Source organism: Alicyclobacillus sp. CIJ1 (genome assembly GCF_057538885.1).
This window is the reverse complement of sequence record NZ_BAAJPH010000143.1, coordinates 112,890-295,602: the sequence shown is the minus strand read 5'-3', so window position 1 is coordinate 295,602 and position 182,713 is coordinate 112,890. Positions and strand designations below refer to the sequence as shown.

The window sequence follows — 182,713 nt, the reverse complement described above, 5'->3', positions numbered from 1 at the left end:
GCCACGACGCGCCGGAGTTGCTTGCGAGCCGCCTCCTGGGACGATTGGGCAAAGATCGTCCGCAGGATGGATGCGACCATCGCCTGCTCTTTCTTCGGCACCTGACTCAGCACGTTGCGCAGTGCGTGCACTTTGCATCGTTTCCAGGTTGCACCTGTGAGCACCTCGGCAATCGCTTGGCGCAAACCCGCGTGTGCGTCGCTAACGACCAGCCGTACGCCCCGCAGTCCGCGGGCTTTCAGGCTTCGGAGAAAATCCGTCCAAAACGCGCCGTCCTCGCTCGTGCCGACGTCAAACCCAAGCACTTCTCGCTCACCGGTGTCCGTGACCCCAATTGCAATCACCAAGGCCATGCTCTGCACGCGACCGCCTTCCCGAACCTTCGGGAAGGTAGCGTCGAGCCACACGTACGGATACTCATGTTCCAGCGGCCGTTCTTTGAACTGTTGCACGGCTTCGTCCATCTGCTGACACAGACGGGAAACTTCACTTTTGCTGATGCCCTCCAGTCCCAGAGCTCGCACGAGGTCGTCGACCTTGCGCGTGCTCACGCCCTTCACGTAAGCCTCCTGGATGACAGCCGCCAACGCTTGCTCCGCTCGTCTCCTGGGCTCGAGTAGCGAGGGGAAGAAGCTGCCTTGGCGAAGCTTCGGGATCTTCAGTTCCACGGTTCCCAGGCGCGTATCCCACGTGCGCGAGCGCGAACCGTTTCGTTGCGTGATGCGGCTCTCTGTGCGTTCATAACGCTCAGCACCGATTTTCTCCGTCGCCTCCGCATCGATCATGAATTGGGCGATCAGTTGCATGAGCTCACGTAACACGTCGATGTGATCTTCATCTTGCATCTTGCGAATCCATTCCAAAACTCCGAAGCTATTGAGCAAAGCCATCGTTGCGTGCCTCCTACTTTTGGTGTTGGGTCACACTTCGAGTAGACACGCACGGTGGCTTTCTCGTCAATTCGGGCCGACCGATTTTACACCACCACTTGAGACTTTAACAATGTCTCAATCAAAGGTACCAATCTTCGGCCTACTCGTAGGTCACGCATGGCGCGGAGCCCCCACATTCCTCCCGCGCCTCACGCGCCACGCTGTGTATATTTGCGTGTCGGCGTTCTGCACTTCTATTTTGCGTTAAACAATTTGACCCCGAAGCTCGGCGAAAAACGCATTTGCAGCCTCTGCCAAGCGCTCCGCGCGTCTCACGAGCCAATCCTCATACTCATCGACACTGCGCTCCATCACGTCCTCGTCAATGAACTGAGATCTCAGCTTTTCCACTGAGATCCGATAGCGTGATATGTAGTCCATCGGCGACTTGGCGCTGATGCGTATATTGATCTTCGGCCCGATGACCGCAATATTCGCCAGTGCGTCGATTCTGTCCTCCGGAATTTTACCCTCCAAAAATTTTCTCGGAAATATGTGATGCCACTGCGGCCGAAAATCCGCCAGTGCTTCGATCCCGTCGAATCCAAGCCGATGGTCGCGATCGTCCCAATCTAGCGCATTCTGATGGTAAACCAGAAGGTAAAGGAGAAAGCGTCCGAACTGCGCTTCGCGGTAGTTCCGCAAGAAGTCCTCGGCAGTCACTGGCAGTTGATGATCGAACCTGCTTAACAGCTTGACGACCGCTTCCTCCATCGATTTCGACTGTGTAACGTCGCGCACGTCCTCGGATAAGTTAGCTGTGCTCGATCCGCTGTACCGCCCGAAGCGCGAAGCCTGAAGAAACCAGTATAGTGCCAGATTGAAGGGACCGTCTGGGAATTTGTCGAGTAACGCCACCATGGTGACGAGCGCAGCCTCGGTTGGCAGAGGCATACTGCTCAATATCCCATATTGCCGAAAGTGGGCGATGAGTTCGGGCCACGCCCGTTTCGTTCGCTCCCACGCGGGACGGATGTAAGCCGGATTCCAAAAATCATCGTCGATTTCTTTAAACCGGACTTTTTGAATTCCGACAGCTGTCACACATCGAAACAACAGATTTGGACTGATGGCAAATCCCGATTCCTTCAGAGTATTCAAGTAAGGCAAAAAATATTCGCGAACCCACCCCGGCATACGCGCAGATACCACGCCCAAGTAAATATCGGCTTCCGTCACCCGAGTTCCCTTACTGTTGAGACGCGAGAAAATGTCCACTACATCCTCCAGTTCATGGTCCACCGTAATGGTCACCACATCCGCATCTCGTATCTTACGCACTCGGTCCAGCCGCGCGTAAATCTCCATGGTATCCATGTGTTTGCATAGACCTTGCTGTTTCACCTCTGTCGCAAGCCGTCGGAGCTTCTCTTCGTCACTGTCCTTCTTGGGATCAAGATTGAGCAACTCTCGCACCGGAATATATCTTGGTACTTTGGTTCTTCTTACGACGGCGTCAGCAACCAGGAAATACGGCGGATCCTTGGCCTCGATGTCGAAACGGATATCGTATTTGTTTAGAATTCGGTTCCACTCCTCGCTATCCGCCCACCAGTATGGTTTGCGGCCGAACAAAATGCACAGCGCTGTTGTACGCTGCTGTCCATCTACGACCCATTGGGACGGAGATCTCGCATCCATCGCGCGTTGAGGTTCACCGCCGCCACGACTATCCCACAGAAGAAAGCTTCCAATGGGATAATTCAACCACAACGACTCAGCCAAATCTTTTACTTGTCCTGCCCTCCACACAAAACCGCGTTGAAACTCTGGAATACTCCAGTGGTGATTGACAGCGCGATGCACAATTTCATGCAGCTTAACAGCCTCGTACGACATGATCATGTACTCCTCTCCGAGCAGTCCGCTCGTCGCAACGAAACGGAATCGCCGAATAGCTATACAACTCAATCTTATTAGAAATATTTCCGACGCGATCTACAAGTCCGTCGATGCTTTTGCGTTACCGCGTCGTTCTTCATCGGCCGACATTAACGAAACGAGGCCCCGATCACCTCGGAGCCTCGTTCATTTTCCGCGCCGTTACGCGGATTTTCTGGAGCCACCTGTCGGATTCGAACCGACGACCTGCTCATTACGAGTGAGCTGCTCTACCCCTGAGCCAAGGTGGCACGTGGTAGCGGCGGAGGGATTCGAACCCCCGACAGCACGGGTATGAACCGTGTGCTCTGACCAACTGAGCTACGCCGCCACAATTGCATGGCGGAGAGAGTGGGATTCGAACCCACGAGGCGGCGTTGACCGCCTACACGATTTCCAATCGTGCTCCTTCGACCACTCGGACATCTCTCCGCATTTCATTCGATGGAGCCAAGCGACGATTGTTATCATAGCAGCATTCTGCCGACTCTGCAAGCACAAAATTTCTCATTTGGGATGTCGATCGCAGGCGAATTGGAACGTCGACTGCAGGCCCAAATCCGCGCCTGCTCGCGCCGCTCATCGCGCCCACTGGGCCTACTCTCGCGCGGCGCGCCCGCGCCGAAGCGCCCCCGCCAGCGCCACAAGCCCAGGACGTCCCCTGGGCCTCCATATCGTCGCCCCGCAAGCGAACTGCCCAGACGGAGCCGACGAGGCGCGGGCAGCAAGGCGCCTCTCGGCGCCCGCCCCCTTCCCCTCCCTCGCCACCTCGGTCACTCCACGGGCGCGAGGCTCAGGACCTGGCGAAGGTCCAGCACGTGGTTCAGAATGAAGTCAGCCCCAAGCCGCTCGAACTTCGGCCTCGCCGCCTGACCCTCGAGGCCCGTCAGGACGGCGGCAAACGACGCGCCGAGCCTGTCCGCCGCGAGCTTGTCGGCAATGGAGTCGCCCACCACGAGCACCTCGCCGCGGATGCCCTGGATGGGAAGCTCCACCGTAAGGAGTTTCTCGACGTCCGCTTCGCCCATGAGCGAGCGCAGGTACGAAAACGGGTGCGGCTTCGACAGCGGCCGGGCGTGCGGCGCCCGCTCCTCCGCCGCCACCACGTCCGAGGCGTTCGTGACGCGCGCCGGATCGAAATACGACAGCCAGCCGAAGTGCTCAAGCGGCACGCGCGTCTCAATCTCCGGCCGGCCGGTCGCAATCCCCAACGTCACGCCCGCCGCCTTGAGATCCGCGAGCAGCGCGGCGAACGCGGCCGGATCGACAATCGGGTACTCGCTCGTGAGAAAGCCCGCCTTGCCCGTGGTCTTGCCGGTGTACGCATCGCCGAGATACCACTCCTGGAACGTCGCCTGCCCGACCTGCCAGAGCGCGTGCGCGTCGGCCTCAGGCGCGTACCGGGCGAGCGCCGCCCGCGCCCGCTCCATCAAATCCGACCGCGACGAAGCCCCTTCGTACAGCGCGTCGTATCCCTTCCAGGCGATCACGTACCCGGGCAGCGCTTCCCGCAGCATCTCCCCGATGGCGCGAAGCGAGGCCTCCGAAAAGCCCTCCCGGAGAACGGACCGGGCGCGATCGACCACCTCCGCGGACGCCTCCCGCGCGCGCTCGAGCGCCGCGACCCACTCCGCCACGAACACGAAGTACACCATGTCCCAGTTGGCATTCACGCCGATGTTCTTCAGGCCCTCGAGCACCACGTCGTCGCGGAACACGTCGCGGCGGATGGCGCGGATGGCGTCCTCGGCAGGCGCCGGGGAGAAGGCCGGCGATACGGAGGACAGGCCGAGGAAGCGTGGGCTCGTCAAGAGTTCGTGCACGGTGAGCGCCGACGCGTCAAAATAACGCTCCTCGCTCAGCATGACGCCGTCCACATCGAACAAAATCGTCCTGAACATCCCGTCCTCCTCGCTTCAATGCCGGCGTGCAAAGTCGTCCATGAACTGCGCGAGCCGCTCCGCGGCCTCGATGGGCACCGCGTTGTACAGCGACACGCGGCAGCCCCCCACGCTCCGATGGCCTTTCAGGCCCACAAACCCCTTCTCCGCGGCCTCGTTCAAGAACGCGCGCTCCAACTCCTCGCTCGGGAGCCGGAACGTCACGTTCATCTGCGATCTCGCCCGCTTCTCGGCGTGGCCGAGGTACAGGTGCGGATGACCATCGATGGCCTCGTACACGAGCGCTGCCTTCTTCCGGTTGCGCTCCGCCACGGCCGCGAGTCCGCCCATCTCTTCCACCCACGCGAGCACCCGCTCCATCACGTAGATGGCAAACGTGGGCGGCGTGTTGTAGAGCGAGTTCGACTTCACGTGCGTGCTGTAGCGCAACATCGCGGGCAGATCCGAGTTGGCCTCCGCCAAAAACGCGTCCTTCGCGATCACGACGGTGACCCCCGACGGCCCAAGATTCTTCTGCGCGCCCGCGTAGATGAGCGCAAAATCCGACACCTCAATCGGCCGCGAGAGGATGTCGCTCGACATGTCCGCCACGAGCGGCGAGGCGGTCTTCGGCAGCGCGGGCCACTGCGTGCCGTAGATGGTGTTGTTCGACGTGATGTGTACGTAGCGAAACGAGCCGTCGTCCTCCGGGATGGACTCGGGGACGTCCCGATAGCCGCCCTTCGTGGCCCAGTCGTTCACGGCAATCTCGCCGAATCGCACCGCCTCGTCCCGCGCCTTCTCCGACCACGCGCCGGTCAGCACGTACAGGGCGCGATGGCCTGCGCGCAAAAAGTTCATCGGGATCATGGCGAACTGCAGGCTCGCGCCGCCCTGTAGAAAGAGCACGCGGTAATCGTCGGGAATACCGAGCAGCCGTCGAAGCCGCGCCTGCGCCTCGTTGTGAATGGCCTCGTACTCCTTGCTGCGGTGGCTCATCTCCATGACGCTCATGCCCGCGCCCCGGAAGTCGATGAGCTCCTCGCGCACCTGCTCCAACACCTCGAGCGGCAGCGCCGCCGGGCCCGGATTGAAGTTGTCCACCCGCCTCACGGTCTCCACTCCTTCAGCAGATCTCTCTCAAGGGCGCGGATGTGCGCCTGCGCCCGCCTGTCACAGTTCGATGGCCCTGACCAGCCGAATGCCGGGATGCTTCGCGATTTCGTCGATCACGTCCTGGGGGACGCGCTTGTCGACCGACAGGAGCATCACCGCTTCTCCGCCCGTCTCCCGCCGGCCCACCTGCATGCCCGCGATGTTGATGTCGCGATCGCCAAGCAGCGTGCCGATGCGGCCGATCATGCCGGGACGGTCCTCGTGCCGCGTGTAAATGAGAATGCCTTCGATGGGCGTGTCAATGGGATACCCGTCGAGCTCGACAATACGCGGCCCATACTCCCCGAGGACCGTGCCCGTGACGCGGTGGGTGCCGTTGTCCGTCGCGACCGAGATCTCCACCTCGTTCGTGTACACCCGGCCGCGCGACTCGCGCACCTCCTGCACGCGCAGTCCCGCGTCTTCCGCGTACCGCAGCGCGTTGACGTAGTTGACCTCGCCGTCGTACTGGAAGCTGAAGAAGCCTTTCAACACGGTGCGGGTGAGGTAACCGCCGTCCGGATCGGAAGCGTCGCCGGCGTAGCGCACGGTCATGCTCGAGGGCGCGCCCTGCGCGAGCTGCGCCGCAAAAAGTCCCAGTTGCTCCGCGAGGGCGAGGTACGGTGCGAGCCGCTCCTTCTGGCGCTGGCTCAAGCTCGGCAGGTTCACCGCGTGCTCGAAGGTGTCGTCGCGAAGCACCTGCACGATTTCCTCCGCCACCTGAATCGCCACGTTCTCCTGCGCCTCCACCGTCGACGCGCCGAGGTGCGGCGTCAACACGACGTTCGGGCAGCGGCGAAGCGGGTGATCCATCGGCAGCGGCTCCTCCTCAAACACGTCGATGGCCGCGCCCGCCACGCGCCCGGTTTCAAGCGCCTCCGCGAGCGCCATCTCGTCGATGATGCCGCCGCGCGCGCAGTTGATGATCCGCACGCCCTCCTTCATCTGGGCGATCCGGCCTGCATCAATCATGTGGTGCGTCTCTTTCGTGAGCGGCGTGTGCACGGTGATGAAGTCGGCCTCGCGAATGGCGGTGTCGAGATCCGTCCTCTTGACGCCGAGGCTCTGTGCGCGCTCCTCCGTGAGGAACGGATCATACCCGAGGACGGTCATGCCGAACGCCTTCGCGCGCTTCGCGACCTCGGTGCCAATGCGGCCCATGCCGAGCACGGCCAGCGTCTTGCCGCGAAGCTCGACGCCAATCCACTTCTTGCGGTTCCAGTTGCCCTGGAGGAGATCCCGATGGGCCGCGGGGATGTGCCGCGCAAGGCTGATCATCATCGCGAAGGTGTGCTCCGCCGCCGCAATGGTGTTGCCGTCTGGGGCGTTGATGACCAGGATGCCACGGCGCGTGGCCGCCTCGAGGTCGATGTTGTCGACGCCGACGCCCGCGCGGCCGATGACCTTGAGCTTTTTCGCACGCTCGATCACGTCCCCCGTCACGCGCGTCTGCGAACGCACCACGAGGGCGTCCGCGTCGGCAATGGCCTCCTTCAGCTCGTCCGGTGTGAGGTTCGTCCTGACGACGACCTCCGCGCCCTCGAGGCCGGAGAGGATGTCGATGCCCGCCTGGGAGATGTCGTCCGTCACCAAGATCTTGGTCGCCATGTTCTCTCTCACCACTCCATAAGTACAATGAACGGCCCCTAGTCACTCCGCGCGAGACGCGCGTACAAGTGCCCAGGCGGCCGGCTCTTCCACTGTCGCACTCCCCCGTGGTCACCCACGTCATCCGCCAGTCATGCGACAGCTTCTCTATCATCTTGGCTCACAGTTCTGACTATAAAAAACTATCGCGCATGGGTCAAGGGCGTCACGGCTTCCGCCTCGATAAACGCCCGGTGCAGCGCCTGCACCGCCACCTCGACCAAGTCGGCCGGAATCACGCACGACACCTTGATCTCCGAGGTGGTCACCATGTGAATCGGCACCTTGGCATCGCGAAGCGCCACAAACATCTGCGCCGCGACGCCCGGGTTCGAGATCATGCCCGCGCCCACGATGGACACCTTCGCGAGCGGCGACTCCTTCTCGATTCGCTTAAAGCCAATCTTGGGCTGCAACTCCGCCACAATCTGCTCCGCCTTGTCGAGATCGCTCTCGTGCACCGTGAACGACACGTCCACCGCCTGCTCGTCCACCACGCTCTGGACAATCACGTCCACGTTCACGCCGCGATCGGCCAGCGCCGAGAAGATGGCCGCAAGCGCGTGTTCCTCGACGGGCACGCCGACGACGGCGATGCGCGCCACCTGGCGTTCAAACGCGATGCCGGTGACCACCCGGCGGCCTTCCAACTGATTCTCCGCCACGACTTCCGTCCCATCCCTTTCCGTAAAACTGGACCTCACGACGAGCTTCACGCCGAAGTGCTTGGCGTTTTCCACGGCGCGCGGGTGCAGCACCTGGGCACCGAGGTTGGCCAGCTCGAGCATCTCGTCGTACGAGATGGCCGCGAGCTTTTGCGCGGTCTTCACGACGCGCGGGTCCGTCGTGTACACGCCTTCGACGTCGGTGTAGATCTCGCAGAGATCCGCGCCGAGCGCTGCCGCGATGGCCACGGCCGAGGTGTCCGATCCGCCGCGCCCGAGCGTCGTGACCTCGCCGTCCGCAATGCCCTGAAATCCCGTCACCACCGGCACGACGCCCTGCGCCAGAAGCGCCCTCAGCGCCGCCGTGTCGATTCTCGCCACGCGGGCGTTGCCGTGCACCGGCTCGGTGGCAATCCCGGCCTGCCAACCTGTGAGCGACTTCGCCGGCACGCCGAGCGAGATGAGCCGCATGGCCAAAAGCGCCGCTGACACCTGCTCCCCTGTCGCGAGGAGCTGATCCATCTCCCGAGCATCCGGCCTGTCCACGATAGCTCCGGCGAGATCGACCAACTCGTCGGTGGTGTGGCCCATAGCGGAGACCACCACCACCACGTCGTGCCCCTCGGCGCGGGTCCGGGCGATGCGGTCCGCCACGACCCGGATCCGCTCCGTCGATCCCACGGACGTGCCGCCATATTTCTGTACGACGAGCACCTTCTCCACTCCTTATCTCCATGATGGCGCCATTTCGTCTATCTTACCTGATCTCTGAGCCAGGGCGGAAGCCGGGGCGCGGCTGCGAGCGCCACGAGGGCCAAGACGCCCTCAGCCTTGCCCTTCGACGGCCTCCTTGGCGAGCGCGAGCTGCAGCCGCACCGCAGACGGCGCAGTGCCGCCGCGCGACTGGCGCGCCTCCACGACGCGCGCGATATCGAGCGCCTCGTACGCGTCCTCGTCAATCAAAGGCGATCTCGCCCGCATCTCTTCGAGGGACAATCCCGCCAGATTCGTCCCCTTCGCGAGCGCGTCCGACACGAGCCGGCCGACCACCTCGTGGGCCTCCCGGAACGGAAGCCCCTTGCGCACCAAGTAGTCGGCGAGATCGGTCGCGTTCGAGAAATCGCGCGCGAACGCGTGCTGAAGCCTTTCTCGGCGCACCTTCATCGTCTCGACCGTGCCCGCCATGAGTTCGAGCGCCGGCACTACCGTGTCGACCGCGTCGAAGGCGCCTTCCTTGTCTTCCTGCAGGTCCTTGTTGTACGCAAGCGGCAAGCCCTTCAGCACGGTCAGGAGGCCCATGAGGTGCCCGTACACACGGCCCGTCTTCCCGCGCACCAACTCCGGCACGTCCGGGTTTTTCTTCTGCGGCATGATGCTCGAACCCGTCGCGTAGGCATCCGAAAGTTCAATCCAGCCAAACTCCTCGCTCGACCAGAGCACCATCTCCTCCGCGAGGCGGGACAGGTGCGTCATGAGCGTGGCGCAGTTGAAGAGGAGGCCCAGCAGATAGTCCCGATCCGAGACCGCATCCATCGAGTTTTCGTAGAGCCGCGTAAAGCCCAGCTCTTCCGCAACCATCTCCCGGTCGATGGGAAACGTCGTGCCCGCGAGCGCCGCGGCGCCAAGGGGCATCATGTCGATCTCGTCCTTCAGCGCCAGCAGTCGCCGCTCATCGCGCACCAGCATCCACACGTACGCCAGGAGGTGATGGGCGAAGAGCACGGGCTGGGCCCGCTGCAGGTGCGTGAATCCAGGCACAATCACGTCCAAATGGCGTTCGGCTGAGCTCAAAAGCGCGCGCTCGAGGCGCTTGACCCCCGCCAAAAGCTCGTCCACCGCGTCGCGGGCCCACAGGTGCATGTCGAGCGCCACCTGATCGTTCCGGCTCCGCGCCGTGTGAAGCTTCTTCGCGACGTCGCCAATGCGCTCCGTGAGCAGCCGTTCGACATTCATGTGCACGTCCTCATCCTCGAGGCGAAACTCGAGCTTGCCCGCCTCGTAGTCCGCGAGCAGCGATTCGAGCCCGTCGATGATGGCGCGCGCCTCATGCGGCGCGAGGATGCCGGTCTGGCCGAGCATCCTCGCGTGCGCGATGGAACCGCGGATATCGTAGGGCAATAGGCGCTTGTCGAACGAGATGGACGCCGTGTACTCGAGCACAAGCTGGTTCGTGTCTTCGCTGAAGCGTCCGCCCCAAAGCTTCATGCCTTGGCCTCCACCTCGTCGCCGAGCACGGAGTAGGCGTCGTCGCCCAGGTTCGTCGGCTTTTCCTCGCCCGCATGCAGCGTGGCGTACACCGTCGTCGGCAGCCCGTACAGGCGGATGAACCCGACCGCCGCGCCGTGATCGAACTTGTCGCCCGTCTCGTACGTGGCGAGATCGTGCCGGTAGAGCGAATACGGCGACTTGCGGCCCGTCGCCTGCGCGTGGCCCTTGTACAGCTTCACGCGCACATCGCCCGTCACGTATTTTTGCGTCTCGTCGATGAACGCGTCGAAGGCCGCTTTGAGCGGCGAGTACCAGAGCCCGTTGTAGATGAGCTTCGCGTACTCGAGCTCGAGCCCCATCTTGTACTGCAGCACTTCCCGGGTCAGCGTGAGGTGCTCCAGCTCCTGGTGCGCCATGATGAGCACCTTGCCCGCGGGCGACTCGTACACCTCGCGCGACTTGATGCCGACGAGCCGGTTTTCGACGTGATCGATCCGGCCGACGCCGTGCCGCCCGGCGATCTCGTTCACCCGGTGAATCAGGTCGACGAGCGGAAGCGGCTCGCCGTTTAAGGCCACCGGCTTGCCCTGCTCGAATGAGATCACGATTTCCTCGGGCTCGTCAGGCGCCTTTTCCGGCGAGACGGTCCACAAAAACGCGCCCTCCGGCGCCTCCTGCCACGGATCTTCGAGCACGCCGCACTCAATCGCGCGGCCCCAGAGGTTCGCGTCGATGCTGTAGGGATTGTCGAGATCGACCGGGATGGGGACGCCGCGCTCCTTCGCATAGCGGATTTCCTCGTCCCGCGTGAATCCCCATTCGCGCACCGGCGCAATCACCTTCAGGTTCGGATTCAGCGCGTGGATGGACACCTCGAATCGGACCTGATCGTTCCCCTTGCCCGTGCAGCCGTGCGCAACCGCCACCGCGCCTTCGCGTTCGGCCACCTCCACGAGCAGCTTCGAAATCAGAGGGCGCGACAAGGCCGAGGCGAGCGGGTACTTGCCCTCGTATAGGGCGTTTGCCTTGAGCGCCGGCAGAATGAAGGACTCCGCAAACTGCGCCTTCGCATCAATTTTGTACGATTTGATTGCGCCCACCTGAATGGCCTTCGCCTGCGTGGCGTCCAGATCTTTGCCTTCGCCGACGTCCACGCACATCGCAATCACGTCATAGCCGTAGTGATCCCGAATCCATGGGATGGAGACCGAGGTATCCAGTCCGCCCGAGTAGGCGAGCACGAGCTTTTCTGCCATCACATATCCTCCCCAAACGCGCTGGCATCCGCCATGGTGGCGGCGAGCACCGCCTTCTGCGCGTGTAGCCGATTTTCCGCCTGATCAAAGATGATGGAGTGCGGCCCGTCGATCACGTCCGGCGACACTTCCTCGCCGCGGTGCGCGGGCAGACAGTGCATGAACACATAGTCCGGTTTCGCGAGGGCGCATAGCTTCTCGTTCACCTGATACCCCTCGAAGTGCTTCAGACGCTCTTCCGCTTCTTCCTCATCGCCCATCGACACCCAGGTGTCGGTGTATACCACGTCCGCGCCCTCGATGGCCCGCTCCGGATCCGTCGTGACGAGCACCTCCGTCCCCTGCTGGACGGCGTGCAACTTCGCCTCTTCGACGACCCACTGCATGGGCTGATAGCCTGGGGGCGTCGCCACGCGGATGTTCATGCCGAGCTTCGGCGCGAGCTGCAGCCAGGAATGAGCGAGGTTGTTGCCGTCTCCGATGAACGCCACCGTAATGCCTTCGAGCCGCCCCTTGTGCTCGAGGATGGTCAGCGCGTCCGCGAGCAGCTGGCACGGATGGAATTCATCAGTCAATCCATTAATCACAGGAATATCCGCGTACTTGGCGAACTCCTCGACGTCCTGCTGGCGGAACGTCCGGATCATCACGCCGTCCAGGTAACGCGACATCACCCGCGCCGTGTCGGAGATCGGCTCGCCGCGCCCGGTCTGCAGCATGTTCCCGGGCAGGAACAGGGCGTGGCCTCCGAGCTGCAACATGCCGACCTCAAACGAGATCCGGGTTCGCGTCGACGATTTATCGAAGATCATGCCGAGCGTTTTGCCGGCGAGAAGCGTGTGCGTGAACCGCGACTTTTGCGCTTCTTTCAGCAACTCGGCGAGATGCACGAGATTGCGCAAATCGTCACCGGACAGATCGCTGAAATGAAGCAGGTCCTTGCCCGCCATGACGCGATGGCAGGACCAGAGCGCATTCTGCAGCCGAACCGACAGGTAGTTGGAACCCAGCGGCACGACAGTCGACGATCCGCGTCCAAGGGCGTTCTTCATATCCCACACTGCCACAGCCGAAACTCCTCTCCGCTCTTTCGCGAGCGATGTATTTCTGTGCATCCGTGTACCGTCAAGGAAGCGTCAGTTGATCGTCCTTGCATCATTATACACGAATCTGTATATCTATCAACTCCGGCTGTGGCGCGTATCCGCATAGGCCTCCGGACAGTCGAACGGCCGCCCCAGGGGGACGGCCGCCCATGCATCCATCTTTATTCCGTCGCGATGTCCTGATCCGTGATCTCGTGCGCGGGCTCGACCATGAGGAAGTGGAGCGACGGGTTGTCGATGAGCTTCTGGAGCCGGCGCGCCTCCTCGTGTTGGCCGTAACGGCGCAGTTCGAGCTGGTATGCGCCCAAAAGCTCGACGATGTCGTTCCGGCCCTGCGCGTCGATCACGCGGAGCGCGACCTTCGCGCCCTTGGCAATGCGCCGCCGAAGCGCCTTTTCGTCCAGGCCCATCTCCGGATCGTGCCGCAGGTACACCCGCCCGCCCGTCATGCCGGAGCAGATCCACGGGCCGGGATCGCCCAACACCACCGCGCGGCCGCCCGTCATGTACTCGAAGGCGAACCCCTTGATGTTCGCGCGGTTGGCGATGTGCGAAAGGTCGCCGCGCACCGGGGCCTCTATTTCGCCACCGATGACGACGTCTGCGCCAGACAACCGGATGCAGGCTCGCGCGTCCGCGTTGCCCTGGATGATGAAGAGCCCCTTGGCCGCACCGTACGCCAAGCCCTTGCCGACCGATCCGCCGCGCCAGACGCCGTCCGCACACTGGCCCTTCAGCACGACAATCTTGCCGCCGAACGCGGCCTTGCCCACGCCATCCTGCGCGCCGCCCAAAGCCACGGACACCATGCCTTCGGTGTGGTAAGCCGCGAATCCGGCGCCCGCCACGCCCTCGTGAACGATGGGGCCCACCTCACCGCGCCGCTTCTGGCGGATGCTCTCCCCGGACAGCCTCGTGCCGAGCGCACGCGGCACGGCTCGGATGGACGTCACTCTGGATCCCACCGCCGTCACGACGCCGTCCGTACCCGTCGCCGCCCCAACGGCTGCCACGTCCTGGATGACGTCGCCGTACGCCTCTTCAAACGTGCGGTAGCGGATGTGACAACCCTGACCCAGGTATTCCTCGCGGACCCGAAGCAGCCACGACGTGTCGAGCCGAGCGTCCTCGCGCAGGTTCACCAGCAGATCGCTCCGGCCGACGAGGTCCTGCGTGCGCTTCGCGCCGAGCTTGCGCGTGAGCACCTCGACATGCTTGCCCACCTCGGAGAAGAAGCGCACCAGTTGCGAGACCGCGCGGTCGAAATCCTGGGGCTCAAACTGTTTCAGCCCCTTCGCCTGCGCCTCGGCGAGATCGTGCATCTGCGTCGCAATACCGACGTGGCACGTGTCCTTGTGGCAAGCGCGGCAAGCCGTGCAGCCAATGGCGACCATCGCCATGGTGCCGAAGCCCACCCGGTTGGCGCCGAGCAGGATGGCCTTCATGACGTCGTGCCCCGACTTCATGCCGCCATCCGCCCAGAGCTCCACGTACTCGCGGAGTCCCGCTTCGCAGAGCGCCTCATGGGCCAGCTTGACGCCAATTTCCATCGGCAGGCCGACGTGGCGAATGGCGTGCGCCCGTGCCGCGCCCGTGCCCCCGTCGAAGCCGGACAGCGTGATGATGTCCGCCCCGGCCTTCGCAATGCCAACGGCGATGGTCCCGATATTCGGCACCACAGGCACCTTGACCGCCACTTTGGCAAGCGGGTTGATCTCCTTGAGCTCGTAGATGACCTGCGCCAAGTCCTCAATGGAGTAGATGTCGTGGTTGTTGGACGGCGAAATCAGGTCGACGCCCTGCGTCGCATTGCGGGCCGCCGCCACCTGCGCGGTCACCTTGGAGCCAGGCAGATGTCCGCCTTCGCCTGGCTTCGCGCCCTGGCCAATCTTGATCTCGAGCACGTACGCGTTGTTGCAAAGGTCCGCGTTGACGCCGAATCGGCCCGACGCAATCTGTCTGCCTCGGTTGCGCGGATACTTCTCGAGCAGGTCCTTGATCTCGCCGCCCTCGCCGTTCAGGCAGACGATGTTCATGCGGTACGCCGCCTCCGCGTACGCGCGGTACGCCGTCTCGTTCTGGGACCCGAACGACATCGAGCTGATGACCATCGGATAGGCGTGGCCGTCGATGGTTGTGTCGATCTCGCCCTCGGCCGGTTCGATGTCCTCCCGGAACCCGAGCAGGTGGCGAATGGAAATCGGGTTATCCGTCTCAAACTGCTGCAGCTTGGCGACAAATTCCTCGTACGGCAATTCGCCGTCCGCCACGGAACCCGCTGTCTTCCAGATGCGCGGATACAATTGGAACAACCGGTTGGGACGGATGCTCTTCCGGTCCTGCGCTTCGTACCAGGTGCGCCGCAGCTCGGACATCTCCTCCATCCGCGCGAACGTCAATCCAGCCTTTTGCGAGCCGCAGAAGTTCGGGATGGCGAGGTGCTCGGCCACTTCGTCCGCCAAGCCGATGGCGCTGAACAGGCGCTCGTACCCGCGGACCTCATGGATGCCGAGGGTTGAGATGACCTTCTCGATACCTTTTGTCAGCGCCTTGTACAAGTTCTCAATGGCGTGCAGTCCGCCCTTGTTCGCCGCGTATTCCCACATGTGATACGGCACGACCGCGTCTGCACCGACCCCGAGGGACACCATGATGTCGTGCAGGTTGCGGATGCCGCCGCTGCGCAAGATCAGGCTCGTGCGCCGGCGCAAATGCTCGCCCTTCTCCTTGGCCGCCGGCCGCAAGAGCGCGCGGTGAACCGCCGACACCACCAGGAACGGGTCGATGTGCGGCCCGCGGCGAAATTGCAGGCGATCATCCAACACAATGACGTTGGCACCCGCCTGCACCGCTTCCAGCGCCTCGAGCGAGAAGCGCTCCAGCGCCTCCGGCACACTTTCGCCGTCGCGGCGGTGGATCAAGATCTCCGCCGTTCCATTCGGGCTCGTGCGCAGCATGGCCAGCGCGTCTTCGTAGCAGACCGTGCCAAACCGGTGCGCCAGGTTTTGAATCTCGTCGTACGCTACGCCGTACGACTCAGGCAGTCCCTCGAGCAGGATGGGTGCCTGAACCTCCACGCGCGGCGCCTCCTGATACAGCCCATCGAACGAGGGCCGACGCCCCAGGACGCAACGCGTGCTGAAGTGCTCGATCTCGCGCTCGCGGTCGATGGCCGGGTTCGTCACCACGGCGACGGTTTCATGCAGGAAATCGGAGAGCAGGGTCGCTTCTTCCGACAGCGCGCCAATGGGGCTGTCGAAACCGAGCGACTTGATGGGCTCTGCCCCGCTCTGGATCTCCTGATCCATGAGCTTGAGATCATCGTCGCGGAAGCCAAACGCCAGCATGCGAATATCGAGCGGCTTCGCGTCCCGCTTCGCATGCGCGACGTCCTGACTCACGCCGTACGGCACGGCAAAATGGAGATTGCGGTGCTCGCCGCGAAAGTTGAATCGCTGCTTCGCGAGTTCCAAGACCTCGAGCTGCAGCTCGTCGTACGTGTAGATCTTGACCCCCGTCTCGCTCCACCGCACGCCCACCTTCTCCCCTGGCGCGAGCGGCTTAGGCTCAGCCGTCCAGATGTCGAGCGGGACAATGCCCTGCTCCGAGGAGAAGTAATACGCCGTGTCCGATTCGAGCTGCCACATGGGCCGGAGGCCGAGCGCGTCAACGCTGAACACCGCGGCGTTGCCGTAGCGCATCATGACGCCCGCAGGTCCCTGCGCAAACGGCCCCCAGAGCGACCGGTAATACATGTACAAGTCCGACAATTCTTCTGGCATCGACTTGATCTCATGAATGATGGGCGGAAACAGCAGCTCCGCAGCTTCGAACAGCGACCAGCCGCGCGTCGCCACGAGTGCGCAAAGCGTCCTGTCGACCATCTGCGAATCGCTGAACTCCGGCCGCACCGGCACGCCAATCATCTTCGATTCCGTGTAAAACCGCGCAATCGTGTTGATCTCCCCGTTGTGTCCAAGGCAAGAGAAGGGCTGCACGCGCGGGAAGGACGTCGTCGTATTCGTGGAATACCGCGTGTGCGCAATCACGAATGCGGATCGGCAAAGCGGATTTTGCAGATCCTTGTAGAAGCGATACAGCGTCTCGTCGTTGCCCACGACCTTGTACACGACCTGATCATGGGAAAGGGAGGCGACGTGGACGCCCGGCAACTCGTCGATCTCGGCAAACGCCGCAAACACGCGCGCGTCGTCCCGATGAGGCAGGCACCCCGCCATCTGAAGGAAGTGCGGCTTGACCTTCTTGCCAAGCGGGCCGAGCACGGATTCATCCACGTGATCCTCGACAACCGCGACCGGCTCCATGCCATGGTGAGCCAAGACGCGCAGAATGGGCTCCTGAGACACTTCCTTCTCCAACAGGAAGTGACCCACCCAAAAGCCCGGTTCGTGGACGAGCCGCCCTGATTGCCCGAGGCTCTCGAGCCGCGAAGCCCACAGCGCTCTTGGAATGTCCAACAGGAGACCGCACCCGTCTCCTTCGTTATTGACGTATCCCGCCCGGTGGCGCATAGCGCGAAGGGCGTCCAATCCGTTTCGAACCGTGTCGTACGAGGGTTGTCCTGATTTCTCAATCTGCGAAAAAATTCCGCAGGCATCGTATTCGCGCTGCAGGTCGGTCGTCAACTTCTCCAGTTCCACCTGTGCCACTCCTTTTTTAGCACAATATTTTGACACTCTATCTCTCTGCGCGTCAAGTCTTCGTGTACAGCCAACGAGCAACGGGCGATCCGAAACGGCTATGAAACATTATACGACTTCTTGAATAATCATGCCATCCCGTGTTATAACATGAGTGCAACGGGAGAGGAGGAGCCGCGTTGGACATCCGGAAGGCGACCTCAGCGGACGTCGAAGATATGCAACGACTGATTCAACACTTTGCCGATATGGGACTGATGCTGCCGCGCACCATCAAATCGCTTTGTGAGCATCTGCAGTGCTTCACGGTCGCAGTGGAAGATGGGCGCGTCATCGGCGTTGGGGGATTGCACGTCCTGTGGACGGATCTCGCTGAAATCCGTTCGCTCGCTGTTGCGCCTGAAGCGCACGGGAAAGGCGTGGGCAGTCAGATTGTCAAAGCGCTGTTAAAAGAGGCGGAAGACCTCGGCATCGCGCAGGTGCTCTCTCTGACGTATCAGACCCGATTTTTTGAGAAGCTAAACTTTCACGTCGTGCGGAAGGAAACGCTGCCGCATAAAGTGTGGAAGGATTGCATCTACTGTAACAAGTTCTATCACTGCGATGAAGTCGCGATGGTTTACTATACGCGCCATTTCCAGCCGTTGAAACAGGCGCAGGAAGCCTGATCACCTGCAGCGCCAACGCAAGAATACTATAGCAAATTCAGCGCAATTGCGAAAGACCAAACCACGTGGGCCGCGCCCCTCGTCAGGCGCGGCCGACTTTTTTGACGATGGCCTCAAATTCTTCGATGTGCTGTTCGTCGATGATGAGCGGTGGAACGACGCGAATGCGCCGAGGCCCGCACGCGGTCACGAGCAGCCCGCGCTCCGCGGCGCGCTTGCGCCACGTCGAGGCGTCGTCCACGTCAAACCCCCACATAAGGCCCAGGCCCGTCACGCCGTCGAAGTTCGCTTCGAGCACGCGTCGAAGCGCCTCGCCCACCCGCTGGACGCGTTGGAGGAAGGCCGGATCGCGCACCACATCGACCACATAATTGGCCACCGCCATCGCGAACGGATTGCCGCCGAAGGTCGATCCGTGCATGCCAGGCGTAAACGCCTCCGCCACATGCTGTTTGGCCAGAATGGCTCCCGTGGGAATTCCATTGCCCAGTCCCTTCGCCATGGTGATGATGTCCGGCGACAGATCAAAGTGCTCGAATCCGAAGAAACGCCCCGTTCGCCCCACACCGGTCTGGACCTCGTCCACGATGAAGAGCGCGCCCACTTGCTTCGCGCGGGCCGCCAACCTGTGAAGCACGCCGTTGTCGACGGGCCGCACGCCCGCCTCGCCCTGCACGACCTCGACGATGCACGCCGCCGTGTGCTCATCCAGCATCTCCACGGCGCCCTCATAGGTCTCCGCCACTTCAAAGCCGGGCACAAGCGGCGTCATGCCCTCGCGGTACTTGGGGTTGGACGTCACCGACAAGGAGCCCATGGTTCGACCGTGAAAACTGTTGGGCAGCGCCACCACGCGGGTCTTCTCGGGATGCCCACTCACGTACTGATACCGCCGGGCGAGCTTGAGGGCTCCTTCGTTCGCCTCCGTGCCCGTGTTCACGAACATGGCCCGATACGGCCCCGTGCCGCGATCCGCCAAACGGGTCAACTTTTCCGCCAGTGCGACCTGACCCTCAATGAGAAACAGGTTGGAGACGTGCAAGAGCGTCCTCGCCTGCCGCTCTATCACCTCGGTCACGCCCGGATGCGCGTGGCCGAGGTTGCACACGGCGATCCCCGCCGTGAAATCGAGGTACCGCCTGCCCTCGTCGTCGTACACATACGCGCCCTCGCCTCGGACAAGGGCGATATCTCGCTTGCCGTAGTTCTGAAACAGGACCTGGTCCGCCAACTGCCCCAACGCCGTCTTCATGCCGTCACTCCTTCGGTCTGCACGGCAAGCCTCGTCCCACGGGCTCGCCTCTCGCTCGTTCCTAATGCGGCCATCCGCACGGCCTCCGGGTCCCGCCCGTCGACCACCCAGACTTCGCGCACGCCGTGCCGAACAGCGTGTAGCACGGCGTTCACCTTGGGAATCATGCCTGTGCTGAACGCGCCTGCCTGGAGGAGATCTTCCAGTTCATCCGGCGTCGTATCGAGCAGGAGATCGCCCGCTTCAAAGTCGCGGTAGATGCCCGGCACGTCGGTCAGAAACACCAGCCGTGTCGCGCCGAGTTCCCGCGCGATGTGACTTGCAGCATGGTCCGCATTGATATTGTAGGGCTGCCCCGCGGCGTCGCGGCCGAACGGCGCAATCACCGGCACGCGCCCCGATGACACCGCCGCCTGAATCGGATCGACGCGCACGCCGGCCACGTCCCCCGTGCGAAGCCGCCCCACGTCCTTCGCCACGACGATCTCGCCATCCGCCAACGCGGCCACGGGCACGCCGCGCCGGGCCAGCGTTTCCGCGATGTCGCGATTGCATTCGGCGAGCGCGGCCATCACGTGCGGCATGGCTTCGTCGGTTGTCTGGCGCAGTCCATTCACAAAAGGGAGCTCAATGCCCGCGTCCCGAAGCCGCTTAGAAATGCGCGGCCCGCCGCCATGCACCAACACCACTGGCCATCCTCTTCGCCTGGCCTCCTGCACGGCGCCTGCGAGCGCCGTGTCGGCGCCCCCTTGGAGGGACCCTCCGAGCTTGATGACGATCACGCCCATCTCACCTCACATCCACAGCGGGACGAGATTCAGACCCTCTCGCTCAGGCCAACCAAACATCAGGTTGGCGTTTTGGACGGCCTGCCCCGCTGCGCCCTTCCCGAGGTTGTCGATGGCCGTGAACACCTGAAGCAGCCGCGATCGCTCATCCCAGCGCACGGCCACGTGGCACTCGTTGGTCCCGTTCACGGCCTTGATGTGCGGCATCTCGCCGTCCGGCAGCAACCGCACAAACGGCTCGCCTTCGCAAAACGACACATACCGATCATACACCACGGGGGCTGCGTCCGGCGGAATGGGGACGTACGCGCACACCAAAATCCCTCGTGGGACCGGCAGAAGCTGCGTCGTGAGGAGCACGCGCACCGCGCCGCCGAGCGCCCGTTCGATTTCAGGCGTGTGCTGATGTTGGCCCACCCGATACGGATACACGTCGTTCGCGAGCTCGCCGAGGTGAAGGTGCTCCTTCGGCGCACGCCCTGCGCCGGTGACGCCGGACTTGGCGTCGAACACGATGGGCCCCTTCAGGTCCGCCAGGAGATTCCCCAGAGGCAAGACCGCGAGGGCGCAGGCCGTCGCGTAGCACCCGGGGTTCGCCACGAGCGACGCCACCCGAATCGACTCGCGATGGCGCTCAGGCAAGCCGTAGCACGCTTGTGCGATGGCCTCTCGCGGCAAAGGCGGCTTCCCGTACCACGCTTCGTACTCCTCCGGCGGAAGCCGGAGATCCCCGGACAGGTCAATGACCTTGACGCCGCCATCGCTTCCAGCCTGCACAATCTCCCACGCCACTCGTCCCGAGTCCCCGGAGGGCAATGCGACGAAGACGAGATCGCACAAGTCCGCGGCTTTTTGGACATCTAGGGGCTCGACAGGCGGCAGCGCGTCCGCCAGCGCATGCAGATGGGGCAGATGCGCATCAAGTGGACCCGTTCGAGCGCCCGATCCGGCCAAGTACACCAAGGTCATACGCGGGTGTCCCGCGACGAGGCGCACCAGTTCCATGCCGGCATATCCGGTGGGACCCACGATCCCGACCCGCACGTTCGACATGTATAAACATCCTCCATTCTGTATTGATATTCAGTATAGCGAATGGAGGATTCGAAGGGCAACTTCCGTTAATTTACAATCAAGCCCAGATTGCGGGCTCTGTGCGAATGCCCGTATCGCCGGGCCGATGTCCCATCATTTCATGCAGTAACTTCGCAAGGAGGGATGTTCGCATGGGTGCATTTGGCGGATACACCCGATGGGCTGTGGTGTTCCTGGTGATTTTCGTGCTGTTCTTTCTCCTTGTGCCGGCGGGCGTCGGCGTGTACCACACAGCGCCCGCTCCCGCGCCAGTCGCGACCGTGGCGTACACCGAGTATGACGAGGTCATCGAAACGGGGCCGATGTATGGCTACGCCCCTCACCCCCCCATGGCACAAGGCCCTGTCATGCACGAGGAATACCATGAGCCCTACGATGCCGACGAATCGAGCAGCCTTTGAAGCGAGTGCCAAGGCAAGCCCTGTGGAAGCGCCACCGCGCCGTCCAGCGATTGTCGCTGGACGGCTTGCATTCTCCCCATCGCCCTGCTATGATACATATCGTCGCTTGCGTCCGTAGCTCAGTGGATAGAGCGCTGGCCTCCGGAGCCATAGGTCGGGGGTTCGAATCCCTCCGGACGCGCCAAAGGAGAAGGGCTGTCTCGAAGGTGCAAAGGCGCCTTGGGACAGCCCTTTTCGCGCGAGTTGGGGCTAACCAAGCCAGGCGGCGCGGGCGACGAACTCATCGTCAACTCACACCCGCGCCATCCGCATGCGCGATTCGGGCGTCACTTTGCTGGAATGGGTTTGGTGCGCAGCCCGGTCAAAACGTCTAGGATGGCCCCTGCTTTGAAATGGCATTCGTCCCACTCTCGCTCCGGCACCGAGTCGTAGACGACGCCTGCACCCACCTGGACGTACTGCACATCCCCGATGGCCACCACGCTCCGAATGAAGATGGCCGTGTTGGCATTGGCCCACGCGTCGACCATCCCGATGAATCCTCCGTACGGCCCGCGCCGATACGGCTCGAGTTCGTCGATGATCTCCATGGCCCGAATCTTGGGCGCTCCAGACAAGGTACCGTTTGGAAAGGTGGTCAAGAGCGCGTGGAACACGCTCACGTCGTCGCGGAGTTCCGCGGTAACGCGGGACACCAGGTGATACAAATGGGAGTACCGCTCCACCACCATCAGCTCCGGCACCGCGACGGTCCCCGGCTTGGCGACGCGGCCGAGATCGTTCCGACACAGATCCACAAGCATGACGTGCTCCGCGTTCTCCTTGGCATCTCGCTTCAGCTCCGCCACGAGGCGAGCGTCCTCCTCTGGAGATGATCCGCGGCCGCGCGTCGTCCCGGCGATGGGCTTCATCTCCGCCCGCCCGCGGAGCGCGCGGAACTGCACCTCCGGGCTTGCCCCGTAGAGCACCATGCCGGGATACTCCGCCACAAACATGTAGGGAGACGGGTTGAGCCGCCGCAGGCGATCGTACGCGGCGAGCGGCGGCAAGCCGCCGCGCACTTGCATGCGGGTGGAAGGAACCACCTGAAAAATGTCGCCCGCCCGAATGTACTCGACGGCGATCTCGACATTCCGGCAGTACATGTCCTTCGGGACGTCGTAGGTGATGACGGGATCGTCCGCACCGATTTCCGCCATCTCGTCCAGAACGGGCGGTACCGCAAGCCCCTCGCGGCAGACCGTGGCGATGCGCCGCTCCGTCTCGTCCAGTTCCTGAGCGAGTTTTGCATCCGCGCGCAGCACCGGCGCGTCGTCCTGGCGAAACACCGTGACCGTGCTGCCCGACAACTGCGCGACGGCCGCGTGCCAGAGCAGGCGGATTTCGGGAAGATGGCGATCGTCCTCGGCCGTCATGGGCACGCGCTCCAGGTAGCGGATGGCATCGTACGCCACGTAGCCGAGAAAGCCGGCGCTGAACGGCTCTCCGTCCGGGCCGCACAAGAGCTCGCACAGCGCCGAGCGAATCCTGTCGAGGAGTGCCATGGGATCTTGGGTCTGCACGTGGATGACGTTCCCGCCGACCACGCTCTCCCACGGATACGGCGCGCGCGGAACCTCGACACCGGCCGACCGCGCGATGGAAAACAGGTGAGCCGCGAGATCCGGATGAGCGAACACGCTGACGACGTGATCGCGCACCTGCACCTCGACGAGCGGCGCCATGCCGATGAGGCTCATCTGATAATCGCTCGGAATGTCTTCTCGCCCAGCCTCGAGCAAAAAGACGCGCCCAGGGCCGAGGTCATCGCGGAGCGAGAGGTAAAGATAATACGGATCGACGCCCATCTCCGCGGAAAGATTGGATTGTCTCATCGTGAAATCCCCTCCGTCTCGCCATCACGCCACGTCCGCCAAAAAGTTGCGGATCATGGTCTTCCCGTGGTCGGTCAGGATGCTCTCCGGGTGAAACTGCACGCCCACCGCGCCCGTCGGCCGGTGGCGCATGGCCATGATGTAGCCGTCTACCTCGGCCGTGACGACGAACGCGTCGGGAAGCGACTCGCGTTCCACGACCAGGGAGTGATATCTCGTGGCCCGAAACGGAGAGGGGATGTCTCGAAACAAGGGGTCTGAGCCATTGTGGAGAATCATCGAGGTTTTTCCGTGAACGGGTTCTCGCGCGCGGACGACTTTGCCTCCGTATGCGTACCCGAGGGACTGATGGCCTAGGCACACGCCCAACAAAGGCACGCGCCCCGCGAAGTATCGAATGGCGTCCACCGACACACCCGCTTCGCGCGGGGAACACGGGCCGGGAGACACCAGGACCCCCGCGGGCCGCAGCGCCTTCAGTTCTTCCAAGGAAACATCGTTGCGGCGCACGACCACGTCGGCACCCAATTCCAAACAATATTGAACGAGGTTGTAAGTGAACGAGTCAAAGTTGTCGATCATCAACAGCATCGCTATCCTCCGCTCCCCTCATCTCAACGGGCCTCTCGGCCCCCTCTGCTCGGCTGTGCTCTGCTCAGCAACCGTGATATGTCTCTACAATACGCCGCCCCCCGGCGCGCGTCAAGGCCGCGCCGGGAGAGCAAATACCATGTCAAACTAAATGAACTTCAACCTTTCCGTGACCACTTGATGGAGGATCGACTCATCGATCTCGTGTCGCGCGAATGGTGCGAAGCACACAGTCCATTCGAATGGCTCAGTACGCAATTGATGCTCAGGAAGAGGACCAGGACCACAACTCGCGCTGCCAAGCCCATGGTGAGAAAAGTCAATTCGGAGGTATCTCCAAGGACGTTCTTCTAACTCATATGGATGCCGAGCGCGCTCGAGGTCCTCCACACTGAATCTGCTCACTTGAAAATTCAAAGGTTGTAGGCCTGTTATGAACAGACCCTCCATGTATTTATTTGTAATCGAGATCCAATACACATCTGTCCGATTACCGTTCTCTTGCGGATACACATACGGGGTATAAAGTTCATCAGCCAACCTCCTATATCTCGCAATGAGTTGTGACTCCTTAGAATCGCGGTAACTCTCACCGGGTCCTCGTCCAAACCAACTCACGTATTCGAAGTCGAGGTGCATGGTCGTTAACAGTCCTATACGAGGCAAGGTTGGAGGATAAGCTCCTTCGGGTTTACCGCAAATTCGTACCATGACCAACCCACCGCGTAAGAAAATGTACTCATACTGCAACGCCATACCCCAGGAGAGCCCGGCAGGCGCGACACGCGACTCAACTAGAGCGCGCACGACGCTGTCATGTTTTTTGATTTCTATGTTTGACACGGACTCTGAGAGCCGATCGACACCGTAATCGCGCCATAATTTAGCAACCGAAAACATTTCTCGATTCGGTGGATCGTCATTATCTGTAGGCGCTCTCCAAAACGACATTGAGAGCGGTGACATAATGATTTGTGAGCCACGATATCCTACCCCAGAGATCCTCCCCCGCAGCAAATCGAACTTAACGGAGAACGAATCGTCATAGATGCATAGACTATTACCCTTTTCTACGATTTCAAATCTTGTAACCGGCCGATATATGTCGATGCTTGCATTCTGGCAACTGCGTTCAACATACTCGCAAAAACTCGCAACTTCGTGGAGCGCTGGCGCATAGTCGGTTGGGTGGCGCAAAAGGAATCTTACAGTCAGAGTCAAGCACCGATCTCTGTGCCGATTAAGGATTTCGGCGCATGGTACCCTTATTTGTCCAATGCTCCTGGGTGGTAGTGGCTCTAGTTCAAGTATGCCACCGGCCAACACTGACTGTTCATCCTGAAGCGACCACTCCGCTACTAGGCAATCGAGACAGAGAAAATCATAGCGGTTCTGTACCTTGATGATCCCTGATGAACGATCGAGCTCAAGAACTCTTACCGGCTCAATTGCTTTCTTGTACTCGAAAAGCCCCGGCGAAGGAGTTCGGTCAGGAAATAACAGTCCGTCAATAACGAAATTTAAGTCGTTCGGAACATCTCCAAAATCACCGCCGTACGCGAAGTACGGTCTGCCATCAGATGTATAGGCCAGAATTCCGTGATCAATCCACTCCCATACAAACCCACCCTGCAACCTTCGCTGTTGATAAAATAGCTCAACGTACTCCTTAAGACCACCTGGCCCATTCCCCATCGCATGGGCAAATTCACATAATATATGTGGTTTAGGAAGCTCCAACTCCCCAAGCCTGCTCAATTCATCGACGGATGTGTACATTGTGCTGTAGACATCCATCACGGCGTGTTGTAAATCAGAACCAAGCTCTAGCAGCCTCCTTGTTTCACCTTCGTAGTGTACGGGTCTCGTCGGGTCTATGGCCTTTGCCCGTTCTGCCATGGCTCTATGGTTACGACCATACCCAGACTCATTACCAAGAGACCACATAATTACACACGCATGATTGCGGTCGCGGCAGATCATCCGTTCCAGGCGATCCACGTATGCCTGTTCCAACTGCGGGTCATCACTCAATCGATCCCAGTTACCTGTTAATGTAAAGCCGTGGCACTCGAGATCTGTTTCGTCTAGCACGTACAAACCGTAACGGTCGCACAGATCATAAAACACAGGATGGTGAGGGTAATGACTGGTACGAACGGCATTAATGTTGTTCTGTTTCATCATCTGCACATCACGAATCATCACATCCAGCGTCAAAGCTCGGCCGAGACGGGCGTCGTGCTCATGCCTGTTTACTCCTTTGAGCACAACGGGTGCTCCATTGATTTTGAGCTGTCCGTCGGAAATCTCAATGGTCCGAAAGCCTATTTGTAACGCAACATGTTCCGCGTACGAGGAGTCTGGATTCACTGACACCAACAACGTGTACAAATTTGGCGTTTCCGCCGTCCAAGATCGTACGTTGGGAACTTCAACCCCGTAGGTGACGACTCCATCGGATAACACCCTGTGCTCAAGGAGTACACAATCCCGCATGCTATCAATCAGTTTAAACTTTAAGGAAACAGGCTGAGATATAGTTCCCCCAAGTTCCACTGACACATTCAAATGCCCTGTCCGCCCGTCTCTCCCCAGGAGTGCTTGAACGCGAACGTCGGACAGGTAAATCGGAGGCCTCTTCAGAATATAAACATCCCTAAAAATCCCAGAAAGCCACCACATATCCTGATCTTCTAGATACGACTGAGCTGACCATTGGCACACTATCACGACAAGTACATTTTCCCCGGCATGAACAAATCGAGTAATGTCAAATTCAGAGGGCAACCGGCTCCCGTACCCGAAACCAAGATCATGACCATTAACGTAGACTTGATACAATCCATCGACCCCTTCAAACCTTAAGTGGACCCTACTTACATCGTGATTTTCTAGGAAAAATCTAGTACGGTAACAACCCGTCGGGTTTTCCGAAGGAACCCGCGGCGGGTCAACAGGGAAAGGATACATGACGTTTGTATAGTGTGGTCGTCCATAGCCCTCTATCTGCCAGTTCGAGGGCACGTGTATCTCATCCCAGGAGGAGTCGTCAAAACTAACCCTAGTCACATCTGTCGGCACGGCAAGAGGACTCTCAAACAGACGAAACCTCCATTTCCCCTCCAATGGTAATACTTGTGTCGAAGCGCGATTAACACCAAGCGAGAGCGCTTCCCGCTCCGTGGAGTGCGGAATGAAATATGCACGAGGCGGCAACCGATAGTCTGAAGGCGGGTAGAAACTCTCGACATATTGCTGTTCCACTTGAATCTCCTCCATGCGTGCAAAAGCTGGGCCTCATCCTTTTACAGAGCCACTGAACATACCCGATATAAAATATCTCTGCAAAGCAACAAAGACTATCATCAGGGGTACTAGACCGATAGCCGCTCCGGCAAAAATGGGCCCATAGTGTATAACGTTTCCCGGTTGGTCAAGTTGTTCGAGCATAAGCGGAATGGTCGACATGTTTCTGCTGTTAATCACTATCAAAGGCCAGATAAAATTACCCCACTGTTGTAGGAACGTGAGGATACCCAACGCCGCCATAGAGGGCAACATGTTTGGCATTACAATTCGAAAGAACGTATAAAACTCGCTCGCCCCATCTATCCTGGAAGCCTCAAGCAACTCGGAGGGGAACGATTGCATCTGCTGTCTCATGAAGAACACGCCAAATCCATTTACAAGGAAGGGAACTATCAAAGCTTCGTAGGTATTCTCCCAATGTAATTTAGTCACGATAATGAATAGAGGGATGAGCGTTGTTTGCATAGGTATCATGATAGTAATCAGTACTACAAAGAATAGAAAAGATTTTGCCCAAAACCTGTATTTGGCAAACGCAAAACCCACCATTGCGGAGAACAACACCACACTAATGGTTGTAACTCCTGAAACAATTATGCTGTTTGCCAAGTCTCTCCAGATAGGCATTGACGACTCTAGCGTACGTACATTTTGAACAAAGTGAGTACCGAACCAATTCGCAGGCGGGAAATGAAAAATCTGGCCATCAGACAAAGTTGAGGCAACATATATCCAATATATAGGATAAATGGACACAACGACGGCAATGACTAAAAACACGTAACTAAGAACCTTGACAGGGATGCTTTCACGCACTGTAGTCGCCTCCACGAGAAACGCGTATCTGAAAATACGAAAGCACGGCAATGATCGTGGTTAGGATGTATGTTCCTGCAGAAGCGAGACCAAAATTATAATTCTGAAATCCTATGTTATATAGATATAACATTGGTGTTTCTGTCGCGTTTCCGGGACCGCCACCCGTTAGAATGTACGGTTCAGTGAAAAGCTGCAACGTACCGACAGTTGACAATATCGTGCAGAAGAGAATTACCGGACGCAACAGGGGCAGAGTAATTTGAAAAAACGTGCGCACACGACCAGCTCCATCAACGACAGCTGACTCGTAGACTTCCTCAGGAATATTCTGTAATCCAGAAAGGATTATAATCGCGTTGTATCCGGTCCATCGCCATGTCACCACAAGGAAAATGGCTAACCGGGCAGCCCACGAATTCCCTATCCAATTTATATTAGGCATACCTAATAAATGAATTAAATAATTCATCATCCCAAAATTCGGATTGAAAATCAACTGAAATGCGATCGTGTACGTGACTGCGTCAACGAGGACAGGAAAGAAAATTAAAAGTCTAAATAGCCACTTCAGCTTCAGAAAGCGCGCATTCAAGACGACGGCTAACAGCGTAGCAATGAACAACATAACCGGAACTTGAATGAGCAGAATGAACGCATCATTCAGTAGAGAAGTCCAAAAAGCTGGATCTGTTATCACAAGTCGATAGTTTTGAATTCCAACCCATGTTGAGTGAACAGTGGACCAGTTTTCGAAAGAGAGCATTAATGTATCTAGAATTGGATACAACATAAATACAGCAAATATGACGAAAAAGGGGGCTATCAATACGTACGGCACCCACGCCGGAACACCAGGTTGACGCGGAAAGCGCAATCGTTGCGCCACGGGATGATTTTGTTTCGCGATAGACTCTCGTTGAACCATCGACAATCGCCTCACCTCAAGTTCGCTATCGGTTCAGAATGGGGAACCAGCGGAACAACGTTTGTCCCGCTGGTTAAAGGGTGATCAACCGTTCGATATGGGTTGTCCGGAGATACGGGCGGCATTTGTTTCGGCTGTCTGCAACGCCTGCTCAATATTTGCACCCTTAAATACCGAAATGTAAGCTTGCGATAGAGGTTGAGAATAATCCTCGAAATAGCCGCCATAATTGGTTGTCGGGATGTGCTTGGAGACTGAGGCAAAGAACTTATAAATGGGCATACCAAAATAGGGGAAGTTCTGATCAAAATCAGTCCCTTTAGCTGTGTAGTACGATTCCCACGAAGGGAACAGTCCGTATTTCAATTGAACATTCTCCCCTGGGACAGTATACAGACAGTAGTTGATAAAGTCCCACGCCGCCTGAGCATTTTTGCTGTCCTTCGTAATTGCCAATACGGATCCGCCCGTATCAGCCTCATTGTTCCCTCCAGGCGTAAACGCGGGAAGAGGAGCAATGCCCCACAGACCACTTTGCTTAGGCGCGCTATTCATCATTGTGCCTGCATACCACACTGCCGATAGAATCGTAGCGACCTGACCATTGGCAAAAGCCGCGATGCCGTCATTCCAGGTCGGTGCATCCGCGACAATCCCGGCCTTACCCCACTGCTGAATCACACTCATGGCCTTCTCAATCTGGGGATTCAGAAAGTCTATATTGCCATTGCGACTCACATAGCTTCCGCCAAGTTCATTGACTAAAATCATGAGAGTCGTCTGAATACCTTGGCTTGGTTCGGACGTGTTCTCAGCTAGCATCTTCACCTTGCCATGAAAATGAGCAACGAGTTTCTTGCCGGCAGCCAGGTAATCGGCCCAAGTCTTAATCGTGTTCGGATTAATTCCTGCTTCACGGAAGAGGTCCTTCCGGTAATACATGGCAGCCGGCCCGAGATCCCACGGCGCAGCGTAGATATGACCGTTTTGCATAGTCACGTCGAGTGCGACAGGAGCTATGTGATTTTTGATGGAGCTCATATATGGTGTCAGATCTACAAAATCACCAGGAAATTTATGGAGGAAAGTTTGAAAATCTCGTTGCTGGACCTGAATGATATCCGGTGCGTCTCCAGCGACAAGCTCCGGTATCACCTTCTGATACGCAGTATCAACGTATTCGACGTTCACCTTAATCCAAGGGTATTTCTTTTCGAATCCTGGAATTTCTGCCCGCAACGAGTCTGCTGCATCGTTCCAAGATGCGACTGTAATTGTGACGGGTTGATGGGTCGAAGCGCTCTCCTGCTGGGCCGACTGATCTCCGTTTTTCAACGCGCCACTAGTTCCACAACCAGATGCCATAACACCCGCCATCGCGACCGATGCAGCGATTGTCGCATATCTAATCTTCTTCTTCGCGCCCATACTATGTCCCCCCACATGTGTACTCGAGACCACACTGATATTGGAACGCCCTGCGAGTATAATTTACCTGCGTCGCTCCCTCCTTCTTGAAAACGGTTACTTACCGACAGTATAGGAAAGCCTGAAGCTTAAAGTCAATACCCAATACTTCGCCAAAAGTAGACCGTGGCGTTAGAAGATCGCCACGGTCTTCATTTTTTTAGAAGACATTTTAGGACTTAAGGCCCGTCGACTCCCGGACGACGAGCTCCGTCGGCAATTCGACACTTCGGGGGCCCGATGCCAAGCCCTCCACCTGATCCAAGAGCAACTGAACCAGTTTCGCGCCCACATCCGCCTTCGGAATGCGTGCCGTGGTCAGGGCTGGAGTCGACATGCGCGCGAGCTCCACGTCGTCGATGCCAATCACCGAGACATCCTGAGGGACCCGAACCCCACGTTCGGAAAGCGCTCGGATGGCGCCGAGCGCCAACAGGTCGTTGGAAGCGGCAATTGCGGTGAAGTGAATGCCTTGATCCAGCATCGACGCGGTTCGCTCGTACCCCGCCGACATGGTGTCGCGCAGGTACGGAACGAGTTGCACCAAGGGATCTCCGGCCACGAGACCATGTTCGCGCATCGCGTCCAAGTAACCCGCGTACCGTGGATTCTCTTCGCGATCGTCGTACTCGCCGAGGAAGGCGATGTCGCGGTGGCCGAGCTCAATCAGATATTCGACGTTCCGCCGCATGGCCCGGTACAGATCCACGTGCACGTGAGGCAGCCCGAAATCCGAGCTGCGGTCCTTATAAATACAAATGGGGATTTTGTGCGACAACTCCTTCAGGTCCACGACGTTCATGACTTCGTAAGGCGTCAGCACCATGAGACCGTCGTAAAAGCCCTCCAAAATGAGCTTCATGTACGCCTCGCGATCCCGCGTCACGTTGTACAGCGAGAACGTGTAGCCGCGCTCCAAGGCTGCCCGCTCGATGCCGAGGAGCACCTCGTGATAGAAAGGGTTGCTCAACGAGGAAATGATGCAGGTGAATTGCCCGCACCGCTTCATCTTCAGGCTGCGCGCCATGCGATTGGGCACGTAATTCAATTCCTTGATGGCTTGGAGCACACGCTCGCGAACGTCCGCCGCTACGTATCCGTTTTCATTCAGGACCCTCGAGACCGTGGTCGGCGAGACGCCTGCCCTTCGCGCCACATCCACCCTCGTGGCCATGTCATTCCCCCCGGAGTCTCGCAATCACGCCCCTCCCTCGATGATGCCTCGAGGCCACGTGGAGCGCAATCGCCCTTTAAGTTGTTATACATCAGTTTCATTTTAGTAGATCTGTGTGTCGATCAACAAGACATCTCTTGAGACAGACCGCCGATGGACGTCGGCGACGCGACATCGATCCGTGATGACCACCCGCAACCTCGCCACCCTCTAAGCCGATTTTGATAGACCATGTGGTATGCTGGGTGCGCTGTCATTGTGAACTTCGAACCTACAGGGAGGAAATCAAGGTTGGACGCACACGCGCGCACCGACCGATATGCGATTCGACCTCTCGCCCTTGCGATGGCCTTGATCGCGATCGGCGTTTGCGTCGTGAAGGAATGGCAAGGACTGGGCCGCCTCCACTTTCTAGGCTACGACTACGCCTTCTTTTACAACGCGTTTTTGCACGTAGTGGCCGGGCAGACGGACTGGCGCCATCTGTACGATCCGGCGGCGGAACGCGCGTTTTTGACGGCCCACGGCTATCCGATGGATCCGCATAATCATTACGTGTATCCGCCCCAGTTCGCGTGGATGTTCGCCTGGCTGGCCCTTCTCCCCTTCGGCGCATCGCTCGCTTTGTGGCGCGTGATGTCCATGGCGGCAGGGATATTCGGCGTCTACTGGACCATGAAGACGCTGTGGCCGCGAATCCGGCGGGGACACCTCTTCCTCGCCGTCGCGGCCACGCTCACACTGACGCCTTTTCAGTTGGACTTTGCCGTCGGCAACGTGAATACCATCCTGTTTGCGTTCCTGGCACTCGCGTTCTACGCCGTCTATCGCCTGGACAAGCCGACGTTGGGCGCCATCGCCTTGGCTGCAGCGGCGCTCATCAAGGTGACGCCACTTGCGATTTTGCTCGCCTTCGCCATCCAGGGGCGATGGAACGTCGTGGCGCGTACGCTGCTGGTCCTAGGATTGGGCGTCCTCTCATCGTTTCTCTTCCTAGGCTGGGAGAGTACGGCGGCGTACGCCACGCACTTTCTGCAGTTCGGGAGACAGAGCATGGCGAATGGCCCTGCTCCCTACAACCAATCGCTTCTTGGCGTACTCGAGCTTCTGTGGGACAAGGGGCGAGCCGGCCCATTGTCTCCTGACTTGGGTCTCGTGTTTGACGGGTACGCTGTCGCGCTGTTGTTCGTCATCGGTGCCGCGATGCGGCGAAAGCCGTGGACGTGCGACGCAAGTCGCCTGGGGCTGACCGCGCTTCTACCTGTGGCCGTTTCACCGCTGGTGGAACAGCCACACATGGTGCTCACGCTGCCAGCGCTTCTGGCTTCGCTCCACCTGATCCGGCGGCACCCGCGCACACGGGCGCGCCGGACGTATGCGGGGCTGCTCGCCGCCGCATACGTCCTGCAGACACTCCCCGTCACGTTTCTTGTCAACCATGTGACGCGATTCGCACCTTCGCTGTACTGGCTGCACATTCAGATGTTCATTTCGTTCGCCTGCGTCCTGGGTGCCCTTCTGGTGATGGCTTGCCGCAGCAGAGCGCAGCCTGTGACGCGCACGCCTGTCGTGGGCTGAGGACGCGCTGTCTCCGTCAAATTTGCGCCGGTGAACGTCACAGGCGGGAATCCTCTCGCTCTCCGCCCGCCCCTGGGCGAAGTCGCGCGGCGAGCTCGCGCAGGGCGAAGCGCTGAAACTTGCCCGTGCTCGTCATGGGGAAGCTGTCAATCATCTGAACTGCCTCTGGCCAGTGCGACTTGCTTACGCCGCGATCGCGCAAGAACGCCTGGACCTCCTCCAGGGTCAGCACGTCGCCCGGATGCTTCGGTACAATAAAGCATGCGGCGCGCTGGCCGAGGCGAGGGTCCGGCATCGCCACTACCGCCGCCTGCCCCACGCGCGGATGGGCGTACAGCACCTCCTCGATGGCCCGGGGATCGATTTTGTAGCCGCCTCGATTGATGAGGTCGTCGCGGCGCGCCACAAACGTGCAATACCCCGCTTCGTCCACCCGCACAATGTCCGCCGAGTGAAACCAGCCCTCATCATCAAACATGCGGCGCGTGTTTTCCGGCTGCCGATAATAGCCGGGGATCATGTTCGCGCCGCGCACCCAGAGTTCTCCTTCACAAGGCGGTTCGAGCCTCTGCCCGCGCTCATCCACCACCTGATCTGCGAGTCCATCCAGCCGTCTCCCGAAGGACACGCTGGTGACGTCGATCCCGTCCCCAGGGCGCGTGATGTGCGTGACGCCCCCCTCCGTGTATCCATAGCAGGCGAAGATGTCGGCGCCGAGTTTGGTGTTGAGCGACCTCAAGATCTCCGCGGGACACGTCGCCCCCGCATAGACGATGCCACGGAGAGACGGAACTGACGAGGCGGTGAGATCGTCCGCCCGCGCGAGATCGACGAGCATGGGCGTGGCACCGAGCAGATAGGTGGGCTGTTCCCTCCGCATGACGGACACGGCGCGCTGGACGTCCCAGTGGGACAAGAGCGCCACCGGCGCGCCGCGAGAGAGGGCCCCAAGACACCCGATGCCGAGCCCCATGAGGTGGGCGATGGGCGTCACAATGAGCCACTTCGCCGCTGGTTCAAACCGCGCCGTCTGATTCAGTTGCCGTATCCAGTACAGGTTGTTGGCATGCAGGTGGAGTTCTGCCTTGGGCCGGCCTGTGGTGCCAGAGGTGAACATGATGAAAAAGGGATCCACAGCGACCGGGCGCGTGTCGTGGAGCGAGTCACCTGCTCCCTCCGCAGCTGAACGCAACAAGTCGGCGTAGGAAACGGCGTCCCCATCCGGGGCTTGCGGCACGGCGACAAGCGCCAACGTGCACCCCGCGTCCGCCGCGGCGCGCCGCATGGGCGCAAGATAGTCCCGGTTGCGAAAGGTGGCCATCACGACAGCCACCTTCGGCTGTGTCAGCTGGAGCACATAGGCGAGATCGTGCTCCGTGTACGGCATGTGGCAGAGGACAGAAATCGCGCCCGCCTTGGCCGTCCCCATGAGGGCCACTAGGAACTCGTGCGTGTTCGGCAGTTGCAGCGCGACGCGATCGCCTGGACACACCCCCATCGCTTGAAGACCGAGAGCGAACTGGTCCGACGCCTTTTCGAGCTCGCCGTACGTCGTGACGGCTCCGTCCTCGTCGATCACGGCCGGTGCGTTAGGTTTTTGCGCTGCATGCAGCGATACAAGATCCAGGAACGTCTCCTCGGTCCAGCGGCCCGCGCGCAGGTGCTCCTCGATGTGTCGGCGCGTCAGCCACACGTCGTCCCGCGACACCAGCCGCTCGACGCTTGCCTCCCATCTCTCGTTCATCCATGCTCTCCTCCTCGCGCCGCAGGGCCCTATGCCATCGTCAGGCCGCCCGACACGCTCAGCGTCTGCCCGGTGATGAATCGGGCGTCATCGGACGCCAGAAACGCCACGGCGCTCGCGATTTCCTCCGGTTCCGCGAGCCGTCGAAATGGAATGGCCCGCTCCAGCGCGCTCGCCAGTTTGTCGTTCTGCCCGGCAATCTCCTGAAAGAGAGGCGTCCTGGCCGGCCCCGGGCACACCACATTCACGTTGATGCGGTGCTTCGCCATTTCCCGCGCAATCGTCTTCGAAAACGCGATCACGCCGCCCTTCGCCGCGGCGTACACCGCCTCCCCCGTGGATCCCACCCGCGCCGCGTCGGAGCCGATGTTCACCACCTTGCCGTACGAGCGGGCCACCATATGCGGCAACACTGCGTGGCACGTGTACAGGACGCTCTTCAAATTGACGGCAAGGATCTTCTCCCACGTCTCCTCCCGGCTGTCGAGGAACAGTTCGATGCGGTCCCAGCCGGCGTTGTTCACCAGGATATCGATCCGCCCGAACTGCTCCATCACCTCCCCGACCATCGCCTGGACCTCGTCTCGACGCGTGACGTCCGCGCGCACCGCCACCGCCTCGGCGCCCATCCCGCAGAGGCGCTCGCTCGTCTCGCGAGCCGCGTCCAGGTCGAGATCGACCACGGCCACGTGAGCCCCCTCCGCCGCGAAGCGCTCGCAGATGGCCCGCCCGATCCCCCGCGCGCCTCCCGTCACGATGGCGACCCTATCTTCCAGCTTCATCCCATCCCCTCCCCACGTCTACCTATCTCGCCGCCGAAACTTGCGAAAGTCCGGCTTCCGCTTTTCCTTGAACGCCTGAAGCCCTTCGAGCGCCTCGTCAGAGCGGTAGTACATCGCGAGCGACGCCATCGACAGGCGCGTGATGCCCTCGATATGCGCCGAGTCCGCGTTGAACGAATACTTGAGGAACTTGAGCGCCGTGGGACTCTTGTCGAGAATCTTCTGACACCATGCCTCGACCTCGTCCATCAGCCGCTCGTGGGGCACCACCTTGTTGACGAGGCCCATCGCGAGCGCCTCCTCTGCCGTGTACTGCTCGCACAAAAACCACAGTTCACGCGCCTTCTTCTCGCCCACCACGCGCGCGAGGTAAGCGGTTCCATAGCCGGCGTCAAAGCTCCCCACCTTCGGCCCGACCTGGCCGAACTTCGCGCGATCCGACGCGATGCTCAAATCGCACAAGACGTGCAGCACGTGCCCCCCGCCAATCGCGTACCCATTCACGGCTGCAATGACCGGCTTCGGGATGCTCCGGATCAGACCGTGCAGCGTCTCAATCTCGAGCCCAATGCCCTCTTCCAGATCGCCCCCCGTGCCTGTGTACCCTTCGCTGTCGCGGTCTTTCTGATCGCCGCCCGTGCAAAAGGCGCGATCTCCCGCCCCCGTCAGCACCACCACGCCGACGGTCGGATCGTCCCACGCGTCCCGAAACGCGTCGATCATCTCGCGCACGGTCAGCGACCGAAACGCGTTCAAGACCTCCGGCCGATTGATGGTGACCTTCGCGATCCCGTCCCGCTTCTCGTAGAGAATATCCGTGTACGACACGCTCCCGCCCCCCTGTTCAGCACGGTTTGTAGTTCTTGCCCAGCCACTCTCGCGCAATGACGATCTTCTGCGTCTGCGCCGTGCCATCGCCGATTTCGAGCCCAATCACGTCCCGCAGCCGCTGCTCGAGCGGCAGATCTTTCGTGTAGCCATAGTGGCCGTGAAGCAGGATGCACTCGTGGATGGCCTGCGCCGCCACCTGCGGGCCGAGCCACTTGCACATCGACGCTTCCTTCGTGTGCGGAAGGCCGCGATCGCGCAACCACAGCGCCCGGTAGCTGAACCAGCGGATCATCTCGATCTGGGTGTGATACTCCACGAGCGGAAACGCGACACCCTGAAACTGAGCGAGCGAGCGACCGAACGCGCGCCTCCGCCTCACGTGCGCCGCCGTCTCATCGAGCGACTGCATCGCCGCGCCAAGGCACTGCAGGCAGATGAGCACGCGGCTCAAGTCGAAGCCCCGCATGAGCTGGTAAAAGGCCCGATTTTCTTCGCCGATGCGATGGTCAACGGGCACCTCCACGTGCTCCAGGAACACCGACCCGCGGCCGATGGCCACGTTGCCCATATCGTCGTAGCGATGTACCGACACGCCCGGCGCCTCTCTCGGGACTAGAAAGGCGCTCACGCCTCTCGCGCCCGCGTCCGGTTGCGTCTTGGCGAACACGACAAACGCATCGGCGACGGAGGCCAGCGAGATGCCCGACTTCTCCCCCGTGAGGACGTATCCAGTGCCAACGCGCTCCGCGCGCGCAGCCATGTGGGCGACGTCCGATCCGGCGCCCGGCTCCGTGATGGCGATGGCGATGAGCCGCTCGCCTGCGGCCATGGGAGCGAGCCACTCGCGCTTCACGGCCTCCGAGGCGTGCGGCTCGAGGACCTCGGCCAAAAGCGCGTTCAGCATGACAGCGTACGCGGCGTTGAAGTCGCCGCGGGCGATCTCTTCGGCGGCGATCCCGGTGGTCAAACAGTCCGCCCCGCTACCGCCATACCTCGGCGACACCCGAAGCCCCGTGAGCCCGAGACGACCCATGGCCTGCCACAAATCCCGCGGAAAAGCACCCGTTCGGTCCCAATGAGCGTATTTCGGCGCCAGTTCGCGCCGCGCGAAGTCTCGTAGGACCTCGCGCCACTGTACTTGCTCTTCGGAGAACGCAAAGTCCACCTCTTCACCCCCCGGCAACGGCAGCTCACAAAAACGGCGTGTTGCTGTGAATCCAGTTGGGCATCTCCCATGAACGACGTCTTTTCTCTAGATAGGTATGAATGGCGAACAAGGGACATGAGGATGACCGCGCGGAGGACGAGAAATTTCACGGCAGGATTGCGTGAGGAACCACCGCGGAAACTTCGCGGATACGAATCGGCGGAGCCGCCGAAGAACATGGGGCGGGCGGCGAGCGGTTTACACGTAGTTCACAGCTTTCGCCTCTCCTTGGCCAGCGATTTGTGCCACCTCGAACACAGTGCTCCTATCGTGGATCCCACCACGATCCCCACAAGGAAACCTGCGCTTCCGAAGCCAGTGTGTTCCAACATAACGGCCAGCGCGGCGCCACAGAACGCAGCCATCAGTTGAGTCCAGCTTCGATAGCTCAGGAACAGAAGCGCAAGGAAGAGCGACGGGAGCGAAAACTGAAGTACAGTCGAGATGGAGCTTGGAATCACGCGACCGGCAAAGGCACCGATGACGGTCCCAAGGACCCACGAAAGATACGGCGAGAATACAAGGGCAAATTGATAGGAGGGACTGGGTCGCTGATGCAACGAACGACTGTAGCTCACGGCATACACTTCGTCCGTTAGCCCGAACGCCGACAACCATTTCAAAGTCTCCGGCCATGACGCGAACGCTGGCCCAAGCGTCGTTCCATATAAGAAATGACGCACATTCACCAAGAGCAGCGTGATCGCCGTCGAGAGAGGAGATGCGCCGGCCGCCAATAGGCTAATGAGCATAAACTGGGAGGCACCAGCGTAAATGCACACCGACATTAGCAGTGACAATGGCCATGCCACTCCGCTCGTGACCGCCACGACTCCGAACGTTATCGAAATGGGAACGTATGCGATGACGATGGGCGCAGAGTCCTTCAAACCTTGCACGACCAACGAACGATGGGCATGGCGGATGAACAAGGACAACTACCTCCACAAGACGGCAAAATGTGACACAACAGCAAAACAAACGACTCCCACCATTACCGTGATAAATAGGTTCTTGGCAAACCACGCTGCGATACCGGCCGGAATGGCAGCCAGAAATGTCGTGTTGTCCCACAACGGTATCCAGTGTTTGTTTGGAAGCAAAATTTCTGGTCCGAGCAAGGATCCCAAAACCGCTGGCGTGACAAACATGAACCACTCTCTGAGCCATGCGGGCCATGAAACTCTACTGCCTAGACTCAGTGAACTCGCACGCAGTAAGTACGTTCCCGCACCTACGACGAGCGTTACGAGCAGAGTCGCGAACGTATCACCACTGCTTCTCAAGACCCTGACCTCCCACCGGGGCCGCAATCCGAATCTTCGGCAGCTGAATTTTCAAGCCGACGGATTCTCGCGTTCTTCTCCATTATGTCAACTTTGTTAAACAGAATAAGTGCGTGCCAGCATCCAGGTCGGAGTCTCCCACGGTGGGATAAACGCGCTCGTGCTCGGACACCTCGAAGCCCGCCATGCGAGCCAACTGCATAAACCGCTCTGGAAACGTGACGTGGGCGGTGGCATCATCCAGCCGGGCGACTAAGGCCCGCAACTCCAACACTTGACGTCTGTAAAAGGCCACCACATCGTTGGATACGACAGGACTCATCTGCAACCCTTCGGTTGCGCTGAGCAAGTCTCGGCATCTACGAATGGCCGAATCGAGTTGACCCTCGTACGCTTCGGCTGCGATCAACGGGACGTTTTGTTGAAGTGCTTGAACCAAACGCCGCTCCTCCGGTCGCAGATGATCTTGCGACTCTTTCGAAATTGGAACCATGGCCGCCAGCATGTAGGACGTATGATGCAGGATGAGATTCCGTTCACGCTCTTTCGACGTCGAAAATCGGGAAATCAAGTCGTCGACAAAGAATAATTTACCTCTTTCATCCAGAATTTTTGAAGATTTTTTCAACAACAGGTACGCGTTTATATGATGAAGAGCGTCAACCGAGATCATGAAGGGAAACGTTCGATCGACTGTGATGTCTAAGAAGTCGACATTTTCGACCATCTCGCCCCCGTGACGAGCGCCGTTGGACTTTCGATATTTCGAATCAACTGCATTCGCTCGAACCGTACACATCTCAAGGTGAGGATTCAGGTCTGAAACCATTCGCAGCCCGACGCTAGAGTCCATGCCAGCACCAAGACACAAGACGGTGGATCTCTCATCGCAAGCGACATGCTTACGAATCATGCTTGCCAACGCTACCCATTTGCGCGCACTCCCTGGTCGAACCATCGAAAAACCATGGATGCTGAAATCCCGAGGCATCGTCGGATACCCTAGTTGCGTCAACAGATCAGACACCAGCGCTCTTATCGAAGGCGCAGGATCGTTTAGCAGCACACGCAAGGCGCCGATGTCTTCGGGTGCAAGCTCGTAGTCTCCGAGCGCAAGGAGATATTCTGCTTTCTCCGGCACGGACATGCTCCGAAAATCCTGCACAGAAAGCCATTGGCGGGTTCTCAGCGGCACAGTCCGCTGGAAAGGCGCTTTTGGAAAGGACAACACAGTTAAGCAACGCTCTCCGTCTTGAACGGCGAAGCTTTGAACCCATCGTCGGTAGCCGGAAGATTGAATCTCCTGTTCAATGATGTGCTCCAATTCCATTTTGACGCGGCTATTTTCTACAGAGAATTGCAGCCTCTTCATGTTCAATCCGTGTATCAAGTCCATCCAACAGCGCTCAAGATGATTCCTGACGACACACCGAATGTCTGCGTCTTCTCTTACCAGGAAATCCTCACAATCCGCAATGGAACACGGTGTCGAGACGTGCTCCTCTCGTTCTTCCATCGATCGCGATGGGTACTCGATCCACACAATGACTCGAGCTTCTGTATCGAGTGCGGAGTAGCTGTGTTGAAGATCACCATGAAATGTGAGATAGTCACCGGTCCCCAACAACACAGGTGCCTCTGTAGGTCCCGTCCGCACCCTACCCTGTACCACCAAAAGGTGCTCAAGAACACCTTCTGGATGCGGATCCGCAACCCGCTCTTCGCCCGGGACAAGCACCATCTCGTAGATTTCGATACATCCGTCCCTTGACAGTCGGTCCACCAAGCGAGTATAACCAGCCATGCCCGAAATTTTGACGCCTTCATCTGACCGAACGACATCCTTTCGCTCCGACGGCTCAGAGACCAATGCCCCGAACGGAACGTTGAGCGCCTTGGCCAACGCCCAAAGCGTCTCAACGGTCGGGTTTCCTTTGCCTCCCTCCAGACTTGAAATCGTGGCTTTGCCGACTCCTGATCTGCGCTCTAATTCCGAGATCGACAATCGTTGCTGTTCGCGCAAGCGCCTTAGATTCGCAGACACAATGCTTATGATATTCATGTTTTCAGTATAGATCGATATACCGAACATGATCAATATACCGAAATCATCTTCATTAAATAGAACGATCTAAGCTTTGTCGGAAGTGTGATTGTGGCTCGCGCTAAGGCACCTCAATCCATCGGCTATCGCAGTTGGAACGCTAGGGTCATATCGCACAAAAACCGTGCACAAAAAAACCGCCGAAGGGTTTGACTCTGCACGCCCTTCGACGGTTCCTACTCTTGATATGGTGGGCCCAGGTGGACTCGAACCACCGACCTCACGATTATCAGTCGTGCGCTCTAGCCGACTGAGCTATGAGCCCATAAAAATGGTGGGCGGTGGCAGGATCGAACTGCCGACCCCTCGCGTGTGAGGCGAGTGCTCTCCCGCTGAGCTAACCGCCCATCTCAATTACGGGTATCCACATGTGAAGATTGCCTCGCTTGACGGGGAGTGCGTTGGCTCCCCGAGTAGGATTCGAACCTACGACCCTCCGGTTAACAGCCGGATGCTCTACCGCTGAGCTATCGAGGAATGTGGTGGAGCTAAGCGGATTCGAACCGCTGGCCTCCAGAGTGCGATTCTGGCGCTCTCCCAACTGAGCTATAGCCCCACATGGTCTCCCCGTCAAGCGTTGGTCCCGGAGGCCGGACTCGAACCGGCACGGTTTCCCGCACGATTTTGAGTCGTGTGCGTCTGCCAATTCCGCCACTCCGGGAATCACATGGCGTGCCCGGAGAGATTCGAACTCCCGACCTTTTGATTCGTAGTCAAACGCTCTATCCAACTGAGCTACGGGCACGCGTCTCTGTCGCTCGTCTCCGCTCATCGCGTCACTGACGAAGTCGACGTTGAGTAATGTATCACGGTTCTCGAGAAAACGCAAGCCCCTGTGGGTGATTTTTTTGCAGACCCACAGGGGCCGTGCCGATGTGCATGCACCGAGCGGACAGAGCGGGCTCAGACTTCCGTCAACATGGGCTCGTCACTCAGCCAGTGGAAGTGGAACACGCCATCGCGATCGGTCCGGCGAAACGTGTGTGCACCGAAGTAATCGCGCTGCGCCTGCAGCAGGTTGGCGGGCAGCCGCTCCGAGCGATAGCTGTCGTAGTACGCGAGCGCGCTCGCAAACGCCGGAACAGGCACGCCGTAAGCGACGGCAGTCGCCACGACGCGGCGCCATGAATCCTGGTACGACGCAATGGACGCCCGGAAGTAGGGATCCAGAAGCAAGTTTGGAAGATCAGGATTCCGGTCGTAGGCCTCCTTGATGTTGTGCAAGAAGCGGGCCCGGATGATGCAGCCGCCGCGGAAGATCATGGCGATGGCGCCGAGATCGAGATTCCAACTGTACTCCTGCGACGCTTGGCGCAGTTGGGCGAAGCCTTGCGCATACGAACAGATCTTGCTCGCGTACAACGCGCGGCGGACATCCTCGATGAACGCGTCGCGATCGAGCGATTCCCGAGGCCGCTCGGGGCCGGGAAGCACCCTGCTCGCGGCCACGCGTTCCTCCTTCATGGCCGACAAAAAGCGGGCGAAGACGCTTTCGGTAATCATCGTGAGGGGCACGCCGAGATCGAGGGCGCTTTGGCTCGTCCACTTGCCAGTTCCTTTTTGTCCGGCCGTGTCGAGGATGATGTCGACCATGGGCCGCCCCGTCTCCGGATCGCGCTTCGAGAAGATGTCCGCGGTGATTTCGATCAGGTAACTGTCGAGTTCGCCTTTGTTCCACTCCGAAAAGACGTGGTGGAGCTCGTCGGCGGACAGCCCGAGGATCTCGCTCAGCAGGTGATACGCCTCGCAAATGAGCTGCATGTCGCCGTACTCAATGCCGTTGTGGACCATTTTCACATAGTGGCCTGCGCCGTCTGGGCCGATGTAGGTGCAGCAAGGATCCTCGCCCACCTTCGCGGCGATGGCCGTCAAAATGGGCTCGACGAGCGCGTACGCGTCCCGGCTGCCGCCCGGCATGATGGCAGGTCCCTTCAGCGCCCCTTCTTCGCCGCCGGAAATGCCTGTACCGATGAAGAGAATGCCCTTTTCCTCGAGCTCCCTGTGCCGCCGCCGCGTGTCCTCGAAGTACGAATTCCCCCCGTCGACAATCACGTCTCCGGGCTCGAGCAGCGGCACAAGTTGCGAAATCGCCTCGTCGACAGGGCGTCCGGCCTGGACCATCAGGATGACGCGCCGCGGGCGCTCAAGCGAGGCGACGAAGTCCTGAAGCGAATAGGTCGGTATGATCTTCTTGTCTTTCGCCTCTTCCGCAAGTTCCTGTGTTCTCGAGGCCGTGCGGTTGTACACAGCAACCGTGAAGCCTCGGCTCTCGATATTCAGGGCCAGGTTTTTCCCCATGACCGCAAGGCCCATCACGCCTACCTGTTCTTCTGCCACGCTCTCCACTCCTTGTCTGTCCGAGTTCCGCTCACGCGGCGGATCGCCCTCATCATAGAACAGGCAGAACTCTTCGACAAGTAGAGAAGGTTGCAAGATTAGTACCAGGAGCGGGATGGGTCTCGCATAGACAAAAGGAGCAGCCTCTCGGCCGCCCCTTTTGCAAAGGCTGTTGACACGCCACCGAACCACGCCAATGCGTCCGTTCTCGCGGCACATCAACCTCCTGTGCTCACATTTTGCCCCGCCGGCCGGAGAGGTATACACTGAACACCATCTGGTTCCATGCGCCTCACAGGGCGAAGGAGGGATTCCATGGCTGAAACGAACGAGTGGCTTCGGGCTCTGGGCGTGCGCCACCCGATTTTCGCCGCACCGATGGCCGGAGGCCCGTCGACACCCGAACTGGTCGCGGCCGTGAGCGACGCGGGAGGTCTCGGCTTCCTCGGCGTGGGGTACCTGTCCCCCGAAGAGACGCGGGCAGCCATTCGCCGCGTGCGGGCGTTGACGGACGCCCCGTTCGGTGTCAACGTGTTTATCCCGGAGGACCCCAAGGGAGACGCGAACCATCATGGCAATGAAGACATGGCTGCGCGAGTGGGTGGACGATCCGGCACTTGCGGACGAGATCGACAGTGTGGATCCGCGCTTTCCGGCGCTCGCCGCGTTCGAAGCTCAGATGGACGTCATCCTAGAAGAGTGCGTGCCCGTCCTAAGCTTCACCTTTGGCTGTCCTGACGCCGACACCGTAGGGCGGTGGAAAGCAGCGGGCGCGTGCGTCATCGGCACGGCCACCACGCCGGAGGAGGCCGCGGCGCTCGAGCAGGCAGGCTGTGATGCCGTGATCGCGCAAGGATACGAGGCCGGTGGCCACCGTGGCTCCTTCCTGCCGGTGGACGAAACCCGGCTCATCGGGACCATGGCGCTCGTGCCTCAAGTGGTCGATCGCGTCCGCATTCCGGTCATCGCGGCGGGCGGCGTCATGGACGGCCGGGGCATTGTCGCGTGCCTCGCGTTGGGTGCAATCGCGGTGCAAATGGGGACAAGTTTCCTGGTGACGGACGAGAGCGGCGCCCACCCGGCGTACAAACGAGCCGTCATGGAGTGGCGGGATCGCGGAACGGCTTTGACGCGGAGTTTCTCAGGCAGACCTGCGCGAGGCATTCGCAACGCCTTCATGGAAGCGGTGGAGCGAGCAGGGATACAGGTTCCGCCGTACCCGCTTCAGAACACCCTGACTCAGCCGATTCGCCGCCGCGCGGCTGTGATGGGAGATGCCGAACGAATGTCGCTGTGGGCGGGACAGGGCTACCCCATGGCCAAGCCCATGCCTGCAGCGAAAAGGGTGCAGGAACTCGTGCAGGAGATGGAGCGTGTGAAATCTCTCCTGCGCTAAGCTGATGGCCATGCAAAGCGATGAGCGCCGGCTGTTAAGTCTACGCCGGCGCTCCGCAGAAGGTCAATGCACCACGTGTTGCTCCGTCAAATCGCGCACGTGGACCTCGTAGCGATGGTCCGGGTTCTTGAGATGATACACCCTGGCCTTCTGGGTTTCCTCATCCACCGACTGAATGTACACCTGATGGCCCTCGTGTGTGACGTGGGCCATCACGGGCGACGAAGCGATTTCCTTCGCGCGCTGAAGATCCATGTCGGACACCTCCTCGTGATCGCCCTTGAGGTTTCCCCACGCCGCGAGAAACATGAGGGCTTTTTTCTGGCGGCCTTGGATTTATCACGACAGCATCGGTCCGCGTTCTACCGCTTCGTCATCCTGTCACACAGGTTTACGAAAACGGATACTCCCTCGGCTCCTTCTGCACAGAAATCCACTTCAGCGTCGTGAACTCCTCGATGCCCCATTCGCCGCAATAACGGCCAATGCCGGAAGCCTTTTCTCCCCCAAACGGTACGTTGGATTCCACGTTGACCGTCTGGTCATTGACATGGATCATCCCTGTGACGATGCGCTGGGCGACGCGAATGCCACGCTCGAGATCTCCCGTGAACACCGCGCCCGACAGTCCATAGTCCGAGTCGTTTGCCACGTTCACGGCCTCTTCCTCGCTGTCCACAGGCAGAATCGCCGCCACCGGACCAAAGATCTCGTTTTTCGCGATAGGCATGTCGTTCGTCACATCGGCCAGGATGTAGGGGTACATGAGCTGGCCTTCGAGCTTCCCCTCCAAAACGAGGCGCGCCCCCATCTTTACGCTCTCGTCGATAAGGCCCATGATCCGTTTCGCCTGGCGCTCGTTGATGAGAGGACAAATCACCGTCTCGGGGTCTGCCGGATCGCCGACCTTCACCTTTTCGGTAGCTGCCTTGAACTTCTCGACAAACTCGTCGTACACCTTGCGGTGGACAATCATGCGATTCGTCGCAATGCAGATCTGGCCTTGGTGCAGATATTTCCCGAACACAGCTGCGGCGACCGCCCGGTCCACGTCCGCATCGTCGAGCACGATGAACACGTTGTTCCCGCCGAGTTCGAGCGCCACCTTGCGCAGCGATCGCGCCGCGACCTCAGCGATATGTCGGCCTGCAGCCGTAGATCCCGTGAACGAAATCACCCGCGGAACCGGATGTTCGACCATCGCGTCGCCAATCTCGTCGAGATCGGCTACCACCACGCTCAACAGCCCGGGTGGAAGCCCCGCCTGTTCAAACAACTCAGCCACGAGAAGCCCGCCAGTGATGGGCGTCTGAGAATCCGCCTTGAGGACGATGGCGTTCCCCGTCGCAAGAGCCGGGGCCACCACGCGGATGCTGAGGTAAAACGGCCAATTCCACGGCGTGATAGCGCCCACGACTCCGACGGGGGTGCGATACACGCGATTTTCCTTGCCCGGAATAGCCGAGGGAAGGATGACAGCGGTCATTTTGTGCGCATACTCGGCGGCCAGTTTGATATCGCCGATGGAAGCATCCACCTCGATACTCGCCTTCAGATGAGAGCTTCCCGTCTCCTCGACCAGGTAGCGCACGATCTCGTCCTTCCTCTGCGTGAGAATGGCGGCCGCGCGCTCCATCACCTCGGCGCGCGTGAATGCACTCGCCTCAGCCCACGCTTGCTGTGCCGCCTGGGCCTTTCGATAAGCCAGATCGATATCTTGCACCGATGCCAGCGGAAGCTCCGCGAGGACCTCCTGGTTGTACGGATTGCGAACCGTCACCGTCCTGCTGCTCGTCCCAGGCCTCCACTCTCCTCCAAGGTACAGTTTGTTCCATTGGCCATACTTCACCGCGGTTGTGCTCGACACTTTGTCTCACCTCTCTTGGCGTTCTGCGCGAGTGGCACTCTGTCTCAACACGGCGATCCGGCGATGATAGCGCTTGCACGATCCCGCCTACGATTCGCCATGCAATTCCAATTTTACAGAATACGAGTCTGGGTATTTTTCATCGCGTGTCCAGCGATCTTTCGCTTTTTCGACGTCATCTTGTCGCATGGAATGCCTGCGGTAAGCCACGAATCTGTTCCAAGCTCGAAACTTTGCCGGATTTGCGCTAGGATTGGGGACAGCGTGGAAAGGAGCAAGCGCACATGATAGGCAGTGCGAGTTTGCGTCGGGATGGACGTGCGATGGCCATTCTCATCGCCGTCAACCTCGTGCTGAGGTTCGCGTGGATCTCTTTCATGCACCCCGCGCAGCAGGCGGATTTCGCTTGGTACTATGCGCGCGCGGTTGAACTGGCCCACAACCAAGGCTACAACTGGATGGGGCATCCGACGGCCTATTGGCCCATCGGCTGGCCGTTTTTTCTGTCCTTGATCTACCGTGTGACAGGGCCGTCCGTCAGGGTCGGTCTCGCGGTGAACGTTCTCCTGTCGACGGGCATCGTATGCCTGATTTATGCGTTGACCCGCATGCTGTTCCAGGACTGGAGATACGCCACATGCGCAGCGGTGGCGTACACCTGCCTGCCAAGCCAGATTCTATGGAACAGCGTCTTGGGTTCCGAAGAATTGTTCACGCTCCTCCTCATGCTGTTCTTTGTCCTTTATGTGGGAGGGGCGAGCGGTCCATCCGGATTTCGATGGCTGGCCGTGGCAGGTGCCATGATGGGGCTCGCTTGCGATGTCCGGCCCATCCCCTTGGCGTTTCCCGCCTTTTTGTTCGTGTACGAGTGGTGGATGGCCAACACCGCTGGCACATCACCCGCCATGCGGATGGCGTCGCGGGCGGCCCGCGCCCTCCTTCGCGTCCTCTGCGTGGCTGTGTTCATGTTTGTCGCGATCCTGCCCGTCACCCTTCGAAATCGTATCGCTATGGGCCACTTCGTCCTCGTATCGACGAACGGCGGCACAAATTTGTGGCAAGGTGTTCACGTCAACGGCGGCTACTGGTGGTCGTACAACCCGTACGTCAATCCCTTAGTACAAGTGACCAACGAAATCACGAAAAACGAACTTGGAGAACATCTCGCCGAGCAATACATCTTGCACCATCCCTGGAAGACCTTCTTGAACGGATGGATCAAGATCTTTGACTTGTACAAGAACGACGTCAATGCGAATTGGTACACCTTCCGCATGTCCGTCCGGTTTCATTCATGGCTTCACGCCATTGATGCATGCACGACCGTGGCGTATTGGGTGCTGATGTGCCTGAGCTTGCTCGGCATCGCCTATACGTGGAGGAGACATCGGGATGCTCGCCGGTGGTCTGCGCTTCTTCTGACTTTCATCGTCTACTACACGTGCTTCTTTTTCTTCTTCCCCGCGTGGGACCGGTTCCGCTACCCTCTCATGCCTTTGTTCTCTGTCTTTGCTGGTCCGGCCTGTCTCTGGTTATGGCATCGGTTCAAGCATGCGATCCGCCCGCACGGTTGACCATGGGTATCTCCAGACGCGGGCGGGATCGTCAGCGTTTGAGCAATGTGATATTCTAGCTGGTAAAGTGATACCGCTTACAAAGGAGGCGTTCCCATGCCTAGCCCACAGGCGCTTTCCGTTCGATCGATGTTGCAACAAATGCGCGCATCACAGAACCCCGCAGAACTCAGCCTAGAAGCACAGCGAGCTGGCCTGGATCAAATGGGCCGGACCATTCCTAAGCCCGAAAACGTGAGGGTGGAGCGAACGTCGTTCGGCGGCGTGCCCGGCGAATGGGTTGCGATAGCCGACGAGCCCACGACGCGGGTCATTCTGTACCTGCACGGCGGTGCGTACTACATGGGCAGCTGTGAATCCCACCGAAGCCTGGCGTGGCGGCTCGCTCAAGCGTCGGGAGCGCGCGTCGCCCTCATCGAGTACCGACTTGCCCCCGAACACAAGTTTCCAGCCGCAGTGGAGGACGCCGTGAAAGCGTACGAATCGCTGCTCGCACAAGACATCACACCAGACCGAATCGCCATCGCCGGAGACTCCGCTGGAGGCGGTCTGACGCTCGCCACGCTCGTCTCGCTGCGCGATGCCGGCAAACCGCTTCCCGCGTGCGCCGCAGTCCTCTCGCCTTGGACGGATTTAGCGGGCACAGGGCCATCGATGGAATCGCGAGCCGCATACGACCCTTGGCTTGAACCCGAAGGGATCCGCAAGGCGCCGCTCTTGTACTGCAGTCCGGAACAATTGACACATCCGCTCGTGTCGCCGCTTTACGCGGATCTGACTGGATTACCCCCCATCCTCATTCACGTGGGTCACGACGAATGCCTTCTCGACGACTCCGTGAGACTGCACGAAAAGCTGCGGCAGGCTGGCGTGGAGGCGCGACTGCATATCTGGGAGGATATGTGGCACGTATTTCACAGCTTCCCAATCCCGGAAGCGGACGAGGCGCTTAAAGAAATCGGAGATTTCGTGAAAGAGAAGATTCCGGAGTAAGGCGCTTGCCGGGCCCGTGCACTGACCAACCTTGGATGACCACGGGCCCGGCGCGCCAGCGACTCGACTTGAATCGAGTCCGAGTCTGCGCGGCGCATTCGCATGAAACAGGATCAGGCTTCCGCAGGTTTTTCCGTTGACGGAGCCGAACGCCCGTCTTCCGAAACACTGCTGTTGTCAAACATCTCAATTTGCGTGCAATTCGTTTGTTGAAGCGCGTAGTAAGCCTTGGCCACGAGGTCAGACGGTCCGCTGACCATCACCAGGTACTCGCCCTCTTTGATAGAGCGCTCGAATTGGACCGCTTTTTCGTGCTTCAGGCCCCAGCCGACGAGCAATCCAGCCAGCCCGCCAAACAAGGCTCCTTCCACCGCCGAGGTCAAGGCGTACGCGATGGGTCCAAAAAGGAGCAATGGCCCCGTCACCGGCGCGAAAAACACGGTGAAGCCCAGGAGCAAGCCGAGCATACCGCCCCACAAGGCGCCAAATTTGCTGCCTTCCTTGGCCACGCCGCGGATGGTCGTGAAGCCAAGCGGGCGATCTTCGATCGAGAAATTCTTCCCGACTAATGAAATATGCTCCGCCGGGATCTGCCTTTCTAGTAACATTTCGACCGCCTTTTCCGCGTCGACATAGGTCTTGTATGTCGCAGCGACATGATCGGTATGGCGATCGTGCAATCCTTGCGACGATAACGCTTGATTTTCGGTTGGTTCCATTGGCACACTCCTCTATCGCCTGCGCAGACTCGGACAGCCCCAGTGTATCAGGGCCCAAACGCAGGAGCAAATCCGGGGGACTTCCACGGTGTTCCATCGAGCCTCGCAGAGGGCAATGGGCAGAAGGAGGGCAGAAGAAAGAGGCATAACTGTGCGTGAACATAATTGCGAGTGAACCAAAAATGGCGAGGGCTCAAAACCCTCGCCATTTTTGCGTTTGTTGGCGGAGAGGGTGGGATTCGAACCCACGGTGCCCTTGCGGACACGGCGGTTTTCAAGACCGCTGACTTCAACCACTCGCCCACCTCTCCACATGACAACGAAGGAGAGGCCAAACCTCCCCTCCAAATGGAGCGGAAGACGGGATTCGAACCCGCGACCCTCGCCTTGGCAAGGCGATGCTCTACCCCTGAGCTACTTCCGCATATGTCCACGTCCGAACGCAGCTATACTTTACATCGACGTTGAGACGCGTGTCAACTCCTCCAGGCGCTCTACAACTCCACAAAACGTCACAAAGGTGAGCGCCGGTCCCGGAAATTTCGATACAAATGGCCGCGCCCCGAGCGCTATAATATCGTCAAGGCGAGTTCATCAACAAGGGGAGATCCGGGTTGCCAGCCATTCCGCAGTGGGTTGTATATGCTGCCGCCGTCGTGTTCCCCATTCTGGCCTTTGCACTGACACCGCCAAGCATATGGGTCAACCGACTCGTTTCGTCGCTGTCCATCCATCCAACGTTTGATGTCTCCCGTGTGACATCGGTCAACGTGTACGGAACGGAACTACGTGGACGTGATCGCGACCGGTTTCTTCACGCATTTAACCAGGCAGATTTCCTGTTTGAGCGGGGGATGATCCCCGAACTCAACTATAATCCGATTTTTATCCGCGTCAAAGAGGGTAAGCGGATGTATGAGTTCACCGCGTACCTCTACGGGGACGGCATGGTCCAAATGGTCCGGCACAAGCGGAAAAAGAACGTTCCCTACCGCGTGTCATCTCAGCAGTTGGAGATGGTGCTCCAATCCTGCGTCCGGGATCCCTGGTGGGTGAGCTGAGGCACGAGCCGAGCTTCAAGCGGATTTCAAGCATGGTGTGTTAGGTTACAACCGTACCGCGCTTATTCCAGTTTCGGTACGGAGGTGGCAACGATGCCAATGTTCCTGCATCGGAAGGCCCTTGTTGGTTCGGCCGCTGTTCTGTCGACCCTCGCCGCGGGCGGCGGTGTGGTCTTTGCAGCGGTTGACCGCGGTCACGAATCTGTGCGCGCAGCCAGCGAGCAATCGGGATCGCCGATGCGCGCGGATCGTCAAATCTTGCGCACGCTGAGGCAAGACCTTGTGAGCGAAGCGGCACAGGAACTCCATCTCACCCCAACCGCTCTTCGCCAGGACTTGCGAGAAGGCAAGACGATGGAACAGCTCGCCGCGCAAGCGGGCATCTCTACGTCCACGCTTATCTCGAATCTCGAAAGCAAGGCCCAGTCAGACATTCAAGCCGACGTTGCGAACGGAACCCTCACGAGCGCACAAGCTTCGAAAATCGAATCGAAGGTGGATCTCGCCATTCAAGCGTGGATGAACGGAAAGTGGCCGACTGGATGGGACAAGATGCGTCCGCGCGGAGCCGGCGTGTGGCGCCGAGAATTGATTGCGACTGCCGCGCAGGACTTGCACCTGTCGACCTCGTCGCTCATCGCCGATTTGCGTAAGGGGCAAACCCTCGCCGAGATAGCTGCGGCACAGGGCGTCTCCACGTCGACGCTCATCTCCGACCTCGAGAATGCGGCGCAAGCCGACATCCAAAAAGCCGTTTCCAATGGAAAGATCACCGCGAGCGAGGCGCAGGCGATATTGGGGCGGATCGACACGTGGATCACGGACTGGGTCAACGGCACGCTCCCCCATCCTTCAGGCGCCCATCTGCCAGGCGGGCAACCGACATCGTCGACAACCGGTTCCAATACGGCTTCCAACGCGTGAAGTGCAGTTCCTCCACGGCCCCGATGTCGAGTCGGGGCCTTTGCTTTGGCCCCCGGATGGTGTCCCGATGTCCCTTCGCGTCGGTCGCTTGATGATGTTCCGCGGAGTTCCGTGAAGTTCCCAAGCTCCAAGATCACCCTTTGACTTTCCACAAGGAACCGTATCGAAGAAACCAATTTACCTGTGGCTCTTCCTTTTAAGGCATTCATCCTCCGCCCGATCCATGATTCTCGTAATGAATGAGCTTGCGCTTCCTGTTACGCTTTCAGTGCACCACTCACACCAAGATTACGCCGAATCCTGCGAAACGCAGGTACGGGGGACAAGCGGGCTTGACGCCCAGGGGTGAATTGCGCCTCGTGCGCATAGGGGGACTCTTCCACCCGAACCCGTCAACTAACCTCGGAGGCTACAGGAGGAGAAGCATGCTGCCGAAACGAACGTCCCTTGGAGCGATTGCCGCGACGGCCGCCACTCTTGCAACGCTGACCATGGGCGGCTGCACAGCCCTCGCGCAAACTTCGTTGCCCCCTGGGGTTCATCTCGATCCGTCCATTCGACCTCTCGCTTCAGAAAACGCGTCTTACCAACAGAAAACGCAGGCGGTCCTGGAAGTGGCCGAAAGCAAGATCGGCACGCCCTACATCTGGGGGCACAACGAAGACCGCGGTCAGTACGGATTTGACTGCTCGAACTTTGTGGAGTACGTCTATCACCACGCTCTCGGGTATCGCTTTACGACCTCGTCACGCCTTCAATACCTCGAAGTAGGCTGGCGCGTCCCGTACAGCGACCTGAAGCCTGGCGACCTGCTCATCTTCGACGACGGCGGGCATGTCGGGATTTACGCGGGCAATGGAGAAATGATCCAGTGCGGCGGCGGGCTCGGACGCGTCGGCTTCCTCAGCGTGCGGCCGGGATCGTACTGGTATCGGCACCTGTCGGCTGTTCGACAAATGTACACTTGAACCCTAAAGTCGCCCGGCCGCTGGCACCATCCGCTTCGGCCGGGCCCATCCATTCTATAGCCCCCCTTGCGTTGCATAATTTGCCCTTCTATGCACATCTTACAACCATGAACCGATCCCGATGCATAGGTATGTGCCTCACACTCGTCTGTGCAGCCGCTTGTTGGTGCTCGAGCGCCGCGCCGGCGCGCGGAACGACGGTGGCGAAGCAGGCGCACGCGACCGCCCACGCGCAGTCGGTGTCGTGGCGATCCGAGCCGGAGGCCATCACGGTGTTCGGCCGCAGCTACGACATTCGCCGGTGTCGGAAGCTCACCGACACGTTTGTCGTCACGGCCTACAACCTGGATCGCTTCTCCACCGGAAAGGACCCTGGCGATCCCGGCTTCGGAGTGACGAGCACCGGGCGGCCCGCCGTGATCGGACGGACCGTTGCCGTCGATCCGGCGGTGATCCCTTACGGCAGCCTGCTCTATATCGAGGGCGTGGGCTGGCGAATCGCGGAAGACACGGGAGGTGCCATTCGAGGCCATCACATCGACGTGCTCATGCCGTCGCGGAAACATGCCTTGCAGTTTGGGGTGAAGCGCAACTGCCGGGTGACCGTGTACATCCCGGACGATCTCGACGACGTCTAGTGGTTGCGCAAAAACTCGCGAATCTGGTCCATGAAGGGAGCGAACAGATCCGCGTAGCGCGAGACGGCCTCGCGCACGTCCTTCGGCGTGATGCGGGCGTGATCGCGAAGCAGGCGAGATCGGAAGTCGATCACGCCGGTGAAGACATCGAACCACCGAGCGTCGAGGACCTCTTCCTCGACGAGGACTTTGACGATATCGGCGTAGCCGCCGGGATCGCGCATCACAAGCGCGTCGATGATGAGCGACGCGATGTCGGTGACGTACTCGACGCTGGTCCACAGCGCGCGCTCGGCGGCGAGCCGCCACGTGAGATCTTCTTCCCACGCGTCCTCTCGCTCGGCCAATTCCCCCAACCACGCGGCCCGAGCGCTGAGGGCTTCGAGCCACGCCTCAATTTGCCGCTTATGATCCTTCGTCAGAAACACCGTCTCACCTCACTTGAAAACGCGAGGCAACGTCGGAAAAAAGCCTCGCGAATACGTCATCCTGAACAATCGGGCTGCGATCGGTGCAAGGGAACCCTTGTAGACCCAAAATCCAAGGCACGAGGCGCACCGCCGTGGTCTCCGACGTCGCGGGCCGAGCCTTCACGTCGTGCACGTCGGCGAGATACACCCATTTGCTCGCCTCGGAGCCGTCGCGCAGGACAATGGTGTACTGGGCAATCCAGGCGAGGTTCTCGAGCAGAGCGCCCGCCTCTTCAAACGCTTCGCGCCGCGCTGCGGCGTCCGGCGTCTCACCCGGTTCCACCTTGCCCCCGGGAAGCTCCCAGCCCCGCGCGTGATGGCGAACCCACACGCAGCCGTCGAACAGCCTCGCAAACACGAGCACCGAGTGCGGCGCGGGATCGCGCAGGGCGGGATCGAAGGTCAGATGCTTGGCTGGCGCAAACCCCTCGCCCTCCACGTTACCACCACCTGCCAAACACAATGCCGATAGCGAGGCCAATCAGGCCGCCCACGACGATCTCGGCCGGTTCGTGCCCGAGGATCTCCTTGAGGCGTTCGCCTTCGGCCTGCCCTGCGACGGCCGACTCCGACCGCTGGGAGAATTCCATCGCGATGCGGTTCAAAAGGACGGCGTGCTCGCCGGCGTGACGCCGAATGCCGCCGGCATCGTACATGACAATGGCGGCGAAGACCACGGCGACGGCGAAAATGGGGGACGTCGGGCCGACGACAAACCATAGCGCGCTGGCAAGGGCCACCACGCCCGCCGAGTGGGAACTCGGCATGCCCCCCGCCCCAAAGACGCGGCTCCAATCCCAGGCTCGCGTTGTCACATAATGGATGGGGACCTTCAGAATTTGGGTCACCACGATGGCGCAAATAGCCGCCATCAGCGCGGTATTTCCCCACAAGCCCTGCAGAAAATGCAGAAGATCGGGCATTCCGGGGCCTCCTCGAGAAGCGAGGCGCCGAGTCACCGGCGCCTCGCGGACTGTCCATTCTTCACTTTACCACGCCTGAATTTCGGTGACCATATCCCTGTCCAGCGCCTTGACCATGGCCGTGACGAGCTGAATCGCCTGCAGATAGTCGTCCTCGTGCACGACGCCGTTGTGGCTGTGGATGTAGCGCGTCGCGAAGCCGATGTTGACGCTCGGCACGCCGATGCCGTGCAGGTGGAACGATCCGGCATCCGTACCACCGCCCGCCAGGCTGCTGAGCTGAACCGGGATGTTTTCCGCCGCGGCGATGTCCAGCACAAAATCGCGGAAGCGATTGTTTGGAATCATCGAGTGATCATAGATCATGAGCAGCGGGCCCTTGCCGGCGTCGCCGAGGTGCTGGCGCTCCCCGCTCTCAATCCCGGGCGTATCGCCGGCGACGCCGACATCAATGGAAATGGCGATGTCGGGGTCGACCAGATGAACGAGCGTTTTCGCGCCGCGCAGGCCAACCTCCTCCTGAGCTGTGGCGCCCGCAAACACAACGTTCGGGTGGGACTGCCCTTGCAGTTCCTTGAGTACGCAAAGCGCGGTGGCGCAGCCGAGTCGGTTATCGAGTGCCTTGGACACGTACATCTTGGGATTGCCAAGCTGTGTGAACGGGCTGTACGGGACGATGGCGTCGCCCGGCCGCACGCCCATTTCCTCGGCGTGCTCCTTGCTCGTGGCCCCGATGTCCACGAACACGTCCTTCAGTTCAACGACCTTTTTACGTTCGTCGGCCGACAAAATGTGAGGAGGCTTCGAGCCCGTGACGCCGAGCAGAGGTCCCTTGCGCGTCTGCACGAGGACGCGCTGCGCCAGCACGACTTGAGACCACCATCCGCCGATGGGCTGAAACTTCAGGAACCCCTCAGAGGTGATATGGGTGACCATGAAGCCGATTTCATCGAGGTGGCCCGCAACAAGCACCTTGGGCCCGTTTGGGTCACCGGTTTTGCGTCCCACCACGCCGCCTGTGCGATCGCGCAACAATTCCTCGGAAAGCGGCCTGAGGCGCTCCTCAAATTGTTTGCGCACGCCGGACTCGTAGCCGGAGATCCCGTGGGCGTCGCAGAGATCGCGCAACACTTCAACATGTGGATGCATCGATGACTCTCCCCCTCTGCGCCAAATCTGACACCGCCACTCATGATATCACAACCGGATTGGACAAGGCGCGCGCACCCTTGGCACTTTCGGCTCATACGATGGAGAGAACTCGAGGAGGAGAGATGCGGGATGGTGCGCGTGGAGCCCATGTGGATTGAAGGATATCCCTTCACTGCCGTGCAGGTGGATTTGCCGAAGACGACGCTCCTCGTCATCGCGAATTCCGTGGGGTACGCGATGTGTGGGGCTCTCGACGTCCAGCTATTGCGGACCAAACTGCGGGATCGAAACGTCGTGGCCATGCGCGCGACTGGCGTTCGCACGCTGGAGGAATTGCTCGCTGCGTCTGTCGAGAGCCAAACCCAGGCCGCCGAGGAACTCGGGATTCATGCCGGCATGCCGATGCGTGAAGCGCTTGCGGCGCTCGGGCGCGCCGGGCAGAACGGATGATCCGTTCTGCGCCGGGACAAGCCCCTGAACTCGCGCAACCCTGATTTCGTCCTTGAGTTGTGACGAAATCCAGGTACCATGGTAAGAGGCTTGTCTCAGACCGCCGACGGAACGGAGGATGACCGTGTCGCATTTGACCACTCTTGTCGTTCATCACGGCCTCTTGAGCATTTTCCTGCTCATGGCCCTTGAAAGTTGCTGTATCCCCATCCCCTCCGAGGTCGTGATGCCGCTCGCCGGATTCCTCGCCTTTCGACACCTGCTCGGCTTTTGGCCGGCGGTGCTTGTGGCCACACTGGCCAACGTCGTCGGAAGCCTCGTAGCGTACGCCATCGGCAACTACGCTGGCCGAGCCTTCGTCCTCCGCTATGGCCGTTACGTGGGCCTCACCCCCCGCCACCTGGAGCGCGCAGAACGCTGGTTCCTTCGCTTCGGTGAAGCGACGGTCTTTTTCGGCCGCATGGTGCCCGCCGTGCGCACGTTCGTGTCGCTGCCCGCGGGCTTTGCGCGGATGTCCCTCGCGCGATTTGTCCTCTTCAGCCTGCTCGGATCGTTCGTGTGGAACCTCGCGCTCGCGTACGGCGGTTACCAGCTGAACAAGCACTGGCAGCTCCTAGCCGATCACGTCAAGCCCTTCACGTACGTCGGCGCCGCCATCCTTGTGGCTGCGCTGATCTGGTTCTGGTTGCGCCGCCGATCCGATCAAAGCGCGGAATAAGCGATGGAGCGGACGCGCGCCGAGAGAGGATTGGACGGATCCAGCATCTCCTTCGGCAAAAACAGCCGCTCTTCCTGGCTTGGCACGAGCGTCCGGATGAGCTTGGAGGCCTGGCTGAGATCCTCGACGCGGCCGCTTTCATCCCGCAGGAGCAGTCCCTGACCAATGACGTCATATCCCGGGATCTTACACGCGCGCAGCGAGACATAATAGTCTGGGTGAAAGCCCATCGCCTTCGCCGTGGTGCGCAACAGGGCGAGATCGTCCACCGGCGTCGATCCCTGGCGCACCACGGGCGCGAACAGACGGCGGTGGAGGAAGCGCTCGGCGAGATCGCGCAGAATGGGATCCGGGTTTTCCGCAAACGTGTGAAAGGCGTACAACAAGACGGACTCGTCGAGCCGGATGTACCACGACACATCCTCCATGTCGCCCTGAAGCACGCGCCTGAGGGGCTCCGGCATGGCGATCCGTTCTCCCTGCGCAACGAGATCCTTCGCGCGCACAAGGATATTTTCGACGAGGACGTCGCTTCCCACCGTGACCGGGTGCAGGTAGACCTGAACGTACATAAAGTACCGCGCCAACAGGTACTGTTCCACCGTGTGGAGATTTTGACGTTTCACGTAGATGCGCCCGTCCCAATACGTCAGTGAGCGGATGAGCCTGGCGAGTTCGAACAAACCGTACGACACGCCCGTGGCTTCGGCGTCCCGGAGCATGTAGTCCATCCGATCCACGTCGAGCTGGCTCGAGATGAGCGACTCCACGGCCGGATACCGGCTCTCGCGACGAAGGACGCGGACGAGATCGAGCGCGAATTCGTTGTCCACACCGTCGAGCACGGACCGGAGCGCGGGATCTTCGAGAATGATGCGATGCGTCCACGCCTCGTGCTGGACGCCAAGAACCGACTCGAACGTGTGCGAAAAGGGGCCGTGTCCGATATCGTGTAGAAGCGCCGCGGCCAGAGCGAGCCGGATTTCGCGCGGGTCGGTCGGCCAGCCGCATTCTCGCTGCAGGTGGTACAGCACCCGGCGCATGGTCTCGTACGCACCCAAGGAATGGGCGAATCGGGAATGCTCCGCGCCGTGAAACGTCAGAAACGAGGTCCCGAGCTGGCGGATGCGCCGAAGGCGTTGAAACGCCGGTACGTTCACCAGCGCCCACAGGAGGGGATCGTCAAACAGGATCTCGTCGTGAACGGGATCTTTGAGAACTTTTTCGAACACGTGGCGCCCTCCAAACGTCGACCTACGCGGCAACGGGCCGACCGAAGACGTCCTCGGTCAGCCCGTCCAGCTCAATTGCACGATCCCGGATGCCCCGCACGCGTGGCGGTGCGGAAACTTGAACCGCAGCCGCACATTTGCGTGGCGTTCGGGTTGTTGATCTTGAAGCCTTGTCCCGTGAGATCATCCACGTAGTCGATCTCGGAGCCGTCGATGAGTTCCAGGCTCTCCGGATCCACCACAAGCTTGACGCCGTGCTGCACCGTCACCACATCGCCCGGCTTCTCGTTGTCAAGCGCGAGGCCGTATGTGAATCCTGTGCAGCCGCCCGGTTTGGTATAGATGCGCAGCGCATCCTCCCCCGACGCCTGCGACTCCAGGAGCGTGCGGACGCGCTCTGCAGCTTGCTCGGTCAGCGTGATCATCGTCATCGCCTCCCTTTCCAGCTTCTATTATACGCCTTCTCGTACCCCGTTTCAGCCCGCGATTTCCCGGACCTTCGCGAGCACCTCCTCCGCATGCCCGTCGACCTTGACTTTTGGAAACACGGCCGCGATGGCGCCGTCGCGATCGATCACATAGGTCGTGCGCTCAATGCCGAGTGTCTTGCGGCCGTACATGTTTTTTTCCTTGAGCACGTCGTACGCCTGGCAGATCTGACCGTCCGGATCCGAGAGAAGCGGAAAGTTCAGGCCGTGCTTGTCCCGAAACTTGGCGTGCGAGCGCACGTCGTCCCTCGACACCCCGTAGATGACCGCACCGACCTCCTCGAACCGCGACTTGAGATCGCGGAACGCGCAGGCCTCCTGCGTGCAGCCCGGCGTATCGTCCTTGGGATAGAAGTAGAGAACCACGACCTTTCCGCGCAGATCCGACAGCTTGACCGTCTCGCCCGAGTCGGACTCCGCCGAGAACTCAGGCGCCTTCACGCCGACTTCCAGAGCCATAGAAACTCCTCCTACGCGCGGCCGAACCTTCACTCGCGGACGACTTTGATCATGCGGATCTCGGGGTCGTCAGGGCCCTGCACGGGCAGTCCGGCCCGCAGATTGGCTTCGATATAGTCGATATTATCCTGCGTAATCACTTCGCCAGGCAAGAGGATGGGAATGCCAGGTGGGTACACCATCACCATCTCCGCCATAGTCCGCCCCACAGCTTGCTGCAGCGGCACGACCTCCGTCGGCGCGTAGAACGCGGAACGCGGCGTCATCCGCAGCTCGGGCATCGAGGGCAGCGTGACGGGCTGGTGCTCGCGCACTGCGCCGTGGCCGTAGCGATCCGCGATGGCCTCGAGTGCCTGGATGAGCGCCTCGATATCCTCCTCCGTGTCGCCCCACGAGATGATGCACAGAATGTTGTACAAGTCGCTCAACTCGACCTCGATGTTGTACTCCTCACGCAGGATGCGCTCCACGTCGTATCCGGTGAGGCCGAGATCGCGCACGGAGATGGTCAGCTTGGTCGGATCGAGCGCGTAGGTGGCGCTTGAGACGAGCTGGCGCTCGTCGAGGCACCGCAGCCCAGGAATGGCCTGAATCGCCCGCCGCGCCTTGTTGGCGAGGGAAATGGCGTAATCCAGCCGCTCGCGCCCGTGAATGGCCAATTCCTTGCGCGCCACGTCGAGCGAAGCGAGCAGAAGATACGACGTCGACGTGGTGGTCAGCATGCTCAGCACCACCTGCACGTGCCGAGGGTCGATCATCCCTTCGCGCACGTTCAGGACGCTCGATCCCGTCATCGAACCGCCGAGCTTATGCACACTGGTGGCCGCCATGTCGGCGCCCGCCTGCATGGCGGACAGCGGAAGATCCGGATGGAAACCGATGTGCACGCCGTGCGCCTCGTCCACAAGCACAGGGACGCCGACGCTGTGCGCCACCTCCACAATGCGCTCGAGATCGGCCGCAATGCCGAAATAGGTCGGATTGATCACCACAAGGGCGCGCGCGTCGGGATGCTCCTCGAGCGCGCGCGACACGGTCTCGACGGACAGCCCGTGCGAGATGCCGAACTCGCGGTCCACCTCCGGGTGAAGAAAGACCGGCTTGGCGTCCGCGAGAATGAGCGCCGTCAAGACGGACTTGTGGACATTGCGGGGCACCAGGATTTTGTCCCCGGGACCTACGGTCGCCATGACCATCGTCATGATGGCCGTGGACGTGCCTTGGACCGAAAAAAACGTGTAATCGGCCCCGAACGCCTCCGCTGCGAGTTCCTGCGCGTGCTTGATGGCCCCTGTCGGGTGGTGAAGATCGTCGAGCGGCGCAATGTTGATCAGATCCAGCGCGAGCGCGTTGTCTCCCACGAACGCGCGGAAGCGGCTATCCATGCCGCGGCCCTTCTTATGCCCTGGAATGTGAAACTGGCGCGGATTGCGCGCCACGTGTCGCAACAGTGCATCAAACAATGGGGTCTCATTTTGGTTCAACGGAGACATCCCTCCTTGCCGACATGGGACCGCGGCCCGGCCGCTTCACGCGGCGGAGAAAGCTTCTCGGAAGGCTGGGGATGCGTTGTCCCACAGATCCGGGCGAAGTCCGCGCAAGAAGGCGGCGAACTTTTCGATTTGCTCCGGGCTTAAGAGGCTCAAATCCGCTTTGCCCTTCACAGCCTTGTCCATGGCGTTCACGTGGTCCGCGAGTTTCTTGTACCCAAGCTGCGCATCGCTGTCAATCCACATTTCAAACGCCTGAACCCCATTGAATCCCATGCCATGCTCGAATCGCTTCAAACTGATCCACAGCCCGACAATCCGCCTCGGATGGGGCACCTCCTCGAGCGATCCGACAAACCGCACGCCCAACTCGACGCGGCTTTTCGCGTGGATGGCGTTGTTATCGATGAAGATCTCATCGCCATCCATCAAGACTGCCGAGATGCCCTTCAGCTGATCATCCGACGCGTGCGGTTGCTTCGACTGGCCGGTGAGACTCAGTTTCTGCATCCGACATCCCCCCATGGAATCCGTCGGCCCGGTTGGCCGCGAACGTCGCTCACAACTCTAAAGACTCATTGTACCCGCTCCACCTGGATGTGTCACATGTGCCACCGGCGCATGTTCGGCGGAGGGCGGGGAAAAGTAAGACAAACGACCACATCTCGCGAGGGGACAGGTCATGACAAGAGTACAACGGACTGTCGGCCTACTGTGCGCAAGCGGCGCATTCGCTGCTCTCACACCGATCCTCCCGGCGCCTCGCGTCGAGGCGGCCCAGACGATTTACAACACCAGTCTTCCGTCGGTGATCCGCGTCGCCATCCGGGAAAACAATCCGAGCGGCGAGCCGGATCCCCGCGGGCGGATCATGTACGTGGAAGCCGTTCCGTTCACGACCTACTGTGAAGATGTCTTGCCCAATGAGTGGTTCCCGAGTTGGCATCCCGAGGCCCTCAAAGCCGGTGCCATGGCTGTGAAGATGTTCGCTTGGTACCACCATCTGCACCCGGTCACCATCGACGGCTTCACGTTTGACGTCGACAACACGACGAACTTCCAGCACTTTCAGGAGATGTCGAGTCAGCCGACGACCAACGCAGCGTTTCAGGCCATTCAGAAACTCGCGTATACCAAACCGAACGGCGAGATCGTGGAACTCAACTATTCCGCTGGTTACGAAAACGATCCGAACTGGCAGTACCGCAACGCACAGAAGATGGCCCAGTGGGGCTCGGAATACTGGGCAAGGCGTGGCCAGAACTACCTGCAGATCCTGCAATTTTACTACCAGAACAGGGCCCTCATGCGCTTGCCGTGATGGCGCCGACTGACCGCCAACCATCGTTTGAGAAACGAGGGATACGCCATGAAACGATATCCGTCCAAGCGAAGCGTGATGGTCGCATCGCTTTTCGCCAGCGCCATTGCAATGGCCATCCCGACCCAACCGCAGATGGGCGTCCATCGGCACGCGCATGCGCGGGCGCTGCACGGCGCCATCGCGGCGATGGCGCCAGCCGACATTGAGGCTGTGGAACAGCGCACCGAGGCGGCCCCGCAAGCGAAACCTCCGGTGAGCGAGGCGCCCGCACCCCAACCTCGCGCGCGAGACACGGGGAACGGCAAGCCTGGGCCCGGCAAGGTCCCGGTGCAACCGAACCCAAGCGGGAGCAAGCCAAAAGCCTCGAATCCATCGAGCGGATCGAGCGCAGGTCAGGCGAAGCCGAACGCCTCGAGCGGGGCGTCACCCGCGACGCCCAAGCCCGTTCCGCCGCCTTCACCGGCGGCACAAGGCAATGACCAGCCCGCGGGCCCGGAATCGTGGGGCTATACGCGGAAAACCGCGAAACTTCGGATCCGAGTGATCGACGGGAGAACCAAGGAGCCCATCGACGGTGCGGAAGTCGTCCTCATCGAAACCGAGCAGCGGTTCAAGACGGACGCCCAGGGTTACACGCCGTGGTTCGACGCGCCGGTCATCCGCAATCCGAAGTACCGGCCCATGGTGGCCGAACTCCATGGGCAGTTGGGCGCCATTGCCTACAAAGATGGATACCGAGATTCCATCCACCTCGGCATTCGCGTGCACGAAGGGATTCGCCAGCAGACGACCATTTGGATGTACAAGATTGGGCCCGCGGATCGTCGGATTGAGCCCGTCCTATACCAGGAGCCATACCATCACCTGTGGCTCATCCAGCTCGCGGACAAGTTCCGGAGCCACACCCAGCCCGGCGAGGGGCCGGAGCGCCCTTAAAAGCGCCGAGCCCAGAACCGCGCCATGCGCTCGGCCGCCTCCACGAGGCGGTCTTCTGGCGCGAGCAGGCCCACGCGCACGTGCCCTTCCCCATGTTCGCCAAACCCTCTTCCCGGGGCGACCGCGACGTGCGCCTGCTCGAGCAGTTGCTCGGCAAATGCCACGGACGATATGCCCTCGGGCAGCGGAATCCAGCAGAAAAATGACCCCTGAGGCGCGGGCGCCTCGATGCCGGCGGATCGGAGGGCATTGAGAAACGCGTCGCGCCGGCGCTGGTAGGTTTGGCGCAGAGCCTCGATCTCGTCGGCCGGTCCACGCAGCGCGGCGATGGACGCGCGCTGGACGGCGGCAAAGATGGACACGTAGTAGTGATCTTGAATCAGGTTGATGTGTTCAATGACCTCCGGATGGCCCGCCGCGAACGCCACGCGCCAACCGGCCATGTTGAAGGTCTTGCTCAACGTGTAGATCTCGATCCCGACTTCCTTGGCGCCTTCCATCTGCAGGAAGGAAGGTGGGCGGTGGTGATCGTAGCCAATGGCGCCGTACGCGAAGTCATGCACAATGAGCACGCCGTGATGGCGCGCCTTTTCAATCGCCCGCTCGAAGAATGCGGCCGTGGTGCCGGCGCCGGTGGGATTGTTCGGATAATTGAGGTACCACACCTTCGCGCGCTCCCACACCGTTTCGGGCACGGCGTCGAGATCAGGAACGTAACCGTTCGAAGCGGTGATGGGAAGCGCGTAGGGTTCCGCACCGGCGAGCGCGATGCCGCTCAGGTAGTCGGGGTAACCCGGGTCCGGCACAAGGGCCACGTCGCCCGCTTCGAGGTAGAGTTCCGCAACCTCGACGAGGCCCGTCTTGCCGCCCACAAGAATGGCAATCTCCCGCTCCGGATCCAGCGCCACGCCGTAGGTGCGCTGGTAGAACTCCGCCGCTGCCTCCTTGAGCTCCGGCAGCCCGCGAAAGGGAGGGTATCGGTGCGTGGCGGGGTCTAGGACCGCGTCGCGAAGGGCCTCCACGATATGCGACGGGGTGGGCAAATCCGGGTTTCCTTGCCCGAGGTTGATGACGTCATATCCCGCCTGCTGAAACGCGGCCACACGCCTCGTCAATCCGGAGAAAAACTGTTCCGGCAATCGCACAATCCGATTCGCCAGACGAAATGTCACGCCAATCGCCCCTTGCTTGTCTCGAATTGGGCCTGCAGGCGTGCGCGCCTGCGCCTCAGCCCGACGCTCAACACGATGCCCACGGCGAAGTAGTTGACCAACAGCGACGTGCCCCCGTAGCTGATGAACGGCAGCGTGATGCCGGTGGACGGGCTCATGTACATGTCTGCGCCGATGTTCTCAAAGACCTGAAACGCGAACATCCCGACGATCCCGACGGCGATGTACATGCCAAACGGATCCGTGGTCGTCTGGGCGATACGGATGAGCCGATGGCACAGAATCAGAAACAAAAGCACGAGGATGGCCGAGCCGACAAAGCCGAACTCCTCGCCGATGGCGGAAAAGATATAGTCCGTCCACTGATTCGGCACCCAACCTCCCGACGTGAGCACCCCCTTGCCGTACCCTTCGCCAAACAATTCACCGCTGCCGATGGCCGTCTGCGCCATGTGAATATTGTAGCCGTACTTGTCCTGACTGAAATTCGGGTCGACCCAAGTGAGAATGCGATACGCCTGGTATCCCTTCAGGATGTGGTGTTTCATAAGCACATCCACGAAGGCGAGCGTCTGCTTCGTGAAGACGGTCGTCGCCAGGACGCCAAGCGCGATCACGCCGAGCACGAAGAACATCAGCACGGCGTACGGCCCGCGGCGGGCGAACACGCTATACATCGTCAAGAAGATGGCGATCATCACGAGAGCTTGTCCAAGCGCCGGCTCCTTAAAGGTGAGCGCAAACGGCACAAGAACAATGGGCAAAAAGATCCACTGCTTGCGAAGGCGATAGTCCGGTACCTCCGCTTCCTCCACGTCCGCCATGTACTTCGCCAACCACACGACGATGGCGACCTTGGCCAGCTCGGAAGGCTGGAAGGAGAAGGAGTGAAACGAAATCCACGAGTGCGCGCCCATGGTGGCCGGAAACCCAAACACGGCCACTAATAGCACACAGGAGATGCCCCAGAGCCACCAGTGCGCCTTCCGAAGCCACCGATAATCCATCAACGCGCCGGCAAACAGCGCGACAAATCCCAGCACTTCGTAAGCAATCTGCTTGCTCATCACGTGGGACGGGATGTTGGCGCTGTGGTTGCCCGCAGTTGCTGCGTGAATCGCAAGACAGGCGTACACGGCGAGCAGCGCGAGGACCACGACTACCGTGATGTCGAAGTATTTCCATTCGCGACGAACCGACTCCACGCGCCACCCTCCTCCCCGTACAAACAACCCCATGATGTCACGTTTATTGTTCCAGTTCCAGCAGGAGCTTTTGCAAGATCTGCGGCGAATTTGTGACAATGCCGTCCACGCCCTGCCGAATGAGATCTCGCATCACATGCGGATCGTCGACGGTCCACACGTCGACCTCCAAGTGACATCGGTGAGCAAACTCGACGAATCGAGGCGTCACCACCCGAACGCCATGTTGGCGAATCGGCACTTGAACGGCGTCGAAAGGCATCCTCGCCCGCCCGCCGAACGCCCACCCCGCGCGCGTCATCGCCAACAAGCGCGCCACCTCCAGGGGTGAAGCGCTCGTCCTGAGCCGAGGACAGCGCGCTCGGGCTTCCACAAGCGTCCGATGATGAAAGGAAGCCAGCGTCACGCGCTCAAGCGCATCCTCTTCCTCAAGCACCCGCAGAAATAGACCGACAAGAGCGCGCTTCGGTTTCAAGTCCACGTTGAAATGGACGCCCGGAAACGCGCGCAGCGCCTCGCGCAGCGTCGCAATGCGAATTCCGCATCCCCTGTACGGGTACGTTCTGCCGCCATCGCGCGTGAATCGATATCCAAAGTCGTAACGCAAGAGTTCCTGGTAGGTCATGTCCGCAATAGCGCCCGCTCCGTCCGAGACTGCATCAATGCGCTCATCGTGACAGATGACGAGTTCTCGGTCCTTCGTCCAGTGGACATCCGTCTCGATCACGTCTGCCCCTTGGCGCAGCGCGATTTGGAACGCCAGCAACGTGTTTTCAGGCGCCTCGCGACTCGCGCCCCTGTGTGCGAAGATCCGAACTCGCGGGCGCTGCGCCCCAACCATGTGCATCCGCCCTTCAAGGAATTTTTTCACGGCGCTCTCCATCGGTGCAACCGCCCAGCCAAAGCGGACGGATGCCCCGTAACGTAATCGAGAAAGGAGGCGTTCACCTATGCTTACGCTTCGCGAAGTCGGTGCATACTTGGGTCGCCACGTCCATTGCCACACGCATTTCGGATCGTTTCAAGGCGTGGTGGTCCACGTGACGCGGCATCATCTCATCCTGCGAAACGCGGTGCGCGCAGACGCGCCCATCCCGTCACTCGACCATCCGCGCGGCCTGTTCGGTCCCGGCCCTCACGGCATGCCTCCCGGCCCCTCGCAAAACCCGTACGGGCCGCCCGGAGGACCGCAAAGCCCGTGGCACCTCGCCATCCCGCTCGCCGCTATTCTGGGAATCACTGCCATCGGGATTCACTGGTGGTGAGGCACCGCTTGCCTTCTAGGAGGGAATGGCCGTAAGCTGTCGAATGAGGACATAACCTAGACAGCGCAAAGCGGGGTGTGGACGTGCGGACCGAGCGGCATCAACCGGATTACGTGCTTTTCATCGCGGTCCTCATGTTGACCGGCATTGGCGTGGTGACGGTGTACTCCGCGAGCATGGTGTATGACATTCACCAAGGCCTCTCCCCGGATCACTTCGCCATTCGGCAGCTCGCGGCGGCCATCCTAGGTCTTGCCGCCATGGGCTTGTGCACGTTCATCCCTTATCACTTCTGGTACCAACACGCGCCCAAGATGATGCTTGCCGCACTTGGCCTCCTTGTCATTGTGATGGTGCCAGGCATCGGTCACCGGAGTCTAGGCGCCACGCGATGGATTGGCACCACCAGTGTCCACATCCAGCCGTCCGAGATCGCGCTGATGGTTCTCGTGGTGTACCTGTCCTATTTGCTGACGAGAAAACTTCCCATTTTGCGTGATCTCCGGCGGACCTTCAGGCCGGCCATGGTTATGGTGGCTGTGACGATTGTGCTCGTGTTCATCGAACCCGACATGGGCACGGCCCTCTGCATCTTCCTGACCGCCATGGTGCTCCTGTTCGCGGCAGGCGTTCCAGGGAAACCCCTCGGGATCACTCTGGGTACGGCTGTGGTGGTGGGTTTCCTGGGCGCGCGCATGGCCGAATACCGCTCGAGCCGCCTCGTGGCGTTCTTTCACCCGTTTCAACATCCGAAATCGTCCGGCTATCAACTCATTCAGGGCCTCACGGCCATTGCCAATGGGGGACTGACAGGTCGCGGGTTTGCCTCGAGCATCTCCGCCACGGGTTACCTGCCGGAGGCCTACACCGATTTTATCTTCGCGGTGTTCACCGAAGAATGGGGATGGCTCGGCGATCTCGGGCTTTTGGCGATCTTCGCCGTCGTCATTTGGCGAGGCTTTCATATCGCACGATACGCGCGCGATAGGTTCGGATCGCTCCTCGCGATTGGGCTCACCGCGTCCATCATCGTGCAGGCGCTCATCAACCTTGGCGCCGTGACGTGGCTCCTGCCGGTCACAGGGATTCCCCTCCCGTTCATCAGCTACGGCGGCACGGACCTCGTCATGAATCTAGCTGCCATGGGGATTTTGCTCAGCGTTTCACGCGAGACCGAACTGGAGTTGCCGGAGGAGGACACCCTCGCCGACATCATCTCGGTCGACGAGATCCGAGCCACTCGTCAGGACGCCACGGACCGGTCTAGGCGGTCTTCCGGGCGTGCGCCGGTGGCGCGCCTGTCGAGCTTTCGGACGAGCCCGTTTCGCAAAGCCGACGCGACGAGCCGTGGGGCGTCCCTGAATCAGGCGGATCGCCCCATCTCGCTCACTTGGCGAGCGAGCCGCGAAGCGGCCGCCACGAAACGGCGCGACGAACGATCGCGAAAACCTGGCGAACCCTTTCGCCGCCACAAGCGCTAGGGGGTAAGAAATCATGGAAGGACAGCATGCGTCGTACCCACAGCCCGTCGAGATCGCGCGCGGAGTCTTTCTGATTGACCTCATGGAACTCGGCATGCGGTACCGCACGTGCGCTTATCTCGTGCGCGATCGCGAGCCGCTGCTCATTGAAACCGGTTCCGCCCGGTCGCACGATGCGCTGCTCGCGGGGCTACGCGCTCTGGGCCTCGCGCCGACGGATCTCGCCTACGTCGCCGTGACGCACGTTCACCTCGATCATGCGGGCGGCGCGGGCCAATTCATGAAGCTGGCGCCGCAGGCCAAGCTGCTCGTCCACCCGCGCGGCGCACGGCATATGATCGATCCGTCCCGCCTCTATCAGGGCGCCCGCGAGGTGTACGGGGAGCGGCTCGACCAACTCTTCGGGCCTCTCGAACCCGTCCCGGCCGAACAAGTTCAAGCGATGCCCCACGAGACCGAGCTCGTGATTGGAGAGCGGCGCCTGCTGTTCCTCGATGCGCCCGGACACGCGAGCCATCACTTCGCCATTGCGGATCCCGTCTCCAACGGCATTTTCACGGGAGACAGCGCGGGCCTCAGGTTCGTCAAGGGGTTCACAGGCTTTCCCTACGAGTTCGTGATGCCCTCCACCTCACCGGTGGACTTTGATCCGGAAGCCGTCCACCGGACGTGCGAGATGTTCGCGAAGCTGCCGATGGAGACGGTGTATCAGGCGCACTTCGGCCCCTCGCCCAAGGACGAGGCCCTTCGGGAAACCGTGTACTATGCCGACAGGTTCCGCGAGCTCATTGAGAGGACCTTTGACGATCGTCCGTCCCCCGAAGCGCTCGTCCAGGCGCAGGCCGACATCGTCCGAGAGAGGCTGGGCGAACTCGGATTCGACGCCTCGGCCTTCCGCCCACAAGCTATCCAGTTGGACCTCACCCTCAACGCCCTCGGCCTTCTGGCGTACGAATCGCGGAAGCGCCGGAAAATGGGAAGCGCCGGATAATGGGATAGGCGAGTTGTCCACTCTCGCGGGTTGACTCGAACAGACATAACTCCGTGAACTCGTGACTCATGGGCTTCGGCGCCACGAGTTCGGGTTCCGCGTAATGGCGAAGCTCCCGAGCGAGCGTGATGTGAGGGCGATACGGCCTGTCTTCCAGGCGCACGCTCGGCAGCGCCTCCTCAGTGGCCGCTCGCACGCGCCGGTAGAGTGCGGTGAGCTCGGCAAGATTAGATTCGATCTCGTCGAGCCCAAGCCAGAACACGCGGCTTTGGAGGAACCTGCCGAACGGACCCGTGGTGAGCCGGAACGGCGCCTGCTGGCCGGCGGCTCGCGCTCCCGCCAGGAAGGCGCGGTCGAGATCGGCCGAGTCGACGGCGCCAAGGAACAACACGGTCAAATGGTACATCTCCTTGCGCGACCAGTTGCGCGCGATGACCTGGCCCTGTTGCCGAATGGACGCGCATCGCTCTGCAATCTCGTCCTTCCAGGCGCCAGGTAACTCGAGCCCGAAGAAGAGGCGTCGCTTCATGGCGCCTGCTCCTCGGCCACGGCGTCGCGGTAGGCCGCCTCGTCGAAGCCCACAATGACCCGTTCAGAAGGCGTCACGAGCACAGGGCGGCGGATGAGTTTTCCGTCTCGATGCATCTCTTCGAGCCAAGTGTCCACCTCTTTCAGCCCCCGCCTCCGATAGACCTCGCCGCGGGTGTTGACGAGCGACCGGATGTCGCCGCCCACGGCTTCGAGCCACGTGCGCAGGGTGGCCACGTCGGGCGGATGTTCGACGATGTCGTGAAACGACACGTCGGCGCCCAGGCGCTCGAGGAACGCCTGCGCGTTTCGGCATGTCGAGCAACGCCGGTAACCGTACAAATGGTACAAGCTGTACATCCTCCTTCGTCGGGCGGCAAGCCCGGGCGATCGAAATATAGTATAATCCACGGGAGAAAACCGTTGGGCGCGACGTTGTCCACGGACCCCATCTGCGACATGGAAAGGATGCATGCCTTTATGCTCGGCATCTGGATCGGCAAGCTCGTCCTGTGGGTCCTCAGGCTGCGCGGCAGAGACGCCACCAGTTTGCCGGGTAAAGTGGCGCTCCGCATTTCACCCGGCCTCATCCGGCGATTTGGCGGAAAGGTGAAGCGCGTCATCGCGGTCACCGGCACCAACGGGAAGACGACCACGACCGCCCTCCTGGCGAGTATGGTGGCTGAACGCGAACCCGTGGTCACCAACCACAAAGGCGCGAACCTCGCCCAAGGCATTGCCACGGCGTTTTTGCGGTCCTGTTCTTGGACAGGCCGGCTATCCGCGGACACGGCGGTTTTGGAGATCGACGAGGCGACGCTGCCGGCGGTCGCACCGGACCTGCCGGTGGCCGTGATCGTCGTGACGAACGTGTTTCGCGATCAGTTGGACCGGTACGGTGAGTTGGATGGCACCCTGGCAAAGCTGTTGGAAGGGATACGAAAGACGCAGGCGACACTCGTCCTGAATGGGGACGATCCGCTCTGCCGGTATCTCGGCCTGCGCTCCTCGCGCCAGACGATCTACTACGGTATGGCTCGAGGCACGGCGAGATCGCCCCGGCGCGAGCAAATGCGCGACGGGCAGTTCTGCCTGATGTGCGGACGGCCGCTTCGATACGAGGGGTTCTGGTACGGCCAGCTCGGCCTGTATCAGTGCGAAGGCTGCGACTTCGTTCGCCCGCACCCCGCGTTTCAGGGAGAACTCCAGGGCGGGTTCCTGCGGTTCTCCGAAGAAGGGTTGCCGGACCTCCTGCTGGATCTCCCGGTTTCCGGCCTATACAACGCCTATAACGTGCTCGCAGCCGCCTCTGCGGCGCGGGCGCTCGGCCTCACCGGCGAGGCCATCCACGGGGGGCTTCGGGCGTACCAGCCGCCCGAGGGACGCATGCAGCGCTTCGACCTCGAGGCGCCTGTGACCCTTCACCTGATCAAGAATCCCACCGGCTGCGACAGCGTCCTGGATACCGTGGTGTCGGATGGAAGGGATAAGGTCCTCGTCATTGGCGTAAACGACCTCGCGGCCGACGGGCGGGACGTGTCTTGGCTTTGGGACGCGGACTTCGAACTGCTCGCGGAAGACCCCCGCCTGACGGCCGTCGTCACCACGGGTTTTCGCGCGCACGACATGGCGCTCCGGCTGAAATACGCGGGCCTTCCGGAATCGCGGATCCGCGTCCAACCCGACTTAGAAGCGGCGCTCTGCGAGGGGCTTTCCCACAGTTCCGCCACAGGCGCCGCCATGCATGCGCTCGTGACGTATACGCTTTTGCATCCCGCGGCCCGCTGGCTTTCAGAAAGAAGGGATGAGCATGAGCCGGAAGGCGCTGTGTATCGCACATCTGTATCCTGATCTGCTGAATCTCTATGCCGATCGCGGCAACATCGCCGTGCTTCGGCGGCGGCTCGAATGGCGCGGCTACGAGGTCGAAGTGGCGCGCGTGACGCACAGCGAGGTCCCGGACTTCTCGCGCTATCACCTCGTACTTCTGGGAGGCGGGTCCGACCGCGAGCAGGCGATTGTCGCGGAAAAGCTGCGGGCCTGCGCGCCGGCGTTTCGGAGTGCCGTGCAGGATGGTCTTCCGGTTCTCGCCATCTGCGGCGGTTATCAGCTCCTCGGCGAATACTACCAACTTCCGAGCGGCGAAAAGGTCCCCGGCATCGGCCTCGTGGAGATGGTGACCGAGGCGAGCCCCGATGCGCCACGGCTCATTGGCAACATCGCCGTGTGGAGCGATGAGGTTGGCGTGATCGTCGGATTTGAAAACCACGGTGGGCGCACGCGCCACGGCCATCGGCCGCTCGGGCGCGTCGTTTACGGACACGGCAACGATGGGGTAAGCGGCCACGAGGGCCTGCGCCATCTGAACATCTGGGGCACCTACGTGCACGGCCCGCTTCTGCCGAAAAACCCGGCGCTGGCGGATGCGGTGCTGCGCGACGCCCTGGCCTACGCCCATCTGCCGGATCACCTCGAGCCGCTGGACGACCGGCTGGAGCGGGAGGCCCGGGCCGCCTTCGTGTCCCTGCGGATGAACGAGGTGGCGCCCATGCTGAAGGAGGAGGCGGGATCGGCATGACGGAGATTCGAAAGGCGGCCACGCTCGTGGTCATCCGAGACGGGGCGAATGGCGACATCGAGGTGCTTGTGGTCCGGCGCGCCAAGACCATGCGGTTTTTGCCCGGCTTCGTGGCCTTCCCGGGGGGCGCGGCGGATCTGTCCGACGCCGAACTGGCTAAGCGCGCGTTCGGCAGGCCGAGGGGCGCAGAGGATGACGAGGATGCCGCCTTGGCCGTCACCGCGCTTCGAGAAACGGCGGAAGAAATCGGCTGGCTGCTCTCCGTGCGGGACAGCGAGGGAACCAGGAAGGACATACCACTTCTGCCGGAAGAGCAGGCGGAACTGTGCAAGGGCGCAGATGCGCTCTCGGCGTGGCTTTCCGCGCACAGCCTCGCGTTTGATCTCGGCTTCCTTCGGCGCATTGGCCGCTTCGTCACGCCGCCGACCCAGCCGGTGCGGTTCGACACGCGGTTCTTCCTCTGCGTGGGCCAACATCTCGGCGAACCGCGCGTCCATGGCGCGGAGCTCGACGCCGCGCTGTGGGCGCCTGCGCGAGACATGCTCACGCGCGTTGAATCCGGTGAACTCCCTGCCGTGCGCCCCACCATCGCCGTGCTGAAAGCGCTCGCGGCGTGCCCAAACACCGAGGTGGCCATGGCCGACCTGACCATTGGTCCGCTCCCGCCTCCGGCTCCCCCGGCATGAGCGGGGCGGCGCCCAAAGGCCGAAGGGGCCCGCGCCGCCCACTCCACAGGCGCTCAGCTTTCAGTCGGCGTCACGCGCTCCATGCGCCCCCGGTTCTGGATGACGGCGAGCGTACAGCGAGAGATGCACACGAGGCGATCCCGCTCGTCCACGATGCGGATCTGCCACACCTGCGTGGTCGATCCCCGGTGGATGGGTTCGGCGATGGCCTTCACCACGCCCTCCCGCATGGAGCGAAGATGGTTGGCGTTAATCTCCATCCCGACAACGGTCTTCCCCTGATCGCTTACGTTCAAAGCGCCGCCCAGGCTGGCTGCGGACTCGGCGAGCGCCACGCTCGCACCGCCGTGCAAGAGCCCCATCGGCTGATGCGTGCGGCTATCCACGGGCATGGTCATTACCACGCGGTCCTTGGTGGCCTCCAACACCTCCATGCCCAGATGGGCCATCAGCGTGTTGGGCAACGTCTCTCGAATATCCATCTTCACACCTCGTCTCCTGTTGATTCCAACTTCCAATGCGCGCGCGTCTCGCCGTGCACCGGCCGCAGCACGAGCGCCCGACACGGCGTGCCTGCGTTGCGCCACGCGAGCGTCATCTCATCCGCCACGCGAAGGGCCACGTCCGGCTTGCACCAGGCGAGCAGCGTGGGTCCTGCGCCGCTCAGCGTGACGGCGTACGCGCCTGCGGCCATGGCCGCCCGCTCGACCTCGTCCGCTCCAGGCACGAGCGGCTTGCGGTACGGCTCGTGGAAGTAATCCAGCATGCCTCCGCGGAGAAGGTCGAGATCAGGCTTGAGCAGCGCCAGCAACAATCGAGCGCACTGCGCCACGTTTTCCACGGCCTCGTCCCGGGGATAGGCTTTCGGCAGGACGCGGCGCGCGAGTTCGGTCGGCAGCGCGAATTCGGGCGTCGCCGCCACAAAGCGCAGATTCGGAGGAATCGGCACTTCCGCCGTGCGAAGGCCCGCGCGATCGTGAAATGCCAGCACGCCGCCGCCCAGAAGCGCGGGCGCGACGTTGTCCGGGTGCCCCTCGAGCTCAGTGGCGAGCCGCAGCAGGCGATCCCGGCCTAGCTTTCGATCCGGCGCGTACTCCTCGAGGAGCGCATTGGCAAGCACGAGGCCGGCCACAATCGCCGATGCGCTGGAGCCAAGCCCGGACGACACCGGAATCTGATTGTCTACCTCGAGGGCGAAGGGCGGCAACGCGCCACGGTGGACTCCCGCCTCCGCGAACAGGCGGTCCATGGCTTGGATGACCGCGTTGTCCTCGGTCTTCGGCAAAACTTCGGCCGCCTCCCCACTCACGCGAACGGCGAACGGCTCGCCGAGGCGGAGCGTGAAGGTGTTGTACAGCTGAAGCGCCATGCCCAGGCAGTCGAAGCCTGGGCCCAGGTTGGCGGTGGTCGCCGGCACGCGGACCGTGACCGAGCGGCGCATATCACCCGGGCTCATGACAGCCCACCCAGCGCCCGCCGCACCGCGTCGGGATCGCCATCCACGACGAGGGCCTCTTGCGAGGCGAGGCGCATGGCGCTGTCTGGATCTTTCAAACCGTTTCCCGTCAGCACACACACCACGGTCTCGCCGCGGGTCACGCCGCCCTCGCGGTGGCGCTTCAACAGCCCCGCGACGCTGGCCGCCGAAGCCGGCTCGGCGAACACGCCTTCCTGCGCGATGAGCCGGTACGCCTCGGCGATAGCATCATCCGTCACGCAGTCGATGGCGCCACCGGATTCCTGGGCGGCCCGGACCGCCTTGTCCCAGGACGCCGGGTTGCCGATGCGAATGGCCGTCGCAAAGGTCTCCGGATGCGCAATCGGTTCTCCACGCACGATGGCCGCCGCGCCCTCGGCCTCGAAGCCGAACATCTTGGGGCGCGCATGGATGCGCTTCTCCTCGTAATAGCGCGTGAATCCCATCCAGTAGGCCGAGATGTTGCCGGCGTTGCCCACGGGGATGTAGAGCGCGTCGGGCGCGCGCCCAAGGGCATCGCAGATCTCGAACGCCGCCGTCTGCTGGCCCATGAGGCGGTAGGGGTTGATGGAATTGACCACTTCCATGCCGAGCGGTTCCGCGACCTCGCGCACGATGGCCAGCGCCTGATCGAAATTTCCGCGAATGGCGACGATGCGAGCGCCGTACTGCACGGCCTGCGCCAGTTTGCCGAGCGCGACGTAGCCGTGCGGGATGAGGATGACCGCCTCGAGCCCCGCGCGCGCTGCGTAGGCGGCCGCCGACGCAGACGTGTTGCCCGTGCTGGCACAGATGACGACGCGCTTGCCCGCCTCCTTGGCCTTGGCCACTGCAACCACCATGCCCCGGTCTTTGAACGATCCCGTCGGATTCGCGCCTTCGAACTTGAGGTACACGTGGCACTCGAGCCGCTCGCTCAGCTTGTCCGCGTAGACGAGCGGCGTGTTCCCCTCGTGCAACGTCAGCCGCGGCGTGTGTTCGGTGACGGGAAGAAAGTTTGCATAGACCTCCAAAATGCCCGGCCAACCCGGGCGGACACTATGTTCCATGTTCATTCTCCTTTGTGACAGTGCGCGAGCCCGCCCTCGCCAGGCTCAACTCTAGAACCTCTGGGATCGAATGTACTGACAAATCAGGGGGTTCGTCAATCGAGCCGCTTGGGTTTCTCGATAGATTTGGGTGACTTCACGTAATAGACCTCGCCATGCCGCATGGGCCACACCCTGTCCCCGTCGGCCACAGCCATGAGCCGCTGAAGCGGCTCATCCACGGGCTCGCGCGAAAGGACGAACGTGTCGTGATGAATGGGAACAAAGACCTGGGCGCCCGTCTGAAGAAACATGTCCCAAGCCTGTTCCGGTGTGCAGTGCGCGTTCTCAAACGGCGCGGGTGCATACGCGCCAATGGGCATGCACGCGATCTGCGGCTCGTACTGCTTGACCGCGGAGAGATCCGTCGCCGCCGTGTCGCCGGCAAAAAACACCGACCACGGCCCCCGCCGAACCACGTAGCCCTGATAGCCCATGTTTCGGTTCCACGGATACCTGTTGCCCCAGTGCCGGACCTCGATGGCCGCGATCTCCGTCCCATCCTCCAGCCGAATTTCCTCGCCCGGGCTCATCTCGTACACGGCCTTCGGCCCATGCCACCGGGCGAGGTAACCCGTGCCTCGCGGCGTCACGACCACCGTCTGCCTCGTCACCACGCGCCGTAGGCTCGCGTGATCCAGGTGATCCATGTGGGCGTGCGACAGGAGGACGAGATCGACCGGTCCACACGCTTCAGGCCGGATGGGGCAATCCACGTGGCGCCTGGGGCCAAACGTCCATCCGAACGCCCGCACCCCGACGCGTGGAAACAGAACCGGATCGGTCAGGATGCGGACGCCGTCCATCTGCATCAGCACCGTCGAGTGCCCCAGCCAGGAGAGGTAAAGTCCTTCCTCACGCCACGCATCTGGCTTGGGCCTGTGCTCCGGCATTCGCCTCTTCGGCCGCGGCCAGTCCGCCGTCATCCGGCGATAGAGCGCGTACAACAGCGCAGCCACCGCCGCCACAACTACGAGGATGGCCAACATCCACATGAACGTCCGACTCCTTCTTCGCCTCAAGAACACACGCCCTCATCCTTTGCGCCGCTCAGGACGGCACGACCGCGCTTATCACCATGTTGTCGTCGCGCAGATGCTCCCGCAAGCGTGCGTTCGCACGTTCGAGCGTCATGGTTTGGAGCACGGCGATCACGTCGGCAAAGGCAAACGCCTCCGCGCCGCGGAGAACGTACGCGACCCAGTTGCGGACGAGAAAGGCGTTCTGATCTAAGCTCATCAGCACCCGGCCCATGATCTTTTTGCGAGCCCGTTCAAACGCCTCCTCGTCGATCCCGCGCTCGCGCTCGCGCGCGAGATGCGACTGGATCCGCTCGGCCAGCACGTCGGGATGCGGCGTGTTCCCGCCGACCAAGGTGTACCCGAACGTATTCGACAACTGGTAGCCCGCGGAGAAGCCTTTGTCGACGAGCCCTTCGTCCAGCAGGCTCTGGTAAAACGCCGAGGTAGGACCGAAGAGCGCCTCCAGCAGAATCGTCATCGCCGTGTCCTGTTCAATCAAATTCGACCCACTCGCCCCGTTTGCCTCCTTCCAGCCGACGAGGAGGCGGGGCTGCTGAACCGGGAAATGCACCCAATGACGGGATCGCGCAGGCGTCGGCGGTTCTTCTGGGTACAGGCGCTCGATGCTAGGCGGCTCCTTGAACGACTTCTTGGCCTGGTTTTCCTCGATGACGTGGGCGATCTCGTCCGCGTCAAAACCGCCAGCGATGACGAGCACCATGTTGGATGGGTGGTAAAAGGTTTCGTAACAAAGCAGAAGTTGTTCCTTAGTGATGGCCTGCACCGATTCGACGGTGCCGGCGATGTCGATGCGCACCGGATGGACGTGGTACATCGCGCGGAGCAGTTCCATATAGGCCCTGCGATCCGGGTGGTCGTTCACCATGTGAATCTCCTGCGCGATGATGCCCTTCTCCTTCTCCACGTTTTCGTCCGTCAGGTGGATGGACTGAACAAAGTCGAGCAGCGTGCCTACGTGCTTGGCAATCTCGCCCGTGCCCGAGAAATAGTACGCCGTGTGATCGAAGGTGGTGTAGGCGTCGACCGACGCCCCATGGGCAGCGAAGCGCGCGAACACGTCCATCTCGGGATCCTCGAACATCTTGTGTTCCAAAAAGTGCGCAATTCCGTCGGGCATCTCATGCACTTTGCCGTCCGTCCGAAAGGCGCGATCGACCGACCCGTATCGGGTGGCGAACATGGCGTACGTCTGATGGAGCGCAGGGCGCGGCATCAGGGTGACCACGAGCCCGTTTTCGAGTCTGAAGGTGCGCGTCTCAAACGGCAGTTCAAGTGAAACGTGCCGAGCGTCGCTCATGCGCGGCTCCCCCTTCCCTCGAGGACATAGAGGCACACGGGCCGAAGCGCGGTAGCCAATGCCGCCGCGTCCTCGGGGCGCACCTGGTCGACGGACTCGATCATCTCCGGGATGGTCCGCTCCCTGCCTGCGATGACCGCGTGGTGATGCCAAGCGATCAGCATAGCCGGCTGATCCAACATCTGCTGATACTGATTGCGCAGCGTGGCGCGCGTCTCCTGCCACTCGCTCGCCTCGATTTCTCCGCGCCGCAGAGCCTCGAGCTCCGCCTCCAGGATTTGACGTACCTCGTCTCGCTTGTCGGCCGAGATGCCCGCGTACACCGTGAGCAACCCCGTCGCGGCGTCGACGAATGACCACACGCTGTACGCGAGCGAACGGCGTTCGCGGATGCTCATGAAAAGCTTCGAATGCGCAAAGCCGCCGAACACGCCGTTCATCATCACGAGCGCAGGGTACTCGTCGTCGCCGAACCCGACGCCGGAGGCAAAGGCGAGATCGAATTGCGTCTGCTGCGCGTCCTCAGCCTCGGTGACCTCTTCGAAGTCGCGCAGTTCCGCTGGCAAGACGACGTCGCGATCTACCTCGTCCGCGCGCATCGCGGGCTTGGTCGGCAGCGCTTTCGCCAGCCGATCCGCCACCCGCGCCGCGAGGCCGGCCATATCGCGGAACTGGCCCACGGCGTAGGCGTGCACCTCGGCCTGCGCGAGAACCTTCTGGTAGACCTCGTACAGCCGATCCGGCAGGAGAGCCTCCACGTCTTCCTCAAAGCCAAGCCGCGGCAGCCCTGCCGGCCTGCCGCGACAGGCGATCTGATGGCATCGCTGCAGCGCATACGCCGCCTTGTCATCTCGGACCGCGCGGATTCGCCGGCGGTGCAATTCCTTCTCGCGTTGGACGGCTGCCTCGGCAAACCCTCCCGCGCCGATGGCGTGATCGAGCGCCAGCGACAGGACGAGATCCAGCGCTCGATCCACGAGCGACGCCTCGTCCTCGCCCGGCACGTCCGGGACGCTCGCGCCCACCTCGACGATGTGATAGCCGCCGCGCTTGCTGATGGACGCGCGCACGTGAGTGCCGTAGAGATCGTCCGTTGCAAGCGCAATCTGCCGATAGCTCGGGAGACTGCGCGTTCCGTTCATCCACACGGCGGGAAGCATCGCGACCTCGGTGACGCGATTGCGCGCCATCCGCAGATGAAACCTGAGCGAAAGTTCCTTCGTCCGAAACGCAGGATGAAGCAGCGTGTGCACCTGGCACCGGCCCGCGTCCAGGGTTTGAAAGGATTCCACGCGATCACTCCTTCGCACTCATCAAACCCATTATAATCGCTTCCCATGCGCTGGCGACCCTTGGCAGAGGAGCGGGTCTTGCCACGTCAGGGCGTCGGCCTCGCCCGCCGCTTCGCCGACGTGTGGCTCTCCTCGTTGTCGCCAAGTCGAAACCGCTGATGGCGCGATCGCGGCCCGAAAATCCGGGATTCGAGGGGCTGAATCAGCGCAAAGGTCACCATCGGCATGAAGCCGAGCGCAAACGCGAGCCACGCAAATCCGCCCACCTGACGCGCCGTCTCAAACGACGCCACGACGAAATAGGCGACCACGCCCAGGATGCGGCCGGCGTTCTCGAGCCACTCCCTGACGACGATGTGCGTAATGGACGGCACGTCGTCGTCGGCCAGCGTGTGCATGGCGTCGAACACGTAGCCCTGCAGCGGGACCAGAAACAAGGGAAACGCGGCCGCCGCCAGCACGCCGTAGACGATGAGCGTCACCGTCGTGATGGACCATAGAAACGCGATGCTGGCGCCGAGAATGCCGAGGGCTCCCACGAGAAACAGTCGCCAGCGGAAGCGACCCGACCAGCGCCCGGCGGCGTAAAACGCGAGAAACGAGAGCGCGCCCTGCAACAGCAGGAATTCGCCGAGTTTCATTTCGCTGCCGGTGACGATGTAGAACAGGAGGCCAAGCAGAAACATAAAGACGCCCTCCCGCACACCGTACGCGGCCGAACCAAGGACGACGCGCCGCCACGGCTCCTGCGCAAGCGAGCGAAATCCCTCCCAGAGCCGAAGCTCGGCCAGTCGCGCGCTCTTCAGACGCAGGCTCACGAGCGTGGCGACCACAAACAGGGCGAACGAAATGCCGAAGACCACATGATAGCCCGTGAGCCCGCCAAAGTACGCGTCCTCCCGGCTGATGAGGGCGCCCGCGACGGGCGGAGCGATGACGTTCGCCACGGAGGTGAGCACGCCGAACAGGCCAAAGAACGGCTCGTGACCCTCGCGGTCCGTGTATTCCACGCTCAACACGTCGAACGCAAGCCAATAAGAGCCCTCCGCCAGGCCGGTGAGCACGCCGAGCAACTCGGGCATGTGCGCCGCTTCCTCGCCCACCATCAGCGCGACGGCGAAAAAGAGCGCGTAGAGCGCGATGCCAATCCGCAGGGACATGGCCGTCGACGTGCGCCGCGCGATGGCCGCCGCCAGGACGAATGTGACGGGGAGCGTGGCAAAGACGAGTAGATGGTACCAGGCGATGGCGGAGAAGGAACGGTCGACTTTGAAGAGAAAAATGCTGACGAACGTGTTAGACAGGCTGATGGAAAGCTGAAACAGCGCGCCGACGATGAGAAGCCACCAGGCCAAGGCCGGCAAGCGAAACGGCTTTGCATGCATGGCCATCCTCCTCGCTGCCAGCCTAGTATGTCGCATCCGGGGCAAGGTATGTACGCAGCCGCCCGTGCCAGCGCCGAGTTCGTGTGTTACGATAGGGCGAGATGGTAGGACGGGGGTTGAAGTATGCGCGAAGAAGATCGCTACGAGGGCATCCTGCTCGGCGCAAACGTCTCCGTCGCCGGGACGGGGCTTTTGGCGGCCGTGGAGGAGACCATCTCGTACGGCGCCAACACGTTTATGATTTACACCCGCAGCAATCGGGGCGGCAAGGCGCGTCCCATCGAGACGTTTCACCGGGACGAGGGCCTCGCCTTGATGCGGGAACACGGCATTCACGATCCCGTCGTGCACCTGTCGTACCTCGTCAATCTGGCGAGCCCGAAGCCGGAGACGCGGCAGTACGGCATGGATGTATTGCGCGAGGAGATTGAACGGGTGGAGTATTTGGGATTCCGCTACATCGTGATGCACCCCGGCTCCCACGTCGGCGAGGGAGAATCGTTTGCCATCCGGCAAATTGCCGACGCGCTGAACGAGATCCTCACGGGAGACGAGTCGCTGTGGCTATGCCTGGAGACCATGGCGGGGGACGGATCGAAAGTCGGCAACAGCCTTGAGGAAATCGCCGACATCATCAGCCGCGTCAAGCACGAGGACCGCCTCGGCGTCTGCATCGACACGTGCCACAATTACAGCTACGGCTACGACGTCGTGAACGACTTCGACGGCTTCTTGGCCGAGTTCGATCGCGTCCTCGGGCTGGATCGCCTGAAGGTGGTCCACATCAACGACTCGAAACATCCGTTCGGCTCGCGCAAGGATCGGCACGCCAACGTGGGCGAAGGGACGCTTGGCCTGGAGGCGCTCAAGCGCATTGTCCACCATCCGGCGCTCAAGGGCATCCCGCAGATCCTCGAGACGCCGGAAGGCAAGTACAAGGAGGAAATCGACCTGCTCCTCGACCGCGCGTGAGAGCGCATCGGGCACTCCGTGCAGGGCACCCATCGCAGGTGCCCTTTTTTGCAGCTCAGAGATAACCCTTGCGGCGAAGCTTCTCGATATGGCGCTCGACCTCTCGCTCGATGTCGATGCCGTACAGGTCCTCGATGACAAACATCATGGACGTCGCGGTCTGCGCGACGTCGAGGAGTTCGGTCACGATGGCGCGGACGACTTCCTCGTCCGGCATGCGCGTCTCTTCGCCCGAGAGGCCGCGGAACTTGCCGATGGCCTGAGCGAGTTCCCCGACCTCCTCGGTGATTTTGAGCATCGTCGACTCGAGCGTCGGCGTGAGCCGCTCGAGTTTGGGCAGAGACAGCGTCTTTCGCTGCAACCTTCCACGCTCCTTCGCGGCGTTGAGTCAGGCGATGGCACCTGCCCATGCGCGCACGCGTTCCACAAATGCAGCCCGGAGCCGCTCGACGAGCCCGAGGTCCCTCGCCGTCCAAACCTCGTGAACTTGCTCCGGAGCCACGTTTCGCACCGGAGGACGTTCGGCCGAGATGACGGTACAAGGAATGTCCGGGTGTTCCACCACAGACGCGATAGGGTACACCTCGGTCATCGTCCCCGTCAGGAAGATGGCATCCACGTCCGCCAGGCGCGCGCGCGGCAGCTTCTCTTCGCGGACGGGAATGCCGAGATCGCGCGCCATCTCCAGCACGAACCGGCGCGTAATACCTGCCAAGATATACCGATCCGCCGGGGCGGTGACGAGTTCGCCGTTCACCACGAACCACACGTTGGAGCTCGCGGCCTCGATCATATAGCCGTCCCGCACGAGGAGCGCCTCGTCGGCCCCGGCGTCGTGCGCCGTTTGCTTGGCCATGATGTTGGGCAACAGGTTGAGTGACTTAATCCACGGATTCAGCCAGCGCTCATCCGGAAGCAGGAGCAGCCGTCCCGGCTTCGCTTCGCTGGTGCCAAGTTTCACGGGCCGAACCGTCGCAGAAACGTTCGCTTCGACCGAAGGTTCGGGAAACAGATGATTGCGCACGGCCGATCCTCGGGTGACCTGCAGGTAAATCGCCGCCTCCGATTCTCCGCTCCGCTCGATGAGCGCGTGAATCAACTCCTTGCACGCTCCCGGATCAAACGGCGGCCGGATGCGAAGCGCCTTCATGCTCTGAAACAGCCGCTCCACGTGCCAATCGAGCAGGAACGGCCGACCGCCGTAGGCCCGAATGACTTCGTAGACGCCGTCGCCAAACTGGTGGCCGCGCTCGTCGAGCGGCACGCACGCCTCGGCCGGATCGATCCACCGCCCGTTGAAATATCCGATCACCGCCATCTGCCATCCCTCTTCTCTCCTGTGAATGACAAGCGAGGCCAGCTCGCGCCCCTGTCGTTCGGACCCCTTCTCGTACTTCCTGCGATGCATTCCATTGGGCACGCGTTGGTGCGCCATTGTATAATCGTCATGAGGCCCGACGAGGAGGGAACGATGTGAGTTCATGCCTCTTCTGCCAATTAGTTGCTGGCGATATTCCTGCCAACAAAGTGTATGAGGACGATCACGTCCTCGCCTTTCACGACATTCGCCCGCAGGCCCCCGTGCACATCCTCATCATTCCGAAGCGCCACATCGAATCAGCGCAGGCGGTGAAGCCGGAAGATCGCGAGACGCTGGGCTATCTCCACAGCGTCATTCCGATCATCGCCGAAGATGCGGGCGTCGCAGAAGACGGGTATCGCCTCGTCGCCAACATCGGCCGACACGGCCAGCAGACAGTGCCGCATCTGCACTATCATCTATTAGGCGGGCGACAACTTGGATGGCCGCCAGGTTAATCTGGCTGGCCGTCCACCACGACGTCGAGCGGGGGCACCTCCTGGCCATTGAGCACGAGGTGCGGGATGACCTCAGCCTTTAGGGATCCAATCGCCGAACAGTACTTCTGTTCACTAAGGCGAATGGCTCGCCAGGCCTTGGCTGGCGGGACGTCTCCCGTCATATGGTACGTCAGATGGATGCGAGTGAAAGCCTGCGGATACTCCTCTCGCCGCTCCCCCACCGCTTCAATCTCGAGGCCCTGTAGCGGAACCCTCATCTTCTCCATAATCATGGCGATGTCGATGCCGGTACATCCGACGACGCCCATGAGCAGGAGTTCCATGGGGCGGTTGCCTTGTCCCGTTCCTCCGTCTTCCTTTTTGGCATCCATGTAGATGGTGTTGCCGGATGGCCCGTCAGCCTGGAAATGGCGCTGGCCGAGCCACTTGCCCACCACTTTCATCTCCATGCTCTCGCCCCCTTCCCGCCTATTGTAGCGCCGATTTCGCCCGGCGTCACCTCACGGCGACGACCCCGGCTGAGATGCTACCTTCATCGTCCCCTCCATCCCTGCTTCCGGAATTCCGTCCCGATCCGAGTAGTAGCGAAACTTTCCCGTTTTGTCCGGCACGAACGAAACCCTGACCGTTTCTCCCGGCTGCAAGTTCTGCGTGAACACGTAAAAGTCTGGAACGACGAAATTGTGAATCTGCGTTCCTGCGTTGCGCACGACGATGTCGACCGTGGCGCCCTGCGTGACATCGATTTCGCGCGGTTCGATCCCGCCATCCCGCAACGTCACCTGAATGGGGCGGGCCGACACCACGGCGCACGAGGCCTGGACGAGTGTGGCCGCGGCGAGAGAGGAAAGGGCCACGGCCACAGCGCAAATCGGTCGGACAATGCGCATGCGAGACTCCCTCCATCCATCCATCGATGGTCCAAAAGGTAGTCTGCATCACGGAAGGGATCTCATTCCTCACCGCCCTCCAGGATCCATACCCGGAAGCGCGTGCATCAGCGGCTCGCGATAAGTCCATTGGAGAAAACTGCACACATATCCTGCCACCGCTCCACTCGCCGCGCCGGCGATCACGTCGCTCGGATAGTGAAGTCCACAGTAGATGCGCGCGACCGCCAACCAGATGGCGAGGGCCAGCATCACGTAGGCGACCGCGCCGAGATGCCATCCGCCTACAGCCAGCGCGAAGCCGCCAGCCGCGTGGTTGCTGGGGAACGATTCGCCCGGCTCGTGTTCGACCAGCACTCGCATGGGTTCCACCTCAAAGGGGCGGGGCCGCCGAGCCGCGCGACTAATGGGCTCATGCGCGACGCGGACCATCACGGCCGCGGCCACGCTGGCTGCCGCCGCCCAAAAAGCTGCCGCGGAGCGGGCTTGGCCGAGCCAGCCCGAAGCGGCGATAGCGATGAGCGCCAGCATCACGAAGGGCGTGTAGAGCGCACTTGCCATCATCGCCGCGTCGAACGCGGGCGAGCGCCCCCAGAGCCGTTCGCACCAGCGGAGGACGCGCCAGTCAGCGCGCTCGATGAGCGACCACATCTTCAGGACTCGTCCCATGATGCCACCTTTTCGCGAATGAAATAAGAGCTCCCGCGCGCCATCTGACGGTGCAGATCCGACTCGAAAGCCTCGGCAAACGCCGGGACGCGCATGAGTTCCACATCCGCCTCGTGATTGTAGGTGAACGCCTGGTGCGTGAAATTGGCACTCCCGATGATGAAGAAAGTGCCGTGATCCACGTCCAAGATTTTGGCGTGCAGCAACTCGCCCCCGTAGGGACGGTAATATCGTACCAAAGCGCCCGCTTGGCGCAACGCCTCCACGGCGGTGCGATTGCGAGACTGGGACGGATCCACGAGGATGTTCACCGACACGCCCCGCGCGACGGCCCAGCGCAGGGCGTTCACCACGTCTTCGTCCGTCAGATTGAAGGCCTCCATGTCGATCTCGCGCCGCGCGCCTCGAATCGCGCGGAGAACAGACGGACCAATATCGCGGTCCGCGATGAGCGGAGCCCGATCTTCCGGCGCTTCGGCAGTCTCACCGTGGGCTCGCGCCGCGTCCCACAAGAACATCGGGAGAAAGATGTCGGCGCGTCCGGGCAAATTCACCGACGCATCGTGATTGGCCCAGCTGTCGGCGCCGAAATTCATCCCGCCGATGAGGACGTCGCGATCCGCGATGATCATCTTGACGTGATCAATCCCCTGCTTGATGCGGATGGGCGCGACGTCGATGCCGGCCCTCGCGAGCGTGGGCAGCGCGACGGCCGTCGAGTGCTTCTCGGTGGCGTCGAGCACCACGCGAACCTCGACGCCGCGGCGTCTGGCCGCGATCAGGGCGTGCAGCAGATCCGGATCCGAACACTCATAGATGTCCACGTAGAGCCGATGGCGGCTTGCGCGGATCATGGCGAGCGCCTGCTGTTTGATGTCACCGCTCCAGAGAAGCGCCCGCCCGTCCGAGAGCTTCACGGGGGCCGGCGTTTTCTCTCCCTGCTCGGCTGGGACGGGCCACAGGCCACATCCTGTGAGAAGAGCGGAGAACAAGGAGGTGAGCGCGAGCGTGCGCCATCGGCGAAAAGGCAGGCGCAGCCATCGGCGGATGGCGGAATGTGCAAAAAAGCAGGGGCGCGTGTGCAAGAGGTTCACCTCGCGTGTTGGAATTCACGGATCTTCCATTCGGCACGCGCCCACCGCTTCCTGTTTTCCATGGTATGAGTTTCAATATCGTAAGCCAATCAGACGGTTCCAAGCGCCTTTCAGCCGGATGCGAGCGTCCAGATGTGCTCGACGCGGATTTGCGCCTTGAGCCCTCCGCGCCGCTCGATGAAGCCCGACAGGCCAATCCATCTCCCGAATGGCGTGAACAACACGGCCCCTTCGCGGCGGTACACGGTCTCAAACATCACGGCATCTGCGAGCCCCGTCTCGTCCTCCAAGGTGAAGAAGACGACCGTTTTTCCGCTTTTCGTCGGGGGGCGGTGCGGCCGGATCGAAAGCCCAGCCACCATGACCCTCGCACCCTCCGGCTTCTCGCCCGCCTCCGCCAGCGTACAATACCCCTCGTCTCGCAATGCCTCCCGATACAGCGACAGCCAATGTCCGCTCACGCCGACGCCCAGCACCGAATACTCGTCGGCAATGCGCTCGGCCAAGCTCATGGGCGGCATGCTTTGTGAGAGGCGAACCGCGCCCTCCGCTTGGTCTGGCGCGGCCATGGTGTCGAAAAGCGCCAGATCTCGCTCCTTGCGAAGCGCGAGCCACCTTGGAAGCTGCCACAGAAGCTCTCGGCGATCCCGGGTTTCGACGCGATCGAATGCGCCTGCGCGGATCAGGCGCTCGAAATGAAGGGCGTCCGCCTGGGGCAGGCGCATCACCGCGTCGGCAAGGCTTCGAAAGGGGCCAGAAGCCTGCCGCTCTTCGACGAGTGCGCGCGCCACGGACTCCGAGAATGAACGGATGAGCCGAAATCCGAGGCGTATGGCGTCCGGTTCGGGAACACTCGCGTCCCAGTCGCTCTCCTGGATGTCGACAGGCAGAATGCGAACGCCGCGCCTTCGAGCTTCCGCGCAGATCACGTGCGCCGGATAATACCCCATGGGCAATTGATTCAACACCGCCGCGAAGAAACTCGCGGGATGATGTTCGATGAGATAGGCCGTCTTGTAGGCCGTGGTGGCAAATGCCGCCGCGTGCGCTTCGCAAAACCCGTAACTCGCGTAGCCGCGGATGTAGGAAAAGAGGGTCTTCGCGGTCTCGAGCGGCACACCCTGGCGCACAGCCTTCTGGACGAATCGCTCGCCAATTTGCTCCATTTCGGCGCGGCTGCGCGCATGGCTCATCACGCGGCGGAGTTCGTCCGCCTCGCCCGGCGTAAATCCCGCGATGGCGATGGCAATCTCAATGACCTGCTCCTGGAACAGCACCACGCCGTAGGTCTTGCCGAGGATAGGTTCAAGTTTCGGATGAAGGTAACTCACAGGCTCCAGTCCGCGCCGGCGAGCCAGGAACGGATCGACCATATTGCCCTGGATGGGGCCGGGGCGAATGAGCGCTACGCTCGCCACCAGGTCCTCCAGGGATTCCGCGCCAAGCCGGACCTGCAGCGCCCGCTGCGCAGGGCTCTCCAACTGAAAGACGCCGATGGTGTCTCCGCGGCGAATGGAGGCAAACGTGGCCTCATCGTCCATGGGGATGCGATCATAGTCGACCGCGCGCGCCGTCCCGAGGCGGAGCGCCCCTTCCACGGCTGCCATGGTTCGGAGGGACAAGAGGTCGAGTTTCACGAGGCCCACGTCTTCCAGGAGCCGCTTGTCGTACGGCGTGATGAGCCACCCCGAGGCCGATGGCTGCAGGCTGGTGACCTTCATCAGCGGCTCCCCGCTCATGACGATGCCGCCGGTATGCGTCCCGAAGTGGCGAGGGAATCCCGCAATCTGGCGCGAGATGGCCAACATCCATCGAAATGCGCGCCGATAAGGCTGAAAATCTCGCAACTCGGGCACCCGTTCCAGCGCCTCTTCGATTTCATCGGCGTGCGTGGACCACGGGATCCGCTTGGCCAATGTATCCAGGAGCTCTTCGGGGATCCCGAACACGCGCCCCACCTCGCGTACGGCAGATCTCGCCCGAAATGTCTGATACGTCGCTACGCGAGCCACCCGGTCGCGCCCGTAGCGCCGGTACACGTAGTCGATGACTTCGTCCCGGCGATCGCTCGCAAAGTCGATGTCGATGTCCGGCCGCTCCGCTCGCTCGCGCGAGAGAAATCGCTCAAAGAGCAGATTTCGGTTCAGCGCGTCCACCTCCGTCAGATAGAGGCAGTACGCGACCACGGAGTCAGCCGCAGATCCGCGGCCCGCGCAGCGGATGCCGCGAGATCTCGCATATCGGACGATGTCCCAAACGACGAGAAAATAATCGGCATAGCCGAGATCGCGAATGATGGCGAGCTCGTGTTCCAGTCGCATTTGAAGTTCGGGACTCACCTTTCCGTATCGCTCCCGCGCCCCTTGCCACACGAGTTGTTGAAGAAGTTCCACCCCGCCTCGGCCCGACGCATCTCGGTATTCGGGAAACAGAGGCCCTTCCGCGGGAAATACGGGGGAGCACCGCTCGGCGATCTCGACCGTCCGCGCCATGGCTCGCGGATCTTGCGCGAACCTGCGCCTTGCTTCGGCCTCATCGTGCAAATACCCCAGGCGGTTAAACGGGCGCTCGGGATGAGGCGTCTGCAAATGGCACCCCACCCGAATGCAGGTGAGCACATCGTGCACCGCGACTTCCTCCGGGCTGGCGGCGCGAACATCGGTCGCCGCGACGGCGGGCACGCCCGTCGCCTCGGCGAGATGGAGCAAATCCCGCATGCGCCGCGCGCAGCCCGGGAGTCCGTCGGCCGTCCACTCGAGATAAAACCGGTCCCCGAACACATCCCGATATCGCTCCACGAACCTCTGGGCATCCCCGTATGCGCGCCGCGCCAAGGCCCGCTGGACGAACCCGCGCAGCCCTCCCGACAGGACGAGAAGCCCTTCGCTCCGCTCAAACAGATCCGCTTCCCGCAGCCTGGGATCCGCGCGATCCCGAGCCTCCACGTGCATGCGCGTGAGAAGCTCGCATAGGTGACGAAACCCCTTCGCATCTTCCGCCAGAACCACAAGCTGCGATCCGTCCTCCATCGTCAGTTCCGCGCCCGCGATAGGCTTCACACCGTACGCGGCGGCCAACCGATGAAACTCGGGCTGCCCCGCGATGGTATTGCGATCCGTCAAGGCCAGCGCGGGCATGCCCTGCGCGGCCGCCTGCGCGACCAGCGCCTCGATGCTGGAAGCCCCGTCGAGAAACGAATAGGGAGAATGACAGTGCAGATGGACAAACATCGCACGCCCTCCTCAATCCCAAACGCGATACACGCGCCAGACCCCATCCTCGCATTCCAAATCCATGCACGCGCCGACATCCGTCCACACGCGCACCATTCGCCGATCCCGCCCGGCTTTCCACCAGTCGCCCATCTCCCACCATTCATCGAGAACCCATAGAACCTGGTGTCTCTGGCCTTCGTATATGAACGAGCGCGGGAGATCCGCCTCCCATTGCAGCACGGCCAAGGGCCTGCGCACCAAGCGGCTCAACGCGCCATCTCAGCGAGAACCAGCGCCAGGCGTCGTTCGCGAAAATCCGCCGCCATGCCCCGCTGCAACTTCGACCACTTCGACATCCACGCATCCCACGCGTTCAACCGCTCGAGCCGGTTCGCCGAATCCCGCGCCTCGAGGGCGTCGAGCGCCTTCCCTTGCGCCAACAGACCCATCTGCACCGGGCGAAGCTCCGCCACCTCGGTCGCGCACAATTCGACGCCCCAAATTCGCCGCGCCCGATGGATCTCTTCCGGCCACGCCATCTGGGCCCATAAGGCGTCCGGCTGAGGAGTGGGCTTCGCAATCCGCTTTTCCCATCGAATCTCGCGCGCGTCGGTCCACAAAGCGATGGACAGGGTTTGAACGGCCAGCCCCAATCGCACGAGGCGGCTACAAAGGCTTTCCAGACATAGGCGAACTTGCATCTTCGCCTGTTCGAGCGGCACGCCTTCCGCGTCTCCGCGCCACGAGGCGCTCCACGCCTCAGGCGGGCGATCCGGCCGAAGCCCTCTGTTCTCCGTACCCTTCATCCGCCAGATCCGCGCCTGCTCTCCAAAGCGGGCACACAACATGTCCTCCGGGATTTCCGCCAGATCTTTCAGTCGGAAGACGCCCAGGGAGATGAGCTCAGCCTTGGCATCGTCGGGAATCCACCACGACGCCGCGATGGGCGCGCGCATCCAGACGGCCTCATCCTCCCTGTTCAGCAGATCCGGCGCCACGACCAGCGGTTCAGCGCCCAGTTTTCGGTACAGCGCCCCCGGCACCCGCTCCTGCCGGCTCCACGCGAGGAGCATACGAGCCTGCCACGGCGTCTTGGCCAGCGCGAGCACCACCCGCTGTTCCTCCGTCAATCCCCGGCGGATGTCGCGCGCCATCTGCCGGAGTTCCGCGAGGGGGACGCGCGGTCCGGAGAGCTCGATCCAAAACCGCCGCTCGTCCGGATGCGTTTCGACCCACGGCGTATGCGACCACAGCACTTGGCGCAAATGCCTCCAGGGTGTTGATTCGCCTGTAGCCGACTCCACGCGGCAGCCCGGGATGAGCGCCAGAGCTTCCCGTACCGGCATTCCCAGCCGCACCCCTGCCCGCGCTGCGGTGCGAGAGACATCGATGATCCTGCCATCTTCTTCGACCAAAAACGGGCCTTGGCCCTCGCCCAGCAGCCCTTCGCATTCGCCGTACAGACTGTACCGCATCCCACTCACCACCGAACAAATGTTCTATGCCCTCATTATACCCCGAGTCAAGCAGAAAGCAAACATATGTTCGCATTTTTGAACAAAAGAAAAGACCCGCCCTCATGGGCGAATCTCGCACCTCACGATGGGCCGTATCCTCCCCAGCGGGCGAACCGCCGCATCCTCGCACCATTCCTCGGGGCTCCACGCCCAAAGCCCCCCGCTCGCCTCAGAAACATCGGTGCGCCCTGACGCCCCCGCGGCACTCGCGAGCGCGGCCGTCTCCTCCTGAACGAGATCGAGCAACTGGTCCACTTCGATCCCGACCAGCCGAAACGCCGCAAGCGGGGTTGTGTCCGCTTCCCAGATGAATGCGAGGAGCACCGCCACGACGTGCGGACAAAGCGGATCCATCTCCTCGCAGGTGCAGGTGGCCAGCGCTCGCAACCGAGCCGCCGTCTCGCCCGTCGGCACCACCTCCACCTGATGCGCGGACAGAAAATCCAGAAACGACTCGTCCCACTCCCCCGCGTAATGCGCCGCGAGCCAATCGGGGCGCATCGCGAGCCAGCGCGCCACGTCTCGCGCGTGCCCCGCGTAATCCGCGAGCTTGGGCAGCCACACGTCGAAGGCGCGCCGCGTGCCGCCCCGCTCCACCACCGCCCGCCAGCCAGCGCCGTCCCACGCTCTCGAGCGCACCGCTCCCGACATCGCCAGGCGCGTGGCGGCGCGAAGGTGAGACGGATCCACCTCGGCCAGCACGAGCTCCCAGCGCGACGCGTACGGACCGCGCTTCACGGCTCATCCTCCTCCATCACGCCGACCGGGTTCAACGCAAACAACTGATACAGCGCCTCGTCGTCGAGTTCCGTCACCCAGTCCTCCGACACGCGGCTCACCACGTCGGACAGCGCCCGCTTCGCCCGCAGCATCTCGTCAATTCGCTCCTCCAGTGTGCCGGCGCAGATCATCTTGTGCACCTCCACGCCCCGCGACTGGCCGATCCGGTACGCGCGGTCCGTCGCCTGATCTTCCACCGCCGGATTCCACCATCGATCGTAGTGAAACACGTGATTGGCCCGCGTGAGATTCAGCCCCACGCCCCCTGCTCGCAGCGATAGGACGAGCACAGGCGACGCCATTCGCTTGGTCTGATACTGCTCGACGATCTCGCCCCGAGCCTTGGCGGACATGCCGCCGTGCAGGAAAGGCGGCCGAAATCCGAGCTCATCCTCCACCGCTGCGCACAACATCTCGCCCATCTCTCGAAACTGCGTGAAGATAAGCGCGGCCTCCCCGCCGTCCACGACCACGCGCAGGAGATCCAACAGGCTCCGCAGTTTCCCACTCCGCTTGGCAGATGGCCGCCCGCCCGAGATGAGCGCCGGGTGATCGCACACCTGCTTGAGCCGGAGCAACGTGGTCAGAATCGCGCCTCTTCGCGCGATGCCGCTCGGACCACGCGCGATCTGCGCGAACATCTGATCCACCAATGCCTGATACATCGCGGCCTGCTCGGCCGTCAGGAGCGCGCGTTCCTCCACTTCCCACTTCTCCGGGAGCTCCGGCGCAATCGCCGGATCGCTCTTTCGGCGGCGCAGAAGCACCGGACGAAGCAGCAGCTGCAACTGGCGCATGCGCACGCCGCTCAAATCCCGCCCTTCCGCGATGGAACCGAATGTCGTCCGAAACCAGCGCAGCGATCCCAGGTAGCCAGGATTTAAAAAATCCATGAGCGACCACAGCTCATCGAGCCGATTTTCCACAGGCGTGCCCGTGAGCGCGACGCGGTGACGACTCGTCAACGCCCGAAGCGCTCGCGCCTGCTGCGTCGAGGCGTTTTTCACCACCTGCGCCTCGTCGATGGTGACGCAGTCGAACGCCCGCCGGCGGAACACCTCGCCGTCCCGAAGAAGCGTCCCGTACGTGGTGATGACGAGATCGACAGGGTCCGCAAAGGCACGGTCGAGATTCCGGGCGGGCCCGTGATGCACGTACACCGAGAGATCAGGGGCAAACCGTTCAATCTCCGCCTTCCAGTTCGCGACCAGCGAAGTCGGGCAGACGAGGAGATGAGGTCCCGACGCCTCGCCCCGCTCCTTGACCCGAAGCCAGTACGCGATCATCTGCACCGTCTTGCCGAGGCCCATGTCGTCCGCCAGGCAACCGCCGATGCCGAGCTTTCTCAGATGGATGAGCCACGCGTAACCCTGCTCCTGATAGTGACGCAAGGCTCCTCGAAGCGAAGCTGGCGGCGGTTCCGGCTCCGCGTCTCGGCCGAGCGCCCACACGTCCATCCACTGTACGGCGCGCGGCGCCTCCTGGTCCACCTCCATCTTCCCTGGCCCGTCGTGTGCAGTCAGGGCATGCGCGCGCATCCACTCGAGGGGACCCACCGCTTCACCGCGCTCCGGCAGCGCCTCGACCTGGCGCAGCAGATCGGCCAGCGGCACGAGGCGCCAGACCCCATCCACCTGCACGAGCGGCGTTTGCCTTTCCACCATCCTTCGAAACTCCTCCGGCGTGAGCGTGTGATCGTCGATCACGACGGACCAATCGAATCGAGCGACCACATCCGCGGAGAACCTCGGCACGACCTCCGCTCTCCGCCCGCCTCCGCGCCGCGAAGCGCCGCCGTCCATGCGCTCAAGACGAACGCGGATGCGAATGTCCCGCGCCTCCTCGAGCGCTGGCGTCTCCACGACGAACGATGCGCGGCGCAGCGCCGGAAGCTCCTGCGACACAAACCGAGCCATCTCATCGGGGTGGAGCAGGGCTCGCTCTGGTGCAGGCGCGCGCATGGCCCGCGCAATGGCGGGACACAGCCGCGCCGCCTCGCGCAATTTCGGCAGGAAAAAGCGCTCTGGCGCCACCAGCACATCCCCGTTTGCGGCCATTTCCCGGGAAGGGGACTGCCAGTAGGCCGAAAGCGGAATTCGCTCGCCAGTCCAACGATGGCGAAGTTCAAAGCGAAGCGCCCAATCCCCACCGAGATCATCGCCCGGGGGCTCGAGCGAAAAGGCGAGATCGTACGCGATCCGCCCGCTGTCGTCGTCGAAATCCGGGCGCCCCCACCCCGATCCTGCCAGAGCCCGCTCGCACTCCCTGCTCACGATCCAGCCATCCGCCACGAAACGCGGCGCCCTCACGAGCGCCCGCGCCCAAGCAGCGAGCGATTCCTTCTCCCCCCGGTACATCACGCTGTATCCGTTCCCAGATGGCGTGCGCAGTTCCACGTCCACAATGCGCCGCCTCAGTTCGCGGTCCACGAGCTGAATCAACAGCGCATCGACGTCTGCTGGAGATGGATACACCTTGGCCAACGTGCCACGTGTGGCATACGAGATGAGGCGATAGCGAAGCGCGAAGAGCGCATCTGAGGTCCACGCGGGCACCCAGCGCGCCACGAAGCTGGCCTCACCCGATAGAAAGCCCGCCGCTCCCCCTTGCGCCACCTGGCGGAGCCACAGCGCGACCTCCCGCCCTGTCATCCGCTCCCCATGCGCCACGGCCACCACGTCGCCCTTCTCCACGATCATCCGCGCGAGATCGAGCGCCCGCGCCTGCCAGGTGCGCAGGGCGTCCGCCAGGCCAACCTCGCGCCCCGTGCCCCTGTCGATTCGCTCTGGCGCGATTCGATCCATCCACGCGCCCCCGTTCCTGAAATGTCCTGTCTCTCGATCATAACACCTCTCGTGGTGCGCCGAAACCCGAGGGTTTTGCACATGCGCGATGCGCGCGCCGCGTAAGATGAAGCAAAGCCTCGTCCACGGAGGCGATTGGACTTGTGGAACAGCATCGCTGAAAACTGTGTGCTCGACTTCCTCGTCTCGATGGGGCTCGTCATCGGCGGGGCGCTGTTCGGCGGACTCGCGGCACTTCTCACGCATCACGATCCGCAGGCGGCCATGAACACGCTCGCCTCCGATTTGAAGGTGTGGGCCATCGTGGCGGCGCTCGGCGGTTCGATGGACGTCCTCCGCGTGATCGATCGCGGCGTGTTCGGCCTGCACATCGGCCCCATGGTCCGCCAGCTCATCTACCTGTTCGCAGCCTTTCTCGGCTGCCACGTGGGGTACATCGTGATCCAATGGCTCACGGAGGGGCGATCTTCGTCATGAGCCGCGTTCGATCCACCGCCGCGATCGCCGCACTGTCGTTTCTCACAGGGCTCCTCGCGGCTACGGTGTACAGCGCGCGCGACCTGCATCGCATGCACATGGAGGTCGACAGTTTGCGACAGGCGATTGATCAGTTGGAGACGGAAAACCAGTTCCTCATCGCAGAACAATCGGAACCCGGCAAGCGCGCGCTTCGGCGCATTCTCGTCGAGTGCCCTCCGAACACGCCACCCGAGGTCCAGACGGCCATCCGCCGTCAGACCCTCGCGAGCCTCTCCTTTCTGCTGGGAAAGCCGATGCAACTGCTTTACGACAACCCGTACATGCCGTCGGCCGTGCTCAACGTCCAAACCGTCCCTGTCGGCACAAAGCGCTACCGACTTCACGTCACAGCGGCTATAATGACGGGAGACACGCTGCACCTGTTCGTTCGCGGAGACTTGCAAGCCGATGCGTGAAAGAGTGATGACGCGATGCTGTACAGCGAGATGTCGAAGGAAGAACTGCGGCGGGAGATGGCTGAACTGCAGCGAAAAGGCCGCGAGGCCTATGAGCGTGAAAACTGGAGCGAATACGAAATCTATATGACCCGCTGGTACCTCGCGAAGAGTTACGAAATTAAAGATGACGTTCACATCGAGATTGGGCGCACATACCGCATCGCCGAGGAGTACGACCGCCTCACGGTCACCGCCATCGAAGGGGTCATGGCCTGGGGTATCCGGCAGATGACGGGTGAGACAGCAGCCGTGCCCATTGCACAGTTAGAAGAAACGGACGAGGCGTGAAGCCGCTCACGCCTCCCTCACACCTTCACACCTCCACCGAAAGTATCACATCCTCCAGACGTTTCGGAGCCCGATTCAGCACGAGCGCTCCGTCCTCCGTGGCGACGACTAGATCTTCAATGCGAACACCGAACTTCCCTGGCAAGTACACCCCTGGCTCGATGCTGAAGGCCATCCCTGGTTCCACCTCGGCGTGGTTCGACGCGTCCACAAACGGCGGCTCGTGAATATCGAGGCCGACCCCATGCCCGGTGCGATGCGCGAAGTAGGCGCCGAATCCCGCCTCTTCGATCACACGCCGTGCGGCGCGATCGATCTCACAGAACTTCACACCCGGCCTCACGGCCGCGATGGCTGCGAGATTGGCCCGCAACACCGCATCGTACACCTTAACGAACTCCGCCGAAGGTTGGCCGAGGATGAACGTTCGCGTGATGTCGCTCACGTAGCCCTCACAGAAGCCCCCCGTATCCACAATGACGACGTCTCCAGGCGAGATGCGCCGAGCGCCGGGCTCGTGATGCGGTTCCGCTCCACTTTCTCCCGCCGCCACGATGGGCGGAAACGACATGCCGGGACTGCCCACCTCCCGCCAGATGCGCGCAAGTGTGTCCGCCAGTTCGAGTTCCGAGACCCCGGGCCGGATGTGAGCTCGGACGAGATCGACCGCTCGATCCGCCCGCCGCGAAGCCTCCAAGAGGAGCTCGATCTCGCGCGCGTCCTTCCGAATCCGCAGGCTCGCGATGGCGATATCGGCCAAGTCAAATGAACAATGGCGTGCCTCCCTCATCAGAGGAATCAAATGGTGAGCAGGGAGACCGCCGTCGACCCCCACCCTCGAGCCCTCGGCAAGTCGGTCCGCAAGGCGCGCGTGCGCGTTTTCCCCGTCGCGCCACAGCTCAAATGGGACGCCCATCCGCTCGACCCCAGCGGCGAACATCTCATGCGCGATGGCAATTGCCGATCCATGGTCCGAGACGACGAGACACGCCAGGCGCTCGCCCGCCTCCAGCCTAACGCCCGTGAAATAATGCCAATTGGCGGGATGTGTAAGGACGACGTACTTCCAGCCGCATTCCGCACACAAATTCGCGAGTCGGGCTCTCCGCTGTGCAAAGATCTCCATGATGTGACCCCTCCTACCTGACTGAACGACATCTCCCATTGTACTGCGCCAGATCCATGCTCGCCGCCTGAGCGCAGCAAAAAAAGCTCGACCGATACAAAGATCGGCCGAGCCCACAGATCTGTCTTAAATCACAGCCGCATTGATGTCCTCTTCCGCGACCTGATCATCGTCAAACACCGGCTTCGGCAGCGCCGAGTTCACGCCCCAGTAGTAGAGCGCGATAGACACCACCACGACGATGATTTGATCCCAAGGAGACGGAATGGCTTTGATTCCTCCGAACGTCCCGAGATAGGAGAGCAAAATCATGACGACGAAGTACGCCACGAGCCACCAGCTGGCGCGCAGCTGATCGCCAAAGCTCACCACGTCCTTCGGCACGAAGCGCTGGAAGATGACGTACAGCACAAACATCACCAGCATGCAGCCGAGGAGCCAAGAATCCGTGCTCCAGCCGGTCCAGTACACGATGAGCGAAGCGACGATAAAGGACAGCGGACCAATCACGGACATACCCTTCAGCATGAACGGGCGCTCCAAATCCGGCGCCGTCCGACGAAACGCGTGCGCGGAAACCGGACCTACGACGTACGTGACAACGGTAGCGGCAGAGACGACGTTGACCATCGCGCCCCAAGACGGGAACGGGAGCGTCCAGAAAATCGCCATGACGAATGCCAACCACAGCGCAGCGTGGGGAACGCCCGTCTTTTCGTCGACGCTGCCAAAGACCTTGAAGAACGTCCGGTTGCGCGCCCAACCGAAGATGACGCGCGTGGTTGCGGACAGGTAGATATTCGCCGTGCCCGAGGGCGAGATGAAGGCGTCAAACAGGATGAGCCACGCAAGCCACGTAAAGCCAAGGACCACCGCAATGTCATGGAACGGCAGCTTGAACACGTTGTCGACATTCGCCCAGCCCTGCGCAATCTTATCCGCAGGCACAGCGCCGAGGAACGCGATTTGCAACAGCTCGTAGAGGGCGGCCGACAACACGACGGCCAGGATAATCGCCATGGGGACGTCGCGTTGCGGACGGCGAGCTTCGGACGCAAAGCCCACCGACTGCTGGAACCCGAGATACGCAAAGATGATACCGGACGTGGAAACCGCCGCCTCAATGCCCGAGAATCCGAACGGCGCAAAACCGTGCGAATGGAAGTTCACGCCCTTGAACTGCGTGAGGAGGGTGATGACCGTGATGACCGGCACAATAAACTTGAACGCCGTGATGATGGTGTTCGTCTTCCCGAAAAGCTTGACGCCGAAGTAGTTGATGGCGAAGAAGATCGCGAGAAGCGCCAACTGCACAAACCATCCGAGCACTGTCGGATTGCTGCTCTGAGGCTGGGTGAGCTGAGGCCACCAGGCCGTCGCGTACTGGCGAGCTGCCTCCACCTCAATGCCTGCAACGCTGGAAAACGCGACGAGCGACGCAAACCCGAGCAAATACCCAATGAGGGGCCCGTGCGAATACAGCGGGTAGCGCACGGAACCGCCCGCGCGCGGAATGGAACCGCCCAATTCCGCGTAGACCAGGCCCAACAGGATGACCGCAATTGCGCCGATGAGCCAGCTCAGCGTTCCGCCGGGCCCTGCAGTAGAAGCGACTCTCGCGGACGCGAACAGCCACCCGGACCCGATAATGGACCCCAATCCGACGAACGTGAGATCCATCAGAGAGAGTTGTTTTCGAAGTTTGCCTTGCTGCAAAAAGCATCCCCCTAACGTCGTAATGTCTAGGCTCCGAAATCTCTGCGGCGCTCCTCAGCTCATCCTCCGCTCTTGTCCCACGCATGGCGCATTTTGTTGATCAAATGTGAAAATTCGATGCAAAAGTCCCATTTCAAACACCTTGAGCCATGCCTTTGCGCCCTGCGCGACGAACCTCTCGCACGCCGTCGTGCAATTCCTCCCAATTCACCTCCCATTTTAAATATGTAAAGTTTTCTTTCAATTCCGCGCCGCCTCGGAGCTATTATATCACCCTGTGTCCGTTTGTCGAACCTCGAGATTCCCTTTGCGCAAAATTTTTTTCGATTCTTGTCGAAATGAAAGCGCTATCCCGAAATTGCGCCCAACGAACCTTTGAGCTCCTTCACACATCGCCGAAAAAAACTGCACACCGCATGATACGTTTTCCGACACGCCCACCGCTTCCCCTCGCCCATACTCGACACTAGCGGGAAATGTGCAGGACGTGAAGCAGGTTGATACCGCGATCCCCAGCCACAAATCCCACGCCGTAGCCGGCGAGCGACAAAAACCCCAACCAGCAAAGCCATGTGAAGAACGTGAGAAATCCACGGCCGCGCGCACCTTTCGGCACGCGCAGCCGCCACGCCCACAGCCCTATCGACACGACCAGGCACGCCACCGCCACTCCCCAAAGCCAACGGGTCATGTCGCCTCCCGCTCCACGCCCTGGCGAACGCGTTCGTTTCGCAACACAGGCAGAATGCGATTCGGGTCGAGCGTGCGCTTCGGACGATGCGTCGAGGGATCGGCCGGATCGAACTGTTCCAGATAGTCCACGACTTCTTTCGTCACGGCGGTCGGCGTACTCGCACCGGAGGTCACCGCTACCCGCTTGGCGTTCATCAGCCACTCGGGGTTGATCTCGGTCACGTCCGCCACGCGGTACGCCTTCACCCCAGCAATCTCCTCCGCGACCTGGGCCAAGCGGTTGGAGTTGTTGCTGCGTGGATCCCCGACGACAATGCACACGTCGGCCTGTCCTGCCTGTTCCGCAACCGCCTGTTGTCGCAACTGCGTCGCAAGGCAGATCTCGTTGTGCACCTCGGCCGTGGGGTATTTGCGGCACACCATCTCCGTGAGCTCGCGCGTGTCCCACTGGCTCATGGTGGTCTGATTGGTCACCACAATCCGATCCGTCTGAAGCGACAGCGCTTCAATGTCTTCCTTGTTTTCCACGAGGTGCACGTGCCCTGGCGCGACCCCCATCGCTCCTTCCGGTTCGGGATGACCCCGCCGCCCAATGTAGACAATTTCGTACCCTTGCGCGACTTTTTCCCGGATTAGCTCGTGCGTTCGGTTGACGTCTGGGCAAGTCGCGTCGAGCACCGTCAGGCCCTTCTCCCGCGCCCTCCGCTTGACTTCTGGGGACACGCCGTGCGCGGTGAAGATCACCGTCCCATGATCAATCTTCTCGAGCAGCGACAGGCGATCCGCGCCGTCCAAGGTGATCACGCCTTCGCGCGCAAACGCGTCCACCACATGCTGGTTGTGTACAATCATGCCCAGGATGTAGATGGGCCGCGGCAGGCGCTTGTCTTCGGCCGCCCGCTTGGCGATCACCATCGCATCGACCACGCCGTAACAGTAGCCGCGCGGCGTAATTTTGACGACCTCCATACGCTCGCCCCCTCGTCTCCATGATACCCGAACGCCCGGCGCAGGGCACGCTTGACGCGTTTCGCGTTTCCTACCGCCGCCACTCGTGCAACAGCCGCTGCTTCAAATCCCAGAGCGGTTTGGACAGGTCCACGTGGTACTCGTGCGGATTCAGATGTCGCCTGACCTCCGACGAGAACGCGGAGAGCTGCTCCTCCACGCGCGCCTGGATCTCCTGCACCGTCGGGAGCTCGTAGACCAGCTCGCCGCCGACAAAGACCGGGCGAAGCAGTTCCTCCACCTCGTAGTTCTGCACCACTTTGCGCTTGTATGTGTGAATCGGATGGAACAGTTCGAGCGGTTCGGCCGGATCGTACACCTCTTCGTCGAGCGCGATGAGGTCCGCCGTGGCCGATCCGTTCACGTACAAGCGCAGCACCTTCTTCTTCCCAGGGTTTGTGATCTTATTGGGGTTTTCTGAGATCTTGATCCTCGGCTCCATGCGATCGCCAAACTGCTGCGCGACGAGCTTGTACACGCAGCCGAGCGACGGACAGTCTTCGCTCGTGATGAGCCGCGTGCCCACGCCCCAGGCGTCGATCTCGGCCCCTTGCGTCAGAAGATCGCGAATGGTGTACTCGTCGAGATCGCTCGACGCGATGATCTGCACATCCGCAAGCCCTGCGTCGTTCAACATCTGGCGCGCTCGCTTGGACAAATACGCAAGATCGCCGCTGTCAATTCGAATGGCCTTGAGGGATTGACCCGCCGCCTTCATCTCCAGACCGACGCGGATGGCGTTTGGAACGCCGCTCCTCAATACGTCGTACGTGTCGACGAGCAGGACGGTGTTGTCCGGGAATGCGGCGCGGTACGCCTGAAACGCCTCGTACTCGCTGGGGAAGCTCTGAATCCAACTGTGCGCCTGTGTGCCCGCCACCGGGATATCGTAGGCCTGCGCCGCCAGCACGTTGCTCGTCGCCACGCAGCCCCCGATGAACGCCGCGCGCGCGCCGAAAATGGCCGCGTCCGCATTCTGCGACCGCCTCAGCCCCATCTCAATCACGGTGCTCCCAGGGTGCCTGACGTTCGTCCTCGCCGCCTCGACGATCCGCCGCGCCTTCGTCGCGATGAGGCTCTGATGGTTGATGAACGCGAGGACCGCCGACTCAATCAGCTGAACCTCCGCGATAGGCCCCTCCACGCGCAACAGCGGCTCGTTCGGAAAGACCACCGTGCCCTCCGGGACCGCGTACACGTCGCCGCGGAATCTAAAATGGCGCAAATAGGAAAGAAAGTCCTCGGAGAACATGCCGAGCGACCGCAAATAGGCGAGATCGTCCTCTGAAAAGCGGAGGTTGTGGATGTACCACACCACCTGTTCGAGGCCCGCCGCAATCACGTAGCCGTTGCCGCAAGGATTCTTCCGGTAGAAGAGGTCAAACACCACGCGGGTCTCGTGGCGGCCGGCCCGAAAGTGGCCGTACATCATCGTCAATTGATATAGGTCCGTGAGCAGCGTCAGATGGCGATCGCGGTACACCGGCAACGCTCCTATCTCTTCGACGCGCGCCCTCGCGCGCTCCTTGATGTCCATCCCCTCATCCCCATCCTTGGCACGACTGATGGCCTTGGGTTATTCCGATACAAGACGAGCCCCGAGCGCCCGGAGCATCTCGCCATCGGACCCCGCGCACACGTCCCGCACGCGGAGCGAATAAGGCTCGCCTTCCATTGACTGGATAACACCGCCCGCCTCCTGAACCAAAAGCGCCCCGGCCGCAATGTCCCAGGCGTTGAGATCGAACTCCCAGAAGACATCGATGCGCCCGGCGGCCACGTAAGCCAGGTGCAACGCGGCCGCTCCAAGCGTTCGCAGGCTCTTGACTTCGGCGATCACGTCCGCGGCCCGTTGCATCACACGCGTTCGATCGCGGTGCCGAACGGGGAGCCCCGTCGCCATGACCGCGCGCCGCAAATCGCGCACGCCGGACACGCGCATGCGTTTGCCCGGCCAATCCTCGGACGGCGCGGCGAGCCACGCCTCCACGTCGTGATGGCCCGCGGCATACGCGCCTTGGCCGCGGAGCGCGTAAAACCACTCGCCTCGATACGGATCCAGGACGACGCCGACGCGCACCTCTCCGTCGCGCGCATACGCGATGGAGACCACGCTCAGGGGCAGTTGGTGGACGAAATTCGTGGTGCCGTCCAGCGGATCCACAATCCAGAGGTCCGGACAGTCGAGACAGTCCGCCAGGGCTTCGACCGCCGCTTCCCGCCCGGGGCGGACGCCCTCTTCCCCCAGAATGCGATGATGGGGAAACGCGTCGGAGAGTGTATGGCGGATCGCCTCCTCGCAGGCGCGATCGACGTCGGTCACCACATCAGCCAGCGACGATTTCGTCTCCACCACCAACTCGGTCCGATAGCGCCTGATCATGTGATCGCCCGCCGCGCGAGCGGCTCGAAACGCGGCCGAGGCGAGCGAAACGTAAGACGCCTCCAACATGAGTCACAATCCCTTCTCAGTCGTCGCCCTTGAAGAAGCGCCAATCGAGCTTCGATTGCTCCAACAGCGCCGCAAAGGACTCACTGTCGTCACGCGGATTGAGCAGCTCTTCGAAGGACAACTCCTCCTCCACGTCCGCCTCCGCACGTCTTTCATCGGCCTTCCTTGCCGAAAGACGTTCAGGTTTTCGAAGCGCCCCCTCGTTCGATTCCTTCGGCTCCAGCGAGGCTCTCAGCGCGAGGAGCTTTTCCGCCACGTCGCCCTTGAGGGCCTCCTCCAACTGCACCGTCGAACGGTTAGGCGTATCTTGTTCCTCCTGGCGTTGCGGCGCGGATTCGCCCCGCGCATAGGCGGGCTTGTCGAGCCCGTCGTCATCCCGCCGTTTCAAGGGTTTCCGTTTGGCCATTGCACATGCCCCCAATCCCCGGCTCGGCTGCGCAGGCCGCCGGGTGCCGAACCATCTTCACCCCACGCCGGCTGGGCGCGGGATGAACTTGCCCATCCGATTTGCTACAATACCCGTAGTTTGGTCCGATGACAAGCAGAGGAGGCGCATTCCATTGCGGACTTTTTTCTGGGTGCTGTTTTGGGTGGCCGTCGTCGTCGTCGGCATTGAGACCTTCATCCCCCGGAGCATCTGAACGCGCACAAGGCGGCGCGGCGCCCACTCCTCTCGTGCCGCGCGTCTTGCACACCCGCCTGCGCACCGCCCGGTGAAGGCGGACCGTCGCGCACCGACCTTCTTGACCTGCCCCTCGTGCCATGGAAAAACTGGCGGATTGCCGTCCGGCGCAGTATACTGGTGATAAGATGGCCTATTTACACGGGAAGACGGCATGAAGGGGGGCTGCGGAAATGGAGGTCTACCGCTCAGACGCATGGTCCAATGCCCATTTCCGGGTGAAGGACACGCTGGCGGCGTTGCTCAACGAAATGCGCGACTGCGGATACAATCCCAGCAACCACATTTCGTATGACGCAGACGAACACCACTTGCTGGTCGATCCTGTTATCCTCCACAAACACCCGTCCATCAAACAGGTTTACCTTGCATATCTGGACGCGTGCCACGAGCGAGACAAGGCCGTCGAACAAATCCAGCAGTTGCCCAAACTCGATCTCGGGTTTACGAATTAAACGCAGAAACGACGATGTGCCGCTTCTACACCTGAAGCGGCACATCGTCGTGCATGACGTCGGCGAGCGAAAGCTGGTCCAGCGCTCGCGCGATGGCCTTGGTCACCCGCACCCACACGCTCCTCGCATGGCAGCCAGCGTACAAATCGCAGGACGCGCTGTCGGGGGCGGCGTCGTCGACACAAGCGATGGGCGCGAGCGACCCTTCCAGCACCCGAACGAGCTCTCCAACCGAGATCTCCTCCGCCGGCCGACTCAGATGATACCCACCATTCACGCCGCGAACACTGGTCACCAGATTCGCCCGGCGCAACTTCGCCATGATCTGATCTAGGAACGGCTCCGGGATGGATTCTGCCTCTGCAATGGCCCGGAGCGGCACGGGCCGCTCATGCCCCGCCATTCTGGCAAGCGCCACCATGGCCCGGAGTCCGTATTCCGTACGGCTCGAAATCTTCAAGTTATCCCTCCGTTCCGCGTCGAGCGCGGAGGGCGGGATCGACGGACGGATCAGCCTTCATCGTCGATCCACACTTCTCCGCCGCGCACCTCCACCGGATACGTCTGCAGCGGAATCACGCACGGGAATGCCTTCGGCTCTCCCGTGCGAATGTCGAACTTTCCTCCGTGACGCGGGCAGTGCACAATGTGTCCTTCCAGTCGGCCCTCCGTGAGCGACTGAGCCGCATGCGTACACACGTCCGACGTCGCGTAAAATCCATCCTCGGCGTGGTAAATGGCGACGTCGTCGTAGGGCAGCTCGACGCGCTTCATCTCTCCCACGCCGATCTCGGAGACGTTCGCCACCTTGATCCAAGCCATCAGCCGATCGAACCTTCCATCTCCAGTTTAATGAGCCGGTTCATCTCCACAGCGTACTCCATCGGCAGTTCGCGCGTGAACGGCTCGATGAAGCCCATGACGATCATGCGCGTCGCCTCTTCCTCCGGAATGCCGCGGCTCATCAGGTAGAAGAGCTGCTCCTCGCTCACCTTCGACACCGACGCCTCGTGCTCGAGCGTCACGTCGTCGTTCATGATCTCATTGTACGGAATGGTGTCCGACGTCGAGTTGTCGTCGAGGATCAGCGTATCACACTTGATGTTCGCCTTGGCGCCCTTCGCGTTCGGGCCAAAGCTCGCAAGCCCCCGATACGTCGTCTTGCCGCCGTGCTTGCTGATCGACTTCGACACGATGGTCGAGGTCGTATTGGGCGCCAGGTGAACCACCTTCGCACCCGCGTCCTGATGCTGGCCGCGGCCGGCCACCGCGATGGACAGCACCATCGCCTTCGCGCCCTCTTCCATCATGTAGACCGACGGATACTTCATCGTCAGCTTCGATCCGATATTGCCGTCGACCCACTCCATCGTTGCGTTGCGGTACGCCACGGCACGCTTCGTCACCAGGTTGTAGATGTTCGGCGCCCAGTTCTGGATGGTCGTGTAGCGGCAGCGCGCCCCGCTCTTCACGATGATCTCGACCACCGCGCTGTGCAGCGAGTTGGTGCTGTAAATCGGCGCCGTGCAGCCCTCCACGTAGTGAACGAAGCTGTCCTCGTCGCAAATGATGAGCGTGCGCTCGAACTGACCCATGTTCTCCGAATTGATGCGGAAATACGCCTGAAGCGGGATCTCACAGCGGACGCCCTTTGGCACGTAGATGAAGCTGCCGCCGCTCCACACCGCGCTGTTCAGCGCCGCAAACTTGTTGTCCTCAGGCGGCACCACGGTGCCGAAGTACTCCTTGAACAGCTCCGGGTACTCGCGCAGCGCGCTATCCGTGTCCATGAAGATGACGCCCATCTTCTCCAGGTCCTGGCGCATCGAGTGGTACACGACCTCCGACTCGTACTGCGCCGAAACGCCCGCCAAAAATTTCTGTTCTGCCTCCGGGATGCCGAGGCGGTCAAACGTCCGCTTGATCTCCTCCGGAACTTCGTCCCAGGAGCGCCCCTTCTTCTCCGTGGGCTTCACGTAGTACGTGATGTCGTCGAAGTTCAGCTCGCTGAGATCGCCGCCCCATGTCGGCATCGGCTTCTGCTGGAAGATCTCAAACGCGCGCAGGCGGAAGTCCGTCATCCAGCCCGGCTCGTTCTTCATCATCGAGATCTGCTCCACTGTCTTTCGCGACAATCCCTTGTCGAGCTTCGCCACGGCGATGTCGGGATCGTGAAATCCATACTGATACTCTTCCATGTCCGGCAGCACTTTCGCCATGCCCAATCCCTCCTCATGATCCATTTCGGCCGCCTCTCGCGGCCTCGCCCTTACTCGCCGAGCGTCTCTTCCTCGATGTGCCCTCCGTGCGGCACCGACGCTGCGCGCTCCAGCGCCTGCCACGCCAACGTCGCACACTTGATGCGGGCCGGGAACTTTTTCACACCCTGCAGCGCCTCGAGTTCCCCCATTTGCTCCAGATCCACGTCTTCACCGCGCATCATTGCGCGAAACGCCTGCGAGAGCTCGACGACCTCCTCAATGGACTTGCCCTTGATGGCCTCCGTCATCATCGAGGCCGACGCCATCGAGATGGAGCAGCCGCTGCCGAGAAACCGCACGTCCTTGACGACACCGTCATCCACCAGCAGTTGCAGATGAATCTCGTCGCCGCAACTCGGATTGCGCAGATCCACTGAGATGGCGCCTTCGTCAAGCGTCCCCCGGTTGCGGGGATGTTGGTAGTGATCCATGATCACTTGGCGGTACAGATCATCCAATTGCATGGCCGAAAAACTCCTTTGCCTCGAGAACGGCATCCACGAGCGCATCGACGTCTTCCTCGGTGTTGTACAGGTAGAAGCTCGCGCGCGCCGTCGCGGGGACGTTGAACAGGCGCATCAGCGGCTGGGCGCAATGGTGCCCGGCCCGGATGGCTACGCCGCGCGCGTCCAGCACAGTGGCGAGATCGTGCGGGTGGACGCGGCCGAGATTGAACGTGACGAGGCCCGCGCGCGACTGTCCAGGTGGCGGACCGAAGATGGTCACGCCGTCGATCTCGGCCAGCCGCTCGACGGCCTTCGCCGCGAGCGCCGCGTCATGGCGCTCGATCTCCGCCATGCCGACCCTCTCCAGATAGTCCATCGCGGCGGCGAGACCGATGGCGCCCGCGATGATGGGCGTGCCGCCCTCAAACTTCCACGGCGCCTCTTTCCACGTCGACTCGTACAGATCCACCACGTCGATCATCTCGCCACCGTAGTACGTCGGCTCCATCTCCGCCAACAACTCGGCTTTGCCATACAGTACGCCGATTCCCGTCGGGCCGAGCATCTTGTGGCCCGAGAACGCCAGAAAGTCGCAGTCCATCTCCACGACGTCCGTCGGCATGTGCGGCACGCTCTGCGCCCCGTCCACAACGATGATGGCCCCGTGGCGGTGGGCGATCTCGGCGATCTCCCGCACCGGGTTGACGGTGCCAAGCACATTCGACACGTGGGCGATGGCCACAATCTTCGTCCGATCCGTCACCGCCGCCTCGACGTCCTCCAGCCGGATGGTCCCGTCCGGCTGAAGCGGCAGGTAGCGCAGCGTCGCGCCGGTCGCTCGCGCCGCCTGCTGCCACGGGATGAGGTTGGAGTGGTGCTCGCTCGGCGGCAGGACAATTTCGTCGCCTTCGCGCAGCTTTGCGCGCGCATATCCGTGCGCGATCATATTCAGCGACTCCGTCGTGCCACGCGTGAAGACAATCTCCTGCGGCGATTTCGCCCGAATGAACCGCGCCACCCGCTCGCGCGCCGCCTCGTACGCCTCGGTCGCGCGCGAACCCAGCGTATGCACGCCGCGGTGCACGTTGGAGTTGTCGTGCTCGTAGTATCGACGCAAGGCGTCGATGACCTGGCGCGGCTTCTGCGACGTCGCCGCGTTATCCAGGTACACCAGCCGATGTCCGTTGATACGTTCGGACAAAATCGGGAAATCCTTGCGAAGTTCCTCCGCGTTCATCGCGCAAGCTCCCTTTCCACCCTTGACACGACGAGATCGCGCATGGCGTCTGTAGGCAGTGCCTCGACCGAATCGCGAAGATAGCCCCAGATGATCATCTGCACCGCGACGGACTGCGGAATGCCGCGCGACATCAGGTAGTACACCTGCATCGGGTCAATCTTGCCGACGCTCGCCGCATGGCCGCAGCGCTCCACGTCGTTCTCGTCGATGAGCAGCATCGGGATGGCGTCCGCGCGGGCCGTGCCGTCCACCATGATCATCCGATCGTGCTGCTCGCTGCCCGCGCCGACCGCGCCCTTTTCAATCTGCGTGCGGCTGCGGAAAATCACGTTCGCGCGGTCGCGAAGCGCTCCGTTCATCGAGATCTCGCTCTCCGTGTGGCGCCCCACGTGCCGCATGCTCGCCGTGATCTCCACGTGCGCGCGGCCGTGGCCGAGGCCCATGACACGGGTGAAGCTCCGGCTGCCCTGCCCCACAAGCGCACTCTCAATCGTCTCCACCGCCTGGCCATCGGACGTATCCGCCACCACCCAGTCGATCTCGGCATCGTTGTCCGTCTTCGCCCGCCGGGTCACGAAATGGATACCGCCCTTGGACCACTCATCCGCCATCGCCACTTCAACGCGGCTCGCCTGCCCCGCGAAGACTTCAAGCACATGGCTGTTGACAAAACGCCCCCCGTCCGCCGCGAAGGTTGTCTCCGCGTAGCGCAGCCTCGACAGCGGATCGGTGACGACCAGGCTCCGCGAGCAGGCGCTGAAGGGGCGCCCCGTCCAGACGTACACGACCTCAACGGGCTGTTCCAGCTCCACGCCGCGCGGGACGTGCACAAACACACCGCCCGCAAAAAGCGCCATGTTCAAGGCCGTCCACTTCGCCTCTTCGGCGGGCACGATGCTGCCAAAGTGGCGATTCCAGATCTCGGGATGCGCTTCCCAGGCCTCCTGAATGGCCAGGAGCGAAACGCCCTTTTCCTTTGCCTCCGCCGCGAGGCGAATCTCGCGGACCAGGCCGTCGACGACGAGCGCGTACGAGTGGGCGATCCCGCGCACATACGCGAGCGCAGATTCGGGAATCGCAGCTTCGGAGGGCTCGAATTCGCCCACTTCCCACGCGACGCGCCGCAGATCCGTCTTTTCAAGGCGAGGAACCTCAAGCGACTCATACAGCTTCCAAGCCGCATCCCGTTTCTCGGTCACGGCCTTGGGCTCCTGCAGCGCCTGAGCGACGCGCAGCACTGGATTCAAAGCAGTCACTTCTCCCATGGCTGCGTCACCCCCTCAGGCTTCCACTTCGACAGTCTCATCTTCAATGCCGAGCTCCTGTTTCAGCCAATCGTATCCTTTGGCCTCAAGTTCCTCGGCAAGCTTGGCATCCCCCGACTTGACGATGCGGCCCTGCATCATCACGTGGACCACGTCCGGCACGATATAATTCAGCAGCCGCTGATAGTGCGTGATGATGAGAAACCCGATGTTGTCCGACCGCAACTGATTGACGCCGTTCGCGACGATTTTCAGCGCGTCAATGTCGAGACCCGAGTCGATCTCGTCCAAAATCGCAATGCGAGGCTCCAGCATGGCCATCTGCAGGATCTCGTTCCGCTTCTTTTCTCCCCCGGAGAAGCCCTCGTTCAAGTAGCGCTCCGCGAACGATGGGTCGATGCTCAGTTCCTTCATCTTCTGCACCAGGCGGCGGTGGAACTGAAGCACCGGAATCTCGTTTCCCTCGCCGCGGCGGGCGTTCAGCGCCGTGCGGATGAAGTTCGCGTTCGACACCCCAGGAACCTCGGCCGGGTACTGCATCGCGAGAAACAGCCCTGCTCGCGCGCGCTCGTCCACCGACATCTCGAGGACGTTCTGGCCGTCGAGCCAGATCTCTCCCGCGGTGACCTCGTAATGCGGGTGCCCCATGATGGCCGAAGCCAACGTCGACTTGCCGGTCCCGTTGGGGCCCATGATGGCGTGAATCTCTCCACCACGAATATGAAGGTCCACACCCTTCAGAATCTCTTTGCCTTCCACCTGTACGCGAAGACCGCGAACGACGAAATCTGGTTTGCTCACACGAACCGACCTCTCTCTTTGCGCCTCTATCTCGGCAATGTAATGTTGACTTCGCAAGTCATCTTTCAATTCCAAGGGTATCACAACGACAGCAAAAAGCAAGTCGGCGCAGGGCCGCTGGCTCCCGCCCCGCCCTGCGCGATTTCGCTCCAACTCAAAACAGGTATTTGAACACGAGCTTCGCCTCTTCGGACATCATCTCTTTGTCCCAGGGCGGATCGAAGGTCAATTCTACGTCGACCTCTTCGACCCCCTCCAGTTCGGACACCTTCTCGATGATCTGCTCCTTGATGTCGTCGAACAACGGACAGCCCATGGTCGTCAGGGTGACGGTGACCTTGACACGCTTTCCGCCTTCCTGAATGTCGATACCGTACACCATGCCCAAATTGACGATGTCGATCTGGATCTCGGGGTCAAGCACGTCCATCAAGACCGTGCGCACCTGTTCCTCGGTGACCACACGCATCCCCCCTTTGCTTAATTTTACAGCAAACTGTCGATCGGTGTATAGGTGAGCCCAAGCGCATCCGCGACCGCTTGGTACGTGACGCGGCCCTTGTACACGTTCACGCCGCGGGCCAACGCCGGATCGTGCCGAAGCGCGTCCTCCCGTCCCTGCGCGAGCCGCAGTGCGTAGGGCGCCGTGGCGTTGGTCAGGGCGAGCGTCGAAGTCCGCGGTACCGCGCCCGGAATGTTGGCCACGGCGTAATGCAGCACGCCGTGCTTTTCGAACACCGGATTCGAGTGGGTCGTGATGCGATCGATGGTCTCAATGGATCCGCCCTGATCGATGGCCACGTCCACGACCACCGCGCCGCGGTTCATCCCCTTGACCATCTCCTCAGTGACGATTTTCGGCGCACGCGCCCCTGGGATGAGCACCGCACCGATGAGGAGATCCGCGCCCTCGATGTGCTCCCGGAGATTGTACGGATTCGACATCATGGTGCGCACGCGACCCTGAAAGAGGTCATCCAATTCGCGCAGCCGCTTCGGATTGTTGTCGAAGATGGTCACATCTGCGCCCATGCCCACCGCCACGCGGGCCGCATTCGTGCCGACGATCCCGCCGCCCACCACGATCACACGCGCGGGTGGCACGCCGGGCACGCCGCCAAGCAGCACGCCGCGCCCCCCGTGCGCCTTCTCCAAGAAGTGTGCCCCAATCTGAATCGACATGCGCCCCGCTACCTCAGACATCGGGGTCAACAGGGGCAGTGAGCGATCCTCGAGTTGCACCGTCTCGTACGCAATCGCGGTGACGCCGGACTCCATGAGCGCCCTCGTCAACTCAGGCTCTGGCGCGAGGTGGAGATAGGTAAATAAAATGAGCCCGGACCGGAAGTATGAATATTCGACCGGTTGGGGCTCTTTGACCTTCATCACCATGTCCGCCGTTTTCCAGACCGTCTCTGCGTCCGGCACGATGGTGGCGCCTGCAGAGGTGTAGTCCTCATCTCGAAAACCGCTTCCCTCTCCCGCCCCCGCCTCAATCCGAACCTCGTGCCCTTGGTCGACCAGCGCGTGAGCCAAAGCCGGCGTGATAGCCACCCGGTTCTCGTTGTCTTTCAATTCCTTGGGTACGCCGATAATCACCTTGATCCCCCCAGCGAGCCTCGGGGCAAGTCGCCCTCGTTCGTTCCGCATCCAGTGTACTGAGCACGTCCCTGAAACGCAATGGCAGCCGGGTGGCTCAGGGGATCCGGCGAACCCGCTTAACCTTGGGGAACCAGTGGAGCGTTCACCAGGACAACATGACACACGCGGCTGAAAAAGTCGGTTCCCTTCGTCGACAACACGCGGAACTCCACGCGCACGCGTTCCCCTGGTTTCAGCACCGTGGGCCACGAGACGCCCGGCAACTCCGGCGTCACATGAAACAGGAACCGGACCGCCGATGGACTGAAAAAGGTATCTGACGTGCCTTCAGAAAACCAGATGACCGCCCGCTCGTCGGCGAGATGGACGTCTCGAGATGCGCGGTTCACGAGTGTAGCGTACACGTCCGCGGACTGCCACGTTGCACCTGGTCCACCCGCCACTGGGAGCACCTGAATATCCTCCACGCGAACCGGCGCCTCGTTCCACACAAGATTGGCAGCGTCAGCGGAAGCGGGCCGGCTGTAAAAAAACCGAAGATGGGGAATCTCCGCAAGCGCCTGCGACGAACCAGCATGGGGTCCGGATGGATGAAATCCCCAGGTCACCGTCTGCCCTGGCTTCAATCCTTGAGCAGGCGCGTTGACGAAGGTCAGCCAGTTCTCATCGCCACCGCCCGGCGGCGTGAACCAGAGCACGCCCATCACGTCGGGCTCATACAGCGTCTCATTCGAGGTGTTTCGCAGTTCAGCCAGCACACACGAGTCGACGGGTTCGCCTGGCAAGGTGCCGATGCGTACGTTGAGCACCTGAATCGGCGCGTACGCGAGTCCGAACCCTTGAACCACGGTGTGGACAAGGACACGGGAGTGAACAGACGGTCTCGACGTCTGGGCACCCGTCATCCATTGGAGCGGCGTTTTCGGCCACGCCACCACAAGGCACAAAAGTGCCACAGCCACGCTCGCCACCCACAGCGCAGCCGAGGACATCAGGCGGTTGCTCTTGCGCGTTGCCGGGCGAGGCGAAGATTTTCCCTGGGCGGACGCCGCTGCCCGGAGCACGCGCGCCTTCAGTTCCTCTCGGAACGGCACAGGCTCGCGTTCTCGATAGGCGCGCCGGATCCTCGCCTCCAGCTCGTCATCGTCACGCGTGGTCAACGCCCATCCCTCCCTGCTCGGCGAGCGCCCGCTCGAGCATTTGCCGCCCGCGGTGCAGGCGCGTCCTCACCGTCTGGTCGCGAATCCCCAGGACCTGTGCGACTTCATGCGTCGTGAGATCGTTTCCGTAATACAGTTCCATCACCTCGCGATACGTTTCCGGCAGCGCCCGGATAGCCCGCCACACGGCATCGCGGGCCAACTTGTCCGCGACTACGTCGGCCGGATCGCACGGTTCGATTTCCCGAGCGAAGGCTTCACCTTCGTCGGCGAACTCGCGCCGTTCAGCGCCGGATCGAAGGACGTCCCGCGCGCGGTTGGCCGTAATGGACAAAAGCCACGTCTTGACGGACGATTGACCCTGAAATTCTCCATAGTGCTGCCACGCGCGCAGGAACACATCCTGAGCGATGTCTTCAGCCTTGTGAAAGTTGTGGACATACGAGTACGCCAGCCGGATCACGTCGCCGCCGTATAACTCCATCCACTCGGCGAGCAGCGCCGCGTCCTCCGCCGGCGTTTCCTTGCGACGCGCGTGCCTCATGCTCCAACCCCTTCAAATCTGGGTCCATTGAGTAGACGAACGAGGGACCGCTTGTGTGACAGCGCTCTAGTGGCCGGGGCGCCTCCCGCGGATTTGGACCGGTGAGGTGAACTCCAGGCGCCTGGATGCGTCGCCGTGCATCCCGCTTGCGATCATGGTACACTTGCGAACGACAATCGTCCGGCACAACGAGGGGGAGCGTATGTATTCCGCTGTCCGATCCATCCTATTTCGCCTGTCGGCGGAACGGGCGCACGAATGGACGCTCGCGGCACTTCGCCGCGTCCCGTCCGCCGCAGGGTGGTTTGGCCCGCGCGTCCAAGCGTCCGACCGCCTGTCGCAGACGGTGCTCGGCCTTCCGTTTCCGCATCCCATCGGACTGGCAGCAGGGCTCGACAAGAACGGCGTCGCGATTCCGGCTTGGTACCGGATGGGCTTCTCCTTTGTCGAAATCGGCACGGTGACGCCGAGACCTCAGCCCGGAAACCCCAAGCCCCGCCTCTTCCGCCTCATTCAGGACGAGGCGCTGATCAACCGAATGGGATTCAACAACGAGGGGGCCGCGGCAGTCGCCAGGCGCCTTGCCCGGGTGCGGGAGGCCAGCACAGGCGGCATTCTGGGCATCAATATCGGAAAGAACAAAGACACCCCCAATGCCATCGCGCATGAGGACTACCGCGCGGCACTCGAGCAAGTGGCGCCCTTCGCCGACTATTTGACCATCAACGTGAGTTCGCCGAACACCCCGGGGCTGCGCGAGCTCCAGTCGGAGGCTTTCATTCTAGACCTGTTGCACGCCATCGAGCCCATACGGAGCCAGTATCGTCTGTCGATCTGGGTCAAGCTGGCCCCGGACCTTCCCAACGACGAGATCGAGCGCATCGTGGACGCGTTGGCCACGTCGCCGTTTCGGGACCACCTGGGGCTCATCTGCACCAACACCACGGTCCAGCGGCCGCCGCTTTCCGGGCCGCATCGAGACGAGGCGGGGGGCCTGAGCGGACGCCCGCTGGCGGCGCGATCGACCGAAGTGGTGCGCATCGCGGCGCGGGCGGCGCAGCGACGGGTGCCCATCATGGGATCCGGCGGCGTGTTCACCGCGGAAGACGCGTACGAGAAAATCCGGAACGGCGCTTCGCTCGTGCAGATCTACACGGCCCTCATCTACCGAGGGCCAGCCGTGGTGGGAGAACTCGTCCGCGGGCTCGACGCGCTCCTTGCCCGCGACGGGTTCGCCAGCATCGCAGACGCGGTGGGGGTAGACATCGAGGAATGAGAGGCGCGGGCGTGCGGGGAGTCGCGATCCCCGCACGAGTCCGTCAAATGCCGACAATGTGATAGCCACCGTCGACGTGAATGACTTCGCCTGTCACGCCGCGGGCGAGATCGCTCAAGAGGAACGCGGTCACGTCGCCGACCTCTTCGGCGGTGATGTTCCGCTTGAGGGGGGCGCGCTCCTCGACGGCGTGCAGCACCTCGTTAAAGCCGCGGACGCCCTTCGCGGCTAGCGTGCGAATGGGCCCCGCCGAGATGGCGTTCACCCGGATGGCGTTTGGGCCGAGATCGCGCGCCAGATACCGCACCGAAGCCTCGAGGGCGGCCTTCGCCACGCCCATCACGTTGTAATTGGGAACCGCGCGCTCAGCCCCCAAATAGCTCATGGTGACGATGCTGCCGCCGCGCTTCATGAGCGGGCGCACAGCGCGCGCGACAGCAACGAGGCTATAGGCGCTCGTCTCGAGGGCGAGATCGAAGCCCTCGCGCGGCGTATCGACAAACTCCCCCTGGAGATCCTCGACGCGCGCATGCGCGATGGAGTGGACCAGCCCATCGAGGCAGTCGGTCTCGCGCGCAATCTGGGCAAACGCCTCCTCAAGCGAAGCCTCGTCCTGCACGTCGCACCGGACGATGAGCGGCATCTCGCCACCAAACGCGTCCTGACACAGCCGCTCCAATTCGCGGCCGGCGCGGTCGCTTCGATAGGTGAAGATGAGCTTCCCGCCCAACCGGCGGACCGATTCAGCCACCGCCCACGCGATGGAGCGGCGATTGGCGACGCCCATCACGGCGATGGTCTTGCCTTCCAGAAGGTGCAACCTCATCTCCCTTTCCTGCTACGACATCTCCATTCATGTATACCATCCCTGCGTGCGCTCCGTAAACTGGACGCGCGACGTGCAGGCGGCGCGGCGCGAAGATCCTCAGATTTCCTCCTCATCTGGAATTGTGGACAGACATGCGCTACAATGGGAGCGGATCATGAAAATTCGTAAGGAGGTTGAGCTGCGCATGCCACATCAACTCCCACCGCTTCCCTATGCGTATGATGCGCTCGAGCCGCACATCGACGCGGCGACCATGAACGTTCACTACAATGGCCACCACGCGGCGTACGTCAACAACCTGAACAAGGCGCTTGAGGGCCATCCGGATCTCGAATCCAAGACCGTGGAACAACTCATCAGCAACCTGGACGCCGTTCCGGAGGATATCCGCACCGCGGTTCGCAACAACGGCGGCGGTCACGCCAACCACAGCCTGTTCTGGCCGCTTCTCTCGCCAAACGGCGGCGGCGAGCCGACCGGCAAGCTGGCGGACGCTATCCGGGAGACGTTCGGCAGCTTTGAGTCCTTCAAGGAACAGTTCACGCAGGTCGCCACGGCTCGCTTCGGAAGCGGCTGGGCCTGGCTCGTCCTCGACAACGGCAAACTCGCCCTGATGAGCACCGCGAACCAGGACAACCCCCTCATGGAGGGCAAGAAGCCCATCCTCGGCCTCGACGTATGGGAGCACGCGTACTACCTGAAGTACCAGAACCGCCGTCCGGAATACATCAAAGCCTGGTGGAACGTCGTGAACTGGGATCAGGCCAACAAGAACTACGAGGCCGCGCTGAACGGCTGAAGCGGCTGGCAGAACCGCCCCAAGCGGGGCGGTTTTTTTTGACGCAAAGGTGCGCATAGCCCTCCACGATATGGAACATCCTACCATAGACCGTTCTCGACGAGGAGGTTGCTATGGCACCGCTGACCTTATTGAAGCGCGCGCACGTCTACGCGCCGGACGATCTCGGCATCCAGGACATCCTCCTTGCCGGTCGGCAGATTGCCGCCATCGAGCGCGACTTGCAGCTCACCGGCAACGTGCCCATCGACGTGATCGATCTCGACGGCCGGCCTACTTTCCCGGGCCTCATCGACCAGCACGTGCACATGGCGGGCGGCGGAGGCGAAGGCGGATTCCACTATCGGACGCCCGAGATCTCCCTGTCCCATCTCACTGTCGCGGGCGTCACGACGGCCGTGGGCGTGCTCGGCACCGACGGCGTCACGAGAAGCACCCGAGAACTTCTCACGAAGGCCTTCGCGCTGGACTTCGAAGGCATCACCACGTATATCTACAGCGGCGCCTATCAGGTCCCCACCCGGACGCTGACAGGGATGCCGAGGTCCGATCTCGTCCTGATTGAGAAAGTCATCGGGGTCGGAGAAATTGCCATCGCCGATTCGCGCTCGAGCCATCCCGACGAGAACGAGATTGCCGAACTGGTCTCGGAGGCGTACGTAGGTGGGCTGTTAGCGGGTAAGGCGGGCGTGGTTCACTTTCACATGGGCGACGAAGACGACCACCTGGATCTCTTGATCCGCGTCGCCAAGCGCACCGGCTTGCCCCGCTCCACCTTCGTGCCGACCCACCTGAATCGGAACCCAGGGCTTCTGGAGGCAAGCATCGAATGGGGCAAGCGCTACGGCATGTGCGACATCACGAGCGGCATTCGCCCGGACGCGCACGATCACGTCTCCGTCAAGCCTTCGAAAGCCATCGTGAAGTTGCTTGACGGGGGCGTGGAGCCGCATGTCATCACGATGAGTTCAGACTCCAACGGCTCTTCGCCCATCTTCGACGAGCGAGGCAAACTTGTGGCCGTCGGCATTGGCAGCATCGCGACACTGTGGGAGGAAACGGTCGATCTCATTCGGGAAGAGCACCTTCCCGCCTCCCTCGCCGTTTCGTTTGTGACGGCAAATGTCGCGCGGCTGCTCAAGCTTCGGCACAAGGGCCGATTGAGGGCCGGCTGCGACGCCGACCTCATCGTGTGCGACGACCAGTTTCGCATCGAGCGCGTCTACGCGAAAGGACGGCTCATGGTGGAAGGCGGAAAGCCCGTGGTGTTTGGGACATTCGAGGACGCGGGACGCGTGCCGGGATCGCCCGGGTCGAAGCCTGAATCGGGGCACGCAGGGGAACGCGCGGAGCGCGCGGCGCTCGGCCCCTCTTCCGACGATGAGGACGACTTTCCCAATCGCGACGAGCGCCAGAGTCGCTCCCGCAGGCGCCATCACTGCTGCTGAGGGGCCGAACGCGAGGTCACACGCCGAGGCGGATGAGATGCAGGACCTCTTCGCGCAGCCGCGCGTCCTCGTCGTATTTGCCGCGCGCGGCAATGGTCGTGGTGCGACTGCCTGGCTTGCGAATGCCGCGCATGCTCATGCACAGGTGTTCCGCGTCGATCACGACCAGCACGCCTTCCGCCTGGAGCGCATCCGACAGGGCGTCCGCAATCTCGTTGGTCATGCGTTCCTGGACTTGAGGCTTCTTGGCCACGACGTCCACGAGCCGCGCGAGCTTGGACAGCCCCGTCACGACGTTGTTATGCGGAAGATAGGCCACGTGCGCCGTTCCGAAAAACGGAAGCAAGTGGTGCTCGCACATCGAATAAAAGGGGATGTCCCGCACCAACACCACTTCGCCGTGTTCGACGTGGAACCGAGCCGACAATTCCTCCTGGGGATCTCGATGGAGCCCCGAAAAGATCTCCTGATACATGCGTGCCACCCGAGCCGGCGTGTCCACCAGTCCCTCCCGATCCGGGTCTTCTCCAATCGCCTCCAGGATCATGCGGACCGCCTGTTCAATCCGCGCCGTATCCATCGGCTTGTCCATGTGCAAAGACGCGTGTGCGCGCTCCGAGTCCACGCGAGATGTCGCCACACCTTTTCCTCCTCAAGTCGCCGCCCGAGAAGCCCGCAACCCGCCATCAGGCGGGCGGGCAGTCGATACCACTGTCGCGAAACTGGACGGTATTGTACAATCCGCCCCACGTCTTCACCTGGCTGACATAGGGGGCGGCTGGGCAGCCGGCGTAATACGCGATGTAGCCGCGGATGTTCGTGCCGTTCACCATAGGGCGATTGCCTGCGATGGGCGCGATGGCGATAAAACACGGCAGCTCGACGGTATGGAGATCATACGTCACGTACTGCCACTGATTGACATAGAAGGCCGGCTGCAGGCGAGCCGAGACGCTTTTCACACCTGCGACGAACCCCTGGATGAACGACTGGAACTCCGCCGCCGTCGACGCAGGATTATTGTATCCCTCCGGATCCAAAATCACAAAGTCGGGTCTGCGCGAGCCGGGATACGCCTCGATTTGAGAGGCGGCGTAGGCTCCGGCCTGGTAGCCGGCCTCGTAGAATGTGCTCCCGGCCGCCGGCCAACTCACCGTCCAGAAGGAGAGCCACCACGCGGGATGGTTGGTCGCGGCAAACGCCCGCGCAATGTTCACGTCAGGCTGCGATGCGATGACCCGCGTGTAGGGAGCGGTCTCGGTGCCAAGCCCCGCCGTGGTGGCGACGCCCGGCCATCCCTGCTGAAACGCCTGCAGCACCTCCTGCTCGGTCGCGAACGCCGCGTACAGACCGACCGACGGCGTAGACACGCTGGGAGACGGGTCGGCCGCTTGCGAAACCGAGACGCCCACCACGTGCGGTGAACTCCCGGTCACGCACACGCGCTGTGGAACCTCCTGCGCCGGCAGCGAAGGATAGCCGCGCGGAAACGCGCCGTGCACGGCGTAATACGACAGCATCACGGCGAGCGTGAGGCTGTCGAGGGCCGTGTAACCGGCCGCGTTCACAAACGCGTTGGCCCGCGCCGCCTGCACGCCCTGTCCCGCGGGCTCGACGGTGAACGGCGTGTGGCCCGCGGGCATGGCCGCCGGATTGGACCAACCACACGGGTTGTAGTAAAGCGCATAGAGCGCCGCTCCGCCGACCGCGATGACGAGCGTGGTGTCGTCCGCGCATTTGGACCATGCGGTTTGAAAATCACCGGTGCACTGGCTGTACGGAATGCCAGCGACGTCGGCCGCGGCATAACACTTGACGAGATCGCCCTGGGTCGCGGCGTACAAGAGCACTTGTTCGGGCCGTACGGTCACGTTCTCCTCTCCTCACGCACCAAATGTGGCAAAGACCCACTCGTTTTGCGCGGCGTCAGCATGGAATGAAGTTGCGATGGTTCATTGTATGCCGACGCCCCTTTCGCTTGCGGGCGCTGGCCAGGGAGTGGATGAGCGTGATCGTGCTCCATTTGGGCGACTCCATCGCGTACGGGGAGTGCGCGTCTCGGCCTACCCGCGCCTATCCCCAGGTGGCAGCGCGTGCCCTTGCGGCCGAGGTACGCGCGCCGGTGGAAACGCGCGTGGTCGCGCAGCCTGGATGGACAAGTGCGGATCTCGCGGCTTCCGTGGAGGCGGACAAACAGGCACTTGCGAGCGCAGACGTAGCCGCCGTCCTGGTTGGCGGGGACGATCTCGTCCAGGCGGCCGTCACCGCTCTCTCCGAAGGCCACCTGCACCGCCAGCTTCGCGCAGCTTACCAGCGCTATGCAGGCGATCTCGCCTTCATCGCGGCCTCCTGCCGCCGGCACGGCGTGCCGCTCGTGTTGTGCACGCTGTACAATCCCTTTCCGCACTCGCCTCTCGCCGCGTCCGCCATCCGAGGCTTGAACGGCGTTGTGACCCGCGTGGGCGCCCGCTTGGGCGCCTTCATCGCTCCGGTGGATGCGTGGTTCGCAGGCCGAGAGCCGCTCCTCATCGCGGGATACCGCACAGGCCGCCTCGACGACGTCCTCGCGGGCGGCCGCGCGCCGGTGCATCCGAACGATCTCGGCCATCAGGTGATTGGGCTTGGACTGGCCGCGTACATCTCACCCCTTGCGGCCATGCGACATAGGCTAGGAAGCACGGCCGTTTGGCACAGTCGGAGGTGAGTCCCCGTTGTTCAAGCATTCCCTGCTCTCCGGATCGGCCGACGACTTTGTGCTGGCGTCGAGCTTTGCCAGCCAGTCATTTCCGCAGCCGTTGTCCAAGGAGGACGAGGCCAAGTACTTTGAACTCTGGCGAAAATATCGGGACAAACAGGCGCACGATATCCTCGTCGAGCACAACCTCCGCCTGGTCGCTCACGTCGCCAACGTGTCGTCGACGCCGAGACCCGAATCATCACTCATCCGGGCGACTAGCGTGAGGACAATCTCGCCGCCCGAGGCGTCGATCTCGACGCGTGACACCGCCGCCTCGAGCCACAACCTCCGCAACTCGACACCTTCGTGCGTTTCAAGCGCCGCCCAGAGCGCCTCCCGCGCCTCCAACCGATGTCGCCGCGCATGGCACATCCGACAGGCCTCGGCGCGCCCCTCTCGCAGGCGCCGAGCCTCCTCCGCCATCGCGCGCAGGGCCTCGCTCCGGTCCAGATAACCACGCAGATATAACTCCCTCGCGCGATGCCGCCGCTCTGCCGCGGCGCGCATCTCTCTGCGGAGGCGCGCCACGTCCTCCATCAGCGGGTCACCCGGGCTCGCGCCAGCCGTGATGTCCTCCTTCGTGATCCAAGCGCGCATGCGCCGCACCAGCTCGCGCCACACCGCCTGCTCAATCTCGTCTGCGGGCACCCGCGCACAGCCATACGCGCAAGGGTCGGTCCCTCGCTCCCCCGGCGGGCGCCGAAACTTGCGCACGATCCCGCCTGCCGTCCGACATGCCTCGTGCCGCCATGCGCGTTGACAGTGCGCGCACACGAGTTTGCCCGATAAAAACGTGTGCATCGACGTTGAACCGCCTCGCGGACCGCCCTGCTTGCGCAGCTCGACCGAGCGCGCGAGCTCCGGACTGACTACGGCCGGCACCGACACGGCAATCCATTCGCTTGGATCCCGCACTGCCACGACCTGCCGGCCTCGGCCGCGGCGGGCGCCTCTCACGCCGTGCCGTTTGGACGTGCACCTGCGGTTGTAATACCAAGTACCTTGATACACAGGGTTTTCGAGGATCCTCGCCACTGTGCTGTGGTGCCAGCGCGCCGCCTGGCGCGTCTTCGTCGGCACCCCCATGGCGTCGAGCCGCTCGGCGATGGCCCGAAGGCTCAGGCCGTCGATCCCGTACCATTGATAGATGAGCCGGACGACTTCGGCCTCTTCGGGTACCACGACGTACCGCCCGCCCTCGTAGCGATAGCCGTACGGATCCACCCCGGATGGCATCACTCGGCCGCCCCGAACCGCCTTCAGTTTTCCCGCCAGCGTGCGCCGCCGAATTTGCCGGAGTTCATACTCGGCGATGCTCGAGATGACGTGGAAGAGAAGCACCGCTTCGTCGGACTCATCCCAGTTCGGCACATCGACGAAGTGGAGCTTCACACCGCACGCGGATAACTCCCGCACCACAATCGCCTTGTCGGCCACGTTGCGCGACAGGCGGTCGGGATGTTTCACGACGACGCGATCGACAAGCCCGCGCCGCACGTCGTCGAGGAGTCGCATCAGTTCCGGTCGGTCCATGTCCTCGCCCGATCCGCCCGCTTCCTCGTAGAGGCGGATGTCGCGCGGAGCCACCCCAAGGGACAGGGCGTACTGCACGCACGCCTCCCGCTGGACCTCAAGCCCATGCCCAGCCTGCGCCTGGTGTTCGGTCGACACGCGCGTGTAGATGGCGGTCCACATCAGGCGCCACCCCCGGAGGTCGAATGTCCCGTATGCCTGAGCGTGTCGGACATCGCCAGCCACGTCTGCGCCCACAGGCGCGCAAGTCGAGCAGGATCCGGCTCGGTCATCTCACCTGCTGCCCAACGCCAGATCACGCGAATAGGCCGCTGCACGAAGAACACCCCCCACTCGCATGTATGCGGATGGAGAGATGTCCTACGACAGCGGCCCGTTCGAGCGCGAGATCAGCGCTCGGCACCGTCCCCTTTGGCATTCGGCGCCGACCCATGCATCTTTTTACGCTCCCACCTGCGAAACGCGATGAAAAGCGCCACGAGGATGGCGGCGAGGAGGGCAGCCAGCCAGAGGTGATGCTTGAGGAACGGCCAGTAGCGGCTCACTTCTTCACCAATGTACTTCCCTGCGATGATGAAGGCGCCCGACCACACGACGGCGGCGATGGTGTTCACAGTGAAAAACTTTGCGGGATTCATGCGATTGATGCCCGCCAGGTACGGCACGATGATTCGCACGCCCGCGATAAACTTGGCGATGAAAATCACGGCCAACTCGTAGCGCTGGAAGCGCTCGTTGACCATGTCGAGCTTCTGGTCCGTGATCCCGACGTACTTGCCGAAGTACAACACGACCGGGCGTCCCAGAAACCAGCCGATGAAGAAGGCCACGGCAGAGCCGACGAGGTTGCCGAGGCACCCCATCAACCAAAGAGGAACCAGATGAAACACGCCCTTGGACCATTCGATCCCGGCGAGTGTCAGCGTCGTCTCAGCCGGAAACGGAAATCCGATGGCCTCGACGAAGATGATGAAAAAGACGCCCGCATAGCCGTAGTGCTGAATGATCTCCTGGAAATGCACACACTCGCCTCCACGATGGCCCAACCGCGGCGATGTCGACGACGTGAAGAAGTTTGATACGTCCGGGATCGATCAGGATGACCTGATTTCCATCGGCACGGTCGGCTTGATTAAAGCTGTGGACACGTATCAGCCGTCCAAAGGGACCAAATTCGCGACCTACGCGGCGCGATGCATCCAAAACGAGATTCTGATGCAACTGCGCGCCCAGCGAAAGTCGCGCAAGGACGTCTCCCTGTACAGCCCCATCGGGACGGATAAGGAGGGGAACGAGATCACCATCGGCGATATCCTGTTTTCCGAGAGCGACTCCACGGAGGACGAGGTATCTCGCCGGATGGAACTCAACACCATGCGCCAATTGCTCGACGTCCTCGACGAGCGCGAGCGCAAGGTGATTGAACTCCGGTTTGGCCTCGCCGACGGGCGCGAGTGGACCCAGAATGAGGTGGCCGACTCGCTCGACATCTCCCGATCCTACGTGTCGCGACTGGAAAAACGAGCGCTGCTCAAGATGTTTCACCAGTCGCACGTCGCCAAGGAGCGCAAGCAGGCCATTCGCAACGCTCGCCTTCAGCCGTAACTTCAGCCGTAAGGACGACCCGCACGGCCGTCCGGTTCACGGATTTTGCCCGGACGGCCACGTCCCGAGCGTCACGCGCACATAAAGGGTCCTTCCGCCGCGCAGCACCGTCAGGACCACCGTCTGGCCCGGATCGTCCTGGTTGATGTACTGGGTCAACTGCTCAATGCTCGACACCGACCTGCCGTCGATCCCGATGATGATGTCGCCGTTGCCCTTCAATGCGGCGTAGGGATTGGCCGACTGGCTCAGGCTGTTGAGCTTCGCCGCGTTGGAATCCCCGCGCAACCCCGCCTTGGCCGCAGGGCCGCCCTGGGCCACCTCGGTCACGTACACCCCCGATGAAACGGGCAGATGGAGCGCCTGCTGCATCAAGCTGTCGATGTCCATGCCCTCAATGCCGAGCCACGCGTGGGCAATCGGCTTGCCCGAGAGCAACTCCGGCTCCAACTGGATAAAGCGGTCGATGGGAATGGCAAATCCGATGCCGATGGATCCTTCGATGGGGCTCTCAATCAGCGTGTTGATACCCACGACCTGTCCGGCCGCGTTCAGAAGCGGTCCGCCCGAATTTCCCGGGTTGAGCGGCGCGTCCGTCTGGATCATTCCGTTCATGACGTGGCCGTTGGACTCGGACATCGAACGGTTCAGCCCGCTCACGATGCCGGAGCTCACGCTGGAGGTGAGCTCGAACGGATTCCCAATCGCAATGACCAGACTGCCAGGCTGAAGAGATTTCACCGACCCAAGCGGCAGCGGCTGCAGCGACTTCGGCGCAGGGATGCGCACGATGGCGAGATCGTCGAGTTGATCCGCGTCGATCACGCGGCCCACGAATTGCCGATTGTCACCAGACACCTGCACGGTGGTGGCTGAACCCACGACGTGTGCGTTGGTCAGGAGATCGCCATTGTGATCGATGAGAAAGCCGGTGCCGATATCTTCTTCGGCGTCGCTCGACGTCGGTTTGCCGCCGGACACGGCCGTGATGGTGAAGATGCTGTTTTTGACACGATTGTAGATCTGCGTCACGATGGTCGTGTCCTCGACGCCAGGGATGGGCGTGAGCGCACCGGATGTGCTCGTGGTGTTGCCCGTCTGAGGAGGGATGGACTCCACGGTCGTCTGGGAACGACCGCGCGTAAGCGCCGCGCCTGTCCAAATGCCGAGGATGTAGGAGATGGCGAGGAGCGCGATCCCGCCCGCAAGCCACATGCCCCACCGCCTGTTCTCGCTCGGCCAATCCTCGTACTCCCAACGTCGACGCCGCATGGACAATCTCCCCCTTGGCAGGCCTTCTCGCTACTCCATTCTAACCATCCAGCACGTGGGCGACAAACCGAATCTTCAAGCGCTCATTCCTTCAGCGGACCGGAGCGATGCGAGGATGGCAGCAAGCCGATCCCGTTCGGCCGGATCGACGGGCTCGTCCAGATTAGCGGACAACGCATCGAGGGAAGCGGCGAGATCGCGATAAAATGCGCGCAACGACTCCACCAGAGCGACTTCGGCCCGCTTGGCCAAGCGCCCGCCGCTCTCATCCAGCTTCCTCTTCACCTGCTCCATCACGGCGGGCATCGCCGCGTCCATCATCGCCGTTTGCCCGCCCTCCTCGAAGAACTGCTTGGCGGAGCGAAAGTGACGGAAGTGCGGATGAAGCACGCGGTCATCGAAGGCGACGGCCTCGTCTGCGGCGTCCAAATCCAGCGATACGTCGGGATCCCGGATGGGGACGGCGTGGACAGGCCATTCTTCCGCGAGCCGCGCGGCCTCTTGGGCCGCTGCCTTGACCGCCAGTTGCTCCGCGCGGAGGGCGAAGGTCCGAAGCTCAATCTCGAGGCGACGGCCGATGGCCTCCGCAAACTCGCGCGCGGCTTCGCGAAGCTTGTCCTGCGGATTTCCGAGGCGGAAACGGCCGGGATGAAACGCCTCCCGGAACATGTCGCGATACGCAAAACGCACACGCTCGCCAGCGTGGAACAAAAGCTCCTGCAACTCCCGCTGAAGAGGCGGTACGGCCCGCGCCTCGACGGACGACGCCGCCTCGTCCACCAGCCCGCGGGCACGAGCCATCTCCGACCGCTGTCCGTCGCGCGCAGCTTCGTCGTTCGTGATGGCCAGCGTCACCTTTTCGAGGGCGGCTTCCACGTCGCGCACCAGGGCTTGGCGAGTCCGCTCGACGAGATCCAGCGCCAGCCGATCTGCCTCGCGCGTGCAGTAATCCACCAGGTCCGCTTCCAGCGCAGCGAGACCTGCGCGACGCTCGAGATGGACGATGGCTTCAGCGGTCGGCTCGAAATCACTTCGGCCTAGACGAGCGCGCGCAATCTCGAGCGCCACCTCGTCGTGGGGATCTGCAGCAAGCGCCCGGGCCGCAAGCGCGAGCTGCGCCGACACCGGGTACACCCGTGGCTCGCGCACGCCGAGCCTGCGCTCGTCCTGCTTCACTCGCTCCAACACAGCGTCGAGTTCTTCACGGCTTTCGGCGAGATCGACCGCGTTCACGACCGAAAACAGCTTGTTCGTTCCGGCGACATCCTGCACACCCGACAGCTGCAGCAGAAATTCCCGATCCGCCTGGCTGAACGCGTGCGTGTAGTACATGACGAAGACAATCGCGTCCGCCTCGCGCATGTAATGAAACGCGACGTTCGTGTGACGGCGGTGGATGGAGTCAACACCGGGTGTGTCCACGAAGATGAAACCGCGTTTGCCAAGCGGCGAATCAGCCCACACATCCACCTGGCTGACGTACGCCGCGCGCTTCTCGTCGGCGGAAAAATCGCGGAGCTCTTCGAGTGAAGCCTCCCACTGCTCGCCGATGCGGGTCCCCATGTCCGGATAGCCCTCCGCGAGCGCCTTTAAGAACCGTACGTGCCGCCTCAATTGAATGGGAAACTTGGCGGGCGACAGTCCGGACGCGACGCGAATCGCCTCTTCCAAATCGGCTGCAGTGAGCGAAAGGGCATCGAGCAGAGCCCGCACGTCCTGCCAGAGTTCGTCGCGAGACTTGGCCGTAATGCGCACAGACGTGCCGCGGCCGCCGCCAGGATGAATACTCGTGATGGCCGCCGTCGTGGGCTGCGGGGATACGGCGAGAAGCGGCCGACCCAGAAGCGCGTTCAAAAGCGACGACTTTCCTGCCGAAAACGCGCCGAACACCGCGATGGTGGTCGCCTTCTGCTCCAGTCGCTCGATGGCGCGGTCGAGCGGCCGCAGATCGACCCCCTCGACGCCTGCAACGAGCGAGCGCATCTCGCGAAGGCGCGATAGCGCGCGATCCCGTTCACTCACCGCGCGGCACCTCCCCTTGCGTCACCGCTGCGAGCGCGCTCTCGTACTCTTCCCCAAGCTCCACGTAGCTTCGCAGCACCTGACACGAGCGTTCGGCGGCGTCCCGCTCGGGGGCCCGCTTCTGCTCTTCCGTCTGCATTCGCTCCTCGACCGCTGCCGCAAGCGCCTCCGCAATCTCTTGAACCTGAGCTCGCATGTCGCGACGCACCCGGTCCTGCACATCCCGGACGAACTGATGCCCGTACTCCGCGGAGACGAGCGATCCCGGCTTCACGCACGCCTGAACGTACGCCGCGTCGACAGGTACGCGGAGTCCCTGACACCGCTCGATGAGCCGCTCTTCTGCGGCCGCCTGCAGGCCCACCTCGCGGATCTGCTGGGCCATCTCGGCGGAGAGCGGTCGCGTGAGGAAGTTCTCCACCTTCTCGGCGAGATCGTCCACAAACGCCAGCAACCTGGCCTCGCGCTCCGCCTCGGTTTTCTTCGCAGACCGAAACATGCCCACTTTAAAGTCGGCGCGCAGGCTGTCGACGTACCGCCGCCCCTTTTCCGCCGTGTCGTAGGGCGCGATTTGGGCGAGATCGACCGCCCGGAGCCAGCCGTCTCTCAGCGTTTCAACGAGCGCCTTCAGGCGCTGTCTCTGCTCCGCTTCCTCCTGCGCAAGCGCCTCGGCGCGGCGCTTGGCGTCCCAAAGCCACTCGCGGGCCTCGTCCAGGGTCTGCGGCGCGCGACCAAGGACCTCCTCGACGGCCTTCGCCCGCTTTTCCCATTCGAACTCGTAACAGGCGCTCACACCCTCCCGGGCCACCTCGATCAGCCTGCGGATCATCGGCTCGCCATCCGTGCCGAGCGCGGCTTCGGCGGTTGCGACGAGAAACGCACGCAGCTCGTCCAGTTGGCTGTGCGCCGAAGGCCTAACGGCCGTGAAAAACACCCGCGACGCATCCACACCGTAGTCAGCGGCGAGCTCGCGCACGCTCTCGGCGAACGCTTCAAATGGCAGTTCCGCCTCGAGGTGCTTGTCGACCTGGTGCACGATCAAAAGAAGTGGCTTGTCGCTCGCGGTGAACATCTGGAGCAACTCGAGATTCGCGTCGGCCTCGACGTGTTGGTAGTCGGTCACGATCGCGACGAGATCGGCCTGATACAGCGCATTCATGGTGGCTTCTCGGTGCCGCTCGTCCGTCGAATCGATGCCCGGCGTGTCAAGCAGCCGCAGCGTGCCGCCTTCGACTTCCACCTCGACGGCCTCCACCTCAGCCGTGGTCGGATTGGCGCCGGTCCTCAGGCGCTTGCCTGCCAGCGCGCCGACGAGGCTTGATTTTCCCGCGGAAAACAGCCCGCAGAAGGCTGCCGTGTAGGTGGTGACGGCCTCGCTGTCCGCCAGGATGCTGCGGATGCGGTCCGCATATCGAGACGCGCCCTTTGCCTCGAGCCAATCGGCCACCTCAAGGAACCGCTGCGCGAAGCGGGGCGCGGTCGTGCTCACACTCGACATCGCGGCTCTCCTCTCTCGCTGAAGTTCTCCAACCATGATACGTGAAATCCTCGCCATCTGCACGATGGCCCACACCTGCCCGCGCGTTTCCAGTTCAATACCCGGTAAACGCCGCCATCGCGCGGCGTGCCCGCGGAATAGGATCGGGATGACCGCGGGAGGTGATCGACGTGAAACTCGATTCCTTCATCAAGTTCGGCGGGCTCGCGTTCAACATCGCCCAGGACGAGAAGGTGCGCACGCTCTTCACCATGCTCCATCACGGCATGAAACGCAGGGGCCTCATTCCGCCGGCCACGCCGCCGGTGTATCATGCGCCGCTCCACCCGTACCATCCCGCGCACTGGCCGGTGCATCATCACGCCATCCCGTTTTCTCCGTACGCGCCTTACACCGCGCAGCAGCCCCCATCGCCGCCACAGTCCTCGACGCCTGCGCCCCAGAATGGCGCGAGCGTAAAATCGGAGACTTCGGGTACGATAGGAAGCGGAGGAGGCGCAGGATGGTTTCAGCAGCTCCTGGAACTGTTTGACCGCAGGTAAGGCGCCCCGGAACGGAGGATGAAGGATGCCAAACGGCTCCAAACTCACCCATAGCCAATTTCTCTACAGGCTGTTTCGCCGCGTGATGCCGCTCGTGCGCGCCGAGCTCGCCAGATGGCGCGCGCGAGCGGAGGCCATCCCGGACGAACTCCTGCGCGAACAGGCGCTCGCCAGCCTGCGAGATAAGCAGTTCCACGCCGACGGAGGGGCCGTCTACGCGGCCGCGAACCCGAAACACATGCCCCACCTCGTCCAGGCCATCGTGTCGCTCCAGACCATCAGCGACTACCTGGACAACCTGTGCGATCGCGCCGGCGTCTGCGATCCCGTCGCCTTTCAGATCCTTCATCGGAGCCTTCAGGACGCCGTCCATCCCGGCACACCCCCTTCGGACTACTATCGACATTACGCCTACCGGGACGACGGCGGATATCTCGAATCGCTCGTCCGAACCTGCCAGCAAGCGTTGGAACAGCTCCCGCATTACCGCGCGGTGGAATCTCAGGTGGACTGGTATGCCCGGCGGTACAGCGAGCTGCAGGAGCATAAGCACGCCCCGGTCGAAGAACGCGAACACCGGCTCCTGAACTGGTCCCGGCAGCATCTCGCCGGGTACCCAGGCGTCGCCTGGCACGAGTGGGCGGCCGCCACCGGATCGACCCTGGGCATGTTTGCCCTGTTTTTGGCCGCCACCGAACCCATCACGCCGGCCGACGTACAAAAACTCCACCAACAATATTTCCCTTACATCTGCGGCCTGCACATCCTGCTCGACTACTGGATCGACGCCCTCGAGGACGAGGCCCGCGGGGACTTCAACTTTGTCGCCTGTTACCGCGATCCGGCGCGTGCCTGGGAGCGGATCGAGCAATTCGCCGCCGAAGGCGTAGAACGAACCGAGGACATCCCGGGCGGCATCATTCACCGGTATGTCGTCCACGGGCTCATGGGCATGTATCTTTCGGATCCCAAGACGCGATCCGCCGCGCACCTTGCCGCCTCGCGCCGGCGGATCTATCGCTTCGGCGTGACCCCGATTCTCTTCTATTACGCGACGCACTTATATCGGCGCATGGCGTAGTCCCTAGCGCGTTCGGCGCACCACCGCGCGCACGGTCTCCATCGGCCCCGGCACGGGCGCTCCCGGCTTTTCGACGGCAACCTCGACGGCGCCCACCAGGGGGAAGGCGGCGAGCACTCGGCGCGCGATGCGCTCCGCCAGCGCCTCGATGAGCCGCACAGGCTCCCCCTCGACGGCCGCGCGCACCACGTCGTACACCGCGGCGTAATTGACGGCGTGGTCGAGATCGTCCTCCTCCCCGGCGCGGCGAAAGTCGCCGTGCATGTGGACGTCCACAGTGAAGCGCTGGCCGAGTTTCCGCTCCTCGGGATACACGCCGTGATACGCATAGAAAACCATGCCGACCAGACTCAGCTGGTCGGGAAACGCGCCATCAAACGCACGGGTCATGGCTCAGCACCTCCCGGATCTCCCCCCGCCTGCTCGAGCAGCCACGCGATCTCGGCGCCCAACAGCAGAATGATGAGCGCAATGTACATCCAGAAGATAAGCAGAATCACCACCGTCAACCCGCCGTACACCGCGTGATAGGTCACGGCGTACGCCGCGTACACGACGAAGAGCAACCTCGCGAGATCGAGCAGGACCGTGGCGGCCAGTGCTCCCAGGATGGTGCAGTTGAGGTTGACCCGCCTCGACGGGAGGTACCGGTACACGACGAAGCAGGTGACAAAGAGCGACAAGGGGTAGAGCACGCGCGTGACGCCCGAAAAACGGGTGAACGCGGTCACGAGCCACGTGCCCGCCGGAATGTGATGCACGACCCACGGGTAGATGGCCATCGCAAGCGCGGACACGACGGCCACGATGACCAGCGCCACGAGGAAGAGCGCTGCGATGGCGCGGCGGGCCAGGAATGACCGCGGTACGCCCACCTCGAAGATGCGGTCGAGCGCCTGCTGGACCGCGATGAGCGCGCTGGTGGCGGACCACGCCAAGGAAAGGAAGCTCACGAAACCAGCGCGGGCGCCGATGTCGCTCAGCTTGTTGAGACTATTCTCCAGCATCTGATTCGCGTTTTGCAGGTCAGGATAGTAGGGCCTGAGCGCGCCGAGCACCATCTCTACAATGATGCGATGCGGTACCACGAGGCTCGCCCCGTACATCACGAGAATGAGGAGCGGAAGAAGCGAGAACATCGCATAGAACGAAATCTGGGCGGCGAGCGACGTGATATCGTGCGCCAAGCAATTCGCGCCGAGCCGGCGCGCGAATGCCTGGGCCTGTTGAAAGCGGGTTCGCACAACGTCACTCCCTTTTGAGACAGTCGAGCGAAAGGCCCACGGCGGCGGCGAGCGCCTCCCATGCCGGCGGCAGGGGAGCGTACACCTCGACGTCCTCCCCCGTATAGGGGTGGCAAAATTGGAGCCGCGCGGCGTGCAACGCGAGTTGGCCTGGCGGAAGCGCCGGATGCGGCGCCCCGCCGTACAGTGTATCGCCGACTACGGGCGCTCCCATCGCCGACAGGTGAACGCGGATCTGATGTCTGCGCCCCGTCTCCAGGCGAAGCCTGACGAGCGTCCACCGCACGCCGCCCTGGATGGCCTCGTCCAACACGTCCACATGGGTGTGCGCGGCCTTGCCCGTCCGCGACACGCGGTATCGGCCCGACACGTGGCGATCCCGCCCAATGGGCGCGGACACCACCCCTGGTCGAATGCGAGCCCCGCACGCGACGGCGAGATACGTGCGCCGCACCCGCCCGGCGGCAAGCTCCGCGTCCATCGCGCGAAGCATGAGTCCATGCTTCGCGTAGAGCACGCAACCCGTGGTGCCGCGGTCCAGCCGGTGCACGTGATACGCGCGTCCCGCCCCTTCCTCGTTCAGGAATCGCTGCACGCACGCGTCGAGCGTCGGCGCGCCGCTTCCGTCGCTGTGGACGAGCAAATTCGCAGGCTTGTCCACGACCAAAAGACTGGAATCATTGTAGAATACTCGAATCGGCGGCAGCGTGGCGGGCGCCACGTCGACAGGATGTAGCTTTTCGTCGATCCACACCTGCGTGGGTCGATCCCACATCTCGAGATGGCCCGGTGCGCTGCCCCGCACGCGAACGGCCCCCTGCCGAAGCAGATGCCGAACGTGCGACTGCGGGACATGCAGCGCCTGGGAGAGCGCCTCCACCCAAGGCATCGGCCGAGGGGGCTTCGGCAGGGAGATCGAAATTCCCCCTGGGTTCACACGCACGTCCATGTCCGAATCCTCTTGTCATCCATTGTATCCCATCTGCCCGCGGTACAAAAAAACCGCCCTTGACCGGGCGGCGCCCATTCGGGCCACGGCGCGGTCTCAGACGGCTTCGACGTATTCCACGTCCGGCGCTACCTTCTTGACCGCGCGCTCAATCCCCATCTTCAACGTCATGACGCTCGCCGGGCAACCCACGCAGGCACCCTGAAGCGAGACGTAGACGGTCTTCGACAAGTCGTCGTACGACACAAATTCCACATCGCCGCCATCCTGCTGGATGGCTTCGCGAATGGACTCAATCGCTTCGCGAATGCGCGCTTCTGTGGAGGTCACGTCGTTCATCATGATCCATCCCTCCAATACGCTTTTAGCATACGCGCACACGCGACCGCGATGCAACCCACCTGTCCAAGCGAAGCTGGGTATCGTCGGATCAGAACGGCATGGCCACAGGCGGAAGGACGGGTCCCGAAGAGATGACCTTCCACAAGACGAGAGTCCTCGGCTCCATGCGCGCCACTTCGCGGAAGCCCAGCTGCTTGGCGAACGCGAGGCTCTTCGGATTCACGTCCTGGATAAACACCTCGAGCGTGTGCGCCCCCATGCGCTTGGCCTCGGCCTCCAGGTTCTCCATCGCCCTTCGGCCAATGCCCTTGCGCTGAAACTTCGAGTCAATCACCAGCGCACTCACATGCACTTTCCCTTCCGCACTGGGCAGGTACGAATAGAATCCCACGGGCCTCCCGTTTCGTTCGATCACGACCGTCGGCATGCCCGACTGAAGGTATTGGCGCAACTCCGCCTCGGGAAAGGGTTCGCCAAACGCCTGCTCGTGCACGTCGCCCAATTCCCGGCGAGCGAGTTGCACAATCCAGTCGTCGTCTTCGGGACGGCGAGGGCGATAGCGAACCTCTTCGGTGCCAGGCGGATGAGCCGGGTTCCGGCGCCCGCGGGCGTGTGCGTTGGAACGCGCGCGCGAACGCTTGGGGCCCGCGCGGCGGGGGCGGTTTCGATTCGGCATGATGTCGACCTCCCTTGGAGATGTCGACATCACACTATGCAAGTGCCCGCCCAATTGCGCGGCGGCTCAGTCCGGCTTGCGCCGCGCGAACGAGAACCGCCGAATGCCCTTTCCCCGACTCGCCGTTTCTTCCTGGCGCTTCCTTTCGAGCTCGCGCCGGCGCTTATTGGTGACCTCCCCTACGACATTGCCAATGAAGTCGCCCGCGATGTCCATGCGGTACTTCCGGTTGACCTCGATTTTGTCGTACTCCTCTTTGGTCGTGCGGAACGTCACGTTCGCCGTCCGATGCACGTGCAGGCCCTTCATGGTCTGCCCCAGCGTGACGCGTCCCACCACCTGGTACGTGGTGAGCGGCACGAAGCGCGCGATGCCCTGCTTGCCGCGTTCACGGACGCGCCGCTTCGAAAGAACGAACACTTCGAAGCGCTGCTTGTGCGCCAAAAACTGCTCGTCAAATTGGCGCTGGCGCTTGCGCGCCCAGAAGTAAAAGCCGGTGTATGCTGCGATCAACGCTGCGAGCACACTGAGGACGATGATCCAGTACATCAAAGCGGTAGCCCCCTGTGATGGCGAATCCAGCGGCGCAGATGCGCTCGTCTCATTGTACCACGACGGCGCCGTCCGTCCGTAATCCTTTCTTCGACACCCATTTCATCCCTATGGATGGATGGAACATCACTTGCACGCGTTCCTCTCCGGCGTGCGACTCGATGGAAAGCACAATGCCCTGCCCATGTTGCGGATGCACCACGCGATCGCCGGGGCGCAGAACCTCCGGCTCCAGGGCCTCGGCGAGATCGACGCGCACGACGAGTTCTTCGCGGATCTCGGCGAGGAATCGCGACGGCTCGCGCGCCACCGTCTGGCCGTACAGCGTGCGCCAGGCGGCATGCGTGAGCACGAGCCTGTCCATGGCGCGCGTCAGGCCCACGTAGCAGAGGTTGCGCTCCTCCTCGATGCGCAGCGGATCGTCGAGCGACCGCGCGTGGGGAAAAAGCCCCTCCTCCATGCCCACGAGGAACACCACAGGAAACTCAAGCCCCTTACTCGCGTGGAGCGTCATCAACCTGACGGATCCCTTGCCGCGATGGCGCTCCTTGTCGATATCCGAGAGCAGGCTCACCTCCGCGAGGAACTCCGCCACCGTCCCGCCCCGGCGCTCGTCAAACGATCTCGTCACGCTGAACAGCTCATCGATGTTCTCGACGCGGGCGAGGTCCTCCTTCTTTCCCGACTCAAGGTACATCTCGCGGTAGCGCGTGGCGTGCAAGACTTCCGCCAAAAACTCCGAGACGGCCATGCCCTCCATCCAGAGCGCAAGTTCCTGCAGCGAGGCGTGAAACTGGCGCGCGGCCTCCGCGGCGCGCTCAGACAGCCCAGCCTCCTCGCCGCGCGCAAGCGCCTCGTACAAGCTCATGCCCTCGGCGTGCGCGAATTCCAGCAGCTTGTCCACCGCCGTGTCGCCCAACCCTCGCTTCGGACGATTGATGATCCGAAGAAGCGAGATCTCGTCCTGCGGATTGACGAGGACCCGCAGATACGCCAGCACGTCTTTGACCTCACGCCGATCGTAGAAGGTCATCCCGCCCACCACGGTGTAGGGAATCGCGCGCTCAAGCAACTTTTCCTCTACGGCGCGCGACTGCGCATTGGCCCGATACAGCACCGCGCAGTCCTCGTACCTTCCCCCATTTCGCACGTGCTCCTCGATGGCCTCCGCCACGTATTGGGCTTCGGCCGCGCCGTCGGGCAGCCGCACGACTAGGGGCTTGTCGCCATGCCCGCGCGTGGAGCGAAGCTCTTTCGGCCGCCTCCGCGGATTGTGGGCAATCACGCTGTTCGCCGCGTCCAGGATCTCCTGCGTCGAGCGGTAGTTGCGCGTGAGCAACACGATCTTCGCGTCCGGAAAGTCCCGCTCGAACCGCAACATGTGCTCGCTGTCCGCGCCGCGCCAGGCGTAGATGGCCTGGTCCGCATCCCCCACCGCGCACAGGTTGCGGTGCTTCGCACAGAGAAGGCAAAGCAGGCGGAACTGGATGCCGTTTGTGTCCTGGTACTCGTCCACGAGCACATACCGGAACTTGTCCTGATATTTTTCACGCAGGTCGTCGTTTTGCTCGAGGAGCCGGACCGTGTGACCGATGAGATCGTCAAAGTCCATCGCATTCGCAGCGAAAAGGCGCTTATTGTAGAGCTCCATCACCCGATCCGCGATGAGATCCGACGGGTTGGACTCGTTGACGGCGCGCGTGGCGCCCTCGTTCTTCCATTGCGAGATGCGGTGCTTGATGGAGCGGGCGTCGTTCGTTTTGAGATCGTAGCCGAGATCGAGCAAGCACTGCTGGACCAAGGCCTCCTGGTCTTCGGCGTCGAGAATGGTGAAATTCGGCTGGTACCCGAGCCTATCCGCCTCGCGCCTCAGAATGCGGACACAGATGCTGTGAAACGTCCCCATCCAGAGATCGTCCGCGCGAGGGCCGATGAGATCGCGAATGCGCGCCTTCATCTCGCGCGCCGCTTTGTTCGTAAACGTGATGGCGAGAATTTCGTGCACCGCCACGCCAGCGTGCGCGATGAGGTAAGCGATGCGCCGCGTGAGCACGCTCGTCTTGCCGCTTCCCGCCCCCGCCACCACGAGGAGCGGACCGCTCGTGGTGGTGACGGCGTCCCGCTGCTCGGGATTCAGTCCACGTAGGATGTCCTTCACATCAAGCACAACGGCCGTCCCTCCCACACCGTGGCGTCAGCAAGATCAGAGACTACCACGTCGCAGCCCATCGAGAAACCCCAATGGGGATGTGCGATCCCGTCCATTCTGTTACGATTACGATGGACTCCAATCGAAACGAGAGGACAAGCCTCGCCATGAGAGCTGTATTTGTCGCACTTCCATGGTCTCGCCTGGGCGACGTAGCGCTGGTTCTCGAAGGGCTTCGCCGGCTGAATCGCCGCGCCCGCGTCATCACGCTCGACGGGCGCCCTTGCCAGACGGCGGAGGGACTCGTCATCCAGGCGGACGGTGGCGTCGAGGAACCCGTGCCGCCGGACGCCGGCCTTTGCGTGATCCCAGGTGGCCTATACGAAGCCGACAGCTGGGGCGATCTGCGCCTGCACCGCTACCTGCGCCGCTTTTCGACGACGGGCGGTTACTTCGCCGCTTCCGCCCAAGGACTGTTGTGCCTCGCTTCGGGAGGGATCCTGGGCGGACTGCGCTTCACGGCGCCCGTGAGCGTCGTGCAAGCGCACGAGCCCCTCTTCCGCCATGCCATCTTCGAACCCGGCCCCGTCGTGATGGACGGAAACGTCATCTCTTCGGACGGCTCGGACGCCCAGTCGTTCCTTCAGGCGGTGTTTGACCGCCTCAACGTGCGCTCATAGAACCATGGCGATGATAGCGCTTGTGATATGATGAGCGTTGGTTCAAGCTCATGAGGAGGCAGATCCATGAAACGTCGCACCATGCTCGCGGGCGTGTCGTTCGCGGCTTTGCTCTCGTTGACGGGCTGCGGCACGGCCGCCAACAACACGACTTCTGGAAACACGTCGAATGAAACCGTCACGAACGCCCTAAATTCTGCGTCGAACGAGGGCAATCAGACGCTCGACACGGCGAATCCGCCGTATCTGCACACGTCGACGGAACAGTGGACGAGCATGCCCAAGATGTTCATCAACCCGAACAAGACGTATGACGCCATTGTGCACACCAATTACGGGACGTTCACCATCGAGCTGTTTGCCAAGGACGCGCCCGTCACCGTCAACAACTTCGTGTTCCTGGCGGAGCACAACTTCTATCACGACTGCACGTTTTTCCGCATCGTGAAAAACTTCGTCATCCAGACGGGCGATCCGCGCAACGACGGCACGGGCGGCCCAGGCTACACCATCCCCGACGAACTGAGCCACCAGGTGCCGTTTACCAAGGGCATCGTGGCCATGGCCAACACGGGCCAGCCGCACACGGGCGGCAGCCAGTTTTTCATCTGCACGGCGAATGACACGCAGGTGTTTCAGCCGCCCAACAACCGGTACACGGAATTCGGGCGCGTCATCTCGGGGATGGACGTGATCGACAAGATCGCCGCCATTCCGGTGACCACGAATCCCATCACGCAGGAGGACAGCTATCCGCTCAAGACTGCGTACATCGAATCCATTCAAATTCAAGAGTCGTGAAGAAGGTGCGAGACGTTGCGCGACGCCCGCTTTCGCCAGTACTTCTGGATCTTTATCGTCGTGCTCGCCGCCGTGTTGCTCAAAATCCGCATTGGAGGAAGCGTGCCGTATCCGACGAGCTACGACAAGCTGCCCGGCGGCGAAATCCGAGTGCACGTGACCGCGAAGGCCGTTCCGTCCAATTCGGTGGGCGAGGCCTGGAACCTGGAGAAACACGTGCAAAACGGCCAGGTGATCTACACGGCAAATCTGTACATGAATGGCCACGAGCAACTGCTCTTTCCCGGCATCGGCGTGAAGAAGAAGACGCCGGAGGGCGTGCTGTACGCCTCGAACGGCAAGATCCGATTTAACGGGCAGGACTACGAGGCCGTGGACCTGTTTGTCAACCGGGACGGAAGCGCCGGCTACATCGACTTTGCCAAACAGAAGACGTCCTGAGCGTGGCCAGGGCGGCCTCCTGCGCGGCAAGCGCGCAGGCCACCCTGTAGGTCATACCTTCGCCTGCCCCGCGGCGCGCCGAGCGAGCGCGGCCTTCGCGAGGTTGCGGTAGACCACGTCGTCCATCGGCGGATTGTGTAGGCCGGCCCGGACGTCGCGGTAGTACCGCTCGAGCGGCAGGGCGCGCGAAAGGCTGCGGCCGCCGACAATTCGCATGGCGAGATCCACCACCTGATTGGCGGCGTTCGTCGCGAGCGTCTTCACCGCGCCGAACTGGGGCTGCAACTTGACGCGTTCCTCCGGCGTGGCCGCGTCGAAACGGCGGGCGAGATCGTACAGGAGCGTGCGGGCGGCGAGCAGCTTGAGCTCCATCTCGCCGAGTTTCTGCTCGACGTGCGGCACCTCCGCGATGGGATGCGGCAACGTGTTGGGCCGGTACGTCGCGGCGTACTCCAGCGCAAAGTCGCGCGCCGCGAGGGCGATGCCGAGGTAACACGCCGGAATGTGAAGCAGCCAACCGCTGCCGTCCGGCCTGCGCTCCGCCTGCACGCCCGGGCGCTGAATCACAATCACCCGCTCCTCCGGCACAAACACGTCCTTGAGCACGATGTCGTGGCTGCCGGTGGCGCGCATGCCGAGCGTGTCCCACGTCTCGACAATTTCCACGTCCTCCTGCCGAACGAGAAACTGCCCCACCACGTCTTCGTCCGCCACCGTGGCGGTCACCATGATCCAGGTGAGCGCTGGGGAGAGCGTGCTGAATATCTTGCGGCCCGTGATCCGATACCCGCCGGGCACTTTCACTGCGGTGGTCTCCGGCTTGCCGCCGCGGCTCGGGCTCCCCGTGGCGGGCTCCGTGGCGCAGCTGTTGATGAGCGCGCCCTCCTTCACGACGGACTCGCACACCATGCGAAACAGCTCGTCCGGGAACGCCCCCGTCTCGCGCAGGTGAAGCAAAATGCCCACGTGCCAGCCAATTGCGAGCGCGGTCGATCCGTCTCCTTTGGCGAGCACCTCCTGATGCATGAGCATCTCCTCGAGGCTTAGGCCAAGCCCCCCGTATTCCACAGGCACGGTCCAGCGCACGTAACCCGACGCCTTCAGATCCTCGATGTTCTCAAACGGAAAGTCGCCCACGCGATCGTGCTCCGGCGCCCGATCGTGGAAACGACGGGCGAGATCGCGCGTGATGCGCAGGCGCTGGCGCACGTCTGCGGGCAGTGCCGATTCTCCGTAGATGTCGTACATGTGGTTTCGCCCCGCTTTCAGTCGATCAACGTTCCCGGTCGTCTGAGATTTGGCCCCTGGCTCAGCACAAAGTACTCGCGATGGCGCATGCGGTGGACGGCCTTCTCCTCGTTTCCCCAGATGGCGCCATCCAGCTCCGACTGCGTGCGGTGGGCTCGAAACGCCAAGAGCTTCTGGCGGCGATAGGCGCGCACGTCCACCTCGACGAGCGCCTTCGCCGGCTGCGGATATCGCCTGAAGGCGGCGAGATCGTCCCCCCACGCAAGGTAAAAGAGGCGCGCTTCGGGGTGGGTGCGGTGGTATCGGCCGAAGGCCGCCGTCGCCAAGCGCCCGATGGCCGCGTGATCCGGATGGCCGCCGAGCGGATCGTGAAACGTGATGATCGCGTCGGGTCGCTCCTCGGCGAAGAGCGATTCCAGCCGGGACACCCCTTCGTCCTCCGGCACCATCTCGACCTCTTTGTCCCGGTAGCCCAGGAGGACGAGGCGGCTCACGCCGAGCGCGGCGCACGCCTCGCGAAGCTCCTGCTCGCGAAGCGCGCCCAGGGATTCGCGCGTGGCTCGAAGCGGCACGCCGAGCCGGCGGCCCATCTCCCCGCGCGTCGCGCAGGCGATCACGACGCGGTGCCCCTCGGCCGCCAGGCGCGCGAAGGTGCCTCCTGCGATGAACGTCTCGTCGTCCGGGTGGGCGAACACGCCCATGACGGTCGCCATGCGCTCATCCCACCTTTCCCACGTCGAGCGGCGCTAGGCTCACGGTCAGCGTCTGCCGGACGCGATTCTGGCCATCGAGGCCCATTGCGACGAGCGCCGATCCGTCTTCGACAAACTCGGTCACATCCTGGATGTAGAGCAGGCCGTCCGGATCGCGAAAACGAAGATGCAGGCGGTACAGCCCGTCGCCGAACATGCCCACCTCGTCGAGGGTCGCGCTCGCGTTGCGCAGGTACGCCTCCGGATTGACCTCGAGGTGCACGTACACCCGGGAGCCGCGCCACGCCTCAAGACGCTCCTTCGCCTCCGCGGCGCCAAGCGTCCTCATGGCGCCCACGCCCCCGGTTCATCCCCTGTGGCGACGGGATTTTCGGGATACGAGACCCAGTCGCTCCAGCTCCCCGGATACAGCTTCGCCGGGATGCCCGCGAGTTCAAGCGCGAAGAGCGTGGAACAGGCCGTCACGCCCGATCCGCAGTACACGGCGATGGGCTTCCCACACTTCGCCAGATCTGCAAAGCGAGCGCGCTGCTCTTCGGGCGAACGCCACGTGCCGTCTTCCTTCAGCCCCCGCTCCCACGGATGGTTCAAGGCGCCCGGGATATGCCCGGCTTTCGGATCGATAGGTTCGACATCCCCTCGGTACCGCTCGGGGCTGCGCGCGTCGACGAGCACGAGGCTTCCCTCGCGCAGTCCCCGACGCACCTCGTCCACGTCGACCGTCTCCCCGTCGCGCAGCCGAACTTCCACGCCGCCCGGCCGAGACTCGGGCACCACAGGCGTCACTGGCCTCTTTTCCCTCGCCCATCGCTTCCATCCGCCATCCAGGATCCGCACGTCCGCAAGCCCGATGTGCCGCATCAGCCACCACGCCCGCGCCGCCATCCCCTCGCCCGCGTCGTAGACCACCACCGTGGAGTGCGGGCGGACGCCGCACGCCGAAAGCCGCGCGGCGAACCGGTTCCAGTCGGGCAACGGATGGCGCCCGCCGTGTTCGCGTGGAGGCGAAGACAGATCCCGGTCGAGGTGGAGATAGTACGCACCGGGAATGTGCGCCTCCCGATACGCGCGCTCTCCAGCCTCCGGGTCCGACAACTGAAACCGGCAGTCAAAGACGGCGAGCTCGTCTTGGCCGAGCCGCGCGGCGAGATCGTCCGGTTGGATCAGGAATGCCGTCACGAAGTCGTCCCCCTTCGATGGAACACGCGGGCGCCCGCCTGATCGATGGACGTCACAATCATCTCGTCGATGTTCACGTGCGCCGGCCGCGTGACCGCAAACACGATGCAGTCCGCGATGTCGTCCGCCGTGAGCGGCCGGACGCCCTGGTACACCTTCGCGGCCTCGGCGGCGTCGCCGTGGAACCGGACTAGGCTGAACTCCGTCTCCACCATGCCCGGATCAATGGACGTCACGCGCACCGGCTTGCCCAGCAGCTCGTGGCGCAGCGCCTCGGTGATGGCCCGAACCGCGAACTTCGTCGCGCAGTACACGCTGCCCCCAGCGTACGACTCGTGGCCCGCGATGGAGCCGAGGTTGACGATGTGGCCGTCGCCGGAGGCCACGATGTGGGGCAGGAAACGCTTCGTCATCCGCATGAGACCCATCACGTTCGTGTCGAGCATCTCCTGCCAATCGGCCTCGTCCGCGGTTTCCACCGGATCCCGCCCCAAGGCCTTCCCTGCGTTGTTCACGAGGACATGCACCACGCCGAAGTGCCCGATGACACCTTGCACGAACGCGTCGATACTTGGCACGCTCGTCACGTCGAGCGCCGCCGCGTACGCGGCCTTCCCCGTCTCCCGGGCGATCTCGTCGACGAGGTCGGCGAGGCGCTCCTTGCGCCGCGCCCCCACCGCCACGTCAAAACCTGCGCGCGCGAGCGCTAGAGCCGTCTGTCGGCCAATGCCGCTCGACGCACCCGTCACCACTGCGACTTTACCACGTCCGTCGATTGCCATCGCTTGCTCACACCCTTTCAAGGCAGTTGGGCGACCGTCGTGTCGGCGTTCGCCAGAATGCCATACGCTGAACTGTACAGTTGCCCCGCGCGAAGGAGGATGCTCGTCATGCCATGCCCCGAGGTCGTCACGGGTCACGTCGCGATTCCAGGCGAGGACTTCCGTCGCATTCAGGAGGCCGTCGATCACGGCCAAAATCTATGGCGCTTAAGCCCCGTCCGAACCGCGCAGGAGGTGGGGACGCGCCATCTGGGGTTTCGAATGAACGACATCTACACGCTGGTCGAACAGTACCGCGACGCGGACAGCGGGCTCATGCACGCGGTGGTGCGCGTCAAGCACCGCGATTGCGTCTACCTGGTTCGCCTGTATCAGCCCGTCAAACAGGGCCCCGGCGGCATCTGGGTGGTCGAATCCGTGGTCGAGATCACCTGATGCTCTTCCGTCAGCCAGTCAGCGCATCCTGTCCCACATCGACGGCGGCAGCTTGCCGACCGTCGCCATGAGCAGATCGTAAAGATCTGCGTCGAGCGCCTCCTCGGGCGACAGGTTTTCCATCGCCGCGAGCTGGCGAAGGCTGAGGCGCTCCTTGCGAAGCGTGCGCATCGCTTTCTGCCACTGCTGAATGTGCGGGCCGTGATAATCGATGAGAAACGTCCACTTCTCCTCGTCAATGGCGAGGCACGCCTTCAGCATGTCGGACACCACTTCGACGGTGGCGCCCTGCGCGCCGCGCTCGAACAGCCGCTGGCGAAACACATGCTTGATGAGCGCCTCCTCGGAGAACTCGAGCAAAAAGGGCGGCATGATGTAGCCCACGGGCAGTTTCGCCCGCGCCGCCTGCATTTGCTCGGTGCGCTCCTGTTTCGCCAGGCGAATGACCTCACGAATGCGCTCCAGTTCCTCCTCATACTCCTCCGGATGGCGAGCCTCCACCGGCAGCTCAAAGCCCCACGGGACGTTCGCCCGCTGCCCTCCAGCAATTCTCGTGGGCCGCCCCACGGTGTAGGTAATGAGGTGATCGTACACCGGCTTGGCCACGCCGATGAAAAGAAACAACACGGTCTCGCCGCGGATGGGCTCGTACGAGTGGCCCGCGGCCACCATGCTGCGAAGGAATCTGTCCCGGTTCGCCATGTCGTTGTACTTGCCGAGGTACAGACTCGCCTTGAAGGCGCTCGACAGCCTGTCCTGGTCCGTCGCGCGCAGCGCCACCACGCGCCCTGCCTGCGCCACGCGCCATCCTTGCTCTTCAAAACAGATGCGAATAAACTTTTCAATGTTGTCCAGATGTTCGTGGACGGGAACGAGATCGGTGAGAAACCGAAGCCGTGGATGTTCCAGGATGGCGGATCGATCGAGTTCGAACACCGCGCATCACCCGCCTTTCCCTGTGAGGGTGAAACGAATGCCGGTGATCATTGTATCAAAAGATCGCCCGAAAGCGCGGAGAAGGGAGGGAACGAAGATGGCGACGCGCGTGGTGGTGGGCATGTCCGGCGGCGTGGATTCCTCGGTGACGGCGCTCCTCCTCAAGCAAGCAGGCTATGACGTGATCGGCGTGTTCATGAAGAACTGGGACGAGACGGACGAGAACGGCGCCTGCACCGCGGAGCAGGATTTCGAGGACGTGCGCCGGGTGTGCGAGCAGATTGGGATCCCCTATTACGGCGTCAACTTCGAGCGCGAGTACGAGGAGCGCGTGTTCCAGCACTTCCTGGAGGAGTTCAAGCGCGGGCGCACGCCGAACCCGGACGTGCTCTGCAACCGAGAGATCAAGTTCAAGGAACTGCTCGCCTGCGCCCTCGACCTCGGCGCCGACTACCTCGCCACGGGGCACTACGCCCAGGTGCGCAGAGAAGAGGATGGCTCGGTGGCGCTGTTGCGGGGGCGAGATAAGAACAAGGATCAGACCTACTTCCTGCACATGCTCACGCAGGCCCCGCTCAGGCGGGCCATGTTTCCCATCGGCCATCTGACCAAGCCCGAGGTGCGCCAGATTGCGCGCGATCACGGCCTGCACGTGGCGCAGAAGAAGGATTCGACCGGCATCTGCTTCATCGGAGAGCGCAACTTTCGCGCCTTCCTGCAGCAGTACCTGCCGGCCCAGCCGGGCCTCATCGAAGACGTGGACGGGCGGGTGCTCGGCGAGCACGACGGGCTCATGTACTACACCATCGGCCAGCGGAAGGGCCTGCGCCTCGGCGGCCTTCCCGGTCGCGATCCGGCCCCGTGGTTCGTGGTGGACAAGGACCTCGCGCGAAACGTCCTCGTGGTGGCGCAGGGCCACGATCACCCCCGCCTGTACAGCCGGGCGCTCACCGCGGACACGGTGAGCTTCATCGCAGAACGGCCGCCCGCAAAGCGATTCCGCTGCACGGCGAAGTTCCGCTACCGCCAGGACGATCAGCCGGTCGAGGTCGAGATGACGGGCGAAGACACGTGCCGCGTCATCTTCGATGAGCCCCAGCGAGCTATCACGCCGGGCCAGTCGGTGGTGTTCTACGACGGCGAGGTGTGCCTCGGCGGGGGTATCATCGCGTCGCGCGAACCGGTGGACGAGTGAGGAGTGGAGCGCTTGGAAACGAAAGATCTGGAGCTGTTTCTCGCCGTGGCGCGCAACCGATCCATCTCGCGCACCGCGGATCAACTCTACATGTCCCAATCCACCGTGACAAACCGCCTGCAGCGGCTGGAGCGCGATCTCGGTTGCCAGCTCTTTACCCGCACGCCGGGCGGCGTCCAGCTGACGGAGGAGGGCAAACGCATTTACCCGCTCGCGGAGCGCATGGTGGACCTCGAGCGCCGAATGCTCGAGCCTTCCAAGCGCGCGGTGCGGACGCTCCGCGTCATGAGCGGGCGCGCCTTCGTCTCCACCGACGTGCCGAAGTGCCTCCATCAGATTCTGCAGGTGGTCGAAGTGCGCCTGCAGGTCCGAATGGGGATGTACGAGGACATGGTCGAGGCGCTCATCGGAAACCAGGTGGACTTCTGCTTTCTCGGCGAGCCCATCCACCACCCGCGCGTGCGGCTCATCGAATATCCGCCGGACGCCATCGATCTCGTCGTTCCGCGCGGCCATCGGTTTGTGCACGACCTCCCGTCCATCGGCGCGCTCGCGGAGGAACCCTTTATCGCGTTTGCGGACACCACGGCCCCGTTCCGGCGGCGCATCGCGATGCTCCTCGCCAAGTACAACGTGTATCCAGACGTGCGCATGGAGCTCGATTCCATCGACGGGATCAAAGCGATGGTAGCGCAGGGGCTCGGCATCTCGCTCCTGCCCCGGCGCACGCTGCACGACGCCGAAGCCAAGGGTGTGGTGGCCATACCGTTGTCGGATCCGCACTTCTGCCGGCCGACCTTCCTGGCGTATCCGGATGCCATTGAGCACGAGGAACTGACGAAGGCGTTTATTGCCATTGTGACGCAGCACTATGGGGGGAAGCGAGCTTGATGGAACCGCTCGAGGACTTCCCCAGCCGTCCCTATGTACATATCTATCCGGGAAGCTGGGTGAAGTCCTTCTTCGTTCTCTCGTCTGAGCGCATGCAAACCGACACGCACAAGTATCACTTGATCTATGTACAGGAAATTCATTGGTGTGGTATGTACAAAGCATGCAGAATGAAGAACTGGAAGTGTCCATGATGACTGTGTTGTACAGGTATCTGGTTTCCATGGTCGTCGCGGCTTTATGGACCGTTGCCGAAGAACTGGTGAGTTCCTTCGTCAATTACGGACCCATTACGAATTCAACGTACGGAGTCATTGCCCCAATGTTTGTCGTCTTGATGCCCGTATTGGCAAACGCCTTTTCAGTTCCTTTCGCGCGGGACTTTATCCATCTCGGCAGAATCAGGCTGCCGACGTTAAGGGATTTCTTTGTCTTTCTTCGAGTCAGTATATTAGCATACATCCTGTTTTTTGCATCGAATTTTTGTTTGCGTTCGATGAATGACAACCCTTTTCCATCCCTTCGATGGTTTCTTTGGCTGCTGATTCTGGTGTGTTTTTCGGTGTTGGCGTTTGGAGCAAGCGGTCTTGCTTTTCTTTGTGGCTTCCGGGACCGCTCTGCACTTCGATGTTTTTCGAGAGCCTTGACAATCTACAAAAACAACTTCCTAAAAACAACTGGCATCAGCATTTCGGTTTTAGTGTTCTTGGTTCTTCTCTTCTATTTCATCAAATCGCTCAATCAAGGTAGATGGTTCGATTTTGCAAATAACGTCTATCTCACAGTGTTTGGAGTATGTTGGGTGATTGCGAATGATGTCATTCAGAAAATGGGCAAAGAACTTCGAGGTTTATCATCTCGCTACCCAAAATAAAAGGCCATCCGCCGGACCAAAGCGTCCGGTCGGATGACCTGCGTTTCAACAATCCCGGTCTTTCAGCGCCCAATGAGCTCTTTGGCCAGTTCGTAGACGTGATCGACCGTGAAGCCGTACTCGCGCACGACGACATCGCCGGGTGCCGAGGCGCCGAAGCGGTCGATGCCGAGCACCTTGCCATCGAGGCCGACGAACTGGTACCAGCTCATCGGGTGCGCCATCTCCACCGCGAGGCGCTTGCGCAGCGCGCTCGGCAGCACCGACTCGCGATAGGATGCGTCTTGCTCCAGGAACACGTCGATGGACGGGAACGAGAGGACCCGCACCTTCACGCCCTCCTGCGCGAGCCGCTTGCCCGCCTCGAGCACGAGCTGGACCTCGGAGCCGGAAGCCAGGAGGGCGAGATCGGAGCCATCCTCGTGTTGGAAGACGATGTACCCGCCGCGATCGAAGTCGCCCTTGTGCGCCTTCACTTCCGCGAGCATGGGCACCTTCTGGCGGGTGAGCGCGAGCGCCACGGGCTTGTCGCGGTGCGTCAGCGCGTATTTCACCGCGAGCGCCGTCTCGGTGCCGTCCGCAGGGCGGAACACGCGCAGCCCGGGGATGGCGCGAAGCGACGGCAGCTGTTCGATGGGCTCGTGCGTCGGTCCGTCCTCGCCGACGGCGATGGAGTCGTGCGTGAGGACGAAGAGCGACGGCTGCTGCATGAGGGCCGCGAGGCGAACCGCCGGGCGCAGATAGTCGACGAACACGAGGAACGTGCCCGCGTAGGGGAACACGCCGCCGTGCAGGCAGATGCCGTTCATCATCGCACCCATCGCGTGCTCGCGGACGCCGTAAAACACGTTCTTGCCCGCGTAATCCGGCGCCTTGAAGTGATCTTCGTCCTTGATCATCGTATTGTTCGACTTCGACAAGTCAGCCGATCCGCCGAGCAGCGTCGGAATGTGCGGGGCAATGGCGTTGACGACCTTGCCGAACGCCTCGCGCGTGGCGATGGCCTCGTTGAACTCCGGCAGCACCTTGTCGAAGTCGACGTCGACCTTGCCCGCGAACGCCTGCTCGAAGGTCCGGGCGAGATCGGCATGCGCCTTGGCGTACGCCTGGAAGGCCTCGTTCCACGCCGCCTCCGCCTTCGCGCCCTTCTCCTTCACCTCGGCGAACAGCTTGCGCACCTCGTCCGGCACGTAGAACTCCTCTTCGTAGTGCCAGCCGTACGCAGCCTTGGCAGCTTGCGCCTCTTCCTTGCCGAGCGGGCTGCCGTGCGCGCTGGCCGTCCCCTGCTTCTTCGGCGCGCCGTACCCGATGATGGTCCGAACCTCAATGAGCGTCGGCGCATTCGTGAACGATCTCGCCTTGGCGATAGCCGCCTCAATCTCCTCGAGGTTGTTGCCGTCCTCGACGCGCAGCACATTCCACCCGTAAGCCTCGTACCGCTTCTTCACGTCCTCGGTGAACGCCCAATCGGTGGGCCCGTCGAGGGAGATGCTGTTGGAGTCGTAGAGCACGATGAGGCGGTTCAGCTTCAGGTGTCCCGCGAGCGAACTCGCCTCCGCGCTGATCCCCTCCATCAGATCCCCGTCGCCGCACAGGACGTATGTATAGTGATCGATCACGTTGTGCCCGTCGCGGTTGAACTTCGCCGCCAGGAACCGCTCCGCCATCGCCATGCCGACGGCCATCGCGATGCCCTGACCCAACGGCCCTGTGGTCGCCTCGACGCCTGGCGTGTGCCCGTACTCCGGATGCCCCGGCGTCTTCGAGCCCCACTGGCGGAACTGTTTGAGATCCTCCAGCGTGACGTCGTAGCCGGACAGGTGCAGCAGTGAGTAGAGCAACATCGACCCGTGGCCCGCGGACAGCACAAACCGATCCCGGTCCACCCACTTCGGATTCGCAGGATTGTGCTTCAGGAACCTTGTCCAAAGCACGTAGGCCATCGGCGCGGCGCCCATCGGCAGGCCCGGATGGCCGGAGTTCGCCCGCTCGACCGCGTCAATCGACAGCGTGCGAATCGTGTTGACTGCCAGTTGATCGACCTCTGTGAAGGGCATCATGTCCCACTCCCACTCCATGTTTTCAGCCGACGTCCCTATGATACCACAAATTCCGCCCTTGCCCGTGGGAAATGTGGCCTCGCGGCCATCAGTTCACCAAGTCGTACGGACAAGTTCCTCATGGCCGAGGCCCGGCGATATCCGGGCCTCAATGCGCCCACAGACACGCGACCGCGGCGGCCACCACAGCCCCTGCCGCGATGACGTCCACCGCCCGAAGCCGAATGTGGCGCCAGTACGTCCTCGCGTCCCATCGCTCGGCGGGCGGCCCGAAGAATCCCCGCGCCTCCATGGCGATGGCGAGCCGCTCGCTCACCCGGATGGATTGCGCGAGAAGTGGAAGAGCGTATCGGACCGGGCGAAGAAGCCACCAGCCCTCCCGCCCGCGCACGCGGCGCGCCATGCGGAAGACGTCGAGATCGTGCTTGAAGCGGCCGAGAAAGCCTGTGCCGGCCATGGCGCCATACGACAGTTTGGGCGGCAGGTGGAACGACTGCGACAGGCCGACCATGAAATCGGTGCCGTCCGTCGTGGCGACGAGCACGTACGCGAGGACCACCGTCGCGAAGGTGCGCAGCACGACGAGCAGCCCCTGCCTGAAGCCGTACCCACTCAGGTCAAACCAGAGCCAGTGCACCACGCGCGTACCCGGCGGCGCCGCTGCATTGGCCGCAAAGGCCCACAAGTACACCGCGTAAATCAGCAAAAGCGGCGACAGGCGCTTGACGAGCTTCCACGGCGACAGCCAGCCGAAAGCGAAGGCCAGCGCGCCGACGAGCGCCCAGATCCACCCCTCCTCGGCAAACGTGCGCGCACAAAGCGCGACCGCTGCGACGCACAACAGCGCGGCGGCCTTCACATCGGGGTGCCAGCGCCGCAGGGGCGATCTCGCCCGGCGCCCGGACGATGGCGCCTTCGCGGGCGGAACGCCCGCCTCGCGCTCGGGCACTCCCCCGACGACTTGCACGGGGCTTCTCTCCACGGGCGCTGTCTCATCTAGGCGCGCCCGCCGCAACAGCTCTCGATTTCGCAGCAACGCCTCCGGCGGCCCGTCGTACAACACACCCCCATCCGCCAGCACCATCACCCGATCCGCGTGAGCCGCGACGAGATCCAGATCGTGCGTCACGGCGATCACGGCCTTGCCCGCCTCGCAAAGCGCATCGAGCCTTTCGAGGATCATTCGCTCCGACGCCTCGTCTTGGCCATAGGTGGGCTCGTCGACAAGCCAGACGTCCGCGCCTTGGCGCATCATGACGGCCATGGCGAGGCGCCGCTTCTGCCCCTGGCTGATGCCAAACGGCGACAGATGGGCGCAGCCCGCAAGCCCAAACGCCTGAAGCTCGCGCTCCACGTCGTCCGGCACCTCGTCCCCGAGCACGCGCCCGGCGATCTCGTCCGCCACGCGCTCGTACAAGAACTGGTACTCCGGGTTTTGAAAGGCATAGGCAATGCGCCCGTAGCGGGCCTTGGCCGGCATCCGGTGAACCAGCTCGCCCCGGTAGCGCACCTCGCCCGACGTGGGCCGCCGGAGTCCCGCGAGCACCTCAAGCAGCGACGACTTGCCAGCGCCATTTGGCCCCAACACCGCGAGCCACTCGCCGGGCCGGACCGAAAGGTTAACGTCCCGCCACACGTCGCGCTCACCATATCGGAGGGCGAGGCCGCGCGCCTCGAGCACAGGCGCTTCGTCCGCGCGCAGTGTCGCCGCGCGGCGCCTTTGCCGCGGCGCCCGGCGCGGCGCCTCCTCCGGTCGATACATGGTCCGCAAGCGGCCGCCCGGCGCAAGCTCCACCACCGCGTCCGCAACATCGAGGAACGGCTCGTACCGGTGCTCGATGACCATCACCGTCTTCCCCGCCTCCTTCAGGCGGCGGATGACGTCGTAGACGTGGCGGCGCGAATCGGGATCCAGATTCGCGGTCGGCTCGTCGAGGATGACGAGATCCGCGTCCATGGCGAGCGCGGATGCGACGGCGAGCTTCTGCTTCATGCCGCCGGAAAAGACGCTGTGTCGCGCGGCCAGAGCCACGTCGAGTCCCACGGCCGCCAAGGCGCTTTGCAAGCGGGGCGGCATCTCGTCGCGCGAAACCCGCAGGTTCTCGAGGCCGAACGCGATCTCGTCGTCCACCCGGTGCATGCAGAACTGGAGATCCGGATCCTGAAACACGTAGCCGATCTTGCCTGGCGCCTGAAGCTCGGGCGCCAGCCGAATTTCGCCCTCCACCCGCGCCTCGATGGAGCGCGGCAAGATGCCCGCGATGGCCATGGCGAGCGTGCTCTTGCCGCACCCGCTCGGGCCGATGAGAAGCAGGCATTCGCCTTTTGAAAGCGATAACGACACGCCGGCGAGCGCGGGCTCCGACGCCTCCTCGTACGTCACGGTCAGGTTGCGCACCTCGAGGGCCAGGGCCCGCTCGATCCCTGCAGCCGCGATGGTCATGCCGACTTCACCGACCGCTTGGCGATCTCGTAATTGCGCAGCGCGCCGGTGCGGGCAAGCGCATCCGCGAGCGCCTTCGGCAACAGGCCGCCGAGCACCGCGCCGCTCACAAGCGAGATGACGACAAACGCGATCTGCGTGCCTAAGTGCAGCTTGTCGCCGCCATATTGGAAGTACCATTGGAACATGAAAGCCGCAGACGCCAGTACGCCGGACAACGTGCACGTTCCCGTGTTCCACACGCGATAACCGAAGATCAGGAAGGCGATTTCCGAACCGATGCCCTGAATGAGGCCCGAGATCATGTTGGCGAGCCCCCACTGCTCCCCGAGCAAAAGCTCGACGGCCGCCGCCACCAACTCCGCGATGAGTGCCGCACCTGGGCGCCGCACGATGTACGGAACCATCACGCCGGCGATCATCCAGAGCCCCGTCATGACGCCCTGAAGCGCGTACGCGGTCGCCGGGATGAGGGCGTACAGCACGTCCCATACGCGGTAAATGCCTCCGCAGACAATGGCCAATACAACCATCAGGATGACTTCGCGCAGCTTCCACCTCGACATCGCATTCCGCTCCCCTTTCGTGGAACAGGCCCTGGGAGCGCCGCACGCCACAACGAAAACGCCCTTTTCACCACGCAGGGAAAAGGGCGCACATGGACGATGACGGGCACTTCCTCACGCTGGTATTACCCAGATCGAGTCCACAGGGTTGGCGGATGTCCGCCTCTCAGCCTTCCGGCACCCCTAGGCCCTTCTCACGATGAAATTGTTCGACTTCAGTGTATCATCGCAGTTCGGAAGGCACAAGCCGCGTGGCTCAAAACCGCTCTCGGATGAGCATGGCGGCGTTCAAAATGAGAAGCACGTTGGACATGATCCAGATGCCCAAGGCGAAACCGCCCCAAAACCCGCCTCCCAGGTGGAGGTATCGGCCGTTCGCGAGCAACATCGAATTCATGGCCATCGTCAGGGCCAGGATGGCGAGCCGCTGCCGCTTGGACAGGCGCTTGCGGCAGGGCGTGCCCAGAAATGCGAACCACGAGCGCATGTGGATCCTCCTTGCGGCGCCACGGGCTTGAAGTTGCGCCGCGACGTTCAGAATCTTATGATGAATGGTAACATCAGGTTCGTTTCGCGTCAAGCTAGCGGAGCATGGGAAAAATTGGATGTGAGCGATGGTGGAAGGCATCGTGAAAGAATGGCGAGAAGAAGAAGGCTTCGGCTGGATTCGCGCGGAGGACGGTGAGGACGTCTGGGTGCACTTCAGTGCCATTCTCCCCCATCCTGACCGATTCCCGCGCGGATACCGCTTTTTGCGCAAGGGCCAACGCGTCGAGTTCGATCTCGTCACCAACCCTCATTCGGAGGAGCAGTGGCGAAGCGCGAGGAACGTCGTCGTGAAGGATTCCCTGCGCCAAACACCGCCACCATCGCGGCGTGCTCAGGATGCCGTAAGCTCGCCGCCTCGCCCCTATCCCCAGCGATTCGCTGCTCGCGCACGGGGGTTGGACGGCCGCGGGCCGGGCACGCCGACGTGATCGCGCCTCGATGGCGCAGCAACTCCCGAACGCGCGAGCCGGCGCTTCCCAGACCCTCGGATGAGACGGCTCAACGCCTTGCACAGAGGGCGCTCGCGAACCCGCCGAGCGCCCTCGCGGAAGCGCGGCACGCAACGCACCCGGATGGCATCGTCCGCCCTAGGCGCGCAACGCCCGCCGCAAAGTGGCCATCTCGATGGCCCCAAGCGCAGCCTCCGCGCCTTTGTTGCCGGCCTTGGTGCCGGCGCGCTCAATGGCCTGCTCGAGGGTATCCGTGGTCAACACGCCAAACATCACAGGAACGCTTGTGTCGCGGCTGACCTGCGCAATCCCCCGCGCCGCCTCGCCCGCGACGTAATCGAAGTGCGCGGTGGCGCCGCGGATCACGCAACCCAGCGCCACCACCGCGTCGTAGCGCCCGGACTCGGCCATCCAGCGGGCCACCACTGGAATCTCGTAGGCGCCGGGCGCCCAGGCGAGTTCAATGTGTTCCTCGGATACGCCGTGGCGCCTGAGCGCGTCCAGAGCGCCCTCGACCAGCTTGCTCGTGATAAACTCGTTGAACCGAGACGCCACAATGCCAATGTGCAAATCCTGTCCGATGAAGTTCCCCTCATACACGCGCACGTGTCATGCTCCTCTCTCGAACGGGCATCGCGCTCTCTCAGAGGTTGAGCAGATGCCCCAACTTGTCCCGCTTCGTACGCAGATACGCCTCGTTGTACGGATTGCGGTCCACCTCGAGCGGCACGCGCTCCACGACCTCGAGCCCGTGCCCCGCGATGCCTTTAATCTTGCGCACGTTGTTCGTTAAAAGGCGCATCTTGCGGATGCCGAGATCGCGCAAAATCTGCGCTCCGATGCCGTAGTCGCGCAGATCGTCGGCGAAGCCGAGCCGGTGGTTGGCTTCCACCGTGTCGAGACCCTGATCTTGCAGCGCATACGCCCGGATTTTGTTCAAGAGGCCGATGCCGCGCCCTTCCTGGCGCAGATACAACAAGACGCCCTTGCCTTCGCGCGCTATCTGGCGCAGCGCGGCGTGAAGCTGAGGCCCGCAGTCGCAGCGCAGGGATCCGAACGCGTCGCCCGTGAGGCACTCGGAGTGCACCCGCACGAGCGTCGGCTCGCCGTCGGAGACATCGCCCATGACGAGCGCGATGTGCTCCTTGTCGTCGATCTCGCTCTCGTACACCACGGCCCGAAAGTGGCCATACGCCGTGGGCAGCTCCGCTTCGGCCGCCCGGCGGACGAGCTTTTCCGTTCGCTTGCGGTACGCGATGAGATCCGCGATGGTGATGAGCTTCAGGCCGAAACGCTCCGCCACCTGCTCGAGCTGCGGCAGGCGCGCCATGGTGCCGTCTTCGTTCAGAATCTCGCAGATGACGCCGACCTCAGGCTCCCCGCAGAGGCGGGCGAGATCGACCGCCGCCTCGGTGTGACCCGCACGGCGGAGCACGCCGCCGGGCTTGGCGACGAGCGGAAACACGTGGCCCGGCTTGCGAAAGTCGTCCGGGCCCGTGTCCTCCGACACGATGGCCGCAATGGTCTCGGCCCGCTCGAAGGCCGAGATGCCGGTGTGGGTGGTGGCGAGATCGACCGACACCGTGAAGGCGGTACCGTAGTTGTCCGTGTTTCGTTCATACATCGCTTCAAGGCCGAGCCGCTTGGCGCGCGCTTCGGTGATGGGCACGCACAAAAGTCCCCGGCCGTGCGTGATCATGAAATTCACCACGTCCGGCGTGGCGCGGCTGCCGAGCGCGACGAAATCTCCCTCGTTCTCGCGGTCCTCATCGTCCACGACAATGACGACGCGGCCCTGGCGCAAATCTTCGAGCGCCTCTTCGATGGTGTTCATGCTCCACGCCCCCTCTTATCGCAAAAACCCGTGCCGCGCCAGAAACGCCGCATCGATGCCGCCCGACGCGCCCGCGTCGCCGCGGTACATCAAGAGCCTCTCCACGTACTTGGCGATCACGTCGCACTCGATGTTGACCGTCTCACCCGTGCTGATCTCGCCAAACCGCGTGACCGCCTGGGTGTGCGGGATGATGGACACCGAGAACCTGTCTTTTTCCGCGCGCATGATGGTGAGGCTGACGCCGTCGACGGCCACGGATCCCTTGTCCACCATGTAGCGCGCGAGGGACGGATCGACGCGAATGACAAGCACGCGTGCCTCCCCGTCCGGATACACGTCCGTCACGTGGCCAATCCCGTCGATGTGCCCGGTCACGATGTGACCTCCGAACCGCCCGTCGGCGCGCATGGCGCGCTCGACGTGCGCGCGGCCGCCCGGCTGAAGTCCCCCGAGGTTGGTGCGTCGCAGCGTCTCGGGGACCGCCGTGGCGGTGAACAAGCCGCTGCCCACTGTCTCCACCGTGAGGCAGACTCCGTTCACAGCGACGCTGTCACCGACCCGCAGGTCGTCCATGAGAAACGGCGCCTCCAACGTAAAGGTGGCCCCGCCGGTGTGGCGAGATACCGCCGCGAGGCGCGCAGTTCCTTCCACAAGTCCGGTGAACATGCTCACACCTCCTCACGATAGTGAATTCGCCCTGTGAGGACGGGATGGTCACCCAGCCATTCGCTCCTCACGCTGTGAAGTTGAACGGCCTCGGCCATCGACTGGGTGAAAGCGCCCGCGAAGGCGGGCAACCCGCTGGCGAGGAGCTTGGGCGCCACATACACGCGCACCTCGTCGATGAGCCGGCTCTGAAGAAGCGCTGACGCAAGCGTGGGCCCGCCCTCCACCAGAAGGGCATTCGCCCCTTCCGCCGCGACAGCCGAAAGCGCCGCGTGCAGATCCAGGTGGCCGTCCCGCTCGGCCACCGGCGCGATGCGGACGTCGCCCTGTTCCGCGAGGCGCCTCGCGGCCGGAGCGGAGGCCATGCGCTCCGACGTGAGGAGAAGCGTGCGCCCGGGCGCCGCCAACAGCCGCGCGGTCGGCGGCGTGCGAAGCCGCGTGTCGAACACCACGCGAAGCGGCTGACGATCTCGCCTTGTCCCCGTGGCGAGATCCCTCGCGGTCAACTCGGGATCGTCCGCGAGGACCGTGCCGACGCCGACGCCGATGGCCGGAATGACTTGCCGCAGCCGATGCACGTCCTCGCGCGCCGCGAGTCCGGTCACGTACTGGCTGTGGCCACTCGATGCGGCCACGTGCCCGCTTAGCGTCATGGCCACCTTGTACACCACGTACGGGCGACCGGTCTCGACGCGGTGAAAGAAGTGGCGGTTCAGTTCGCGCGCCTCCGCTTCGAGCACGCCGACCGTCACCTCGATCCCGGCCTCCTGCAGGCGCTTCACGCCGAGCCCGGCCGTGCGCGGATCCACGTCCAACGTGGCCACCACCACGCGCCGAACGCCTGTGGCGAGGATGGCGTCCGTGCAGGGCGGCGTCCTGCCGTGGTGATTGCACGGCTCGAGCGTGACGTAGAGCGTCGCGCCTCGCGCCGCCTCCCCCGCCATGCGCAGCGCGTGCACTTCCGCGTGCGGCGTGCCCGCCATCAGGTGTGCGCCTTGGCCCACCACCCGCCCGCCGTTCACGACGATGGCGCCGACCATCGGGTTTGGGGACGTCTGGCCTTCGCCCAGGCGCGCCACCTCAAGCGCCATGTGCATGTACCGCTCGTCTTCGGTCATCGGCCATCTCCCCTTATCCGCCCATGAAAAAAGCCCCTGACCATCAGGGGCGAATGGGCAAAAGAGTCTCGGCAAGCTGCGAAAGCGCACGACGTGCGCCAACGCGCCGCCATCCTTCTTTCATCCGGACTATACCGTCGGTACTGGAATCTCACCAGTTCGTGCCTTTCGGCTCGTGGACTGACCGAGTCGTGCGCTCGGATCACCACCGATCGGGAATTGGCCTTTTGGCCTCACCCTGCCCCGAAGGATTGCGCGTTGCGTTCCGGATTCAGTTGTTGTCTTCCATCATGGACGATTCGCGGCCGGATCGCAAGTCCCGGCGCCGCTGCAGATAGGCGAACGCGTACACGAGCGCGATGGCGACGAGAACGGCCGTCCGGATGAGATCGCCAGGCGCCTGTTCGACGAGCGACAAGCCCACGCCGCAGAGCGCAATCAGAGGCGGAAGCGGCCAGAGCGGCATGCGAAACGGCGCCTGGGCCGATCCGCGGCGCACGCGGTGCACGATGGCCGATACCGCCACGAGCAAATAGATGGTGACAATGATCACGCCGGTGAAGGTGATGAGGTTGTTCAAAGACGTGAAGTAACACAACAGCGCGTTGCCCACGCCGAGCAACACAAATCCCCACTTCGGCACGCCGCGCCGATTCATAGTCGCGAAGAATCGGTTGACGGGGCCTGGCCAACTCCCGTCCCGCGCGGCGTCCAGATAGATGCGCGCGTAGGCCAAATTGCCCGTGAGTCCGGTGTCAAACATGGCGATCACGACGCCGACGAGCAAGATGGTGGCCCCGGCCTGGCCCGCGGCCGACTGCGCGATGGACACGAGTGGCAAGTAGGACGATGGGATGACGGTGAACGACGTCTGCGGCACGGCGAGCGTGGCGGCCATGACCGCCAGGACCTCCACCACCACGCTGATGATGGCAGCCAAAAGGACGGCGCGGGGCAGGACGCGACGGGTCTCGACGGTCTCTTCCGCGAAGTAGAGCGGCCAATCGTAGCCGTTGAACGCAAACAGCGCCGGCACCACCGCGGCTAGAAGGTCCTGCCCATTCACGGACTGCGGGGCGTGATCGACCCGGATGGGATACGTGAGGCGCCCGAGGTACGCGAGCGGATGCTGCGCGTGCGCAAACGCCAGCGCCGTGAACGCGACGATGACCACGAGCTCCAGCACGAGCATCACCGTCGCCACGGCGCTCGTTGCGCCGATGCGCTCCAGCGAAAGCCAGGTGACGAGGGCCATCATGGCGACCGCCGTCCAGTTGACCGGGAGCGCCGGGATGAGCGCGTGCAGGTAGGAGGCGGCGGACACGAGGATGCTCGCGGTGATCACGACGCCGAGCACGAGAAAGAGAAAGACGGCGATGAAGCCAAACGGCTCGCCCAGCACGCGCTGCACGATGCGGTACGCACCGCCCGCACCGGGATATGCGGACCCGAGTTCCGCGTAGCAAAACGCCATGGACAGCGCGATGCAGGCGCCGACGAGAAAGGCCCAGAACACGCCCGTGCCCGCCTGAAACAGAGCCGTGTTGTAGACGAGAAACACGGACGTGGTAGGCGAGATGGCAGCCACGGCGATAGCGAGCACCTGGCGAAGCCCGAGCGACCGGCGAAATCCTTGAACTTCCGAACCCTGCACGACATCTCCTCCCCAGAAGCGGCGGGCAATCACGCGCCGCGCTTGAACAAATTCGTAGTTCGAGTATACCGAATCCCCGGACGATTTTGCGGGATTTTGCGTTGAACGAAAGGGAAGTGTATAACTCTTTGTGAGTGGTACGCGTTTGATCCTAGCTTACGAGGAGGCGATGCCTGTGGCGAAGATGAAAGCGGTGGGCCTGTATCGATACCTGCCCATCTCGGATCCGGAGAGCCTGCTGGACCTGGAGGTGGAGCGCCCCCGCCCGCAAGGGCGCGATTTGTTGGTGCAGATCCAGGCTGTCTCCGTGAATCCCGTCGATACAAAGATCCGCGCGCCAAAAGACAAGGTGGAATCCACGCCCAAAATCCTCGGCTTTGACGCCGCTGGAATTGTCGTCGAAACGGGGCCGGAGTGCCAGTGGTACAAGCCAGGCGACGAGGTGTTTTACGCCGGCAGCAACGTGCGGCAAGGCACGAACGCGGAGTACCACCTCGTCGACGAGCGCATCGTGGGCCGCAAGCCGAAGGCGCTCAGCTTTGCCGAAGCCGCCGCACTCCCGCTGACGAGTCTGACGGCCTGGGAAGCGCTGGAGGATCGACTCGGGTTCTCGCTCGACCCCGGCGCGAATCGCGGCACGTCGCTGCTCATCATCGGCGCGGCTGGCGGCGTGGGCTCCATCGCGACCCAGTTGGCCAAGCGCGCCGGGTTCACGGTCATCGGCACGGCGTCCAGGCCGGAGACCAAGGAATGGGCCTTGCGGCACGGCGCGGACCACATCCTCGATCACACGCGCCCCTTCCGGCCGCAGCTCGAGGCGCTCGGCTTCCGCGACGTCGACGTCATCCTGTGCCTCAACGCCACCGACAAGCACTGGGAACAAATGGCGGACGTCATTGCGCCACAGGGCAAGATCTGCTCCATCGTGGAGACGAGCACGCTGCTCAATCTGGAACTCCTGTTTGGCAAGAGCGTGACGTTCGCGTGGGAACTGATGTTCACGCGGCCGCGGTACCAGACGGCGGACATGGCCAGGCAGCGCGACATCCTGAATCGAGTGGCCGATCTCGTCGACGCGGGCGAGATTCAAAGCACCATGACGGAACACCTGTCGCCCATCAATGCGGAGAATCTGCGGAAGGCGCATGCGAAGATCGAATCCGGCAGGACCATTGGCAAAATCGTGCTCTCGGGATTCTGAAGAAGGCACAGGGAGCGAGCGCCTTTGCGCTCGCTCCTTTTCACGGCACGGAAGGAGGGTCTGCTGCGGCGGCGGATGAGATGGCGGATTGCCCACGGAGCCACTGGCGAAGCGCCATGAGAATGGCCAGCGCGATGAGGGCTGTGACGGGCCCCCAAGTCACGTAGACGGTATCGACTGACAGGTGTGACGCCGCCCAACCGATGGCGACCGAACTCGCCGTCACGACGATGGATGTGAAGGTGTCCGACATGCTCGAGACCCGCCCGTTGTAATCCATATCGGTCAACGAAACCCGCAAATTTGGCTCTATTCTACTCGCGTCTGAAGGGTTTGAAAACCGGCGACATGGAGCAGCACCGTCACGTCGACGCGCGCTCCATTTCCGACGCGGTGACCGTCTTCGCCTGCCCCCGGTGTTGACCGAGGAAGAGCGCCAGGAGGATCATCGCGCCACCGGCGTAAAACAGCGCAGACGGCCGTTCCCCAGTGACGACAACCGAAATCAGGACGCCAAACACGGGCTGCAGATACAGCGTGATGGCCGCGCTCGCCACGTCGTGATCCTGCAGGACGAAAATCCAGATCAAATAGGCCGCGGCGGTCGCGAAAAACGCGAGAAATACGAGGCTCCAAAGGCTCACCGGCGTGACGTGGTGCGGCCAGGCATGCCCCGTCCACGCGTACACCGGTATACAGCCGATGCCTGCGGCCAACAGCATGATGGAGGTCGCGCTCGCCGCGGAGACGTCGGCCGTCAGCCTCCCCGAAATGGCGTTGTAGATGGCGTAACAGGCGACGGCGCCGAGCATGAGGAGATCTCCCAAAAGGTAGCCCGCAAACCCGGGCCTCGGGCAACCGGCAACCACCCACGCGCCTGTGGCCGCCAACATCATGGCGAACCATCTGCGCGGGCCAAGCGGCGTCCGAAACGCGAGCGCCGAGACCACGAGGGTCAGAAGTGGCTCGAGCGCAATCGACACCGCGCCGAGCGCCGGCGACGACGCGCGGATTCCCTCCGTCTCCATGGTCACCGGGAGCGTGAAGCCGAGAAGGCCAAGGAGCGAGATGCGGAGCACCTTCTTCCACGTCCAGACCCCGAGGCGCACGTCGCGCACGACAAAGGGCATGAGAACGAGCCCGCCGACGACCATGCGCGCCATCACGATGAGCGGCGGCGAGAAGCTCTCGGCGGCAAGCCCCGTCGCCGTGAAGCTCGCGGACCAAATCAGATTGGCAAAGATGAGCAGTGCAAACAATCCCCATTTCGGAATACGCAACGAGCCGGCCCCCTCCGTAGCTAATCTACGCCGAGCGACCGGCTCAACTCAAGCCCCCAAGTCTTCCGCATTTCACACCTAACGGAACATCGTGGGCCCCTTGCGCGCGCGTGGCAGGGATGTCGCCCGCCGCTCGAGCACGAGATAGTGATCCGTGACAAACGTCAGCCGATAGCCGTTCCGCTCCAGCTTGCGAATCACATCGCCGACCGTCATGCCGAGGAAGTCGGCAATCACGACGCTTTCGTCCGAACTGCTCCCCGCGTTCACGACGATCTCGGCGCTGCCCGTGACCAGCGGATGTAGGATGACCACCATCTTTTCCACCTCCATGCTGTATCGAATGCATGAAGGTGGAATGGTGCGCCCGCCAATTTGCAGGCTCCCGTCTCATACCCTCTCGCGGGCCCTACGCCCGCTTCTCGAGAACCTGCCACACGTCGGCAGGCTGGACGCCCACGTGGCGCCACAGGACAAGCAGGTGATACAACAGATCCGCGGATTCGGCCGCCACCTCGGCCTTCGCCGTCGCGTCGCGCTCGGCCTTCAGACCCGCGAGCGCCACCTCCACCGCCTCTTCGCCAATCTTCTTGCCCATCCGCTCCGCGCCATGTGTGAAAAGGTACGTGGTGTAGCTCCCATCCGGCCGCTCGCGGTAGCGGCTGTCGATCACGCCCCACAATCTCGCCAGCGCCGATTCATCCCACGCCACGTTCCCGGGCACATCGCCCGACGCGTCGCTCGCCGCGGGCGCATCGCCTTCTTCCGCGCGAACCGCTGCGCCTTCGGGGTTCGGGCCCCCCTCCTTCGCCGCCTCCGACGAAACCCCGTCCGGCACCAGGCGGCGATAAAAACACACCTGCTCGCCCGTGTGGCAAGCGGGTCCCTCGGGCACCACCCTGTAGAGCACGGCGTCACCGTCGCAGTCCACCCGCACCTCCACCACGCGCTGCACGTTGCCTGACGTCGCACCCTTGCGCCAGTACGCCCGACGGGATCGGCTGTAATACCAGGCGTAGCCCGTCGCAAGCGTCCGCTTCAGCGCCTCGCGGTCCGCGTAGGCGAGCATCAACACGTCACCCGTTTCGGCGTCCTGGGCCACCACAGGCACGAGGCCCGTGGCCGCGTCATAGCGGACGCGCGCGAGTTCCACCTCTCCCTTCACAGCGGCCACCGCACCGGCACCCCCCTGTCGCACAGATACTGCTTCAGCGCCGGAATGGCAATCTCCCCAAAGTGAAACACGCTCGCGGCGAGCGCCGCGTCCGCGCCGCCTTCCGTCAGGACCTGAGCGAAATGTTCCATCGATCCGGCCCCGCCGCTCGCGATGACCGGCACGCGGACCGCGTCTGCCACGCGGCGGGTGAGGTCGAGATCGTAACCCGACTTGGTGCCATCCTGCCGAAAGCTGGTCAAAAGAATTTCGCCCGCGCCAAGTTGCGCCGCGCGCTTGGCCCACTCCACCGCGTCCGTGCCGGTCCCCACCTTGCCGCCCTGAAGCATCACCTCGTAGCGGCCGAGAGGCTCGCTCCACCGCGCGTCGATGGCCACGACGACGCACTGTTCGCCAAACCGCCACGCGGACTCCTCGATGAGCCGATGGTTTCGGAACGCCCCAGTGTTCATCGAGACCTTGTCCGCGCCGGACAGGAGCAGTCGTCGCACGTCCTCGACGGTGGACACGCCGCCGCCCACGGTGAGCGGCACATTGACGCGCGCGGCCACCTGCTCCACCACCCGCAGCATGGCGAGGCGCCCCTCGCTGGACGCGGAGATGTCGAGCAGCACGAGCTCGTCTGCGCCTTCGCGGCAGTACGCCTCCGCCAACTCCACCGGATCGCCCGCGTCCCTTCGGTTCTCCAAGAAGCTCACGTGCTTCACCACGCGGCCGTCGAGCACGTCGAAACACGGAATGATGCGCTTGGTCAGCACGCGCCTCCCTCCTCTTCCTGCGCGAGGCGTTGAAACAGTTCGCCGAGATGGATGCGGCCATCGTGCAGCGCCTTGCCGATCACGGCGCCAGCGAGGCCCGCCCGGCGCGCGGCCACGACGTCGTCGATGGAACCGATGCCCCCCGAGGCGATGGCAAAAAGCCCCGACTGCTGCACGCCAAGCGCCAGATCCAGATTCGGGCCTTCGCCGGTGCCGTCGCGCTCGACGTCGGTCACGAGCGCCTGGACGAGACCGACTTTGGCGAGCTCGCGGGCGAGATCGAAGATGGACCACTCGGTCTCTTCCAGCCAGCCGGACACCGCGAGGCGCCCTTTGCGGCCGTCGAGCCCTGCGACGAGCCGATGGCCGCCGAACTCCTGCGCCCACTCCGCCACAAGCTCGACATTTCGCACCGCGGTGCCGATGACGACGCGCGCCACGCCCGCCTCCAACCATCGGGCGATGGCTTCCCGCGTGCGAATGCCGCCGCCCACCTGCACCGCTGCGCCGTAGGATGCGGCCGTCTCGACAATGGCGCGCACCGCCCGCTCGTTCTCGCTTTGGCCGGACCGGGCGGCGTCGAGATCGACCACGTGCAAGAAGCGAGCGCCCGCGTCGCAGAGGCGCCCGGCGACCTCAGCCGGGTGACCCTCGTAGCGCGTGACCTGCTGGTAGTCGCCCTGGCGCAGGCGAACCACTTCACCACCCAGGATGTCGATGGCCGGATAGACCGTGAACCCAGGCCCGCTCATGGGCTCACCCCCTCGAGCAACGCCGGATACGCCGCAATGCGCACGAAATTCGCGAGGATGCGCTCGCCCACCGAACCGCTCTTCTCGGGATGAAACTGCGTGCCCATCACGCCGCCGCGCGCCACCACCGCGGGCACCTCCACGCCGGCGTATGGCGTGCTCGCGATCACGTCCTCGCCTCGCTCCGCGACCGCGTAGTAGGAGTGCACGAAGTACACGTAATCCCCTTCCCGCACGTCGCGCAGAAGCGGGTGACGGGGCGCGCGCACCTCGAGGCTGTTCCACCCCATGTGCGGCACCTTCGCCCCATCGGGGAAGCGGACCACGTGCCCGGGGACGAGATCCAGCCCGCGGAAGACGCCATGCTCTTCCGAGCTGGTGAAGAGAAGCTGCATGCCGAGGCAGATGCCAAGAAGCGGGATGGACCGCGCCACGGCGTCTCGCACCACGTCGCACAGGCCCCGGAGGAGCATCTGGCTCATGGCGTCGCCGAACGCTCCCACGCCGGGCAGGATGACGCCCTGCACGGCACGTTCTTCGCCCATCGCCGCCTCCCATTCGCTGCGCGACGCCACCACGCGTCCATCGGTGCCCACGCGGCGAAGCCCCCCAAGCACGCTGTGGAGGTTGCCAATGCCGGGATCGAGCACGATGATCATTCCAGCACCCCCTTGCTGCTTCGCACGCCGCCTTCCGTCACCTCGACCGCCTCGCGCAGCGCCTGGCCGAACGCCTTGAACAAGGCTTCCGCCATGTGGTGGTTGTTCTCGCCGTACAGGACCGCGAGGTGCAACGCCATCCGGGCCTCGTTCGCCACCGACTTGAAGAACTCGTGGACCAGCTCGGTCGGAAACGTGCCGATGCGCGCGTCCGTGAACCCGGCGTGCAGGACGAACGCCGGCCGGCCGGACAGGTCGATCACGGCCCGAGCGAGCGTCTCGTCCATGGGCACGTGGCGCTCTCCGTAGCGGCGGATGCCCGCCTTGTTGCCGAGCGCCTCGCGGATGGCGCGGCCCAAGCACAGCCCGATGTCCTCGACGAGGTGATGATCATCCACGTCCACATCGCCGGTCGCCGAGACGGTGAGATCGAAAGACCCGTGCACCGTAAACAAATGCAGCATGTGGCGCAAAAAGGGGACAGGGAAGTCCATCAATGCGCGGCCCTGGCCGTGCAGGTTGAGCGAAAGGCGAACCGAGGTCTCGCCGGTCTCGCGCTCGATGGCCGCGGAAAAGGTGGGGCGTTCCATGCTCGAACTCATCGCAACTCCTCCCTGCGGATGCGCACCGCGTCCCGATGCGCGGTGAGCGATTCGGCCTCCGCCAGCACCTCGATGTAGCGCGCGTGGCGAGCAAGCGTCTCCGCCGTGTAGGTGGCGGCCGTCATCCGGCGCATGAAATCGAGCGTCCCGAGCCCGCTCGAGAACCTCGCGCTGCCGTGCGTCGGCAGCACGTGATTGGTCCCGGCGAAGTAGTCGCCCACCGGTTCCGGCGTGTAGGGGCCGAGAAACACCGCCCCCGCGGTGCGAAGTCCGTCCAGCACGCGCCGCGGGTCCTCCGTCATCACTTCCACGTGCTCCGGCGCCATGTCGTTGACGAGATCGACCGCATCCTGGAGACTTTTCACGCAGACGAGTGCCCCGTGGCGCTCCAGCGCCTCGCGCGCGATGTCCACCCGCGGCAACGCCGCCAGCTGCCGCACGATCTCGGCGTGCACCCGCTCGAGCAGCGCGCGAGACGGGCTCAGGCACACGGCCCCCGCCTCCACGTCGTGCTCCGCCTGGGCGAGCAGATCCGCCGCCACATACGCCGGGTTCGCCGTCTCGTCCGCCACCACCACCACCTCGGTCGGCCCGGCGATGCTGTCAATGCCGACGTCGCCCATCACCATCCGCTTCGCCGTCGCCACGTACACGTTGCCCGGCCCGACGATCTTGTCCACTCTGGCGATGGTCTCGGTGCCGTACGCGAGCGCCGCCACGGCCTGAGCCCCGCCCACCGCGTACATCTCCTCGATCCCGACGAGGTGCGCCGCGGCGAGGACCGCCGGGTGAGGCAGGCCGTCCGGCCCCGGCGGCGACACGAGGGCGATGGAGCGGACACCCGCCACTTGTGCGGGGATGACGTCCATCAGCACGGTCGATGGGTAGGCCGCTCGGCCCCCGGGCGCGTACACGCCGACGCGGTGGAGCGGTCGCCACAGCATCTCGAGCGTCTCGCCATCCTCGCCCCGGATGACGATGTCGTTCGGCAGCTGTGCCTCGTGAAAGCGGCGGATGCGCTCCGCCGCGCGCGCGAGCGCCTCCCGCACCTCGGCGCGAAGCGCGCGAAACGCGGCCTCCATCGCCTCCTGCGGCACGCGCAAGGGCGCGTCCACGCCGTCCAACGCCCTCGTCAGCCGCCGCAGCGCGCCGTCGCCCCCCAGGCGCACCTCCTCGACGATGCGCGCCACGTTCCCCCACACGTCCGCGTCGCGGCCGGTCGTTCGCCGCCAGTTGAACGAATCCTGTTCGATCACGTCGACCCGGTCAAGGCGCATACGCGTTCCTCCTCGCGACGGCCGCCTCGAGGCGCTCCAGGCAGGCCGAGATTTCTCGGTGTTTCATCCGGTAGCTGGATCGGTTGGCCACGAGCCTCGCGGAGATGTCGAGCACCTCGTCGAAGACGACGAGCCCGTTGGCCCGGAGCGTCTCGCCGGTCTGGACGAGATCGAAGATGCGATCCGTCAGGCCAATCACGCTCGCGAGCTCGATGGACCCCGCGAGCGGCACAATTTCCACCTGGTGCCCCTGGCTGCGAAAGTACCGATCCGCGAGCTTCGGGTATTTGGTCGCCACGCGCCGCGGCGCGTGCCGGCGCTCCTCCTCGCGCCCCGCGACGCACAGCTTGCAACGCGCGACGCCGAGATCCAGCAACTCGTACATCTCCCGCTCCTGCTCGAGCAGGATGTCGTTGCCGACAACGCCGAGATCGGCCACGCCGTACGCGACGTACGTGGGCACGTCGGCGGGCTTGGCGAGGAGGTAGCGCAGGGTCCAGTCTTGCCAAGGGATCTCGAACACAAGCGCACGGCTCTCGTCCCAGTCGCGCGGATACGCGATGCCGGCCTCTTCCCAGAGCGGCACCACGTCGTCCAGCGTGCGCCCCTTGGCCATCGCCACGGTCAACATCCGGCTTCCCCCTCCTCCTGCGCCTCGAGCACGGCCATGACGCGCTCCACCTCGAACGCAAAGCCGACGGCGGGCGCGCCGGCCCCGAATTGAGCCAAAAGTTCATCGTACCGGCCGCCCTGCGCGATGGGCGCACCGACGCCCGGCGCGAACATCTCGAAGACGAGGCCTGTATAGTAGTCCAGCTCGCGGTGGAGGGCGAGATCGAACGTCACCACGTCCGAGGCGAGGCCCGAGTCGTGAAGGGCATCGGCGAGGCGGCAGAGATACCGCCACGCGTCCCTCACGTCCGCGGCCGCGCGTGGGTCGGCCGCGTCTCGGAGCAGCGCCTCAAGCTCACCTTGCGACGCCTCGCGGCTTCGCTTCGCGGCGTCGCGCTCAGCGGGCGACCACGCGAGCAGATTCGCGAGGAGATCCTCGTCCCTCGCGGCATGCCGCTGCCACAGCTCGCGAAATTGGACATAATTTCCGCTCGTCAGGCACGCGAGGAACGCGCGCGAAAGCGAGGCGGAGATGCCCAGCGCATCGAGCAAGCGCGGCACCAGGCGCGCGTGGCTCACCACGATGCGGTGGCGCCTTACGCCGGCCGCCGCGCTTGCCTCGTGCAACAGGCGCAACACGTCCATATCCACGTCGACGCTCGCCTCTTCGCCGATGCGCTCAATCCCGACCTGCGTCGACTCCGCTGCTTTGCCGCTCGCCCAGGAGAGCGAGGCGGGATCGTCCGTGCGGCGATACACCCGCTCGCAGTAACACCAGCGAATCGGCGTTCGCCCCGCAGCCACGCGTGGCGCCGCCATGCGCGCGATAGACGGGGTCATCTCCGGGCGGAGCGCCACCGCGTGCCCGCCGCCGTCGAAGAGCCGGATCCAGTCGCGGCTCGATTCTGGCGATCTCGCCCGCAAAAGTGTGTCCACGTATTCAAACAGCCCGCTCGTCACGGGCTCATACCCCGCGTCCTCGACAAACGAGAGCAGGCGCGTTTCGACCGCCCTGCGGCGCTTGGCGAAATCCGGATACCCGTCCTGCATCCCCGGGGGTCGGTCCGCAAACCCGCGCACCGCCTCCCAAGCGCGAGCACCCCACGCGCTTGACGTAAGATTCATGCCTCTCCAGCCTCCACGCCTTCTCTGCGCCCATGCGGCATTCTTTACTTCGCTAATATGCTAAAGCAAGCATATCGGACACGAGCTTGCATTGCAACAGGGGAATCTAGGCGTGCATCCGCGGCAAGTCCCGGCACACCCGCATACGGTGGAACGAACCACGTACAGAGGAGGGATGACAGTGGTCAAGTACATCGTCCAACCCGGTGACACGCTCGGCAACATCGCCGTCAAGTACGACACCACCGTGTCGGCCATCGTTCGGGCGAACGGCATCAAGAACCCCAACATGATCTACCCCGGCCAGGTGTTGAAGATCCCGAGCAAGCACTACGAGGACGTCAAATCGGGCTCGTATCATCACAGCATGCACCACGACATGCACTCACACCACAAGAGCTGGTACTGAACACGCGCCAAAACACAAAAAAGCGCGCCCGCCTGCCCATCTCGCCGGCAGCCGGGCGCGCGTCCGCAATCACCAGATGGATCCCGTCTCCGCGTACCGCTTCGCCATCGTATCGATTTCCTTTTTCAGCTCGGTGAGCAGATCCTGCTCCGGAATTTTCCGCACGACCTGCCCCTTGCGGAACAGCAACCCCTCGCCACGAGCGCCCGCGATGCCGATGTCCGCTTCGCGCGCCTCGCCTGGGCCGTTCACGGCGCACCCCAGCACCGACACCTTGATGGGCGCCCGGATGTTTTGCACGTAATCCTCGAGCTCATTCACAATGCTGATGAGATCGATGTCGATCCGCCCGCACGTCGGGCACGACACAATCGTCACGGCGTCCGACACGATGTGGAACACCTTCAACAGCTCGCGCGCCACCTTGACTTCCTCAACAGGATCCGCCGAGAGCGACACGCGAATGGTGTTGCCAATGCCCATGTGGAGAAGCGTCCCGAGGCCGGCTGCGCTCTTGATGGTCCCGCCAAACAGGGTGCCCGATTCGGTGATGCCAAGGTGAAGCGGATAGCGGAACCGCTCGGCCGCCAGGCGATAGGCCTCAATCGCGAGAGGCACATCGGAAGCCTTCATCGAGATGATGATATCGTCGAAATCCAGGTCCTCCAGGATCTTCACGTGATGTTCGGCACTCTCGAGCATGCCCTCCGCCGTTGGGTAGCCGTACTTCTCGAGAATGTGTTTCTCAAGCGATCCCGCGTTGACCCCGATGCGAATGGGAATCCCGCGCTCCTTGCACGCCTTGACGACTTCCTCCACCTTCTCGCGTTTGCCGATGTTGCCGGGGTTGATGCGCACCTTGTCGACGCCGTTTTTGATGGCCTCGAGCGCGAGCCGGTGATCGAAGTGGATATCTGCGACAAGCGGAATATGAATCTGCCGCTTGATTTCCTTGATAGCCTCAGCAGCTTCGCGGTTGTTGACCGTCACTCGCACGACCTGACAGCCGGCATCCTCCAGACGGTGAATCTGCTCCACCGTCGCCTTGACATCGGCCGTCTTGGTCGTCGTCATGCTCTGCACAATGACCTGATTGCTCCCGCCGATCACGACGTCGCCGACGCGAACCGGCTTCGTCTCCCAGCGACGATACATACTCTCGTCTCCCCGCTACGTGATGAGGTCCCAAGACGGATCTTACCGAACGAGGGCCCGTCCTTCAACCAATACGCGGATCATGTCCCGCTCATGCGCACGACAATGCGCACGGCCTCGCCCGCGGCGAGGCGATCGAAGCCCTCGTTGATGTGGTCGAGATCGATCACGTCCGACACCAGCCTGTCGACGGGGAGCTTTCCCTGTTGGAACAGCGAAATGAAGCGCGGAATGTCGCGGGACGGGACGCAGCTTCCCACGTACGATCCGCGAATCGTGCGCTCCTCTGCCGCAAGGAGCACTTGGGGCACGCTCCACTCGTGGCGCGGATCCGGTAACCCAGTGGTCACGGTCGTCCCGCCGCGCCGCGTCACGGCAAACGCCGTCTTCATGGCCGCGACGGAGCCCGCCGTCTCGAACACGTACTCCAGGCCGCCCGCCGAATCGGCGCGCACCCTGTCGATCACGCCGGGATCGCGCGCGTCGTACGTGTGCGTTGCGCCGAGTTCGCGCGCGAACGCGAGCTTCTCGGGATTCACGTCGATGGCCGCAATGTGCCGGGCTGACGAAGCCACGGCGCCGAGCAGCGCGGCGAGCCCCACGCCGCCGAGGCCCACGATGCCGACCGAGGCGCCCACGGGGACGCGCGCCGTGTTGACGACCGCGCCGACGCCCGTCATGACCGCGCAGCCGAACAGCGCCGCGTGCTCAAATGGGAGGGACGGATCGATTTTCACGAGCGAGCGGCGCGAGACGACGGCGTAGTCGCTGAAGGCCGACACGCCGAGGTGGTGATGGACGGGTTCTTCGCCAAGGCGCAGCCTGCGCGCTCCCGAGAGCAGTGTCCCGCGGCCGTTCGCCTCGGCGCCCGGCTCGCAGAGCGCAGGCCGTCCCTCTTGACAGGGGCCGCAGTGCCCGCAGCTTGGCACGAAGGCGCAGACGACGTGATCGCCAGGCGCCAAATCGGTCACGCCTTCGCCAAGTTCCACCACTTCGCCAGCCGCCTCGTGGCCGAGGGCCATCGGCATCGGCCGCGGGCGGGCGCCTTCGATGACGGAGAGATCCGAGTGGCACAGGCCGGCGGCGCGCACCCGGATGAGGACCTCGCCCGGCCCCGGCGGTTCCAGTTCCAGCGTCTCCAGGCGAAGCGGCCGCGTGGATGCGTAAGGCGGCCTCGCCCCCATCTCCAGGAGGACAGCGGCTCGCGTCTGCACAGTCGACTCCCCCTCGAAAGTTGTTGCACCACTTCACGCGAACGACGTGATGACGTTGAACCCCTTCGTCTCGAAGCGCAGCATGCGATCGAACACGTCGTTCAACTCGGCGAGGGCCACCTCGCGCTCCACGAGCGCCTTGGGCCGGAGCCTCCCTGCGGCGACCAACCGCAACAAGCCGTCGAAAGCGACGTGCGGGTTACCAAAGCTTCCGATGAACTCGATCTCGCCCGTGGTCATGATGTCGACCGGCAGCGCCACCATGCCCTGCTCAGCCGAGGAGGTGAGGCCAACCTGGACGTGGCGCCCGCCCTTGCGCAGGCACCGCACGGAGTTGAACACCGTCTCGGCGAGCCCGAGCGCGTCGATGCTCACATGTGCTCCTCCGCGCGTGACCTGCTTGATGGCCTTGAACACGCGCTCCTCGCGCCGGCTGTTGATGGTCACTGCGGCGCCTTCGGCTCGCGCCTTCTCGAGCTTTTCGTCGTCGATGTCCACGGCAATCACCTGAGCGCCGATAGCGTGAGCCGCCTGGATGGCGGACAACCCGACGCCGCCCGCGCCGTGCACGGCTACCCATTCACCGGGCTGGACGCGGCCCCGCATGACGGCATGAAAGCCCGTCATGTAACGGCACCCCATGGCGGCCGCAGTCACAAAATCGACCTCGTCGGGCAACCGGATGAGGTTGAAGTCAGCGTTGGGGACTCGCACATATTCCGCGAAGCTCCCGTCATACGTCGCGCCGTAAAATCCGAACTCGTCGCACAGATTCGACCTGCCCGACTGACACTGCGGACAGCGGCCGCAGCCGTTGTGAAATGGGACAGTGACGCGATCGCCCACCGCGAAGCGGCGGACATTGCGCCCCACCGCCACGACCTCGCCGCCGAACTCGTGGCCGAGGATGATGGGCAACTGTGGGCGGATCCCCACCCAGGCGAGTTCCCCCTGCCAGATGTGAAGATCGCTCCGACACACGCCGGCCGCACGCACGCGGACGACGGCGTCCTCCGGACCGGGATCGGGATCGGGAATGGTCTCGATGGAAAAGGGCGTGTGGAATGCATGCAGGCGCGCTGCTTTCACCAGTGCAACATCCTTTCATGGATGAAATACAAGGACACGCGTGCCGTCTGCGAAATCGTTTACACTCTTAGGAAAGCGGACTCTCGGCGCAATGTCAATAGGATGATAGAAGCGCGAAGCCCCTGCGGCGAACGCGCAGTCCGCCCCAGAGGCTTCGTTCATCACAAAATGGAAACCGAGAGTACCGAAACGACGCAGAGGGCCGTGAGGTAGATGAGCGAAAAGCGGAAGACCTGGTTGGCCCACGCCATGTCCTTCTCCGGAGGGACGAACAATCCTTTCACCGCGAGGTACAAGAACCACAGCCCAAGTGCGCCCATGACCACGAAGTACAGCCAGCCCTCGGCGCCGAGCACGGTGAGCATCAACGAGACTGGCACCATGGCGGCGGTGTAAAAGACAATCTGCCGCTTCGTCTCGCGAAATCCCCGAACCACCGGGAGCATCGGCACACCGGCCGCTCGGTAGTCCTCCGTCTTTTTCATCGCGAGCGGCAGGAAATGCGGTGGCTGCCACAAAAAGAAGGTGAAAAACATGCACCAAGCCGCGAGCGAGAGCGTTCCACCGCTCCCAGCCACCCAGCCGATGAGCGGCGGCATGGCGCCCGATACGCCGCCGAGCACGGTGTTCAACGTGGTGTGCCGCTTGAACCAGACGGTGTACAGATAGGAATACACGAATAGGCCCACAAACGCGCAGACGGCGGCTTGCCAATTCACGCCGACGAGCAACACCGCGAGGCCAATGGCGCTCATGGCAAGTCCGATACCAAGCGCCGCACCTGGGGAAACCTTCCCTCGCGCAACGGCGCGCATCTTCGTCCGCGGCATGCGCTGATCGATGTCGCGATCGTAAAAATTGTTGAGCGCCGCGCCTCCTGCCACCACAAACATCGTGCCGACGAGCGTCAGCAGCATGATGCTGAGCGGCGGATGGCCGCCGGACGCCACCCAAAGTCCGGCGAACGTCGCCATCAGGTTGGCGACGGTGATGCCCCACTTCATAATAGAGAGGTAATCGCGAAGCGTGGCCCGCGCGGATTCAACGCCCTTCGGGGGCTCCTGATACACAATGCCGTTTGCTTGCAACGGTTCATCACATCCTTCGCCATGAGGCCACGAGAGTCGATGAGCGCCGCACGCCGACCTTCGTTTCCGCTCACTATGTTTGCAAAGAGTGCGCGGAAACTCAACGGTTGTGCTCCATTTGTCATCCAACGGACATACTTTGGCCCCTGAAAAGACACAGATTGCAGTATAGCCGCCAAGGGTCGTGTTTAGTATAATTGCCGTGGAATGACACGAGCTAGGGAGAGAAACGTATGCCCCTTTGGCTGTCGGGTATTGTAGCTTTCGCACTCGCCTACCTGTTGGCACCGCATATGCGAAAAGTCGCGCTCCGGTACCGTTTCGTGGATCTTCCCAACGAGCGAAAAATTCACCGGGATCCGCTTCCGCTGCTCGGAGGCGCCGCCATTTTTGCGGGCGTCATCGGGGCATTTCTCGCAGGTTCGCTCTGGAAAGACTGGTTTGATACGCCGTACATCGGCGTCGTGATTGGCGCGGCGATGCTCTTTGTCATCGGCCTGCTCGATGATTATTACAAGACGAGAGGCAAGGACTTTTCCGTCGGCATTCGCTTCGTGGTGCAGATCCTCGCGGCGCTCATGGTGCCGCTCTTCGGCGGCGCCATCCAGGGATTCACGTCTCCCTTCGGCGGTCACCACTTTGTGGCCATTCCTCCTTATCTTTCGCTTTTCCTCACGCTCCTGTGGATTGTAGGCGTCACGAACGTCTTCAACTTTCTCGACGGCGTCGACGGCCTTGCGGCCGGCATCGCGGCCATCTCGGCGACCACGCTGTTCTTTGTCGCGCTCATCAAGGGCGACACAGCCTCCGCCTGGTTTGCGATTGCGGTGACGGGAGCCGCTGTCGGCTTCCTGCGACACAATTTCTATCCCGCGCGCATCATCATGGGAGACGCGGGATCCACCGTGCTTGGCTATTTGCTCGCCTCCATTGCGTCGGTCGGCGCTTTCAAATCAGCCACCGTCGTTTCCATCGGCGTGCCCATCCTCGCCCTGGGCGTGCCCATCTTCGATGCGGTCCGCGTGGTATTTTTGCGGGCTCGAGCCGGACGGCCGGTGTACAAGCCGGATCAGAACCATGTGCACCACTGGCTCTTGCGCCTCGGGCTGACGCAGGTGCAGACGGTGACTGTGGTGTACCTCATCAGCGCGTGCTTTTCGCTCGTGTCCATGCTCGTGCTGCTTTTGAATCGCGGATAACGAACGCGGTGCCTGCCTGGCCCTTGGGGTCGGGCCTTTTCTTTTGGTTCGTCAGCCGGTGCCAAGGCACCTTGCGTAAATTCCTCCATGGTAGTAGAGTGACAAAGGACTCGTCTCATGCGAACGCTTCCACGCCCTCGTCCGTCGCAGGTTTTCGATATCGGTATCGGCAATCTGGATGAGGATTCGACAGATGCGGGGGCCGCGTCGCAAAATAGAGGCAGAAACCAGATAGAAGGAGTGAGTCAGGGTGGGCGCCAATCTGTTTCAAGCCAAACAGACCCTCACCGTTGGCGGGAAGTCCTACACCTACTACCGCCTGGACGCTCTTCAGGAGCAAGGCGTAGCCGACATCTCCCGCCTCCCCATTTCCATCAAAATTCTCCTTGAATCCGTGCTCCGCCAGTACGACGGTCGCGTCATTACAGAGGAGCATGTGCGAGAACTCGCCAATTGGAACGCGGAGAACCCGGCCAAGTCCGAGGTCCCCTTTAAGCCAGCACGCATCCTGCTGCAGGACTTCACGGGCGTGCCCGTCGTGGTGGATCTGGCCGCCATGCGCAACGCAATGCACAAGCTCGGCGGCAATCCGAAGCGAATCAACCCGCTCATCCCGGTGGATCTCGTGATCGACCACTCGGTGCAGGTGGACGCGTTCGGCTCTAAAGAGGCGCTCGAATTCAACATCGCGAAGGAATTTGAGCGCAACGAGGAGCGCTACCGCTTCCTCCGCTGGGCACAGACCGCGTTCGATAACTTCCGCGCGGTGCCACCCGGAATGGGCATTGTCCACCAGGTGAACCTCGAGTACCTCGCACGCGTGGTCCAGGAGCGGACCGTCGACGGCGAGCAGGTCGTCTTCCCGGATAGCCTCGTCGGCACCGACTCGCACACGACCATGATCAACGGCGTCGGCGTCCTCGGCTGGGGCGTGGGCGGCATCGAGGCCGAGGCGTGCATGCTCGGTCAGCCCTTGTACTTCGTGCAGCCTGAGGTCATCGGCTTCAAGCTGACCGGCAAACTGCCCGAGGGCGCGACCGCGACGGATCTCGCCCTGACGGTCGTGAACATGCTGCGGAAGAAGGGCGTGGTCGGCAAGTTCGTCGAGTTCTACGGTGCCGGCCTCTCCAACATCAGCGTCGCCGACCGAGCGACCATTGCCAACATGGCGCCTGAATACGGCGCGACGATGGGCTTCTTCCCCATCGACCAGGCGACGCTCGACTATCTACGCCTGACCGGCCGCGACGAATCGCTTATCCAGCTCGTCGAGGCGTACGCGAAGGCGCAGGGCATGTTCCGCACGGACGACATGCCGGATCCGGTCTTCACCGACACGCTGGAGCTCGATCTCGGCTCCGTCCAGCCGACGATGGCGGGTCCGAAGCGGCCGCAGGATAAGATTTTCCTCTCCGATATGAAGAAGAATTTCGAGGCGGCGCTCGAGAAGCCCGTGTCGGAGGGCGGTTTCGGGCTTGCGGACCAGCGGGATAAGACGGCCGTCGTCCAATATCCGGACGGGCAGAAAGACGAACTCCACCACGGCGCGGTCGTGATTGCCGCCATCACGAGCTGCACCAACACCTCCAACCCGTCCGTGATGATTGGCGCGGGGCTGTTGGCGAAGAAAGCCGTGGAGAAAGGGCTGAAGACGCCGCGCTACGTGAAGACATCGCTCGCTCCCGGATCTCGCGTCGTCACGGATTACCTGGAGCGCGCAGGCCTGCTCGAGCCGCTCTCCAAGCTTGGCTTTGACGTCGTCGGCTACGGCTGCACCACGTGCATCGGCAACAGCGGTCCGCTGCCGGAGGAAGTGGCCAAAGCGATTCAGGAGAATGACCTTCTGGTCTCTGCGGTGCTGTCAGGCAACCGCAACTTCGAGGGGCGCATCCACTCGCTCGTTCGCGCGAACTACCTCGCTTCGCCGCCGCTCGTCGTGGCGTACGCCATCGCGGGCACGGTGGATATCGATCTCGTCAACGAGCCACTCGGCAAGGACGAGAACGGCAACGATGTGTTCCTGAAGGACATCTGGCCGTCGAACGAGGAGATTCAGGCGGTCATTCGGCAAATCATCAACCCGGAGATGTTCAAGAAGGAATACGAGAGCGTGTTCAACCGGAACGAGCGGTGGAACAAGCTGGACGTCCCGAAGGGCGAGTTGTACGAGTGGGATCCGAATTCGACATACATCCAGGAGCCGCCGTTCTTCGAGGGGCTGTCGGAAGAGGTTCCGGACATCCAGGACATCCAGGGCGCGCGCGTACTCGCATACCTGGGCGATTCGGTCACGACAGACCACATCTCGCCTGCGGGCAGCATCGCGCCGTCAAGCCCAGCTGGCCAGTACCTGCAGTCCAAGGGCGTGAAGCCGCATGAGTTCAACTCGTACGGTTCGCGCCGCGGCAACCACGAGGTCATGATGCGCGGTACCTTCGCAAACATCCGCATCCGCAACAAGGTGGCACCTGGCACGGAGGGCGGTTACACGACCTACTTCCCAACGGGCGAAGTGATGCCCATCTACGACGCCGCGATGAAGTACAAGGCGGATGGGACCCCGCTTGTGGTCATCGCCGGCAAGGAGTACGGAACGGGCTCGTCCCGCGACTGGGCGGCGAAGGGTACCTACCTGCTCGGCGTGAAGGCCGTGATCGCGGAGAGCTTCGAGCGCATCCACCGGAGCAACCTGGTCGGCATGGGCGTGTTGCCGCTCGAGTTCATCGACGGGCAAAACGCGGAGACGCTTGGCCTGACGGGACGCGAGGTGTACACCATCAAGGGGCTGTCGAACGACCTGAAGCCGCGCCAGACGGTCACGGTCGAAGTCACGCGCGAGGACGGATCGTCGTTCACGTTCCAAGCGCTCGTGCGGCTCGACAGCGACATCGAGGTGGATTACTACCGCAACGGCGGTATCCTGCAGACAGTGCTCCGCAACTTCATGCGCGAGCAGCAAGCGTAAGGAAACGCGCACGAGCAACAAAGGGGCTCCCACGAGGAGCCCCTTTTCTTGCGCACCGCCGCACTTCCGGTCAGCCTTTGAGTCCTGCTTGGGACACGCCCTGAATGAATTGGCGTTGAAAGATGATGAACACCACCATCATGGGAACCGTCAGCAGCACCATGCCCGCCATCACGCTGTTCCAATACGCGTTGTACTGGCCATAAAACGAGTTGAGCCCCACCGGCAACGTGTACATGTCCGTTGTTTGACCGATGAGAAGCGGCCACAGGAAGGAGTTCCAGTTGCCCTGGAACGTCAAAATGGTCTGCGCGGCCAGGAGCGGACGCGCGAGCGGCAGCATGATGCGAAAGAACATCCCGAAGTATCCAATGCCGTCGATGCGAGCCGCCTCCTCCAGCTCTTTCGGGATGCCGAGGAAGAACTGGCGCGACAAAAACACCATGGTAGAACTCAGCAAGAACGGGACGGTGAGCCCGACGTACGTGTCGATCCAGCCGAGGTGCGCGAGCAGCATGTAAATGGGAACTAAGACCACCTGTCCTGGGATCATCATGACGCCGAGGAAGACGTAAAACAGAAAGCCCCGGCCCGGGAAGCGAAGCCGCGCAAATGCGTAACCCGCAAACGTATTGACCACGAGGTTTCCCACGGTCACGATGAACGCCACGATGGCGCTGTTCAAAAACCAGCGCCCAAACGGGAAGTTCTCCAGGATGGACGTATAGCTCGACAGCGTCAGCGTCCGCCAAGGCACGAACAGTTGAAACACCTCGGACGTCGGCTTGACGGACGTGTAGATGGACCACAGAAAGGGCACCAGCGAAATGGCGGCGTAGATCACGGCAATCGCATACATCCACAGGCTTGCGCGGCGCCAGGACGGGGATGGTGCGGGCGTGGCCATACGCATCTCATGCGTCCTCCCTTCCGAGCCACAGCTGCTGAATCAGCGTCAGAATCAAAATAATGGCAAACAACACAAAACCCATGGCGGACGCATAGCCCATCTGCATGGTGCGGAAGCCCTTTTCGAACAGATCGAGCACCACCGTCATGGTGTACTGCTGCGGGAGCGAGCTCGCGCTCGAGATGACGTAGACGAGATCGAACACCTGGAACGCGCCAATCATACCGAGCACCACGACGAGAAACGTGGTCCGCCGAAGGGACGGGATGGTGATGTAACGCAGCATGGCGAACCCCTGTGCGCCATCGATGGCTGCGGCCTCGTACAGCTCCTCGGGAATCTCCTGGAGCGCCGCGAGATAGATGACCATGAACTGGCCTGCCGTGGTCCACACGGCGACCGCCATGATGGCTGGAAACGCGAAGATAGGGCTGTTGAAATAGTCGGGCCCCTGGATGTGAAACAGGATCCACAGCAGGCGGTTCAGCAGTCCGTTCGGCTGGAACAGAAAGCTGAAGATGACCGCCACGCCAACGGTCGACGTGATCGACGGCAGGTAGTAGATGACCCGGAAGATCGTCTTGCCGCGGATGCGGTTGACGATCACGGCCAGCATCATGGCGATCGCAGTCTGCACCGGCACCACCACGAGGGCGTACACCGTGGTGTTCCACAGCGCCCGCAAAAACACCGGATCCTCGAAGAGATGAACGTAGTTCAGGAATCCCACAAAATGCGAGTCCAAAGGATCCAAATACGAAAAGTGCTTGAAACTGATGACAAAGGCGTACAGGATGGGCCCCAGGAGAAAGACGACCAACTCCACGATGGCGGGGAGAATGAACAAGTAACCGGCGAGCGCCTGTTCCACCACGTTCCAACGGATGCGCCGGCCGCGCCCCGTGACCCGCTCGGCAGCGGAGTTTGCGACGCTCATGCCAACCCCCTCCTTGATCCCGGCGGCGGAGCCTCCTCAGGCCCCGCCGCGTAGAGCGTCAATCGTTCATCTGCGAAGCGAGCGTCTGCTGCGCCTGGCTTAGGACTTGCTGCGCCGATTCCTTCTTCAGGATGCCTTGTTGCGTGGCATTGTTGATGGCATCGAGGAAGTTCTGCCCGAGCGTGCCAAACTGATAAGGAATGGCGCCCTTGAGGCCGTCCACGAAGCCCTTGTACGACGGATACTTCTTCAGAAACTCGCCCTGCTCGCTGGTGCGTGAGGGAATGGCGAGGCCCGAATCAGCCGTCATCTTGAGCGCCTCTTTGCCCGTCATGAAGAAGAGCAACTTCGCAGCGGCATCCGGGTTCTTCGTGTACTTCGACATCTCGTACGCCACCGTGAACAGCATGTTCGCATCATGCCCGTTGAGCGACGGGAAGTCTGCAATGCCGTACTTCATCTTCGGCGCCGTCTGCTGCATGAACGGCACAATCCAAGCGCCCTCAAGGGCCATGGCCGCCTTGCCTTCCGCGAAGGGGACACCTGCCCAGGATCCGCCTTGGTCTTGCGGCGTAACGAAGTTGCCACTTTCCATTTCTTTCATAAACCACGTGAGACCCGCGACGTTCGCCTTATTGGTGAAGGTGGCCTGGTTCGTGGCCTTGTTGTAGTAGCTCCCGCCCATATCGACGATGAACGGATAATAGCGCGCCACGTCAATGGGCATGTCCAGCGGCACAATGCCCTTGGCCTTCAACTTCGCGGCGTCCTGGTCAAACTGCGCGAACGTCTTCGGCGGCGACTGAATGCCCGCCTTGGCGAGAAGCGCCGGGTTGTACTCCAAGGCCATGGTGTTCATGTCCTTTGGCAAGCCGTAGATGTGCCCCTGCCAGGTGAACGCGTCGAGCAGATTTTTCTGGAAGTCGGACAGATCGACGTGATCTTGCTTAATGAAGCTGTCGAGCGGCATGATAGCGCCCGAGGCCTCGAGCGTTGGCGCGTAGGACGAATCCACGTAGAAGATGTCCGGCGCGTCGTGCGCGGCGAGCATCGGCTGTAACGCCTGCAAGTAGTTGCCCGTGATGACTTGGATGCTCACCTTGATGTTCGGATTTTCTTTCTCAAAGAGGGCGACCTGGCGTTCCACGAGCTGCTTTTCTGCCGGGCTCGACGCCCACATCCCCAGGGTCAGATGAATGGGCGCCGCCGACGCGCTGCCGACATTCGCCTGGCTGGACGGCACGTTCTGCGCCTGACCACATGCCGTCACCGCGCCCATCGCGACTACTGCCGCACCCGCGATTCCCATCAGCCGTTTTTTCATGTCCTTTCAACCTCCCGCGATTCGGTTTGACCCCGCTTGTCTCCTTCATCGAGTTCAGCGACCCGTCTTCAGCTGGCGGACATCACCTCCTTCGCGCCGTCCATGACATCCACCCGCAGACCCGTGGTATTCTCCACCACATGGGCCAAGACACATCCGTCCCGACGCGCGATCTCGACCGACAACGTCCCTCGACCGATGCGGAGCCCGTGCACCTTCAACTCCTGCATGCTCGCCGGCAATCGCGGGACCATCGTCAATGCTCCCCGAGGCGCGTCCGGGCGCAGACCCAGCAGGTTCTCCAGCACAAGGGCCGGAACGGCCGCCGCCCACGCCTGGGGCGAGCACGAAACCGGGTACGGGACAGGGCGATGGCTTTCCTCGCGGGAAAACCCACAGAACAGCTCCGGCAGCCGATGGTGCGGAAATTGCGCCTGCGCCCTCATGAGCCCCTCGAAGATCTGCTCGGCTTCCTCCCAGGCCCCATGCCTCACGAGACCGGCGAAGACGAGGCTGGTATCGTGTGGCCAGACCGACCCGTTGTGATAGCTCATCGGATTGTAGCGGAGCTCCTTTGCAGAGAGCGTGCGAATGCCAAATCCCGAGAACAAGTCTGGCTGCAGCAGGCGCTTTGCGACGCGCGCGGCAAGTTCGGACGGCAGGATGTCACTCCACAGCACTTGGCCCATGTTGGACGAGGCCACGCAAAGCGGGCGCTTGTTTCCGTCGAGCGCCATCGCGATTTCATCCCGATCCTCCAGCCAGAAGTGCTGCAGGAAGCGGGATCGCAGCCCATCCGCGAGTTTCGCTATCCGCTCCGCTTCCTCGATTTCGCCGAGCTCGCGGTAAATGTCACGCCAAGCCACGTACGCCGTGTGCGCATACGCCTGGACTTCCGCGAGCGCGATGGGGCCTTGCGCCAGGCTGCCGTCGGCGTGGACCATCGAGTCTCCCGAGTCCTTCCATCCCTGATTGGCGATCCCGCCCTCGGCCTCGCGCCAATACTCGATGAACCCGTCGCCGTCGCGATCGCCGTAATCCGCCATCCAGGCAAGCGCGCGCTCCGCATGGGGAAGCATCCGCGCGAGGAACGGCGTGTCGCCCGTGAAGCGCCAGTAGTCCGCGAGGAGGATGAGAAAGAGCGGCGTGGCGTCGACGCTGCCGTAGTACGGGCGGAACGGAACCTTCCCGCTGCGCGCGAGTTCGCCGTCCCTGAGTTCGTGCAGAATCTTCCCAGGCTGCTCATCCCGCTCCGGATCGACACACGTGCCCTGAAAGTGAGCCAGCGTGGCGAGGGTGCCTCGCGCGACCTCCGGCGCCACACAAAGGATCTGGCGGGCGGCTATCAAGCTGTCCCTTCCAAACGGAACCGCATACCACGGGACACCCGCCACGAGAAACGGCCCGAAGCCGAAGTCAGACTGAAGCATGCGAATGTCCCGCATGCCCTGCTCGTACCAACGTCGAAACGACTCGTTTCCCGAAACCGACGGCGGCTGCTGAAGCCACCCATGCGCTGAGAGCCTCTCCGTCGACAGATATGCCGGTTCGGCCCCAGTTCCCTCGTCCGCGCCTCCACGCAGATGGCTGGAAACGTTTTCGGAAACAGACAAGCCGATCCCTGTTTCTCCTGTGCCCGGGCCTTCTTCGCCTCCGCGCACCTCCGGTCGAACCGTGAGCGCCCACTCCGCGACACCTCCGGCTTCGACGACCATGCACAACTCCGCCTTGCCTACGCCGGCCGACTCCATCCACCGCACGGGTGTCATCTCACCCTGGTGACTTGGATGCGCAGCGAGCTCGACGCGCGTTTCCCAAGTCCGCCCGTCCGAAGACGAATAGGAAAAACAGCAAACGTTTCCGGATGCGCGTGTGCGGATGGTTCTCGCGGGCGCCTCGACCTGGAACCCCCGAACTTCGAACATGTCCGCGAAGTCCGCCGCGACCTCGTAGATCACGGCGAGACGCACGGCTCGATCGCCAAAATTGCGCACGATACCGCTTTCTTGAAAACAATGCCCATCCACGCGCTGCCGGCGCTCCACCAGCAGGCTCTCGCGTGGAGGCTCGTGTTCCGCACGCGGAGGGCGATTGGTGTAACGGTATACCGATTCCGATCCGGATTCAGCCGTGGCGTCCAATGCCACCCACACGTCGGGCTCGATGCGCCACACCAGCGTGGAAAGTACGCGCGTGTCCCTCGTGTAAAGCCCGTGACCGGAAACGTTTTCAACCGCATGCGCGCTCAGGCCCTCTGCGTCTCCGTACCAAAACAGGTCGTTTTCTTTGATGACCCATCCCTGCATGATGCCTCTCCCCCAGTTGAAATGCTCAGGCCGTCTCGCGCACGACGAGTTGCGGCGGCAACAGCGTGCCGGATGGCATCTCGCCCTTCTGCAGCATATGGACGAGCATCTTCGCCGCTTCGCATCCCATCTCGTATCGCGGCTGTGCGACCGTTGTCAGCGCGGGCGTCACGAAACGAGCGAGATCGATGTCATCAAACCCGACCACCGCGAGGTCGTCTGGAACGCGAATGCCCATCGCCTTACAGTGTTGGATGCCTCCGATGGCCATAAGGTCGCTCGCAAAGAACACGCCGTCTACGTCCGGCGACTTGGCGAGCAGCTCGGCGAGGGCCCGCTGTCCCCCTTCGAGCGTGAAATCTCCGTAGACGACGAGGCGCTCGTCGAACGCGCCCACATATTGGCGCACAGCTTCCTCGAATCCCCTCAGCCGCTCGCGGCTCACCGCAGCGTGCGCAGCGCCGTTCACAAAACCAATGCGCTTGCAGCCCCGGGACACGAGATGCCTCACCGCGTAGCGCGCGCCGTTCACGTTGTCCGTCATCACATAGCCGCAGTGTCGACTGAGGAGCGGCAGGTCGATCACGACGCTCGGCAGCGTCGACTCGACAACCTCCTCGACGTACGGATCGTCCAGGCGAATGCCCATGACGATCACGCCGTCCAACCCTCGCGCCCGACAAAAGTCCACATAGCTGACCAGCTGCTGGCGAGCGGTATCCGTGCTGACCAGCGTGACATCGTACCCGTACTCGGCGAGCGTGTCGTGTACGCCGACCAAAACATCGTAGAGAAAGTGGTGGCCGCCTTTGCGAAAATCGGACACCAGAAGCCCAATGTTCTGGCTCTTTCTGAGCACGAGGCTCCGAGCCACATGGCTCGGGCGATAGTTCAGTTGCTTGGCGACTTCAATGACGCGCTGGCGCGTCTCTTCCCCGACGTCTGCGGCGCCATTCAGCGCTCTCGACACCGTGGTAACCGAAACGCCTGCTGCGCGCGCCACGTCGCGAATGGTGACTCTCATGGCGGCAAACCCCTTTCGCGAGCCTCCGGCGCATCCGAAACGTTTTCGGCAACGCGATCCTACCACTCGCGAGTCAGCATCAATATACCCGAAAACGTTTTGGAAGCGCAAGAGGGAAGATCGCGTTCATGAGGTGGTGATTCCTTCAACCCGTGGCGTGTGCGCTCCACTTAGGACAGGATGTGCCGCGGCGGGAGGCGCCTCAGCG

Annotated in this window: 176 protein-coding genes, 12 tRNA genes, 4 pseudogenes and 4 riboswitches; of the genes and pseudogenes, 47 read left to right on the top strand and 145 right to left on the bottom strand. The window is 62.5% G+C overall.

Features of this window, described 5'->3' with window-relative positions:
- The 13 genes from AC27E8_RS14515 to AC27E8_RS14455 all read right to left on the bottom strand — a co-directional run.
- Positions 1 to 890, bottom strand: an 890-nt coding sequence (locus AC27E8_RS14515; protein ID WP_487111510.1) for an IS256 family transposase, incomplete at its 3' end; no start/stop codon positions are given.
- A gap of 246 nt (positions 891 to 1,136) precedes the next feature.
- Positions 1,137 to 2,771: a GmrSD restriction endonuclease domain-containing protein gene (locus AC27E8_RS14510; protein WP_487099967.1), complete on the bottom strand. Its 1,635-nt coding sequence runs from the start codon at positions 2,769 to 2,771 to the stop codon at positions 1,137 to 1,139.
- Between the two features lie 218 nt (positions 2,772 to 2,989).
- Positions 2,990 to 3,064 (bottom strand) — tRNA-Thr (locus AC27E8_RS14505).
- 3 nt (positions 3,065 to 3,067) lie between these two features.
- Positions 3,068 to 3,144: transfer RNA gene (locus AC27E8_RS14500), tRNA-Met, on the bottom strand.
- A gap of 9 nt (positions 3,145 to 3,153) precedes the next feature.
- Positions 3,154 to 3,245: transfer RNA gene (locus tag AC27E8_RS14495), tRNA-Ser, on the bottom strand.
- Positions 3,246 to 3,586: 341 nt separating this feature from the next.
- On the bottom strand, positions 3,587 to 4,714 hold the full coding sequence (locus tag AC27E8_RS14490; RefSeq protein WP_487099966.1) for an HAD family hydrolase: 1,128 nt from the start codon (positions 4,712 to 4,714) through the stop codon (positions 3,587 to 3,589).
- Positions 4,715 to 4,729: 15 nt separating this feature from the next.
- Complete coding sequence (gene serC, locus AC27E8_RS14485) at positions 4,730 to 5,806, bottom strand: 3-phosphoserine/phosphohydroxythreonine transaminase (protein WP_487099965.1); 1,077 nt, start codon at positions 5,804 to 5,806, stop codon at positions 4,730 to 4,732.
- A gap of 60 nt (positions 5,807 to 5,866) precedes the next feature.
- Positions 5,867 to 7,456, bottom strand: coding sequence for a phosphoglycerate dehydrogenase (gene serA, locus AC27E8_RS14480; RefSeq protein ID WP_487099964.1), 1,590 nt, complete (start codon positions 7,454 to 7,456; stop codon positions 5,867 to 5,869).
- A 63-nt stretch (positions 7,457 to 7,519) separates the two neighbouring features.
- A riboswitch (ZMP/ZTP riboswitch) is annotated at positions 7,520 to 7,601 on the bottom strand.
- Between the two features lie 37 nt (positions 7,602 to 7,638).
- Entirely contained in the window at positions 7,639 to 8,874 is a 1,236-nt protein-coding gene (locus AC27E8_RS14475; protein ID WP_487099963.1) for an aspartate kinase, read from the bottom strand.
- Positions 8,875 to 8,985: 111 nt separating this feature from the next.
- On the bottom strand, positions 8,986 to 10,365 hold the full coding sequence (gene argH, locus AC27E8_RS14470) for an argininosuccinate lyase (RefSeq protein ID WP_487099962.1): 1,380 nt from the start codon (positions 10,363 to 10,365) through the stop codon (positions 8,986 to 8,988).
- Entirely contained in the window at positions 10,362 to 11,624 is a 1,263-nt protein-coding gene (locus AC27E8_RS14465) for an argininosuccinate synthase (RefSeq protein ID WP_487099961.1), read from the bottom strand. The genes argH and AC27E8_RS14465 overlap by 4 nt, the downstream gene beginning before the upstream one ends.
- Positions 11,624 to 12,691, bottom strand: a complete 1,068-nt coding sequence (gene argF, locus AC27E8_RS14460) for an ornithine carbamoyltransferase (protein ID WP_041695076.1) — start codon at positions 12,689 to 12,691, stop codon at positions 11,624 to 11,626. The genes AC27E8_RS14465 and argF overlap by 1 nt, the downstream gene beginning before the upstream one ends.
- Before the next feature lie 200 nt (positions 12,692 to 12,891).
- The gene (locus tag AC27E8_RS14455) at positions 12,892 to 17,391 is read right to left on the bottom strand and encodes a glutamate synthase-related protein (protein WP_487099959.1); all 4,500 of its coding nucleotides are present in this window, start codon (positions 17,389 to 17,391) and stop codon (positions 12,892 to 12,894) included.
- A gap of 179 nt (positions 17,392 to 17,570) precedes the next feature.
- Here AC27E8_RS14455 and AC27E8_RS14450 point away from each other — a divergent pair, with 179 nt between their 5' ends.
- Positions 17,571 to 18,059, top strand: coding sequence for an N-acetyltransferase (locus AC27E8_RS14450; RefSeq protein WP_487099958.1), 489 nt, complete (start codon positions 17,571 to 17,573; stop codon positions 18,057 to 18,059).
- 82 nt (positions 18,060 to 18,141) lie between these two features.
- Here the strand turns inward: AC27E8_RS14450 and AC27E8_RS14445 are convergent, their stop codons facing one another.
- Genes AC27E8_RS14445 through argC form a run of 3 tightly spaced genes read right to left on the bottom strand, consistent with a single transcriptional unit; the run spans position 18,142 to position 21,152 of the window.
- Positions 18,142 to 19,311 (bottom strand): aspartate aminotransferase family protein, encoded by a 1,170-nt coding sequence (locus AC27E8_RS14445; protein WP_487099957.1) that lies wholly within the window; start codon positions 19,309 to 19,311, stop codon positions 18,142 to 18,144.
- Positions 19,308 to 20,099, bottom strand: coding sequence for an acetylglutamate kinase (gene argB / locus AC27E8_RS14440; protein ID WP_487099955.1), 792 nt, complete (start codon positions 20,097 to 20,099; stop codon positions 19,308 to 19,310). Before argB ends, AC27E8_RS14445 begins: the two co-directional genes overlap by 4 nt.
- Positions 20,100 to 20,105: 6 nt before the next feature.
- Positions 20,106 to 21,152: an N-acetyl-gamma-glutamyl-phosphate reductase gene (gene argC / locus AC27E8_RS14435; protein WP_487099954.1), complete on the bottom strand. Its 1,047-nt coding sequence runs from the start codon at positions 21,150 to 21,152 to the stop codon at positions 20,106 to 20,108.
- A 173-nt stretch (positions 21,153 to 21,325) separates the two neighbouring features.
- On the opposite strand from argC, the gene AC27E8_RS14430 reads away from it, so the two are divergent.
- A complete protein-coding gene (locus AC27E8_RS14430) occupies positions 21,326 to 21,595 on the top strand; it encodes a hypothetical protein (RefSeq protein WP_487099953.1) in 270 nt (89 codons plus the stop codon).
- A 108-nt stretch (positions 21,596 to 21,703) separates the two neighbouring features.
- Positions 21,704 to 21,779 (top strand) — tRNA-Arg (locus tag AC27E8_RS14425).
- A 142-nt stretch (positions 21,780 to 21,921) separates the two neighbouring features.
- Here AC27E8_RS14425 and AC27E8_RS14420 read toward each other — a convergent pair.
- The 7 genes from AC27E8_RS14420 to AC27E8_RS14390 all read right to left on the bottom strand — a co-directional run bounded on the left by AC27E8_RS14420 (position 21,922) and on the right by AC27E8_RS14390 (position 31,757).
- Positions 21,922 to 23,469, bottom strand: coding sequence for an anthranilate synthase component I family protein (locus AC27E8_RS14420; RefSeq protein WP_487099951.1), 1,548 nt, complete (start codon positions 23,467 to 23,469; stop codon positions 21,922 to 21,924).
- Between the two features lie 24 nt (positions 23,470 to 23,493).
- The gene (locus AC27E8_RS14415) at positions 23,494 to 24,060 is read right to left on the bottom strand and encodes an anthranilate synthase component II (protein ID WP_014463965.1); all 567 of its coding nucleotides are present in this window, start codon (positions 24,058 to 24,060) and stop codon (positions 23,494 to 23,496) included.
- 147 nt (positions 24,061 to 24,207) lie between these two features.
- Positions 24,208 to 27,327: a glycoside hydrolase family 2 TIM barrel-domain containing protein gene (locus AC27E8_RS14410; RefSeq protein ID WP_487099950.1), complete on the bottom strand. Its 3,120-nt coding sequence runs from the start codon at positions 27,325 to 27,327 to the stop codon at positions 24,208 to 24,210.
- A gap of 33 nt (positions 27,328 to 27,360) precedes the next feature.
- A complete protein-coding gene (locus AC27E8_RS14405; RefSeq protein ID WP_487099949.1) occupies positions 27,361 to 28,188 on the bottom strand; it encodes a carbohydrate ABC transporter permease in 828 nt (275 codons plus the stop codon).
- The gene (locus AC27E8_RS14400; protein ID WP_487099947.1) at positions 28,181 to 29,116 is read right to left on the bottom strand and encodes a carbohydrate ABC transporter permease; all 936 of its coding nucleotides are present in this window, start codon (positions 29,114 to 29,116) and stop codon (positions 28,181 to 28,183) included. The genes AC27E8_RS14405 and AC27E8_RS14400 overlap by 8 nt, the downstream gene beginning before the upstream one ends.
- Before the next feature lie 84 nt (positions 29,117 to 29,200).
- Entirely contained in the window at positions 29,201 to 30,544 is a 1,344-nt protein-coding gene (locus tag AC27E8_RS14395; protein ID WP_487099946.1) for an ABC transporter substrate-binding protein, read from the bottom strand.
- Between the two features lie 211 nt (positions 30,545 to 30,755).
- Complete coding sequence (locus AC27E8_RS14390; protein ID WP_487099945.1) at positions 30,756 to 31,757, bottom strand: LacI family DNA-binding transcriptional regulator; 1,002 nt, start codon at positions 31,755 to 31,757, stop codon at positions 30,756 to 30,758.
- 291 nt (positions 31,758 to 32,048) lie between these two features.
- On the opposite strand from AC27E8_RS14390, the gene AC27E8_RS14385 reads away from it, so the two are divergent.
- Positions 32,049 to 33,335: a glycosyltransferase family 87 protein gene (locus tag AC27E8_RS14385; protein ID WP_487099944.1), complete on the top strand. Its 1,287-nt coding sequence runs from the start codon at positions 32,049 to 32,051 to the stop codon at positions 33,333 to 33,335.
- A gap of 37 nt (positions 33,336 to 33,372) precedes the next feature.
- Here AC27E8_RS14385 and AC27E8_RS14380 read toward each other — a convergent pair whose 3' ends face one another.
- From AC27E8_RS14380 to gndA, 14 genes are all read right to left on the bottom strand, one after another.
- Positions 33,373 to 35,079 (bottom strand): class I adenylate-forming enzyme family protein, encoded by a 1,707-nt coding sequence (locus tag AC27E8_RS14380; protein ID WP_487099943.1) that lies wholly within the window; start codon positions 35,077 to 35,079, stop codon positions 33,373 to 33,375.
- 29 nt (positions 35,080 to 35,108) lie between these two features.
- Entirely contained in the window at positions 35,109 to 35,861 is a 753-nt protein-coding gene (locus AC27E8_RS14375) for an SDR family NAD(P)-dependent oxidoreductase (protein ID WP_195867413.1), read from the bottom strand.
- Between the two features lie 18 nt (positions 35,862 to 35,879).
- Positions 35,880 to 36,689: a 1,4-dihydroxy-2-naphthoyl-CoA synthase gene (gene menB / locus AC27E8_RS14370; RefSeq protein WP_487099942.1), complete on the bottom strand. Its 810-nt coding sequence runs from the start codon at positions 36,687 to 36,689 to the stop codon at positions 35,880 to 35,882.
- A gap of 16 nt (positions 36,690 to 36,705) precedes the next feature.
- Complete coding sequence (locus tag AC27E8_RS14365; RefSeq protein WP_487099941.1) at positions 36,706 to 37,857, bottom strand: acyl-CoA dehydrogenase family protein; 1,152 nt, start codon at positions 37,855 to 37,857, stop codon at positions 36,706 to 36,708.
- 251 nt (positions 37,858 to 38,108) lie between these two features.
- Positions 38,109 to 38,831: an AzlC family ABC transporter permease gene (locus AC27E8_RS14360; RefSeq protein WP_487099940.1), complete on the bottom strand. Its 723-nt coding sequence runs from the start codon at positions 38,829 to 38,831 to the stop codon at positions 38,109 to 38,111.
- 6 nt (positions 38,832 to 38,837) lie between these two features.
- Positions 38,838 to 39,185: an AzlD domain-containing protein gene (locus AC27E8_RS14355; RefSeq protein ID WP_487099939.1), complete on the bottom strand. Its 348-nt coding sequence runs from the start codon at positions 39,183 to 39,185 to the stop codon at positions 38,838 to 38,840.
- 82 nt (positions 39,186 to 39,267) lie between these two features.
- Complete coding sequence (locus AC27E8_RS14350) at positions 39,268 to 41,277, bottom strand: helix-turn-helix domain-containing protein (protein ID WP_487099976.1); 2,010 nt, start codon at positions 41,275 to 41,277, stop codon at positions 39,268 to 39,270.
- A gap of 200 nt (positions 41,278 to 41,477) precedes the next feature.
- Positions 41,478 to 41,554 (bottom strand) — tRNA-Ile (locus AC27E8_RS14345).
- Between the two features lie 7 nt (positions 41,555 to 41,561).
- Positions 41,562 to 41,636 (bottom strand) — tRNA-Val (locus tag AC27E8_RS14340).
- Positions 41,637 to 41,691: 55 nt separating this feature from the next.
- Positions 41,692 to 41,766: transfer RNA gene (locus AC27E8_RS14335), tRNA-Asn, on the bottom strand.
- 3 nt (positions 41,767 to 41,769) lie between these two features.
- Positions 41,770 to 41,845 (bottom strand) — tRNA-Ala (locus AC27E8_RS14330).
- Positions 41,846 to 41,867: 22 nt separating this feature from the next.
- A tRNA-Leu gene (locus tag AC27E8_RS14325) sits at positions 41,868 to 41,950 on the bottom strand.
- Between the two features lie 7 nt (positions 41,951 to 41,957).
- Positions 41,958 to 42,034: transfer RNA gene (locus AC27E8_RS14320), tRNA-Arg, on the bottom strand.
- Between the two features lie 158 nt (positions 42,035 to 42,192).
- The gene (gene gndA / locus AC27E8_RS14315) at positions 42,193 to 43,626 is read right to left on the bottom strand and encodes an NADP-dependent phosphogluconate dehydrogenase (RefSeq protein WP_487099938.1); all 1,434 of its coding nucleotides are present in this window, start codon (positions 43,624 to 43,626) and stop codon (positions 42,193 to 42,195) included.
- 285 nt (positions 43,627 to 43,911) lie between these two features.
- Here gndA and AC27E8_RS14310 point away from each other — a divergent pair.
- Together AC27E8_RS14310 and AC27E8_RS14305 are read left to right on the top strand one after the other, a co-directional pair.
- Positions 43,912 to 44,136 (top strand): annotated as a pseudogene (locus AC27E8_RS14310) (nitronate monooxygenase); the annotation flags it as partial.
- 61 nt (positions 44,137 to 44,197) lie between these two features.
- Positions 44,198 to 45,022: an NAD(P)H-dependent flavin oxidoreductase gene (locus tag AC27E8_RS14305; RefSeq protein ID WP_487099937.1), complete on the top strand. Its 825-nt coding sequence runs from the start codon at positions 44,198 to 44,200 to the stop codon at positions 45,020 to 45,022.
- A gap of 63 nt (positions 45,023 to 45,085) precedes the next feature.
- Here the strand turns inward: AC27E8_RS14305 and AC27E8_RS14300 are convergent, their stop codons facing one another.
- Both AC27E8_RS14300 and AC27E8_RS14295 read right to left on the bottom strand, forming a co-directional pair.
- Entirely contained in the window at positions 45,086 to 45,277 is a 192-nt protein-coding gene (locus tag AC27E8_RS14300) for an H-type small acid-soluble spore protein (protein WP_041695711.1), read from the bottom strand.
- A 136-nt stretch (positions 45,278 to 45,413) separates the two neighbouring features.
- Positions 45,414 to 46,889, bottom strand: coding sequence for an aldehyde dehydrogenase family protein (locus tag AC27E8_RS14295; protein WP_487099935.1), 1,476 nt, complete (start codon positions 46,887 to 46,889; stop codon positions 45,414 to 45,416).
- Between the two features lie 323 nt (positions 46,890 to 47,212).
- Between AC27E8_RS14295 and AC27E8_RS14290 the strand changes: the two genes are divergently transcribed.
- Together AC27E8_RS14290 and AC27E8_RS14285 are read left to right on the top strand one after the other, a co-directional pair.
- Positions 47,213 to 48,463 (top strand): glycosyltransferase family 39 protein, encoded by a 1,251-nt coding sequence (locus AC27E8_RS14290; RefSeq protein ID WP_487099934.1) that lies wholly within the window; start codon positions 47,213 to 47,215, stop codon positions 48,461 to 48,463.
- A 96-nt stretch (positions 48,464 to 48,559) separates the two neighbouring features.
- Positions 48,560 to 49,456, top strand: a complete 897-nt coding sequence (locus tag AC27E8_RS14285; RefSeq protein WP_487099933.1) for an alpha/beta hydrolase — start codon at positions 48,560 to 48,562, stop codon at positions 49,454 to 49,456.
- Positions 49,457 to 49,569: 113 nt separating this feature from the next.
- Here the strand turns inward: AC27E8_RS14285 and AC27E8_RS14280 are convergent, their stop codons facing one another.
- From AC27E8_RS14280 to AC27E8_RS14270, 3 genes are all read right to left on the bottom strand, one after another.
- Positions 49,570 to 50,175 carry a general stress protein gene (locus AC27E8_RS14280; RefSeq protein WP_487099932.1) on the bottom strand — a complete coding sequence of 202 codons (606 nt, stop codon included), beginning with the start codon at positions 50,173 to 50,175 and terminating at the stop codon, positions 49,570 to 49,572.
- A gap of 221 nt (positions 50,176 to 50,396) precedes the next feature.
- Positions 50,397 to 50,486: transfer RNA gene (locus AC27E8_RS14275), tRNA-Ser, on the bottom strand.
- 38 nt (positions 50,487 to 50,524) lie between these two features.
- Positions 50,525 to 50,599: transfer RNA gene (locus AC27E8_RS14270), tRNA-Gly, on the bottom strand.
- Between the two features lie 190 nt (positions 50,600 to 50,789).
- Here AC27E8_RS14270 and AC27E8_RS14265 point away from each other — a divergent pair.
- The 4 genes from AC27E8_RS14265 (at position 50,790) to AC27E8_RS14250 (ending at position 53,766) form a co-directional block, all read left to right on the top strand.
- On the top strand, positions 50,790 to 51,236 hold the full coding sequence (locus AC27E8_RS14265) for a YfmQ family protein (RefSeq protein ID WP_487099930.1): 447 nt from the start codon (positions 50,790 to 50,792) through the stop codon (positions 51,234 to 51,236).
- A gap of 93 nt (positions 51,237 to 51,329) precedes the next feature.
- Entirely contained in the window at positions 51,330 to 52,160 is an 831-nt protein-coding gene (locus AC27E8_RS14260; RefSeq protein ID WP_487099929.1) for a hypothetical protein, read from the top strand.
- A gap of 281 nt (positions 52,161 to 52,441) precedes the next feature.
- Positions 52,442 to 52,586, top strand: a riboswitch (cyclic di-AMP (ydaO/yuaA leader).
- Positions 52,586 to 53,128, top strand: coding sequence for a C40 family peptidase (locus AC27E8_RS14255; protein WP_014463929.1), 543 nt, complete (start codon positions 52,586 to 52,588; stop codon positions 53,126 to 53,128). (Overlaps the previous riboswitch by 1 nt.)
- 200 nt (positions 53,129 to 53,328) lie before the next feature.
- Positions 53,329 to 53,766, top strand: coding sequence for a 3D domain-containing protein (locus AC27E8_RS14250; protein ID WP_014463928.1), 438 nt, complete (start codon positions 53,329 to 53,331; stop codon positions 53,764 to 53,766).
- On the opposite strand, the gene AC27E8_RS14245 is transcribed toward AC27E8_RS14250, so the two are convergent.
- The 4 genes from AC27E8_RS14245 to AC27E8_RS14230 form a co-directional block, all read right to left on the bottom strand.
- On the bottom strand, positions 53,763 to 54,194 hold the full coding sequence (locus AC27E8_RS14245) for a DUF86 domain-containing protein (RefSeq protein WP_487099927.1): 432 nt from the start codon (positions 54,192 to 54,194) through the stop codon (positions 53,763 to 53,765). The genes AC27E8_RS14250 and AC27E8_RS14245 overlap by 4 nt on opposite strands.
- A gap of 4 nt (positions 54,195 to 54,198) precedes the next feature.
- Positions 54,199 to 54,675, bottom strand: coding sequence for an NUDIX domain-containing protein (locus AC27E8_RS14240; RefSeq protein ID WP_487099926.1), 477 nt, complete (start codon positions 54,673 to 54,675; stop codon positions 54,199 to 54,201).
- Between the two features lies 1 nt (position 54,676).
- Positions 54,677 to 55,159, bottom strand: a complete 483-nt coding sequence (locus tag AC27E8_RS14235; RefSeq protein WP_487099925.1) for a divergent PAP2 family protein — start codon at positions 55,157 to 55,159, stop codon at positions 54,677 to 54,679.
- Between the two features lie 66 nt (positions 55,160 to 55,225).
- The gene (locus AC27E8_RS14230) at positions 55,226 to 56,308 is read right to left on the bottom strand and encodes a M42 family metallopeptidase (RefSeq protein WP_487099924.1); all 1,083 of its coding nucleotides are present in this window, start codon (positions 56,306 to 56,308) and stop codon (positions 55,226 to 55,228) included.
- A gap of 132 nt (positions 56,309 to 56,440) precedes the next feature.
- On the opposite strand from AC27E8_RS14230, the gene AC27E8_RS14225 reads away from it, so the two are divergent.
- Together AC27E8_RS14225 and AC27E8_RS14220 are read left to right on the top strand one after the other, a co-directional pair.
- Positions 56,441 to 56,761, top strand: a complete 321-nt coding sequence (locus AC27E8_RS14225) for a YunC family protein (protein ID WP_487099923.1) — start codon at positions 56,441 to 56,443, stop codon at positions 56,759 to 56,761.
- A gap of 118 nt (positions 56,762 to 56,879) precedes the next feature.
- A complete protein-coding gene (locus AC27E8_RS14220; RefSeq protein WP_487099922.1) occupies positions 56,880 to 57,479 on the top strand; it encodes a DedA family protein in 600 nt (199 codons plus the stop codon).
- Here AC27E8_RS14220 and AC27E8_RS14215 read toward each other — a convergent pair.
- The 5 genes from AC27E8_RS14215 to AC27E8_RS14195 form a co-directional block, all read right to left on the bottom strand.
- Positions 57,464 to 58,711, bottom strand: a complete 1,248-nt coding sequence (locus AC27E8_RS14215; protein WP_487099921.1) for an HD domain-containing protein — start codon at positions 58,709 to 58,711, stop codon at positions 57,464 to 57,466. The genes AC27E8_RS14220 and AC27E8_RS14215 overlap by 16 nt on opposite strands.
- A gap of 71 nt (positions 58,712 to 58,782) precedes the next feature.
- Positions 58,783 to 59,136 (bottom strand): HesB/IscA family protein, encoded by a 354-nt coding sequence (locus AC27E8_RS14210; protein WP_487099920.1) that lies wholly within the window; start codon positions 59,134 to 59,136, stop codon positions 58,783 to 58,785.
- Between the two features lie 51 nt (positions 59,137 to 59,187).
- Positions 59,188 to 59,658 carry a thioredoxin-dependent thiol peroxidase gene (gene bcp / locus AC27E8_RS14205; protein ID WP_014463919.1) on the bottom strand — a complete coding sequence of 157 codons (471 nt, stop codon included), beginning with the start codon at positions 59,656 to 59,658 and terminating at the stop codon, positions 59,188 to 59,190.
- 29 nt (positions 59,659 to 59,687) lie between these two features.
- On the bottom strand, positions 59,688 to 61,142 hold the full coding sequence (locus AC27E8_RS14200) for an aminotransferase class I/II-fold pyridoxal phosphate-dependent enzyme (protein ID WP_487099919.1): 1,455 nt from the start codon (positions 61,140 to 61,142) through the stop codon (positions 59,688 to 59,690).
- A gap of 45 nt (positions 61,143 to 61,187) precedes the next feature.
- Positions 61,188 to 61,658, bottom strand: coding sequence for a YwhD family protein (locus AC27E8_RS14195; protein WP_014463917.1), 471 nt, complete (start codon positions 61,656 to 61,658; stop codon positions 61,188 to 61,190).
- Between the two features lie 172 nt (positions 61,659 to 61,830).
- Here AC27E8_RS14195 and AC27E8_RS14190 point away from each other — a divergent pair, with 172 nt between their 5' ends.
- Both AC27E8_RS14190 and AC27E8_RS14185 read left to right on the top strand, forming a co-directional pair.
- Entirely contained in the window at positions 61,831 to 62,469 is a 639-nt protein-coding gene (locus AC27E8_RS14190; RefSeq protein ID WP_487099918.1) for a SpoIID/LytB domain-containing protein, read from the top strand.
- A 48-nt stretch (positions 62,470 to 62,517) separates the two neighbouring features.
- Positions 62,518 to 63,408: a peptidase associated/transthyretin-like domain-containing protein gene (locus tag AC27E8_RS14185; RefSeq protein WP_487099916.1), complete on the top strand. Its 891-nt coding sequence runs from the start codon at positions 62,518 to 62,520 to the stop codon at positions 63,406 to 63,408.
- On the opposite strand, the gene AC27E8_RS14180 is transcribed toward AC27E8_RS14185, so the two are convergent.
- Genes AC27E8_RS14180 through AC27E8_RS14170 form a run of 3 tightly spaced genes read right to left on the bottom strand, consistent with a single transcriptional unit; the run spans position 63,405 to position 66,656 of the window.
- Positions 63,405 to 64,580 carry an aminotransferase class I/II-fold pyridoxal phosphate-dependent enzyme gene (locus AC27E8_RS14180; protein WP_487099915.1) on the bottom strand — a complete coding sequence of 392 codons (1,176 nt, stop codon included), beginning with the start codon at positions 64,578 to 64,580 and terminating at the stop codon, positions 63,405 to 63,407. The two genes, AC27E8_RS14185 and AC27E8_RS14180, sit on opposite strands and share 4 nt — an antisense overlap.
- Entirely contained in the window at positions 64,577 to 65,785 is a 1,209-nt protein-coding gene (locus AC27E8_RS14175) for an FtsW/RodA/SpoVE family cell cycle protein (protein ID WP_487099914.1), read from the bottom strand. Before AC27E8_RS14175 ends, AC27E8_RS14180 begins: the two co-directional genes overlap by 4 nt.
- A gap of 43 nt (positions 65,786 to 65,828) precedes the next feature.
- The gene (locus AC27E8_RS14170) at positions 65,829 to 66,656 is read right to left on the bottom strand and encodes a glycerophosphodiester phosphodiesterase family protein (RefSeq protein WP_487099913.1); all 828 of its coding nucleotides are present in this window, start codon (positions 66,654 to 66,656) and stop codon (positions 65,829 to 65,831) included.
- Between the two features lie 79 nt (positions 66,657 to 66,735).
- On the opposite strand from AC27E8_RS14170, the gene AC27E8_RS14165 reads away from it, so the two are divergent.
- The 3 genes from AC27E8_RS14165 (at position 66,736) to AC27E8_RS14155 (ending at position 69,522) form a co-directional block, all read left to right on the top strand.
- Positions 66,736 to 67,050, top strand: a complete 315-nt coding sequence (locus tag AC27E8_RS14165) for a hypothetical protein (protein ID WP_487099912.1) — start codon at positions 66,736 to 66,738, stop codon at positions 67,048 to 67,050.
- An 83-nt stretch (positions 67,051 to 67,133) separates the two neighbouring features.
- Positions 67,134 to 68,531, top strand: a complete 1,398-nt coding sequence (ftsW, locus tag AC27E8_RS14160) for a putative lipid II flippase FtsW (protein WP_487099911.1) — start codon at positions 67,134 to 67,136, stop codon at positions 68,529 to 68,531.
- Positions 68,532 to 68,544: 13 nt separating this feature from the next.
- Positions 68,545 to 69,522: an MBL fold metallo-hydrolase gene (locus tag AC27E8_RS14155; protein WP_487099910.1), complete on the top strand. Its 978-nt coding sequence runs from the start codon at positions 68,545 to 68,547 to the stop codon at positions 69,520 to 69,522.
- Here AC27E8_RS14155 and thpR read toward each other — a convergent pair.
- Both thpR and AC27E8_RS14145 read right to left on the bottom strand, forming a co-directional pair.
- Positions 69,458 to 70,051 carry an RNA 2',3'-cyclic phosphodiesterase gene (gene thpR / locus AC27E8_RS14150; RefSeq protein ID WP_487099909.1) on the bottom strand — a complete coding sequence of 198 codons (594 nt, stop codon included), beginning with the start codon at positions 70,049 to 70,051 and terminating at the stop codon, positions 69,458 to 69,460. The genes AC27E8_RS14155 and thpR overlap by 65 nt on opposite strands.
- Entirely contained in the window at positions 70,048 to 70,410 is a 363-nt protein-coding gene (locus AC27E8_RS14145) for an arsenate reductase family protein (RefSeq protein ID WP_487099908.1), read from the bottom strand. Before AC27E8_RS14145 ends, thpR begins: the two co-directional genes overlap by 4 nt.
- 120 nt (positions 70,411 to 70,530) lie before the next feature.
- Here AC27E8_RS14145 and AC27E8_RS14140 point away from each other — a divergent pair, with 120 nt between their 5' ends.
- Genes AC27E8_RS14140 through AC27E8_RS14130 form a run of 3 tightly spaced genes read left to right on the top strand, consistent with a single transcriptional unit; the run spans position 70,531 to position 73,314 of the window.
- Entirely contained in the window at positions 70,531 to 71,901 is a 1,371-nt protein-coding gene (locus AC27E8_RS14140) for a MurT ligase domain-containing protein (RefSeq protein ID WP_487099907.1), read from the top strand.
- A complete protein-coding gene (locus tag AC27E8_RS14135) occupies positions 71,861 to 72,628 on the top strand; it encodes a type 1 glutamine amidotransferase (protein ID WP_487099906.1) in 768 nt (255 codons plus the stop codon). Before AC27E8_RS14140 ends, AC27E8_RS14135 begins: the two co-directional genes overlap by 41 nt.
- Positions 72,625 to 73,314 (top strand): NUDIX hydrolase, encoded by a 690-nt coding sequence (locus tag AC27E8_RS14130; protein ID WP_487099905.1) that lies wholly within the window; start codon positions 72,625 to 72,627, stop codon positions 73,312 to 73,314. The genes AC27E8_RS14135 and AC27E8_RS14130 overlap by 4 nt, the downstream gene beginning before the upstream one ends.
- Before the next feature lie 53 nt (positions 73,315 to 73,367).
- Here AC27E8_RS14130 and AC27E8_RS14125 read toward each other — a convergent pair whose 3' ends face one another.
- The 7 genes from AC27E8_RS14125 to AC27E8_RS14095 all read right to left on the bottom strand — a co-directional run bounded on the left by AC27E8_RS14125 (position 73,368) and on the right by AC27E8_RS14095 (position 80,896).
- The gene (locus AC27E8_RS14125; RefSeq protein ID WP_487099975.1) at positions 73,368 to 73,778 is read right to left on the bottom strand and encodes a hotdog fold thioesterase; all 411 of its coding nucleotides are present in this window, start codon (positions 73,776 to 73,778) and stop codon (positions 73,368 to 73,370) included.
- 20 nt (positions 73,779 to 73,798) lie between these two features.
- Entirely contained in the window at positions 73,799 to 74,770 is a 972-nt protein-coding gene (thrB, locus tag AC27E8_RS14120) for a homoserine kinase (protein ID WP_487099903.1), read from the bottom strand.
- Positions 74,767 to 75,840, bottom strand: a complete 1,074-nt coding sequence (thrC, locus tag AC27E8_RS14115) for a threonine synthase (protein WP_487099902.1) — start codon at positions 75,838 to 75,840, stop codon at positions 74,767 to 74,769. Before thrC ends, thrB begins: the two co-directional genes overlap by 4 nt.
- A gap of 95 nt (positions 75,841 to 75,935) precedes the next feature.
- Positions 75,936 to 76,874, bottom strand: coding sequence for an MBL fold metallo-hydrolase (locus AC27E8_RS14110; RefSeq protein WP_487099900.1), 939 nt, complete (start codon positions 76,872 to 76,874; stop codon positions 75,936 to 75,938).
- Between the two features lie 55 nt (positions 76,875 to 76,929).
- Positions 76,930 to 78,219 (bottom strand): EF-P 5-aminopentanol modification-associated protein YfmH, encoded by a 1,290-nt coding sequence (gene yfmH, locus AC27E8_RS14105; RefSeq protein ID WP_487099898.1) that lies wholly within the window; start codon positions 78,217 to 78,219, stop codon positions 76,930 to 76,932.
- Complete coding sequence (yfmF, locus tag AC27E8_RS14100) at positions 78,216 to 79,511, bottom strand: EF-P 5-aminopentanol modification-associated protein YfmF (protein WP_487099897.1); 1,296 nt, start codon at positions 79,509 to 79,511, stop codon at positions 78,216 to 78,218. Before yfmF ends, yfmH begins: the two co-directional genes overlap by 4 nt.
- 86 nt (positions 79,512 to 79,597) lie before the next feature.
- The gene (locus AC27E8_RS14095; protein ID WP_487099896.1) at positions 79,598 to 80,896 is read right to left on the bottom strand and encodes an MFS transporter; all 1,299 of its coding nucleotides are present in this window, start codon (positions 80,894 to 80,896) and stop codon (positions 79,598 to 79,600) included.
- 123 nt (positions 80,897 to 81,019) lie between these two features.
- Between AC27E8_RS14095 and AC27E8_RS14090 the strand changes: the two genes are divergently transcribed.
- The gene (locus tag AC27E8_RS14090; protein WP_487099895.1) at positions 81,020 to 81,868 is read left to right on the top strand and encodes a deoxyribonuclease IV; all 849 of its coding nucleotides are present in this window, start codon (positions 81,020 to 81,022) and stop codon (positions 81,866 to 81,868) included.
- Positions 81,869 to 81,923: 55 nt separating this feature from the next.
- On the opposite strand, the gene AC27E8_RS14085 is transcribed toward AC27E8_RS14090, so the two are convergent.
- Both AC27E8_RS14085 and AC27E8_RS14080 read right to left on the bottom strand, forming a co-directional pair.
- Positions 81,924 to 82,229 carry a MazG-like family protein gene (locus tag AC27E8_RS14085; RefSeq protein WP_008340557.1) on the bottom strand — a complete coding sequence of 102 codons (306 nt, stop codon included), beginning with the start codon at positions 82,227 to 82,229 and terminating at the stop codon, positions 81,924 to 81,926.
- 27 nt (positions 82,230 to 82,256) lie between these two features.
- Complete coding sequence (locus AC27E8_RS14080; protein WP_487099894.1) at positions 82,257 to 83,186, bottom strand: aminotransferase class IV; 930 nt, start codon at positions 83,184 to 83,186, stop codon at positions 82,257 to 82,259.
- A 155-nt stretch (positions 83,187 to 83,341) separates the two neighbouring features.
- Here AC27E8_RS14080 and AC27E8_RS14075 point away from each other — a divergent pair, with 155 nt between their 5' ends.
- Positions 83,342 to 83,686 (top strand): histidine triad nucleotide-binding protein, encoded by a 345-nt coding sequence (locus AC27E8_RS14075; RefSeq protein WP_041695053.1) that lies wholly within the window; start codon positions 83,342 to 83,344, stop codon positions 83,684 to 83,686.
- Here the strand turns inward: AC27E8_RS14075 and AC27E8_RS14070 are convergent.
- From AC27E8_RS14070 to AC27E8_RS14030, 9 genes are all read right to left on the bottom strand, one after another.
- Positions 83,683 to 84,138 (bottom strand): OsmC family protein, encoded by a 456-nt coding sequence (locus tag AC27E8_RS14070; protein ID WP_014463879.1) that lies wholly within the window; start codon positions 84,136 to 84,138, stop codon positions 83,683 to 83,685. The two genes, AC27E8_RS14075 and AC27E8_RS14070, sit on opposite strands and share 4 nt — an antisense overlap.
- 51 nt (positions 84,139 to 84,189) lie before the next feature.
- Positions 84,190 to 84,579 (bottom strand): cupredoxin domain-containing protein, encoded by a 390-nt coding sequence (locus AC27E8_RS14065; protein WP_014463878.1) that lies wholly within the window; start codon positions 84,577 to 84,579, stop codon positions 84,190 to 84,192.
- A gap of 69 nt (positions 84,580 to 84,648) precedes the next feature.
- Positions 84,649 to 85,248 (bottom strand): phosphatase PAP2 family protein, encoded by a 600-nt coding sequence (locus tag AC27E8_RS14060; protein ID WP_487099892.1) that lies wholly within the window; start codon positions 85,246 to 85,248, stop codon positions 84,649 to 84,651.
- Complete coding sequence (locus tag AC27E8_RS14055; RefSeq protein WP_487099891.1) at positions 85,233 to 86,333, bottom strand: phospholipase D-like domain-containing protein; 1,101 nt, start codon at positions 86,331 to 86,333, stop codon at positions 85,233 to 85,235. Before AC27E8_RS14055 ends, AC27E8_RS14060 begins: the two co-directional genes overlap by 16 nt.
- A 119-nt stretch (positions 86,334 to 86,452) precedes the next feature.
- The gene (locus AC27E8_RS14050) at positions 86,453 to 89,572 is read right to left on the bottom strand and encodes a DNA polymerase III subunit alpha (protein ID WP_487099889.1); all 3,120 of its coding nucleotides are present in this window, start codon (positions 89,570 to 89,572) and stop codon (positions 86,453 to 86,455) included.
- 12 nt (positions 89,573 to 89,584) lie between these two features.
- Positions 89,585 to 89,797: a DUF6504 family protein gene (locus AC27E8_RS14045; RefSeq protein ID WP_487099974.1), complete on the bottom strand. Its 213-nt coding sequence runs from the start codon at positions 89,795 to 89,797 to the stop codon at positions 89,585 to 89,587.
- A gap of 26 nt (positions 89,798 to 89,823) precedes the next feature.
- The gene (locus AC27E8_RS14040) at positions 89,824 to 91,032 is read right to left on the bottom strand and encodes a Y-family DNA polymerase (protein WP_487099888.1); all 1,209 of its coding nucleotides are present in this window, start codon (positions 91,030 to 91,032) and stop codon (positions 89,824 to 89,826) included.
- A 102-nt stretch (positions 91,033 to 91,134) separates the two neighbouring features.
- The gene (locus AC27E8_RS14035) at positions 91,135 to 91,812 is read right to left on the bottom strand and encodes an SWIM zinc finger family protein (RefSeq protein WP_487099887.1); all 678 of its coding nucleotides are present in this window, start codon (positions 91,810 to 91,812) and stop codon (positions 91,135 to 91,137) included.
- Entirely contained in the window at positions 91,809 to 94,658 is a 2,850-nt protein-coding gene (locus tag AC27E8_RS14030) for a DEAD/DEAH box helicase (RefSeq protein WP_487099886.1), read from the bottom strand. Before AC27E8_RS14030 ends, AC27E8_RS14035 begins: the two co-directional genes overlap by 4 nt.
- Before the next feature lie 141 nt (positions 94,659 to 94,799).
- Between AC27E8_RS14030 and AC27E8_RS14025 the strand changes: the two genes are divergently transcribed.
- From AC27E8_RS14025 to AC27E8_RS14015, 3 genes are read left to right on the top strand one after another with little or no spacing between them, the layout of a single operon-like run.
- A complete protein-coding gene (locus AC27E8_RS14025) occupies positions 94,800 to 95,135 on the top strand; it encodes a YtrH family sporulation protein (RefSeq protein WP_014463870.1) in 336 nt (111 codons plus the stop codon).
- Positions 95,132 to 95,593, top strand: a complete 462-nt coding sequence (locus tag AC27E8_RS14020) for a hypothetical protein (protein WP_014463869.1) — start codon at positions 95,132 to 95,134, stop codon at positions 95,591 to 95,593. The genes AC27E8_RS14025 and AC27E8_RS14020 overlap by 4 nt, the downstream gene beginning before the upstream one ends.
- A 15-nt stretch (positions 95,594 to 95,608) precedes the next feature.
- The gene (locus tag AC27E8_RS14015; RefSeq protein WP_041695049.1) at positions 95,609 to 95,923 is read left to right on the top strand and encodes a DUF1811 family protein; all 315 of its coding nucleotides are present in this window, start codon (positions 95,609 to 95,611) and stop codon (positions 95,921 to 95,923) included.
- Positions 95,924 to 95,948: 25 nt separating this feature from the next.
- Here AC27E8_RS14015 and AC27E8_RS14010 read toward each other — a convergent pair whose 3' ends face one another.
- The 7 genes from AC27E8_RS14010 to AC27E8_RS13980 form a co-directional block, all read right to left on the bottom strand.
- Positions 95,949 to 97,049, bottom strand: a complete 1,101-nt coding sequence (locus AC27E8_RS14010; protein WP_487099885.1) for a M24 family metallopeptidase — start codon at positions 97,047 to 97,049, stop codon at positions 95,949 to 95,951.
- A 126-nt stretch (positions 97,050 to 97,175) separates the two neighbouring features.
- Entirely contained in the window at positions 97,176 to 98,729 is a 1,554-nt protein-coding gene (locus tag AC27E8_RS14005) for an APC family permease (RefSeq protein ID WP_014463866.1), read from the bottom strand.
- Positions 98,730 to 99,231: 502 nt separating this feature from the next.
- Positions 99,232 to 99,456 carry a hypothetical protein gene (locus AC27E8_RS14000; RefSeq protein ID WP_487099884.1) on the bottom strand — a complete coding sequence of 75 codons (225 nt, stop codon included), beginning with the start codon at positions 99,454 to 99,456 and terminating at the stop codon, positions 99,232 to 99,234.
- A complete protein-coding gene (locus tag AC27E8_RS13995) occupies positions 99,453 to 100,427 on the bottom strand; it encodes a 4-hydroxy-3-methylbut-2-enyl diphosphate reductase (protein ID WP_014463862.1) in 975 nt (324 codons plus the stop codon). The genes AC27E8_RS14000 and AC27E8_RS13995 overlap by 4 nt, the downstream gene beginning before the upstream one ends.
- Before the next feature lie 70 nt (positions 100,428 to 100,497).
- Positions 100,498 to 102,003: a nicotinate phosphoribosyltransferase gene (locus AC27E8_RS13990; protein WP_014463861.1), complete on the bottom strand. Its 1,506-nt coding sequence runs from the start codon at positions 102,001 to 102,003 to the stop codon at positions 100,498 to 100,500.
- A gap of 39 nt (positions 102,004 to 102,042) precedes the next feature.
- The gene (locus AC27E8_RS13985; RefSeq protein ID WP_487099883.1) at positions 102,043 to 102,918 is read right to left on the bottom strand and encodes an inositol monophosphatase family protein; all 876 of its coding nucleotides are present in this window, start codon (positions 102,916 to 102,918) and stop codon (positions 102,043 to 102,045) included.
- A gap of 16 nt (positions 102,919 to 102,934) precedes the next feature.
- Positions 102,935 to 103,324, bottom strand: a complete 390-nt coding sequence (locus tag AC27E8_RS13980) for a DUF3886 domain-containing protein (RefSeq protein ID WP_487099882.1) — start codon at positions 103,322 to 103,324, stop codon at positions 102,935 to 102,937.
- 449 nt (positions 103,325 to 103,773) lie between these two features.
- Here AC27E8_RS13980 and AC27E8_RS13975 point away from each other — a divergent pair, with 449 nt between their 5' ends.
- Entirely contained in the window at positions 103,774 to 104,055 is a 282-nt protein-coding gene (locus AC27E8_RS13975; protein ID WP_012810377.1) for a hypothetical protein, read from the top strand.
- 25 nt (positions 104,056 to 104,080) lie between these two features.
- Here the strand turns inward: AC27E8_RS13975 and AC27E8_RS13970 are convergent, their stop codons facing one another.
- The 11 genes from AC27E8_RS13970 to AC27E8_RS13920 all read right to left on the bottom strand — a co-directional run bounded on the left by AC27E8_RS13970 (position 104,081) and on the right by AC27E8_RS13920 (position 113,374).
- On the bottom strand, positions 104,081 to 104,515 hold the full coding sequence (locus AC27E8_RS13970) for an RrF2 family transcriptional regulator (protein WP_487099880.1): 435 nt from the start codon (positions 104,513 to 104,515) through the stop codon (positions 104,081 to 104,083).
- A 50-nt stretch (positions 104,516 to 104,565) separates the two neighbouring features.
- Entirely contained in the window at positions 104,566 to 104,877 is a 312-nt protein-coding gene (locus AC27E8_RS13965) for a non-heme iron oxygenase ferredoxin subunit (protein ID WP_008339415.1), read from the bottom strand.
- Positions 104,877 to 106,274: a Fe-S cluster assembly protein SufB gene (gene sufB, locus AC27E8_RS13960; RefSeq protein ID WP_041695046.1), complete on the bottom strand. Its 1,398-nt coding sequence runs from the start codon at positions 106,272 to 106,274 to the stop codon at positions 104,877 to 104,879. The genes AC27E8_RS13965 and sufB overlap by 1 nt, the downstream gene beginning before the upstream one ends.
- 50 nt (positions 106,275 to 106,324) lie before the next feature.
- Positions 106,325 to 106,780, bottom strand: a complete 456-nt coding sequence (sufU, locus tag AC27E8_RS13955; RefSeq protein WP_487099879.1) for a Fe-S cluster assembly sulfur transfer protein SufU — start codon at positions 106,778 to 106,780, stop codon at positions 106,325 to 106,327.
- Positions 106,767 to 107,999 carry a cysteine desulfurase gene (locus AC27E8_RS13950; protein WP_014463852.1) on the bottom strand — a complete coding sequence of 411 codons (1,233 nt, stop codon included), beginning with the start codon at positions 107,997 to 107,999 and terminating at the stop codon, positions 106,767 to 106,769. The genes sufU and AC27E8_RS13950 overlap by 14 nt, the downstream gene beginning before the upstream one ends.
- A complete protein-coding gene (locus tag AC27E8_RS13945) occupies positions 107,996 to 109,267 on the bottom strand; it encodes a SufB/SufD family protein (protein ID WP_487099877.1) in 1,272 nt (423 codons plus the stop codon). Before AC27E8_RS13945 ends, AC27E8_RS13950 begins: the two co-directional genes overlap by 4 nt.
- Before the next feature lie 15 nt (positions 109,268 to 109,282).
- Positions 109,283 to 110,068, bottom strand: a complete 786-nt coding sequence (sufC, locus tag AC27E8_RS13940) for a Fe-S cluster assembly ATPase SufC (protein WP_008339423.1) — start codon at positions 110,066 to 110,068, stop codon at positions 109,283 to 109,285.
- Between the two features lie 154 nt (positions 110,069 to 110,222).
- Positions 110,223 to 110,537: a metal-sulfur cluster assembly factor gene (locus tag AC27E8_RS13935; protein ID WP_487099876.1), complete on the bottom strand. Its 315-nt coding sequence runs from the start codon at positions 110,535 to 110,537 to the stop codon at positions 110,223 to 110,225.
- A gap of 17 nt (positions 110,538 to 110,554) precedes the next feature.
- A complete protein-coding gene (gene ald / locus AC27E8_RS13930; protein ID WP_014463848.1) occupies positions 110,555 to 111,667 on the bottom strand; it encodes an alanine dehydrogenase in 1,113 nt (370 codons plus the stop codon).
- A gap of 119 nt (positions 111,668 to 111,786) precedes the next feature.
- Positions 111,787 to 112,830, bottom strand: coding sequence for a hypothetical protein (locus AC27E8_RS13925; RefSeq protein ID WP_487099875.1), 1,044 nt, complete (start codon positions 112,828 to 112,830; stop codon positions 111,787 to 111,789).
- Entirely contained in the window at positions 112,817 to 113,374 is a 558-nt protein-coding gene (locus AC27E8_RS13920; protein WP_014463845.1) for a sigma-70 family RNA polymerase sigma factor, read from the bottom strand. The genes AC27E8_RS13925 and AC27E8_RS13920 overlap by 14 nt, the downstream gene beginning before the upstream one ends.
- Positions 113,375 to 113,576: 202 nt before the next feature.
- Here AC27E8_RS13920 and AC27E8_RS13915 point away from each other — a divergent pair, with 202 nt between their 5' ends.
- Complete coding sequence (locus tag AC27E8_RS13915; RefSeq protein WP_487099874.1) at positions 113,577 to 114,650, top strand: quinone-dependent dihydroorotate dehydrogenase; 1,074 nt, start codon at positions 113,577 to 113,579, stop codon at positions 114,648 to 114,650.
- A 43-nt stretch (positions 114,651 to 114,693) separates the two neighbouring features.
- Here AC27E8_RS13915 and fabI read toward each other — a convergent pair whose 3' ends face one another.
- The gene (fabI, locus tag AC27E8_RS13910; protein WP_014463843.1) at positions 114,694 to 115,476 is read right to left on the bottom strand and encodes an enoyl-ACP reductase FabI; all 783 of its coding nucleotides are present in this window, start codon (positions 115,474 to 115,476) and stop codon (positions 114,694 to 114,696) included.
- 187 nt (positions 115,477 to 115,663) lie between these two features.
- Here fabI and AC27E8_RS13905 point away from each other — a divergent pair, with 187 nt between their 5' ends.
- Positions 115,664 to 116,278 (top strand): superoxide dismutase, encoded by a 615-nt coding sequence (locus AC27E8_RS13905; protein ID WP_041695045.1) that lies wholly within the window; start codon positions 115,664 to 115,666, stop codon positions 116,276 to 116,278.
- 113 nt (positions 116,279 to 116,391) lie between these two features.
- A complete protein-coding gene (gene iadA / locus AC27E8_RS13900; RefSeq protein WP_487099873.1) occupies positions 116,392 to 117,726 on the top strand; it encodes a beta-aspartyl-peptidase in 1,335 nt (444 codons plus the stop codon).
- Positions 117,727 to 117,742: 16 nt separating this feature from the next.
- Here the strand turns inward: iadA and folE are convergent, their stop codons facing one another.
- Both folE and AC27E8_RS13890 read right to left on the bottom strand, forming a co-directional pair.
- Entirely contained in the window at positions 117,743 to 118,306 is a 564-nt protein-coding gene (folE, locus tag AC27E8_RS13895) for a GTP cyclohydrolase I FolE (protein ID WP_487099973.1), read from the bottom strand.
- Positions 118,307 to 118,412: 106 nt separating this feature from the next.
- On the bottom strand, positions 118,413 to 119,597 hold the full coding sequence (locus AC27E8_RS13890) for a hypothetical protein (RefSeq protein WP_487099872.1): 1,185 nt from the start codon (positions 119,595 to 119,597) through the stop codon (positions 118,413 to 118,415).
- A 131-nt stretch (positions 119,598 to 119,728) separates the two neighbouring features.
- Here AC27E8_RS13890 and AC27E8_RS13885 point away from each other — a divergent pair, with 131 nt between their 5' ends.
- On the top strand, positions 119,729 to 120,430 hold the full coding sequence (locus AC27E8_RS13885) for an SGNH/GDSL hydrolase family protein (protein ID WP_487099871.1): 702 nt from the start codon (positions 119,729 to 119,731) through the stop codon (positions 120,428 to 120,430).
- Between the two features lie 192 nt (positions 120,431 to 120,622).
- Here the strand turns inward: AC27E8_RS13885 and AC27E8_RS13880 are convergent, their stop codons facing one another.
- The 3 genes from AC27E8_RS13880 to AC27E8_RS13870 all read right to left on the bottom strand — a co-directional run bounded on the left by AC27E8_RS13880 (position 120,623) and on the right by AC27E8_RS13870 (position 123,018).
- Complete coding sequence (locus tag AC27E8_RS13880; protein WP_487099870.1) at positions 120,623 to 122,158, bottom strand: recombinase family protein; 1,536 nt, start codon at positions 122,156 to 122,158, stop codon at positions 120,623 to 120,625.
- Positions 122,158 to 122,313: a hypothetical protein gene (locus AC27E8_RS13875; protein ID WP_193352817.1), complete on the bottom strand. Its 156-nt coding sequence runs from the start codon at positions 122,311 to 122,313 to the stop codon at positions 122,158 to 122,160. Before AC27E8_RS13875 ends, AC27E8_RS13880 begins: the two co-directional genes overlap by 1 nt.
- Positions 122,314 to 122,385: 72 nt before the next feature.
- Positions 122,386 to 123,018 carry a DedA family protein gene (locus tag AC27E8_RS13870; protein WP_487099869.1) on the bottom strand — a complete coding sequence of 211 codons (633 nt, stop codon included), beginning with the start codon at positions 123,016 to 123,018 and terminating at the stop codon, positions 122,386 to 122,388.
- Between the two features lie 43 nt (positions 123,019 to 123,061).
- Here AC27E8_RS13870 and AC27E8_RS13865 point away from each other — a divergent pair, with 43 nt between their 5' ends.
- Positions 123,062 to 123,601, top strand: a complete 540-nt coding sequence (locus tag AC27E8_RS13865) for a sigma-70 family RNA polymerase sigma factor (protein WP_014463833.1) — start codon at positions 123,062 to 123,064, stop codon at positions 123,599 to 123,601.
- A 36-nt stretch (positions 123,602 to 123,637) separates the two neighbouring features.
- On the opposite strand, the gene AC27E8_RS13860 is transcribed toward AC27E8_RS13865, so the two are convergent.
- From AC27E8_RS13860 to AC27E8_RS13850, 3 genes are all read right to left on the bottom strand, one after another.
- Positions 123,638 to 124,873, bottom strand: a complete 1,236-nt coding sequence (locus tag AC27E8_RS13860; protein WP_487099868.1) for a S1C family serine protease — start codon at positions 124,871 to 124,873, stop codon at positions 123,638 to 123,640.
- A 75-nt stretch (positions 124,874 to 124,948) separates the two neighbouring features.
- Positions 124,949 to 126,895, bottom strand: a complete 1,947-nt coding sequence (locus tag AC27E8_RS13855; RefSeq protein WP_487099867.1) for a dynamin family protein — start codon at positions 126,893 to 126,895, stop codon at positions 124,949 to 124,951.
- Positions 126,888 to 128,393: a dynamin family protein gene (locus tag AC27E8_RS13850; RefSeq protein WP_487099865.1), complete on the bottom strand. Its 1,506-nt coding sequence runs from the start codon at positions 128,391 to 128,393 to the stop codon at positions 126,888 to 126,890. The genes AC27E8_RS13855 and AC27E8_RS13850 overlap by 8 nt, the downstream gene beginning before the upstream one ends.
- A 170-nt stretch (positions 128,394 to 128,563) precedes the next feature.
- Here AC27E8_RS13850 and AC27E8_RS13845 point away from each other — a divergent pair, with 170 nt between their 5' ends.
- Together AC27E8_RS13845 and AC27E8_RS13840 are read left to right on the top strand one after the other, a co-directional pair.
- Positions 128,564 to 128,935, top strand: coding sequence for a hypothetical protein (locus AC27E8_RS13845; protein WP_487099864.1), 372 nt, complete (start codon positions 128,564 to 128,566; stop codon positions 128,933 to 128,935).
- A gap of 25 nt (positions 128,936 to 128,960) precedes the next feature.
- Positions 128,961 to 130,016: a tetraprenyl-beta-curcumene synthase family protein gene (locus AC27E8_RS13840; protein WP_487099863.1), complete on the top strand. Its 1,056-nt coding sequence runs from the start codon at positions 128,961 to 128,963 to the stop codon at positions 130,014 to 130,016.
- A 3-nt stretch (positions 130,017 to 130,019) separates the two neighbouring features.
- Here the strand turns inward: AC27E8_RS13840 and folB are convergent, their stop codons facing one another.
- The 7 genes from folB to AC27E8_RS13805 all read right to left on the bottom strand — a co-directional run bounded on the left by folB (position 130,020) and on the right by AC27E8_RS13805 (position 135,946).
- A complete protein-coding gene (gene folB, locus AC27E8_RS13835) occupies positions 130,020 to 130,406 on the bottom strand; it encodes a dihydroneopterin aldolase (protein WP_487099862.1) in 387 nt (128 codons plus the stop codon).
- Positions 130,403 to 131,260 carry a YihY/virulence factor BrkB family protein gene (locus AC27E8_RS13830; protein WP_487099861.1) on the bottom strand — a complete coding sequence of 286 codons (858 nt, stop codon included), beginning with the start codon at positions 131,258 to 131,260 and terminating at the stop codon, positions 130,403 to 130,405. The genes folB and AC27E8_RS13830 overlap by 4 nt, the downstream gene beginning before the upstream one ends.
- Before the next feature lie 4 nt (positions 131,261 to 131,264).
- Complete coding sequence (locus tag AC27E8_RS13825; protein ID WP_487099860.1) at positions 131,265 to 132,209, bottom strand: RluA family pseudouridine synthase; 945 nt, start codon at positions 132,207 to 132,209, stop codon at positions 131,265 to 131,267.
- Positions 132,210 to 132,305: 96 nt separating this feature from the next.
- Positions 132,306 to 132,551 carry a NifU family protein gene (locus AC27E8_RS13820; RefSeq protein ID WP_487099859.1) on the bottom strand — a complete coding sequence of 82 codons (246 nt, stop codon included), beginning with the start codon at positions 132,549 to 132,551 and terminating at the stop codon, positions 132,306 to 132,308.
- Between the two features lie 88 nt (positions 132,552 to 132,639).
- Positions 132,640 to 133,227: a GNAT family N-acetyltransferase gene (locus tag AC27E8_RS13815; RefSeq protein WP_041695038.1), complete on the bottom strand. Its 588-nt coding sequence runs from the start codon at positions 133,225 to 133,227 to the stop codon at positions 132,640 to 132,642.
- 66 nt (positions 133,228 to 133,293) lie between these two features.
- Positions 133,294 to 133,776, bottom strand: coding sequence for a hypothetical protein (locus AC27E8_RS13810; protein WP_487099972.1), 483 nt, complete (start codon positions 133,774 to 133,776; stop codon positions 133,294 to 133,296).
- Positions 133,777 to 133,828: 52 nt separating this feature from the next.
- Positions 133,829 to 135,946 carry an ATP-dependent helicase gene (locus AC27E8_RS13805; protein WP_487099858.1) on the bottom strand — a complete coding sequence of 706 codons (2,118 nt, stop codon included), beginning with the start codon at positions 135,944 to 135,946 and terminating at the stop codon, positions 133,829 to 133,831.
- A gap of 149 nt (positions 135,947 to 136,095) precedes the next feature.
- On the opposite strand from AC27E8_RS13805, the gene AC27E8_RS13800 reads away from it, so the two are divergent.
- The 3 genes from AC27E8_RS13800 to AC27E8_RS13790 all read left to right on the top strand — a co-directional run bounded on the left by AC27E8_RS13800 (position 136,096) and on the right by AC27E8_RS13790 (position 137,850).
- A complete protein-coding gene (locus tag AC27E8_RS13800) occupies positions 136,096 to 136,608 on the top strand; it encodes a DJ-1/PfpI family protein (RefSeq protein WP_487099857.1) in 513 nt (170 codons plus the stop codon).
- A 66-nt stretch (positions 136,609 to 136,674) separates the two neighbouring features.
- Positions 136,675 to 137,409 (top strand): peptidylprolyl isomerase, encoded by a 735-nt coding sequence (locus tag AC27E8_RS13795; protein ID WP_487099856.1) that lies wholly within the window; start codon positions 136,675 to 136,677, stop codon positions 137,407 to 137,409.
- 15 nt (positions 137,410 to 137,424) lie between these two features.
- Positions 137,425 to 137,850, top strand: coding sequence for a hypothetical protein (locus tag AC27E8_RS13790; RefSeq protein WP_487099855.1), 426 nt, complete (start codon positions 137,425 to 137,427; stop codon positions 137,848 to 137,850).
- Positions 137,851 to 137,901: 51 nt separating this feature from the next.
- On the opposite strand, the gene AC27E8_RS13785 is transcribed toward AC27E8_RS13790, so the two are convergent.
- From AC27E8_RS13785 to AC27E8_RS13765, 5 genes are read right to left on the bottom strand one after another with little or no spacing between them, the layout of a single operon-like run.
- A complete protein-coding gene (locus tag AC27E8_RS13785; protein ID WP_487099854.1) occupies positions 137,902 to 139,098 on the bottom strand; it encodes an acyl-CoA dehydrogenase family protein in 1,197 nt (398 codons plus the stop codon).
- Between the two features lie 17 nt (positions 139,099 to 139,115).
- The gene (locus AC27E8_RS13780) at positions 139,116 to 139,811 is read right to left on the bottom strand and encodes a PIG-L family deacetylase (RefSeq protein ID WP_487099853.1); all 696 of its coding nucleotides are present in this window, start codon (positions 139,809 to 139,811) and stop codon (positions 139,116 to 139,118) included.
- A gap of 4 nt (positions 139,812 to 139,815) precedes the next feature.
- On the bottom strand, positions 139,816 to 140,139 hold the full coding sequence (locus tag AC27E8_RS13775) for a DUF1806 family protein (protein WP_067849831.1): 324 nt from the start codon (positions 140,137 to 140,139) through the stop codon (positions 139,816 to 139,818).
- Complete coding sequence (locus AC27E8_RS13770) at positions 140,136 to 140,990, bottom strand: sulfurtransferase (RefSeq protein WP_487099852.1); 855 nt, start codon at positions 140,988 to 140,990, stop codon at positions 140,136 to 140,138. The genes AC27E8_RS13775 and AC27E8_RS13770 overlap by 4 nt, the downstream gene beginning before the upstream one ends.
- Complete coding sequence (locus AC27E8_RS13765; RefSeq protein ID WP_487099851.1) at positions 140,987 to 141,772, bottom strand: SDR family NAD(P)-dependent oxidoreductase; 786 nt, start codon at positions 141,770 to 141,772, stop codon at positions 140,987 to 140,989. The genes AC27E8_RS13770 and AC27E8_RS13765 overlap by 4 nt, the downstream gene beginning before the upstream one ends.
- Before the next feature lie 108 nt (positions 141,773 to 141,880).
- Here AC27E8_RS13765 and AC27E8_RS13760 point away from each other — a divergent pair, with 108 nt between their 5' ends.
- Positions 141,881 to 142,207 carry a hypothetical protein gene (locus AC27E8_RS13760; RefSeq protein ID WP_041695034.1) on the top strand — a complete coding sequence of 109 codons (327 nt, stop codon included), beginning with the start codon at positions 141,881 to 141,883 and terminating at the stop codon, positions 142,205 to 142,207.
- 18 nt (positions 142,208 to 142,225) lie between these two features.
- Here AC27E8_RS13760 and AC27E8_RS13755 read toward each other — a convergent pair whose 3' ends face one another.
- Entirely contained in the window at positions 142,226 to 143,143 is a 918-nt protein-coding gene (locus AC27E8_RS13755) for a hypothetical protein (protein WP_487099850.1), read from the bottom strand.
- A 97-nt stretch (positions 143,144 to 143,240) separates the two neighbouring features.
- On the opposite strand from AC27E8_RS13755, the gene mnmA reads away from it, so the two are divergent.
- The 3 genes from mnmA (at position 143,241) to AC27E8_RS13740 (ending at position 146,103) form a co-directional block, all read left to right on the top strand.
- Entirely contained in the window at positions 143,241 to 144,338 is a 1,098-nt protein-coding gene (gene mnmA, locus AC27E8_RS13750) for a tRNA 2-thiouridine(34) synthase MnmA (protein ID WP_487099849.1), read from the top strand.
- Between the two features lie 12 nt (positions 144,339 to 144,350).
- Positions 144,351 to 145,229 carry a LysR family transcriptional regulator gene (locus AC27E8_RS13745; RefSeq protein WP_487099848.1) on the top strand — a complete coding sequence of 293 codons (879 nt, stop codon included), beginning with the start codon at positions 144,351 to 144,353 and terminating at the stop codon, positions 145,227 to 145,229.
- A gap of 145 nt (positions 145,230 to 145,374) precedes the next feature.
- Positions 145,375 to 146,103 (top strand): hypothetical protein, encoded by a 729-nt coding sequence (locus tag AC27E8_RS13740; RefSeq protein ID WP_487099846.1) that lies wholly within the window; start codon positions 145,375 to 145,377, stop codon positions 146,101 to 146,103.
- Positions 146,104 to 146,165: 62 nt separating this feature from the next.
- On the opposite strand, the gene tkt is transcribed toward AC27E8_RS13740, so the two are convergent.
- The 6 genes and pseudogenes from tkt to AC27E8_RS13710 form a co-directional block, all read right to left on the bottom strand.
- Positions 146,166 to 148,163 carry a transketolase gene (gene tkt / locus AC27E8_RS13735; protein ID WP_487099845.1) on the bottom strand — a complete coding sequence of 666 codons (1,998 nt, stop codon included), beginning with the start codon at positions 148,161 to 148,163 and terminating at the stop codon, positions 146,166 to 146,168.
- A gap of 148 nt (positions 148,164 to 148,311) precedes the next feature.
- A pseudogene (locus tag AC27E8_RS13730) lies at positions 148,312 to 149,040 on the bottom strand (energy-coupling factor transporter transmembrane component T family protein); the annotation flags it as partial.
- A 393-nt stretch (positions 149,041 to 149,433) separates the two neighbouring features.
- A pseudogene (locus AC27E8_RS13725) lies at positions 149,434 to 149,784 on the bottom strand (ATP-binding cassette domain-containing protein); the annotation flags it as partial.
- Between the two features lie 294 nt (positions 149,785 to 150,078).
- A pseudogene (locus AC27E8_RS13720) lies at positions 150,079 to 150,606 on the bottom strand (ABC transporter ATP-binding protein); the annotation flags it as partial.
- The gene (locus AC27E8_RS13715; RefSeq protein ID WP_487099844.1) at positions 150,603 to 151,172 is read right to left on the bottom strand and encodes an ECF transporter S component; all 570 of its coding nucleotides are present in this window, start codon (positions 151,170 to 151,172) and stop codon (positions 150,603 to 150,605) included. The pseudogene AC27E8_RS13720 and the gene AC27E8_RS13715, both read right to left, overlap by 4 nt.
- 94 nt (positions 151,173 to 151,266) lie before the next feature.
- Positions 151,267 to 151,367, bottom strand: a riboswitch (TPP riboswitch).
- Positions 151,368 to 151,428: 61 nt separating this feature from the next.
- A complete protein-coding gene (locus tag AC27E8_RS13710; RefSeq protein WP_487099843.1) occupies positions 151,429 to 151,659 on the bottom strand; it encodes a hypothetical protein in 231 nt (76 codons plus the stop codon).
- A 142-nt stretch (positions 151,660 to 151,801) separates the two neighbouring features.
- Here AC27E8_RS13710 and AC27E8_RS13705 point away from each other — a divergent pair, with 142 nt between their 5' ends.
- On the top strand, positions 151,802 to 152,149 hold the full coding sequence (locus tag AC27E8_RS13705) for a cold-shock protein (RefSeq protein WP_487099842.1): 348 nt from the start codon (positions 151,802 to 151,804) through the stop codon (positions 152,147 to 152,149).
- A gap of 159 nt (positions 152,150 to 152,308) precedes the next feature.
- Here AC27E8_RS13705 and ribH read toward each other — a convergent pair whose 3' ends face one another.
- The 5 genes from ribH to AC27E8_RS13680 all read right to left on the bottom strand — a co-directional run bounded on the left by ribH (position 152,309) and on the right by AC27E8_RS13680 (position 157,445).
- Positions 152,309 to 152,776, bottom strand: a complete 468-nt coding sequence (gene ribH / locus AC27E8_RS13700) for a 6,7-dimethyl-8-ribityllumazine synthase (RefSeq protein WP_487099841.1) — start codon at positions 152,774 to 152,776, stop codon at positions 152,309 to 152,311.
- Between the two features lie 37 nt (positions 152,777 to 152,813).
- Positions 152,814 to 154,004 (bottom strand): bifunctional 3,4-dihydroxy-2-butanone-4-phosphate synthase/GTP cyclohydrolase II, encoded by a 1,191-nt coding sequence (locus tag AC27E8_RS13695; protein ID WP_487099840.1) that lies wholly within the window; start codon positions 154,002 to 154,004, stop codon positions 152,814 to 152,816.
- Between the two features lie 15 nt (positions 154,005 to 154,019).
- Positions 154,020 to 154,673, bottom strand: coding sequence for a riboflavin synthase (locus AC27E8_RS13690; protein ID WP_487099839.1), 654 nt, complete (start codon positions 154,671 to 154,673; stop codon positions 154,020 to 154,022).
- 2 nt (positions 154,674 to 154,675) lie between these two features.
- The gene (ribD, locus tag AC27E8_RS13685) at positions 154,676 to 155,791 is read right to left on the bottom strand and encodes a bifunctional diaminohydroxyphosphoribosylaminopyrimidine deaminase/5-amino-6-(5-phosphoribosylamino)uracil reductase RibD (RefSeq protein WP_487099838.1); all 1,116 of its coding nucleotides are present in this window, start codon (positions 155,789 to 155,791) and stop codon (positions 154,676 to 154,678) included.
- Between the two features lie 108 nt (positions 155,792 to 155,899).
- Positions 155,900 to 156,046: riboswitch (FMN riboswitch) on the bottom strand.
- A gap of 16 nt (positions 156,047 to 156,062) precedes the next feature.
- Positions 156,063 to 157,445, bottom strand: coding sequence for an APC family permease (locus AC27E8_RS13680; RefSeq protein ID WP_487099837.1), 1,383 nt, complete (start codon positions 157,443 to 157,445; stop codon positions 156,063 to 156,065).
- Between the two features lie 169 nt (positions 157,446 to 157,614).
- On the opposite strand from AC27E8_RS13680, the gene AC27E8_RS13675 reads away from it, so the two are divergent.
- Positions 157,615 to 158,646 (top strand): zinc-binding alcohol dehydrogenase family protein, encoded by a 1,032-nt coding sequence (locus AC27E8_RS13675; protein WP_487099836.1) that lies wholly within the window; start codon positions 157,615 to 157,617, stop codon positions 158,644 to 158,646.
- Between the two features lie 40 nt (positions 158,647 to 158,686).
- Here AC27E8_RS13675 and AC27E8_RS13670 read toward each other — a convergent pair whose 3' ends face one another.
- From AC27E8_RS13670 to AC27E8_RS13620, 11 genes are all read right to left on the bottom strand, one after another.
- Entirely contained in the window at positions 158,687 to 158,899 is a 213-nt protein-coding gene (locus AC27E8_RS13670; protein WP_487099835.1) for a hypothetical protein, read from the bottom strand.
- A gap of 109 nt (positions 158,900 to 159,008) precedes the next feature.
- On the bottom strand, positions 159,009 to 159,926 hold the full coding sequence (locus AC27E8_RS13665) for a DMT family transporter (RefSeq protein WP_487099834.1): 918 nt from the start codon (positions 159,924 to 159,926) through the stop codon (positions 159,009 to 159,011).
- Between the two features lie 78 nt (positions 159,927 to 160,004).
- Positions 160,005 to 160,244: a hypothetical protein gene (locus AC27E8_RS13660; RefSeq protein WP_487099833.1), complete on the bottom strand. Its 240-nt coding sequence runs from the start codon at positions 160,242 to 160,244 to the stop codon at positions 160,005 to 160,007.
- A gap of 91 nt (positions 160,245 to 160,335) precedes the next feature.
- Complete coding sequence (gene hisIE / locus AC27E8_RS13655) at positions 160,336 to 161,100, bottom strand: bifunctional phosphoribosyl-AMP cyclohydrolase/phosphoribosyl-ATP diphosphatase HisIE (RefSeq protein WP_487099832.1); 765 nt, start codon at positions 161,098 to 161,100, stop codon at positions 160,336 to 160,338.
- Positions 161,088 to 161,858, bottom strand: a complete 771-nt coding sequence (gene hisF / locus AC27E8_RS13650) for an imidazole glycerol phosphate synthase subunit HisF (RefSeq protein WP_487099831.1) — start codon at positions 161,856 to 161,858, stop codon at positions 161,088 to 161,090. The genes hisIE and hisF overlap by 13 nt, the downstream gene beginning before the upstream one ends.
- A complete protein-coding gene (hisA, locus tag AC27E8_RS13645) occupies positions 161,852 to 162,610 on the bottom strand; it encodes a 1-(5-phosphoribosyl)-5-[(5-phosphoribosylamino)methylideneamino]imidazole-4-carboxamide isomerase (RefSeq protein ID WP_487099830.1) in 759 nt (252 codons plus the stop codon). Before hisA ends, hisF begins: the two co-directional genes overlap by 7 nt.
- Positions 162,607 to 163,269, bottom strand: coding sequence for an imidazole glycerol phosphate synthase subunit HisH (hisH, locus tag AC27E8_RS13640; RefSeq protein WP_487099829.1), 663 nt, complete (start codon positions 163,267 to 163,269; stop codon positions 162,607 to 162,609). Before hisH ends, hisA begins: the two co-directional genes overlap by 4 nt.
- Positions 163,266 to 163,871 (bottom strand): imidazoleglycerol-phosphate dehydratase HisB, encoded by a 606-nt coding sequence (hisB, locus tag AC27E8_RS13635; protein ID WP_487099828.1) that lies wholly within the window; start codon positions 163,869 to 163,871, stop codon positions 163,266 to 163,268. Before hisB ends, hisH begins: the two co-directional genes overlap by 4 nt.
- On the bottom strand, positions 163,868 to 165,148 hold the full coding sequence (hisD, locus tag AC27E8_RS13630) for a histidinol dehydrogenase (protein ID WP_487099827.1): 1,281 nt from the start codon (positions 165,146 to 165,148) through the stop codon (positions 163,868 to 163,870). The genes hisB and hisD overlap by 4 nt, the downstream gene beginning before the upstream one ends.
- Positions 165,138 to 165,779 (bottom strand): ATP phosphoribosyltransferase, encoded by a 642-nt coding sequence (hisG, locus tag AC27E8_RS13625; RefSeq protein WP_487099826.1) that lies wholly within the window; start codon positions 165,777 to 165,779, stop codon positions 165,138 to 165,140. Before hisG ends, hisD begins: the two co-directional genes overlap by 11 nt.
- The gene (locus AC27E8_RS13620; RefSeq protein ID WP_041695029.1) at positions 165,773 to 166,885 is read right to left on the bottom strand and encodes an ATP phosphoribosyltransferase regulatory subunit; all 1,113 of its coding nucleotides are present in this window, start codon (positions 166,883 to 166,885) and stop codon (positions 165,773 to 165,775) included. The genes hisG and AC27E8_RS13620 overlap by 7 nt, the downstream gene beginning before the upstream one ends.
- Before the next feature lie 175 nt (positions 166,886 to 167,060).
- On the opposite strand from AC27E8_RS13620, the gene AC27E8_RS13615 reads away from it, so the two are divergent.
- Positions 167,061 to 167,294, top strand: coding sequence for a LysM peptidoglycan-binding domain-containing protein (locus AC27E8_RS13615; protein WP_014463785.1), 234 nt, complete (start codon positions 167,061 to 167,063; stop codon positions 167,292 to 167,294).
- A 69-nt stretch (positions 167,295 to 167,363) separates the two neighbouring features.
- Here the strand turns inward: AC27E8_RS13615 and ispG are convergent, their stop codons facing one another.
- From ispG to cyoE, 4 genes are all read right to left on the bottom strand, one after another.
- Positions 167,364 to 168,449, bottom strand: a complete 1,086-nt coding sequence (ispG, locus tag AC27E8_RS13610; protein ID WP_014463784.1) for a flavodoxin-dependent (E)-4-hydroxy-3-methylbut-2-enyl-diphosphate synthase — start codon at positions 168,447 to 168,449, stop codon at positions 167,364 to 167,366.
- 80 nt (positions 168,450 to 168,529) lie between these two features.
- Positions 168,530 to 169,663, bottom strand: a complete 1,134-nt coding sequence (locus AC27E8_RS13605; protein WP_487099825.1) for a zinc-dependent alcohol dehydrogenase family protein — start codon at positions 169,661 to 169,663, stop codon at positions 168,530 to 168,532.
- A gap of 33 nt (positions 169,664 to 169,696) precedes the next feature.
- Positions 169,697 to 170,752 carry a zinc-dependent alcohol dehydrogenase family protein gene (locus AC27E8_RS13600; RefSeq protein WP_487099824.1) on the bottom strand — a complete coding sequence of 352 codons (1,056 nt, stop codon included), beginning with the start codon at positions 170,750 to 170,752 and terminating at the stop codon, positions 169,697 to 169,699.
- Positions 170,753 to 170,913: 161 nt separating this feature from the next.
- Complete coding sequence (cyoE, locus tag AC27E8_RS13595) at positions 170,914 to 171,840, bottom strand: heme o synthase (RefSeq protein WP_487099823.1); 927 nt, start codon at positions 171,838 to 171,840, stop codon at positions 170,914 to 170,916.
- A gap of 233 nt (positions 171,841 to 172,073) precedes the next feature.
- On the opposite strand from cyoE, the gene AC27E8_RS13590 reads away from it, so the two are divergent.
- Entirely contained in the window at positions 172,074 to 173,039 is a 966-nt protein-coding gene (locus AC27E8_RS13590) for an MraY family glycosyltransferase (protein WP_487099822.1), read from the top strand.
- A gap of 250 nt (positions 173,040 to 173,289) precedes the next feature.
- Entirely contained in the window at positions 173,290 to 176,004 is a 2,715-nt protein-coding gene (gene acnA / locus AC27E8_RS13585; RefSeq protein WP_487099821.1) for an aconitate hydratase AcnA, read from the top strand.
- A gap of 70 nt (positions 176,005 to 176,074) precedes the next feature.
- Here the strand turns inward: acnA and AC27E8_RS13580 are convergent, their stop codons facing one another.
- The 5 genes from AC27E8_RS13580 to AC27E8_RS13560 form a co-directional block, all read right to left on the bottom strand.
- Positions 176,075 to 176,917 carry a carbohydrate ABC transporter permease gene (locus AC27E8_RS13580; RefSeq protein ID WP_487099820.1) on the bottom strand — a complete coding sequence of 281 codons (843 nt, stop codon included), beginning with the start codon at positions 176,915 to 176,917 and terminating at the stop codon, positions 176,075 to 176,077.
- A 1-nt stretch (position 176,918) separates the two neighbouring features.
- Positions 176,919 to 177,851 carry a carbohydrate ABC transporter permease gene (locus AC27E8_RS13575; protein ID WP_487099819.1) on the bottom strand — a complete coding sequence of 311 codons (933 nt, stop codon included), beginning with the start codon at positions 177,849 to 177,851 and terminating at the stop codon, positions 176,919 to 176,921.
- A gap of 58 nt (positions 177,852 to 177,909) precedes the next feature.
- The gene (locus AC27E8_RS13570) at positions 177,910 to 179,175 is read right to left on the bottom strand and encodes an ABC transporter substrate-binding protein (protein WP_487099818.1); all 1,266 of its coding nucleotides are present in this window, start codon (positions 179,173 to 179,175) and stop codon (positions 177,910 to 177,912) included.
- Positions 179,176 to 179,243: 68 nt separating this feature from the next.
- The gene (locus tag AC27E8_RS13565; protein ID WP_487099817.1) at positions 179,244 to 181,481 is read right to left on the bottom strand and encodes an amylo-alpha-1,6-glucosidase; all 2,238 of its coding nucleotides are present in this window, start codon (positions 181,479 to 181,481) and stop codon (positions 179,244 to 179,246) included.
- A gap of 25 nt (positions 181,482 to 181,506) precedes the next feature.
- The gene (locus tag AC27E8_RS13560; RefSeq protein WP_067847842.1) at positions 181,507 to 182,505 is read right to left on the bottom strand and encodes a LacI family DNA-binding transcriptional regulator; all 999 of its coding nucleotides are present in this window, start codon (positions 182,503 to 182,505) and stop codon (positions 181,507 to 181,509) included.
- Positions 182,506 to 182,713 lie beyond the last annotated feature (208 nt).

Excerpts from the sequence above, each read along its gene's own strand:
- AC27E8_RS14510 (WP_487099967.1), bottom strand. The coding sequence starts at position 2,771 with ATGTCGTACGAGGCTGTTAAGCTGCATGAAATTGTGCATCGCGCTGTC.
- AC27E8_RS14490 (WP_487099966.1), bottom strand. The coding sequence starts at position 4,714 with ATGTTCAGGACGATTTTGTTCGATGTGGACGGCGTCATGCTGAGCGAG.
- serA (WP_487099964.1), bottom strand. The coding sequence starts at position 7,456 with ATGGCGACCAAGATCTTGGTGACGGACGACATCTCCCAGGCGGGCATC.
- argH (WP_487099962.1), bottom strand. The coding sequence starts at position 10,365 with ATGAAGCTTTGGGGCGGACGCTTCAGCGAAGACACGAACCAGCTTGTG.
- AC27E8_RS14465 (WP_487099961.1), bottom strand. The coding sequence starts at position 11,624 with ATGGCAGAAAAGCTCGTGCTCGCCTACTCGGGCGGACTGGATACCTCG.
- AC27E8_RS14445 (WP_487099957.1), bottom strand. The coding sequence starts at position 19,311 with ATGAAGACGGCGTTGGGGCAGTTGGCGGACCAGGTCCTGTTTCAGAAC.
- argB (WP_487099955.1), bottom strand. The coding sequence starts at position 20,099 with ATGGGCGTGATCGTCATCAAGCTCGGAGGGTCCCTCCAAGGGGGCGCC.
- argC (WP_487099954.1), bottom strand. The coding sequence starts at position 21,152 with ATGTCGAACGTGCGGGTCGGGATCGTGGGTCCCACCGGATATGCCGGC.
- AC27E8_RS14430 (WP_487099953.1), top strand. The coding sequence starts at position 21,326 with ATGGGTGCATTTGGCGGATACACCCGATGGGCTGTGGTGTTCCTGGTG.
- AC27E8_RS14420 (WP_487099951.1), bottom strand. The coding sequence starts at position 23,469 with ATGAGACAATCCAATCTTTCCGCGGAGATGGGCGTCGATCCGTATTAT.
- AC27E8_RS14415 (WP_014463965.1), bottom strand. The coding sequence starts at position 24,060 with ATGCTGTTGATGATCGACAACTTTGACTCGTTCACTTACAACCTCGTT.
- AC27E8_RS14400 (WP_487099947.1), bottom strand. The coding sequence starts at position 29,116 with ATGGTTCAACGAGAGTCTATCGCGAAACAAAATCATCCCGTGGCGCAA.
- AC27E8_RS14395 (WP_487099946.1), bottom strand. The coding sequence starts at position 30,544 with ATGGGCGCGAAGAAGAAGATTAGATATGCGACAATCGCTGCATCGGTC.
- AC27E8_RS14390 (WP_487099945.1), bottom strand. The coding sequence starts at position 31,757 with ATGGCCACGAGGGTGGATGTGGCGCGAAGGGCAGGCGTCTCGCCGACC.
- AC27E8_RS14380 (WP_487099943.1), bottom strand. The coding sequence starts at position 35,079 with ATGAACGAGAGATGGGAGGCAAGCGTCGAGCGGCTGGTGTCGCGGGAC.
- AC27E8_RS14375 (WP_195867413.1), bottom strand. The coding sequence starts at position 35,861 with ATGAAGCTGGAAGATAGGGTCGCCATCGTGACGGGAGGCGCGCGGGGG.
- AC27E8_RS14350 (WP_487099976.1), bottom strand. The coding sequence starts at position 41,277 with ATGTTCGGTATATCGATCTATACTGAAAACATGAATATCATAAGCATT.
- AC27E8_RS14305 (WP_487099937.1), top strand. The coding sequence starts at position 44,198 with ATGGCAATGAAGACATGGCTGCGCGAGTGGGTGGACGATCCGGCACTT.
- AC27E8_RS14300 (WP_041695711.1), bottom strand. The coding sequence starts at position 45,277 with ATGGATCTTCAGCGCGCGAAGGAAATCGCTTCGTCGCCCGTGATGGCC.
- AC27E8_RS14290 (WP_487099934.1), top strand. The coding sequence starts at position 47,213 with ATGGCCATTCTCATCGCCGTCAACCTCGTGCTGAGGTTCGCGTGGATC.
- AC27E8_RS14285 (WP_487099933.1), top strand. The coding sequence starts at position 48,560 with ATGCCTAGCCCACAGGCGCTTTCCGTTCGATCGATGTTGCAACAAATG.
- AC27E8_RS14280 (WP_487099932.1), bottom strand. The coding sequence starts at position 50,175 with ATGGAACCAACCGAAAATCAAGCGTTATCGTCGCAAGGATTGCACGAT.
- AC27E8_RS14260 (WP_487099929.1), top strand. The coding sequence starts at position 51,330 with ATGCCAATGTTCCTGCATCGGAAGGCCCTTGTTGGTTCGGCCGCTGTT.
- AC27E8_RS14255 (WP_014463929.1), top strand. The coding sequence starts at position 52,586 with ATGCTGCCGAAACGAACGTCCCTTGGAGCGATTGCCGCGACGGCCGCC.
- AC27E8_RS14235 (WP_487099925.1), bottom strand. The coding sequence starts at position 55,159 with ATGCCCGATCTTCTGCATTTTCTGCAGGGCTTGTGGGGAAATACCGCG.
- AC27E8_RS14230 (WP_487099924.1), bottom strand. The coding sequence starts at position 56,308 with ATGCATCCACATGTTGAAGTGTTGCGCGATCTCTGCGACGCCCACGGG.
- AC27E8_RS14225 (WP_487099923.1), top strand. The coding sequence starts at position 56,441 with ATGGTGCGCGTGGAGCCCATGTGGATTGAAGGATATCCCTTCACTGCC.
- AC27E8_RS14220 (WP_487099922.1), top strand. The coding sequence starts at position 56,880 with ATGACCGTGTCGCATTTGACCACTCTTGTCGTTCATCACGGCCTCTTG.
- AC27E8_RS14210 (WP_487099920.1), bottom strand. The coding sequence starts at position 59,136 with ATGATCACGCTGACCGAGCAAGCTGCAGAGCGCGTCCGCACGCTCCTG.
- bcp (WP_014463919.1), bottom strand. The coding sequence starts at position 59,658 with ATGGCTCTGGAAGTCGGCGTGAAGGCGCCTGAGTTCTCGGCGGAGTCC.
- AC27E8_RS14195 (WP_014463917.1), bottom strand. The coding sequence starts at position 61,658 with ATGCAGAAACTGAGTCTCACCGGCCAGTCGAAGCAACCGCACGCGTCG.
- AC27E8_RS14190 (WP_487099918.1), top strand. The coding sequence starts at position 61,831 with ATGACAAGAGTACAACGGACTGTCGGCCTACTGTGCGCAAGCGGCGCA.
- AC27E8_RS14185 (WP_487099916.1), top strand. The coding sequence starts at position 62,518 with ATGAAACGATATCCGTCCAAGCGAAGCGTGATGGTCGCATCGCTTTTC.
- AC27E8_RS14165 (WP_487099912.1), top strand. The coding sequence starts at position 66,736 with ATGCTTACGCTTCGCGAAGTCGGTGCATACTTGGGTCGCCACGTCCAT.
- AC27E8_RS14155 (WP_487099910.1), top strand. The coding sequence starts at position 68,545 with ATGGAAGGACAGCATGCGTCGTACCCACAGCCCGTCGAGATCGCGCGC.
- thpR (WP_487099909.1), bottom strand. The coding sequence starts at position 70,051 with ATGAAGCGACGCCTCTTCTTCGGGCTCGAGTTACCTGGCGCCTGGAAG.
- AC27E8_RS14145 (WP_487099908.1), bottom strand. The coding sequence starts at position 70,410 with ATGTACAGCTTGTACCATTTGTACGGTTACCGGCGTTGCTCGACATGC.
- AC27E8_RS14140 (WP_487099907.1), top strand. The coding sequence starts at position 70,531 with ATGCTCGGCATCTGGATCGGCAAGCTCGTCCTGTGGGTCCTCAGGCTG.
- AC27E8_RS14135 (WP_487099906.1), top strand. The coding sequence starts at position 71,861 with ATGAGCCGGAAGGCGCTGTGTATCGCACATCTGTATCCTGATCTGCTG.
- AC27E8_RS14130 (WP_487099905.1), top strand. The coding sequence starts at position 72,625 with ATGACGGAGATTCGAAAGGCGGCCACGCTCGTGGTCATCCGAGACGGG.
- thrB (WP_487099903.1), bottom strand. The coding sequence starts at position 74,770 with ATGAGCCCGGGTGATATGCGCCGCTCGGTCACGGTCCGCGTGCCGGCG.
- thrC (WP_487099902.1), bottom strand. The coding sequence starts at position 75,840 with ATGGAACATAGTGTCCGCCCGGGTTGGCCGGGCATTTTGGAGGTCTAT.
- AC27E8_RS14110 (WP_487099900.1), bottom strand. The coding sequence starts at position 76,874 with ATGTGGATGTTGGCCATCCTCGTAGTTGTGGCGGCGGTGGCTGCGCTG.
- yfmH (WP_487099898.1), bottom strand. The coding sequence starts at position 78,219 with ATGAGCGACGCTCGGCACGTTTCACTTGAACTGCCGTTTGAGACGCGC.
- AC27E8_RS14095 (WP_487099896.1), bottom strand. The coding sequence starts at position 80,896 with ATGCATGCAAAGCCGTTTCGCTTGCCGGCCTTGGCCTGGTGGCTTCTC.
- AC27E8_RS14090 (WP_487099895.1), top strand. The coding sequence starts at position 81,020 with ATGCGCGAAGAAGATCGCTACGAGGGCATCCTGCTCGGCGCAAACGTC.
- AC27E8_RS14080 (WP_487099894.1), bottom strand. The coding sequence starts at position 83,186 with ATGGCGGTGATCGGATATTTCAACGGGCGGTGGATCGATCCGGCCGAG.
- AC27E8_RS14070 (WP_014463879.1), bottom strand. The coding sequence starts at position 84,138 with ATGGAGATGAAAGTGGTGGGCAAGTGGCTCGGCCAGCGCCATTTCCAG.
- AC27E8_RS14065 (WP_014463878.1), bottom strand. The coding sequence starts at position 84,579 with ATGCGCATTGTCCGACCGATTTGCGCTGTGGCCGTGGCCCTTTCCTCT.
- AC27E8_RS14060 (WP_487099892.1), bottom strand. The coding sequence starts at position 85,248 with ATGGGACGAGTCCTGAAGATGTGGTCGCTCATCGAGCGCGCTGACTGG.
- AC27E8_RS14050 (WP_487099889.1), bottom strand. The coding sequence starts at position 89,572 with ATGTTTGTCCATCTGCACTGTCATTCTCCCTATTCGTTTCTCGACGGG.
- AC27E8_RS14040 (WP_487099888.1), bottom strand. The coding sequence starts at position 91,032 with ATGCGGTACAGTCTGTACGGCGAATGCGAAGGGCTGCTGGGCGAGGGC.
- AC27E8_RS14030 (WP_487099886.1), bottom strand. The coding sequence starts at position 94,658 with ATGGATCGAATCGCGCCAGAGCGAATCGACAGGGGCACGGGGCGCGAG.
- AC27E8_RS14020 (WP_014463869.1), top strand. The coding sequence starts at position 95,132 with ATGAGCCGCGTTCGATCCACCGCCGCGATCGCCGCACTGTCGTTTCTC.
- AC27E8_RS14015 (WP_041695049.1), top strand. The coding sequence starts at position 95,609 with ATGCTGTACAGCGAGATGTCGAAGGAAGAACTGCGGCGGGAGATGGCT.
- AC27E8_RS14010 (WP_487099885.1), bottom strand. The coding sequence starts at position 97,049 with ATGGAGATCTTTGCACAGCGGAGAGCCCGACTCGCGAATTTGTGTGCG.
- AC27E8_RS14005 (WP_014463866.1), bottom strand. The coding sequence starts at position 98,729 with ATGGATCTCACGTTCGTCGGATTGGGGTCCATTATCGGGTCCGGGTGG.
- AC27E8_RS14000 (WP_487099884.1), bottom strand. The coding sequence starts at position 99,456 with ATGACCCGTTGGCTTTGGGGAGTGGCGGTGGCGTGCCTGGTCGTGTCG.
- AC27E8_RS13995 (WP_014463862.1), bottom strand. The coding sequence starts at position 100,427 with ATGGAGGTCGTCAAAATTACGCCGCGCGGCTACTGTTACGGCGTGGTC.
- AC27E8_RS13990 (WP_014463861.1), bottom strand. The coding sequence starts at position 102,003 with ATGGACATCAAGGAGCGCGCGAGGGCGCGCGTCGAAGAGATAGGAGCG.
- AC27E8_RS13985 (WP_487099883.1), bottom strand. The coding sequence starts at position 102,918 with ATGTTGGAGGCGTCTTACGTTTCGCTCGCCTCGGCCGCGTTTCGAGCC.
- AC27E8_RS13980 (WP_487099882.1), bottom strand. The coding sequence starts at position 103,324 with ATGGCCAAACGGAAACCCTTGAAACGGCGGGATGACGACGGGCTCGAC.
- AC27E8_RS13975 (WP_012810377.1), top strand. The coding sequence starts at position 103,774 with ATGGAGGTCTACCGCTCAGACGCATGGTCCAATGCCCATTTCCGGGTG.
- AC27E8_RS13965 (WP_008339415.1), bottom strand. The coding sequence starts at position 104,877 with ATGGCTTGGATCAAGGTGGCGAACGTCTCCGAGATCGGCGTGGGAGAG.
- sufB (WP_041695046.1), bottom strand. The coding sequence starts at position 106,274 with ATGGCGAAAGTGCTGCCGGACATGGAAGAGTATCAGTATGGATTTCAC.
- sufU (WP_487099879.1), bottom strand. The coding sequence starts at position 106,780 with ATGCAATTGGATGATCTGTACCGCCAAGTGATCATGGATCACTACCAA.
- AC27E8_RS13950 (WP_014463852.1), bottom strand. The coding sequence starts at position 107,999 with ATGAACGCGGAGGAACTTCGCAAGGATTTCCCGATTTTGTCCGAACGT.
- AC27E8_RS13945 (WP_487099877.1), bottom strand. The coding sequence starts at position 109,267 with ATGGGAGAAGTGACTGCTTTGAATCCAGTGCTGCGCGTCGCTCAGGCG.
- AC27E8_RS13935 (WP_487099876.1), bottom strand. The coding sequence starts at position 110,537 with ATGCGTGTGGTCACCGAGGAACAGGTGCGCACGGTCTTGATGGACGTG.
- AC27E8_RS13920 (WP_014463845.1), bottom strand. The coding sequence starts at position 113,374 with ATGAGGCACGCGCGTCGCAAGGAAACGCCGGCGGAGGACGCGGCGCTG.
- AC27E8_RS13915 (WP_487099874.1), top strand. The coding sequence starts at position 113,577 with ATGTATTCCGCTGTCCGATCCATCCTATTTCGCCTGTCGGCGGAACGG.
- fabI (WP_014463843.1), bottom strand. The coding sequence starts at position 115,476 with ATGAGGTTGCACCTTCTGGAAGGCAAGACCATCGCCGTGATGGGCGTC.
- AC27E8_RS13905 (WP_041695045.1), top strand. The coding sequence starts at position 115,664 with ATGCCACATCAACTCCCACCGCTTCCCTATGCGTATGATGCGCTCGAG.
- iadA (WP_487099873.1), top strand. The coding sequence starts at position 116,392 with ATGGCACCGCTGACCTTATTGAAGCGCGCGCACGTCTACGCGCCGGAC.
- folE (WP_487099973.1), bottom strand. The coding sequence starts at position 118,306 with ATGGATACGGCGCGGATTGAACAGGCGGTCCGCATGATCCTGGAGGCG.
- AC27E8_RS13885 (WP_487099871.1), top strand. The coding sequence starts at position 119,729 with ATGAGCGTGATCGTGCTCCATTTGGGCGACTCCATCGCGTACGGGGAG.
- AC27E8_RS13880 (WP_487099870.1), bottom strand. The coding sequence starts at position 122,158 with ATGTGGACCGCCATCTACACGCGCGTGTCGACCGAACACCAGGCGCAG.
- AC27E8_RS13860 (WP_487099868.1), bottom strand. The coding sequence starts at position 124,873 with ATGCGGCGTCGACGTTGGGAGTACGAGGATTGGCCGAGCGAGAACAGG.
- AC27E8_RS13850 (WP_487099865.1), bottom strand. The coding sequence starts at position 128,393 with ATGTCGAGTGTGAGCACGACCGCGCCCCGCTTCGCGCAGCGGTTCCTT.
- AC27E8_RS13840 (WP_487099863.1), top strand. The coding sequence starts at position 128,961 with ATGCCAAACGGCTCCAAACTCACCCATAGCCAATTTCTCTACAGGCTG.
- folB (WP_487099862.1), bottom strand. The coding sequence starts at position 130,406 with ATGACCCGTGCGTTTGATGGCGCGTTTCCCGACCAGCTGAGTCTGGTC.
- AC27E8_RS13825 (WP_487099860.1), bottom strand. The coding sequence starts at position 132,209 with ATGGACGTGCGTGTGAACCCAGGGGGAATTTCGATCTCCCTGCCGAAG.
- AC27E8_RS13820 (WP_487099859.1), bottom strand. The coding sequence starts at position 132,551 with ATGATGAACGACGTGACCTCCACAGAAGCGCGCATTCGCGAAGCGATT.
- AC27E8_RS13815 (WP_041695038.1), bottom strand. The coding sequence starts at position 133,227 with ATGCCGAATCGAAACCGCCCCCGCCGCGCGGGCCCCAAGCGTTCGCGC.
- AC27E8_RS13810 (WP_487099972.1), bottom strand. The coding sequence starts at position 133,776 with ATGTACTGGATCATCGTCCTCAGTGTGCTCGCAGCGTTGATCGCAGCA.
- AC27E8_RS13800 (WP_487099857.1), top strand. The coding sequence starts at position 136,096 with ATGAGAGCTGTATTTGTCGCACTTCCATGGTCTCGCCTGGGCGACGTA.
- AC27E8_RS13795 (WP_487099856.1), top strand. The coding sequence starts at position 136,675 with ATGAAACGTCGCACCATGCTCGCGGGCGTGTCGTTCGCGGCTTTGCTC.
- AC27E8_RS13785 (WP_487099854.1), bottom strand. The coding sequence starts at position 139,098 with ATGTACGACATCTACGGAGAATCGGCACTGCCCGCAGACGTGCGCCAG.
- AC27E8_RS13780 (WP_487099853.1), bottom strand. The coding sequence starts at position 139,811 with ATGGCGACCGTCATGGGCGTGTTCGCCCACCCGGACGACGAGACGTTC.
- AC27E8_RS13775 (WP_067849831.1), bottom strand. The coding sequence starts at position 140,139 with ATGAGGACGCTTGGCGCCGCGGAGGCGAAGGAGCGTCTTGAGGCGTGG.
- AC27E8_RS13765 (WP_487099851.1), bottom strand. The coding sequence starts at position 141,772 with ATGGCAATCGACGGACGTGGTAAAGTCGCAGTGGTGACGGGTGCGTCG.
- AC27E8_RS13760 (WP_041695034.1), top strand. The coding sequence starts at position 141,881 with ATGCCATGCCCCGAGGTCGTCACGGGTCACGTCGCGATTCCAGGCGAG.
- mnmA (WP_487099849.1), top strand. The coding sequence starts at position 143,241 with ATGGCGACGCGCGTGGTGGTGGGCATGTCCGGCGGCGTGGATTCCTCG.
- tkt (WP_487099845.1), bottom strand. The coding sequence starts at position 148,163 with ATGATGCCCTTCACAGAGGTCGATCAACTGGCAGTCAACACGATTCGC.
- AC27E8_RS13715 (WP_487099844.1), bottom strand. The coding sequence starts at position 151,172 with ATGTCGAGGTGGAAGCTGCGCGAAGTCATCCTGATGGTTGTATTGGCC.
- AC27E8_RS13710 (WP_487099843.1), bottom strand. The coding sequence starts at position 151,659 with ATGCGCTCGTGGTTCGCATTTCTGGGCACGCCCTGCCGCAAGCGCCTG.
- AC27E8_RS13695 (WP_487099840.1), bottom strand. The coding sequence starts at position 154,004 with ATGAACACCATCGAAGAGGCGCTCGAAGATTTGCGCCAGGGCCGCGTC.
- AC27E8_RS13690 (WP_487099839.1), bottom strand. The coding sequence starts at position 154,673 with ATGTTCACCGGACTTGTGGAAGGAACTGCGCGCCTCGCGGCGGTATCT.
- ribD (WP_487099838.1), bottom strand. The coding sequence starts at position 155,791 with ATGACCGAAGACGAGCGGTACATGCACATGGCGCTTGAGGTGGCGCGC.
- AC27E8_RS13675 (WP_487099836.1), top strand. The coding sequence starts at position 157,615 with ATGCCTGTGGCGAAGATGAAAGCGGTGGGCCTGTATCGATACCTGCCC.
- AC27E8_RS13670 (WP_487099835.1), bottom strand. The coding sequence starts at position 158,899 with ATGTCGGACACCTTCACATCCATCGTCGTGACGGCGAGTTCGGTCGCC.
- AC27E8_RS13660 (WP_487099833.1), bottom strand. The coding sequence starts at position 160,244 with ATGGTGGTCATCCTACATCCGCTGGTCACGGGCAGCGCCGAGATCGTC.
- hisA (WP_487099830.1), bottom strand. The coding sequence starts at position 162,610 with ATGAGCGGGCCTGGGTTCACGGTCTATCCGGCCATCGACATCCTGGGT.
- hisH (WP_487099829.1), bottom strand. The coding sequence starts at position 163,269 with ATGATCATCGTGCTCGATCCCGGCATTGGCAACCTCCACAGCGTGCTT.
- hisB (WP_487099828.1), bottom strand. The coding sequence starts at position 163,871 with ATGAGTTCGAGCATGGAACGCCCCACCTTTTCCGCGGCCATCGAGCGC.
- hisD (WP_487099827.1), bottom strand. The coding sequence starts at position 165,148 with ATGCGCCTTGACCGGGTCGACGTGATCGAACAGGATTCGTTCAACTGG.
- hisG (WP_487099826.1), bottom strand. The coding sequence starts at position 165,779 with ATGTTGACCGTGGCGATGGCCAAGGGGCGCACGCTGGACGACGTGGTG.
- AC27E8_RS13620 (WP_041695029.1), bottom strand. The coding sequence starts at position 166,885 with ATGAATCTTACGTCAAGCGCGTGGGGTGCTCGCGCTTGGGAGGCGGTG.
- AC27E8_RS13615 (WP_014463785.1), top strand. The coding sequence starts at position 167,061 with ATGACAGTGGTCAAGTACATCGTCCAACCCGGTGACACGCTCGGCAAC.
- ispG (WP_014463784.1), bottom strand. The coding sequence starts at position 168,449 with ATGTATCGTCGCTGGGAGACGAAGCCGGTTCGCGTCGGCGACGTCGTG.
- AC27E8_RS13590 (WP_487099822.1), top strand. The coding sequence starts at position 172,074 with ATGCCCCTTTGGCTGTCGGGTATTGTAGCTTTCGCACTCGCCTACCTG.
- AC27E8_RS13580 (WP_487099820.1), bottom strand. The coding sequence starts at position 176,917 with ATGCGTATGGCCACGCCCGCACCATCCCCGTCCTGGCGCCGCGCAAGC.
- AC27E8_RS13575 (WP_487099819.1), bottom strand. The coding sequence starts at position 177,851 with ATGAGCGTCGCAAACTCCGCTGCCGAGCGGGTCACGGGGCGCGGCCGG.
- AC27E8_RS13570 (WP_487099818.1), bottom strand. The coding sequence starts at position 179,175 with ATGAAAAAACGGCTGATGGGAATCGCGGGTGCGGCAGTAGTCGCGATG.
- AC27E8_RS13565 (WP_487099817.1), bottom strand. The coding sequence starts at position 181,481 with ATGCAGGGATGGGTCATCAAAGAAAACGACCTGTTTTGGTACGGAGAC.
- AC27E8_RS13560 (WP_067847842.1), bottom strand. The coding sequence starts at position 182,505 with ATGAGAGTCACCATTCGCGACGTGGCGCGCGCAGCAGGCGTTTCGGTT.